Genomic DNA, 188,705 nt, shown 5'->3' with positions numbered 1-188,705 from the left:
GGGGTTTACTGGCCGCCGGCGGGTTCATTTTCGTGCATAGGCAGCCGGACGGCTGCATGTCATGAGGAAGGCGCGATGGACGAGGCGTTCAAGGCACTGGCCGACCCCAGCCGCCGTCAACTGCTGGACGTGCTCAACGAGCGCAACGGCCAGACCCTGCGCGAACTGTGCGCGGGGCTGGACATGGCCCGCCAGTCGGTGAGCAAGCACCTGGCCGTGCTCGAGGCGGCCGGACTGGTCACGACCACCTGGCGCGGCCGCGAAAAGCTGCACCACCTCGACGCCGCGCCGATCAACGCCATCGCCGAGCGCTGGATGACCCGGTTCGACCGGCAGCGGGCCGGCGCGCTGGCCGACCTGAAACGAGCACTGGAGTCCGAACCCATGAACGAATTCGCGTACACCACCTACATCAACACGACCCCGGAAAAGCTCTGGCAAGCGCTTACCGATCCCGCGTTCACCCGGCAGTACTGGGGCGTCGCCTTCGAAACCGACTGGAAAAAGGGTTCGCCGATGGTCTGGGCGGAAAGTGGCGCGAAAACGAGCCACCCCGATCAGGTCGTGCTCGAATCGGACCCGTACCGCCGGCTTTCCTACACCTGGCACACGTTCACCGCGGAATGGGCGAACGGAAACGGAATCGACGCCGAAACGCTCGCGAAACTGCAGCGGGAAGGCCGTTCGAAGGTCGCTTTCACCCTCGAACCGCAGGGGGAAAGCGTGAAGCTGACGGTGCTGCACGACGGTTTCGAGCCCGGTAGCACGGTCATGGCGATGTGCAGCCAGGGCTGGCCCGCGCTGCTCTCGAGCCTGAAGACGCTCCTCGAGACGGGTTCGCCGTTGCCGCGGGCGTAACCAACCGGACTAACGCACCTAACCAGACAGATCTGGCACAGGAAAACGTCTGAATCCTCCCCCTTTCGTGGTCGCCTCGTCGAAGTCCCGGTGAATTTCCTTCTCTCGGCGTCCTCCGTTGCGGATTTGTGAGCGTTAGGCTCGCATAATCCGTGACCGGGAATGGTCCGATCGAGTGACGGGAGACTGTGCGTGCCGGGGTCAGTGCGTACTCGCTGGATCGTGGCGGCCGTGGTCGTGGTCGCCGCGGCGGGAGCCGTCGTGGCGTTCTGGCCGCCCAGTGGCGGCGCGAACGATCCCGAAATCGCGGTCTCCCGCTCGGCGTGCGGCACCGGCTGGTCGGACCCGAAGCCCGGGCCGCAGACGTTCCACCTGCACAACACGGGGTCGGTGACCGCCGAGGTCGACCTGATCGACCCGGCGACCGGGGTGATCTACGGCGAGGTCGAGGGCCTCGGCCCGGCGACCACCCGGCCGCTGCAGGTCACCCTCGGCAACGGGAGCTACGCGTTCCGCTGCCTGCCGGAGGACGCCGGCGCGATCGTCGGGCCGGCCGTGCAGATCAGCGGCGGGGCCGAGCGGACCGGCCCGGGCGTCGCGCCCGTGACGCACAACGACCTGCTCGGGCCGCTCAAGGCGTACGAGCAGCACGTCACGACGGGCCTCGGCGAGCTGGTCGCGAACACGGGCGCGCTGAAGAACGCCGTCCACGGCGGCGACCGCGCGGCGAGCGAGGCCGCGTGGCTGACAGCCCACCTGACGTACGAGCGGCTGGGCGCGGCGTACGACGCGTTCGGCGACTCCGACGGCTCGCTCAACGGCACCGCCGACGGCCTCCCGGACGGCACGGCCGACGAGGGCTTCACCGGCTTCCACCGCCTCGAGCAGGGGCTGTGGCACGGCGAGGACCTGGGCGCGCTCGGCGCGGTGGCCGACCAGCTGGACACCGACGCCCACGCGCTGCAGACGTCGTTCGCCGACAGCCAGGTCGACGGCAACGACCTCGGCCTGCGCGCGCACGAGATCATGGAGAACACGCTGCAGTTCGAACTGACGGGCCGCACGGACTACGGCAGCGGCACCAACCTGGCCACGGCCCGCGCCAACCTCGACGGCACGCGCGCGGTGCTGGACGTGCTCCGTCCCCTGCTGGCGCCGAGGTACCCGGATCTGTCCAAGGTGGACAGCTGGCTGACGCGCACCCAGTCCACTTTGGAGGCGGCCCACCGCCCGGACGGCAGCTGGACGCCGCTGGCCGGGTTGTCGCAGAAGGAGAGGCAGAAGCTGAACGCCGACGTGAGCGAGCTGACGGAGCTCCTCGCCCCGATCGCCGCGATCGCCGAACCGAGGAGGGTCTCGTGATGGCCCGGTATCGCGAGATCACGGCCACCGCCGGCCACCTCGCCGCCACCACCACCCCGCCGAGGAGGGTCTCGTGACCGACCAGCCTCGCTGCCCCATCCCGCACCCGGCCACCGCCACCGGCGTGCCCCGGCGGTCCTTCCTGCGCCGGGCCGCGATGGGCGCGGGGCTCACCGTCGCCGCCGGGGCCGGGCTCGGGGCTTCCTCCGCCGCCACCGACAGCACCGCTCCCGTTTCCTTCCACGGCAACACCCAGGCCGCCATCCTGCGGACCCCGCCGACCCAGACCGTCGTCGCCTCGTTCGACGTCGTCGCGGAGTCGAAGGCCGAGCTCACCGACCTCTTCCGGGCCGTCACCGAGCGGGCGCGGTTCCTCACCGGTGGCGGGGCGCCCGCCGCCCTCGGGATCACCGCGCCGCCCGCCGACTCCGGCGTGCTCGGGCCCGTCGTCCCCGGTGGCGACCTGGGCGTGATCCTCGGCGTCGGCGCGTCGCTGTTCGACGACCGGTACGGCCTGGCGAAGCTCAAGCCCGCCAAGCTGAAGCCGATGAAGACGTTCGCGAACGACGCCCTCGACCCCGCCCAGTGCCACGGCGACCTCAGTCTCACGCTGTCCGCGAACTCCGCCGACACCGTGCTGCACGCGCTGCGCGACATCGCCCGCGCGACCCGCGGCGGCATGCAGCTGCGCTGGAAGCTCAACGGCTTCAGCTCCCCGCCCCGCCCGGCCGGCACCCCGCGGAACCTGATGGGTTTCAAGGACGGCACCGCCAACCCGGAAGAAGCCGACTTCGACCGTCTCGTGTGGACGAAGACCGGCGAGCCCGCCTGGGCCGCGGGCGGCAGCTACCAGGTCGTCCGGCTGATCCGGATGCTGGTCGAGTTCTGGGACCGGGTTTCGCTGGCCGAGCAGGAGAACATGTTCGGCCGCCGCCGCGACACCGGCGCCCCGCTCGACGGCACCGAGGAGACCGACGTCCCGCGCTACGCCGACGACCCGGTCGGCACCGTCATCCCGCTGACCAGCCACATCCGGAAAGCCAACCCGCGCACGCCGGAGACCGACGCCAGCCGGATCCTGCGCCGCGCGGTGAACTACGACCGCGGCGTCGACAGCAACGGCAACCTCGACATGGGCCTGATCTTCGTCTGCTACCAGCAGGACCTGGAGCGCCAGTTCGAGGCGGTCCAGACGCGGCTGGCCGACGAACCCCTGACCGATTACATCTCCCCGTTCGGCGGCGGCTACTTCTTCGCGCTGCCGGGCGTCACCGGCCCGGACGACCACTTCGGGCGTTCCTTGCTCACCTGACTGCACCACACCCCACCACGAAAGGAATCCACAGTGGACACCCGACCTCGCCGGCGACGACGCGGCCTGCTCGGCGCCGGGGCCCTCGCCTCGGTCGCCGTGCTGGCCGCCGTCACCGGCTCCGCGGCGACCACCGCGGACGCCCAGCCGCTGAACCTGTTCCCCGCACACGGGATCCCGACCTCGACGCCGATCAAGCACGTCGTGGTCATCTTCGGCGAGAACATCGCGTTCGACCACTACTTCGGCACCTACCCGAACGCGGCCAACACGGACGGCACCCCGTTCCAGGCCGCGCGCAACACCCCGAAGGTCAACGGCCTGGACCACAAGCTGCTGACCGACAACCCGAACGCGTACAACCCGAAGCGGCTGACGCACGAGCAGGCGCTGACCTGCGACCAGAACCACAACTACGGCGCCGAGCAGGCCGCCTTCAACGGCGGCAAGATGGACAAGTTCGTCGAGAAGACCGAGACGGACAAGTGCACCGGCCAGCCGGTCCTGTTCGGCGAGCCCGGCCTGGTGATGGACTACTTCGACGGCAACACCGTCACCGGCATGTGGAACTACGCGCAGCACTACGCGTTGAACGACAACTCGTTCGACACGAACTTCGGGCCGTCGACGCCGGGCGCGCTCAACCTGATCTCCGGCAACACCCACGGTGTCCAGGCGGTCGACCCGGTGACGCACGAGCCGGTCAGCGACGCCTACGCCGTGCAGTCGCCGGACGCGCACGGCATCGGCACGATGATCAACGACCCGGACCCGGCGTGGGACGACTGCTCCGACAAGAACCACACGAGCACGGACAACCTGGCCACGATGCACGGCCGCAACGTCGGTGACCTGCTCAACCAGCGCCACGTGACGTGGGGCTGGTTCCAGGGCGGCTTCCGCCCCACCGGCTCGGCGAACGGCTACGCGGTCTGCGGCGCGACGCACGCCAACGTCGGCGGCGCGGCGGCGGTCGACTACAGCCCGCACCACGAGCCGTTCCAGTACTACCCGTCGACGGCGAACCCGAAGCACCTCCCGCCGTCGTCGGTGCAGGCGATCGGCCAGACCGACCGCGCGAACCACCAGTACGACATCTCGGACTTCAACGACTCGCTGAAGGCCGGCTCGATGCCCGCGGTGAGCTTCCTGAAGGCCCCGGAGTACCAGGACGGCCACGCGGGGTACTCCGACCCGCTGGACGAGCAGCAGTTCGTGGTCAGCGAGGTCAACAAGATCCAGCAGTCCCCGGACTGGAAGTCGACGGCGATCGTCCTGGCCTACGACGACTCCGACGGCTGGTACGACCACGTGGCGTCGAAGGTGATCAACGGCTCGCACGACGCTTCGCAGGACCAGGCGGTGTGCACGGGCAAGCCGACCCCGCTGGGCGGCTACCAGGACCGCTGCGGCTACGGCCCGCGGCTGCCGCTGCTGGTGATTTCGCCGTACAGCAAGGTGAACCACGTCGACCACGCGCTGACCGACCAGACCTCGGTGCTGAAGTTCATCGAGGACAACTGGTTCGCCGGCCGGATCGGCGACTCGTCGTACGACTCCCGGGCGGGGTCGATGACAGGGATGTTCAACTTCTGGTGGCCCGAGGCGAAGAAGGTCACGCTCGACCCGAAGACCGGTGCCGTCGTGCATAGCTAGTCCACAGTGGAGAACGCAGCCGAGAACGGGCCCGTGGCGACTCCGCCACGGGCCCGTTCTTCTTCGGAACGTCAGCTCAGGTGCCGGGCCAGGAAGTCGTCGTCGACGCCGATCCAGCGGATCCTCCGGTGGTCACCGGGGTTGGCGTGCAACGTCTTCTCTTCCGTGGCGAAGGCATCGAACAACGTGAACGACGACTGCCGGTCGACGTGCTCGTCGTCCCACGGGAGCAGGAACTGGACCGGCACGGTGATCCGCCGCGCCGCCTCGAGCAGCTCCTCGTAGACGAAGAACCCGCCGCCGAAGATGGCCGCGGAGATCCGTGGTTCGGCCGCCGTCAGCGGGATCCCGATCGCGGTGCCCAGCGAGATGCCGCCGCCGTAACCGATCGGCGCGTCGCGGCCGATCTCCGGGAGCCGCTGCAGGGCGTCCAGGGTCGCCCGCCATTCGGGGACGGCCCGCTCCGCCAGGGAGAGCGCGTAGCGGACGCTGACCGACCGGAAACGTTCGTGGTCGCCGGCCGCGTGCGCCTCCCGGAACTCGGCGCGGACCTGCTCGTCTTCCGCCGTGCGCGGGCGGTCGCCGTGGCCGGGCGCGTCGATGGCGGCGACGGTGAAGCCCTGGCGGGTCACGGCTTCGCGGGCGCGGGCCGCGAGGGCCGGCGTCTTCTTGTGCAGGCCGCCACCGTGGCCCATCAGCACCAAGGGCGCGTGCCCGGGGCCGGAACCGGGTGACCAAAGGACACCGGGGACGTCGCCCACGGTGAAGTCGCGCTCGACGACGCCGTCCGACGTCGTCTCGGCGGTGAAACGCAAGGAATCCATGGAAGTGCCTTTCGGGAGTGCCTGAAACCGAGGCGCTCCCGAGGCCTATCGCCCGACCATGACGGCGAGGGGGAGCGCCCATGCGCGTACTGCGTTCACGGGTCTCACCTCCTCGGGTGGGTCACGGTCGACGGCACGCTACCAGCCGGACCTCGGGCGGCCCAACCGTTTTTCCGCGCCCGGCTCAGGGCCGGACCGGCGCCAGGTCCCAGGCCAGCGTCACCACGGTCCCCGACTCGCCGGACGAGATGTCCGCGCGGTCGGCACTCGCCCGCAGCAGCAGCAACCCGCGCCCCCGCGCGGAAACCGGGCGCGGGTCCACCACCGGGATCCGCCACTTCCCGTGGTCGCTGATGACCACCTCGACCCGGTCGCGGTGCACCGCCGCGTCGAGGTCGACCACTCCGGAACCCGCCCCGTGGTACGCGTGGTCGGCGACGTTGGCCAGCGCCTCGTAGCTCGCCAGCACGATGTCCTGCGCCCGGTCCTCGTCGATGCCCGCCGAGAGGACCCACGCCATCAGCTCGTGCCGGAGCCGCCGGAGGTCCTGGGGCACCGCCTGCACGCCGTAGCTGCGGAACGGTCCCGGAGGTTCGTCCATCGGGGATCGCCTTTCTCGCCGGCCGGGGGCCGTCACTGGGCCAGCGCTTCGTCGACCGTCGCGTGGATGCCGATCCACGTGTCGAGGCCGGTGGTCTTCAGCGGCCCCGACGTCACCGCCGAATCGCTCACCACCCGCAGCGCGTGCTCGGGCAGCCTGCGGTGCGCCGACGCGAGCACCTGCAGGCCCGCCGAGCAGAAGAACGTCACCGCGCGCAGGTCCACCACCAGCGTCCGCGGTTCGTCGGCCAGCACGACGCCGACCGCTTCCTCGAACTCCGGCGCGCTCAGCAGGTCGATCTCCCCCGCCACGCGCAGCACCGCGGCCGTGTCCCGCCAGTCGAGCGTGACCGCCAGCTCGACGGCGGGAAGATCCCGGGATGAAGAGGTCACGGCGCTTTATGGTGCCTCAATATCCGCCGTCCCGCCATCGACGCACCTCACCGGTGCGGCAGCTTGACGACCGTGACCCAGAAGTCGTCGATCTTCCGGACCACTTCGACGAACTTCTCGAAGTCGACCGGCTTGGTGACGTAGGCGTTGGCGTGCAGGTCGTAGCTGCGCACGATGTCCTCGTCCGCTTCGGACGTCGTCAGCACGACCACCGGGATGGTGCGCAGTTCCGGGTCCTGCTTGATGTCGGCGAGCAGCTCCCGGCCGTCCTTGCGGGGCAGGTTGAGGTCGAGCAGGATCAGCCCCGGCCGCGGCGCCTGCGCGAAGCGTCCGGTCCGGTTCAGGAACTCGAGCGCCTCGACGCCGTCGCTCACGACGTGCAGCTCGTTGCGGATCTTGTGGTGCTCGAAGGCCTCACGCGTCATCAGCACGTCGCCGGGGTCGTCCTCGACGAGCAGGATGTCGATCGGCTCATGCCCCTGTGTCATGCGTCCTCATCGGTTTCGCCGGCCGGGATGGTGAAGCGGAACGTGGTGCCGGCCGCCTCCGTGTCGAGCCAGATCCGGCCGCCGTGGTACTCGACGATCCGGCGGCACAGGGCCAGGCCGATGCCGGTGCCCGGGTACGCGCTGCGGGTGTGCAGCCGCTGGAACAGCGCGAAGACCCGTTCGGCGTACTCCGCTTCGATGCCGATCCCGTTGTCCGACACGGTGAACACCCAGTCCTCGCCGTCGCGGTCCGCGGTGATCCGCACCTCCGGCGGCGTCTCGCCCTTGAACTTCAGGGCGTTGCCGATCAGGTTCTGGAACACCGCCGTCATCAGCGCCGGCTCGACGCGCACCTCGGGCAGCTCGCCGCGGTCGACCTTGCCGCCGCTCAGCGAGAGCGCGACCTCCAGGTTCGCCAGCGCGTCGTCGACCAGCCCGCCCGCCTCGACCACGACGTGTTCGCCCGGTTTGCGCCCGACCCGCGAGAACGCCAGGAGGTCGTTGATCAGGACCTGCATCCGCTTCGCGCCGTCGACGGCGAACTCGATGTACTGCTCGCCGCGCTCGTCGAGCAGGCCCTGGTAGCGCTTCTGCAGCAGCTGGCAGAAGCTCGCCACCTTCCGCAGCGGCTCCTGCAGGTCGTGCGAAGCGACGTAGGCGAACTGCTCCAGGTCAGCGTTCGACCGCTCCAGCTCGCGCGTCCGGCGGTCCAGCATCGCGTGCGCCCGCTCGAGCTCGGCGACCTCGTCGAGGATGCGCTGCCGCATGGCCTCGACGTCGGCGCCGAGCTGGGCGATCTCGCGCGGCCCGGTCCCGCTCACCGGCCGGTGGACGTCGTCGTCGGCGACCTGGCGGACCTCGCCCGCCAGCCGCAGGATCGGCCGGGTGATGACCTGGCGCAGGCCGAGGAACAGCACCACGAACAGCAGGACGACCAGCACGGCGACGGCCACGAGCATCGCGGTCAGGAAGCTCGCCGCGCTGTCGAGGTCGGAGCGGCCCTCGGTGCGCAGCGTCGCCAGGTGCGCGGCCTGCGCGTCGAGGGCACCGCGGACCGCATCGAACTGGGTCCGGCTGCGGTCGGCCTGCGCGGGGGTGGGCGGGGGTGCAGCCGGGGTGATGGTGGGCGCGATCGTCGCCTGCCAGGTCGACGCGGCCCGCAGCACGCGGTCGAGGTCGTCGCCGATCTGCGTCCCCGGTGTGGCCCCGAGCTGCCGCAGCTGGGTGACGGCGTCGGCCTGCGACCGGACGCCGTCGGTGTAGGGGGCGAGGAAGTCCGGCTGCCGGCCGAGCTGGTACCCGCGGACGCCGGTCTCCTGGTTCAGCAGGGCCGTCGACAGCTGGATGGCGGCGAGCCGCTGGGCGCCGATGACGTCGAGCAGGCGGTTGCGGGCGTCAGTGAGGTTGCTCAGCGCGATCCCGCCGCCGGCCAGTGCCGCGAGCAGCAGCACCGCCTCGGTCACGGCGAGCAGGGTGAGCCAGCGGCGGACCGTCCAGCCGCGTGCGTCAGCGCTCATCGAGCCTGCTCCCCGGGGTCGTGGCTGAGCAGGGCGAGGGCGACGTCGTCGTCGAGCGGGCCGGAGTTGAGCCGCTCGGCGCGGGCGATCAGCTCGTCCAGCAGCTCGGTGCCGGCCAGCCCGGCCTGGTGCTGGATCTCGAGGACGATGGCGGCCATCCGCTCGTGGCCGAGCCGTTCCGACCCGGCGCCGACGCGGCCCTCGAACACGCCGTCGGTGTAGAGCAGCAGCGACCAGCCTGGTTCCAAGGGCACGTCGAGGGCCTCCCACTTCGTGCCTTCGACGACGCCGAGCGGGACGCCGAGGTGTTTCCCGGAGAGCAGGTGCCCGTCGCCCGGGGTGAGCAGCAGCGGCGGCAGGTGCCCGGCCAGCGACAGGCGCAGGGATCTTCGGTCCGCCGCGACGACGACCATGCAGACGGTGGCGAACAGCGGCTCGATCCGCTCGTGCACCAGCACCCGCTCGACCATGCTCAGCACGTCGGCCATCGGCAGGCCGGCCATCACGAGCGAGCGCCACGCGATCCGCAGCGCGACGCCGAGCGCCGCCTCGTCCGGGCCGTGGCCGCAGACGTCGCCGATCATCATGTGCACGGTGCCGTCGGCGAGCTCGATCGCGTCGTAGAAGTCGCCGCCCAGCAGGGAGCCGTTGCGGCCCGGGCGGTAGCGGGAGGCCAGCTCGAGCTGCGGGTCGCGCAGCAGCGGGACGGGCAGCAGGCCGCGTTCGAGCCGCGCGTTCTCCCGGGCGAGCAGCTGCTGCTGCAGGAACTGCTGCTCGACCTGCTCGGCGCGCTTGCGTTCGCGGGCGAACCGCAGCGCCTTCACCAGCAGCGGGCCGTCCACCTGGTCCTTGACGAGGTAGTCCTGGGCGCCGGCGGCGACCGCGGCGACACCGGTGGCCTGGTCGTGCCCGCCGGTCAGGACGACGATCGCGACGCCGGGCGCGTGCTGGCCGAGCTTCGTCAGGCCGCTCAGGCCCATGGCGTCGGGCAGCTGCAGGTCGAGCACGACGCAGTCGGCGGTGAGCGGGCCGTCCAGCGCGGCGGCCAGCGTTTCGACGCGTTCGAGCGAGAACGGCACGGACGTGTCCGCCAGCATCTCTTCGACGAGCAGTGCGTCGCCGTCGTCGTCCTCCACCAGCAGCACGCGCAGACGGGTGCCGGAGTCCCACGATGATTCGTGCGCGGCGGTCACCGGCTTCTCCCATTCGGCTGCTCGTGAGCCAGCACATCCAGACGATCACCCTAGCGGCACCGGCGGCGGCCGCCTACGACCGTGGAAGCGGTCCCACGGAGTAGCGCTTTATAGCACCCCGGTGTGTCGGCGGACGCGTAACGGTTCGGGTCGTGACCGTGCCGGAACCGGGCGGTCCGGTCCTACGCTGCGGCCATGTCCCCGACCCGGGCGCCGCGCGCCGCTTTCGCTTGGTGGGGCGCGACGGCGTGCTGGTTCCTCGGCTCCCTGCTGGGCGGACGCCGGACGGCCGTCGAAGCCGCCGCCCCGCTTCCGGTGGCGATCCTCGCGTACGTGGTCTGCGCCGGGCTGTGGGCGTTGCTGGTGTACGGCGTGTACCGCGGGGTCAAGGGAACCCGGGTCGCACTGGCGATCGTCGGCGTGTTCGGCGTCGCGGACCTGGTGCTGCAGCTGGCCGGGGACGTCACCGCGGGCGCCGTCGTGCACGGCGCCTTCTTCCTGGCCGCGTTGGTCCTTTCGGCCGCCGGGTACGTCCTGTTGCTCAGGCGCCGCTGAGCCGCGCGGCGAGGAACTCCTGTTCGACGGCGTTGTCGCTCAACGCGAGCGCGGCCCGGTAGGCCTCGGCCGCCTCGGCGTCGCGGCCGAGGCGGTGCAGCAGGTCGGCCTTGGTGGCGGGCAGGTAGCGGTAGCCGGCGAGCCGGCCGTCGTCCTCCAGCCGGGCGATCTCGGCCAGCGCCGCCTCCGGGCCGTCCACCACGGCCAGCGCGACCGCGCGGTTGAGCGCCACCACGGGCGAGGGCCACAGGCGCAGCAGCACGTCGTAGAGGGTCAGGATCTGCGGCCAGTCCGTCTCGGCGTAGCTGGGCGCCTGGGCGTGCAGGGCGGCGATCGCGGCCTGCACGCTGAACCTCCCGGGCGGCCCGCCCTTGAGCGCCTCGACGACGAGCCGGTCGGCTTCGGCGATCATCGCGGTGTCCCAGCGGGACCGGTCCTGGTCTTCGAGCCGCAGCAGGCGGCCGGTGTCGTCGGTCCGGGTGGCCCGGCGAGCCTGGTGCACCAGCAGGAGCGCGAGCAGCCCGGCGACCTCGGTGTCGGCGGGCAGCAGGGCCCGCAGCATCCGCGCCAGGTCCAGCGCGCGCCCGGTCAGCTCGTCCCGCACGAGGTCGTCGCCCGACGACGCGGTGTGCCCGGCCGAGTGGAGCAGGTGCAGCACGGTCAGCACGACGGACACGCGGGCCGGCAGCTCCTCGGCCGACGGCACCGCGTACGGGATCCGCGCGGCGGCGATCTTCTTCTTGGCGCGGGTGATCCGGGCGGCCATCGTCGGTTCGGGCACCAGGAAGGCGTACGCGATGTCAGCCGTCGCGACCCCGCACACCAGCCGCAGCGTCAGCGCGATCTGGGCCTCCTGCGCGAGCGCCGGGTGGCAGCAGGTGAAGACGAGCCGGAGCCGGTCGTCCGGGATCGGCCCGGCCGGCTCGGGCGGCTCGGCGGCGTCCGGCTCGACCAGCAGCGGCAGCTTGCGGCGCAGGACCTCCCGGTGCCGGACGCCGTTGAGCGCGGTCCGGCGCGCGACCGTGGTCAGCCACGCGCCGGGCCGGTCGGGGACGCCGTCGGCCGCCCAGCGCTTCAGCGCCTGGACGTAGGCGTCCTGGACGGCCTCTTCGGCCTCGTCGAGGTCGCGGGTGACCCGCACCGTCGCGGCGAGCACGTAGGCCCACTCGCGACGGTGCGCCTCGGCGACCGCGTCCTTGACGGAGGTCAGTCCGGCACCACCTGGAAGTCGACGAGCGGCCGGACCTCGACCCCGCCTTCGACGACCGGCGTCAGCTTCGCGCACGCCAGCGCGTGGTCGAGGTCGCGGGCCTCCAGGATGTACACGCCGGCCAGCACCTCCTTGGTCTCCACGAACGGCCCGTCGGTCACCAGGTCACCGCGGATCGCGGTGGCCGTCTCGTTGGGCTGCAGGGCCAGGCCGGCGGTCACCTTGCCGCCCAGCCCGGCGATCCGGTCGGGCAGCCCCATATGCCCGTCCATGATCTCCTTCGGCAGGTCCTCGGGGGCCACCCGCTCGTAGATCAGCACCGCGTACTGCGCCATTTCCGTTCCTCTCGTCGTGGTCCTTTCCTACTCCGTCACGCGAGGATCGGCGGAATCGACAGGGCGGCGGAAACTTTCTTCAGCGCGCGGTCAGCGTCAGGGCGAACGCGTTGCCCGGCCCCTGGACCAGCGAACTCAGGTACGCCGTGAACGCACCGCAGCCGGTCAGCGGCGGGATCGTGTACTCGCCGCTCACCGGACCTCCCGACGCGAGCGCGAACCCGCGGCCCGTCCGCAGGTCGACCGGGATCGGCGTGCTCGCCCGGCAGCCCGCGTCGGCGACCGGCAGCCCGAAGAGCGTCACCTGCGGCACCACCAGCGCGAGGTTCGCGTGGACGACGAAGCCGTCGCCGGTCAGCTCGCCGGTCTGCGGGCCGTCCGGACCGAACCGCAGGTCGGCCGTCCCGGGCACGAACCCGAGCACCTTGAACTCCGCCCGCGTCCCGTCGAACGCCGTGCCGGCGGCCGGGACGGCCAGCGAACCCGTGACCGGTGCTGTCGCCCCGAGCGCCTTCAGCGTGGTCGTCCCGGTGACGCCGTACTCGTACGACGTCTGCGTGCTGCCCAGGTCGAAGCTCAGCAGCACCGGGTCCTGACCGGGGTCGAGCGTGCAGTCCGAGGTGAACGAGCCGAGCCCGGTGAACGAGCCGTCCGCCTTCTTCGGCGTCAGCCGGGTGCTGAAGTCCCCGATGGCGACTGTTGTTTTGCCCGCGTTCGGCAGCCGCACCGGCGGAACCGAGCCGGCCGCCTGCGTCGTGAACTCCCCCGACGGCGGCACCGCCGTCTTCGCCACGGTCAGCGGCAGTGCGAGCGGCAGCGTCAGCGCACCGTTGGCCAGCGTCACCCCTGCAGACGCCGTCCCTTCGATGCTCGCCGCGCCGACCAGGGCCAGACCACGGGTGGACTTGTCCGGCACGGTCACCGCGACCGAGAGGTCCGTCGTCGTGAAGGTGCCGCCGGGCGCGGACGGCACCTCGAAGGACGCCTTGACCTCGACGTCCAGCTTCTGCAGGCCGATCAACGGGAACGGGCAGGTGAAGCTCAGCCTCTTGTCGATCGGCGTCGACGCCTCCGCCGTCGGGGCGGCGAACGGCAGCACCAGGCAGGCGAGGCCCGCCGCGAGCAACGACCGGGCTTTCCGCACGGGTCTCCTTTCCGGGGCATGGCACCGGCCCCCGCCGCGGCGCGACGGGGACCGGTAGCTCAGGTCACTTCTTGGCGAGCACGAGGTCCAGCGAGTTGCCGTCGCTCTTGGCGAACCCGCTGACGATGTCGTTGAACGGACCGCAGTTCTGCAGCGCGGACAGCGAGTAGGTGCCCGCGAGCTTGCCGCCCTTGAGCAGGTCGAAGTCGGTGCCGGTGGTCATCTCGCTGGTCGACGGGCTGACCGTGCCGCACTTCGGGTCCGAGCTGATCGGGATGCCGAACAGGTTCACGGTGGTGAGGAACGTGTCGAACTTGATGTGCGCCTTGAACCCGGTACCCACCAGCTCACCGGTCTGCGGGCCGTTCTGCACGACCTTGACGTCCGAGCTGCCCGGCAGGAAACCGAGGAGCTTGAAGTCGGTGTGCGTCGGGTCCAGCTTCAGGTCGCCGAGGAACGTCTTGGCCGACAGGTTGACGTCGGCGTCGAACGAGCCGGTGATGGGCGCGGTGCTGCCGAGCGACTTCAGCGACGTCGACCCGGTGATGCCGAACGAGTACTTGATGCCACCGCCCGGCGGCGTCGTGGTGGGCGGGGCCGTCGTCGGCGGCGTGGTGGTCGGGGGTGTGGTCGTCGGCGGGGTGGTGGTCGGCGGGGTCGTGCCGCCGCCGTTGATGGTGATCGTGGCCAGGGTGTTGGCCTGGCCGGCGTCCTGCGTGCAGGGCGCGTCGATGGTGCCGTCCGGCGTGATGCCGGTGACCGAGCCGTCGGCCTTGCGCGGGGTGACCTTGAGGTTCAGGTCGCCGACGGTGATCTTCGCCTGGCCGGGCTGGGTGAACGTCAGCGACGGCGTCTTGCCCGCCGCGTTGATGTTCAGCTCACCCGAGGCCGGGATGTTCGTCTTGTCCAGCGCGATCGGGACGCTGACCGGCAGGGTGAGACCCGGCGCGGCGACGGTCGCCGCGGCCGTCGCGGTGCCCTCGATCGTGGTGGCGCCGATCAGGCTCAGGCCGGCGACGGTGTCCGCGTTGATGGTGGACACGGCCTTGATGTCGAACGCGCCGGTCGGCTGGCCGGTGTTCACCGTGGCCGGCAGGTCGGTGTTGATCACCACCTTCAGCGACTGCGAACCCACCAGCGGCAGCGTGCAGTGGTAGTTCAGCGTCAGCGAGACCGGGTCGGCGGCACTGGTCTGCGCCCCGGCCACGAGTGCGGTGGCGACGAGCCCCACCGCGGCCGCGACCGCGGCGGCCGCGACCGTCTTCTTCTTGCCTCTCGGGTGATTCACGATGGTCCTTCCGGGTATCAACAGTGATACGAAACGGCCCGCGCTATTCGGGAATCGCGACCGGACCGTAAGGTAACGAGCACGGATGGCGCCGATCAAGGACTTTCAGTAAAAAGGTCACACGGGCGCCGCAAATTGTCACACCGGCACGTCAGCCCACCCGGGTTCCTAGCAGGCGCGGGAAGGTTTCCCCAGCGCAGCGCGGCGACTGAACCGCTGACGCGCGTGACAATTTACCGGCTTGAAATGTTGACGCTGGTGCCAATATGCTTTTCTCTCCTTGCTCGCGCGCAAGTGCGCCGCGTAGCTTCGAAACCCATGAAAAGAATGCACAGCGCGGTGCTCGCAATGGCGGCGGCCGCACTTCTGTCGTGCGCCGCCTGCGCGTCGGACGCCCCGGCCGACCCCGGCCGGCACGCCGACCCCGCGGCGCTGGCCTGGGTCGACAAGGTGTGCACCGGGGTGGCCGCGGGCTCGGCGAAGCTCTCGCAGCCACCGGCGGTCGACGACGCCGACCCGCTGAAGACCCGGGACGCGATGGTCGGCTTCCTGGGCCGCCTCGGCTCGGCCCTCGACGACATGGCGGGCGGCATCCGCGCCGCCGGCGTACCGCCCGTCCCGGATGGACAGTCCGCTGTGGACAAGGCGACCGGCACCCTCACCGAGACCAAGACCAAGCTGGCCGAGACGAAGTCCAAGATGGAGCAGGCGAAGGTGACCGACCAGGGCAGCCTGCGGCAGGTCATCTCCGAAGCCGACGCGACCATGGGGCAGCTCACCGACCCGGAAGGCCCGATCAAGGACCTCAAGGCGAACCCCGAACTGAACCTGGCTTTCAGCGAGTCCGCGACCTGCAAGCGCGTCTACGGGACGGGCTCGTGAAGGCCCGTCGCACGCTCGCCCTGCTCGTCGCGCTGGTCGTCACCGCGGCCCTCGCCCCGGCGGCTTCGGCGGCGCCGGCTCCCGGCCCCGTCGACGACTCGTTCTACACCCCGCCTTCGCCGCTGCCCGCGGGCGAACCGGGTGATGTCATCCGCTGGCGGACGTCGAACGCCGGGCCACGCAAGGCATCCGTCGACGCGTGGCAGGTGATGTACCTGTCCACGAACGCGCTCGGGCAGCCCGACGCCGTCACCGGGACGGTGCTCGTCCCGAAGAACGCCGACCGCGCGAGCGCGCCGATCGTCTCGTTCGACCCCGGCACGCACGGCCCGGCCTTCGGCTGCACGCCGTCGAAGATGATCGACATCGGCGCGTTCTACGAGCAGCCCGGCCTCGACGACCTGCTCGACGCGGGCTACGCCGTCGCCGTCCCGGACTACGAGGGCTACCGGAGCGCGCCGAAGACGACGTACGTCGTGGGCCGGTCCGAAGGTCCGGCGGTGATCGACGGAGTCCGCGCGGCGCAGCGGCTCACCGCGGCCGGGCTGTCCAGGACGTCGAAGGTCGTCTTCCGCGGGTACTCCCAGGGCGGCGGTGCTGCGGCGTGGGCCGGCGAGCTGCAGCCGACGTACGCGCCGGAGCTGAACCTCGTCGGCATCGCGGCCGGCGGGGTGCCCGCCGACCTCGTCCAGGTGACGCTGCAGCTCGACGGCAAGTCCGGCTTCGGCGTGTTCGCCTACGCCCTGCTCGGCCTCGACCAGGCCTACCCGGAGCTGAAGCTCGACTCGTTCCTCAGCGACAACGGCCGCGCGAAGCTGGCCGAGATGACGCAGAGCGCGTGCACGTTCGAGCTGCTCACGACGTACGCGAACCAGAAGATTTCGGACTACACGACCGGCCCGGGCTACATCCGGCCCGCGTGGGTGGCGCGGCTGAACGAGAACAAGCTCGGCGGCAGCCCGCCGACGGTGCCGGTGTTCCAGTACCACGGGACCGGCGACCAGCTGGTGCAGTTCGCGCAGGCCGACAGTCTGCACAAGGCGTACTGCGCGGCCGGGGTGGCGGAGACGTGGAAGACCTACGACACCGACCACATCACGCTGGTCTACACCGGCAACGCCGACGTCCTGGCGTTCGTCAAGGACCGGATCGCCGGGAAGCCGGCGACGTCGAGCTGCTGATCAGCGGTTCGGCCGGCCGGGCGGGTGCTGCCGCTGCCACGAGCTGATCATCGAGCTCACGTACTGCTGCCAGGTGTCCTGGACCGGCGGTGCCGACGGCGTGGGGCGCGCGGGCTTGCGCCCCGCGGCGGCCGGCGGGCTCGTGGTCCGGACCGGGGAGTCGTGCACCTGCGCGGTGAGCGGGGGTGGCTCCGCCGAAGCGCTCATCGTCTCCACTGCCTCGCTCGAGGGCGGCGGCGCGGCGGGGACGGCGGCCCCCGGTGGCGGCGTCGCCGTCCCGCCGACCTGCGAAGGCTGGAACAGCACGACGGCGGCCAGTCCGAGCGCGACGGCCGCACCCGCGGCGAGGACGTACGGCTTGGTCCGGCGAGGCTCGGCGGGCGGCGCTTCCCGGGGACGCTCGTCCGCGGGCTCCGGGGCCGCGAGCTCGGCGTCGAGGATGGCCAGGGGGTCGGGCTTGGTTTCGGGCTCGGGCTCGGGCTCGGCTTCTCTGGCGAGCAGCGCGTCGAGGTCACCGCGGATCATCAGCGGCTTCGTCTGCGAGAGGTTCACCAGTTCGGCGACCGAGGGGAGCTCACCCTCACCGCCCGTGCGTGCCATCGAAAGACCTCCACCCTGTCGGCGTCACCTGGAGGAACCATGCCCGAGCCGCGAGAGCTGCTTCGCTTCGCCGTCGTCGGCCTGGCCGCGTACGGGGTCACCCTACTGGGCGACTACAGCCTGAAGCTCACCGTGTGCCGTGAGAAACCGGTAACGGCGCTTTTCATCGCGACGGCGGCCTCGACGGCGTTCGCCTACCTGCTGTCCCGGCGCTGGTCGTTCGCGGGCCGCGGCGGCCACCGGCGCACGCGCGAGGCGGCGCTGTTCTTCATGGTCAACGCGGGTGCGGTGGCGGTGAACCTGGTGCCGCCGCTGCTCTCGCGGTACGCGTTGGGGTTGGCGGTGCCCCACGTGAGCTACCTGGCGCAGGAGGTCGCGGACTTCGTGGCGGGGATGGTGCTCGGGACCGGTCTCGGGACGGCGTTCCGCTGGTACGGCTACCGGCGGTGGGTGTTCCCCAGCTCAGCGCCACCAGTCGGCGTCGCCCAGAGTGGTGAAGCCGAGCTTGTCGTAGAGCGCCTTGCCGGATCGCGAGGCGGTCAGCGTGACGGGGCGGTCGTCGAAGTGCCGTAGGACGGCGTGCATGAGGGCCCGGCCGACGCCTTTCGACCGGTGCTCGGGTTTCGTGGTGACCCAGTAGACGCCGCCGACTTCCTCGTCGGCCATGGTGAGGCAAGCGCCTTCGCCGTCCTTGAGGCCGTCCTTGAGGAAGAAGGCCTGGTTTCGCACTTCGGCCGGGAAGACCGTCCCGGCTTCGAGCGGTTGGTACTCCTCCAGTGGGAAGCCGTGGACGATGATGTCCTCGGCTTTCCGCAGGTCAGCGGGGGTGTGTATGCGGGCGACGCTGGGTTCGTCCGGCACGTCCGCGGGTTCACGGGCCATGACGGGCAGCTGCCGCGCGGTCATCCCGATCCCCCGAAGATCAAGCACCCGAAAGGGATCTTCGACGACGACGGTCCGCCCGTTCCGCCGCATTTCGTCGGCGACTTCGGTCAGCTCCCCGACATCGGTCCCGCTGGGAGCATCGGTCCGCACCATGATCCGAAACCGGCGGCCGTCGATGGCGGTGAAGGCGGGGTGTTCCCGGACGTGGTCCCCGCGGGCCCGGGCAAGGGCGGTCCACATCGCGACGGCGTTCTCGGAGGCCTGACTCAGCCGTCGGGCGAGCAATCCGGTCATGCCAGGCAGCTTAGGACGGGAGTGGCCTGCTCCCCAGGGCCAATCCGAGCTGGGTGGACCGGGCCATTTCGGCAGGTCCGGAGCGCCCCAATGTGGCCCTCGGTGCGTTCAACGCACCCAAGGCGGCCTTCGGTGCGTTGAACGCAACCAAGGCCGCCTTGGGGCGCTGGGGGCAGTCCGCGGCGCCCGCCCCGGGCTCACTCCCCGCCCGGCAGCGCCCGCTCCGCCAACAACGCCAGCTCCACCCTCAACCGCTCCCCCGGATCGTCCAACCGCGCCCCGAACAGCTCGCTCAGCTTCCTCAACCGCGCCCGGATCGTCTGCGGGTGCAGGTCCAGCAACCGTCCCAGCTCAGGCGCGCTCCCGCGGGTCTGGACCAGCGCCAGCAACGTCTCCGCCAGCTGCTCCCGGCGCCGTCCGGTCACCCCCGCCAACGGCTCCAACGTCGTCGATGCCAGCTGGGCCACCAGGAACTCGTCCGCGAGCAGCAACAACGTCGTGAGATGGTCGCGGCACCACACCACCGGCCCCGGCGCGTCCAGCAAGCCTCGGGCCGCCAGGTCCAGCGCGCGGCGGGCCACCCGGAACGACTCCGGGGCCGACTCCGGGGGCACCAGCGGACCGACCGCCGCCGTCCAGCCGGCCGGCAGTGCCGACAGCCCCGCCAAGTCCGTGTCCGGGGCCGGGGTCAGCGCGGCCGGCGGGCTCCCGAGCGGGTCGGCCGGGACGTGCTCGGGCAGCAGGCCCGGTGGGAACTCCGGCGCGCCCGGGAGCGCCCGGAACGCCACCGCAGCCACCCGCGCGGGCACCGGGAGCCCGGACGCCGCGACCAGACCGTCCACTTCGGCCGGTGTGCGGCCGCCGATCAGGGCGCGCAGCAGGCGCCGGTGCCGCTCGCCGGTGCCGGACATCGCGGCTTCCGCCGCGCTGTACCCCTCGGCGACCGCCGCCATCGACGTCTCGACGTCGGCGAACATCCCCTCGGCCGCGCCGTACAGGACGTCGCCGGACAGCCCCGCATCCCGCGCGATGTCGGCGATCCACCGCCACGTCACGCGGTTCGACACGCGCACGGCCGCCTGCACCGACTCGCGGCTCAGACCATTGTGGAACGCCTCACGCCCGTGCCCGCGGAACTCCGCCAGCCGGTCGGCCTGCCACAGCGCGGGCGTGCCGACGCGGTCGATGTCCCGCTCGATCCCGCGCCGCGCCTGCTCGATCGCCGTGGTCCGGGTAGGACCGTGGCCGAAAGTGCCGGAATATTCCGAAATTTCGGCGGCGATGCCGTCGACGCACGCCCGTGCGATCTCCGGGATCCGCGGGCGCACCACGTCGCCGAGCTCGTGGGGCAGCCGGGCCCACACAGAGCCATCGGAGGCAGCGGAACCGCGCATGGGGAATTCAGTCCTCCACTCGGGAATTGGCGGCCCAAAAATAACCCCACCACCCGAGACGGAGCGTAGAACGCCCACCCGTCCGTGTCAAAAGGACGGCACCGCGTCACCCTTTCCGGGAACAGCTCGTTGATTTTCCGTGACACATCGGTCGGATACGCTCTGGTCCGCCCGGACGAACTCGAAGGGGGATTCGTGGTCGAGTACCGCAGCTTCCGCCTGCTGGCCTCGCTGCCGCGCGCGCTGGGCGCCGGCCTGCGCCCGCACGTCGGGCACGCCGCGGCCTCGATGATCCAGGAGGTCCAGCGCGCGGTCCCCGCCTACGGCCGGCCGCTCAAGGGCGTGTTCGGCAAGGTCCTGGTCAAGAGCGTCGAGTACGCCGTGCAGCACTGCGTCGACTCGATGGGCGAGCCGGACCTGGACCACGAGCACTGGGCCGGCTTCTACCGCGGCCGCGGCCGCGTCGAGTTCACCGAGGGCCGCAACCTCGACGCCCTGCAGGACAGCGCCACCATCGGGGCCCGGGTGGCCTGGCGGGCGATGCACCCCGGCATCGTCGCCGCGGGCGTCGACCCGGCCGTCATCTCGGTCGCCGCCGAGGCGATCTTCGCCTACGTCGACGAGCTGTGCGCCACCGCGATCGACGGCTACCAGCAGGCGCAGGCCGAGGCCGAGGGCGCCGTCCCGGTCCGGCGGCGACGGCTGCTGGAGCTGATCGTCCAAGGCCCCGAAGGCGCCGCGACCAGCATCGCCGGGCTCGCCGGCGGCGCGGGCTGGCCGCTGCCGGAGACCGCCGCGATGGTCGCCCTCGAACGCGGTCCCGGCGCCGCCGATTTCCCCGCCGACCTGCTCGGCGACGGCGTCCTGGCCGACCTCGACGGCCCCGAGCCGCACCTGCTCACCCGCGACCCCGACGCCGACCTCGCACCCCTGGCGGCCAAGCTCGACGGCTGGCGCGCCGCGGTGTCGCCGACCGTGCCGCTGGCCGACGCCCCGGCCGCGTTGCGCACCGCGCGCCGGGCGCTGCTGCTGTCCGGCCCGGACACCCCCGGCCCGATCATCTGGTGCCGCGACCACCTCGCCACGCTCTGGCTGCTCGCGGAGGACTTCCTGGCCGCCGAGCTGGCCCGCCAGAGCCTCGACCCGTTCGCCTCCCTCGGCGAGAAGCAGCGCGAGCGGCTCAGCGAAACGCTGCTGGCCTGGCTGGAGACGCGCGGTGGGGCGCCGGAGATCGCGCAGCGCCTCGGCGTCCACCCGCAGACCGTGCGCAACCGCCTCCGGCAGCTGGAAGAGCTGTTCGGCGACCGGCTCAAGGACGCCGACGACCGCCTCGGCATGCAGCTCGCCCTGCGGGCTCAGCGGCTCATGCGCGCGCACCGGCCGGACGGTGAACGGGAACGCTGAGGGCGCGGTCGAGCGTGCGCACCGGCATCGGCAGCACGCGCCGCCACGAACGGCGTCCCGGCGGCGGCGACCGGAGCTGGTGATCCGGGGACGGAAAACTCGCGCGGCAGGACATCAGGGTGTCCGGTGCGTCATTGCGACCATGCCTTCGAGGAATACGCGGATACCGGCGGAATGTCGATACGCGAAACCGGTGAAACCGCCGAAACCCGCACCCGTGATCGCCTTTCCGCTCCCGTTCTTGTCATGCGCACCCGCCATTCGGCGGGAGTGGTGTTCGACACATCGGGCGCGAGTAGTCGGATGCCCTATTTTCAGGTTCGCGAGAAAGGCCGCCGATGACACTCGAGACGTACACGCTCACCCTGCACGGCCGCCGGATCCGGCTGCACGAGCACACTTCGCCGTCGGGTGCACGCGACGAAGCGATCGTGCTGCTGCACGGGATCGCGGGCAGCGCCGAGACCTGGGCGCCGGTACTGGCGCGGTGCGCCGCGCTCGGCCACCGCGTGCTGGCGCCCGACCTGCCCGGCCACGGCGAATCCGAGGCACCGCGCGCGGACTACGGCCTCGGCGCGCTGGCGAGCACCGTGCGGGACGTGCTGGCGGTGTCGGGCGTGCGGCACGCGACCGTCGTCGGCCACTCGCTCGGCGGCGGCGTCGCGATGCAGTTCGCCTACCAGTTCCCGGAAATGTGCGACCGGCTGGTGCTGGTCGGCAGCGCCGGGCTGGGCCCGGAGGTGAGCCCGGTCCTGCGGGCCACGGCACTGCCGGGCGCGCCGGTCGTGCTGGCGTGCGCGGTGAACCGGGTGACGCTCGCGATCGCGCGGGCCGCGGCCCGGCTCGGGCGCCGGCTCGGCGGGTCGTTGAAAACCGAAACACGGGAGCTGGCACGGCATTTCGGCTCGCTGGCCGACCCGGCGCGGCGGCGGGCGTTCCTGTTCATCGCGCGCAGCCTGATCGACCTGCGCGGGCAGCGCGCGAGCGCCGTCGAGAAGCTCTACCTGGCCGAAGCCGTACCGACCCTGCTGGTCTGGGGCGCACGGGACCCGCTCATCCCCGTGGCGCACGGCCGCCGGACCGCCGAACTGCTGCCGAACGGCCGATTGACCGTACGGGAAACGCGAAACACTTTCCACATGTGTCCGATCCGGACGGGTTCTGCCTGCTGCTGAACGAGTTCGTCACGGGGACCGAACCCGCGCGGCTGACCCTGGACGACGTCGTCGAGCGGCTGACGGCCGCCGCGGGGCGAAAAACACCCGCCGGAAAAGTTGTCACCCGCACACCATCCGCCCGAAGCGGAAGTGTCACCTCACCTCGCGCCAATCCACCCGATCGGGTGTAGTCCGGACGGGTTACCGCAAAGTCAGCGGAGAACCCGTTGACAGTGCCGTTCGCGCGAAATTATGTTGCCTGAGCCACAAAATCCGGACCAGCTTCGACGACGAAGAGGCCAGTTTTGTTGCCAGCAAGGATAAAACACATGACCGACGTGGACACCGGGTTCGCCGCCCCCGCACTGCGGACGGGCCGGCCCAACCCTGGCGAACGCTCTTCCGGACCGGCGTACCGGCAGCAGTCCGGGTCGGCCGACCGGCCCCGGACCGCTTACCCACCCGCCCCGCGGACCCCGGCGGAACCCCGGCCCGTGCGCGCTTCCGGCGCCATCGGGCTGTGGGCGTCGCTGCCCCGTGACCTGGCGATCCGCTTCAAGCCGCGGGTCGACCCGCTGGCCCGCGCCATCCTGCAGGAGGTCCAGCGGGCGGTACCCGAGTACCGCCAGCCGCTCGAAGGCGCGTTCGGGCACATCATCACGCAGGGTGTCCGGCAGGCGATCATCCAATGCCTCGACAGTGTCGGCACGCCCGGCGCCGTGCCGCTCGAGACGTGGACGACCGTGTTCCGCAACCTGGGCAAGATCGAGTTCACCGAGGGTCGCAGCCTCGACTGCCTGCAAACGGCCTACCGGGTCGGCGGGCGCGTCGCGTGGCGGCACATCTCCGAGTTCGGGCAGGCCGCAGGCCTCGCCGCGGACACGCTGTGCACCAGCGCCGAAGCCATCTTCGCCTACGTCGACGAGATCTCCGCGCTCTCGATCGAGGGCTACACGGCGGCGCAGACCCGCGCCGCCGGCACCCGCGCGCGCCGCCGGAGACGGCTGCTCGAACTGCTGCTCGCCGACCCGCCGTCCGCGCCGCAGACCATCAGCGCGCAGGCCGCGACCGCGCAGTGGGCGCTCCCGGCGGAGGTCACGGTCGTCGCCCTCGAACCCCGCGCCGACCAGCACAGCCTCGCCGCGCCGGACCTGCACTCCGACGTCCTCGTGGACCTCGAAGGCGGCGAGCCGTGCCTGGTCACCGGCGACGCGGAGAAGCACCTGAGGAACCTCACCGAGCGGTTGCAGGGCTGGCGCGCGGTGATCGGCCCGACCGTGCGGCTCACCGACGCGCCGCGGTCGCTGCTGTGGGCGCGCCGGACGCTGAAGCTCGTCCAGCGCGGCGTGCTGCCGGACGCGCCGGTCACACGCTGCACCGACCACCTGTCCACGCTGTGGCTGCTCGCCGACGAGTTCCTGGTCCGCGAGCTGTGTTCGCGCAGCCTGGAGCCGTTCCGGGACCTCACCCCGAAGCAGCGGGCTCGCCTCGGCGAGACGCTGCTGATCTGGCTGCAGTCCCGCGGCAGCGCGCCCGAGATCGCGAGGAAGCTCCAGGTGCACCCGCAGACCGTGCGCTACCGCATGCACCAGCTCATCGACCTGTTCGGCGACCGGCTCAACAACGCCGACGACCGGCTCGACATGGAGATCGCGCTGCGCGCGGAGGCTCTGCTCGGTTCTTGAACTCCCCTTCAACGGTGAGGTGGGCGATGACGGGACCGCCCGTCGAGACGGCCTTCGGGCCGATGCTGAGCGGCGACGGCCGGCCGGGACAGCTGTGGGCCATGCTCCCCCGCGAGCTGGCCGCGGTGTTCCGGCCGCGGCTGCTCGACGTCGCCGACGAGGTGCTGCGCGAGATCCAGCGGACCATCCCGGACTACGCGCGGCCGCTCGACGGCGCCTTCGGCAAGGCGCTGCGGGCGGGCGTGCAAGCGGCGATCCTGCAGTTCATCGATCGGATCGCCACGTCCGGGCCGGTCCCCGACTCGCGGCGGAAGGTGTTCGTCGGGCTCGGCGTGCACGAGCTCGCGCAGGGCCGCAACCTCGACGTCCTGCAGGCGGCGTACCGGGTCGGCGCGCGCGTCACCTGGCGGCGGATGGCCGAGGTCGGGACGCGGGCGGGCGTGCCGTCGGCGACGCTGTGCCTGCTGGCCGAGGCGATCTTCGCCTACATCGACGAGCTGTCGGCGTTGTCGATCGAAGGGCACGCGGCGGCGCAGGCCCGCGCGGCCGGCGCGCTCGAACGACGTCGCCGCCGGCTGCTGGACCTGCTGCTGGCGGACCCGCCGTCGCCGTCGCGGACGGTCCAGGAAGCGGCGACGGCGGCGGACTGGCCGTTGCCGGACCGGCTGGTCGCGGTGGCGCTGGACGGGCCGGTGGACGTCGCCGGGCTGGACGCGCTGGAGGACTTCGAAGACGGGACGCCGCGGCTGCTGCTGCCGGCGCCGTCGGACCGCGCGCTGTTGACCGCGGCTTTGGCCGGGCACCGGGCGGCGGTCGGACCCCCGGCGCCCCCGCGTCAGGCGGCCCGTTCGCTGGCGACGGCGCAGGAGGCGTTGCGCCTGGTGGCCGCCGACGCCCTCCCGGACGAGCCCGTGACCTGGTGCGACGATCACCTGGCGACGTTGTGGCTGCGCAAGGAGCCGTTCCTCGCGACCGAGGTGTCCCGGCGCCGGCTGGCCCCGCTGACGGCGTTGAACCCGAAGCAGTACAACCGCCTGGCGGGGACGCTGCTGGCGTGGCTGGAGACGTGCGGCAACGTCCGCGAGGTCGCCGACCGCCTGGCGATCCACCCCCAGACGGTCCGCGCGCGGGCCCAGGAGCTGGAGACGTTGTTCGCGGACCACCTGCGAGACCCGGACGACCGCTTCGAGATGATCCTCGCCCTCCGCGCCACCCTGACCTGACTCGTGTCGACTCCCCAATCACGCGTGTCGACCCCGCAATCACGAGTGATCGACGTTTCCGCACGCCAAGCCGGAAGTCCGGCGTGATCGGAGCGCCGACACGCGTGTTTGAAGGGTCGACACGCGTGATTGGGAGGTCGACACGGCCTCAGACCGGGGTTCCCGGGCTCGTGCGTCCGGCCAGTTCGGTGGCCAGGTGCCGGGCCGGGACCGCCACGTGCGGTGGGTCCAGCATCGTCCGGTGGTCGCCCGGCACGGGCTCGACGTGCAGGTCGGTGCAGCACGCGGCCCAGCCCGGCGCGGCCGCGTCCCCCGCCCGGTACAGCACGACGCGGCCCGCGTACGGCTCCGCACCGAGCGGCGCTTCGGAGTCGAAGAGCACCACGACGTCGACCCGCCCGCCCAGGGCCGCGAGCCGGCGCGCGGTCTCGAACGCCAGCACCCCGCCGGACGCCCAGCCGCCCAGCCGGTACGGCCCGGACGACCGCAGCTCCCGCAGCGCCGCGACGCAGCCCTCCACATCGGACGCTTCGACGCCGTGGCACGGGACGCCCGCGAGCCGGTCCAGCAACGGCCGGTACACAGTGGACTCGCCGAACAGCACCAGCGGCGTGCCCTCGCCCGGCCGCAACACCCGCGCCGTCCGATCGGGCGCGGTGACCCGAGTACCCGTCACGTACCCGGCGAGGTCGTCCAGGCTCGAACCCCGCAGCAGCAGCGGCACCGGCAGCGTGACGCCGAACTCGCGCTCGGCCGCCGCCCGGGCCCGCATCGCCGTCAGGGAATCGAGGCCCAGCTCGACCAGTGGCACGTCCCGGGGCACCGCGCGGCCGAGCAGCCCGGCGACGATGTCCGCGAGCCGCTCGGGCGTGGTCGCCGGGATGGGACCGGCGGTCAGCACCTCCGAGAAGAACGGCCGCCGGACGAGCTCGGGGAAGCGCCCGGCCACGCGGCCCGCGTCGAGCCGCGCGATTCCGACCGACGGCCGGTCCGAGCCGAGCACCGCGGGCAGGGCTTCGAGGCGCTCGGCCACCGGCGTCGGGTCCAGCACGGGGTCCACGCCCCAGTTGACCGTCGTCGCGGGCAGGCCGCGCGAGCGTCGCCAAGCGGCGAACGCGTCCAGCCACGCGTCCGCCGTCGCGAGGGCCGTCCGATCGGGCGCGCCGAACAACGCCGCCGACGACGAATACGTGAGCCACCAGTCCGGTGGCGTGTCGGCGGTCGCTTCGTGCAGCCGCCGCGCACCGAGCACCTTGGGCCGCCACACGGCCGCGACGTCGTCGCCGGGGACGCCCGCCGCGTGCACGATTCCCCGCAGCGGCAAGCCGTCTGCGGTGGCCGCGGCGATGAGCCGTTCCGCGACACCAGGTTCCGCAATGTCGCCGACGACGGTCACAATATCCACTTCGGACAGTCCACTCTCACCACCGTGCCGTCCGCAAAGGACGATCCGCGTCGCGCCATTGCTTGCCAGCCAGCGCGCGGTGGCCAGTCCCAGCGCACCGAAGCCGCCGGTGATCACTTACGCGCCCGGCCCGGTCGACACGCCGTCGACGAGCGGGACGCGGGTCAACCGAGCCGCGTACCGCACGTCGTGGCGCCAGCGCACCTCGTCGTCGGGCGCGTCCGAACGCAGCTCGCGGACGAGAACGTCCACATCGGACCGCGCGTCGCAGTCGACGAGCGTCGCCCGCAACCCCGGCCGTTCGAAGGCGAGCACCCGCACCAAGCCGCGCAGGAACGCCAGCCCCGGCTCGCCGCTCGACTGCGTGACCAGGTGGAACCGGACGCCGGGCCCGAGGCGGGTGAGCACCGCCAGCACCGTGCGCAACAGGTCCTGAGCGTCCTCGGGATCGTGGTAGGCGTGCGGTGCCCCGGCGAGGAAGACGACGCCGCGTACCGGCCGCTCGGACAGGAACCCCGGCAGCTCGTCGAGGTCGTCCTGCGGCAGGGAAAGCGCTTCGTCCCCGGCCGCGGCGAGGGAGAGGGCGAGCGCGACGGCCCGCCCGAGCGCGGCCGGGTGCTCGTCGGTGAGCAGCAGCCACGAACTCCGACCCGCCGACGGGAAAGAGGGCAGCGGCACCTCGGGCCAGGACGTCCCGAACGCACGGGCGGCGAGCGGGACACCGCCGGGAGCCTGGACGCGGACATCGGCGAAGTCGGCGACCACCTCGCCGTCGTCGGTGACGAGCTGAACCACGCCATCGGCCGGCGACGCCTCGCACCGCACGCCCCGGCTCGGATCGCCGAGCAGACGGACCCGGCCGAACCCGGCCGGCAGCGGGGACTCGGTCAGGGTGCGCACGCAGCTGCCGGCCAGGACCGGGTGCAGCGCGTACCCGGGCGGTGGTGACGTCACCGCCGCGGAGACGGGTTCCTCCACTTCGGACAGTGCGAGGGGCGCGGGCTCGGTATCGGCCGAGACCCATGCCGTCGCGTGCCGGACCCAGCCCGCGCCGGCCTTCGCCCGCACCACGGCGGTGCCGTCGGCCCGGATTTCCGTGCTGAGCAACGTTTCCCCAGGCACCGCCAGCATCCGGTGCACTTCGAGGCCGTCGACCCGGACGCGGCCCGTGCCGAACAGCTCCCGGGCGCCGGCCAGGAACAGCTCCAGGAACCCGGTCGCCGGGAACACCACGACGTCGTGCACCCGGTGCTCGCCCAGCCACGCGGGGGCGTCCGGCGCGATCGTCGCCTGCCACAGGTGCCGACCCTCGTCCGGCACCTCGACGCGGGCGCCGAGCAGCGGATGGCCGACGGTCCGCCGTCGCGGCCGGAACGTCCGGTGCTCCCACGGGGGCGGGGGCAGGTCGAGCACGGGCGCCTCCGGGTACCGCCGGTCTAGCACCGCCGGGTGCCCGGCTGTGTGCAGTTCGGCCAGCGAGCGCGCGAAAACGTTCTCTTCGCCGTCGCGCCGGCTCAAGGTGGGCAACGTCCGGACGCCGGCCGCGGTCTGCTCGACGGCGGGCAGCGCGATCGGGTGTGGCGAGATCTCGGCGAACCACCGGTGCCCATCGGCGACGGCGGCGGCGACCGCCTGGGTGAACCGGACCGGACGCCGCAGGTTGGCCGCCCAGTAGCCGGCGTCGAACGCGGGCGCCGAGCGCGGGTCGTCGAGCACGCTCGAGTAGTACGTCGTCGCGGGCGGCCGCGGCCGCAGTTCTCCGAGCCCGGCGCGAAACCGGCCCAGGATCGGGTCGACGGCGGCCGAATTCCCGGTTCCGGCCAGGCGTCGCGCCAGCCGCCCGAGACCGTCCACATGGGACACCAGCGCGGCGATGTGCTCAGCGCTGCCGGTGACCGTGCACTGCGCCGGCGACGCGTGTTCGACGACCGTGACGCCCGGGCACCCCAGTTCGAGCACCTCGGCGGCGGACAGCTCGACGACGGCCATCGCGCCGGCGGGCAACTCCGCGAGCAGGTTCGCCCGGCTGACGACGATGTCAAGCCCGGCTCCAGCGTCCAGCGCGCCGGCGACCACCGCCGCCGCGATCTCGCCCGTCGAGTGCCCGAGCACGGCGGCGGGTTCGACGCCGTGCGCCCGCCACCACGTCGCCAGGGCGACCTGCAGCCCGAACACCAGCGGCGGCACAACGGCGGGGTCGCCGAGCGGCCGGCGCAACGCGCCCCGCAGCGAGAACCCCGCCTTGGCCAGGAACAAGGGCTCGAGTTCGGCCACCGCGGCCCGGAACTCCGGTTCGGCGCCCAGCATCCGCCGTCCCATCGCCGGCCACTGCGAACCGGCCCCCGAGAACACGAAGACCGGGCGCGGCAGCTCGCGCCCGGCCGTGCCCCGCACGACGTCCACTGTGGTCCCGCCACCGGCGACAGCCCGCAGGCCCGCGACGAGGGCAGCGCGGGACGACGTGACGACGGCGACCCGCAGCGGCAGTTGTTCCCGGCGCCGGGCGAGCGTCGCGGCCAGGTCGCCCGGTGCGGTGCCCCGGCCGGGCCCGGCGAGCCAGTCCGCCAGGTCCCCGGCCCGGCGGCGCAGGGCGGGCTCCGACCGGGCTGACACCGTGAAGACCTGCGGCCGGCCGTTCCACCGCGAGCCCGGCGTGGCGGGCTCGAGCGGTTTCGGCCATTCCTCGAGCACGACGTGCGCGCCGGTGCCACCAGAGCCGAACGCCGAAACCCCGGCGCGCGCGGTGCCGGCGTACCGCGGCCAGGGGGCGGGCTTGTCCGGCGACAGCGGGATCCGGCCGTGCCAGAGGGCCAACACCACCTTGATCAGCCCGAAGATCCCGAACGCCGCTTCGAGATGACCGAAGCCCGTCGCCGCCGAGCCGACCAGCAGCGGCTGCCGGGGGTCGCGGTTCCGGCCGAGCACGACGTCGAGGGCCGGTGCCGCGGCCGGGTTCGTCTCGACATAGTCCACAGTGGAGGGATCTGACCCGGCCACGGCATGCGCGTCGGCGAGGATCTGCTCCTGTGCCGCCGGGCCGGTGGTCCAGCCGATCGCGCTGCCGCGGAGCACCGCCAGCACGCGGTCGGCGTCGCGGCGGGCGTCGGCGAGCCGCTTCAACACCACCACTCCGCAGCCTTCTCCGGTACCCGGCGGCGCGAACCGTACGTGCGCCCCGGCGGCCAGCGCCAGGTCGGCCTCCCCCGCCGCCAGCGCGCGCACCGCGTGGTGGACGGCAACCAGCGCCGCCGAATCCGCCGTGTCCACGACCAGGCTCGGCCCGCGCAGGTCGAACCGGTCCGACACCCCGTTCGCGATCGTCGATGCGGCCACCCTGGCGTCGGCAAACCGCGCGAAGTCCGCAGCCGAGACGCCGGCGAACACCCCGGTCCGGCTGCCGCGCAGCGTGCCGGGCGCGATGCCGGCGTGCTCGAGCGCGGCCCACGTCGTCTCCAGGAGGATCCGCTGCCGCGGGTCCATCGCCGCGGCGTCGGCCGTGTCGATCCCGAAGAACGCGGCGTCGAACCCCGCCAGGAACGCACCCCCACGGTCGGGTGCCACGACGCCGGTCAGCAGCGCCCGCCACAGCTGGCCTGGCGACTCGACGCCGCCCGGCAGCCGGCAGCCGACACCCAGCACCGCGACCGGCTCACCGGCCCGGGGCCGCGGCCGGGTGTCCGGCTCGGCCAGCGCCGCGGCCAGCGCGGCGATCGACGGGTACCGCCCGAGCAGGCTCACTTGCGGCTCGCGGCCGAGCAGTTCGCCCAGCTCGGCGGCGACGGTCACCGCGTCCCGCGACGACAGCCCCAGGTCGGCCAGTGGGACCCGGGCGTCGACCGACTCCGGCGCGAGACCGGCGAGCCCGGCGATCCGCTCGGTGAGCCACCGGCGCAGCTCACCGGGGTCGGTCATCGCGGACCGTCCGGGGTGCGCGGGCCACCCGTGTCCGAAGTAGACAGACGTTCAGCGCTCGTGAGCATGGATTCCTCGCGCGTTTCTCGCGGTGACCGATGATCCACCGTATTTCCCGTGTTGAATCCCTGTCAACGAATCGAGAATGCGCGGAGATACTTTGTCATTCCGTTCACTGCGACACGGGCAACGCCTGTTGTCACCGTGACAGTCACGCGGCGGACATCCCCGTGACCCGCCACTTCCCGGCGACGCGCTCGGCCGTGACGCTCAGCTGAGCCGCGCCGGTGCTGTGCTGCCCGTCGCCTCTCGTGCCGGTCTGGTCGAGGAACACGAGCAGCGCCGCGCGGTCGCCGTCCAGCAGTTTCACGCCGGATGCGACGGCCGTCGAGGTGACCATGAGCTTCTGGTCGGCCGCGAGCTTGCGGACCTCGCCGAAGAGCTGGCCGTACTGCGCGAGAGCGGGGCCAGTGAGGAGGTCCTTCGCCGCTTGGTCATTCTTCGAAGGCGGGTCGTCGTAGCGGTAGGAGAACAGCGTCCCGAGCGCGGCGCTGATCTGTTTCCCGGCGTCCGCGGTGCCCGCGACATCGGAAAGCGCGGTGTTGTGCGCGACGACGGCGTTCGTGGTCCTCGCCTCGAGCGTGAACCACCCGGCGAGCACCGCCATCACGACCGCGACCGCGGCGAGCACCCGCGGCGCCCGACGACGAGGTTTCACGACCGGCGTCTCGACAGGTGCGGGGTCGTGGTGCCGCCCGGCGACCTTCACCGGGCGTTTCTTCGTGGGCACGGTCATGGCGCCTCCCCCGTCGGGACCTGGCCCAGCCCGGTGACCCGCCAGCCGTCGGGCCCGCGGGTCAGGTCGGCCTGGAAGCGGTTGCGTTTCGTGACGGCGTCCCCGCCTTCGGGTGCCACCACCAGCTCGACCGAGGCGATCAGCTTCGCCGTGCCCGCGCCGGTGTCCACTTCGGTCACCGCGGCGTCGGTCACCTTGCCGGTGGTGACGGTCTTCGCCTGCCCGATCCGGTCGAGACTCCCTTGCCGGTCGGCAGCCAGTTCGTCGTGCAGCGCGCCGCCCGACAGGTCCAGCCAGTGCTGGTACCCCGGCGCCGCCTGCCGGTAGTCCAAAGTGGTCAGTCCGGCGACGGCGGTCCGGCCGGCTTGCAGGGCGTCCTCCCGGACGACCGCCCGCGCGACACCGTCGTCGTGCGCCGCCTGCCACCAGGTGAACCCCGACCACCCCGCCGCCACGGTCGCCAAGACCGCGGCCACCCACGCGAAGATCCTCACGGCCGTCCTCCCGGTGCGTTCTGCGAACCCCGCACGTTCGTCGGGTCGCCCTTCGGCAGCGCACAACGCGCGGCCGTGTTCAGCGGGCGGGTCGAGGTGTCGAGGCCGTTGCGGTACGGCGTCGGGTACCCGCTCGTGCACGGCGGCGGGTCGAAGAACGTCAGCGACAGCCCGAAGTGCGCGCCGTCCGGACGCACGATCGCGGTGCCCGCGGCGACCGCTTGCGGCGCGGTGATCAGCAGCTGGCGAAGGCCGTCCTGGCGGGCTTCGAGGACGTCCGCGGTCGTCAGCAGGTTGGCGAGCAACACCCCCAGCTGTGGCCCGGAGTCGCGGATCAGCGCGCCGACCTCGTTCGCCGCCGCGGGCACCGCCGGGATGAGCGTGCGCAGGTCGCCGTCGGACTGTTTCAAGGTCGAGGCCAGGAGCTTCGCGTTCGCGCCGAACTCGCGGATCGCGTCGGCCTGCTGCACCTGGGTGTCGAGCACGACGTGCGCGTCGGTGACGAACCGGGTCAGCGGCGCGACGTGCGCGCTCGCCGCCTGCACGAACTCGATGCCGCGGCCGATGAGCTGGTCGAGCGCCGGGCCGGCGTCGAACGTCGCGTTGTACAGCTCGTCGACGACCGTACGCAGCGCGGGTTTGGGCACCGAGTTGGCGAACGAGTCCACTGTCGACAAGACGACGTCGACCGGCAGCGGGATCTTCGTGTCGGCCTGGGTGAGCACCGAGCCGTCCCGCAGCTTCGGCCCGCCGTCGGTGCGCGGCCGCAGGTCGACGTACTGCTCGCCGACGGCCGAGCGGTCGGCGACGACGGCCTCGGTGTCAGCCGGGACCGGCGCGGTGCCGGAGTCGATCTCGAGGTCGGCTTCCATGCCGGCCGGGGTCAGCCGCAGTTCGCCGACGCGGCCGATCGGCACGCCGCGGTAGGTGACCTCGGCGTTGGTGAAGATGCCGCCGCCGGTCGGGAACTGCGCCTTGACGGTGTAGCCGCGGTCGAAGAACACCTTGTCGAGGCCGGCGTAGGTGGCCCCGACGTAGGCGACGCCGAGCACCGCGATGACGACGAAGATCGTCACCTGGAAGCGCACGAACCGGGTCAGCATCAGTGGCCCACCTTGAGGAACCCGTTGAGGTAGTCGCCGCGGATCGTGTCGAGGGCGGCGTCCGGGAACGGGAAGGTGAAGATCATCTCCATCGCCTTCGGGAGCTTGTCCCCGGAGTCGGCAAGCCGCCGCAGCAGCGGTTCGAGGGCCTTGAGGTCGGCGACGAGGTCGTCCTTGCTGCGGTTCACCGTGTCGACGGCGACCGAGGTCAGCCCGTCGAGGGACTTGAGCATCCCGACCAGCGCCTCCCGCTGCTGGTTGAGGACGCCGATGCCGGGGGTCAGGCCGTTGAGCGTCGTGGTGATCTGGTCGGTGTGCGCGTCCAGCGTCTGCGCCAGCTTGTTGACGCTCTCGATGGCCCGCGTGATCTCGGTGCGATGCTCGTCGAGCCCTTTCACAAAGGTGTCCAAACTGGACAATAGGCTGCGCGCCGCCGTCTCGCGACCGCCGAGAGCTTCGTTGAGCTGGTGACTGATGTTCTGCACCTGAGCGACCCCACCGCCGTTGAGCAGCAGCGACAACGCGCCGAAGACCTCCTCGATTTCGGGCGTCAAAGTGGACCGGTCCAGCGGGATGGCCGCGCCGTCGAGGAGCCGGCCCGACGGTGTCGCGTCGTCCGGCGGGGCCAGCTCGACGAACTTCTCGCCGAGGATGCTGGCCTGCCGCAGCCGCGCGACGGCGTTGCCCGGCAGATCGACGTCGCCGTTGAGCAACAGGTCGACGCGCGCGCTGTGCCCGTCGGGCGCCAGCTCGACCTTGACGACCTGCCCGACCGGCACGTCGTTGACCTTGACCCCGGACTGGGGCACGAGGTCGAGGACGTTCGTGAAGCTCGCGGTGACGTGGATCGGGTGGTCGCCGAGCGCGGCGCCGCCGGGCAGCGGGATGTCGTAGACGCTGACCCCGCGTCCGCAGCCGGTGGTGACGAGCGCGAGGGTCACCACGGCGGCCAGCTTGACCAGGGGCTTCATTTCGGCTCCGGGAACTCGAGGAGGTTGCCGCGGCCGTCGATGGTCCCGTTCGCCTGGTCGTAGGCACCCAGCAGGTTCGTCAGGGCGTTCGGGGCCGCTCCGAGGGCTTCGGCGAGCGAGTCCTTCTGGTTCACCAGCACCTTCGTGACGTCGGCCAGCTTGTCCACATCGGACTGCACCTTGCCGCGGTTGTCCTTGATGAACCCCTGCACGACGCTCAGCGCCTGGGTCAGCTCGGTCAGCGCGCCGGAAAACTGGTCGCGCTGGTCGGCCAGGACCTGGCTGAGCGACGCGATCTGCGCGATGGCCTGCTTCACCTGGCCGTCGTTGGCGGCGAGCATCGCGGTGAACTCGCTGATGTTGTCGACAGAACCGAACAGGTCGTCCTTCGAGTCGCTGGCGGCACGCGCGAACTCGCCGAGGTTCTTGATCGCCGTGCCGATGGTCTGCCCGTTGCCGTTCAGGTACTCCGCCGACTTGGTCAGCACCTCGCTGACCGCGCCGTCCTTGTTCGCGCCCTGCGGGCCGAGCGCCGTCATCAGCTGGTTGAGGCTGTGGAGCAGGTCGTCGACTTCGACCGGCGTCGCGGTGCGTTCCCGCGGGATCGACGCGCCGTCGGCCAGCCGCGGCCCGCCCTGGTAGACGGGCGTGATCTGCACGTACCGGTCGGCGACCAGGCTCGGCGTGATGACGACGGCCCCGGCGTCGGCCGGCAGCTGGACGTCGGGCTTCAGCGTCATGGTCACCTTGACGTCGGTGCCGTTCGGTTCCACTTTGGACACCGAACCGATCGCGACGCCGAGCACGCGCACGTCCGAGTTCGGGTAGACCCCGACGGCGGCGGCGAAGTACGCGGTCAGCGTGCGCTCGCCCGGTGCGGTCGCGAGCGGCCACGCCGCCGAGACGGTCAAAGCGAGCAGCACGCCGAGCGCGAGCGCCCGCAGTCTCGTCCTCCGGCGCGCCCGTGCCCCCAGGTCGATGAGCTGGTGCGCCATCAGCGTCCCCCGTTCTTCGGTGGCAGGCAGCTGCCCGGCGTGGTGCCGGTGGGGATGAGCCCGCAGATGTAGGTGTCGATCCACCGGCCGTTGCCGACGGCGTTGCCGAGCAGCCGGTAGAACGGGCCGGCCAGGCGCAGGCTGTCCTCCAGCTTCCCCTGGTTCCGCTGCAGCACGGTGGCGACGCGGTCGAGCTGGTCGAGCGCCGGGCCGAGCGGCTTCTGGTTGTCCGCGACCAGCCCGCGCAGCTGGATCGAGAGGTTCTTGATGCCGCTGAACAGCTGCGCGATCGCGTCCTTGCGGGCGTTCAGCTCGGTGAGCAGCGTGTTGCCGTCGCGGATCAGGGCCTGGATCTGGCCGGAGCGCTCGCCGAGCGTCTTCGACACCTGGTTGGTGTTCTGGAACAACTTGACCAGTTCGTCGTCGCGGGACGCAAGCGTTTGCGACAGGGCGGCGATGCCGTCGAACGCGGTCCGGACGTCGCTGGGCGCGGACGCGCCGAGCGTGTCGGACAGCACGCGGAACGCCTGCGCGAGCTGGTCGGTGTCGATCGCCCCGACCGTGCTGGCCAGGTCGTTGAACACCTCGGTGACGTCATAAGGCGAGCTTGTCCGCTCGGCCGGGATCGGCTGGTCCGGGTTCAGCTCGCCGTTGCCGACCGGGTCGAGCACGAGGTTCTTCTGGCCGAGCAGGGTCTTGATCTTGATCGCCGCTGTGGTCCGGTTGCCGATCCAGGTGTCCTTCACGCGGAACAACACCTCGACGTGGTCGCCGGCCAGCCGCACGTCGGTGACCTCGCCGACCTTGACCCCGGCGACGCGGACCTCGTCGTTCGGCTTCAGCCCGGCCGCCTCGTGGAATTCGGCCTGGTACGTGGTACCGCCGCCGATGATCGGCAGGTTGTCGGAGAAGAACGTCGCGCTGCCGGCCAGTGCCATGACCAACGCGGTCACCACGCCGACGACGATCGGGTTGCGGCTGCGGAACGGCTTGATCCGGGGCGGTTTCATCGGCACCTCGCAGCCGTGACGGGGATACCCGGCGGCGGACCGCCCGGCGCCGGTTTCGCGTCGGTCTCCACCGAGCAGAGGTAGAAGTTCGCCCACGAGCCGTAGGAGAACAGCGTGCCGATCCGGTCGAGCTTCTTCGGCAGGTTGTCGATGAACTGCTGGAACACCGGGGTGTTGTCGGCCAGGTTCTTCGACAGGTCACCGAGCGCGGTGATGCTGTCCTTGAGCGGCTGACGTCCTTGCTGCAGCAGCCCGGCGGTGGCGGTGGTCAGCTCGCCGAGCCCGCCGATCGCCTGCCCGATCGGCTTCGCGTCCGCGGCGAGGCCGGTGACCAGCTGGGCCGTCGTGTCGACGAGCGCGTCGAACTGGTCGCCTTGGGCGTTGACGGTGTCGAGCACGGTGTTGAGGTTGCCGATCACCTGCCCGATCACGGCGTCCTTGCCGGCCAGGGTGGACGTCAGCGACGCCGTGTGCTGCAACAAGCTCTCGATCGTGCTGCCCTCGCCCTGCAGGACCTGGATGATCTCGAACGACAGCTGGTTGACGTCGTTCGGCGACAGGGCCTGGAAGAGCGGCTTGAAGCCGTTGAACAACGCGGTGAGGTCGAGCGCCGGCTTGGTCCGTTCCAAGGGGATCCGCGCGTCTTCGGCGAGGGTCGGTGACGTGTCGGTGGCGCCCGGGTCGACCGAGAGGTACCGCTGCCCGACGAGGTTGCGGTAGCGGATGGTGACCGAGGCCGACGCCGTGAGCCGGTGCGTGCGGTCGACGGAGAACGCGACGTCGGCCAGCCGGTGCTCGACGACGTGCACCTCGTCGACCTGGCCGATCCGGACGCCGGCCATCCGGACCTCGTCGCCGGGGTTGACCGACGTCGCGTCGGTGAACCGGGCCGTGTAGCCGATGGTGGCGCCGACGCCGGAGTTGGCGATGGTGATCGCGAGGATCCCGGTGGCGACCGCGGTCACCAGGAAGAAGATCAGGCCCTTGATGGCGGGACCGGCGACGCTCCTCATCGGACGGTCACCTCCGTTCCGCGCAGCGCCGGTCCGATCAGGACACTGCTCCAGTCCGGCACGTCGCCCAGCGTGGGTTTCAGCAGTTCGGCGACGAGCTGACGCTCACCCGGCGAGTTCGCCGGGCCGAGGTCGCCATCGGTGGCGCCCGAGGCCGCTGCCCCACCGCCGTAGCACTTCGGCCCGCCGGTGGCGTCGAACCGCGGGGTGTCGCGGCCGGGCACGTACTTGTCGCGCGGGTCCTGCACGGTGAGCGTCACGTGCAGGCCCGGCTGGTTCGTGCCCTTGCCGAGGGCTTTCTCCATCAGCGGTTTGAGCCGGTTCACCGCGTCGAACAGGCACGGGAACTCCGGCGAATATCGGGAAAGCAGCTCCAACGTGGGGCGGCTTTCGGCCGAGACGCCGATGATGTTGTCCTTGTTCTTCCGCAGGAAGTCGTTCAGGTGCCCGGTGGCGCTGGTGACGCTCGTGTAGAGGTTGTCGAGGTCCGCACGGGTGTCCACAATGGTCTTCGCGGTGGTCGAGAGGTCGGTCAGCGCCTGCAGGATGTCCGGCGCGGCGCTGGTGTAGACGTCGGCCGCGTTCGCCAGCCCGGTGATGTCCGCCTTGAACTGCGGCATCAGCGGGTTCACCTGGGCCAGGAGGTCCTGCAGCTTGACGATGCTGTCGCCGATCGGCTGCCCGCGGTGGTCGAGGGCTTGCGAGATCGCGCCGAGCGAGCTGTTCAGCTTCTGCGGCTGGACCGCCCGCAGCAGTGGCAGCAGGTCGCCGAGGACGCGTTCCAGCTCGATCGCGCTCGACGAGCGGTCCTGCGCGATGACGTCCCCCGCGCCGAGCTTCCCTTGTGGATGGTCGGGCAGGACGAGGTTGACGTACCGCTCGCCGAACACCGTCTTCGGCAGGAGCCGCGCGGAGACGTTCTGGGGCAGCAGGCCAATCTTCGCCGGGTCGAGCGCGAGGTCGATCTCGGCGCCCGTGCGCGTGCTGCGCACCGCCCGGACCTCGCCGAACGGCACGCCCTTGACCTTCACCTCGGCGGTCGGCCCGAGCTGGTTGCCGACCCGGTCCGCCCGCAGCGTCACCACTTCGGAGTCGTCGAAGTCCTTGTCGTAGATCGCCACCGCGAGATAGCCGAGCAGGACGAGCACGCCGAGGAACGCGACCCCGGCGAGCTGCGTGCCGAACCGGCTCATCCCGACACCTTCACCGTGGTCGTCGCGCCCCAGATCGCCAGGGACAGGAAGAGATCGAGCACGCTGATCAGCACGATCGACGTCCGCACGGCGCGGCCGACCGCGACGCCGACCCCGGCCGGGCCACCGCTGGCGCGATAGCCGTAGAAGCAGTGCGTCAGGATCACGCCGACGCTGAAGACGAGCACCTTGCCGAATGACCACAGCACGTCACCCGGCGGCAGGAACAGCGTGAAGTAGTGGTCGTAGGTCCCACCCGACTGTCCGAAGAAGACGACCGTGGTGAGCCGTGAGCCGAGGTAGGAGATCAACAACCCGATGACGTACAGCGGGATGATCGCGATGAACCCGGCGATGATCCGGGTGGTGACCAGGTACGGCATGCTCCGCACGGCCATCACCTCCAGCGCGTCGATCTCCTCGGAGATCCGCATCGCGCCGAGCTGCGCGGTGAACCCACTGCCCACAGTGGACGAAAGCGCGAGCCCGGCGACGAGCGGCGCGATCTCGCGGGTGTTGAAGTACGCGGTGAGGAACCCGGTCATCGCCGAGATGTTGATCTGGTTGAGCGCACTGAACCCCTGCAGGCCCACGGTGACGCCGGTGAACACGCACAGCCCGACCATCACGCCGATCGTGCCGCCGATCACCGCGAGCGCGCCGCTGCCGAACGTCACCTCGGCCAGCAGCCGGACGACCTCGCGGAAGTACCGCGTGACCGCGAGCGGGACGGCCGCGAGCGCGCGGACGTAGAAGAGCAGCTGGTCGCCGAGGTCGAACAGCCGGTCACCGGGTTTGCCGAGGATGGCCACTCAGGTCCCCTTCGCCGGAACGAGTTGCAGGTACAGGGCGGTGAGCACGGTGTTGACGAAGAACAGGAGCAGGAAGGTGATGACGACCGACTGGTTGACGACGTCGCCGACGCCTTTGGGGCCGCCCTTGGGGTTCAGCCCGCGGTAGGACGCGACGACCCCGGCGAGGTACCCGAAGATCACCGCTTTCACCGAGCTGACGACGAGGTCGGGCAGCTGCGCGAGGGCGTTGAAGCTGGCCAGGTACGCGCCGGGCGTGCCGCCCTGGATGATCACGGTGAAGAAGTAGCCGCCGAGCACGCCGACCACGCTGACCAGGCCGTTGAGCAGCACGGACGCGCAGACGGCAGCCTGCACCCGCGGCACGACCAGACGCTGGATCGGCGAGACGCCGAGCACCTCCATCGCGTCGATCTCCTCGCGGATGCTGCGCGCGCCGAGGTCGGCGCAGATGGCGCTGCCGCCCGCGCCGGCGATGATCAGCGTCGTCACGATCGGGCTCGCCTGCTGCACGACGGCCAGGACACTCGCCGCGCCGTTGAACTGCTGGGCGCCGATCTGGCTGGTGAGCGAGCCGAGCTGCAGCGAGATCACCGCGCCGAACGGGATCGAGACGAGGATCGCCGGCGCGATGGACACGCTGGCGATGAACCAGAACTGCTGGACGAACTCCCGCACCTGGTACGGCCGGCGGACCATGGCGACGATGATGTCGAGGCCCATCGCGCACATGCGGCCGAACTCGCGCAGGCCGTTCGCGGCCCGCTGCTGCACTGGGGTCGTCATGTCTTGCACCCCGTGCTGAAGCACCGCAACGTGAGGTTCGAGACGAAGGTGTTGCCCGGACCGGAAACCAGACCGGTGAGCAACCGGCTCAGGTCTTCGTGGCCGACGCAGCCGGCGAAGGGCGGCGCGGTGAAGGTGGAGGTCACCTTCACCGGCGGGGCCGGCAGCGAGATCGGCACCAGGGCCTTGATGGTCACCGCGGCGGGCTGGGCCGTCCGGCAGTCCGGCCCGACGTCGAGGGTCTTGCCGTCCACCTTCGCGTCCGAGAGCTTGATGAACACCTTCGCGGTCACGTTCGTGTCGGCGCAGATGTTCGTTTGCGTGGCCTTGCAGTCCTTGTCCTTGCCCGTGTGCACCGTGGCCGTTCCCGTGGCGTCGCCGTCCGGGATGATCTCGACCCGGCCGGTGGTGGCCATGAACCGGAACGCCACGAAGTACCCGTCCGCGGGCGGGATGTTCAGCTTTCCGGTGATCGGCACGGTGTTGGTGAGGCCGCCCAGCGCGCCGTCGAAGGTGCCCGGCGGGAAGGCGATGTCGGAACCGAGCTTGGCCACGTGACTCGTGGTCGGCTGCCGGGCGTCCCCGAGGGTGAAGCCGAAGGGGATCTGCGTGGCCGCGGCCTGCGGCACGTTCTCGCCCGGCGCGGCTTTCGCGGCACCGAGCGAGAACGCGGCCAGTACCAGCACGGCTGGCAGCGACAACCGGGTCAGCAGAGTCATCCGGACTTCCTCATCGAAGGTGGCCTTTCCGAAGCTACTGACGATTCTCATTGCGGGATAAGGGTTTTCTCATTCTTGTCACGCGGGTCTGCGTTTTCGCGCCGCTACCTCACTTCTTGGTGAGGGTCACCTCCAGCTTGTTGCCCGGGCCGGACGTGATGCCGGAGATCAGGCCGGTGAGGAACCCGCAGCCGGTGAACCGCGGGATGCCGTACGTCGCGCTCAGCTTGCCGCCCTTGAGCGGGTCGAACCCGGGGGCCGAGGCGAGCGGGACGTCGGCCGGCTTCACCGTGTGGCAGGAGTTCGACGACAGGATCGGGAACCCGAACACGCGGACCTTGGTGAGCTGGACGTCCACCTGCGCGGTCGCCTTGACCGCACCGCCGGTGAGCGTGCCGTTGATCGCGCCGACCTGGGCGAGCTTCACGGTCGCGGACGCCGGGATGAAGCCGAGCACGCGAAAGTCCACATCGGACTTGGGCAGCGCGAGCCGGGCCCCGAACTTGCCGGACGCGGCGTCGAGCTTGGCGTCGAGGCTGCCCGGGCCGAGCGACAGCGTGGCGTGCAGCTGCTTGAGGGTCGACTTGCCCTTCACCGAGTACTGGACGTCGATGCCGCCCGGCGGCGTGGTCGGCTGGGTCGTCGGCGGTTCTGTGGTGGGCGTCGTGGGCTCAGTGGTGGGGGTGGTCGGTTCCGTCGTCGGCGTCGTGGGTTCCGTCGTCGGGGTCGTCGGTTCCGTCGTGGGCGTGGTCGGCTCGGTCGTCGGCGTCGTGGGTTCCGTGGTCGGAGTCGTCGGCTCAGTGGTGGGCGTGGTCGGCTCGGTGGTGGGTGTGGTCGGTTCCGTCGTGGGAGTCGTCGGTTCCGTCGTCGGCGTGGTCGGCTCCGTGGTCGGAGTCGTCGGCTCCGTGGTCGGGGTCGTCGGAGTCGTGGGTTCCGTCGTCGGGGTCGTCGGCTCGGTGGTCGGCGTCGTCGGTTCCGTCGTGGGCGTGGTCGGGGTCGTCGGCGTGGTGGGCGTCGTGGTGCCGCCCGCCGGCTTGACCTCGAACGTGCCCAGCAACTGGTTCTGCCCCGGCACGGCGATGCAGTCCGAGGTGAACGTGCCGAGGTCGGTCGGCTGCCCGTCCGCGGTGCGCGGGGTCATCGTGGTGCTGAAGTTCCCGACCGTCACCGACGCGGTGCCCGGGCTCGGGAACGTCACGGCCGGCGCCTTGCCGCTGCTCTTGACGTGGAACGCGCCCGACGGCGGCACCGGCGTCGACGCGATGGTCAGCGGCAGGTTCAAGTTCAGCGTCTTGTCGACCGGGTACTTGAGCTGGGCCGCGGCCTTCGCCGAACCGTCCAGCGACGTGGAACCGACCAGCGCCAGGCCCTCGGTCGCGGTCTCCGGCACGGTGACGTCGACGTCGAACGTGATCGGCGTCGACGACGCGCCCGCGACGGCGTCGTCGGGCAGGTTGGTGTCGATCTTGACCGCCAGGACCTGGTCGCCGATCAGCGGGAACGGGCAGTTGTAGTTCAGCGTCAGGCTCACCGGCGCGGCCTGCGTCGGCCCCGCCCCGACCAGGGCGACGGTCGCCGCGATACCCGCGACCGTCGCGACGGCGAGGCCGTAGGCGGGCTTTCTCGACTTCCACGAAAACTTCACGGCTCGTCACCTCGGGGAATGGGGGAATTTCAGCGAAAAGTACCTCCCTAAAACCGGCTTAACAAGCTGCCCCGAATTCTTTGTCACGCGCAGGGGATCGACGTCCTCGCGAAGGGTCACGCAGGTCAGCGGTTGTCACATGCGGACGGTCGGCGGCCACGAAAATTGTCATGCACACGGCGAATGGCGGCCATCTTCTTGCCCGCAACCACGCCGTCCGGATACCTTTTTTCCGGGCAGGGAAAGGAGCGGTCATGAACCAGCCGGTCATCGCCGTGACTGACCTCGCGAAGCACTACGGCGAAGTCACCGCGCTCGCCGGGATCAGCCTCAGCGTCGCCCGCGGCGCGATGCTGGCGGTCCTCGGCCACCACGGCGCCGGGAAGACGACGCTGATCGACATCCTCAGCACGCGCGTCCGGCCGAGCGCCGGCACCGCCCGCGTCTGCGGCTACGACGTCGTGCAGCGCGGCCGCGCGGTGCGCCGGCGGATCGGGGTGACCGGGCAGTTCGCCGCGGTCGACGACGCCCTGTCCGGCCGCGGGAACCTCGTGCTGATCGCCCGGTTGCTGGGCGCGAGGCCGCGGCAGGCGCAGGCGCGGGCCGCCGAGCTGATCGCGTCGTTCGGCCTCGAAGGCGCGGCCGACCGCGCGGCCGGCACCTACTCCGGCGGGCTGCGGCGGCGGCTGGACCTGGCCGCGGGCCTCGTCGGCGCGCCGCAGGTGCTGTTCCTCGACGAGCCCACCACCGGCCTCGACCCGGTCAGCCGGTCCGGGCTGTGGTCGGTCGTCGAGGGGCTCGCGGCGCGGGGCACGACCGTTGTGCTGACCACGCAGTACCTCGAGGAGGCCGACCGGCTGGCCGACCACGTCGTCGTCCTCGGCTTCGGCCACATCACCGTGTCGGGAACGCCGTCACAACTCAAGGCGCGGCTCGGCAACCGGGCGGCGACGCTCACCTTCGGCACCGAACTGGCGTTGCGGCGCGCGGTGGACGCGTTGACGCGCCTCGGTCTCGCCGCGGGCCGCACCGGGCTGGTGCTCTCGGTGCCGCTGAGCGGGCCGGGCGACATGCCGGTGCTGGTGCGCGCGCTCGACGCGGCCGGCGCGCCGCTGCGGGACCTCACCGTGACCGAGCCGACGCTCGACGACGTCTACCTTTCCCTGCACCGGACGGCGGTGACGTCGTGACGCAGGCCCGGCACCGCGCGGTGGCCGCCCTCGCGGACCCGGCGGTCTGGCCCGAATCCGGTTTCTGGACGCAGGTCCACGTGCTGGCGGCCCGTTCGCTGCGGACGGCGTTCGGCGACCGCCGGCTGGTCTTCTTCGGACTGTTGCAGCCGGTGGTGCTGCTTCTGTTGTTCAGCCAGGTGTTCAGCGGCGTCGGGGCGCTTCCGGGCGTCGCGGCGTACCAAGGTTACGTGAACTTCCTGGTGCCGGCGACGCTGGTCAACATCGCGATGACAACGGCGATGAGCTCCGGCGCGGGCCTGCTGGCGGAGATCTTCGGCGGCTTCACCGGACGGCTGCGGTGCCTGCCGATCTCGCTGTTCTCGGTGCTGGTGGCCCGGACCCTGGCCGACTCGGCCCGGCTGGGCGTCCAGCTGGTGGTGACGGCGCTGGCGAGCGTGGTCTTCCTGGGCTTCCGCCCGGCGGGCGGGGTGCTCGGCCTGGGGCTGGCGCTGCTGCTGACGCTGGTGGTCGGCTGGTGCCTGAGCTGGGTGTTCGTCGCGATCACGACGTGGCTGCGCAAGGCCGAGACGCTCCAGGCGGCGTCGTTCGTGGTGATGTTCCCGCTGATGTTCTCCTCCAGCGCGTACATGCCGCTGGACACGATGCCGGCGTGGGTCCGCGCGGTCTCGGCGGTGAACCCCCTGACTTACGCGATCGACGCAACCCGGGCCCTGGCGTTGGCCCGCCCGATCGGCTGGTCCCTGGCCGCAGCCCTGGCCATCGCCGCAGTAGCGGCAGCAGCAGGCTCTTCTCTAGCTGCCCGAACCTTCCGCTCCCACACGTAACTCGCGTGATTGGACACGTGATTGGCGTGATTGAAGCCGGAACTCGCGAGTTTCGGCTTCAATCACGCGAGTTCCGGCTCTGATCACGCGAGTTACGTGTGGGTTGCTGCCGCTTCTGCGCCGCCGGCGTCCGGCTGGACCTCGACGTGCCGACCTGGGTCGACCAGCTGCTCGGCAGCTTCGTCCAGACCGATCCGCGGCTGGTCCAGCTCTCCTGGCTCCTGCCTCAACCCGCGCCGAGGCACACGAACGGCCGGCGGAACGGGTCGACGGCGATCGCGTCGGCCAGGGCCAGTGCCGGGCTGTCCCGGACGGCCAGCGCGCGGTAGTAGTCGTCCATCGCGGCGGCCGAGGCCAGGTCGCCGACGCGCGACAGCGGCGCGATCACCGTGCGGGACCCGCTGGCGAGCAAGGCGCTGGCGAAGCCCAGGGCTTCGTCACCCGGCCGGATCCGGTTCAGCGCGAGCTCACACGCGGCGAAGACGACCTGGCGCGGCGGTTGCCGCAGCCCGGCCATCTCGTGCCCGAAGAGAGCGCCGTCGGCGAGTTCGAGGCGGGAGAACAGCGCGTTCTCCGGCTCGTGCGCGCCGTGCGCGGCGAAGTGGGCGAGCTTGGCGCCGTCCATCGCGCGCAGCACCGACTTCACGGTGGCCTTGGCGCCGGTCATGGTCGTCGCGGTGCGGTAGTGGGTGGTCAGCTTCTCCAGCTCGCCGCGCGCGCCGGCCAGCCCGGGCCCGCGGACGAGCACGATCTTGCGGGCGCGCGTCAGCTTCGTCCGCTCGGCGGCGAGCCACGCGGTCGCCGACGGTGCGACGACGGTGGGCCGCCCCCGCAGCCCGGGCAGGACGCCCCACGGCACGGCGTAGAGCGGCCCGGTGGGGACGATGACCAGCTCGCGGTCGCCGAACACCTCGGCCAGCGGCTGGATGAGCTGGGCGTCGAGCTTGTCGGCCTGCTTGCGCGCGGAGGCCATGACGACCTCGGCCAGCCGTTCGGGCAGGTTGTCGGGCGCGAGGGCGTCGAGGTCGACGTTGAGCACCCGCGCGGACTCGGCGGCGGCGCCGGCGGACCCGAGCCGCACGAGCCGGCACTCACCCCCGGCGACGACGACGGCGACGAGCTCGTCCCCGGAAGCCGCGAAGCTGACCAAGGCTCGCTTCCCGAGCTGCGCGACGACCTCGCCGAGCCCGGCCACCGGCCGCGGCCGGCCCCAGCGCCCGGTGTGCCAGCCGAGCCGCTGGGCCTCCCGCAGGCGCTCGTTGTACTTGGCCCGCAGGCCGGCGATGGGGTGGCCGTCGTGCTGGGCTTCCTGGATGGCCTGCCCGAGGCCCCGCACCTCGGCCACGCGCGCGGCCAGCTCGGGATCGGTCCCGGCGGAGAGCGGTTCGTAGCGGTAGGTCTGGGCGCGGGTCCGTTCGAGCCAGACGAAGAGCCGCCGCGCGTCGTGGCGTTCGAGCACGAGCTTGACGGCGAGGTCGGCGAGCTCCTGGCCGTGCAGAGCGGTACCGGACACGAGGTCCAGCCCACCCATCCGGTCCCGGACGGCGTCGAGCTCGGTGAGCCCGGACCGGATCTCGGTGAGCGCCTTGGCCCGGCTCCCCTGGGCGACGGCCAGCTCGGCCCGGCAGAGGCGCCGCAGCATCCGGAAGTCGATCGGCGTGAGCTGCCCGGGACGCGGGACCAGCTGAAGGGTTTCGACGGCGCGTTTGAGGTTGCCGCGCCGGATGTCCAGGCGGACGGCCAGCATCCGGGCGGTGGCGGCCTGGTCGGTGAGCTGGGGAGTCGGCATCTTCGCGGCGAGCCGGAGCGCCCGCGTCGGCAGGGCGGCCGGGATGTCGCCGGCGCGGAGAGCGTCGCGCGCGTCGGCCTGCAAGCCGGTCAAGGTGGCATTGGCGATGCAGGTCTGACAGCCGACGCGCAGCATCTTGCGGCGGCCGGAGTCGGCCATCTGCCGCGCGAGCTCGATCTCGTCGGTCATCAAAGCGGCGGAAGCGCGGTACAGCTCGGCGCGCGCCACCTCCCGGGTGATGCTCTGTTCGGCGACCAGCTTCGGCAGCACCTCGTCCAAGTGCGCGCCCGCCTCTTCGGCGAGCCCCGCCGCCAGCAAGGCCTCCGCCTGCTCGAAGCGCAGGCCCTCCGGAACGTCCAGCTCCAGCGCGCGGTAGCTGCGCTCCGCCATCTCGTACAGCCGGAGAGCTTCGGGGACGTCGCCGGTGCGCAGGGCAAGCATGCCCATGGTGCGCCGCATGTCGGCGGCGACCGTGCGGAGCTCGTACTTCTCGGCGAGCTCGAGCGAACGGTTGAGGTCCGCCTGAGCCTCGCTGACGTTCCCCAGCCGGATCTGGACCCACGCGCGCGACGACAGGGTCTGGACGAAAGCCCCCATCCGCGTCTCGGGCGCCGGGCCGTTCGCCAGCCGGTACTCCTGGTGCGCGACGGAGATGTCGAACGAGCCCAGGCTTTCCTCGTTGCGGCCGACACTCATCAACCGGGCCGCGTAGTTGTGGTTGAGCGAGCCGTTGAGCTCGGCTTGGAGGACGGCGTCCGGTACCGCGTTGATCAGCAACCGGACATCGTCGAGCCCGGCCAGGCCCGCCGAGAGGTCACCGCTGATCTCCGAGGACAGCGCGGCCATCAGGCTGGCCAGCCGGATCCGGGTGACCAGCCAGTCGGTCCGGTGCTCCTGCGCGACGGGGTGGATCGAGTCCAGCATCGTCATACCGCGACGCAGCAGCCGGACTCCCTCCCGGTAATGCTTCAGGCAGGACCCTTCGGCTGCTTGTCGCTGAAGGCCGCGGACCGTCTCGATGACTTCGGTCGGGTCCAGGTTCGTCACAGGCACACTCCTATGACATCACAGCAAGTCGCAGAAAGAAGCCCGCCTGCCAAGCGAAGATCGGCAGGCGGGCGATCACGAATCGGTCAAGCTCAGGACTTGACCACTTGGTAGCACGGGTTCCCGCAGTTCGGCGTCACGACCGGACCGTCCTTGAGCGGCGGGTGGTCGATGTGCACCCAGCCGTGCTCGTCCGGCTCCGTGTGCGGGACCACCGGTCCGGCCTTCTCGACCGGCTCCGGGGTTTCTTCAGGCTTGGTGTCCGTAGGCGTCGACATGGTCGATCTCCTCTCCCCTGGGGATCTGCATGGGGCCGCTCGCCGTGACGGTGAGTCCCCCTCGCGAGGCCCTCTCCCCGCGAATGGGCCAATAGTTTCACAACGGCGCAATGATCGGGAGGGTTTTCGCTACAGAAAGTCAGTCCGACCGGGGTGATCAGGCCAAACGCCCGGGCTGGAACGTCCTAACGAGTGAACTCTGTAACAAGGTCTGTGGGCGACGTGCATCCCGCCGGGTGGCTTCGCTCGGCGACGCCGGCTGCTTGAACCGGCCCGAGGGTGCGAGCGGCGGCTTGCTCGGCTCCTGGGCGGAGCCGAGCTGCTTGGCCTATGGGCGAGGGCCAACTTCGGGCATCGACGGTGCCGACTGCTCGCCGAACCGGCGCGCCCCGGCATGCTCACCGAGGCGAATCCGGCCCAGCCGCCGCTCTCGACGCAGCCCAGCCTCGGCCCACCGCCCGCCAGCGCACGCTTCCGGCCAGCCGCGCGCCCGGCCTCGCTCGCCTGCGCTCGTCGAGTCACGACAACCCGGCCAGCTCTGCGACTTGACCGGCCTCACGCCCAGCCGAGTCGCGGCACCCGGCAAGTCCGCGGTGTCCTCCTCGAGTGGTAGCACCCGCCGGGCCTGCCGCAGCGAAGCTCGCCAACCCCTCGCCGCCCTCCGGCACCCCTCGCTCGGTGATCCTTTCGGGCGTGCGCCCGCCACTCTCCTGGCCGCCCGGCCAGGAGAGTCCTTTGTGGACCGCTATCTCGTCATGCCTGCTGGTCGGTCACCGCCTTGTGGATCGCGCCTACCAGCCGGGTGTTCTCTGGGGCCGCTCCGCCCGGGAACGCGAACCGGCGGCGGTTGTAGCCGTATGCCAGGCCGCTGCGGGGGTCTGCGAACGCCTGGGAACCCGCCGCGCCGCTGTGGCCGAACGCTCCCTGGCCGAGGACCGGGTAGTCGTCCGAAACAACTGCGAAGCCGAGGCCGAATGCGTTGTGGTTGCGGGTTGACAGGTCGTCTCCCGTCGAATGGATCTGGGCGAACTCTGCCGCCGTCTCCGGGTTCAGGAGGGGCTCAGAGCCGCTGATCGCCGCCGCGTACATGCCGGCCAGGCCGCGTGCTGATGCCACGCCGCCGACCGAGGCCGGGCTCAGGCTGCGGACCAGCTTGAGGTTCGGGAGGTCCCAGAGCTCCGGGGCCTTCGGGTGGTTGCGGTTGAAGGCGATCCCGGTGATGCTGTCCGGCCCCGTCGCGTTGGCCTCCAGCTCGGCCAGCTGCTCCGGCGTCGGCAGCATCGGTTGCGTCGTCAGGAACCGCGGCTCCAGCTCCTCCGGCAGCCCCAGGTAGAAGTCGAGGCCGAACGGCTTCCGGACGCGCTCCTCGTAGTGCTCCTGGATGCTGCGGCCGGTGACGCGTCGGACGACCTCGCCGGTCAGCGCGCCGATCACCAGCGCGTGGTAGCCGAACGCCGTGCCGGGGCGCCAGTACGGCCGCTGCGGGGCGAGCCGCTCGGCGATCACGCGGTCGTCGGCGATCTCGTCGGCCGTGAAGCCGGTGTCGGCGCCCACGACGCCGGCGCGGTGCGCGAGCAGCTCCCGCAGGGTGATCGCGGCCTTGCCCGCCGCGCCGAACTCCGGCCAGTAGTGGCTGACCCGCTGGTCGAGGTCGAGCACGCCGTCCTGGACGAGCAGCGCCACCACCAGGTGCGCCGCGCCCTTGGTCGAGGAGAACACGCCGGTCAGCGAGTCGGCGGTGATCTCGGGGCCGGTCCACAGGTCGACGACGCGCTCGCCGTCGACGTGCGCGACGAGCTGGGCGGCGTAGTCACCGCCTTCGCCGGTTGCCACGGCGGCGAACTCCTCGCGCACGGACTCGAACCCGTCGGCGACGGTCCCCTGGATCTGCTCGGACGACATGGCGGCTCCCTCAGTGATCTTTCGCCTGCGCCTGGAGTCAACCCGCGCGGCGGCGGGGTATTCCGCGTAACACCGGGGAGTCCGGCCGAGATGTTCCCGGCATGGGGGCACCGGAGTTCGAGGCTGAACCGACCGAGACCACGCGGCCCGGCCGCGGCCTGGCGATCGCGTCGGTCGCGATCGGCGCGTCCGGGCTCACGCTCGCGGTCGCCACCTGGGCGGCCTGGCTGATCGTCCGGCCGCCGGTCGTGGCCGCGTGGGCGTACTCCTGGGTCGCGCAGACGTTCGTGCTGGTCCTCGGCGCACTGTGGTTCGCGCTGCTGCCGATCAGCGTGCTGGCGCTGGTCTTCGGCGTCTACGCGGGTGCGCGCACCGGCCCCGGCCCGGGCCGGATCGGCGCCACGCTCGCCGTCATCACCGTGCTGCTCGCCTTGTCGGGAGCCGCGGTGTTCGCGACGACGTCGTGGCGGCAGGTCGGCCCGCCCGTCGCCTACTTCGACACCCAGCCCGGCCCGGCCCGGTAGAAGTCCCGCGCCGGCGGGTACCACCGGATCATGAAGCTGACCTCCACCGTGCTCGGCGCGCCGGAACCGCGCGCACTCGCCGAGTTCTACTCGAAGCTGCTCGGCTGGCCGATCAAGACCGACGAACCGGAGTGGGGTGACGCTGCGCCCGGACGACGGCGGCGCCGGGTTGTCGTTCCAGCTCGAGAGAGAGCACATCCCGCCGGCGTGGCCGCCGGCCGGCGGCGCCCAGCAGATGCAGCTGCACCTGGACATCGAGGTCGACGACCTCGACACGGCGACGGTGGCCGCGACCGCCGCGGGTGCCGTGGTCGCGGACTTCCAGCCGCAGGAGGACGTCCGCGTCTGCTTCGATCCGGCCGGGCACCCGTTCTGTCTCTGGACCCGCGCATGAGGTGACGCCCCGCGTTCGTCCGGTCACAGGATCCGCTATGTTCGCCTGAGGTCCTGTTTCCGGCGAACGGAGTTGAGTCCTGTGGGGGTGCACCGGATCTGGCACCACGGACTGGTCCCCACCGAGGGAAAACGCCCCCTGGACGCCTTGCGCAGCAGGCTGATCACCCGCCAGCGGCAGCACGACGACTACACGATCGCCGATCTCGGCTCCTCCGACGACGGCGGTTCGCGCCGCTGCGACCTGAAGTTCGGGTGGACGGGCGGCGAGGGCCGCTACTCCGTTCAGGTATTGCTTTCGCTGTGCTACCACGCCGGCGAAGACCGCGTGGCGTGGCTGCTGGCCGCCGCGTGCACGCGGCCGTGGCGCAGCTGCCACGACGCGCCGGCGCACCGGATCGGGCTGGAGGAGCTCGGCGCGAGCGGGAGCGACGAGATCCCGATCGAAGCGCCGGTGCTCGCGATGCGCGGCTGGTCTCGCCAGGAATGCGACCGCGTCGCGGAACTGCTGGGCGAGGCGCTGGTGGCGCCGTGGCGGACGTCGGCGGTGCTGATGCTCACCGAACCGCCGACGGACCCCGTCGACGGCTGGCCCGGCCTCGTCAACGTCTTCGACGTCGACGACCGCTTCCGCCGCACCCTCAACCAGCACGTGCCCCTCGGCTACGAGGTGCCGCAAGGCGCGCGGCTGTACGCGCCGCTGTGCGACCAGCTCCCGGACTTCGTCGAGACCGCCAGCCCGGTGTCCGGCGAGGCGCTCCAGGGCGCGATCACGCGGCTGCTCCAGACGCGCGGCCGGACGCCGCTTCCCGAGGAGTGGGCGGAGGTGCCGAGCGTGAAAGCGTGGTACGCCACGGATCCGTTCGACGCGCCGGAACGGGAACCGGACGCGGAGCTGACGGAGAAACTGGACCGCGCCGAGCGCGAGCTGGCGGAGGCGCGGGGCGTGATCACGATCCTGCGCAAGAGGTCGAAGGCCGACGCCGAGGACCGGGACCGGCACGCCGGCGAGGTGAAGGTGCTCCGCCGCCGGCTCGAGGAACTCTCCGCGATCGACCTCGGGTGCCTGCGGACGCAGCTCGCGCAGCTGCAGGGGGAGGTGGACGACTACGCGCGCGCGTTCGAGGAGACGGAGGCCGAGCGCGACGAGCTCAGACGCGTGAACGGGCTGCTGGCGGGCACGCTCGCCCGCTACCACGACGCCGACGACGAGGTCGCCGCCGCCGAGCGGCCGCCCGAGGAGTTCCCGAGCTTCGCCGACCTGATCGGTGCCGCCACGGCGACGCTCAAGCACCTCGCGATCACGGCCGAGGCGGCACCGGCCGCGATCCTCGACCACCACCCGAAAGCCGGCGCCTGGCGACGCAAGGCGTGGGACGCGCTCCGCACGCTCGACGCCTATGCGTGCGCCCGGACCAGGTTGCTCGGCGCGGGCCAGGATCCCGGGCCCGGGCTGTCGGACGTGCTCGCGTTCGCCCGCACCGGCCAGCCTGGTTCGCTGATCAGCGCCAACATCATCGCCCTGGCCGAGTCGGACACGGTGACCACGAACGAACGGCTCCGCCAGGCGCGGACGTTCCGCGTCGACCCGCGGACGAACCCTTGCGGCCGCGACTACTTCGGCGCCCACATCGCCCTGGAGCGGTTCAAGTCGCCGGCGCCGCGGCTGCACTTCCTCGACGACACGGACGGCACGGGCACGGTGTACGTCGGGTACCTCGGTGCCCACCTGCCGACGTCGAAGACCAACTGAGCGAGAATCGCGCGCATGACGGAGATCGCGCGGAAGCACCTGGCCTACTGCTGGATCGCCCGCGGCGACCGGGTGCTGTTCCTCCGGCGCGGGCCCGGCGTGTTCCTTGCCGGACGGTGGGAACTGCCCGGCGGGACGGCCGAGCCGGGCGAGGCTTTCGAGGCCACCGCCGTCCGGGAAGCGGCGGAAGAGACCGGGTTGCGGGTCCGGGTCACGGGTGAGCTCGCGCGCGATTCCTGGCCGGACGTCGCCGGGCGCGCGATGGAGATCCACGCTTTCGTTTACACGGTGGAAGAAGACGGCGCCGGAGATGTCGTGCTCAACCCGGAAGAGCACGACGACTTCGCTTGGCTTGCGCCGGAGGAAGCCAAGCGGCTCGAGATGGCGGAGCATTTTCGCCGGCTGCTGTGATCGCCGCGGGTGCGGCGACGGTCTTCGGTGGCCGAACAGGGGAAGAGTGGTCATGCCTCCGACATTACCGAACACACGTGCGAAGATCATCGCTGAATCGGGTGAAACCCGGACGACGTGACAGCGCGGAGATTTCCGTTGCAGTGCAAGGGAAACGGGCGTAGGCAGCCCCCGATTTCCACGCTACCGGAAGGCACCGACAAAAACGGCCCAGGGAACCCCCGGATTCCACGTTACTGGGCGGCACCGACAAAAAAGCGGGCCTACCGGGGAACCAAATACCTCAGCAGCACACTGCTTCCGTCCGTGAGCACCGAAGCCAGCTCCAGCTTCGCCGGGTCGATCGCCCCGCCCACCGCCGCCCGGCCCGACGCTCCCGCCACCAGGAACGGCGCCACCGTCAAGCGGAACTCGTCGACCACTCCCGCTTCGATCAGCGATCCGAACAGCCTGGGCCCGCCCTCGCAGTCGATGCGGCCCAAGCCCTCGGCCGCCAGCGTCGCGACCACCTCCGACGCCGACACCTCCGAAGCACCCACGACGAACACCCGGGCCCCGTTCGCCGTCCATTCGTCACGCAACGCCGAGGGGGCCGCCGCGGAGGTGAACACCAAGGTCGGGACCGCCGCCTTCGTGATCACCGGGGCGTCCGGGGGCAGGGAGCGGCCCGTCGTCACCACCGCGACCGGGGCGATCGGGGCCAGCCCGAACCGGCGGCGGCGCTCGGCCGTGCGCTCGTCGGGGCGCATGCCCTCGAACCCCTCCGCCATCGCCGTGCCCGCGCCCACCAGCACCACGTCCGCCAGGTCGTTGCCCAGCCGGTAGACGATGCGGTCGGCCCGGGTCGACAGGCTCGCCGACCGGCCCTCGACCGTGATCGCGCCGTCCGTGCTGGACACGAAGTTGACCGCGACCCACCGGGGGCCGTCCGGGTACCGGTAGAGCTGCTCCAGGTCGTGGTCGTCGAGGCCGCGCTCGACCGGCCAGATCTGCCGGATCACTCCCATCGGACCGCCTTCGCCGGCGAGCGCGTGCCCGCGATGCTCGCCGCCATCTCGGCCACGTGCCTCGTCGCGCGCACGTGCCGGGTCCGGATGATCGCCGCCCCGGCCGACGCCGCGAGCGCCGTCAGCGCCAGGCCGCCGGGGGTCCCGTCGCCCGCCACCTCCACCAGCACCGGCACGTCCTGCGGAAGCGAAAGCGCCGTCCGCAGCACGCCGACGTCCAGCACGAAACCCGGCAGATCCACCACCGAAGATCCGGCGTAGCCCGCCCCGAACCGCGCCGCGACCTCGGTGAGGTCGGTCCGCGCGAGGATCAGGTCGGCGCCAGCCGCACAGCACGCGGCAGCCACCGAAGCGTCGGCCGTGTCGACCGCTAGACCGAGATCCGGGAACTTCGAGCGCGCCCACGCGACCTGGGGTTCGACGCCGGTTCCGGCGAAACCCACGAGATCGGCGCCGTCCTCGACGGCGCTCAGGACCGCTTCCCGCGCCGCGTCGGGCTCCGGGAGCACCTGGACCGCGGCCAGCACCAGCGCGCGGTCACGACTCAACCGGCGGCCCCGCACGACGAGGTCGGGGGTCTTCATCGCGCTCTCCCTGCTGGACATCCGGGCGTCCCGATCATAAGCGAGACCAGCGGGTGAGCACTCTTCGCCGGCAGGTGGCGGGGCCTCGTCGCCGGGCCACCCGACCGTGGCGGAACTCCTCAGGAGGCGATGGCCTCGTTGATCGCCAGCAGCTCCTGGGCGGTGCGCGTGGCGGTGAACTCGATGACTTCGTAGCGGGCGAGGCGCCGGATGACGAACGGGTCGCTGGCGAGCACCGCGTCGAGCTTGCCGCGCAGCACCGACCGCGTGAGGATCACGTGGTCGGCCGCACCGTGACCCTTTCCGGAAACGAGGAAGACTCCCTTCGTGAATTGTTTGCGCAACCAGTCCGAATGGTCCGGGAGCGCGTAGTCGACTTCTGTTTCGGGCGCTGTGTAGGTCAGCAGGGCGATGTACATGATTCGATGGTAGAACTCTTCCGGCCGCACCGCATCCGCCTGGCGAGTGTCGCCGCCCACGCGTTTCTCCCATATTCCGGTCAAGAATCGAGCAATTCCTTTACCAGCGCTTTTCGACATTTCTTCCCCATTGCCGTACGCCTGTCGTCGTACGCCGTGGTGTCGCCACCGGGCCGACGCGGCGACCGCCTCCCGGGCGCGACACTCCGTGCCATGAACGCACTGACCCGGATCTGGCACGACGGCAGGCGCGCCGAGCGGATCGCCTACGCCGTCGGCGCCACGCTGTTCCTGAGCGGCGCCGCACACGCGATCGTGCTCATCGCCACCGGCGGCTCGTGGCTGGGCCCGCTGTCGATGCGCAAAGCCGTCACGTTCGGCCTGTCGTTCGGGCTGACGCTCGCGTCGGTCGCCTGGGCGACGTCGTTCCTCACCGTCCGCCCCCGGCTGCGCACCGCCCTGCTGGGCGCGTTCACCGCCGCGAGCGTCGCCGAGGTCGTGCTGGTCAGCATGCAGGCCTGGCGCGGCGTGCCGTCGCACTTCAACTTCGAGACGCCGTTCGACAACGTCGTGTCGATGACGCTCGCGGCGGGGGGCGGCGTCCTCATCCTGACCGTCATCGGCTTCACCGCCGCGGCGCTGGTCGAACCCGGCCCGGAGGCCGCGAGCCTGCGGTTGGCCGTCCGCGCGGGCCTGGTCGTGCTGCTGGTCGCGCTGGCCACCGGTGCGGTGATGATCGCCCGCGGCGTGGTCGAGGCGCGCGGCGGCGACCCGCAAGGCGCGTACACCACCGCGGGCTCGCTCAAGCCGCTGCACGCGGTCGCGATGCACGCGATCCTCGTGCTCCCGGCGCTGGCCTGGGTCCTCAAGTTCACCCGCTGGCCCGAGGCGCACCGGCTGCGCGTCGTGACGGCCGCGGTCGTCGCCGACGCCCTGCTCACCGCGGTCATCGGCATCGAGTCCTTCGCCGGCATCAACCCGCTGGCCGCGCCACTGCCGCTCCTCGCGCTCTCGGTGCTGGCGGGCGCCGCGCTGGCCGGTCTCGGGATCTACGCCGTGACCGGTGTTGAACCGGCCGTCCGATTCACACGTATCCCCATCGGGAAGGCAAGGGGCCGGTAAAGCGGCGGACGGAGACCACGCGTGCGGCACGGTATGACCACCAGAGGCCTTTTCCAGCAGAGCGCAGCCCACAGCCCGTCGTTCTTCTCGGTGGCCAGGGCCATGGGACAGCACGCCGACGACCTCGCGGACTTCTGCATCCCCTGCAACCCGTACTTCCCCACCGACGAGATGTTCGGCGAGCTGGAGCGCAACCTCCGCACGATCCTCAAGTTCTACCCGAGCGACAGCGGCGCGATCACCGCGCAGCTGGCGCACGTGCTGCGGCTGAACCCGTCGACGATCTCGCTGGCCAACGGCTCGACCGAGCTGATCACCTGGATCGACCACCTGCTGGTGGACGCCAGCATCGCGGTGCCGATCCCGACGTTCGGCCGCTGGACCGACCAGCCGCTGGAGACCGGCAAGCGCGTCGACATGTTCCTGCTCAAGGAGTCCGACAACTTCGAGCTCCGGGTCGACTCTTACGTCGAGTTCATCAAGCGCCGCGGCTCCCGGGTCGCGGTGCTGTGCAACCCGAACAACCCCGACGGCGGGTACCTGCCGCGCCGCGAGGTGATCCGGTTCATGGACGCCCTCGAAGACCTGGACCTGGTGGTGATCGACGAGTCGTTCATCGACTTCGTCGAGGCCGAGATGAGCCCGTCGGTGGCCGCCGAAGCCGTCGTGCGGCCGAACGTCATCGTGCTGAAGAGCCTCGGCAAGAACTTCGGGCTGCACGGGATCCGGTTCGGCTACCAGGTGTCGAACCCGGCGCTGACGCGCAAGCTGTCGGCCGCGCTGCCGAAGTGGAACGTCAACTCGCTCGCCGAGACCATCATCTTCATGCTCGCCGAGCACCGCGCGGAGTACGAGGACAGCCTCAAGAAGCTCGCGCTCGACCGGTTCATGATGAACTCGCAGCTGAACCAGTTCCCGGAGCTGACGGTGTTCCCGTCGCAGGCGAACTTCCTGCTCGTCAAGCTGCCCGGCTCGGTCGACGGCGCCGAGCTGTGCGACTACCTGCTCGCCGAGCACCACCTGCTGGTGCGCCAGTGCGGCAACAAGATCGGCATGACCAGCCAGTTCATGCGCTTCGGGGTGCGGCCGGACACCGAGGTCGAGCGGCTGGTCGAGGGCCTGCGCGGGGTCGAGCGGCTGGGTGGCGGCGGGCGCCACACGCCGACGATCGAGCTCGTCGCGCACTCCCGCGAGCCGGAACGGTCGATCAGCTGAGCACGTGGGCCATGGCGGGCGCGAGCGCGAACGACCGGCCGTTCGCCGAGCTCGACCGCTCGGGCCGCACCAGACGCCTGCGCCGGCTCGCCGAAGCCGCCCTGACCGAGTACGACGTGCCGGTGGCCCGGCTGACGCCGCTGGGCCGCGGGCTCAACACGATGTTCCGGGTCGACGGCGCGGACGGCCACCGGTATGTGCTTCGCGTGCAGCGCGCGGACGGCCCGGGCGCCGCGCAGGTGCGGTCCGAAATGGCGTGGCTCGCCGCGCTGGGCCGCGACACCGATCTCGTCGTCCCGCGGCCGGTGCCGACGCGGGCGCGGGACTGGGTGACCGTGGTCGCCGACCCGGCGGTGCCGGAGCCGCGCACCTGCGTGCTCTGCCACTGGGTCGACGGCCGGTTCGTCGACGAACGGCTCAGCGCGCCGCAGCTCTACGCGGTGGGTGAGTTCGCGGCGCGACTGCACCTGCACGGCGCGCGGATGAACGGCCTCGACCGCGGCCGCGTCGACGACCTCACCGAGTTCGGCCGCTCGCAGGTCGACGGCTTTTCCGACACCGTGCTCGACCGGGCGGTCGCGCTGGCCGGCGGCGACGAACGGGTCCGCGCCGCCGCCGGGCGGGTCCGCGCGGTCCGGGCCGAGCTGGGGTGCGGCGCCGACGTCTTCGGCTTGGTCCACGGCGACCTGCGCCAGGAGAACTACCTGTTCCACCGCGGCCGCGTCCGGGCGATCGACTTCGACGACTGCGGGTACGGGCACTACGCGTACGACCTCGCCGTGGCGCTCGACGAGCTCAAGCACCTGCCGCAGCGGGACGAGCTGCGGGAGTCGCTCCTGGACGGCTACCGGTCGGTGCGCCCCGACGCGGCGACGACCGACCCGGCGGTGCTGAACGCCTTCGCCGGTCTTCGCCGGGTGCAGCTACGACTGCGGGCCTGACGCTACACACTGGCGTTACAATTGCTACATGGCCGGACGATCGAGCAACGCCACCAGCACCCGCGACCGCCTGCTGCTGGCCGCCGGGCAGCTCCTGCACGAAGCGCCGGACGGGCTGGTGTCGACTCGGGCGATCTGCGAACGCGCCGGCGTCCAGGCCCCCACGCTGTACCACCACTTCGGCAGCAAACAGGGCCTGCTCGACGCCGTCGTGAACTACGGCTTCACGCAGTACGTCCAGGCCCCCGCGCCGGGCGGCGACCCGGTGGACCGGATCCGCGCGGGCTGGGACCGGCACGTCGAGTACGGCCTGGAGAACCCGCAGTTCTACGTCCTGCTCTACGGCCAGATCGAGCCGGGTGTGCCGTGCAACCTCACCTCGAGCGCCGAGGCGATGCTGCTGGAGCTGTTCACGCCGCTGGCGCGCGACGGCCGGCTTCGCGTCGAAGCGGCGGAAGCCGCGCGCCAGTTCGCGGCGGCGAACAGCGGGGTCACGCTCAGTCTCATCGCGCAGCCCGAAGAGAGCCGTGACCTGGCGATGTCCACGCAGGTCAGGGAGGCCGTCCTAGCCGGGTTGCTCGCCGAGCGGCCGGCCGAAGGCTCGTCCGTCGGCGCACTCGCTGTCGCTTTGTCGACTGCGCTCGCGGATGACGTCGACGAGCTGACGACGACCGAGCGCCACCTGCTGCGGGAGTGGCTGCACCGCCTCTCGAACTGACCGCGCTACATTTGCTACATTGATCCCTATGATAAATGTAGTGAACCTCGGCACCTTCGGCGTGTTCCTCTCCCCGCACCGCGACGACGCGACCCGCAAGCAGCACGCCATCGCGGCGGACAAGCTCGGCTACGGCACGGCCTGGATCGGCACCGGGCGGGCCTCGATCAGCGACCTCGCCTTCGTCGAAGACCTCCTGGCCTCGACCGAGCGGATCACCGTGGCGACGGCGATCGTGAACGTCTGGGCCGACGCGCCGGAGCCGCTGGCCGAGTCCTACCACCGCCTCGCGGACCGGTACGGAAAGCGCTTGCTGCTGGGGATCGGCGTCGGCCACCCCGAGTCGGTCACCGGCTACCACAGCCCGTACGACACGCTCGTCGACTACCTCGACCGGCTCGACGCGGCCGGTGTGCCCGCCGACGCCCGGGTGCTCGCCGCGCTCGGCGACCGGGTCCTGAAGCTGGCCAGGGACCGCACCGCGGGCGCGCACCCGTACCTCGTGCCGGTCGCGCACACGCGGCACGCCCGGTCTGTTCTGGGCGAGGGCAAGATCCTGGCCCCGGAACAGAAAGTCGTCGTCGGCGCCCCCGAGGAGGCTCGCGAAGTCGGCCGCGCCTTCATCCGCGAGCCCTACCTCGGGCTGCGCAACTACGTGAACAACCTGCTGCGCCACGGGTACACCGACGCCGACGTCGCGGGCGGCGGCAGCGACCGGCTGATCGACGACCTCGCGCTGCACGGGACGCCAGAAGACATCGCGAAGCGGCTACGGTCCCATGTGGACGCGGGCGCCGACCACGTGGCCGTCCAGGTGATCGGCCGGTCGGCCGAGGTGGAGGCGGAGAACCACCGGCAGCTGGCCGAAGTGCTGCTGTGATCAGCCGGGTGCGGGCAGCAGCGCGTTGAGGGCCTTGACCACGGTCTGCTCCTCGTAGGCGAAGTGGGAGTCCAAAAGGGACGCCAGCCGGTCGAGTTCCGCGCGCAGCCGGGCGGGGTCGGTCTCGTCGTCGACGAGCCGCTGGATCTCCTCCTGGATCCGGGCGACGGCGACGTGTTCGTCGCCCAGCTTCGTCAACGTGGGCGCGAGAGCCGGGAACTGCCTGGCCAGCATGGGAAAGATCGCCGTGTCCTCACCGGTGTGGTGCCGCGTGAGCGCGGAGCAGAAGCCGAGGCACCGCTGGCTCAAGCTCTGCGACTCGCCGGCACGCAGGTCCCGCAGTTCTTCGCGCAGCCAGTCGTGCACCTCGGCGAGCCAGTCGCCCATGCGGCGCACCCGGTCGAGCCGGTGCAGCTCCACGACCGGCAGCACCCGGCTCGTCCGCGCCTGGTAGTCCGCGAAGCCGGGTTCCCGCGCGACGACCTCGGCGAACAGCTCGTCGCGGTCGGGCGGGAACCCGGCCATCGCCTCGAACGTCCCCGCGTCGGTTTCGACGGTCACCAAAGGGTTGTGGCGGATGTTGTGGTACCACCCGGGGTGCTTCGGCGAGCCCATCGCCGAGGCGACGACGACCAGCCGGCCGTCGATGTCAAGGGCCCCCAAGGGAACCCGGTGTTTCCGGCCCGTGCGGGCACCGGTCGTGGTGAGCTGGATCAAGCTGGTCCTTTCCGATGAAGTGATCACCGGAGGCCGTGAACCGACACGGAATGGGCGCGCGGAGGGCACACTTCTGCCAGGGAAGGCGGAACGTGTCGACTCAAGGGGGCTGAAGTAGCCACTACCTCCGTGCGTAGGCCCATCCGGGGCGCGCTTTCACGCTAGCACAGGTTCAGCGCGCTTCGGCAGCCTTTCGCGCTTCCTCGGCGGCCGTGTCGGCCTGCTCGTAGGTTTCCTTCGCCTGCTCGAACTCCGCCGTCGCGCGCTCGGCGCGTTCCTCGGCTTCGGTGAGGCGGGTGCGGAGGTCTTCGACGCGGGCGGTGGCCTGCTCGGCCGCGCGTTCGGTGCGGACCAGGTCGCGTTCGGCCACCGCGCGTTCCTTGGCCAGCTCGGCGGCTTCCTTGCGCATCCGTTCGCGTTCGGCGCGGGCGCGTTCGCGCTCCTTGCGTTCCTCTTCTTCGCGCCGGTGGTCCTTTTTGGGCTTGGCCGGTTCGGCCTTTTCCACCAGCTTCGCCGAGCGCTTGCCGGTGGACGGCGGGGCCGTCGCGGCGAGGGTGAACCACTGGTCGGTGTCCTGGTGCGCCACGGACGTCAGGCGCCCGGCCACGGCGAGCCCGGCGGTGCCCGGGTCGGCCGCGACGGCCTCCAGCGTCGCCTCGACCTCACGCGAGACGGTGTCGCTCATCGACGGCAGCCCGCGGACGATCCGCCGGACCAGGTCGCCGCGGCGCCGGGTCAGGGCGCGCAGGTCGTCGCCGGCCAGGCGGGTGTGGGCGTCGCGCAGCTCGTCGCCGAGTTCGGCCAGTTCGCGCAGCTCGGCGTCGTCGTCCCTGGCCAGGCGGTTGACGATCGCCGCGGCGGTGGTCGGCTTCCGCAGCTCGCGGATCCGGGCCGCGAGCTCGGCGTCGCCCTCGGCCTTCGCGGCCTTCGCCGCCGCGTTGCGCGCGCTGACGAACTCCGCGAGGTCACCCCCGTAGAGCTCGCCGGCCACCGTGTCGAAGTCCATCGTGCTCCAGCGAACCACATCGGACTGGTGCGAGCACCTGCGAAGAGTCATCATCGGGGGCATGTTCTTCGATCTGGGTGTCCGGGACTTCCTCGACCGCGCGGAAACGGTGTACCCGGACCGCGTCGCGGTCATCGACGAGCCGGACCAGCCCGCGCCGAGCTGGGGTTCGCTCACCTACCGCGAGGTGGCGCGCCGGGCCCGCGCGCAGGCCGCGCACCTCGACGAGCTGGGCGTGCCGGTCGGCGGGCGCGTCGCGATGGTGTCGCACAACGCGGCGCGGCTGCTCGTGTCGTTCTTCGGCGTGTCCGGCTGGGGCCGGGTCCTGGTGCCGGTGAACTTCCGGCTCGCCCCGGCCGAGGTCAAGTACATCGTGGAGCACTCCGGGGCCGAAGTGCTGATCGTCGACCCCGAGCTGGCGCACCTGCTCGACACGGTCACAGCCAAGCACGTCTTCGTCCTGGGCCGCGACGACGACGCGATCTGGGGCGGCGACGGATCGCCGCGGCCGTGGGCCGGCGACGAGTCGGCCACAGCGACCATCAACTACACCTCGGGCACGACGGCGCGGCCGAAGGGCGTGCAGCTCACCCAGCGCAACATCTGGCTGAACGCGGCCGTGTTCGGCCTGCACACGACGTTGAGCGACAACGACGTCCTGCTGCACACGCTGCCGATGTTCCACTGCAACGGCTGGGGCATGCCGTACGCGGTGACCGGCCTCGGCGGGCGGCACATCGTGCTGCGGAAGGTCGACGGCACCGAAATCCTGCGGCGCATCGCCGAGCACGGCGTGACCATTCTTTGTGCCGCGCCCGCGGTGGTCACGGCGGCGCTGGACGGCGCAGCTTCGTGGAAGGGCGAAATCCCCGGCCGCGACCGCGTGCGGATCGTGGTGGCCGGCGCACCGCCGCCGACGCGCACGATCGAACGGGTGCGGGCGGAGCTGGGCTGGGAGTTCATCCAGATCTACGGGCTCACCGAGACGGCGCCGCTGCTGACGGTCAACCGGATGCGCAGCGAGTGGGCGGACCTGGATCCGCACGAGCAGGCCAGGCTGCTGGGCCGCGCGGGGACGCCGGCGCTGGGCGTCCGGATCGCCGTCGACACGGACGGCGAGGTGCTCGCGCAGTCGAACCACAACTTGGACGGGTATTGGGAGAACCCCGACGAGACCGCGCGGGTGCAGGAAGGCAACTGGTTCCACACGGGCGACGGCGGGTCGTTCGAGGACGGGTACTTGACGATCGCGGACCGCAAGAAGGACGTGATCATCTCGGGTGGCGAGAACGTGTCGTCGATCGAGGTGGAGGACGCGCTGAACTCGCACCCGGCCGTGCGGGAGGTGGCGGTGATCGGCATCCCGGACGAGAAGTGGGGCGAACTGGTGACGGCCCTTGTCGTCACTTCCTCGGAGGTGACTTCCGAGGAGCTGATCAAGCACTGCCGGGACTATCTGGCCGGGTACAAGTGCCCCAAGCGGGTGGAGTTCCTGGACGAGCTGCCGCGGACGGCGACCGGGAAGATCCAGAAGTTCAAGCTCCGGGAGCCGTTCTGGGAGGGTCAGAACCGCCAGGTCAACTGAGGACCGGACGACTTGCGTGCGGCTAGCGGACCATCCGGAAGAACGTCCGCACCTCATCCACGAACAGCTCAGGCTGCTCGTAAGCCGCGAAGTGACCGCCCCTTTCCAGCTCGTTCCAATGCCGGATGTCCGTGTACCGCTTCGCAGCCCACCGACGCGAAGGCCGCGGCATCTCCGCCGGGAAGATCGAACAGCCCGTCGGCACACCCACCGTGTCCTCGGTCGCCTCCGAGAACCACCGCTGCACCTTCCGGATGCTCTCCCAGTACAGCCGGGCCGACGACGTCGCCGTGCCGGTCAGCCAGTACAGCGTCACGTCGTCCAAGAGCTCGTCGCGGGTGAACGGGAAGCCGTCCGACCACGCGTGGAACTTCTCCACCAGCCAGCCGCACAAGCCCGCCGGCGAGTCCAGCAACCCGTACCCCACCGTCTGCGGGCGGGTCGACTGCAGCACCGAATACCCGTCCTCCCACCGCTGCGCGTGGTCCAAAGCAGCGAGCGCCGCACTTTCCGCGGGAGTCAAGTCGTCGAACGTCGAGGGGTCCGGCGCCGCGATCGGCGGGTTCAGGTGGATGCCCGCCAGGTGCGCCGCGTCCAGCTGGGCGAGGGACGTCGTGATCGATGTCCCCCAGTCGCCGCCCTGGGCGCCGTAGCGGGAGTAGCCCAAGCGGGCCATCAGCTCAGCCCACGCTGCCGCGATGCGCTCGATCCCCCAGCCCGGTGACGACGGCTTGTCGCTGAAGCCGTAACCCGGCAGCGACGGGATCACCAGGTGGAACTCCTCAGCCAACGGCGAGATCACCTTGGTGAACTCCAGGAACGAGCCGGGCCAGCCGTGCGTCAGGATCAGGGGCAGCGCGTCGGAAGAAGCCGAACGCACGTGCAGGAAGTGGATGCCCAGGCCGTCGATTTCCGTGCGGTACTGCGGAAAACGGTTCACCCGCGCTTCCAGGGCACGCCAGTCGTAGCCGGAAGCCCAGTAGTCGCACAGAGAACGCAGGTATCCCAGCGGCGTCCCCTGGCTCCAGTCGGCCGGCCCAGCCTCGGGCCAGCGCGTCCGGCGCAACCGGGCACGCAGGTCTTCGAGATCCGCCTCCGGGACCTCGATCCGGAACGGCGCGATCACGCCGGGACGTAGGTCAGCTGGACGACGCCGTTGCCGAACGTGGCCGACTTCTTCAGCACCAGCGGGAACGTCGGCCCCTCGGCGGGGAACAGCCGCCTCCCCTGCCCCACGACGATCGGGTACAGCAGCAGGTTCAGCTCGTCGACCAGGCCTTCGGCCAGCAGCCAGCGCACCGTCGTCGTGCTGCCGCTGGTCATGATGTCGCCCCCGGGCGAAACCTTCAGCGCGCGGACGGCCGCAGCCGGGTCACCGGTCAGCAGCGTCGAGTTGTTCCAACCAACTTCGGACAAAGTCGACGAAAGCACGTACTTGCGCACATTGTTCATGAACGCGGCACCTTCGTCGTCCTCGACGGTCCGGCCGGGCCACGCCTCAGCGAACCCTTCGTAGGTGACGCGCCCGAGCAACATCGCGTCGGCCGCGGCCATCCCGCTGCCGACCGCCTGGCCGATTTCGTCGGTCCAGTACCGGAGTGACCACTTGTCGGGCGCCTCGACCACGCCGTCGAGCGAGATGAACAGGTTCGAAACGATCTTGCGCATAGGCCCCCTTCGGTCAAGGGGTACCACTATGACCGAAAACCCGGTGAAACGCTAAGACCGTCCACTCGCGACGGTCTCGCGGACGCGCGCGCTGTCCGCCTCCGCCCGCACCCGTTCCTCCTCCGTCGCCGGCTCCAGGCGCGCCGGAACGTCCTTGTGGTGCGGGGTGCCCGCGATCGGGTCGCGGTCCAGGGCATCCGTGAGGAGGTTGATGCGGGGGCCGCTGACCACGCGCCTGCCGTGCGCGTCCGGGTGGGCCATGCCGTAGCCGTGCGGCAGCGCGAGCTGACCCGGCCGCATCCCCGGGTCGGCCTCCGCGCGGACGACCACCCGGCCGGCCGGCGTCACGACCGCCACCCAGTCGCCCGGCGAAGCGCCGACCGACGCCAGCTCTTCGGGACGCGCCCGCAGCGCGCCGTCCGGATCCGTGCGGCGCCAGCGCGGGTCGCGCAGGATCTGGTTCGCGTTGTGCGCCCGGCGCTGGCCGTTGAGCAGGGAGTACGGGAACGCCGGATCCGGCAGCTCCGAAGCCGGGTCGAGCGACGAGAGCCAGTCCAGCAGCTCCGGCACGGCCAGCCGCACCCGCGAGCGGCGCATCAGGCTCCACACCTCGTCCTGCTCGTGCGTCGAGAACGGCGTCGGACCGGCCAAGACCCGTTCGAAAAGTTCCTCCCCGAGCTTGAGGCCCGTGGAAGAGCTGCCCAGCGCACGCTGCACCGGCACGGTCATCGACCTCGCCGCCCGGTGACAACCGGCCCACAGCGGCGCGATCGACGCCGCGCCGTCGGGCAGCGACGCCCCCAGCGTCCGGTAGAGGAGCACGGGCAGGATCGCGGACCGCTCCGGCATCGCCTGGACCAGCGCGCCGATCCCCGCCTGCAGTTCGGCACGCGGCCCGGCGGCCAGCGACGCGAGGACGTCGGACGGCGGCAGCACGCCCAGCGCGTCGAACAGCCGCGTGTAGATCTCGGCCTCGACGAGCGTGCCCGGCAGCGGGTCCAGCAACGGCTTGCGCAGCTGGAAGTAGTTCGTCGGCCACTCGAAGGTGAAGAGCGTGAACTCCCACTTCTCGTGCTGGGACGCCGCCGGCAGCACGTAGTCCGCCAACGCGGCCGTCTCGGTGTAGGCGACGTCGACGACCACGGACAGCTCGGCCGCCCGCACCGCGCGTTCGACCTCCCGCGTGCCCGCGAAGGTGTTGGCCGGGTTGGACGACTCGACCCACAGCGCGCGCACCCGGTTCGGGTGGTCGGTGAGGATCTCCTCGGCCAGGGTGTTCGCCGGCAGCAGGCCGCCGATGTACTCGAACCCGGTGACCTCGGACCGCTGCCCGCTGGTCGAACCCCACAGCGGCAGCAGCCACGAGTGCAGGTTGTTGGTGCCGCGCCGGCCGAAGTGCCCGGTGACCAGGTACACGAGCTTCTCGAGGTAGCTGTTGAGCGTCGAGTGCCGCCCCTGCTGGATGCCCAGCTCGACGCGCACGGTCATGGCCCGCGAGGAAAGGATCAGGTCGACGGCCCGCTCGACGTCCACACGGGACACTTCGGTGTGCGCGATCCACTCGTCCACCGGGATCTTCCCCAGCACCGCGGCGACTTCGTCGAAGCCTTCGGTGCGCGTGGCGAGGAACTCCTCGTCCGCACCGCCGCGTTCCAGCACCAGGGCCAGGATCGCGCCCAGCAGGTAGGCGTCGGTGCCCGGGCGCAGCGGCAGGTGCAGGTCGGCGATCTCCGCGGTCTCGGTGCGCCGCGGGTCGATCACGATCATCTTGCGCGCGGGGTCGTTCTTGATCGTGTTGAGCGCGTGCCGGGCGTTGTTGAACCCGTGGGCCTGCCAGGGGTTGCAGCCGAGCACCACCAGCAGGTCGCAGTGCTCGACGTCCTCGGCGGTGTGCACGAGCGTCGAGCCGAACAGCTGCCCGTTGACCCAGAAGTCCCCGGTCTTCTCCTGCGACAGCGCGTTGAAGTGGCGCGTCGAGTTCATCCACTTCAGCAGCGACGCGCCGTACGCGCCACCGGAGTGGTTGCCCTGGCCACCGCCGCCGACGTAGGCGAACGAGCCGGGCCGGCCGGCCGCGGTGTCGGCGTCCCGGATGGTCCGCAGCTTCGCGGCGATCTCGGTGAGCGCGGTGTCCCAGTCGATCGGCTCGTGGGTGCCGTCGGGACGCCGGCGCAACGGCGTCGTCAGCCGGTCGTCGTGGTCGCCGTACCAGGTCAGCCGCTGCGCCTTCTGGCACAGGTACCCGGCCGAACGCGGGTGCGCCTTGTCGCCGCGGACGCGGGTGATCTTCCGGCCGTCGAGCTGCACCTCCAGCCCGCAGTTGAGGTAGCAGAGGCTGCACGCGGTGCGGTGCCACTCGGTCATGGCGTTCCCTTCACAGCAGGTCCAGCGCACGGCCCAAGGTGGTGAGGCGCGCTTCGAGCGTTTCGCCGGCCGGGTACAGCCGGACCGTGTCGATGCCGGTGTCGCGCCAGACGCGCAGCCGGGCACGGACCATCTCTTCGGTGCCGATCAGCGTCGTCCCGAGCACCATCTCGTCGGTGACGAGCGCGGTCGCGCCGTCGCGGTCGCCGGCCTGCCAGCGCTCGCGGACCTCGGCGGCGACGTCCGCCCAGCCTTGGCGGCTGTAGGCGTTGTTGTAGAAGTTCGTGGTGGCCGAGCCCATCCCGCCGAGGCTGAAGGCGAGTTCCCTCTTGCGGCTGCCGACCATCGTCCGCAGCTCGTCCTCGTCGGCGGCGAAGGCGACTTCGGCGCCTTGGCAGACGTCGATGTCTTTCCGCGTGCGGCCCGACTTCGCGAGCCCGGCGTCGAGGTGGCTGAAGTACGCGTCGGCGCCTTCGGGGACGAAGCTGGTGCCGAGCCAGCCGTCGGCGACCTCGCCGGTGAGCTCCAGGAGCTTCGGCGACAGCGTCGCGAGGTAGATCGGGATGTCCGGGTTCGGCGTGGTGGACAGCCGCATCGGCCGCGCCTCACCGGGCAGCGGGATCTCGAAGGCCTTGCCGGAGAACGAAATCTTCTCCCCGGCGAAGGCCTGGCGGATGATTTCGACGGTCTCGCGCATCCGCGTCAACGGCTTCGCGAACGGGACGCCGTGCAGTCCTTCGATCACCTGCGGGCCGGACGGGCCCAGCCCCAGCGAGAACCGGCCGCCGGACAGGTCGGCCAGCGTCAACGCGGCCTGCGCGATCGCGACCGGCGTGCGCGTGCCGAGCTGGATGATGCCCGAGCCGAGCCGGATGCGGTCGGTGCGGGCGGCGAGGTAGCCGAGCGCGGACGGCGCGTCCGAGCCCCAGGCTTCCGCGACCCAGCAGACGTCGAGGCCGAGCTTTTCCGCCTCCAGCACGAAGTCCAGCGTCGTGCGGGAGTCCTTCGAGAGCTCGACCGTCGTCGCCGTCTTCACCGGCTTTCCACCCGCTCCTTGATCGCCGCGAGGTTGCCGGTCATCGCGGTTTCGAACTCCCGCAGCCGCACGAAGACGATCTTCTGTTCCTTCTCCGGCATCCGGTCGATGGCGAACGACAGCCCGGACCGCCCGGGGCCCATCTGCATCCACTGCGAGAGCCGGGTGCCGCTGTCGGCCGGTTCGAGGGTGAACTTCCAGACCGAGCTCGGCTGGGCCGGATCCTGCACCGCCCAGGCGAACACGCGCGGGGCTTCGCACTCCACGACGTACGACGTCGTCTGCCACTCGCCGAACGCGTCGTGCTTGCTCTTGCCCACGAAGGTGCGACCGACCTCGCGCCATTCGACGGACTGCAGTTCGGCACTCAAGGAAGGCATCAGCGCGATGTCGGAGACGACCGGCCAGACGTCCTCGGGGGCGGCGTCGATCCAGGTCGAGACCTCGGCCGTCGGCTTGTCCGCGTACCGCGCGCCGGTCCACTCCATCGTGGTCACACCCCTCTCAGTGAGCCTCTGACCACGATAGTTGCGTAGATAGACCTACGCTGTCAACGTCACTCCTGCCGCGCGAACCGCGCTTCGACGTCCGGCCGCTGCGCCAGCCGCGGCGGGAAGCCGGGGCCGCGACGCATCCGCGTGTCGTCCGGCGTCATCGGTTCGCCGCATTCCGCGCAGACGATTTCGGCGTGGGTGTCGTGCCCGCAGGCGTCGTGGTGCACGGTGATCGGCGGGCCGGCCTCGCTCGAGAGCCACTTGTCACCCCAGCGCGTCATCGCGAGCAGCACGGGGTAGAAGTCGCGGCCCTTCTCGGTGAGGACGTAGTCGTAGCGCACCGGCTCGGTCTGGTAGGCGACCTTCTCCAGCAGCCCCTCGTCGACCAGCCGCTTGAGCCGGTCGGCGAGCGTGTTGCGCGCGATGCCGAGCGCCTGCTGGAACTCGTCGAAGCGGCGGACGCCGTAGAAGGCGTCGCGCAGCACCAGCGGGGTCCACCAGTCCCCCAGCAGGTCCATGGTGCGCGCGATCGAGCACGGCCACTGCGCGAACGAGGTCCGTTTCATGCGGCCGAGGATACCCGGTTTTCCAGCAGGACTCAGCAGGTCAGCCGCATGACGACCCGCCGCACGGTCGGACGGCTCACCTCGGTGAACCCCGCCGCGGCGAAGACGCCGACGGTGCCGACGAACAGTTCGCCGGGCCAGGCGACCTTCTGCCCGGGCTCGACGACGATCGGGTAGCCCGCGGTCGCTAGACCAGGTGGCCGGTCGTGACATCGACGTGGCCGGGGACTTCGTCGTGCTGGTCGCCGACCGAGAGCGTCCCGGCCGGCTCGACCAGGAGCACGCTCGCGCCCGCCTTCGACGACGGCTTGTGGAACGTCCCCTTCGGCACCACGAACACCTGGCCGCGGGTCAGCGTCACCACCCGCTCGTCGGGGTCGCGCACGCCGATCTCGATCTCGCCGTCGAGGACCAGGAAGAACTCGTCGGTGTCCTCGTGGACGTGCCAGACGTGCTCGCCGGCCATGCGCGCGAGCCGGATGTCGTAGTCGTTGACGCGGGTGACGATCCGCGGGCTCCAGGCGGCGTCGAAGCTCGCCAGGACTTCGTTCAGGTCGATCGGGTTCATGCTCACCATCGTCGACCTGGCGTTTCCGTCGCACTAGTGCTAGGAATCGCACATGCCGCAAGAATTCTCGCACCGGGTCGTCGTCTTGGTCGACGAAGGCTCGAACCCCTTCGAGATGGGCGTCGCGACGGAGCTGTTCGGGCTGCGGCGGCCCGAGCTCGACCGGCCCTGGTACGACTTCGCGCTCTGCTCCCCCACCCCGGAAGTGACCATGACGCTGGGGATGTTCACGCTCTCCGGGGTCGGCGGCCTCGACGTCGCCGACACCGCGGACACGCTGATCGTGCCCAACCGGCCCGACCCGCTGACCTTGCCGTCACCCGGGGTCCTGGCCGCGATCCGGCGGGCGGCCGGCCGCGGCGCGCGATTGGTGAGCTTCTGCACCGGCGCGTTCACCCTCGCCTTCGCCGGCGTGCTCGACGGCCGCCGCGCGACGACGCACTGGCGCTGGGCCGGCGACTTCGCTTCCCGGTTCCCGCGGGTGTCGCTCGAACCGGACGTCTTGTTCGTCGAGGACGGCGGTGTCCTCACGGCGGCGGGCAGCGCGGCGGCGCTCGACCTCGGCCTGTACCTGATCCACCGCGACCACGGCGCGGAGATCGCGAACTCCATCAGCCGGCGGCTGGTGTTCACCGGCCACCGCGACGGCGGCCAGCGCCAGTTCGTCGAGCGGCCGGTGCCCGAGGTGCCGGACACGTCGCTGTCGCCGGTGCTGACGTGGGCCCGCGAACGCCTCGGCACGCCGCTGACGGTGAACGACCTCGCGGCGCGCGCGGCGATCAGCCCGGCGACGCTGCACCGGAAGTTCCGCGCCGAGCTGGGCACGACACCGCTGGCGTGGCTGACGACCGAGCGCGTGACGCTGGCCTGCCGCCTGATCGAACGCGGCGAGCTGAGGCTGGAGCGCGTGGCCGAGGCGAGCGGCTTCGGGACGGCGGCGAACTTGCGACTGCAGCTGCGGCGTCACACGGGACTCAGCCCGAGCGCCTACCGACGGCGCTTCGGCCCGGCCCTCGTGAGCAGCAACTAAACGAGCGGCAGGAAGAGCTCGTCGACGATCGACCGGATGCGAGCCGGTTTCAGGGGTTCGAGGTCCATGAGCAAGTCGTGGCGCACCAGGTCGAACGGCAGGTCGAGCACCGCGGCCGGGACGCGCTCCAGGTCGATCTCGCCGCGGCGGTGGGCCCGCTGGTAGATGGTCCGCGTGTGCGGAACCCGCTGGTCGCCCATGACCCGGGCCCGGACCTGGGCCGGGGTCATGCCGGTGTCCACCAGCAGCCCCGAAAAGGCGGCCGCCGCGGCGATGGCGAAGAACCCGGCGAGCGCTTCGCTCGCGGCGGTCAGCAGGGCGAGCAGGTCGCCGCGCAGGGTGCCGGTGTCGGGGAGCGCGACCGGGTTGGCGTCGCGCTGGTGCTCGATCGCGGCGAGCACCAGCTGGTCCTTGTTCGCCCAGCGGCGGTAGAGCACGGCCTCGCTGGTGCGCGCGCGGACGGCGACCGACTCCATCGTCAGGCGGGCGTACCCGGCCTCGACCAGCTCGTCCCAGCCGGCGGCGAGCAGCGCCGACTCGAGCTCCTTGCCGTGCCGGCGACGACGGACGGGTTCGGACGCCTCGGTAGCCACCCGCTCACGATAGGAAGGCTTTCCTTTCTTAGCAAGTGTCCCTACCCTGGTTAGAAAGTGATTCCTTTCTTGAACGGGGTGGACGATGGATCCGAAGCTGTCGCCGGAGGTACTGATCGCCGGCGCGGGCCCGACCGGGCTGACGCTGGCCTGCGAGCTCGCCCGCCGCGGCGTCTCCTTCCGCCTGGTCGAGGCCGCCCCCGGCCCGCGGCCCGGCTCGCGCGGCAAGGGCATCCAGCCGCGCACCCTCGAGGTGTTCGACGATCTCGGCATCGTCGATCGTGTGCTCGCCGCCGGCCGGCCGGCGATGCCGATGCGGTCGACCGGACCCGACGGCCAGGTGACGCTGAGCAGCGCCGACACCGAGGTTCGCCCCGACGTCCCGTACCCGGCGAGCCTGATCACGCCCGAATGGCGGGTCGAGGAAGCACTGAGGCGGCGGCTGGCGGAGTTCGGCGGCGGGGTCGAGTTCGGCACCGCGCTCGACCGCTTCGAGCAGTCGGACGAGGGCGTGTCGGCGGTGGTCGTCAAGGACGGCGAAGCCGAAACGGTCACGGCGCGCCGGCTGGTCGGCTGCGACGGCGGCCACAGCGTCGTCCGCAAGCAGGCCGGGATCGCTTTCGAGGGCGAGACACCCGAGACGGTGCGGATGATCGTCGCCGACGTCGAGGTCGACGGCCTCGACCGCGACGCTTGGCACATGTGGCGGCACGAGGAGGGTCCCGTCACCCTCTGCCCACTGCCCTCGACCGGCGTTTTCCAGTACCAGGCCGGTATCGCGCCGGGGCAGGACCCCGAGCTCAGCCTGGCGAACATGCAGGCGATCCTCGACCGGCGCAGCGGCCGCACCGACATCCGCCTGCGCGAACCGGAGTGGTCGTCGCTGTGGCGCGCCAACGTCCGCCTCGCCGACCGCTACCGCGAGGGGCGCGTGTTCCTCGCCGGCGACGCGGCGCACATCCACTCGCCCGCCGGCGGCCAGGGGATGAACACCGGCATCCAGGACGCGCACAACCTCGGCTGGAAACTCGCGGCGGTCGCGAAGGGCGCCTCGCCGGCCCTGCTCGACAGCTACGAGGCCGAGCGGCGGCCGGTCGCGGCCGGCGTGCTCTCCCTCTCGAACACGCTCTTCAAGCAGGCGATCGAGCAGAAGGGCTTCCCGATCCGCCGCACCACGCGCACGACGCAGCTCGACGTGGGCTATCGCGGCTCCGTCCTGGCGCGCGACGACCGCGACGAGACGGCCCCGCTCCGCGCCGGCGACCGGGCCCCCGACGCGACCGGGCTGAAGACGGTCGAAGGCGAACGCCGGCTGTTCGACCTGACGCGTGGCGGGCAGTTCACGTTGCTGAGTTTCGGGCCCACGCCTGGCTTTCCGGCCGGACTCAGGACTCTTCACGTCGTCGCACAACCGACCGGCGCCGACGACATCTCCGACACCGAAGGCCACCTCGCGGACGCTTACGGCGCGGCCGAAAACACCCTGGTTCTGATCCGCCCCGACGGCCACGTCGCCCTGATCTCCGACGCCGGCGACGTCTCGGCGGTCTCGGACTACCTCGCCGCGATCAGCTGACGGGTCCCAGCTCGGCGAGCGCCTGGGCCAGCGCGTCCAGCTGCAGCCGCGCCGGGTAGGCCGCCGGGTCCGCCGCGGCCAGCACGTTCAGGCCTTCGACCAGCCCCACCAGGCTCTTCGTCGTCAGCTCGAGCCGCTCGTCCGGCCACTCCGGACGGCACGCCGCGACCAGCCGCCGGATCCGCGCCAGGAACGAGTGGTTCGCCGCGCGGTGGCGTTCGGCCAGTGCGTCGTCGGCCAGCGCCGCCGCGAGGAAGCCCACCCAGACGCGGGACTCCTCGTGGTGGCCGTGCGGCAGGTCGACGGCTTGGCCGAGCACCGCTTCCAGGGCACCGAACGCGCCGGCGCTCGCGGCCTCGGCGGCGTCGGCACGGACGGCGGTGCGCTCGTAGAGCAGGTCACGCGCGTGCAGCAGCAACGCCTTCTTCGTCGGGAACGCGTGCATCACCAGGCCGGTCGTGCAGCCGGCGCGCTCGGCGACCGCGCGCAGCGTCAGGCCCGGCAGGCCGTCTTCGGCCAGGACCTGCCACGTCGCATTCGACAGCAGCTCCCGCTGGGCCTGGACGTCACGCTGCTTCGGCACGGAACCTCCTTTCCGGGAAGCGTAACAGCTGCTACGGTAACGCTTGTTACGGAAAGGGGCACGCTGTGCCGACCACCATCGAAATCACGCCGGTGACCTGGGACGATCCCGACGCCGTCCGCCTGCGAGCCGCCCAGCGAACCGAGCTGGACGCCCGCTACGGCACCGACGACCACGAGCCCGGCGCCATGCCGACCGCCGAGTCCGTCGCGGTGTTCCTCGTCGCGCGGGACGCCGGCGGTACGGCCGTGGGCTGCGGCGGGCTCCGCCTGCTCGGACCGGGTTCGGGCGAGATCAAGCGCATGTACGTCGAGCCGCCGGCCCGCGGCACCGGCGTCGCGGCCGCCCTGCTGCGCGCGCTCGAAGACCACGCACGCGGGTTCGGCATCGCCCGGCTGCTGCTGGAGACGGGCACCGGGCAGCCGGACGCGATCCGCTTCTACCAGCGCGAGGGCTACGAACCCATCGAGGCCTACGGGCCGTACGTCGGCGAACCGGTCTCGCGCTGCTTCGCCCGCGACCTGTGATCGGATTTCCGATGGCCACCCCAGCCTGAGCTATTGGTGGCCGGGGGCGCACCGGGCCTACCGTCGAAGGCACGGCGATCTGGGGTTCTTTTCGCCATTCCCTTCACACCCGGAGTTTCCCTTGCGCATCAAGCAGATCGGCGTCGTGCTGGCCGCGACCGCCGTCTTCGCCCTGCCGGCCGCACCCGCGCTGGCGGCGTCGAGGATCGTTCCCCTCGACCTCGCCGCCGGGCAGCAGCCGGAGAACATCGCCCTGGAGCCCGACGGCTCCGCGGACCTCACCTTCGCCTACACCGGCGAAATCGGCCGGGTCACGCCCGGCGGGCAGGTCCGGATCATCGCCCGGATCCCGGTGCCGGCGGACGGTGACGTCCCGGTGGTCCACCGGAAACTGTTCCTCGGCGGCATCGTCCGGGCACCCGGTGGCGACCTGTACGTCGCCATCTCGACCGGCACCCCGGCCACCGGCCTTTATCGGGTCAGGCCGGGTTCGCCGCCGGTCCAGGTGGCCGCGCTGCCGCCGTCGGGGTTCCAGAACGGCGTCGCCCGCGACCCGGCGACCGGCGATCTCTACGTGGCCGACTCGTTCGGCTCCACGGTCTGGCGGGTCTCCCGAGGACGCGTCACCGCCTTCGCGACCGGCGAGCTGCTCGCCCCGGTGAGCGGCTTCGGCGCCAACGGGATCAAGGTCCACGCCGGCGCGGTCTGGGTGTCCAACCTGGACCGCGGCACGCTGGTCCGGTTCCCGCTCACCGGCGGGCCCGGGCGGGTCGTCGCGACGGGCCTCGGGCCGGTCGACGACTTCGCCTTCCACGGCGACTCCGTCGTCGCCGCGATCAACCAGGAGAACCGGGTGGTCACGATCGGCCACGACGGAGTGCGGACGATTCTGTCCACTTCGGACGGACTGGCCAACCCGACGGCGGTCGCCGTCCGCGGCGACCAGCTGTACGTCACGGACGGCGCCTACTTCGGCGGTTCACCGAACCTCCTTCAGACGCCGCTGGCGGCGAACACGTGCGGAGCCGAGTAGGCCTTCGTGTTCTTGTCGAGCCCAGTGGTGTTCTTTCTGAGGCTTTCGCCCGTTTGCTGCAAGTTCCCGTAACTTGATCACGTCGAGCGCATGTCGCCTACTGCAATTTGCACTATGCAGCTCTCGGTCCATGGTCCTGGCGTGGCCCCGACCTGCCCGGCGGGCGCCGCGGCCGGTTTCGGGGTCCGTCCACGGAATCCCACTCCCCATTTCGGTGAATATTCAAATATGGCCTCCCATGATCGGCACGTGCATCCGCACGCCAGCTGTGCACATTCGTCGTCACGACTCGGGCGCGCCCAGTGAAATGGTTGCTGTGCGCCAAATCCGCCGGTATGTTTGCGCCGTCCCCGGAGTACCGCATCGGTCGCGGGGGTCTGCGCTGCTCGGCCGGACTGGGGAGGCCGCCGCCGGGATAGCGCTTTCCGGTGGTCGGGTCACCACCGGGGAGCAGGAGGGAAGCAGTGCCTTGGTGTACTCGGGAACGGTCATGGACGACCGGGTGACCGAGCCGTACGTGGTCGGCCAAGACGCCATCGCGGGTGAGCTGCTGCGCGGCAAGTGGTGCGTCTACCTGCACGAATGGCTCGGCGACGAACACGATCTCGCCACCTGGCGCGCCGAGGTGGCGACGCGCGCCGCGGAGTCCGGCGTCGACGTGTGCTTCATGGAGATCCCGCGCAAGGACATGACACTGGTGGCCAACGTGCACGCGCTGCCGAGCTTCGAGCAGGTCACCCAGTCCGTGGCCGCGCTGGAGCACTACCGGGACATGGTCGCGGGCCGCCGGCGGCGAGGGCGGCCCCGCTGAGGTAGACCCGGGCGGCAGCGGTCACCCGGTCGAACGGGTGAGAGCCGTCGGCCGGGACTCCGTCAGGACGTTGCGCGCTGCTGGTCCGCCAGGAAGTGCGCCGTCCCCGCCGTCGCCTCGTACAGCGCCCGGTAGTGCCCGTAGAACTCGTCGTACCGGCCGCGATTCGCCGGGTCCGGCGTCACCGTCGCGGCGATCGGGTTCCCGCGGGAGGCGTCCACCCCGACCGCCTCCGCCGCCAGCAGCGCGTCACCCAGACACGCCCCGATCGTCTCCGCCGGGATCTGCTGCGGCAGCCCGGTCACGTCCGAGACGATCCGCGTCCACAACCCACCCTTCGTCCCACCTCCGACCGCGACCAGCCGCCCCGCCGCACCACCCGCGGCAGCCATCGCCTCCAGGTTGTGCCGCACGCCGTAAGCAATCCCTTCCAGCGCCGCGCGGTAGATCTCGGCCCGCCCGTGCGACGTCGTCAGCCCGGCCAGCACACCCCGTGCGTCCGGGTCGAACAACGGCGTCCGCTCCCCCGCGAAGTACGGCAACAGCAGCAGCCCCCGGCTCCCCGCCGGCACCGAGGCCGCCTCCGCCACGAGATCCCCGAACGAGGCCCCGACCAGCTTCCGCAGCCAGTCGGTCACCGCGCCGGACGTCGCCATGCCCGCCGCCAGCGTGAAACTGCCCGGGACGACCCCGCGCGTACCCCACAGACCAGGCTGCGGCCGGGGTTCCGTCAGCACCTGGACCAGGAACATCGTCGTTCCGTACATCACCATGACGTCGCCCGGTTCGCGGACGCCGACACTCGTCGCCTCGGCCCAGGCGTCGACCGTGCCCGCCGTCACCGGCAAGCCCACCGGCAGGCCGGTCATCGCCGCCGCGGCCGCGGTGACCTCGCCCGCGACCTCCGTCGGCCACAGCAGCTCCGGCAGCGGCAACCCCGGCGCGACGCGCTCGGCCCAGTCCTCGGCCCATTCGCCGGCCACGAGGTCGTACATCGGGGTGCACTGGCTCGCCGAGTGGTGGTCCAGGACGTACCGGCCGGTCAGCCGGTGCACCAGGAACGAGCTGGCCATCAGCAGTTTCTTCGTGCGCGCGTAGACGTCCGGCTCGTGCCGGGCCAGCCAGCGCACCTTCGGCCCGACCGCCTGGCTCGTCAGCGGCGAACCCCCACGCGCCAGGATTTCGACCGCGCCGAGCTCGTCGTTCAGCGACGCGATCTCCGCGCCCGCCCGGGTGTCGACGCCGTAGAGGATCGCCGGTCGCAACGGCGTGCCCTCAGCGTCGGCGGGGAGGAGACACGGCCCGATACCGCTGATCCCGAGCCCGGCCAGCGGCCGCCCCTCGGCCGCACGCAGCAGATCGGCGACGATCCCGGTGAAGTCCGCCCACCAGACCGTTTCGGCGTCGTGCTCGAACCGGCCCGGACGCGGCGTCGAGACGGTGTGCTCGCGGACCGACCGGGCGAGCACCGCGCCACCGGGGTCCACCAGCACGCCTTTCGAACTGGCCGTGCCGATGTCCACGCCGAGCAGCAGTCCCGTCATCCGCCCCTCCACGGACCAAACTGCGGGAAATCGATTACCACCACGCTATGGTGTGCCGGAAGCAGTGTCAACGAACGAGAGAGCGAACGAGGACGCGGTGGCGACGATCTCCGACGTGGCGGCGCTGGCCGGGGTCTCGACCGCGACCGTGTCGAGGGCGCTCAACGGCAAGTCCACTGTGGACCCGGTGCTGGCCGAGCGCGTGGCCAGGGCCGTGGAAGAGCTCGGCTACACGCCGAACGGCCTCGCGCGCAGCCTGCGCCGCCGCGAGACCGCGGTGCTGGCACTGATCATCTCCGACGTCGAGAACCCGTTCTTCACCGCCATCGCGCGCGGGGTCGAAGACACGGCGCAGGCGGCCGGGTACTCGGTGATGCTGTGCAACTCCGACGAGAACACCGCCAAGGAACGCCGGTACGTCGAGGTCGCGGCGCAGGAGCGGCTCGCCGGCGTGATCATGTCGCCGACCACCGGCGACAGCGACGTCCGGCCGCTGACCACCCACCGGACGCCGATCGTGACGGTCGACCGGCGCCTCGGCTCGGCGGACTGCGACGCCGTGCTCCTCGACTCCCGCGCCGCGGCCCGGGAGGCCGTGCGGCACCTGGTCTCGCAGGGGTACCAGCGGATCGGCTGCATCGCCGGCCCGCCCGGCGTCACCACGGCGGACGACCGGCTCGACGGATACCGCGACGGACTCCGCGACGCGGGCCGGAAGTATGTGGCGAAACTGGTGCGCCGCTGCGATTTCCGCGAAACCGGCGGCCGCGAAGCCGCGACGCAGCTGCTGACGAAACCCGACCCCCCGGACGCGCTCCTGGTTTCCAGCAGCACGATGTCGGTCGGCGTGCTGCAGGTGATGGCGGAGCTGGGCCTGCGCTCCGGCCGCGACGTCGGGATCGTCTCGTTCGACGACGCACCGTGGGCGACGCTGATTTCGCCGGCGCTGACGGTGGTCGCCCAGCCCGCCCACGCGATGGGCCAGCTGGCCGCCCGCCTCCTCCTCGACCACATCGCCGACGCCGGTTCCCGCGCGACGACCACGACCACGATGGCCGCGCAGCTGATCATCCGGGGAAGCTCCACCCGTAGTGACGCTTGACACACCCCCGCGCCGCCCCTAGCGTCGAGTAATCGATTACTCCCATCTTCCGCCGACGCGAGGGGTGTCATGGAAGAGCCGGGTACCCCGCTGGTCGCGATGACCGGCGTCAGCAAGGCCTACGGCGGCACGCTCGCCTGCGACCACATCGACTTCACCGTGCGCCGCGGTGAAGTCCACGCGCTGCTCGGGGAAAACGGCGCCGGGAAGTCGACGCTGGTGCGGATCCTCTCCGGCGACGTCACCGGGTACCGCGGCACCATCGAGATCGACGGCGAGCCCGTGAAGTTCACCGACCCCGCCGACGCGCGAAGACGCGGCATCGCGATGATCCCGCAGGAGCTCGACCTCGTCCCCGGGCTTTCCGTCGCCGCCAACATCTTCCTCGGCCGCGAGCTGCGCACGAAGGCCGGCACCGTCGCGCGGCAGCGGATGCACCGCGAGACCCGGGAACTGCTGGCCCGCACCGGGATCGCGCTCGACCCGAAGCGCGCCGTCGGCGAGCTGCGCACCGGCGAGCAGCAGCTCGTCGCCATCGCCAAGGCCCTCGCCCTCGACGCGCGTGTGCTGGTCATGGACGAGCCGACGTCCGCGCTCACCGGTGCCGAGGTCGAGCGCATGGTCAAGGTGATCACCGAGCTCCGCGAGGCGGGCGCCGGGATCGTCTACATCTCCCACCGGCTCGAGGAGATCGGCCGGATCGCCGACCGCGCCACCGTCCTGCGCAACGGCCGCGTCGCCGCCGGGTTCGCCGCCCGCGACCTCACCGTCGAGCAGGTCACCGAGGCGATGATCGGCCGCCCGGTCCAGTCGCTGTTCCGCGTCAAGCACGGCGAAACCGGCGGCGAGCTGCTGCGGCTCGACGACTTCGCGCTGCGTCCGCGGCGGCACCGGCCCGGCCGCCGGGAGCCCGCCGGGATCTCGCTCACCGTCCGCGCCGGCGAGATCGTCGGCCTGGGCGGCCTGCTCGGCTCGGGCCGCACCGAACTCCTGGAGACGCTCTTCGGCGCCGGGACGCCCGGCCGCTGGCACGGGCGCCTGTCCTTCGACGGCCGCGAAATCCGCCCGAGGAGCCCGCGCCAAGCCGTCAAACTCGGCCTCGCCCTCGTGCCCGAGGACCGCCGGATCGCCGGCTTGGCCCTGCCCCACTCCGTCCGCGCGAACACCGCGTTGTCCATTGTGGACAGGCTGGCGACGGCGGGATTCCTGGCCCGCCGGCGCGAGAACGACGTCACGACGAAGGTCCTCACCGACTTGAAGGTGAAAGGCGCGCTCGCCGACCCCGTCGGCACCCTCTCTGGCGGCAACCAGCAGAAGGTCGTGCTCGGCCGGGCGCTGCTCACCGAGCCGAAGCTGCTCCTGCTCGACGAGCCGACCCGCGGCGTCGACGTCGGCGCGAAGGCGGAGATCTACCAGCTGCTGGCCGCCGCGGCCGCCCGCGGCATCGGCGTCCTGCTCGCCTCCTCCGAACCCGCCGAGCTGGTCGGGCTGTGCGACCGCGTCGTCGTCCTCCACGACGGTCGCAGCAGCCAAGAACTCGACACGCACGACGCGGGCGAGGCCGAGCTGCTGGCCGCAGCGATGGGAGAAACGCGATGACCACGGCGGAGTTCATCCCGACCCGGCGCGCCGCCGTCGTGGACACGCTGTTCCGCTTCCAGAGCCTCTTCGGTCTCGTCCTGGTCCTCGCGGCGGCGGTCGTGTTCTCGCCGAGCCACGACGGCGACCTCGTGTTCCTCAGCAGCGAGAACCTCTTCAACGTCGTCCGCGCGATCGCCGAGATCGGCATCATCGCCATCGGGATGACGTTCGTGATCCTGGTCGGCGGGATCGACCTGTCGGTCGGCGCGGTGCTCGGGCTCGCCGCCGTCGGCTCGGCCGTGCTGCTGGTGAACGACGGCTTCGGCGTGCTCCCGGCCGTGCTCGTCGTGCTCGCCGCCGGGCTGGTCTTCGGCCTGCTGCAGGGCGTCGCGTCGGCGGTGTTCGGCATCCAGGCGTTCATCGTCACGCTGGCCGGGCTGCAGGTCGCGCGCGGGCTCGCCCGGATCTGGTCGGGCGGCCAGGGCGTCGCGATCGCGTACGGCGACGGGCCCGGCGAGGCGCCCGTCGCGTTCTCCCTGCTCGGCGAACGGACGTTCAACGGGCTGGTGCCCATCCCCGCGGTGATCTTCGCGGTGGTCGCCGTCGCGGCCATCGTGTTCCTGCGCACCAGCGCGTTCGCCCGGCACGTCTACGCGATCGGCGGCAACGAGAAGGCCGCGCGTCTCTCCGGCGTCGCCGTCACCCGGGTCAAGGTGCTGGTCTACGGGCTGAGCGGGCTGCTCGCGGCGCTCGCCGGGATCATCCACGCGGGCCAGCTGAACCAGGGCAGCCCCAACGACGGCAGCGGCTACGAGCTCGACGCCATCGCCGCGGTCGTGATCGGCGGCACCGCGCTCTCCGGCGGCCGCGGCTCGGTGTCCGGCACGGTCGCCGGCGCGCTGCTGCTGGGCGTGCTCAACAACATCCTGGCGCTGAACAGCGTCGACCCCAACGTGCAACTCCTGATCAAGGGCCTGGTCATCGTGGTCGCCGCGGGCCTGCAGCGACTGCGTCCGACACCGTAGAGGGGAAGAAAGAGATGTCCGGCAAGCACTTCGCGTTACCCGCTTTGGTCCTGCTCCTGGCCGCTTGCGGCACCACGCACGAGAACTCCGGTCAGGGCGCCTCGACGTCCGCGGCGGCCTGCAAGGGCGCCGCGGGGAAGTACACGATCGGGGTGAGCCAGGCCAACGTCGCCGAGCCCTACCGCAAGCAGATGGACGACGACATCGCCCGCGCGGCGAAGCAGTACCCGCAGTTCACCGTCAGCTTCGCCGACGCCCAGCAGGACAACGCCAAGCAGGTCGCGGACGTCGAGAACTTCCTGACCCAGCGGATCGACCTGCTGATCATCAGCCCCAACGAGGCCACTCCGCTGACCGCGGTCGTCAAGAAGGCCTACGACAAGGGCATCCCGGTGCTGGTGCTGGACCGCAAGGTCGACGGCGACGCGTACACGCAGTGGATCGGCGCCGACAACGTCGACATCGGCCGGCAGGCCGGGCAGTACCTGGCCGACAAGGTCCTGCCGCAGGGCGGCAAGATCGCCGAGATCCGCGGGCTCGCCGGGTCCACGCCGGCCAAGGAGCGCCAGGACGGCTTCGCGAAGGGCATCGAAGGCCGCGGCATCGACATCGTGACCACAGTGGACGGTGACTGGCTGCGCGAGAAGGGCCAGCAGCAGGCGGACGCCGTGTTCAAGGCGCACCCGGAGATCCAGGCCGTCTATTCGCAGAACGACCCGATGGCCGAAGGCGCCTACCTCGCCGCGAAAGCGGCCGGACTGGACCAGAAGATCAAGTTCCTCGGCATCGACGGCCTACCCATCCCGTCCGGCGGGATCAAGGCGGTCGAAGCCGGGCGCCTCGCCGCGACGTTCGTCTACCCGACGGGCGGCCGCGAGGCGGTGGCGTCGGCGAAGAGCATCCTCGTCGACTGCGCCAAGCCGGCGAAGACGCAGATGCTGGCGACGGAGCTCGTCACCCAGGCGAACGCCGCCGAGGTGTACGCGAAGGGCAACCGCTGATGGCTCGCATCGGCGTCGTCAGTCTTTCCGACGGCCGCGACTACGTCCACAGTGGAATCGCGGACTTCGTTCGCGGCACCGAAGACCGGCTGGTCGCGGCCCTCACCGAAGCGGGTCACGAGGTCGTCAGGGCTTCGGCGCCGGTGTCGGCCACCACGTTGGCCACCTCGTTCGCGCGGGAGATCGAGGCGGCCGGGGTCGACCTGACCGTGCTGCACTACTGCGTCTGGGCGTTCCCGCACTTCACGATGCTCGCCGCGGGCGCGCTCGGCGGGCCGCTGGTGCTGGTCGCGAACCTCGACCCGGTGCAGCCCGGCATGGTCGGGATGCTCGCCGCCGGTGGCGCGCTCGACCAGATCGGCCGGAAGCACACCCGGCTCTGGGGCGACCCGCCGGACGTCGTCCCCGCGATCGGGGTGCGGGCCCGGGCCGCGGCCGCCGTGGCGAAGCTGCGCGGCAGCACGTTCGGCCGGATCGGCGGGCGGCCGATGGGGATGAACACCGCCGTCGCCAACACCGACCAGTGGCAGCGCCAGTTCGGCGTCGACGTCGAGGAGATCGACCAGTGGGAGATCGTCCGGCGCACCGAAGCGGCCGACCCGGCGGAGAAACGCGGGGCGCGTGAGTGGCTGGAGCGGCACGCGACCGTCCGCTACGACGGCGTCAAGCTGACGCCGGAGCTGCTGGAACGCCAGGCCGGCTCGTACCTCGCGATGCGGTCGCTGATCGACGAGTGGAACCTGGACTTCACCGGGATCAAGGGCCAGCCCGAGCTGACGCGGCACTTCGCGACGATGGACGTCGCCGAGGCGTTCTTGAACGACCCGTACGACTGGAACGGGCCCAAGGAGACGCACGTGTGCGCGACCGAGGCCGACATGGACGGCGCGCTTACGATGCAGCTGATGAAGCACCTGTCGGGGACGCCGGTGCTGTTCGCCGACGTCCGCCACTACCACGCGGACCGCGACATCTGGGACCTCTGCAACTCCGGCCAGCACGCAACGTGGTTCGCCGCCCGCAGCGACGACCCGGCCGAGAACCTCGCGCGCGTGACTCTCCACCCCTCGGTGTTCTTCTTCCCGGCGGGCGGAGCGTCGGTGCACCACATCGCGGCGCCAGGACAGATGACCCTGGCCCGGCTCACCCGCCTCGACGGCCAGTACCGGCTGCAGCTGATGCTGGGCGAGTTCGAGAACTACTCCCCGGAAACGACTTCCGCGTTGGAGGCGCAGTCGACCCCGGAGTGGCCGCACGCGTTCGCAAGGTTGGACACACCGGCGTCGACGTTCCTATCGCGGTTCGGCGCCAACCACATCCACGCGGTACCGGGCGACCGGCGGGCGGAGCTGCGGGCGGTGTGCGAGCTGCTGGGGATAACCCTGGACGAGTTCACCCGCGGCTGAGCGGAACTGTCGGCGCCCTCCGCTAGCGTGGAAAACGGGGGCTGCGCGGATCTTGACTTCAACCTTGCTTCAGCTTTTACCGTCGCCACCATGACTGCTCCTCCCATCCCGCGCGCCGTCTGGATCGCCTCCGGCGTCATGGCCCTCGGCGGCTTCCTGGGCAACATGGACGGCTCGATCGTCGCGGTCGGGCTGGAGTCGATGAGGCTGCAACTGGGGGTCAGCCTCATCGAAATCCAGTGGGTGGCGACGGCGTTCCTGCTCGGCCTCTCCGCCGCCCTCCCCCTGACCCCGTGGCTGGTCAAACGGCTCGGCGCCGGACGGCTGTGGCTCTGGGCGCTGGCCGCGTTCCTGCTGACGTCGGTGGCCTGCGCCCTCGCGCCGGACGCGGTCGCGCTCATCGCCTTCCGCACGCTGCAGGGCATGGCCACCGGCGTCATGGTCACCGCCGGGCAGACGGTGATCGGGCTGGCCGTCGGGCCGGAACGGCTGGGCCGCACCATGGGCACGCTGGGGCTGGTGGTCGGGCTGGCGCCGGTCGTCGGGCCGAGCGTCGGCGGGTTCCTGCTCGCGCACTTCTCGTGGCCGGTGCTGTTCTGGCTCAACCTCCCGATCGGGCTGGTCGCGTTCGGCCTGGCCCTGCGGTACGTGCCGCGCGGCGACCGCGGGCAACCGCCGCCGATGGACTGGCCGGGGCTGCTGCTGGTCTCGCTCGGCCTGCCGCTCCTGGTCTACACGCTCGCCGAACGCGACGCGCTGTTCGCGGCCGTCGGCGCCCTCGCGCTCGCGGTGTTCGCCTGGCGTTCGCTGCGCGTGCGGCACCCGGTGCTGAACCTGCGGCTGGCCGCGCGGCCCGTCATGGGCTCGGCGCTGGCGTCCGTCCTGATGGCCGGCGCCGGGATGTTCGGCGCGGTCCTGCTGCTGCCGCTGTGGTTCCAGGTCCGGCTCGGCGCCGGGCCGGCCGAGGCCGGCGTCCTGCTCGCGCCGATGGGCCTGGCCACCACGGTGTTCGTGCTCGTGGCCGGCCGGCTGACCGACCGCTACGGCGGCGGCACCGTCGCGCTCACCGGTTCGGCGGTGGTGCTGGCGAGCACCGTCCCGCTCCTTTGGCTCGGCCCGGACGCCCCGCTGTGGCTGGTCCAGGCGGTGCTCGTGGTCCGCGGCGCGGGACTCGGGCTGTCGATCATGCCCGCGTCGACGGCGGCGTACGCGTCGGTCGACGCCGGCGAACTGGGCCACGCGACGGCGTTGGTCAACATCGTGATGCGCGTGGGCGGCGCGGTCGGGGGCGCGTTGTGCGTGATCGTGCTGTCCCGCGGCCTCACCGTCGACCCGGCGACCGGGTTCGGCTGGGCGTTCGGGGTGCTGGGAGTCATCTGCGTTCTCGGCACGGCGGCGGCCGCCTGGCTCCGGCAGGCCGAGCGTTCGTCCACAGTGGACGGCACGATGTGATTCACCTGGGAACCTGGCGCGATCACCGGTTTGGTGATTTCCTGGAGCCGATCAACCACTGTCGGTAAGGGGAAGGGCTGGCGATGTCGGGGGTATCCAAGCGGCTGGTGACGGCCGCGGCAGCGACGGCGGTGCTGGGGAGTCTGCTCACCGCGGCGCCGGCGTCGGCCGCCACAGCGATCGACTGGAAGCCGTGCGCGGACGCGCCGGGCGTGGAGTGCGGCGCGGTGACCGTGCCGATCGACTGGGCGCACCCCGATCGGGGCACGGCGAGCATCGCGCTCGCCCGGCGCAAGGCCACGGATCCGCAGGCGCGCATCGGGTCGGTCCTGATGGACCCGGGCGGCCCCGGCGGGCCGGGCGCCGGCGAGGTCAAGGGCGGCTGGACGCTCTCGCCGGAGATCACCAAGCGCTTCGACACCGTGGGCTTCGACCCGCGCGGCGTCGGCGACAGCACGCAGATCAAGTGCGGGCTCGACGAGGTCATCGCCGACCACCCGCAGGTCCCGCGCAACCAGGCCGAGTTCGAGCAGCTCGCGGCGTACAACCGGAAGCTCGGCGAGAGCTGCAACCGGCTTTCCGGGCCGCTGGGGCAGTTCGCGGACACCGAGAGCGTCGCGCGGGACATGGACGCCATCCGCGCCGCGCTCGGCGAGAAGAAGCTGACGTACTACGGGGTTTCTTACGGCACGCTGATGGGCCAGCAGTACGCCGAGCTGTTCCCGGACAAGGTCCGCGCGCTCGTGCTGGACAGCAACATGGACCACTCGCAACACACGGCGTTCGAGTTCCTCAACAGCGAAACGCAGTCGGTGCAGGCGGAGTTCGGCGAGTTCGTGGCGTGGTGCGGCCGGACGCCGAGCTGCGCGCTGCACGGCCAAGACGTCTCGAAGCTGACGCGCGGCCTGCAGGACAAGGCCGCGCGCGGGGAGCTGAAGGACCCGCAGAGCGGCGAGGTCGTCACACCGCTTTCGCTGGCGTCGATCTTCCAGGGCTCCTTCTACGGCCCCAGCTGGGATCGGCTGGCGACCGTCCTCAAGTCCTTCGCGGACGGCACCCCGCCGGCCGCATCCGCGCAGCTGAAGGACGACATCCCGGTCAACACCGTGTTCCAGAGCGTCTTCTGCGACGACTGGCGCCTGCCGGTGCACAACTACGCCGAGCTCGAGGCCTACCGCCGGACGGCCGCGGCCCTCGCGCCGGACGTCAAGGTCAACTCGCTGGGCTGGCAGGCGGTCACCGGCTGCATCGGCTGGCCGAACAAGGCGAGCAACACCCAGCACCCGCTGCAGGTGCACGGCGCGCCGCCGCTGCTGATGCTGAGCAGCAAGTACGACCCCGCGACGCCGTACGCGTGGTCGCAGGCCGCGGCCCGCCAGAGCGGCAGCACGCTGCTCACCTACGACGGCTGGGGCCACGGCGCGTACTCCAAGAACAGCCAGTGCGTGATCAAGGCGACCGACGCCTACCTGATCAGCGGCAAGCTCCCGGCGCGGGGCACGCACTGCGCGGCCGTCGAGCCGGGCACGCCCGAGGCCCGGATCGCCGGGCCGAAACCGCCGGCGGCGATCGGCTTCTGACGCTTCCGTCGCGTGGCCGGAACGAGGACAATCGTTCCGGCCACGCACTGGTGCGGGGAAGGGAGCCGGGATGCTTCGTCGATTCTTCGTCATGGCCGTGGCGGTCGTCGCGGCCAGTTCCCTGCTCACAGCGCCGGCGGAGGCGACTTCTCGCCACGGCGGGTATCTCGCGCTCGGCGATTCCGTCGCGTTCGGCTACCGGCCCGACGCGGGCGCGGCCTACTTGAACGCGGCCAACTTCAGCGGCTACGCGGAGAAGTACGCATCGCTGCGCGGGCTCCGGCTCGCGAACGCGTCCTGTCCCGGCGAGACGACGGGCAGCATGCTGGTCGTCAGCGCGCCGAGCAACGGCTGCGAGAACGGCTACCGGTTGGCCTACCCCCTGCACGTCGGCTACGCGGGCGCGCAGATCGACTACGCCGTGCAGTACCTGCGGACCCACCGGGACACCCGGCTCGTGACGCTGACCATCGGCGCGAACGACATGTTCCTCTGCCAGGCCACGACGCCGGACCAGTGCACGGGCGCCTCTTTCGACGCCGCTCTGGGCCAGGTGAGCCGCAATCTCGCGGCGATCCTCTCCGCGGTGCGCGCCCACTACCGCGGTGATCTCGTGCTGGTGTCGTACTACTCGCTCGACTACCGCGACGCGACGCAGGTGTCGCAGGTCAGAGCGATCGACGCGGCGCTGGCGAAGGTGACCCGCCGCTACCACGGCAAGATCGCGGACGGCTTCACGGCGTTCCGCCTGGCCTCCCTGCGCGCGGGCGGCGACCCGTGCGCCGCGGGGCTGCTGATCAAGCTGCCGACGGGCGGCTGCGACGTCCACCCGACCGCGGCCGGCCACCGCGCCCTGACGGCGGCCCTGGCGTTCGCGCGCTGAGTCAGACCGCCTGAACCTCGACCCCGGCGGCTTCGAAGGCGCGCACCACCTCCGGGTCGGCATCGGCGTCCGTGACCAGGGAATGCACCTGCGTCGTCTCGCAGATCCGGGCAAAGGCCCGCCGCCCCAGCTTCGACCCGTCCGCGACGGCGACCACCCGCTCGGCGCGTTCGACCATCAGCCGGTTGATGCTGGCCTCGCCCTCGTGGTGGGCGAAGGCACCGGCGCCGGCATCGAAGGCGTCGACGCCGAGGAACAGCAGGTCGATGGTGAGCTCGCTGAGCACCCGCGTGGCCAAGGGCCCGCTCAGCTCGAACGACTGCGGCCGCGCGACACCGCCGGTCACGACGATCTTGACGTTCGGCCGCACGGCGAGCTCGTGCGCGATGTTGAGCGCGTTGGTGACAACGGTGATCCCCGGCGCGTCACCCCGTCCGCCCAGGTCGGACCGGATCGCCAGCGCCCGGGCGACACCTGCGGTGGTGGTCCCCCCGTTGAGGCCGACCACCATCCCCTTGGCGGCCAAGGCAGCGGCGGCGGCGCTGATCCGCTGCTTCTCCGGCGCGTGCCGGGCGGTCTTGTAGCGCAGCGGCAGGTCATAGGCGAGATCGTTGGCAACGGCGCCCCCGCGCGTGCGCGTGAGCAGCTGCTGTTCGGCGAGGTGGTCGAGATCCCGGCGGATGGTGGCGGCCGAGACGTCCAGCTCCGCCGCGACGTCCTCGACGTCGATCTTTTCCCGCTGCCCCAGCATGTCCAGCAGGGTGGTCAACCGTTCGTGCCGGGCCATCGGTGGTACTCCCTCTTGCCTTCAGCCGCCCTTTCACGCATGAGGTTGCGCTGTTGGCCGCCGTTTCGAGCATTATGCTGCATCGGGGGGTGTTCGGTGTGTGTGGCACGCCGTTTTGCCCATCCTCGTGTTGTCGGGTCTTCAAGATGCGGCTTCGCCGGGGCGTGGGAAATCGGCGCTTCGTGTTGTTGCTTGCTGCCCGGTGCGGGAGCGCCGATTCCCCACGCAATGGTGCCCCTGCCGCGCCACCGCTTCCACCTGATCGTGTGATGACCATGCGTTCGACTGCCGGTAATCTTGGTGTGTGGACAGCGAAACGGTGTGGAAAGCGGATGCGGTGGCCTTGGCCGATCGTATCTCCGCGCTGCTCACCGTTGCGCGGTCTGCCGAGGCGGAGATCGGTTCACTGCTCGCGGAAATCGAGTCCCGTGGTGTCATGAAACTCTTCGGATATCGGTCTGTAGCACGGCTTTTCGAGCATCTCGCCGATGTTCCCAAGTCTGCCGCCGAGACTGTGGTCAAACGAGCCCGAGCCCTCGCACCTGGCTGCAACCTCGACGGCACGCCGATCCCCGCTGTTGCTCCCGCCACCGGCACTGCCGCTGCTGATGGCCGGTTGAGCACGCCGATGATCGACACGATTGTTGGTGTAGTGACTCAACTTTCGCCTGAGCACCGCGACGAGGCCGAACAGCACCTCCTGACCTTCGCCGAAGACGCCGGGCACAAACAGGTCGCCGCGTTGGGTGCGCGAATCGTGGCCCACCTCGACCCCGACGGCACCGAACCCGACACGACCGAACCGGCCACGCCCAGCCGAGAGCTTTCCTTACGCCGCAAAAGAACCGGGGTCTGGGAGCTGAACGGCCGCTTCGACGACGAGACCGGTACCCGCGCCAGCGCTCTGCTGGACTCCCTGGCTCAACGCCGCACGACCGACGAGGGCCCAGACCTACGTTCGCCGCAGGAACGCTACGGCGACGCCTTCTCCGACACGATCGACCTCGCCCTGAATTCCCCAGAGTTGCCGATGCAGGCTGGCGAGCGAGCGCACGTGATGATCGCGATCTCGTTGGCAGATTTGAAGTCCGGCATCGGCACAGGCCCCCTCGGCAACACCCCCACCACGCCGAAGACCGGCGCCCGCCAGGCCATCCTCGGCAACCTCGGCACTGCGCCCAAGACCGGGGCCGGCCGTGCCACCCTCGGCGACACCGCCACACCCAAGGCCGGCGCCGGCCGGGCCACCCTCGGCGACCTCGGCACCATGTCCGCCGCCGAGGCCCGGATCCACGCCTGCGACTGCATGGTCATCCCCGCAGTCCTGGGCAAGAACAGCGAACCCCTCGACCTCGGCCGCCAGAGCCGGTTGGTGACAACCGGAATCCGCCGCGCGCTCTACCTGCGCGACCGCGGCTGCGCCTTCCCGGGCTGCCATCGCCTACCCCGCCACTGCCAAGGCCACCACATCCGCCACTGGGCAGACGGCGGCCCGACCGAGCTGAGCAATCTGGTGTTGATGTGCGCTCATCACCACCGGTTGCTGCACCGCTCAGGCTGGCAAGTCCGCATCGCCGCCGACGGATTGCCCGAGTTTCTGCCACCAGTATTCCTGGACAGGCGCCGAAAACCCAGGCGCAACAACCTCCACCAACCACTGCCATTCGCGGCGTAACAACCGAACACGGGAAAGGCCTGCAGCCAACGGCTACGGGCCTACACCCACGCCCCGAGCAATCCACAACCAGCGCGAACCGGAAGGTCTCACTGGAGGGCATCGCTCCGACAAAGTCACTACCCGAACTGCCATCCCGATCTCCACCCAGTCACCGACAGAATGCCATCGGCGGCGGACTGCCAGCCGGCGCGCACCGCCAGATCACAGGCCCACGCCGCCAAACTCGAGTCGCCCGGAGCCGAGCAAGCCACCTACTCCAACCCGACGGCGGGCCTGCAGCTCAAGAAACCGCGCCCACCCCCACCTCCCCCAAACCGGCCGACCCCACGTCACCCGAGCCAACCACCGGCCACGCCCACCATCAGGGCAGCCGCGCACCCGTCGCCTCGTCGAACGGGTGCACCGATTCCCTCTTCGACTCCAGCTTGATCGGCTCTCCCCGTTGCCACGGCGCCATCCACCCTCGGGGGAGGGTGGCCTGCGGAGGTTGCGCTGCAAGATCGGGCGGGATCGGCTCGAAGGCGGGCGGGCTACCGCCGCCTGCCTTAGACAAGGGGTGGGCGCCCCGCGAAACTTGGGCGGCGAGCCGAAAGTGAGCGGGCCACCGCCGCTCGCGCATCGGAACCGGTGTACTGCGGAAACGGTGGGTGGCGAGCCCGGAACCCGGTGGACTACCGCCGCTCGCACTGCGGGAACCCGGGAGGTGCCGCGGAAGTCATGGGCGAGCGCGCTGCCGCGAAACCGGGGCGCCGCGGAAACCCAGCGGCGAGCCGGAAGCCGGTGGACTACCGCGACTTGCGGCGCCAGAGGCCGGTGACCACGGCCAGCGCGCGTGACCGCGGCGTCCGGGCGGCGGTCGGCTCGGGGCCGACCTGGCGGCGCATCCGGTAGGCCAGCTCGAGTACCTCCAGGTCCTCGGGGCGGCGTCTGCCGTGGACGTCCGGGCGGAGCATCAGCTCTCCCACCGTGACGGGCTTGCCACTGGCACGGTGTGCCGTGCGCGCCATCGGGAACCTCCGCTTGCTTTGCCGATCACGACCTGATGGGTGCTGATTCTATGAATCTGATTCGGGTTCGTCACCTTACTGGCGAGTTGTGTCCGGCGTGTTCACCGAACCGGTCAACCGGGGCGTTAGCCTCGACGCATGATCACTCTTGGGGGCCTCACCGCGGAAGACCGTCCGGCCTGGGAAAACCTGTTCGCCGGCTACAACACGTTCTACGGCAGGACGCTCGCACCCGAACTGATGGACCGTGCCTGGCGGGAGTTCGCCAGCGGCGAGCGGATGCACGCGCTCGGTGCTCGGCTCGACGGTGAGCTCGTCGGGATCGTGCACTTCTTCACGCACGTCAGCACGACGTCCGCCGACGTCTGCTACCTGCAGGACCTGTTCACCGACGCCAAGGCGCGCGGACGCGGGGTCGGCCGGGCGCTGATCGAAGCCGTCGCCGACTGGGCTCGCGAACAGGGTTGCGGCCGCGTCTACTGGCACACGCAAACCTCGAACACCACCGCCCGGCGGCTCTACGACCAGGTCGCCCTCGACAAGGGGTTCATGCAGTACCAGATCCCGCTCGACTCCTAGCCTCACCGGCGGTGGCGGCCACCGCCGCAGCCGTGGTGGTCCGCAGGGTGGCGACCGCCGGACGTCGCCTGCCAGTCGTGCCCACCGCCGGGGCGGCCGCGCGACCAGATCGAGACGTCCGGGATCTCGTGCCGCACCGGAGCCGCCTGCTTCGGCGGCTGCTGCGGTTTCACCTTCTCCACCGTCTTGCCGACGCCCTTCCCGACGATCTTGACCGCCTTCGCGAGCTTTCCGCGATGAGCGGGCGTGAGTCCGGATTTCGATTCCGACACCACGGCAGCCGGGATGATTCCGCCCGGATCGACGGATGGGTCTACGGATTCCGGAGTCGGCTTCGCGGGCGGCACCACGACTTCCGCGGGGAACGGCACCAGCGCGGCCGCCGGGGGTTCCAGGCCGACCGGCGGCCAGGCCGCTCCCGCGCTCCGCTCGACCGGCATCGACACCGCCGTGGCGACCCCGCCGGTCAGCGCCAGCGCGCCGGCGACCACGGAGAACACCCGCAGCCGGGCCAGGGATCGCAGCGCCTGAGGTTTCTCCCGGTGCCGCGCACCGGCGCCCGCGATGCGGTAGCGGTCCTCCGCCGCGGCGGACCGGACCAGCAGTTCGGCGACGGTGACCGTCTCACCGCGCGGTGCCCTGCGTGCCATCAAACCCTCCACCCTGGGCCGACCGGACGCAGTGCCCGCGTCCGGTCGGCCGATCATAGGAATGGTTCAGGTTCCTGTAAAGGCTCGCTCACCCAGAGTTTCAGCCGAGCCGGCCGGCCCCGTCCACGCGCAGCACGGTGCCCGTGGTGAACGGATTCGCCAGCGCCTGCAGGGTCGCAGCCGCGAGCGCTTTCGCGAGGAACACGACCGCGCCGCCTTCCCGGAATCTCGCGGCGAAGTGCTTGGCCAGCATGAGCGGCCCGTTCGCCGGGGCGCCCGCGAGCGTGACCAGGTAGCCGAGTTCCCCGTCTTCGGCAGCAAGCGCTTTCAGCGACGATTCATCCCCGAGATCCCCGAATATGGCGCGAATACCGGGAACGTCGATCCGCGCCGGATTCCGCCCGGCCAAGGCGACTTCGGCGCCCGCAGCGTGCGCGACCGTCGCGCGGTCGCCTCCGACTGCGAAGGCACGCTGCGGATAGCGTTTGCGGAGAGCATGACGGCCGGGCTGCTCGCGCCCGTGCTGCGCACCTGGCACCGGCGGCCCGAGCCGAGGTGGTGGGGCGCGAGGAGATCGTCGACGCGCTGGCCACCGACCACCCGCATGGCGGTACCGATGGCCGACCTGGTCGGGGTGCGCGACGTGGGTGATACGAACGAAGCAGGCGGCGACGGCGGCGCAGCTCGCGGCGGCCGGGCTCGGTGTGGCACTGGCCCCGACGACGGCGCGGACGTGAGGCACCGCGGGATCGCCGTACCCGGTGTCCTGCGGGACAGACTCTCCTCAGCGACCCGTTAAGTCCTCGTGAATGTGACAGATTCCCTACGAAGGTTTTGTGCCATCAGGACGAACTTCTCTTCGCGACCTCGATTTCGCTGTGCCATTCGCCAAAGTTTGGTTCCATCGGATAGCTTGCTCCTACCGGCCAGTACCGGCGGTGGGGCCGATCGGGTGAGGCGATCAGCGAGAGATCGAGGGAAGCGGGGACGACCATGCCGAAGCACCGGCCACGTCGCAAGGGCACGCGCGGGGTCCGCCGCACCGCGGCCGCGCTCGCCGGCGGCGCGCTCGTCGTGCTGCCCACGCTGACCACCGGCCTGCCCACGCCGGTCGTCATCGCCGGCGCCGGGGACGTCCTGCCCGACCAGGCCGCTCCGCTGCAGCAGCCGAACATCGTCATGCCGCCCATCGCCGTCGACGGCAGCCTCCCGCAGCCGCCGGTGCCGATGCCGCTGGTCGTGCCCGGCGGGCACGCCGGATCCGCGGGCATCTCGGGGCCGCTCGGCATCCCGGCCAGCATGCTCAAGGCGTACAAGAACGCCGCTGACATCCTCGCCAAGGAACAGCCGAACTGCCACCTCGACTGGGCGCTGATAGCGAGCATCGGCCGGATCGAGTCGAACCACGCGCGCGGCGGGTACGTCAACGGCGCCGGCGACACCCTCGAGCCCATCCTCGGCCCGGTGCTCAACGGCGCCGGCGCGTTCGCCGCGATCCCGGACACCGACGGCGGCAAGTACGACGGCGACGCCGTCTGGGACCGCGCGGTCGGCCCGACGCAGTTCATCCCGGCCACGTGGAAGGGCTACGCCTCCGACGGCAACGGCGACGGCGTCTCGAACCCGAACAACATCTACGACGAGGCGCTGGCCACCGGGCGGTACCTCTGCTCGGGCGGGCTCGACCTCTCGACGGACGCGGGCCAGCGCATCGCCGTGCGCCGCTACAACAACTCGCAGTCCTATGTGGACACCGTGCTGGCGTGGGCCTCGGCCTACCGCGGCGGCGTGGCCCAGCTGCCCGACAGCGAGGTGCCGATCGGCGCCCCCGGTGCCCCGGACGCGGCCGCCGCGGGCGGTCCGGTCGGCGTGCCCGCCCCGCCGGCGCCGCCGGTGACCGACCAGCCGCCGGGCTCGCTGCCCGGCACGTCGACGTCGCCGACGAGCACGTCGCCGTCGTCGTCCACCCCCACCACGACGCCGGGTACCCCCACCACGGACCCGACGACAACTCCGCCGGCTTCCTCCACTACGCCGCCGCCGGAGACCACGACCACCACCCCGCCGGAGACGTCGACCACCACCGCGGCCGACTCGCCGAGCACGCCCACCGAAACCACCACGACCAGCTCGCCGGGGTGAGACCCGTGGAGCCGTTCCTGGTGCACATCCGCTGCGACACCGACGGCTACACCCATGCCGTCACCGAGGACGAGTTCGCGACGGGCCGCCACGACGGGCGCTTCCGCGCGGTGTGCGGGCACGTGGTGCTGGCGGCGCCGATGATCGAGGCGCCCGGCCGGTTCGACCCCGTCTGCCGGGACGTCCTGCGTGGCGGCGCCACCCCGGAGCCCTCGGTGCCCCGGCAGGAACGCCGCCGGTCGAGGTGGCGGAGCCGGCGCTAGCCGACCAGCGCCTGGATGCCGTCGAGCATGCGGTTCAGGCCGAACTCGTAGGCCGTTTCGCCCTGGGCTTTCGCGCTCTCGTCGAAGCCGCCGCCGAGCCAGATCCGGTTCATCGCCGGGTGCGCGTCGACCGCGAAGTAGTTCTCCCAGAACGTCGACCGCTGGTGCCACCAGGCCTCGGTCGACTGCCCGGTGCTGCGTTCGAGCCGGGTGTTCTCCGCGCCGAGCGCCGCGTTCGCGTCGACGTACGTGCCGATCCCGTTGGCCGCCGCCACGGACTGCCGCGGTGACAGGCCCAGGTCGTCCATGATGGACAACAGGTACTCCTGCCCGGCCAGCTGACCGGGCCCGAGCGGCGGCCGGACGCGCGAAACCTCGCACAGCCACGGGTGGCTGCGGTACGCCGCGCGCGTCCGCTCGGCGTAGAGCGCGACCTGCTCGCGCCAGTCCGCCGGGCGCGGCTCACCCGGACCGGGCAGCCGCCGCTCGACGAGCACGTCGTCGACCATCAGGTCGACCAGCTCGGCCTTGCCGGGCACGTAGGTGTAGAGCGTCATCGTGCCGGCGCCGAGCTCCTTGGCGACGCGGTGCATCGACGCGGCGGCCAGCCCGTCGGCGTCCGCTACCGCGATGGCCGCGGCGACGATCCGCTCGATCGTCAGCGTCGGACGGCGGCCCCGGGTCGGCTCGGCGGTGCCGCCGCGGGCGCGCCAGAGCAACGCGAGCGTCCGGTCGACTTCTTCGGCGCCAGTGCGTTCGGCGGTCATGCGGTCCCCTCGCTCCTCCGGCGCGATCCTACCCGGGCAGGCCGTCCCACCTGGCATTCTGGAGGCATGACCCGACGCAAACCGCCCAAGGTCTCCTTCCGCTGGTGGGTCGACCGGCAGATCGGCGAGGCCCACGAGCGCGGCGAGTTCAACGACCTACCCGGCACCGGGAAGCCGCTGCCGAAGCCCACCGGCAACGACGCGGCGACCGACTGGGTGCTGCGGCAGGTCCGCGCCGGCGGCCACGACACGAAGGCGTTGCTGCCGCCGGCGCTCGCCCTCCGGCGCGAAGTCCAGGACCTGCCGGCCCGCTCGCCGGCGAGCGGGCCGAAGCGCGGGTGCGGGAGCTCGTCGCGGACCTCAACGAGCGGATCCGCCAGGCCTACCTCAACCACCACACCGGCCCGCCGCTCACCGTGGCGCTGGTGGACGTCGAGGAAGCCGTCGAGGACTGGCGGCGCTCACGAGCCGCGTCGTAGCAGCGCCCGTTCCGCCGCGGTCCACGCCGTCGTCGTGAGCAGGTAGATGCCGGCGGCCTGTGGCACGACCAGCGTCGCGAGCACCGTGCCGTAAGGCAGCAGCCGCAGCAGCTTCCCGCCGGCGACCTGCGCGGTCGCGTCGCGGTGGCGGTCCTGCCAGCGGACCGAGAACCAGGCGACGACCGCCAGCCCGGCCGCGATCGCGAACACGAGCGGGCTGCCGGCCAGGCCGTGCGCGCCCAGTGGCGTCCCGAACAGCGTCGCGCCGAGCAGCGAGTTGGGCTCGCCGCCGACCGCGGGCGTCGTGAAGAGCCGGTACATGACCATGAAGAACGGCAGCTGGAGCAGCATCGGCAGGCAGCCGGTGAACAGCGAGGCCCCGGACTCCTGCTGCAGCTTCGTCATCTCCTCGGCCAGCCGGTCCCGGTCGCGGCCGTGCTTGGCCCGCAGCGCCTGGATTTCCGGCATCAGCGTGGCCCGGGCGCGCTCGCCGCGGGCCGCCGAGCGGGCGAGCGGGTGCAGCAGCAGCCGTACGCCGAGGGTGAACAGGACGATGGCCAGCGCGGTCGAGAGCGGGCCGGTGAGCGTGTGGATCAGGTGGTACGCGCCTTCGACGGGCACGTCGAGAAAGCCGGACATGGGCAGCACTCCGCAAGAGTGGAAGGGATGTGGGTGAGCGGAATGGCTGCGTTTCGGAGGTGGTCCTACGCAGCCGTGCTGCGGGAACCGGGTGCTCGTGGCCTGCTGCGTCCCGGGGCGCCGGGGTCGCGCAGGCGGATCGATTCGGCGCGCCGGGCGCGCCGGCGCAGGGCGGTGACGCGGCTGCGCGCCGGCGTCGACCACAAGGCGAGCTCGCTGCTGTGCGTGCTGCCGACCAGCAGGACGACCAGGAGGCTCGCGGCGGCGAGGGAGGCGAAGGCGACCAGCGCCGTCGGGCTGGTCAGGACGGGGAACGCCAGCTCCAGCAACATGTTCACGGTGGTCGTCCCCCTTTCCTCCGAGACCCCAGAGTAGCGGAACCGGGGTCCGGCGGTCCGAGGTAACAGCCCGATGGGCTGTAACCTGGTTCGATGAGAGGCCAATTCGTCGTCGTGCCGATCCTGGCGCTGCTCCTGCTGTTCACCGTTCCCTGGTGGACGCTCGTCCTCGCGCCGGACTGGGGCACGGCGGCCACGATCGCCGGCACCGCGGTGTTCGCGCTGGGCCTGGTGACCATGCCGGTCGCCATGGTCCGCGGCCACGGGCGGCGCCAGCGCGACGGCGGCGCCCGCCTCGGCGACTCGCTGCTGGCTGTGATCTGGGTGCTGTTCAGCTGGTCCGTGCTGAGCCTGGTGCTGCGCGTGGCGCTGCTCGGCGTCGACGACCCGGCGCGGTCGCGGATCGTCGCGGGCGTGACCTTCGTCGTGGCGGCCGGACTGCTCGTGCACGGCAACCGCGTCGCCATGCGGGTGCCGCCGGTGAAAGCGACCGACGTCGTCATCCCGCGGCTCGGCCCGGGGCTCGACGGCCTGCGCGTCGCCGTCCTCACCGACACCCACTACGGCCCGATCGACCGGACGAAGTGGTCGGAGAAGGTCGTCGCGGCGGTCAACGCCCTCGAAGCCGACGTCGTCTGCCACGCCGGCGACCTCGCCGACGGCGCGGTGGCGAAGCGCCGCAAGCAGGTCGACCCGCTCGGCGGCGTCCAGGCCGCGCTCGGGCGGTTCTACATCACCGGCAACCACGAGTACTTCGGCGAGGCCCAGGCCTGGCTCGACCACATGGCCGGGCTCGGCTGGGACACCCTGCACAACCGCTCGACGCTGCTGGAACGCGGCGGCGACCGCATCCTGTTCGCCGGCATCGACGACCCGACCGGAGCGGCGTCCGGCCTGCCCGGCCACGGCCCCGACCTGGCCCTCGCGCTGGCCGACCGGCCCGCCGACGTCCCGGTGGTGCTGCTCGCGCACCAGCCGAAGCAGGTGCGCGAGGCCCGCGAGGCCGACGTCGACCTGCAGATCTCCGGGCACACGCACGGCGGCCAGATCTGGCCGTTCCACCTCCTGGTGCGCCTCGACCAGCCGACGCTGTCGGGCCTGACCCGGCACGGCCCGACCCAGCTGTACAACAGCCGGGGCACTGGGTTCTGGGGGCCGCCGTTCCGCGTCTTCGCGCCCAGCGAGATCACGCTCCTCACCCTGCGCCGGGGATGACGGACGCCGTGAAGGGCACCTTCAGGGACAGATAAGCCCTGAAGGTGCCCTTCACGGCGTCTTCGGTCGCCTCCGACAATTTTTTTTGTCTTGACAGTTTCAATCGTCGGGTGTCAGGCTGTTCCGCATGACCACCACCGCGATCCGCCCTGAGACCCTCGCTCCTTCGACCACTCGCGGCCTGCTGACCTGCGGGATCCTCGCCGGGCCCGTCTTCGTCGTCACCGGCGCCGTCCAGGGCCTGACCCGCGCCGGCTTCGACTTCACGCGGCACCCCGCGAGTGTCCTGGCGAACGGTTCGCTCGGCTTCCTCCAGATCACGAACTTCCTGGTCACCGGCCTGCTGACGATCGCGGCCGCCGCCGGGATCCGGCGCGTCCTGCCCGGCCGGTGGGGGCCGAGACTCCTGACGGTCTACGGCGTCAGCCTGCTCTGCGCGGGCGTCTTCCGCGCCGACCCGCAGGACGGCTTCCCGGTCGGCACGCCGGCCGGCCCACCGGCGTCGATCAGCTGGCACGGGACGCTGCACTTCGCCGTCGGCGGCCTCGGCTTCGCCGCCCTGGTCGCGGCCTGCTTCGCGATCGGCTCGCACCTCACGCCCGCGCGAGCGTGGTACTCGCGGCTCAGCGGGTTGCTGTTCCTCGCGGGCTTCGCGGGCGTAGCGTCCGGTTCGACGAGCCCGGCCGTCACCCTCGGTTTCTGGGCGGCCGTGGTGATCGCCTTCGCCTGGCTCGCCACCACGTCCGTCCGGCTGATGCCGCGAGGAGAGTCCCGATGAGCACCATGGTTTCAGCCGCCGACGGCACGAAGATCGCCTACACCCGCGCCGGCTCCGGCCCCGCGCTCGTCCTCGTCGACGGCGCGATGTGCTACCGCGGCTCGTCCCCCAACGACGCGCTCGCGAAGGAGCTGGCCGCGCACTTCACCGTGTACACCTACGACCGCCGCGGCCGGGGCGAGAGCACCGACACCGGGCCGTACGCGGTCGAGCGCGAGGTCGAGGACATCGCCGCGCTCGTCAAGGAGGCGGGCGGGGAGGCGTTCCTGTTCGGCATCTCCTCCGGCGCCGCGCTGGCACTGGAAGCGGCCCGCAGTGTCCCGGTGACGAAGCTGGCGCTGTACGAGCCCCCGTTCGTCGTCGACGACACCCGCCCGAGCGTCCCGGCCGACTACCCGGCCCGGCTCGACTCCGCACTGGCCGAGGGGAAGCGCGGCCAGGCGGTCAAGATGTTCATGACCGAGGGCGTCGGCCTGAGCGGCGCGATGGTGGCGATGATGCGGATCATGCCGTTCTGGGCGAAGCTCAAGCGAGTGGCCCACACGCTCCCGTACGACACGGCGTTCGTCGTCGAGCACCAGTCCGGGAAGCCCCTGCCGGCGGCATGGCCGGAGGTGAAGGTCCCGACGCTCGCGGTGGACGGCGGCCGCAGCCCGGCCTGGATGCGCAACGGGGTGTCATCGCTGGCGAAGGTGCTGCCGTCGGCGCAGTACCGGACGCTGCCGGGCCAAACGCACATCGTGAAAGCCGCGGCGCTGGCCCCGGTGCTGACCGACTTCTACCTGAGCTAGCCACCCTCGTCACAACCCCCTTGCCCGGTCGATCACCGACCGGGCAGGGTGCAGGCGTGCCCACCCGCGCCCTGGTCTTCGACTTCGACGGCACCCTCGCCGACACCGAGTCCGCCGTCCTGCAGTCGTGGCGGGAGGTGTTCCGCGACCACGGGGTCGAGCTGCCGATGGAAGCCTGGTACGCCGTCATCGGTACGCAGCACACGACGCCCGCGATGTTCGCCCTGCTCGCCGAGCACGTTCCCGGCATCGACCCCGAAGCACTGCGGCCGGTCACCAGGGCCCGCGTGCTGAAACTCCTCGAAAAGCTCGGCCCGCGCGAAGGCGTCCGAAGCTACCTCGAGACCGCGAAGCGCCACGGCCTGAAGCTGGCCGTGGCCTCCAGCTCGTCCGGGGCCTGGGTGAACCCGCACCTCGAACGGCTCGGCATCGACGGCTACTTCGACGCCGTCCTGACCGGGGACCGCCACAAGGCCAAGCCCGATCCGGACCTCTACCTGGCCGCGCTCGCCGCGCTCGGCGCCCAGCCCCAAGAGACCATCGCCTTCGAGGACACGCCCCACGGCGTCACCTCCGCCAAGGCCGCCGGGCTCACCTGCGTCGCCGTGCCGAACGCCATCACCGAGAGCCTCGACTTCGGCCAGGCGGACGTCGTGCTGCCGTCGTTCACCGCCAAGCCCCTCGAGGCGCTGCTCAGCCGCTGACCAGCGCCAGCAGCCGGTCCAGGAACGGCAGCTGGCCCTTCACCAGCTTCTCGCGCGCGAGGTCGAGGGAGAACCACGCCACCCGGTCCACCTCGGGGAACTCCTGCTGCTTGCCCGAGCGCGGCGGCCACTCCATGGAGAACGTCCCGGGCACGACCGTCGCCGGGTCGAGGTCGGCTTCGACCGCCCACGCTGTGACGACCTTGCCGCCCGACTGCTTCACCTCGCCCAGCGGGACGTACTCACCGGCCGGCGCGGGCAGGCCCAGCTCCTCCTCGAACTCGCGCCGCGCGGCGTGCTCCGGCGGCTCGTCCGGATCCAGCTCGCCCTTCGGCAGCGACCACGCCGCCGCGTCCTTCTTCGCCCAGAACGGCCCGCCCATGTGCCCGAGCAGCACTTCGACGTCCTCGCCCCGCCCGCGGTGGAGCAGGAGCCCGGCACTGCGTTTGCCCGCCATCGACACAGTCTCCCGAAACTCTTCCAAGATTTTTTCGCGGGGCTGTCGATCCGGGGAGAACTCACTCGACGCCTAGGCAGAAGGCAAAGAAGAACCCAGGGAAGGAACCCCGCAATGACCACCACGATCGCCCCCAAGACCCAGACCGCCGCCACCACCACCGCGACCAAGGCCGCCCCGGTCACCGGCGTCGTCGTCGGCGCCTCGCGGATCGTGATCTCGTTCCTGTTCGGCTTCCACGGCTTGCAGGGATTCGGCTTCTTCGGTGGCATCGACGGCCAGGGCGGCGGCGTCCCGTTCGGCTCGTTCCCCGGCTGGTGGGGCAGCGTCTTCGAATTCGCGGGCGCCCTGCTGCTCTTCTTCGGCCTCGCCAGCCGCCCGGCCGCGATCCTGCTTTCGGGCGTGATGGCCTACGCCTACTTCACCGTGCACGCGCCGATGGGCCTGCTGCCCCTGCAGAACATGGGCGAGCCGGCCGCCGTCTACGCGTGGATCTTCCTGCTGTTCGCCGCGATCGGCCCGGGCCGCTTCGCCGTGGACACGCTCATCAAGCGCCACCGTCGCTGACGAAGACGCGGGACCGAGCGCGGTCCGATCAGTAGCCGCCTTGGGCGGCCGCGAGGTCGGACCGCGCCATCACGTGTTCCATCAGGCTGGTCAGCACCTGCTTCGTCGACTCGCGCTCGCGGGCGTCGCACAGCAGCAGCGGGACGTCCATGCCCACGTCGAGCGCCTGCCGGACCTCCTCGGTGCCGTAGCGGTACCCGCCGTCGAAGCAGTTGACGCCGACGACGAACGGCAGGTTGCGACGCTCGAAGAAGTCGACCGCCGCGAAGCAGCTGTCCAGCCGGCGGGTGTCGGCCAGCACGACGGCGCCCAGCGCGCCCTCCGCCAGCTCGTCCCACATGAACCAGAACCGGTCCTGCCCCGGCGTGCCGAACAGGTACAGGATCAGGTCCGGGTTGATCGTGATGCGGCCGAAGTCGAGCGCGACCGTCGTGGTGGTCTTCTGCTCGATCCCCGAGAGGTCGTCGACCCCCTCGGACGCGGTCGTGATGACCTCTTCGGTCCGCAGCGGCGGCACTTCGCTCACCGAACCGACCATCGTGGTCTTGCCGACCCCGAACCCGCCGGCGATGAGTACCTTGACCGCGGTCGCGGTCAGGTTCCGCCGGGGGTCAGAGTTTCCGGATGCCATCAAGGACCGCCTGCAATACGTGTCGGTTGGGGGTTTCCTGAGCCGGTGCCGCGGTACGGAACAGCACCAGGTTCTGCTCGATCAGGTCGCTGAGCATCACCTTGACCACGGGCAGCGGCAGATCGACCCGCGCGGCCACCTCGGCCACCGAGACCGGCCGCTGGCACAGGGCGATGATCCGCGCGTACTCCGGCTCGAGCATGCCCGCCTCGTGCGCCGTGCGCAGCGCGACGACGAGCGTGATGAGGTCGAGCCCGAGCGTGTCCGACCGGGTGCGGCCGCCCGTGACCGCGTACGACCGGACCAGGGGGCCAGCCTCGTCGTCGAACCAGGCTTCGTGCCGTCCGCTCATGGCGACGTGGGCAGAACGCCGGCGTTGGAGCGCGGGGCCGAGGTGAGCACCTGGCCGACGCGCTTCACCATCAGGTTCATCTCGTACGCGACCAGCCCCATGTCCGCGTCTTCACGGGCCAGCAGGGCGAGGCAGGCGCCTCGGCCGGCCGCCGTAACGAACAGGAACGCGTGGTCCATCTCGACCATCGTCTGGCGGACGTTCCCGCCGCCGAAGTGCCGTCCGGTCCCGCGCGCCAGGCTTTGGAACGCCGAGGCGACCGCCGAGAGGTGCTCGGCGTCCTCTTCGGAGAGGTTCCCCGACCTGCCGATGAGCAGGCCGTCCGAGGACAGGACCACCGCGCGATCCGCCCCGGCGACCCGCTTGACGAGGTCGTCCAGCAGCCAGTCGAGCTCACTGACGCCTGAGTTGGCCATTACTCGCGCTCTCCGTACCTGTCGTCGTTCTCAGCCGGTTCTTCGTCACGGGCCCGGCGGGTGCCCTGCTGGAAAGCGGACAGCCTGCTGCGGGCGGATTCCGGCGAGTCCAGCCTGACCTCTTCGCGTTCCTGTACGGGCCTATCTTCCCGCAACTGGGGCACGAGGCTCTGCTGGCGTCGCCGTTGCGGCAGCGGTGGGCGGCCGGGCGCCTCCGGGCGGCGCGGCTGCTGCGGCCGTCCTTCGGACACCGGCTGCTGCGGCCGGCCTTCGGACACCGCGGGCCGCGGCTCCGACGGCGGCCACACCGGCTGCTGTGCGGCCGGGCGGGCCGGCCGCGACGCCCGGGTGGGCGGCGAGGGCGGGCGCACCGGGACGACCGGCTGCGCCTGCGTCGGCTGGCTGACCGGCTCGGAGACGGACCCGACGGGGACCGGCGTCGGCACGGACGGCGGCTGCGCCGGCACCGCCACCGGCGGGGCGGGCGGGACCGGGTCGGGCTGGGACACCGGCATCGGCGGCTCGGTCCGGTGGCGGGGCTGGCGGCGGACCGGCCGGCGCAGCGGCGCGACCTCGTCGTTCACCTGCTCCTGCTCGACCGGGTTCGGCACCAGCTCCGGCTTCGGCGGGGTGATCGGCTGCTCCGGCTCGGACTCCGCCAAGGGAGCCAGCAGGTCGGTGCGCACCAGCACGATGGCCCGGGTGCCGCCGTAGGCCGACTCCCGCAGGTGCACCTGGATGCCGTGGCGGGCGGCCAGCCGCGCGACCACGAACAGGCCGAGACGCGGTTCGTCGGACAGGGCCATGATCCCGAAGTCCGGCGGGTCGGCCAGCAGCACGTTGATCTCTTCGGTCTGGTCCGGCTCGAGCCCGAGGCCCTGGTCCTCGACCTCGATCACGACGCCCTTGCCGACCACGTTGCCGCGGACCTCGACCCGCGACTGCGGCGGCGAGAACGACGTCGCGTTGTCGATCAGCTCGGCGAGCAGGTGCACGAGGTCGCCGACGACCGGGCCGCGGATGGCGATCTGCGGCAGCGCCGCCGTCTTGACCCGGGCGAAGTCCTCGGTCTCGGCGGACGCGCCGCGGACCAGCTCGGCCAGCCCGACCGGGTTGCGCCACTGCCGGCCCGGCTGCCCGCCGCCGAGGATGATCAGGTTCTCGGCGTTGCGGCGGGCGCGGGTCGAGAGGTGGTCGAGCTGGAACAGGGTGTCCAGCTGCTCCGGGTCCTCCTGCTTGCGCTCGGCCTGGTCGAGCACCTTGAGCTGGCGGTGCACGATGACCTGGCTGCGGTGGGCGATGTTGAGGAACACCGCCTTGGTGCCCTCCCTGGTCTTCGCCTCGTCGATGGCGGCCGCGATGGCGGTCTGCTGCGCCTTGTTGAACGCGTCGGCGACCTGGCCGATCTCGTCGGTGCCGTGGTCGAGGAAGTGCCCGCCCTCTTCGAGGTCGACGGGCTCGCCCGCCCGGACCCGGGCGACCAGCTCGGGCAGCCGGACCTCGGCCGCGTCGAGGGTGTCCTCGCGCAGCCGGTGCAGCCGGCCGATGAGCCGGTTCGACAGCCGGACGGCGACGAACACCACGAAGACCGCGAACAGGACGGCGATGACGCCGGCGATCAGCGACTCGGTGAAGGTCGAGTCGGCGTCGTCGATCGCGGCCTGGCTCGCCTTCGAGCTCTGCAGCACGAAGATGCCCGAAAGGGCGTCGCCGACGAGCCGGGCGCTGGTGCGCCACTGGTCCTGCGCCACCGGCAGCTTCGACAGGTCGCCGCGCAGGAAAGCGGTTTCGACCTGGGTCACCGTCTGCCACGGCTGACTGGCCAGCAGCTGGTCGTACTTCGCCTTGACCTCGGGGATCATCTTCGGCGCCGACGCGTCGAGCTGGGCGTGGTAGGCACCGACCTGGCCGACGTAAGTGCGGAACTCGTCGTTGCCTAGCCCGCCCGCGGCCAGCCCGGCCGCGGCGAGCGCGTCACTGCGCTGCATCGCGTCCGCCGCGGTGAACAGCGGGATGGCGGTCAGCCGGTCGAACGCGTTCTGGGCGCCACGGGCGTTCTGCGCCAGTCCGGCCAGGCCGTCGGTGAACTGGTCGATGATCTTGTTGTAAAAGGTGTAGGCCTGGAGCAGTTGCACCTGGCCGCTGTCGACCGCCTGGCGGGTCTGCGGCAGCTGCTGATAGAGCGCGAAGAACGTGGCGATGTTCTTCTGGACGCTCGGCGGAGTGTCGTCATAGCCCGCGAAGCTGTCCCTCAGGTACTCGATCGTCTTCGCGGCGTTCTGGTCCGTCTTGGGGCGGACGGCCGCGAGCACGGCCCGCTGGTTGCCCTGGCCCGCGAGCAGGCTCAGGGTCGCTTGCCGTTCCTGCTGCAGCGCGCCGAAGAACGGGATCGACGGAGCTTCCGAGCCCCGGATCCGGTTGACGTAGTCACGACCGGTGACCGCGTCGTAGATGAGGTAGCCCGCGAGCGCCACCCCGACGAGCAACAGAGCCACACTGGGGATCAGCGCGATGGTGAGCACGCGCTTCCGAATCGAGGATCCCCGGTTGCGTCGAAGAGAAATCTGCTTCACCTGGGTCCGTTTTCCTTCCGGCAGTACATGGTTTCGGGTCGCCCGAGGCGTTCGACACCCGGATTCCGACCAGCCGGATCAACATCACCGTGGTCTGCTTCGCCCGCGACGACGTTAGGAGGCCCTTCAGGGCGCGTCAAGTCCGTGGCGATAACGTGATCTTGGAACGGTGACCCGTCCACACTTACTGCCTGCGCTTGGAAAGTCCACCACCGAAAGTCGTGACGTTCGTCCCAGCGCTACTTCCGTTCCGTCCCATGGGTGCAGGCTGTTCGGTGGTGCGATCGACCCAAGCGCCGGAGCGGGAGCCGCTACGTACGAACGCGGCGAATCGTTCGGTGAGAAAGGTCACGACATCGTCCACTCTCGACCTTCCGGGCCCTTCGTCCGGCACAACAGCCCTCCGTGAAGCGGAAATGCGCGGCATTCGACACCATCGCCTCGGATTCCCCGGAGGGCGAGCCGGAATTCCTCCTATTCCGCATATGTGGTGGTCCGAGCACTCGCCGTGGCCCCGGAACCGGTTCCGGGGATGTCAGCTCCGGAACTCGCCGGCGAGGGTGTTCCAGAACTGCAGCTCGTAGCTCTGGAAGAGCCGGGCGCAGAGGTGGGCTTCGCGCTCGTCGAGGCGGCGCGCGTCGAGCCCGGCCTGGATGGCGGCGAGCGCTTGTTCTTCAATCTCCGGAACGTCCGCGGCGAAGAAGTCGAAGAACGCGCAGGCGTCGTCGGCGAAGCCGTAGTGCTCGCGCATGCCGGCGGCGACGTCCGCGCAGTACCGGCCGAAGGCGGCGAAGTTCGCGAAGATCCCGGCCGCGGCCGCCGACGACTCGCCGTTCAGCGCGAGCCACGCCACGTACGCCGGGTAGGCCTGGCAGCCCGCGCGCGGCCGTTCCTTCCCGTGGTCCGGACCAGTGGCCGCGAGCAACGCGTCGAGCATCCCGTTCGCCTGCTGCTCCCCCGGCGCGAGGCCGCCGAAGAAGGTGCGCGCGTTCGGCTCGTCGGCACGAGCGGCGAGCGCGTGGAAGCTCCGCCAATCGCTGAGCGTGATCCGCTTCTCCTCCGCGGCGAGCGCGGCGAACACCGCGCGCGGCGCCCGGCCCGCGGTGATCAACGGGACGAGCAGGTTGTCGTCGCGCGGTGCGAGCTCCTTCTGGATCTCGTCGAGCAGTGCACGAGCCGAACGCGTCATCGGTTCCCCCCGGAGTCAGCCGTCCCCTCCATTGAAGCGCGGTTCGCGCGCGGAAGCCCGTGTGCACTGTGGACAGTCGTGGGGAGCTGACCGTGCGAGGCCGTGTGAAGGGGGTGTCTGACGTGGCCGCGATTCTCTATCCACCCGGCCCGGGAGCCCCTACAGTGTGGCCATCCGCAGCATCCGAGGAGGCCAGCGTTGACCACCCCGTCCGTCGCCGAGCAGACCGAAGGCCTGACGATCCCGCGGCTGCTGCACCGCAACGCGGTCGACTACCCGGACCTGCCGGCGATCACCTCGCTCGACCTCGAAGGCAAGCCGACGCTCAGCTGGCTGGAGTTCCGCACCGCGATCGCGGAGGTGTCCCGCGGCCTGGCCGGGCTCGGGCTCGCCGCCGGTGACCGCCTGCTGATCATGGCGCCCGGCTGCCCGGACCACATCGTCGCCGACCTCGCCGCGACGCACCTGTCCGCGATCCCGTGCACCGCCTACGCCACGCTCAGCCCGGACCAGATCCGGTTCGTCGCGCGGCACAGCGCGGCCCCGGTCGTGGTGCTCGGCGGCGAGGCCGAGCTGACGCGCTGGCAAGGGGTGCTCGGAGACCTCCCGGCGCTGCGCCACATCGTCGTGATGGACGCGGCCGCGATCCCCGCCGGCGACGACCGGTTCCTCTCCTTCGCCGACCTCCGCGCCCAGGGCCGGGAAGCGCTTGCCGCCGACCCCGACGTCTTCGAACGGTCCTGGCAGGAGATCAAGCCGGACGACCCGCTGTCCATGATCTACACCTCCGGCACGACCGGCGACCCCAAGGGCGTCGTGCTGTCGCACCGCAACGCGATCCACCAGGCGTACGCGGTGACGGAGCTGCACCACCCGCCGATGCACGCGACGAACATCGCGTACCTGCCGCTCGCGCACATCGCCGAGCGCGAGCTGTCGATCTACCTGCCGATCGTGTGGGCCGGGCACGTGCACACGCTCGCCGACCCTTCCGGCGTCGTCGGCGCGCTCGGCCAGGTGCACCCGGAAAGCTTCTTCGGCGTGCCGCGCGTGTGGGAAAAGATGGTCGCCGGGCTGAAGAACATGCTCGGCGGCGTGCCGGAGGACCGGCGGACCGCGTTGCTGCAGGCGAACGAGCTGCTGCAGCAGGGGTACAAGCTGCGCAGCGCCGGGCAGCCGGTGCCGGCCGAGCTCGCCGAGAAGATCAAGCAGACCGACGAAGCCGCGCTCGCCCCGATCCGCGCGCTGCTGGGCCTGGACAAGGTGCTGGTCGCCTCCAGCGGCGCGGCCGCCCTGCCGGTGGAGATCATCTACTTCCTGGCCGGCCTCGGCCTCGAGATCTGCGAGGTCTGGGGCCTCTCGGAGACGACCGGGGCGGCGACGTCGAACTCCGGTGAGTCGTTCCGCGCGGGCACGGTCGGCAAGCCGCTCGCCGACATCGAGGTGAAGATCGCCGAAGACGGCGAGCTGCTGGTGCGCGGGCCGATCGTCTTCCTGGGCTACCTCCAGGAGGACGGGACGATCAAGGACGCCACCGACGCCGACGGCTGGTACGCCACCGGCGACATCGGCACGATCGACGAAGACGGCTTCGTGACGATCACCGACCGCAAGAAGGAACTGATCATCACCTCGAGCGGCAAGAACATCGCGCCGACCCGCGTCGAGGGCCTGCTCAAGGAGCACCCGCTGATCGGCCAGGCGGTCGCCATCGGCGACGACCGGCCGTACGTGACCGCGCTGATCGTGCTCGACGACGAGATCGCGCCCGGCTGGGCGACGGCGAACGGCGTCGAGGCGGCACCCGAGGAGCTCGCCGACCACCCGGCCGTGCGGGCCGAGCTGGAACGCGCGGTCGAGTCGGCGAACAGCAGGCTGGCCCGGATCGAGCAGATCAAGCGCTACCACGTGCTGCCGAAGGCGTGGACGCCCGAGTCCGGCGAGCTGACCCCGACGCTCAAGCTCAAGCGCCGGGTCATCAACGACCGCTACTCGACCGACATCGAGGCCCTCTACGCGGCGGTGCGCGACCCGGAGCCGGCCGCGGGTTCGTAGTCAGGCCGTACGGGGCGAGGTCGTCTCCGTCCACTTGCGCAGCCGCGGCGGGACGCGCTTTTCCAGGCCGTAGTTCTCCAGGTGGGCGGAGAAGACCTCGTCGAACGCCTTCTGCACGGTCTCGGTGTCCCACACCGGGCGCTCGAGGATCGGCTGCTTGAGGAACGGCTGGCCCATGACGTGCAGCTGCGGGCCGTTGCACCGGATCATCTGGCCGGTGATGCCGTGCGAGCCGTCGCCGAGCAGGAACAGCACGACGGGCGCGATCCGGGACGGCGTGCGGTCCGGCGGGCAGGCGCGCAGCGAGCGTTCGGACTTCCACACCATCCGCGTGTGCGCGAGCGGGCAGACGGCGTTGACGCGGATCCCGGCCTCCTCGAGGTCGAGCGCCCAGGAGTAGGTCAGCGACGCGACCGCGCCCTTGCTCGCCGCGTACACGCCGAGCTTGCGCTGCCCGAGCGACGCCCCGGACGAGATGTTGACGATCGAGCCGCCGGTGCCGGCGGCGACCATCGCCTTGATCGCGGCCAGGCCGGTGTTCACCACGCCCATGACGTTGACCTGGACGAGCTCGGCCGCCTGCTCGGCGTCGTCCTCCCAGGGCAGCGCCTCGTAGTTCAGGCCGGCGTTGTTGACCAGCCCGTCGATCCCGCCGAACTCCTTGACGCACAGGTCGACGATCTCCTGCGCCTCCCCGGCCTCGGCCACGCTGTGCCCGCTGGCCACGGCGCGGCCGCCGTGCGCGCGGATGTTCTCCGCCGTGCGCTCGGCCAGCTCGACGTCGATGTCGTTGACGACCACCGACCCGCCCGCGCGCGCGAGGTGCACCGCGAAGGCCTCGCCCAGGCCACGGCCGGCACCGGTCACCACGACCGCCTTGCCCTGCATCAACCCGTCCATCGTCATCTCCCCGCTCTGCGCGCGCCGGCGGCGGCGCGGTCCGTCCACCCCGGCCGGCTCTGCGTCCAGTCTTGGCCCATTCGGTCCAGTGGGGCAGCGTCGCGACGACGAGCGGCCGCCGCTCTGCGCCGAGCGAATCCGGTTCGATCAGTCCGGAGGTACCCGCGCGCCGGTCACGGCCAATCCCGGCCCCTCATCGCCGCAGGTAACCCGATCGGTTCCGAAGGGAGCGGGGACGCGCGTTCCGGGGACACCGGCGCGTAGTCGGCGGCATACTGTGAGTGCTTCCGGGTGGCCGACCGTGACTCCCCCGGACGGGGTCGTCACTGGCGAGGCACAATGCGGACGGTCCATGTTCACTCGATCGGGGGACGGTGGTTACGAGGTGACGACGCGCGCGAAGCCCCGGCTCCGGGCCGTCCTGGCCAACCGGGAGTTCCGCGCGCTGTGGTTCGCCGAGACGCAGTCGATGCTCGGCGACCAGCTGACCATCGTCGCGCTGGCCATCCTGATCTTCGACCGGACCGGGTCGCCGCTGCTCTCGGCCGTCGTCTACTCGCTGACGTTCCTGCCCGCGCTGGCCGGCGGGCTCGGGTTGTCCCAGCTCGCGGACCGGTTCCCGCGGCGCGCGGTGCTGGTGACCGGCTCGTTCGCCCAGGCCGTGCTGATCGGGCTGATGGCCGTGCCCGGGATGCCGATGGGCTGGCTGTTCGTCCTCTTCGTCTTCGCCCGGCTGGCCAACGCGCCGGGCAACGCGGCGCAGAACGCGCTCGGCCGGGAGATCTTCGCCGACGACGACGTCTACCTGCAGAGCCAGGACCTGCGCGGGATCACGAACAACACGGCGATGCTGGCCGGGCTCGCGGCCGGCGGCCTGCTGGTGACCGGCCTCGGCACGTCGTGGGCGCTGGCGATCGACGCGGCGACGTTCCTGGTCGCCGCCGTCGCCGTGCGGCTGATGGTCCTGCGGCGACCGGCCGCGGGGGACGGCGGCGCCCCCTGGTTCGGCGCCGTCCGGCAGGTTTTCGGCGACGAACGGCTCCGCGTGCTGCTCTACCTGTCGTGGCTCGTCGGCCTCGCGGTGATCCCGGAGGGCCTCGCCGCGCCGCTCGCCGCACAGCTGGACGCGGGCGAGGCGGCGGTGGGCTGGCTGCTGGCGGCCGATCCGCTGGGCTTCGTCGTCGGGACGTTCCTGCTTTCGCGGTTCGTCTCGACGGAGCACCGACGGCGGCTGCTGGGCGTGCTGGCCGCGTTGCCGCTGGCCGCGCTGGCGGCGTTCGCGCTGCAGCCGAACCTGGCGTTCGCGCTGGTCCTGCTCGCGCTGGCCGGGGCGACGGGCGCGTATGTCATCACGGTGTCGGCCACGTTCATCACGTGGGTGCCCAACGACATCCGGGGCAGCGCCGGCGGGCTCTACCGGACCGGGCTGCGGGTGGCCCAGGGCGTGGGCGTCGGCATCGGCGGGCTGGTCGCGCAATGGCTCGGGTCCGCGCACACGACGATCGCGCTCGCGGGGGCGGTGGGACTGCTGCTGGCCGTGCCGGTCGCGCTGTCCTGGCGCCGGGTCGGCGGTGCGGAACCGGAGCGACGGCCGTCATGAGCGGGGAACGGGTTCTCCCGGGGACGGATCACCAGTCACGGTTGGCCATCGGGTGCCACCTCTCCGTGCGTGCAAGATCATGAATGGCATTCGCGGACGTCGTGGGCGACAATTCGCGGGTGGTTCAGAAGTCGCGGTTGCGCATGGGGGCCACCTCCGGGCGGGGAGAGTCTCGCAGAACCTTTTGCGCCGCGTTCCCGGCAGTTCCTCCGGGGCCTCGGCGGTTCCGTTCCTGTGGGATGGTACCCGGCCGGGGAATGCGTGAACACTCTGCCAGGTACCGATGAGATTACTCAGGTCGGCGACTACGCCGGAAAGGAGGTGACCAATTGCATCCAGGACCGGACGGCGACCCGGGCGCGGCGGACGCGCCGCCGCCGCGGAAGGCCGACACCGACGAGGCTACCGCCCATGACCCGGCCGAACCGGGCGTGACCACGGACGGACCAGTGACTACGACCGGTGGTCCACTCGCGACCGCCCGCACCGGCCACCCCTACCGGCCGCGCAACTGGGCCCTGTGGCGCCGCCGGCCGGTGCAGGTCGCCTTCATGCTCGTGGCCGAAGCCGTCGCGGTCGCGATTCTCGCCGTCGCGTTCGCGCGCTCGCCGATTCCGTCCGGAAACGACTGGATCAATTTCGCGATTCTCGCGGCGGGTGCCACCGTGCACATTCAGCTGACGCAGCGTCAGGAAGAACGACGGCGAAACCGGACCAAAACGGTCCTGATCGACCTCACCGCCGTCTGGACGTTTTCCGCCGCGATGATCCTGCCGATACCGCTCATTCTGTTCGTGATCGCGGTGATCCGGGCGCAGCACTGGTTCATCGCCCGGCGGCCGGCCCACAACTTCGTTTTCTCGTCGATCACGCACGGCCTCGCGGCCACGCTCGCGCACGTCACCTACACGTCGCTGGGACCCCACCTGCTGGGGCCGCCGGACTGGGGCGGCTTCCTCCGCGAGTTCGGCACGATCGTCCTCACTGGGGCCATCTACGAGGCCATCCAGATCGCGTACGTGGGCGGGGTCCTGCTGCTCGGATCCCCCGCCGGACGCACGGTTCGTAACGTCCTCGGCAGCCCCGCCGACAACACGCTCGAAGCGATCACCATCGGCCTGGGCGCGGTGACCGCGATCCTGCTCGCCGCCGTGCCGCCGATGGTGGCGGTGATGGCCGTGGTCACCGTGGTCTTCAATCGCCTCGCGGAACTCGACCAGCTCCAGAACGACGTCCGGACGGACCCGAAAACCGGGATTCTCAACATGCGCGGCTGGTCGGAGTCGGCCGAGCGAGCACTGGAACGGACCGCTCGATCGGGTGATCAACTGGCGCTCCTGATGGTCGATCTCGACCACTTCAAGTGGATTAACGACACCTATGGACATCCGGCGGGCGACGACGTGCTCCGGACGGTTGCGCAAACCCTCGACGAAGTGACTCGGCCGAGCGACTTGGTCGGCCGTTTCGGCGGTGAGGAATTCCTCATTCTGCTCCCGGACATCGACGAAGAGTCGACCTGGGACGCGGCCGAGCGGATACGTATTGCGATTGCCAAGTTGCATATCGTGACAACGGACAAGCGCGGCGACCCGGCAACGATCGCCGACCGGACCACGTCGATCGGGGTGGCCCGCCATCCGCGCCACGGAGACACGCTGGAGCGGTTGCTGCAGTCGGCGGACGCGGCGGTGTACTTGGCGAAGGAGAACGGGCGGGACCAGGTGTGTTTCGCCCCGGACACCCCGGGAGGCGGGCTCCCGGCTCCGGCGGAGCCGTAAGGACTGCTCAGGCGCCCAGCCGGACCGTGAGCTCCCGCTTCACCAGCACCTCGGCGGAGGTCCCGGGCGCCGCCGGGTCGAGCCGCAGGCGCTCGCCGCGATAACCGGCCGACTCCAGCCGCAGCACGCGGGCGCCCGGCGCCGGGCGGGGGTGGCACCAGTGGCGGACGAGCCCGGTGCCGTCCGGGTCCTTCGCCAGGATGAGGTACTCGTGACCGAGGTCGTCGCTCACCCGGCCGAGGCCGTTCCACCACAGCGCCCGCAGGGTGAGGTTCGCGCCATCGCGCCCGAGCTCGACCGGCGGGTCGGCCCGGACGTCGACCCGGAACCCGCTCTCGCCGACCCGCACCGAGCGGACGTCGAGGAAGCCACTGCCGGCCTCGAACCGCGGGGCCAGGACCTCCCGGCCACCCTCACCGGCCTCCGGCCGCGGCAGCAGCGCAACCACCACCAGCTCCGCCGCCCGCCGCCCGTCCTCGCCGTCGGGGGCCGGAGGCACTCCGCGCAGCTCGTCGAAAAGGAGCCGGCCACCGACGGCCTCCGCCCAGCCCAGCGCCGCCGCCCGCAGGCCCGGCTCCGCCCTCAGCCGGTCGAGCAGCGCGCCGCGCCACCTTCCGCTGTACCGCGAAGCCCGGACCAGGCGGGCCACCTCCGGACGAAGCACCTCCGGACCGAACAACCCCGTCATCGTCCGGTCGAGCGCCCGCAGCTGCGCGGCCAGCACGACCCGCGCGACCTCCGAGGGACAACGGACAGCCAGCTCCGAAGGCGAGCACTCACGCAACGCGGAAGCAAGCACCCCCAGCTCCGGGGAAAGCAAACGCAAAGCAGCCCCCGGCGCGAGCCGGCGCAACGCGCACACCACGTTCTCCACGGGCACGGCGGGCCGCACGCCGCCCGGATCGGTCGAGCCCACCGCACGCCCTCCTGGTCCGCCGCACCCCCACGCCCAGTGTCACGGCCGAAACCCCGCCGCGGAACGTAAGAAGGGGCAGACCCCCGCGCCACCCGATCGGGCAGAACCGGCTCGGGGGTTATCCCGGTGTCGCCGCCGTGGCGGGGCTGGCACCCTTGAACCCATGCCAGCCCCGACCGAGCCGTCTCGTGTCCGCCGACCCTGGTCGACGTCCGGCTGGCTGCTGCTGGTCCTCCTGGTCGTGTTCGCCTTCGGCCTGATCGCCTCGCGCCCGCCGGCCCCGCCGGACCAGGGCCCGCCCACCGGGGACGTGCTCGCCGCGCAGAACGCCATCGAGGCGCTGGTCCACCCGGGTGCGCACCCCGACGCCCTCGCGCGGCTGCCGAAGGACTTCACCGCGCTCAGCGGCGTCACCCCCGGCGCGATGCCCGCCCGCGACGGCACGGTCCGCGCCGTCCACGTCGACGGCGGCTGCTCGACGCCCTGGGGCGACGACAACACGAAGTGGGACTACGCCGTGCCGTGCAAGTCCCACGACCTCGGCTACGACCTGCTGCGCTACGCCGACCGCAAGGGCCACCCACTCGGCCCCGAGGTCCGCGAAGCCCTGGACAACCGGCTCTCGACGGACATGCACCACGCCTGCGACCTCAACCCGATGGACTCCGCGGGCACCTGCCGGATCGTCGCGTCCCTCTACTCGGCCGGCCTGGTCGTCAACTCGTGGCACCAGCGCTGGGGCCCGCCGGTCGGCGACCCGATCGGCCCGATGGTCGCCGGCGTGCTCGTCATCGCCTGCCTTTTGGTGGTCCGGCTGCGCGGCTGGCTGCGCGCCCGCCGCGAGCCGCGGGTGCCGGTGGCCACCGCCGTCCCGGCGTCGGTCAGCCGGTGGGCGCTGCTCGGCGCGGGCGGCGTCGTCCTCCTGCTCGTCGGCGAGTCGGTGACGGCGCTCGCGCACTGGGCCGGCGCGCCCGAGACGTCGCTCTGGCCGCTGACCTGGCTCGCCCAGCTCGTCCCGCTGATCTTCTTCGCCGGCGGCCACGCCAACGCGGCCGGCTGGCGCACCGAACAGGCCGAGGGCGGCGGCTACCGCCACTACCTGGCCGAACGCGCCAGCCCGCTGCTGCGCCCGGCGCTGATCTTCGCGGTCGTCGCCCTCTTGACGCCGCTCGCGCTCGAGCTCCTCGGCAGCCCGGCCGGGACGACCGCGACGGTCATGCGGATCGCGCTGCACCCGCTCTGGCTGCTCGGCGTCTACCTGCTGACGATCGTCTGCGCGCCCCCGCTGCTGACCCTGCACCGCCGGGCCCCGGTGGCCGCGGCGGCCGGCCTGCTGGCACTGGTCGTCGCCGGTGAAGTCGCCGCGAACACGACCGGTTCGCCGTTGCCGCGCTACGCGGCGACGTTCGCCCTCGCGCTCCTCGCCCAGCAACTCGCCTTCGCGCACGCGGACGGCGTTCGCCCGACGCGACGTCTGCTCGCCGCGGCCGCCGCGGCCGGGGTCGCGGGCCTCGCCGTGGCGAGTGTCCTGCGGGACGGGCCACCCGTCCTGCTCGGCAGCCCGGGCGCCCCGGCGGCGTTCTCGGCCCCGCCGTGGGGCGTGCTGCTGCTCGGCCTGGTCCAGCTCGGCGTGCTCGGGCTCCTGGCCGGTCCGCTGACGCGGCTGGGCGACCGGCCCCGCGTCGCCGCCGCGTGCCGGTTCGTCCTGCGCGCGCCGATGAGCCTCTACCTGGCGTTCCTCGCCGGGATGCTGCTGCTCGTCGCCGTCGTCTACCTCCCCGGCCGGATCGCCGACGGGCTGAGCTGGCTGGTCCGGCCGCGCACGCTGGTCGCGGTCGGGCTGCTCGCGGTGCCCGCGACCCTGGTCTTCTGGTGGTTCGAGCGGCACGCCCACGGCGTCCGGCGGCCCCGCGCGGCCGAGCTCCCCGGCCGCCGCACGGTGCTGCTGACCAGGGCCGCGGCCGGCTTCGGCATCGGCTACGCGACGCTCGGCGTGTTCGGCTTCGCGCTCACCCGCTTCGGCGGGGTGGCCGCCGACGCCGATCTGCTGGGCTTGCGGCTCGACCCGATCCAGAGCCTGGTGCACCTGCTGCTCGGGGTGTTCCTGCTGCACACGATCCGGCTCGGCGCAGGCGCGGCGACCGGCACCTGGCTCACCACGGCGCTCGCCTGCGCGCCCTCGCTCCTGTTCGCCGACGGCGGCGGCACGTCCGAGCTCCTCGGCGTCTCCCTGCACGCGGCGACGGCCGGGTTCGCCCTGCTCGCGACGGCGGGCACCCTGCTGCCGGCCCGCAGACCGGCGAACGCGACGTCCTGACCAGGCGAAACCGGCGGACATGCGGGAAACTGGGTGGTGCGTGCCACATTCGCGGGGGGATGTGTAACGCTACGGCAACCAGGGGGAGGCACCATGCGTCCCAACCCCTAGCACGACCGATCGAAGCAGTGAGGAGTCGCCCGCGTGGATCACCCGCCTCGGAACGGGCAAGGCGACCGCCGCCCCGCTCGGCCCTGGCAGGACGAGCCAGGACGGGCCGACGCGCGGCGCGGCACCCCGCCACCGCGCCGTCCGGCACCTCGCCGTGAGCCGGTGGACGCGCGCCGCGGCGCCCCACCGCCCCGCCGCCCCCAGTCGCGGCCGACCCGCCGCAACTCCTTCCGCGGCGCGAAGATCGCGATGGCCGTCGTGTCGCTGCTGGTGATGGGCCTGACCGGGTACGCGTGGGCCGCCATGCAGGGCCTGGTCAACGGGCTGAACTACGCGAACGTGATCAGTGACGGCGGCGGTGGCGAAAAGCCCGCCGACGGCGCCCGCGACATCCTGCTGGTCGGCCTCGACAGCCGCACCGACGCCCAGGGCAACCCGCTCTCGCGCGAGGTGCTCGACGAGCTGCGGGCCGGCGAGGCCGACGGCGAGCTCAACACCGACTCGCTGATCTTCGTGCACATCCCGAACGACGGCAGCAAGGCCGTCGCGATGTCGCTGCCGCGCGACTCCTACGTCGACATCCCCGGCTACGGCAAGCACAAGATCAACTCCGCCTACGCCAGGGCGATGCTGCAGGCCCGCAAGGACCTGCAGAAGCAGGGCGTGACCGACCCCAAGCAGCTCGACGTCCAGGCCAACCAGGCCGGCGCGAAGGAGCTGATCCAGACCGTCGAGAAGCTCACCGGGTCGACCATCGACAACTACGCCGCGGTGAACCTGCTCGGCTTCAGCGACATCACCAAGGCCGTCGGCGGCGTCGACGTCTGCCTGAACAACAACGTCAAGGACCAGTACTCCGGCGCGAACTTCACCAAGGGCCAGCACACGATCTCGGGGGTCGAGGCGCTCGAGTTCGTCCGCCAGCGCCACGGCCTGCCGAACGGTGACCTCGACCGGGTCGTCCGCCAGCAGGTGTTCATGGCCGGCATGGCCCGCAAGGTGCTCTCGGCCGGCACGCTGACCAACCCGGGCAAGCTCAGCGACCTGATCGACGCGATCAAGAAGTCGGTCGTGCTCAACCAGAACTGGGACATCTTCGGGTTCGCCCAGCAGATGAAGGGCCTGACCGGCGGCCAGCTCGAGTTCCGCACCATCCCGGTGAAGAACATCGACTACAAGACCCCCGAAGACGGCTCGGCCATCCAGGTCGACCCGTCCGAGGTGAAGCAGTTCGTGCAGAGCCTCGCCGGGCCGCAGCCGGGTCAGACCGCGCCGCCGGCCGAGCAGGCCGACCCCGCGAACAAGGCGACGACGGTCGACGTCCGCAACGCCTCCGGCAAGACCGGCCTGGCCGCGAGCGTCGCCAAGACCCTCGAGGACAAGGGCTTCTCCTCCGGCGACACGGCGAACGCGACGTCGCGCAAGACCACGGTGATCTGGGTGCCGAAGGGCGGCAAGGACCAGGGCCAGGCGGTCGCGGACGCGCTCGGCGGCTCGCCGACGATCCAGGAGGACAAGAGCGTCAAGACGGGGCACGTGATGGTGTTCCTCGGCTCGGACTACGAAGGCACGAGCGCGGGTGCGAGCGCCGGCTCCGGTGCGGCCGCGGGCCCGACGTCGCAGGCCCCCGCCCCGCCGCCGGTCGCCGACGAGGACAAACCCATCACGGCCGAGGGCGTTCCCTGCGTCAACTGAGTCACGATGTCTGCAATTTGCACGGTACGGCCATCCGCCGTTAACCCGTTCGGCCTAACTCGCGCAATCGGTATCAAAGACATGCCTGAATCCGCGTAATGCGCGGCTGCCTGCGCACTTACATACACGTGAGGGTGCACGCGCACGGAAGTTGTCACGTCCGTGCGGGTGCCGTGGAGGAGCACGGCAGGGGACATTGATGTGCTGATCGACGCTGAGGACTATCAGCGGATACTCGGGGACGAGCTCCGCAAGCTCAGGCGCAGCCGAGGGTGGACGCGCAAGGAGCTGAACCAGCACCTGCAGAGTGAGATTTCGCTGCAGACGCTGGCCACCTACGAACTGGGCACCAGACAGTGTTCCGTGGTGCGCCTGGTCGAGCTGTGCGTCGCGATGGACGAGCTGCCCCAGGACCTGCTGGCCAAGGTGCACCGCCGGGTGTTCGTCGACGAGCCCGGCCGGGTCCGCGTCGACCTGCGCAAGGTCGTCGCCGACGCCTCCGCCGAGCTCCTTCCGCTGCGCCGCTGGGCCGAGGACCGGCTGCGCCAGGCCGGCGAGCACGGCGCCGCCGAGGTCGCGCTCGACCTGCCGGCGCTGGAGCGCATGGCCGAGCTGTGCGGGCTGCCGACCGTGGACCTGATCGGCCGCCTCCGCCGCTACGTCTCCCGCTGATCCCCCGCGGCCCCACCGGCCTCCTCCGCCGGTGGGGCCGCCCGGGTCAGCCGACCAGGAAGTCCTCGCGCCGGACCTTCCGCGTGTCCAGCCAGTACCGCCAGGTGAAGCCCGGCCAGATCGTCCGGTTGACGCCCTTCGCGTCCAGGTACCAGCTCTTGCAGCCGCCGCGCGTCCAGATGCCCTTCGCCAGCTTGCGCTGGATGTCGCCGTTGAACCGCTCCTGCACCTCGGGCTTCGGCTCGATGGCCTTCCCGCGGGCCAGCCGCAGCGCCTCGGCGACGTAGGAGATCTGGGCCTCGATCATGAACACCACGGAGTTGTGGCCGAGGCCGGTGTTCGGGCCGAGCAGGAAGAACAGGTTCGGGAAGCCGGCGACGGTGATCCCGAGGTGCGTCCGCATCCCCTCGGTCGCCCACTCCTTGCCCAGGTTGCGTCCGTCGCGCCCGACGATCTCCAGGTCGTCGAAGGCGTCGGTGACGTGGAAGCCGGTGCCGTAGACGATGACGTCGGCCTCGTGCTCGACCCCCGCGGCGTCCACGACGCTGTGCTCCCGGACCTCCTTGACGCCGTCGGTGACGACGTCGACGTTGTCCCGCGCCAGCGCCGGGTAGTAGTCGTTGGAGATGAGCACGCGCTTGCAGCCCATGGTGTAGTCCGGCGTGACCTTGCGCCGCAGCGCCGGGTCGGTGATCGCGCGGTCGATGTTGCGCTTGGCCAGGCGCTGGCCGAGCTTCATCACCCAGGACTGGCCGTTGAAGCCGATCGCGCGGGCTTCGAGCAGCCAGTACAGGACGTTCCGGTAGGCGCGCTGGGCCGGCGGGAACGCCTTGAACAGCGCGCGCGTGCGCCCGGACATCTCGTGGTCGGCCTTCGGCATGATCCACGGCGGCGTGCGCTGGAACAGCGTCAGCTCCCCCACCTCGGGCGCGATCTTCGGCACGAACTGGACCGCGCTCGCGCCGGTCCCGATGACGGCGACCTTCTTGCCGGCGAGGTCGACGTCGTGGCGCCACCGCGCGGAGTGGAACGCCGGACCGGCGAAGTTCTCGATCCCCGGTAGCTCCGGGACCATCGGCAGGTGCAGCGCGCCGACCCCGGCGACCAGCGCGCCCGCCACGAACTCGTCGCCGCCCCTCGTGGCGACGTGCCAGCGGTTCTCGTCGCCGTCCCAGCGGGCGCCGGTCATCTCCTGACCGAAGCGGACGAAGCGGCGCAGGTCGTACTTGTCGGCGACCTCGCGCATGTACCGCCAGATCTCCGGCTGCGGCGAGTACGCCCGCGACCAGCCCGGGTTCTGCTCGAAGGAGAACGAGTACATGTGCGACGGGATGTCGCAGGCGCAGCCGGGGTAGCTGTTGTCCCGCCAGGTGCCGCCGACGTCGTCCGCCTTCTCGAGGATGACGAAGTCGTCCCGCCCCTCCTTGCGCAGCTGGATCGCCATGCCGAGACCGGAGAACCCGGTCCCGACGATGACGACCCCGGTCTCCGTGCGGTTGCCCATCGCGCCTCCCGGCTGCCTGTTTGCCTGTTACCCGTCGTCCATCTTACTCAGAGTAGGTTACTACCGGTAGAGTGTCCCCGTGACCACCGCGAAGCGCAAGCGCATGCCCCGGGCCGAGCGGATGCGGCAGATGATCGAGGTCGCCGAGCAGGTGTTTTCGGCGCGCGGCTACGCGGCGGCGTCCATGGACGAGATCGCCGAGCTGGTGGGCGTCTCGAAGCCGATGCTCTACGAGTACTTCAACTCGAAGGAAGGCCTGCTGCTGGCCTGCATCCGCGAGTCACGGTCGATCCTGCGCGAGGTCACCGAACAGGCGATGGTCGGCGCGGCCACCGCCGAGGACGCGCTGCGCCGCGGACTGCTGGCCTTCTTCGTCTTCATCCGGGAACGGCGCGAGGCGTGGTCGCTGCTGCGCCACGAAATGGCCCTGATCGGCACGCCGGCCGCCGACGAGGTCGAGGAGACCCGGCGCCAGCAGACCGACCTGATCGCCGCGCTGATGAGCGGCTACTTCGACAGTGGCGACGACTTGCGAGCCGAAGCGGCCGCGGAATTCGTCGTCGGAGCCTGCGAGCGGCTCGCGATCTGGTGCGAGCGACACGATGAGATGAGCCCCGAAATGGCCACCGAATACGCCATGGACGTGCTGTGGAGCGGTCTGCGGAGCCGTGCACGGTAACCTGCTCGTGCATTAGGCCGTTCGGCTGTTACTCAGCGCTGTCGTGTCGTGTGACACAGAGTTGCTCTACGGTGCTGAAGACAAGGTATGAAGTGAGCTGGACTTTCACGACCGAGAGGGGGCGCGCCCCCGCATCTCCCCCGAAAACTGCGTCATGGGAATGCGGTAGCCGCGTCACGGTTGTGTAAAGCATGGTGGTGAGGGAGAGGGGCGTGAGGCAGATGGTGGAAGCGATCACGGCGACGTACATCCAAGAGGACGCCGACTGGGCGATCACGGTCAGCGGCCACGGCAAGGAGCTGACCGCCCGCGCACCCGGCATCATCGCCGCGCGCGACCGGGCCGACCAGCTGGTGGAGGAACTCGCCGGCGAGGGCAGGACAACCGTCGTGCACCTGATCAACGGCAGTGCACTGGACTTCACCAGCGCGTACATGACCGCCCGGCTGACGCTCCCGAAGCTGCCGCCGCTCGAGGTCCCGCCGCCCGGCAGCGTGCCGAAGCAGCAGACCACCGAGAAGGCCCCGGACGCGATCGTGCCGGCGGCTCCGACTCCGACAGCGGCTCCGGCGCCAGCACCGGTTCAGGAGAAGAAGCCCGCGCTGCCGCCTAGCAAGCAACTCCCCAAGGCAGTCGAGGAAAGCAAGCCGGCAGCCGAGCCGGCCCCCGCCGCCGAGAAAGCGGCCGAGGCCCGCGCCTAGCCCTACTTGAGCAGCTTGCGCACCAGCAGAACCAGCACGAGGAGACCCCCGCCGATCAGCGGGTACTTGACCTTCGGATTGTCCAGCTTGGCGCGCAAACCGTTCTTCGCCGCATCCGCGAGCTTCTTCGGGTCGGCCTTGACGGTCAACTGGTCGAGCGTCGCCGCCAAAGCCGTCCTGGCCTGCTCGATCTCACGCTCGATCGTCTCGGGATCGCGGGCCACGTGTCCTCCTCGCCGCAGTGACTACCGAGCCCCAACCTAGTCGACCGCCCCACCGCCGCCGCACGGGCCACGCCGCACGCTACGCTTCCGACTGCTGGGGGCCCGTAGCCCAATTGGCAGAGGCACACGGTTTAGGTCCGTGCCAGTGAGAGTTCGAGTCTCTCCGGGCCCACCCGCTCCAATCCCTGCTCGGCGCTCCGCGCCTTCCGCCGGGCTCGTCGCTCCTTCATAGCTTCTGGGGGTGCAACCCCCAGACCCCGCCCGGCGGGCTCCGCCCCCGGACCCCCGTCGTGGTCGCCTTGGGTTCTTCGGCCGCCGGTGGCCGCGTGGTTAGGTGCGGTCGATCTTGATGTGCGGGGCCAGTGCCTCCAGGAAGTCTGGTGCGTCGAACATCTCTCCTGGTGAGGCCACTCCTCCCTTTGTCCTTGTGCGGCCGGTCAGGATTCGGTCCACCGCCTCCACCGCCAGGGGTGCGCTGACCGCGTAGATGTCTTCGCCTCGCGCGGTGATTCGGCGTTCTTCGTCGCCTGCGCGGACTACTACGTCGACTACGAAACTTTCGGCCGAGTCGCGCTTGCCACCTGCGAACAGGTCCTTTGCCGCGTTGGCCGTCATGTAGCTCGTCACGCTGGGCACCTTCAGGTGGCGTGGGATCGTCACTATGTCGGCCATCGAGAACTCCCCGAAGACCGGCTGTGGGCCCAGGGGTGCCGGGAACGTCCAGTCGAGTGTTGGCAGGGCGTCGTCTCGGTGCTCCAGCGTGCCGTTCGCGTAGCGGACTCGCTGGCCGTTGCGGCGTTCGCGGCTTACTCGGCCGGCTGAGAGAGTGCCTGCCGTTGGGTGCCAGCTGCTCAGGGCGTACGCCACGTGGATCTCGTCGGCCTCCGGCAGGTCGCCCATCGCCGCCGTCGCCATCAGGTCGCCCAGACCGCCGAAGAACGCCATTGCCGGCACCACCACGCTGTCCACCTCCAGCGCGAACGTGTCGAGGTTCGCCTCGATCTCGGCCGCGACGTCCACGTACGGGACGCCGGCGCGGACTGCTGCTTCGACCACCGGGATCGCTGTTGCGGCGAACGGGCCCGCGCAGTTGATCACCGCCGCGACGCCTTCCAGCGCTCGGTCGAGCGATGCCGGGTCGTCGACTGAGGCCGGCCGTCCGCCCGGCAGCTTGGCCGCGTCGCGGCCGGAAAGGATCGGCTCGAAGCCGCGTCTGCGCAGCTCAGCCACCACGAACCGCCCTGTGTGCCCGTAGGCGCCGTATACCAATACTGAAGTCATGCACCCATCTTCGTGACCGTTTGCCGGCGGTACCAGTGTCCGGAACGACGGGATGCGTACACTTTCGGACATGCACACAGTCGCGCTGGCCGCCACCGACGGGATGCTGTCGTTCGAGCTGACGATCGCGTCCGAGGTGTTCGGCGAGGACCCGCGGTACGACTTCGCCGTCTGCGGCTCGGGCCCGGTGCGGGTCGGTCGCTTCCTCCTCGAACCCGACCACGGCTTCGACCGGCTCACGCGCGCCGGGACGGTCATCGTGCCGGGCTGGGCCGACGTCAGCACGGACCCGCCGGCCGATCTGATCGAGGCCGTGCAGGCGGCCCACGCGGCCGGCGCGCGGGTGGCGTCCCTCTGCACGGGGGCCTTCGTACTGGCCGCGGCCGGCCTCCTGGACGGCCTCCGCGCGACGACGCACTGGGCGCACACCGACGTCCTCGCCGCCCGGTTCCCGCAGGTGACGGTGGATCCGCACGTGCTGTACGTGGACAACGGCAGCGTGCTGACGTCGGCGGGCAAGGCCGCGGCGATGGACCTGTGCCTGCACCTCGTCCGCGCCGACCACGGCCCGGCCGCCGCCAACGCGGTCGCCCGTCGCCTGGTGGTGCCCCCGCACCGGGCGGGCGGCCAGGCCCAGTACGTGTCGGCCCCGGTCCCCGCCCGCGACGACCACCCCCTCTCCGCGCTCCTCCCGTGGATCACGGCCCGGCTCGACCAGCCGCTGACGGTGGAGGACCTGGCCAAGCAGGCGAAGGTGAGCGCCCGCCACCTGACTCGCCACTTCCACGCGGCAACAGGCACGACGCCGCTGCAGTGGCTGCTGGTCCAGCGGATCCGCCGGGCCCAGGAACTGCTGGAGAAAACGGACGCGGGAGTCGACACGATCGCGGCGGCAGTCGGCATGGGCACGGCGACGACGTTGCGCCGGCACTTCAACCGCACGGTCGGCGTACCCCCGGACACCTACCGGCGGACGTTCCGAGGTTAGGGTTCGCCATGCAGTCGTACGGGTTCGTGGGCACCGGCGAGATCACCGCCGCCATCGTCGAAGGCCTCAGCGCGGACGTTCCCGCGCCGCCCGCCGTCTTCCTCTCCCCGCGCAACCACGACATCGCCCACGAGCTCGCCGCGCGGTTCCCGAACGTGCGGGTGTGTGCCGGCAACCAGGAAGTGCTCGACCGCGCGGTCACCGTCGTCATCGCCGTGCGCCCGCAGGTCGTCGCGGAAGTGCTGGCGGAACTCACCTTCCGGCCGGAGCACGTCGTCGTGAGCGCCGTCGCCGCCGTGCCCCTGGACCGGCTCGCGGACTGGGTCGCACCGGCCACGCGGATCGTCCGGTCCATCCCGCTGCCGACCACGAGCCGCCGGGCCGGCCGCACCGCGATGTACCCCGACGACGCCGACGCCCGGGCTCTGTTCGAAAGCGTCGGCGACGTCGTCGTCCCGGCGGACGAAACGACCCTCGCCACCTTCAGCGCCGCGACCGCCACCTTCGCCGCGCACCTCGGCCAGCTCGCCGCCATCGCGGGCTGGATGGCCGAGCACGGCGTCGCCCCCGAGGACGCCGACGCCTACATCGCCCACGTCTACGGCGAGCTCGGCCGCACTCTCGCCCGCCACGACGGCACCCTCGAGGAGCTCGCCGCCAAGCACATGACGCCCGGCGGCATCAACGAGCAGTTCCGGGCCACCATGCGGGACATCCCCACGAGACGCGGCCTCGACGAGGTCCTCGCCCGCGTACGAGGTCAGTAGCGCACGTCGCTCTGCAGCAGCGGCGGGTACACAGTGGACGGTTCGCCGTCGACCGTCGTGCCCGCGAACTGCAGCATCGCGCGCTGGGCACCGTGCATCGGGGCCGGGTAGTCCAGCGTCGGCGCGGAGACCTCGTCCAGCCGGGCGAGATCCTGGTGGGAAAGCGTCACCTCCAGCCCCGCGAGGTTGCCGGTCAGGTGCTCCAGCCGCCGGGCGCCGACGATCGGGACCACCGTGCCCGGCCGGGCACGCAGCCACGCCAGGGAAACCGCCGCGGACGTCGTGTCCAGCGCCGAAGCGATCGAAGCGACCACGTCGATGACGGCGTACTCCTCCTCCGAAGGACCGCCCACGAAAGCCGTGCGGGCGGAGTCCGGAGCCGCGGAGTCGCGCCGGTACTTGCCCGACAGGAAGCCGTTCTTCAGCGGGCTCCACGGCGTCAGCGCGATACCCTGGTCACGCGCGAACGGCGCCAGCTCCCCCTCCACCGTCCGCGCCAGCAGCGAGTACTCCACCTGCAGCGCGACCAACGGCGTCCAGCCCCGCAGCAGCGCCGTCGTCTGGGCCTGCGCCGTGACCCACGCCGGGGTGTTCGAGAAGCCGACGTAGCGGATCTTGCCCGCGCGGACGAGGTCGTCGAGGGTCCGCATGGTCTCCTCGATCGGCGTGTGGCGGTCCCAGTTGTGCAGCCAGTACAGGTCGAGGTGGTCGGTCCGCAGCCGCCGGAGGGACTCGTCGAGCTGGGCGATGATCGACGCGCGCCCCGCGCCGCCGCCGTTGGGGTCGCCCGGGTGCATGTTGCCGAAGAACTTCGACGCGAGCACCACGTGCGAGCGCAGGCCCGGCCGCGCCGCGAAGAAGTCGCCGAGGATCTTCTCCGAGTGGCCGTTCGTGTAGAAGTTGGCCGTGTCGACGAAGTTCCCGCCGTGGTCGAGGTAAGTCGCGAGGATCTTCTCGGACTCTTCGACGCTGCAGCCGGCGCCGCCGGGATCCTCGCCGAAGGTCATCGCGCCGAGCGCGAACGGGCTGACGCGGAGCCCGGAGCGGCCGAGGGTGACGTAGTGGTCGAGTGACATGAAACTCTCCTCAGGTGTCGGATTGACCACCACCAGGAAACCGCGAACCACCAGCACAGCGGTAGATCGATCGCCGCGGACTCTTGCACGATCCTCGCGACTTGGATTGCCATGGGCAAACAGACGTGCTTTCCTCGAAGAGTGCTGACCGAGCTCCGCGACCTCGTCGCCTCCCATGCGCGCGCCGACCTGCGCACGCCGATCCCGGGTCTGCTGCTGTCCGAAGTGGACACCAGCGAGCCGCATCACTCGCTGGCGGAACCACTCCTGGTCGTGATGGCCCAGGGCGGCAAGCGCCTGCTGCTCGGCGAGCAGGTGCACGAGTACCGCGCCGGGCAGTACCTGCTGGTCAGCACCGATCTGCCGGTGACCGGCCACTTCGTCGGCGCGACGCCGGAGACGCCGGCGCTCGGCGTGGGCCTGGCGCTGCGGCCCGCGGCCATCGCTCCGCTGCTGCTCGAAGCCCCGCCCGGCCGGTTCTCGCGCACGCCGCCGCCGTCGCCGATCGCGACCGGGGACGCCGGGCCCGAGCTGCTCGACGCCGTCGTCCGGCTGGTGCGGCTGCTCGATCACCCCGCCGACGCGCCCGTGCTCGCCCCGCTGATCGAGCGGGAGATCCTCTGGCGGCTGCTGACCGGCCCGCACGGCGGCTTGGTCCGGCAGATCGGCCTGGCCGACAGCGGGCTGGCGCACGTCGGCCGCGCGATCCGGTGGATCCGCGAGAACCACGCCGAACCGATGCGGATCGACGAGCTCGCGAGGCTGAGCGGGATGAGCCCGTCGGCGTTCCACCGGCACTTCCGCGCGGTCACCGCGATGAGCCCGCTGCAGTTCCAGAAGCGCATCCGCCTGCAGGAGGCCCGCTCGCTGCTGCTGGCCGACGCGGGCGACGTCGCGGGCATCGGGCACCTCGTCGGCTACGACAGCCCGTCGCAGTTCAACCGCGAGTACCGCCGCCTGTTCGGCGCCCCGCCCGGCCAGGACGCGGCGCGGCTGCGCGCGGCCGCCGCCCCGGCCGGGCCGCGGCTGCCGTGAGGTCCGATCCGTTCAAGACCCGCAGGGCCGCCGATGCGACGCTGAGCGCATGGCTGTGAACCTTTCCACGGCGGCGTCGTTCATGGCGACGCACGCCCGGCTCCTCGACCGACGCCGCTTCGAGCTGCTCCGCGGCGAAACCGACGCCGATGCCGTGCTGGCCGCCGTCGACGGCTACCGCAACCCCGACGGGGGCTACGGCTGGGGCCTCGAGCCCGACCTGCGCGCGCCCGAGAGCCAGCCCGGCGGCGCCCTCCACGCCTTCGAGGTGTTCGAGGACATCGGGCCGGTCACCACCCCGCACGCGGCCCGGCTCTGCGACTGGCTCGCGTCGGTTTCCACGCCGGACGGCGGTCTCCCCTTCGCCCTGCCCGTGGCGGACCCGGCGGGCTGCGCGCCGTTCTGGGTCCAGGCCGACCCGGCGCAGGCCGCACTGCAGAGCACGGCGTTCGCCACCAGTGCCGCCCTGCGCGTCGCCCGCCACGACCCGGCGGTGCGCGAACACCCGTGGCTCGCCGCGGCGACGGAGTACTGCTTCCGCGAAATCCGCGCCCTGACCGAGGCCCCGCACGCGATCGCGCTGTCGTTCGCGGTGGGCTTCGTGGACGCCGCGCACGACCTCCACCCGGAGGCCGCGGCGCTGCTGGACCGGCTGGCGGCGTTCGTCTCGCCCGACGGCCTGGTCCCGGTGGCCGGCGGTTCGGAGGGGGAAACCCTGCGCGCACTGGACTTCGCGCCGCTGCCGGACCGCCCGGCCCGCGCGCTGTTCAAGGACGCCGTGATCGACGCGGAGCTGCAGCGGCTCGCCGGCGAGCAGCACGACGACGGCGGCTGGCGGGTCGACTTCGCGAGCTATTCACCCGCGGCGGAGCTCGAATGGAGCGGCTACGCGACGGTCCGCGCGGTCTCGATCCTGCAGCGCAACGGAGTCATCTGAAGATCTACACGAGCAACGTCGGAGTTCACCCGCCCGTGGCACGTCGGGTCACGGGCGGTGAGCGGTCACGCGCCTTCCGGTGAGCACGGCCGTACCCGTACTGTGACGGGGAAGCCGGTGCCCGGAGGTGAAGCATGTCGTCGCGAAACCCGTTGAGCTGGTTCACCCGCTGGGCCGACTGGTTCGAGGAACGCGGCGTCTACGTGCCCGGCGAAGAGAGCCGCGCGGTCGATCCGGTGCGCGATTTCGGCTGGTTGATGGCCTCGTGGGTGGTCGGCGTGGCGATCTTCATCCTGCTGTTCGCACTCGCGGTTTAAGTGGCATATCGAGGGTGATTGTCACCACCCGTGCCTTTCCGGTCACGGATTGGCCACGGCGCGGCACCAGGTGCGCGACAACCCCCCGTGTCCGCTCGTAACCACGCGCGATCACGGCCAGAGTGGAGCGGGTTCGCCCGGCACGCCCCGATGCCGAACGGCAACCCCGACCCGCCGACTGGAGTACCCGCGATGGCGCTCGCGCGCACGTGCAAGATCATGTTCACCACAGGACTGCTTTCCCTGGCGGTGGCGTGCGGGGTCCCCTCGGCGCAGGACGGCACGGCGGCCCTCGGCGCGGGCGGCGGCCAAGCGGGCGCCAGCGCGGCGCAGGCGGGCAACGACCTCAAGTTCGGCGCCGACCACCGGTTCGCCAGCGGTGTCACCATTTCGGTCGGCTCACCGGAGTCGTTCAAGCCCAGCGCGTCGGCATACCCGCGCAGCCCGCGCGGCGCGGCGTTCGACGTCCTGCTGACGAACGACGGCGCGACGACGTACAAGCTTTCGGGCCTCACCGTCAACGCCACCTCCTCGGGCACGCCGGTCAAGCAGGTCGTGGACACGACCCAGGGGTTCACCGGCATCGCCGACGCGGGCAAGGACGTGGCACCGGGCCGCTCGGTGCACGTCACGCTGGCTTTCGCGGTACCGCAGGAAGCAACGCAGCTGCGCCTGCAGATCCGTCCGAGCGCGACCGAGGCCGCCGCGGTCACCTACTGCGGTCCCGCCTGACGTTAGGCTTCGGTCCATGACCGAGCGACTTTCCCCCGGCGACGAAGCCCCGGACTTCACCCTGCCCGACAGCGAGGGCAAGGACGTCTCGCTGCGCGACTTCCGCGGCAAGTCCGTCGTCGTGTACTTCTACCCGGCGGCGAGCACCCCGGGCTGCACCAAGCAGGCCTGCGACTTCCGCGACAACCTCGCCGAGCTGAACGACGCCGGCTACCAGGTCATCGGCATCTCGCCGGACAAGCAGGCGAAGCTCGCGAAGTTCGTCGAGAACGAGAAGCTGACCTTCCCGATGCTCGGCGACCCGGAGAAGACAGTCATCGAAGCCTGGGGCGCGTACGGCGAGAAGAAGAACTACGGCAAGACCTACCTGGGCGTGATCCGCTCGACCTTCGTCGTCGACGCCGGCGGCAAGATCGCCCACGCCTTCTACAACGTCCGCGCAACCGGGCACGTGGCCAAGCTGATCCGCGACCTCGGCGTCGCCTCCTGATCGGTAGCGGTCCACAGTAGACAGACACACCTCGGGCAACGCAAGTCGTGAGTGAGAAACCGTGTTCTAACCCTGTTTCTCACTCACGACCACTGGCACCGCTCGGCAGCCGCAGCGTGAACGTCGAGCCCTGACCGGGCACGGAGGCCGCCGTCGCCGTCCCGCCGTGGGCTTCCGCGAGCTTGCGGACGATCGCCAGGCCGAGGCCGCTGCCGCCGGTCCCCCGGGTGCGAGCCTTGTCGGCCCGCCAGAACCGGTCGAACACGTGCGGCAGGTCCTCGGGCGCGATCCCGGCGCCGGTGTCGGCGACCTCGATGACGACGTCGTCACCGTCCCGGCGCCCCCGCACCTCCACCGAGCCGCCGGCCGGGGTGTGCCGGACGGCGTTCGACACCAGGTTGCCGACGGCCTGCCGCAGCCGCACCGGGTCGGCGGTCAGCTCCAGCGCCCCGACCGAAACCGTCAGCGACACGTCCGCCGGCCGGAAAGCCGCGACGACCTGGGAGAGCAACGCCGCCGCGTCGACCGGCTCCGGGTGCAGCCTCAGCGCGCCGGCGTCGGCGAGGGCGAGGTCCTGCAGGTCGTCGACGATGTGCTGCAGGTGGACGGCCTCTTCGAGCAGCGAGTCGACCAGCTCGTCGTCGAGCCGGCTGATGCCGTCCTGGGTCGCTTCCAGCCAGCCGCGGATGTTGCTCAGCGGCGTGCGCAGCTCGTGCGCGATGTCGCTGACCATCGCCTTGCGGGTCTCCTCGAGACGTTCGCGGCTGGCGGACATGGCGTTGAACGCGGTGCCGAGCCGGGCGATCTCGTCGCGGCCGCGCACCTTGACCTGGGCGCCGGTCTCGCCGGCCTCCAGCCGCTGCGCCGCGCCGGTCAGGGCCCGCAGCGGGCGGATCAGCCGGAGCCCGGCGAACGCCGTGACCAGCAGCGTCAGCAGGAGGATCCCGCCGGCGACCTGGAAGAGCCGGACCTGGTTCTCCGGCGACAGCGTGAACCCCGCGGGCGGCTCGCCCGACGGCGCGGTGAGGTAGAGCGACGCGGCGGGCGCGACGTACGGCGTCAGCTGCTCCCGGCGCGCCGCGTTCAGGCACGACTGCACGGCCTGCTCGGACTCGGCGTTCTGCACACCCTTGCGCACCCAGGTGAAGTCCAGCAGCACCTGGACCTGCGCCAGTGGCTTCGCCTCGGGCCCGCGGTTGAGGCAGGCGTTGACCAGCGTGGACAGCTGGTCCAGCGCGGCCTGCTCGGTCTTCGCCGGGCGGCTGAGCGCGCTGCCGTTGCAGGAGGACAGGACGAACGGGTCGGCGCCCTCGATCCGCGGGTGCCCGCCCGGCGACGTCTCGACCGTCCCGACGCCCGAGCGGCCCTGCACGCACCGCAGCACCCGCTCGGCGACGGCGGCGAGGTTCGCGCGGTCGGCGTCGGACAACGCGTACGGGCCGACGGCGTCCGGGTCGATCCGGTCGGCGGTCGTGTCCTGGCCGAGCCCGGAGTCGACCGACAGCGGGTCGACGACGATCGAGGGCCGCAGCGGCAGCGGCCGTCCGTCGGTGGCCGAGTCGGCGACCGGGGTGCCGTCGGTCAGCGTGAGCGCGATGCGGCGGCCGGTGGTCGCGGCGGTGCCGCGCAGCTGGTCGGCGACGTCGCGCCAGTCCGGGTGCGTCGCGGCGTACTTCAGCAGCCCGCGGTAGATGTTCCCGTCGTCAGCCAGCGCCTGGCCCTGCTCCTGCTGGATGGCGCCGGACGTCGTGCGCGCGGCGAGCCACGCGGTGGCGGCGATCGAGGCCACCGCGACCAGCGCGGACAGCACGAACAACCGCAGGAGGAGGCTACGGCGCATCGGCACCCGCGGTCAGCTTGTAGCCGACGCCGTAGACGGTGAGCAGCCGCGCCGGGCGCCGCGGCTGCGCCTCGATCTTCTTGCGCAGGTTCATCACGTGCACGTCGATCGCGCGCTGGGTGATGAACCGGTCGAAGCCGTGCAGGTGCTCCAGCAACTGGCCGCGGCTGAACACCCGGTCGGGCTGGGCCGCCATCAGCTCCAGCAAGCCGAACTCACCCGGTGTGCAGTCGATCGCGCGGCCGTCGACGGTCACCTCGTGCCGCACCGGGTCGACGGTCAGCGTGCCGACGCGCGTGACACCGCCCTGACCCGGGCGCGCCGGGGCCGCGCGCCGCAGCAGCGTCCGGATCCGGGCCATCAGCTCGCGCGGGCTGAACGGCTTGGTGACGTAGTCGTCGGCGCCGAGGTCGAGCCCGGCGAGCAGATCGTCCTCTGTGGACCGTGCGGTGAGCATGAGCACCGGCAGGTCGGACTCCGCGCGCAGCGTCCGGCAGATTTCCAGGCCGTCCACCCCGGGCAGCATGACGTCGAGCACGAGCAGGTCCGGCGGGTGCCGGCGGACGAGGTCCAGCGCGACGGCGCCGTCTCCGACGACGACCACGGTGTGGCTCTCCCGCTCGAGGTAGCGCCGGACGAGCTCCGCCTGTTTGGCGTCGTCCTCGGCCAGCACGATGTGGGCGCACATGATCCCGAGCATAAGCGCGGCTATGGGAAGACCACGGTTTCCTGACCGGTCCCTGACATTCCGCTGCGAGCGTGACGCCATGAGCACTACCCGATCGGGTGGCCGGTGGGCGGTCGTCGCCGTGGTGGCCGTCCTGGGCGCGACGGCGTACTTCGTCGTCGACCACGGGCGCGGGACCGCCGCCCCGGCCGCGCCGCCGCCCGCCGTGACCACCGTCGCCGTCCGGAAGACCGACCTGGCGAACACGCAGTCGTTCACCGGCACCCTGGGATTCGGGACGCCGGTACCGGTGAAGGGCACGGGTGCCGGGACCGTGACGAAGCTGCCCGCCGTCGGCGACGTCGCCCAGCGCGGCAAGGCACTGTACTCAGTGGACGGCCGGCAAGTCCCCGTGTTCTTCGGCGACACCCCGCTGTTCCGCAAGCTCGACAACCCGGACCTGACCGGTCCGGACGTCGCCGTCGTCGCCGCCAACCTGGCCGCGCTGGGGTTCAAGGTCGGGCACCCGAAGACGTTCACCTTCGCCGAAACCCTGAGGAAGTGGCAGAAGAAGGCGGGCCTCGAGGAAACGGGAGTTCTGGACGTCGGGCAGGTCGTCGTGCTGCCCGGGCCGGTACGGGTCAACTCGGTGACCGCGCAGCCCGGCGACCCCGTCGCGGAGCCGCTGCTCACCGTCAGCGCCACGACGAAGGTGGTCGCCGCGCCGGTGTCCGCTTCGGACGTCGCGGCGATCAAGACCGGCGCCGCGGTGTCGGTGGTCCGGCCGGACGGCACGGCGGTCCCGGCCAAGGTGACGTCGGTGAGCACGGACGTGACGGGAACGCCGGACGGCGGGCCGCAGGGGCCGCCCAAGGTGACCGTCACGGTCACCCCGGACGACCCGAAGTCCGTCGCCGACCTCGATTCGGCGTCGGTGGAGGTCCGGATCGCCACCGAGACGCACGCGGGTGTGCTCGCGGTGCCGGTCGGCGCGCTGCTGGCGTTGCGCGAAGGCGGGTACGCCGTGCAGCTGCCGGGCGGAACCCTGAAAGCCGTCAAGACCGGGATGTTCGCGCGCGACCTCGTCGAGATCAGCGGCGCGGGGGTCACCGAAGGCCTGAAAGTGGTGACGACGTCGTGACGCCGGTACTGGCCCTGCGCGGGGTGAGCAAGCGCTATCCCGGCGACGTCGTCGCGCTCGACGACGTCACACTGACCGTTTCCGACGGCGAACTGCTGGCGATCGTCGGGCCGTCCGGATCCGGGAAGTCGACGTTGCTGCACATCGCCGGGACGCTCGACCGCGCGACGTCCGGCACGGTGGAGGTCGGCGGCGACGACGTCACGACGTTGTCCGACCGGCAGCTGTCCGCGCTGCGCGGGCGCCGGCTCGGGTTCGTGTTCCAGCAGTTCCACCTCACCGACGGCCTGTCCGCGGTGGACAACGTGGCCACCGGGCTGCTGTACGCCGGGGTGCCGCGCCGCCGCCGTCGCCCGCTGGCGCTGGACGCGCTGGGCCGGGTCGGGCTCGCGCACCGCGTGTCGCACCGGCCGCACGAGCTGTCCGGCGGGGAACGCCAGCGCGTCGCGATCGCGCGCGCCGTCGTCAACGACCCGGCGCTGGTGCTGGCCGACGAGCCGACCGGCGCGCTGGACACCGCGAACGGCCAGGCCGTGCTGGACCTGCTGACCGGGCTGCACGCCGAGGGCACGACGATCGCGGTCATCACGCACGACCGGGACATCGCGGCCGGGCTGCCCCGGCGCGTCGAGTTCCGCGACGGTCGCATCGTCGGGGACTCCGCGTGACGCCCGCCGACGTGCTCGGCGTGGGCCTGCTGGGTATCCGGACCCGGCCGCTGCGGGCGGCGCTGTCCGCGTTGGGGATCTCGCTCGGCATCGCGACGCTGATCGTGGTCACCGGCATCCCGGCGTCGAGCCAGGCCGCGCTGCTCGACCAGCTGACCGCGCTGGGCACGAACATGCTGCGCGCCGAACCGCAGCCGAACCAGACGCCGCCGGTGGTGCTGCCGGAGTCGGCGGTCGGGAGCGTCCGGCGGATCGGACCGGTGACCACGGCGGCGGCCGTCGCGAACACGCACGCGGTCGTCCGGCGGTCCGACCGCGTCGACCCGCAGGACGGCTCGGGACTCGCGGTGCTGGCCGCGTCACCCGGCCTGCTGCCGGCCCTGAACGGCAGTGTCCAATCAGGAAGGTTCATCGAGGCTTCGGACCTGCCCGTGGTGGCGCTCGGCTACGTCGCCGCGTCCCGGCTCGGCATCCCGCGCGTGGTACCGGGGCAGCCGCCACCGGTCGTGCTGATCGGGACGACCTGGTACACGGTTACCGGAGTGCTCGCGCCGATGCCCCTGGAACCGGAAGTCGAACGCGCGGTGCTGGTCGGCTGGGGCTCGGCGAAACGGTTCCTGGGCTTCGACGGGCACCCGACGGTCGTGTACGTGAAGGCGCGCGAGGACGCGATCGCCGACGTTCGCGCGGTCCTGCCGGCGACGCTGAACCCCTCGTTGCCAGGTTTGGTGCAGGTGTCGCGGCCGTCGGACGCGCTGGCGGCGAAACAGGCGACGCAGACGGCGTTCTCCGCGCTGTTCCTGGGGCTGGCGGGCGTGGCGCTGCTGGTCGGCGGGGTCGGCGTCGCCAACACGATGTTCGTCTCGGTGCTGGAACGCCGTCGCGAAATCGGCTTGCGACGAGCGTTGGGCGCGACGCGCGGGAACATCCGCGACCAGTTCCTCACCGAAGCCGTCGCGCTGTCGGGGCTCGGCGGGTGCGCGGGAACGGTGCTGGGCGTGCTGGTCACCCTGGGCTACACGACCTACCAGGGATGGCCGCCGGTGATCCCGGTCTCCGCGGTGGCGGGCGGCGTCTTCGGGGCGCTCGTGGTGGGCGTGCTGGCGGGGCTGCACCCGTCGCTGCGCGCCGCGCGGATGCCGCCGACGCAGGCGCTGGCATGAGTCGCTCACGGTGTGCTGACGAGTTCCTGAAAAGCAGCGGTCATGCTTTCGGCATGGCACTTCGTCTCCTGGCTGGTCTTGTTCTGCTGCTCGGCTTGGCCGCGTGTTCGTCCCCGCCGCCGGCGCCGCCGCAGGTGGCTTCGCTCACGACGCCTGTTTTGGTGCCGTCGTCTGCCGCGCCTTCCACGGACGCGGACGGCGGCCGTCCCCGCCACCGCGTCGACGAGACGGCGGAGGAGTCGACGCGCCTGATCGAGCCGTGGCGCTCGTGCATGAAGGACCACGGCGCGGACGTCGACACGCAGCCGAACAACATCGCCGGCGCGGAGAAGTGGAGCGCCGATCACAAGGACGCGGGTGACGCGTGCCGGGCGAAGCTGCCGCTGCTGCCGTGGGGCATGGACCGCGAGAACCCGGCGTACCAGGACAACATGCACAAGTGGGTGCAGTGCATGAACGACAAGGGCATGCACGTGGTGGAGACCCCGGACAACGACGAGTCGCCGTGGACGTATTCGAGCGACTCCCAGCCCCCGAACGCGGACAAGATCGAGCACGACTGCGAACTGGCGATCCTCGGCCCGAGTGACAAGTAGCACTCTTCTTGACCTCCACATTACTGGAGGTCTCAGCATGGCGTCATGACCGACTTGACGAAGGGCGTCACCGAACTGGTGCTGGAAGCCCGTGATCTCGAAGCGTCCGAACGCTTCTACACCGAAGTGCTGGGTCTGCCGGTGGTGCTGCGCTGGGAGGGCCCGGCGTGGAAGGGCCGCGAAGCGGTGTGGGTCCAGTCCGGCGACCGGACGCGAATCGGCCTGTGGAAGCCGTTCGTGGGCATCGCGGGAGCCCGCCCGGGAACGCACGTCCACTTCGCGATGACGGTGGCGGAAAAGGACTACGACGCGGCGGTGGCCAGGGCGCGCGCCCAAGGTGTTTCGGTGGACGAGGTGTACTTCGGCGACGACCCGGCCGCACCCGGCCAGCGTTCGGCGTACGTCACGGATCCCGACGGGCACGTGGTGGAGCTGTGGACCCGAGACGTCGCGACCCAGGTCGACGCCGGGCCACCGCACGCGGTGACGCCGGACGTCTTCGGGGTCTAGCTTTCGGCGAGTTCCCGCAACGCCGGGAGAAGCGCGCGAAGGGCGCGGCCGCGGTGCGAAACCGCGTCCTTCTCCGCCGGCTCCATCTCCGCCGACGTCCGGGTCTCGCCGTCCGGGCGGAAGATCGGGTCGTAGCCGAAACCGTTGGTGCCGCGCCGTTCCCGGACCATGGTCCCGCGCCACTCGCCGCGGACCACCGTCTCCTCGCCGGACAGCAGCACCAAAGCCGCCGCGCAGACGAACTGCGCTCCGCGACGCTCGTCCGGGACGTCCCCGAGCTGCCCCAGAACCAGGTTCAGGTTCGCCTCGTCGTCGCCGTGACCGCCCGACCACCGCGCCGACAGCACGCCCGGCATGCCGTTCAACGCGTCGATCGCGATGCCCGAGTCGTCGGCGATGGCCGGCAACCCGCACGCCGCCACCGCGTCACGGGCCTTCGCCACCGCGTTGCCCTCGAAATCGGGCGCCGTCTCCGGTGCCTCCGGGAACGAGGGGATGTCCGCGAGTCCGAGAACCTCGATGCCGGAGATCCCCTCAGCGAGCAGGATCCGCCGCAGCTCCCCCAGCTTCTTCGCGTTGCGCGTGGCCAGAAGCAGCTTCGTCACTTCGAGCCCTTCTTCTTGTCCGGACGCGGCTCCGGCAGCTCGCCCGGGTACGGCAGCGCCAGCGCCTCGTTCTGCAGCCGGGTCAGCTCTTCGCAGCCGGCCTGCGCCAGGTCGAGCATCTTGTCCAAAGTGGACCGGGCGAAGGTCGCGCCCTCGCCGGTGCCCTGGACCTCGATCAGCGTGCCCGCGTCCGTCGCCACCACGTTCATGTCGACCTCGGCGCGCGAGTCCTCCTCGTACGGCAGGTCGAGGCGCACCCGGCCGTCGACCACGCCGACGCTCACCGCCGCCACCGACGACGACAGCGGCTGCGGGTCGTTGAGCCGGTTCGCCGCGGCCAGCCACGTGATCGCGTCGGCCAGCGCGACGTAACCGCCGGTCACCGCGGCCGTGCGCGTGCCGCCGTCGGCCTGGATGACGTCGCAGTCGATGACGATCGTGTTCTCGCCCAGCGCCGCCAGGTCGATGCAGGCGCGCAGCGAGCGGCCGATCAGCCGCGAGATCTCGTGCGTGCGCCCGCCGATCCGGCCCTTCACGGACTCGCGGTCACCCCGCGTGTTGGTCGCGGACGGCAGCATCGCGTACTCGGCGGTCACCCACCCGAGCCCGGACCCGGCCCGCCAGCGCGGCACCCCTTCGGTGACGCTCGCGGCGCACAGCACCCGCGTGTTGCCGAATTCGATCAGCACCGACCCCGCCGGCCACTGCTGGAACCCCCGGGTGATCTTGATGTCACGGAGCTGGTCGTCGTTCCTGCCATCTTTTCGAGCCACGGGAGCACTCTAGGACCGGCCACTCAGACGTCGTAGACGGCACCCTGCTTGACGACCTCGGCCCCCGCGAACTCCGCCGACGCCTCGGCCAGAACCGCGCCCGCGTCCGTCCACGGCGCGATGTGCGTCAGCAGCAGCCGCCCGACTCCGGCGTCGCGCGCCAGCTCGCCGGCCTGCTTCCCCGACAGGTGCACCCCGGCCGGGCGTTCGGCCGAATCCGTCCAGGACGCCTCGGCCAGCAGCAGGTCGACGCCGTCGGCGAGCTCGTTCAGCGCCGCGCACGGCCCGGTGTCGCCGGTGAACGCGAGGATCCGGCCGCCGTAGGAGATGCGCAGGCCGTACGCCGGGGTCGGGTGGTCGACCTCGAACGGGCCGACCTCGAACGGGCCGATCCGGAACGGCTCGGGCCGCAGCGGGTGGAAGGCGTAGACGTCGGTGAGGTCGGTGGTGGCCCGCTCGGTCTCGTTGGGCGCGTAGGCGTTCGCGAGCCGCAGAGGCGCGTCGTGCGGCGCGTACAGCGGTAGCAGGCGCGGGCGCGCCGGGTACGGCGGCGCCGGGTGGTAGCGCCGCAGGACGGTGAGCGCGCTGACGTCGGCGCAGTGGTCGGGGTGCAGGTGCGTGAGCACCAAGGCGTCCAGGTCGAACGGGTCGGCCACGGCCTGCAGCTGCGCCAGCGTGCCGTTGCCGAGTTCGAGGCCGAGCAGGAAGCCTTCGGCCTCGACCAGGTAACCGGACGCGGCGGTGTTCGGCCCGGGGATGCTGCCGGAGCACCCGAGGATGGTCAGTCGCACCTCGACACCCTAAGCGTCCAGGGGCCTGATCACGCGGTGGTGGGAGCGAGGACACCCGGGGCGAACCCCATGAACCGCTGGGCGAGCCGGGTGAAGGGCTCGGCCGAGCCGGTGGCGAGGAACTCGTGCCGCGGCGGCGTCTCCCGGGTCGTCAGCAGGTCCCGCTCGGTGAGCACCCGGACGACGTCCTTGGCCGTCTCGTCCGCGCTCGAAACCAGGGTGACCTCCTGGCCCATCACGATCTGCAGCACGCCCTGCAGGAGCGGGTAGTGCGTGCAGCCGAGCACGAGCGTGTCGACCTCGGCGTCGAGCAGGGGCTGGAGGTAGCCCTGCGCGAGCCCGAGCACCTGGCGGCCGGAGGTGATGCCGCGCTCGACGAAGTCGACGAACCGCGGGCAGGCGACGCTGGTGAGCGTGATGCCCGGCGCCGCGGCGAACGCGTCCTCGTAGGCGCGGGACCGCACGGTGCCCTCGGTGCCGATCACGCCGACCCGGCCGGTGTGCGTGGCCACGACGGCGCGGCGGGCGGCGGGTAGGACGACCTCGATCACCGGCACGTCGTAGCGCTCGCGGGCGTCGCGCAGGCAGGCCGCGGACGCCGTGTTGCACGCGATGACCAGGGCCTTCACACCGCTTTCGACGATCTCGTCGAGCGCCGCGAGCGCGTAGCTGCGGGCGGTGGCGATCGGGAGCGGGCCGTACGGGTTGTGCGCCGTGTCGCCGACGTAGCGAAGCTGCTCGGCGGGCAGCTGCTCGAGGAGTGCCCTCGCGACCGTCAGCCCGCCGACGCCGGAATCGAACACCCCGATCGGGGCATCAGCGGGCGAGGACGTCACCCTTCGAGGTTACCCGGCGCCGCGGACTCGGCTTTGCGCGACTTGCCCGTGCGGCCGGTCAGCCACGCCGCGAGGACGCCGGCCAGCGCGCCGAAGACGTGTCCCTGCCAGGAAACGCCGGTGTTGCCCGGCAGCAGCCCGAGGAGCATCCCGCTCCACACGCCGAGCAGGACGACGGCGACCAGGATCTGCCCGGCCGCGCGGTTGAAGATGCCGCGCACCAGCAGGTAGGCGAGCCAGCCGAAGGCCAGCCCGGACGCGCCGACGGTGACCGCGTTCGCCGGCCCGATCAGCCACACCCCGAGCCCGGACACCACCCAGATGATGGCCGTGACCAGGGCGAACCGGCCGATGCCGGCGGCCATGGCGAGGAAGGAGAACACGAGCACCGGCACGGTGTTCGCGAACAGGTGCGACCAGCCGGCGTGCAGCAGCGGCGCGAACAGCACGCCGTCGAGGCCGGAGAGCACCCGCGAATGGATGCCGCCCTGGTCCAGGTCGCCGGGCAGGATCACGTCCACCAGCTCGACCAGGTAGAGCAGCAGGGTGAACGAGAGCGCGACGAGCGCGGCCGCCTTGGGTTTCGGCGGCAGCACGCGCTTGGCGGCGTCGGTTTCCGGGGCGGGGTTCACGGGCAAAGTGCTCACGTGATCGACGCTACGTCGCTCCCGCCCGGTGCGCCTCGGGTGAAATCCCTGATCCGGGCTTTTTGTCGGTCCCTCCCGCTAGCGTCTGCGGCATGGGGAACTTCGACTTTCGCGGGTATCTGGAGCGGCTCGGCCTCGACGCGGAGCCGCCGAGCGTGGCCGCGCTGCGGCGGCTGCACGCGGCACAGGTCGAGCGCGTGCCGTACGAGGCGCTGGAGGTCCAGCTCGGGCGGCCGACGCCGCTGGAGCCGTCGGCTTCGCTCGCGCGGATCCTGCGCGGCCGCGGCGGCTACTGCTACCACCTGAACGGCGCTTTCTCGGCCCTGCTGCGCGAGCTCGGTTACCAGGTCACGCGCCACCTCGGCGGGGTGCAGGGCAGCCCGGGCGACGCGCCGAACGTCGACCGCAACCACCTCGCGCTGACCGTCACCGGCGTGCCGGACGAGCCGGCGACGACGTGGCTGGTCGACGCCGGGCTGGGCGACGGCATCCACGAGCCGCTCCCCCTACGGGAAGGCACGTACCGGCAGGGCCCGCACACCTACGGGCTGCGGCCGTCGACGGTGGCGCCGGGCGGCTGGCGGTTCGACCACGACCCATCGGGCAGCTTCGCGGGCTTCGACTTCGCGCCGGGCGCGGCGGAGATGGCCGACTTCGCGGAGAAGCACGCGTGGCTGTCGACGGCGCCGGAGTCCGGGTTCGTCCGGGTCTGCGTGCTGCAACGCCGGGACGCGGCGGGCGTCGACACCCTGCGGGCGCGGACCCTGAACCGCCACGGCGCCAAGGAGGTCATCGAGTCTCCGCGGGACTGGTGGACGGCCGCGGCGGACGTCTTCGGCATCACCCCGGACCTGTTCACGGCCGAGGAGCGCGAACGCCTGTGGCGGCAGGTCGTGGCGCAGCACGAAACCCACGCGAACGGGCCGGTGGTCAGCGTGTGAGTCAGGACGGCGGCGCGGGCAGCGGGATCCGGCCCAGCGCGTGGTCGACGGCGGCGTCGGCGTGCAGGCGGGTCGTGGGGAAGGTCGGCACCGGCGAGTCCTCGGGGCCGACGAGCAGCTCGATCTCCGTGCACCCGTAGATCACGCCCTCGGCACCCGCCTCGACCAGCCGCGCGATCACCTCGCGGTAAGCCTGCCGGGAAGTGTCCTCGACGACCCCGAACACCAGCTCGTCGTAAATGACGCGGTGCACGAGGTCCCGGTCTTCGGCGCTCGGCACGAGCACGTCCAAGCCGTGCGCGGCGAGCCGGTCGCGGTAGAACGGCTGCCCCATGGTGAACCCGGTGCCGAGCAGCCCGACCCGGCGGATCCCGGCCGCCTTGACGGCCGCAGCGGTGGCGTCGCCGAGGTGCAGCAGCGGGATGCCGAGGCCGTCGGCCAGCTCGGGAGCGACCTTGTGCATGGTGTTGGTGCAGAGCACGACGAAGTCGGCACCGGCCGCTTCGAGCGCGCGAGCCGCGCGGTTGAGCTCCGCGCCGGCGTCGTCCCAGCGGTCTTCGGCCTGCATGGCCTCGATGGCGGCGAAGTCGACGGAGTAGAGCACGGTGTGCGCCGAGTGGAACCCGCCGAGAGCGGCTTTCACCCGTTCGTTCACCAACCGGTAGTACTCGAGCGACGATTCCCAGCTCATCCCGCCGAGCAGCCCGATGACCTTCATGCTGTTCAGCATGCCCGAACTGCGCACGGCCTTCGCCGGGGTGTCGAACGTCCTGGTCACCGACGGCACCTCGAGCGTGCTGGTCGACGGCTTCTTCTCGCGGCCGTCCCTGCTGAAGATGGCGACGCGGGTGGCGCCGGACCGCGGCCGGATCGACGAGGCCCTGCGCCGGCTCGGCGTCACGAAGCTCGACGCCGTCCTGGTGGCGCACTCCCACGTCGACCACGTCCTCGACGCGCCGGTCGTCGCCGAGCTGACCGGCGCCACGCTGGCGGGCTCGCCGTCCACGCGGAAGGTCCAGGAGGGCTACGACCTCGCCGCCGAGCCGTTCGAAGAGCTCGTGCCGGGCAAGCCGGTGGAGTTCGGCGCCTTCACCGTGACACCGGTCGACACCCGGCACAGCGACGGCGACCGGGTGCCCGGCGAGATCACCGAGCCCGTGCGGCTGCCGGCCAAGGCGAAGGCCTTCAAGACCGGCCGGTGCTACTCGTTCCACATCGCCCACGCGGCGGGCAACGTCCTGGTCCACGCGTCGGCGAACTTCGTGCCCGGCGCACTGGCCGGCTACGACGCGGACGTCGTCTACCTCGGCGCCGGAGCGGCCGGGAAGCAGACGGAGGAATGGCGGGAGCGGTACTGGCGGGAGACGGTCGGCGCGCTCCACCCCCGCGTCGTCCGGCCGATCCACTGGGACGCCTTCTGGCGCCCGCTGTCCAAGCCGCTCAAGCTGCTGCCGAAGGTCTTCGACGACCTGGGGACGACCATGGCCACCTTCCAGCGGCTCGCCGCCGAAGACGGGATCGACCTCGCCCTGCCCGAACTCTGGAAGGCCGAGTGACTCAGGCCCAGAGCTGCCCGTCGAGCCGTGCCGCGGCCTCGTCGAGCGAGCCCGCGTAGGCACCCGTCGACAGGTACTTCCACCCGGCGTCCGCGACGACGAAAGCGACGTCCGCGGTCTCTCCGCGAGCAGCGGCCTTCTCGGCCACCGCCAGCGCCGCGTGCAGCACCGCGCCCGTCGAGATGCCCGCGAAGATGCCTTCGTTCTCCAGCAGTTCCCGCGTGCGGCGCAGCGCGTCGTACGCGCCGACGGAGAAGCGGCTGTTCAGCACGCTGGGGTCGTACAGCTCCGGGACGAACCCCTCGTCGAGGTTGCGCAGGCCGTACACCAGCTCGCCGTAGCGGGGCTCGGCCGCGATGACCTGGACGTCCGGCTTGGCCTCGTGCAGGTACCGGCCGACACCCACCAGCGTCCCGGTCGTGCCGAGGCCGCCGACGAAGTGCGTCAGCGTCGGCAGGTCCTTGAGCAGCTCCGGGCCGGTGCCGCGGTAGTGCGCGTCGGCGTTGGCCGGGTTGCCGTACTGGTAGAGCATCACCCAGTCCGGGTTCGCCTCGGCCAGCTCCTTCGCCCGCCGGACGGCCTCGTTCGAGCCGCCGGCGGCCGGCGAGAAGACGATCCGCGCGCCGTAGGCCTGCAGCAGCTGCTTGCGCTCGGTCGAGGTGTTCTCCGGCATCACGCAGACCAGCCCGTAGCCCTTGAGCTTGGCGGCCATGGCCAGCGAGATGCCGGTGTTGCCCGACGTCGGCTCCAGGATCGTGGAGCCGCGCCGCAGCTTGCCTTCGCGCTCGGCGGCTTCGATCATGGCCAGCGCGGGGCGGTCCTTGATCGAGCCGGTCGGGTTGCGGTCCTCCAGCTTCGCCCACAGGCGCACGTCGTGCGTGGGCGAAAGCCGGGGCAGCCCGACCAGCGGGGTGCCGCCGAGCGCGTCGAGCAGGGACTCGAAGCGAGCCATCGATCAGCCACCGGCCACGGCGGGGAGGATGGTCAGGGTGTCGCCGTCCTTGACCTCGGCCTCGAGCCCGCCGGCGAAGCGCACGTCCTCGTCGTTCACGTAGACGTTGATGAAGCGGTGCAGCTTCTCCTCCTTCACCAGGCGGCCCTTGATGCCGGCGTGGCGGGACTCGACGTCGTCGATGACCTCGAGGACGGTCGCGCCCTTCGCCTCGACGGACTTCTCGCCGCCGGTGTGGGTGCGCAGGATCGTCGGGATGGAGACGGTCACGGCCATGGGTTCTTACCTCCGGTGGGTTCTTACACGCAGACGCCGGTGGCGCGGCGGTTTATTCCGAGCGGGGTCAGTCGACGATCTCGACCGGCTCCTCGGTGATCTCGGCGTCCACGATCCGGTACGACCGGAACTCGTGCACTTCGGGGTCGCGAGTGGAGACGAGCACGTAGTGCGCGTCCGGCTCGGCCGCGATGTTCGCGTCGGTCCGCGACGGGTAGGCCTCGGTCGCGGTGTGCGAGTGGTAGATCACTACGGGCACCTCGTCGTTGGCGGCCATCTCGCGGTAGAGCTTCAGCAGGTCACCGGAGTCGAACTCGTAGAAGGTCGGCGAGCGCGCGGCGTTGAGCATGGGGATGAACCGCTCGGCCGAGTCGGACCCCTCGGGTCCGGCGATCACGCCGCACGCCTCGTCGGGGTGGTCACGGCGGGCATGGGCGACGATCTCGTCGACGAGTTCACGGCGGATCCGGAGCACACCCACATCTTAGGTGGTGGACACGAGCTGTCCAGATGATGAGATCTACCGCTCACCAGGCATTCCTGGGACACTCGCTCTACGTCAACCGCATGCGCCTGCGGGTCGGGTTCCTGGTCATGGTGACCGACCGGCGCGTGACGCTGCCGGCCTGTGGCCGCTGAAGCCTGCACCGCCCGAAGCAGATCTGGGAGCGCCTGCCGCGCGACACCGAACTGGGGCCGCTGGAGATCCACCCGTCGCTGGGCCCGCCCTGCCCGACGACCCTTACCCGGGCGGCTGACCCCGGTCACAGCTCCAGGAACACCGGCACGTCGTCCCGGGCCAGCGCGGCCGTGGCGAGGTGGCTTTCCAGGTCCTGCAGCCAGACGGCGGTCCGCTCGGCGCCCCACCGCGCCGCGAACATGCCCGTGCCCGACGCCTTCCACCGCGCCGGCCGCAGGGTGACAGTCTGGGCGTGGACCAGCGCGAGCCGCAGGTCGCGGGCGCCCGCCAGGTCGAGATCGAGCTCGGTCCCGCCGTCCCAGGCCGCGAGCACCCGGGAGAACGTGGCGGCCACCTCGGCCCGCATCGCGGCACCGTGCCGGTCCCGGAAGGCCGCGCTGGGCTCCCGGGTGTCGTAGGCGTCGGGGAACAGCCGGTGGTCGGGGATCCCGGTCCGCCGGTCCGAGCCGGCCAGGCGCGCGGCGACGTCGGTGAGCGTGTGGTGCAGCACCGCGGCCGTGTTCGGTGCCAGCTGGAGCCGGACGCGGCCGGCCATCCCGGTGACGTGCACGAAGTCGGTCATCCGACGCTCCGCAGGGTCGCGCGCAGGCCGCGGATCTGCAACGCCGCGACGACGTTTTCCGCGTCCGCCGCGGACACCGGGGGTTCGAGGTCGGCCGAGCCGGTGGTGTGGACCCGCTCGGCGGTCGCCCAGCACGCGTCGACCGGCCAGCCGAGGAGCTCTTCCAGCACCAAGGTCACCCCGGGGAAGGTGTTCACGTTGTCATCGTGGATCCGCACGATCCACTTCTCCTCGGTCCGCACGCGAGGATGATCCGTGCGGAGCGCCCCGGTGTTACGCGAACGCTTCCGGCCACACGTCCCGGTAGGCCGGCACCCCGCCCGCGGCCGTCGCCGCCAGCAGGCCGTGCACCATCGCCCGCGCGAACACCCGCGCGGCCGCCGAGCACAGGGCGTCCAACGCCGCCGGCCGCGCCGCCGCGCCGAACGGGCCACTTGCCTCCGGCAGCTCGCGCGCCCCCGTGGCCAGCGCGAACACCGTGTCGCCGTCGAACATCGTGTGGGCCGGGCGCACCGCGCGCGCCAGCCCGTCCTGGGCCGCGACCGCGATCCGGCGGGCCTCGGCCTTCGACAACCCCGCGTCCACCGCGACCACGCCGATGGTCGTGTTCAGGTCGGTCGAGCGAGAAGGCAGCGAAGCAGCGCGAGAAGGCCACGTGACGCCGAAGTCGCCGTGGTCGGCGGCGTACGCGCGTCCAGTGGACAGATCCACGGCCTCACCGGCCGCGTTGACCGCCGCCAAAGCTCCGACCGTGTACTCGCCGACGACCTCGCTCGCGGAACCGATCCCGCCCTTCAACGACCCCACGGCCGCCCCCGCACCCGCCCCGACCGTCCCCTGCGCGAACGAGTCCGACGCCGCTTCGCACGCCGCGTAGCCGAAGGACGCGTCAGGCCGGTTGCCCCACTCACTGCGCGGCAAGTCGAACAGCACCGCCGCGGGCACGATCGGCACGACCTCGTGCGGCTGCATCCCGACGGGAAACCCCAGGTTCCGCTCGGCGAGCCACCGCATGACGCCGTCGGCCGCGGCCAGCCCGTAGGCGCTCCCGCCGGAGAGGCAGATCGCGTTCACCCGCTGCACCAGGTTCTCCGGCTCCAGCAGGTTGGTCTCCCGCGTGCCGGGCGCGCCGCCGCGCTGGTCGACCGCGCCGACCGCGCCATCGGGCACCAGGACCACCGTCGTCCCGGTCGCCCAGCCGTCACCGACCCGCTCGTGGTGCCCGACCAGGACACCTGGCACGTCGGTGATCATCCGGTCAGCGCCTGGATCAGCGTCTCCTGCACCCAGGTCAGCCAGTGGTAGACGCCCAGGTGCGGCGCCCGCGGGTCGTCCTCGGGCAGCTCGTCGGGCATGTCGTCGGTGACGTCGAGCGCGGTGCCGAGCGCCAGCCGGACGTCGTTGAGCGCGCCCAGCCAGGCGTCGGCCTGCTCTTCGGTCAGCCGGACGTGGCCGCCGTCGCGCGGCAGCGTGTCGAGCACGATCTTGGCGACGCCGACCTTGATGTCCAGCAGCTCCGGCTCGTGCAGTGAGCGCATCGCCGAGGCGGAGTCGAGGTCTTCGCTGGTCGGGTTGTCCGGGTCCAGCTTGTGGAAGTCCGGGAGCAGCCGCGACAGCACCGGGTCGTCCGGGGACTCGGTCGGCCCGATCCGGATGCCGGTCAGCTCGGCGAGTTCGTCCTGCGGCGCCTCTTCGGCGCGCGCGGTGAGCATGTCCTCGAGCTGGCTGACCAGCCCGCGCAGCACCGCGGCTTCCTGCTGCTCGAACCCCGCGTGGATCACCGCGCCCTTGCGCCGCCAGCCGTTCACGAGGTCTGCTCCATCGTGGCCCACAGGCCCGCCGCGTGCAGCTTCGCCACGTCGGTCTCCACCTTTTCCTTGGAGCCGGACGAGACGATCGCCTTGCCCTTGTGGTGCACGTCCAGCATGAGCTTGGTGGCGTGGTCACGCCCGTACCCGAACAGCTTCTGGAAGACGTACGTGACGTACGACATCAGGTTGACCGGGTCGTTCCACACCACGGTCCGCCAGGGTGTGTCCGACTCGGCGACCTCGGCACCGGCCGGCTCGACCTGCGTCTGCTCGGCTGCGACAGGCATGGACATGCACCCCATGGTGTCACGGGGGCGACAGGGTACGCCGCGCCAGGTCCGGCCATGTGGGTGAATAGGCTGACCCCATGGGTTCACCGGAGCCGGCCACGACCAGCACTGCGCTGCTCACCGACCACTACGAGCTGACCATGCTGGGCAGCGCGCTCGCCGACGGGACGGCGGACCGCCCCTGTGTGTTCGAGGTGTTCGCCCGGCGTCTGCCGGACGGGCGCCGCTACGGCGTCGTCGCAGGTACCGCCCGCGTCCTGGACGCGATCGCGGACTTCCGCTTCACCGACGCCGAACTGGCGCAGCTGGAAGCCACCGCCGTCGTCGACGACACGACGCTGTCCTGGCTGGCGGACTACGAGTTCTCGGGTGACGTCGACGGCTACGCCGAGGGCGAGCTGTACTTCCCGGGCTCGCCGCTGCTCACGGTCACCGGCTCGTTCGGCGAATGCGTGCTGCTCGAGACGCTGGTGCTGTCGATCCTCAACCACGACAGCGCCATCGCGTCGGCGGCGGCCCGGATGTCCGGGGCCGCGCACGGCCGGCCGATCATCGAGATGGGCGGACGCCGGACGCACGAATACGCCGCGGTCGCGGCCGCGCGGGCCGCCTACCTGGCCGGCTTCGCGACGACGTCCAACCTCGAAGCCGGGCGCCGCTACGGGATCCCGACCCGCGGCACCGTCGCGCACGCCTTCATGTTGCTGCACGACAGCGAAGAGGCGGCGTTCCGCGCGCAGGTCGGGAAGATGGGCGCGGACACGACGCTGCTCGTCGACACCTACGACATCACCGCCGGCATCGAGACCGCGGTCCGCGTCGCCGGGCCCGAGCTCGGCGCGATCCGGATCGACTCGGGCGACGTCGGCCCGCTCGCCCGCCGCGCCCGCGAGCAGCTGGACTCCCTCGGGGCGAAGGACACCCGGATCGTCGTCTCCGGCGACCTCGACGAGCACGCCATCGCGGCCCTGCGCGCCGAGCCCGTGGACGCGTACGGCGTCGGCACCTCGGTGGTCACCGGGTCCGGCGCGCCGACCGCCGGGATGGTCTACAAGCTGGTCGAGGTGGACGGCAAGCCGGTCGCGAAGCGCAGCGCCCACAAGGAGTCCCGCGGCGGGCGCAAGTCCGCGCTGCGGCGTCACCGCGGCACCGGCACCGCGGTCGAAGAGGTCGTCTGGACGACGGCGGGCGGCGCGCCCGAGCCGGAGGCGAACGACCGGCCGCTGCAGATCCCCCTGATCCGCGCTGGCCGTGCGGTGGCGGACCTGCCTACGCTCGACGACGCGAGGCAGCGGCTGCGCCGCGGCCTGGTCAGCCTGCCGTGGGAGGGCCTCAAGCTCTCGCACGGCGAGCCCGCTATCCCGACGCTGTTCTTCTGAACAACGCTGCCTGAACGGAGTTCGACCATGGGGACCGCGCTGATCGTGGTGGACGTGCAGAACGACTTCTGCGAAGGGGGTTCGCTCGGCCTCCCGGGCGGGGCCGCCGCGGCCGCCGCCATCTCGAAGCAGGCCGTCGAAGGCGGGTACAGCCACGTCGTGGCCACCCGCGACAACCACATCGACCCGGGCGCCCACTTCAGCGAGACGCCCGACTTCAAGGACAGCTGGCCGGTGCACTGCGTCGCCGGCACGCCGGGCGCGTCGTTCCACCCCGCGCTCGACGTCGTCCCGATCGGCGAGGTGTTCTCCAAGGGCGAGTACAGCGCCGCGTACTCCGGCTTCGAAGGCGCGGCCCGCGACGGGAAGTCCCTGGAGGCGTGGCTGCGCGAGCACGACGTGACCGACGTCGACGTCGTCGGCATCGCGACGGACTTCTGCGTCCGCGCGACGGCGCTCGACGCGGCGAAGGCGGGCTTCGGCGTGCGGGTGCTGCTGGACCTGACGGTCGGCGGCTCGCAGCCGACGGTGGACGCGACCCTCGAGGACTTCGGCAAGGCGGGGGTCACCCACACCGGCACGGCGTTCGTCGGACCGGCCGCGTGAAGGACCTGCAAGCCTCGCTGGCGAAACACCGCCTGGTCGCGATCCTGCGCGCGTCCGACGCGTCGCGCTTCGCCGACGCGGCGATGGTGCTGCACGCGGCGGGCATCCGCCTGCTCGAAGCGACGCTGACGACGCCGGGCGCGCCCGCCGCGATCACCGCGCTGCGCCTGGCGCTCGGCGACGACGCCCTGATCGGCGCGGGCAGCGTCCGCGAATCGTCCGATGTGGACATCGCGGTCGACGCGGGCGCCGCGTACCTGATCACGCCGACGGTGAACCCGGCGGTCCTCGAACGCGCCGCCGAGCTGGACACCCCGGTGGTCTGCGGCGCGCTGACGCCGACGGAGATCGACCAGGCCTGGCGCCTCGGCGCGGCCGCGGTCAAGGTGTTCCCGGTCGCGGCCGTCGGCGGGATCGCCTACCTGCGCGCGATCCGGGCCCCGCTGCCGGACGTCCCGCTGGTCCCGACCGGCGGCGTCCACCTGGCCGACGTCGAGGGCTACCTGCGCGCGGGCGCGATCGCGGTCGCGGCGGCGACCCCCCTGCTGGGCGACGCGCTCTCGCCGAGCGGAAGCCTGCCGGACCTGGCGACCCGAGCCGGCGAGTTCGTGGCGGCCGCCGCCCGCTTCACCACGGCGTAGCTACTTCTTGCCGAACGGGTCGCAGGCGGCCGTGCCCAGGTAGATGTCCCCGCTCGCCGGGCCGCCCTGCGGGAACAGCTTGATGTGCAGCGCGTGCGTCACCAGGCTGCCGTCCGGCGGCTGGGGCGTCACGGTCTCGTTGAGGATCACCGTCGCCAGCGCGGTGCCCGCGGGCCCGCCCGGGATGACGATCCGGTCGTTCGGCGGGATCTCGGCGGGCACGGCGATCCCTTCGACCGTCCCGATCGCCACTTCGCCGCCGCTGCCGGTCGCCGTCGTCGCGCACTTCGCCGAGTAGGTGCGCACAGTGATCACCGGGCCGCCGTAGCGCTTCAGCACGGTGGTCTCGAACCGGTGCCCGGACGCCTGCGCGACCGACACCGCGCCCGAGCGCCCGCAGCCCGTCTCGCCGACGCCGAACACCGCGACGTCGCCGGTCGCGCCGCCCTGCGTCCGGGCGCTGTAGGGGCCGTCGACAGTGCATTTCGCCAGCTCACCGGTGACGACGTGCTCGTTGTCGACGGTCACGTCGACCGAGCCGGAAGACGCCCATCCGGTGGACGTCCCGGGGGCCGCGGCGGCCAGGAGGGGTGCGGTCAGCAGCGTCACCGCCAGCAACCGGAATGTCCTCTTCCTGGCGTTTCGCATGCACCGGCCTCCTCGGTTTCGTGACAGTTCGTGACTACCCTTTTCGTCATCGGCAGGCACGCGGACACCCCTGATCGGGTCCACCCGGACGGGTGACCGGTGAGGAACGCAACTTCCGGGGTTTTTCCCGGGGTAACGAGCGTTACTGTGCCGTTCGTTGCCCACCCGGCAGCAGCCACGGCGGAAACCCACGCCTCGCGCTGATCGGTCGCGGAACGTATCCGCCTGCTTTCGGCCGGATGGGCAACGGCGATCTTTTGCTCACCCAGGGAGGTTTCGTGTCTTCGCTGTCCTTCGCCGGCAAGCGGCCCGTGCTGGCCGACCTCGTCCCCGGTTCCCTCGTCCGGGACATCGCGCTGGTCGCCGGCGGTGCCGTGCTCACCGGCGCCGCCGCGCAGCTGGTCATCCCGGTGCCGGGCAGCCCGGTGCCGATGACCGGCCAGACGTTCGCCGCGCTGCTCGTCGGCGCGTCGCTCGGCATGTCGCGCGGTGCCGCGTCGATGCTGGTGTACCTGCTCGTCGGCGCCGTGGGCGTGCCGTGGTTCCAGCAGGGCACCTCGGGCCTGTCCGGCGCGAGCGCCGGGTACATCGTCGGGTTCGTGTTCGCCGGTGCCCTGGTCGGCGCGCTCGCCGGCCGCGGCGGCGACCGGACGCCGCTGCGCACCGTGGGCACCATGGTGCTCGGCAACGTCGTGATCTACGCGTTCGGCGTGCCGTGGCTGATGGCCTCGACCGGGTTCGACCTGTCGACGGCGTTCGCCAAGGGCGTCACGCCGTTCCTGATCGGCGACGCGCTGAAGATCGTCGTGGCCGCCGGCCTGCTGCCGCTCACGTGGAAGCTGGTCTCGCGCCGCACCGAAGACTGACGCGCCTTGGTCGAAGGGCCCGCCGTCTCGACGGCGGGCCCTTCGCCGTCTACCAGGACGGCGCGAGTGGCCCGTTCGCGACGGATCACCGATCCTGTCGGCGGTGGCGGCTAATGTGTCGCTGTGCCCGCTCGAACTGACTTCCCCGGCGTCCTCGAACTCCTCACCCACGCGGTGGAGTCCGTGGGCGGTGCCGAACGGTCCGGGCAGGTCGAGATGGCCGACGCCGTCGGCCGCGCCATCCGCACCGGCGAGCACCTGGCCGTGCAGGCCGGTACCGGCACCGGCAAGTCCTTGGCCTACCTCGTTCCCGCGATCCGCCACGCCGTCGAGAAGGAAGCGACCGTCGTGGTCTCGACGGCGACGATCGCGCTGCAGCGCCAGCTCGTCGACCGCGACCTCCCACGCCTGGCGAAGGCGCTGAAGAAGCCCCTGGGTCGCGAACCGACCTTCGCGATCCTCAAGGGCCGCCGCAACTACATGTGCCTGCACCGGCTGGACTCCGGCGCGCCGGACGAGCCGGAGGACGCCCAGCTCTTCGACCCGTTCGCGGTGTCGCGTCTCGGCAAGGAGGTCACGCGGCTGCGGGAGTGGGCGTCGGACACCGAAACCGGCGACCGCGACGAGCTCGTCCCCGGCGTCACCGACCAGGCGTGGCGGCAGGTGTCCGTGACGGCAAGGGAATGCCTCGGCGCCTCACGCTGTCCGATCGGCACGGACTGCTTCGCCGAGAAGGCCCGCGCCGAGGCCGGCCGCGCCGACGTCATCATCACCAACCACGCGCTGCTGGCGATCGACGCCCTGCAGGGCTACCAGGTCCTGCCGGACCACGACGTCGTCATCATCGACGAGGCGCACGACCTCGTCGACCGCGTCACGTCGGTCGCCACCGGCGAGCTGACCAGCGCGATGTGCGCGTCGGCGGCGCGCCGCTGCGGCAAGCTGATCGACGCCGACGTCGCCGACGGCCTCCTGGAGGCCGGTGACGGGCTGGCCCTGATCGTCGACGACCTGCCCCCGGGACGGTTGGACGAGCTGCCGCGGCCGTTGCAGGGCGCCATCCCGGCGATCCGCGACGCCGCGCACCGGTGCATCACGTCACTGGGCTCGGATCGCAAGGAGGACGTCGAAGGGGCCACCGCGCGCAAGCTGGCGCGCTCGCTGCTCGACGAGGTGCACGACACCGCGGTCCGCCTGCTGGAAGCGTTCGACGACGACCAGGCGCACCAGCGCGACGTCGTGTGGCTCTCCGGCGACAAGTACTCCTCGAACCCGCGGCCGCCGGCGCTGAAGGTGGCGCCGCTGGGCGTCGCCGGGCTGCTGCGCGAGCGCGTCTTCAACCTCCACACGACGGTCCTGACGTCGGCGACGCTGACCCTCGGCGGCACGTTCGACACCATGGCGCGCCAGTGGGGGCTCCCGCCGGGCGGGGCTCGCGTCGAGAAGGCACCGGGCGCCGCGACGGACAAGGAAGCGCCGTCCGACACCGATTCCGGCCCGAAGTGGACCGGACTGGACGTCGGCTCGCCGTTCGACCACAAGCGCAACGGCATCCTCTACCTGGCCAAGCACCTGCCGCCGCCGGGCCGCGACGGGCTCGCGTCGTCCACAATGGACGAACTGGCCGAGCTGATCGAGGCCGCGGGCGGGCGCACGCTGGGGCTGTTCTCTTCGATGCGGGCGGCCAAGCAGGCGGCCGAGGAGATGCGCGGGCGGCTCGACTTCCCGATCCTCTGCCAGGGCGAGGACGCGACGTCGCTGCTGGTCCAGAAGTTCTCGGAGGACGTCCGCACGTGCCTGTTCGGCACGCTGAGCCTGTGGCAGGGCGTGGACGTGCCCGGGCCGTCGCTGCAGCTCGTGGTGGTCGACCGGATCCCGTTCCCGCGCCCGGACGACCCGGTGTCCTCGGCGCGGCAGCGCGCGGTGGAAGCCCGCGGCGGCAACGGGTTCCTCACCGTGGCGGCCACGCACGCGGCGCTGCTGCTCGCGCAGGGCACCGGACGGCTGCACCGGTCGGTCACCGACCGCGGCGTGGTCGCGGTGCTGGATTCGCGGCTCGCGAACGCCCGCTACGGCGGATTCCTCCGTGCTTCGCTGCCACCGTTCTGGCCGACGATGGACCCGAAGGTCGCGCGCGAGGCCTTGCGCCGCCTCGACGCAGCCGCGCCCGCGTGACGCGGTCCACAACACCGACCGGTACGGTGAAGCAACCGAAGCGACAAGGGAGCACCGGTTGACCCAGGATTCGTCCAGCGCACAGTCCCGGACCGTCAGTGTCGACGACACCGGCGTGCGGCGGCGGCTCGCGGACGGCAGCGAAGAAGCTGTCACGTGGGCCGGCCTGTCGTCGGTGATGGTCCGGGTGATCCCCGACGGCCCGTGGAACGAAGACGTGTTCTTCATGCTGGTGGGCACGGACGGCAAGGGCACGGCGGTACCGAGCGGCGACCCGGCGGCCGACGCGCTGATCGAGCGGCTGCAGTCGTTGCCGGGCTTCGACAACGAGAAGTTCATCGAGGCCATGACGACCGACGCCGACCAGGCCTACGTGGTCTGGGAATCCAGCGAGAACTGAGATGCGCTGTCCCGTCTGCGGCACCGAAGGCAGCCTGAGCCCGCTCGGCAAGCTGGTGAGCACCACCCCGCACGGCGGCAGCCCGGAACTGCGCTTCAAGCGGCGGAACGCGATCCACTCCGAACCGACGTTCACCGCCAAGCTGGCGCGGGCGTGCGGCAAGTGCGGCGTCCTGCTGGCGTTCCTGGACTTCCAGCAGCGCAGCACGCTCACCACCGCGATGGACGAGCTGATCCCGTACGACCGCGGCTAGGCCGTCGGGAACTCCTCCGTCACCGGAATCCCCTTCTTGAGCGTTCGGCTCACCGTGCAAAGCCGTTCGATCGCGCGATCCACGGCACCGGCCAGTGCCTCACGCTGATCCGCCGCCAAAGTCGACACGTCGACATCGAAGGCGACGTGCACGGCGTCCAGCTCCGAAGCGCCCTCACGCCGGTCGGCGTTGACGGTGACGCGGAACTTCGCGTCCTCACCGACCCGCCGCGTGATCAACTCTTCGGCGGTCACCGCGCTGCAGCCCGCGGCCGCGATCTGCAGCAGCTCCGCGGGCGAGAACGCCCCTTCCACACCGGTGCGGCCCAGCCGCACCGAAGCGCCCCGGTCGTTGCGGCCGACGAAAGCGTGCTGCCCGTCGCGCTGTACTTCGAGTCCCATGCCCGCTCCAACCCGGTCAGGAAGCCGCTTGTTCCGGCTCCCACTGGGCAAGAACCGTGAGGGTGCCCGGGTCGACCTCGGTGAACCCGGCGTCCCGGACGGCGATGACGCGGTCGCGCCGCCACGCTCCCTCAGGGTCGTCCCCGGGGTGCAGTTCCTTCCACCGCGCGACGCTCGCCGTGCGCACGGCGGTCCGGTAGCCCCGCTCGGCCCAGGCGGCTCGCCGGTCGTCGTCCAGCAGCGCGGCGAGGATCATGGTGGCGTGCCCGACCTGCGCGGCGGCCTTGCCGACGGTCATCGGCGTGTGCGGGTTGAGCAGGAGCAGCGGGACGCCGGCGGGCAGCGGCCCCGGCTCGTCCGGCGGCAGCTCGCTGCCCGAGATCTGCAGCCGCGAGACCTCCTTGGGGGCCTCGGTGACCAGGCCCGGGACCAGGGCCCGCGCTTCGGCACCGTCGATCTCGACCGTAATGCCCGGCAGGTCCTGGACGGCGGCCCAGTGCGCGCCCCGCGCCCGCCGCGCGACCTTGCGGATCCGGTTGTCGAGCCAGGCGTGCATCGGCTCGGCCCACTCGCCACCAGGCTCGGCGCGCTCGTCGAGGCAGACCGCCAGCGCGGCGGCCGCGGCGGCCTCCAGCAGCGGCGTGCGGCCGGGCGGCTCGGCCCGTTCGATGCGCAGGATCACCGGCATCGCCCGGACTTCCTCCGGGAGCTCGTCGGAAGTGTCCGATGTGTCTTCGGCCGGAAGCCCGAGCCAGTAGGCGTAGCGGGCGCCCAGGGGGTCGAGAACGCTGCTCACGGACGCATCAGCTCGAGCCCGTCGGCGGCGTCGGCCGCTTCGACCTCGCCACGGGTGAGGCCGAGCACGAACAGCACGGCGTCGAGGTACGGGTGCGAGAGCGCGGTGTCGGCAACCTCGCGCAGCGCGGGCTTGGCGTTGAACGCGACGCCCATGCCGGCCGCCGACAGCATGTCGATGTCGTTGGCACCGTCCCCGACCGCGACGCACTGCTCCAGCGGGATGTCGTACTCGCCGGCGAAGCGGCGAAGCACCTTCGCTTTGCCCGCGCGGTCTACGACGTCCCCGACGACGCGCCCGGTGAGCTTGCCGTCGACGATCTCGAGCTCGTTCGCCGCCGCGAAGTCGAGGCCGAGCTCCTGCACCAGCCCGCCGATGACCTGGGTGAACCCGCCGGACACCACGCCGGTCTTGAACCCCATCCGCTTGAGCGTGCGGATCGTCGTGCGGGCACCCGGCGTCAGCTCGATCGACGCGGCGACCTCGTCGATCGCCGTCGCGGGCAGGCCCTTGAGCAGCGCGACCCGGCGTTCCAGCGACTCCGTGAAGTTGAGCTCGCCGCGCATGGCGGCCTCGGTGATCTCGCGGATCTCCGGCTCGACCCCGGCGTGCGCACCCAGCATCTCGATGACCTCGCCCTGGATGAGCGTCGAGTCGACGTCGAAGACGACCAGCCGCTTCGCCCGGCGCGTGATGCCGGCCCGCTCGACGGCGATGTCGACGCCCACCTCGACCGCGGCGTCGGCGAGCGCCGAACGCAGCGCGGTGTCGGCTTCCGGGGTGTCCCGGTCGACCGAGACGTACAGCTCCAGTCCGGTCACCGGGTAGTCGGCGACGCTGCGGATCGCGTCGATGTTGGCGCCGAGCGACGCCAGCCGGCGCGCGACCTCCGAGAAGCCGCGCGCGGTGACCGGACGGCCCAGGATCACGAGCACGTGCGAAGAGTCGCGGCGGCCGAGCGCGAACGGGTCCTCCCCGATCGCCGAGCCGATCTTGACGTCGACTGTCATGCCGACGGACGCCATCGCCTGCTCGACCGACTCCTGCAGGCCCTCCGGATCGCGGTACACGCCGGCGAGCACGCCGAGCACGAGCTGCCCGCGGATGACGACCTGCTCGACGTCGAGCACGTCGACGTCGTGGCGGGTCAGCACGGCGAACAGCACGGACGAGACGCCCGGCTTGTCGGGGCCGGTGGTCGTGATCAGGACGGGGGTCTGGGTCACGGGTCATCCCTCGTTCGGCGACGCTGCACGGTCAGTCTGCCGGTCCGGCCTCGGACATAAGTAGAGCGCGTGCCCGGCTTCACAAAAGCCGGGCACGCGCTCACTCGATCGGGTCCTACTTGTCGCCTTGCTCGCTCGCGTTGTCCTTGGAGTGGTCTCCCGGGATCACCGCTTCGGTGAGCACCTGCGACGGGGCCGCGTGGCTGTTGACCTTCTGCTTCCCGAAGAAGCCGATCTCGCCTTCGGAGTGGAGGCGCTCGATCATGTGCGGGTAGTGCAGCTCGAACGCGGGCCGCTCGGAACGGATCCGGGGCAGCTCGGTGAAGTTGTGCCGCGGCGGCGGGCAGGACGTCGCCCATTCGAGCGAGTTGCCGTAGCCCCACGGGTCGTCCACCGTGACGATCTCGCCGTACCGGTAGCTCTTGAAGACGTTCCAGATGAACGGCAGCGTCGAGGCACCGAGGATGTACGCGCCGATCGTCGAGATCGTGTTCAGCGTCGTGAAGCCGTCACTGGTCAGGTAGTCCGCGTACCGGCGCGGCATGCCCTCGGCACCCAGCCAGTGCTGGACCAGGAACGTGCCGTGGAAGCCGATGAACGTGGTCCAGAAGTGCCACTTGCCGAGCTTCTCGTCCATCATCCGGCCGGTGATCTTCGGGAACCAGAAGTAGATACCGGCGAAGGTGGCGAACACGATCGTGCCGTAGAGCACGTAGTGGAAATGCGCGACGACGAAGTAGCTGTCCGACACGTGGAAGTCGATCGCCGGCGCGGCCAGCATGATGCCGGTCAGGCCGCCGAAGAGGAACGTGACGATGAAGCCCATCGAGAAGATCATCGGCGTCTCGAAGGACAGCTGGCCCTTCCACATCGTGCCGATCCAGTTGAAGAACTTGATGCCGGTCGGGACGGCGATCAGGAACGTCATGAAGGAGAAGAACGGCAGCAGCACGGCGCCGGTGGCGTACATGTGGTGCGCCCACACCGCGACCGACAGGGCCGCGATCGCCAGCGTCGCCCAGACCAGGCTCTTGTAGCCGAACAGCGGCTTGCGGCTGAACACCGGGAAGATCTCCGACACGATCCCGAAGAACGGGAGCGCGACGATGTAGACCTCGGGATGGCCGAAGAACCAGAACAGGTGTTGCCAGAGGATCACGCCGCCATTTTCGGGGTCGAACACGTGCGCCCCGAGGTGCCGGTCCGCCAGCAGGCCCATCAGGGCCGCGGTCAGGATCGGGAAGGCGAGCAGGATCAGGATCGACGTCACCAGGATGTTCCAGGTGAAGATCGGCATCCGGTACATCGTCATGCCCGGCGCGCGCAGGCAGACCACCGTGGTGACCATGTTGACCGCGCCGAGGATGGTGCCGAGACCGGAGACCACCAGGCCGGAGATCCACAGGTCCGCGCCGACGCCCGGCGAGTGGATCGCGTCCGACAGCGGGGTGTAGGCGAACCAGCCGAAGTCGGCGGCGCCACCCGGGGTCAGGAAGCCGGACAGCACGATCAGGCCGCCGAAGAGGTACAGCCAGTACGAGAACGCGTTCAGCCGCGGGAACGCGACGTCCGGCGAGCCGATCTGCAGCGGGAGCACGAAGTTCGCGAACCCGAAGAGGATCGGGGTCGCGTACAGCAGCAGCATCACCGTGCCGTGCATGGTGAAGAGCTGGTTGTACTGCTCCTGCGAAAGGAACTGCTGCCCGGGACGCGCCAGCTCGGTGCGGATGAGCATGGCCATCGCGCCGCCCGCCATGAAGAAGGCGAACGACGTGACCAGGTACATGATCCCGATCTGCTTGTGGTCCGTCGTGCGGAACAACCGCAGCAGGTACGAACCCTTGACCGACTCGCGCGCGGGGTACGGGCGCGTCGCGATCGGCTTGGGGGCTACGGCCGTCACTCCTGCCTCCAACACTTGAAACCTTGTGGTGGTCATCTTCTCGCCACCGGGGCTCGGGAGCCTGGTCCGGTGGCTTAGGGGGATCGTAGCCCTCGCTACCGACAGTCGCGCGCACCGGCTGGCAAGATCGGGCCGTGGCCGACGAATACACGCGCGCCGCGGTTCGCGCGGCACTGACCGTGACCTCCCGGCTGGGCTTGCGCGAGCACGAGCCCGAGGTGCTCCACGAACGCTCGAACGTGCTGGTGAAGCTGGGTCCGCTGGTCGCGCGGGTGCCGGGGACGACCCGGCTCGCGCGACCCGGTCCGGCCTGGCAGGAGCGGGACGTGGCGGTCTCCCGGTTCCTCACGGACTGTGGTGTGCTCGTCGTCTCACCGACGGCGGATCCCCCGGCCGGACCGCATTTCGCCGAGGGCCTGCCGGTCACGCTCTGGCACCACACCCCGCACGATCCGGACCACCGGTACGCACCGGACGTCGTCGCGCGTTCGCTCGCCGAGGTGCACTCGGCGCTGCGGGAGTTCCCGGGCGCGCTGCCCCGGCGCGGCCCGGTCGACGACCTGGAGCGCATCTTCGACCGGCACGACCTGGAGGGCGAAACGCCCCGGCTGCGTGCGGAGGCGGCCCGCCTCGCCGCGACCCTGCCGGACGTCGCCGTGCAGCCGCTGCACGGCGACGCGCACCCCGGCAACCTGATCGCGACCGAGGCCGGCCCGTGCTGGCTGGACTTCGAGGACACCTGGCGCGGGCCGTTGGCCTGGGACCTCGGGATCCTCGCCCGGCAGGGCGGCCCGGAGTTCCTGGCCGCCTACCCGGGCGAAGTGCCCGAAGCCGTGCTCGCGCCCTGCGTTCGCCTGCGGGAGCTTTACTCGATCGTGTGGCAGTACGTCATCGCGATCCGGTTCCCGCACCGGCTCGCCGGGGCCCGCTCGGCGCTCGCCGCCTACTTCTCGTGAGTCTTCTCGTGAGTCGCCGGGTACCAGGACAGGATCGCCTCGACCACGCCCGCCGGGTCCTCCAGCGGGGTCAGGTGCCCGGCGCCCGGGAGCACCACGAGCGTCGCGCCGTCCAGCACCTCGACCATCGCGCTCGCCGCCGCCACCGGGGTGATCGGGTCCTCTTCGCCGACGACGACCAGCGCGGGGACCTTCGCTTCCCGGAGCAGCTCGAGGGAGTCCGGCCGGGTCCGCAAGGCCAGCGCCGTCCACGAGATCCCGGCGGGCGGCTGCGATTCGATGATCTCCCGGACGGTCTCGACGACGTCCGGGCGTTGCTCGCGCGTCGACGCGGCCAGCAGGTTGGGCAGGTTGGCCTCGGCGAGCCAGCCGCCGATGCCCTCGTCCTCGACGCGCTCGGCGACGTCGAGCCTCGTCTGCGCGGCCTCTGGCGTGTCGGGCGTGGCCTTGGTGTCGATCAGCACGAGGCCGCCGATCCGTTCCGGCGCCAGCCGCAGCACGGCCATCGCGAGGTAGCCGCCCATCGAGCAGCCGCCGAGCACGACGCGGTCCAGCTCCAGGCGGTCCAGCAGGGCGACGACGTCACGCGCGGCGTCCTCGAGGCTCGGTTCGCGGTCCCCCTCCGGCAGCGGCGAGCGGCCCAGCCCGCGCTGGTCCGGGGTGATCACCCGAAGGTGTGACGCGAGGGGCTCGCGCACCGCGTTCCACATGCGGGCGTCCAGGGGAAAGGCGTGGAGGAGGACCAGCGGCAGTTCGGTCATGCGGGCCATCTTGGCGGACTTTTTGTCGGACCCCCGCGCTAGCTTCGCCGATGTGTTCACCGACATCGAAACCGACCGGCTGCTGCTGCGTCCGCTCCACGAGGCGGACCGGCAGGCGATGGTCGACATCCACACGGACCCGCGCACCAACCGCTTCCACCCCGACCCGCCCGACGTCCCGCGCGCGTCGGCGATGGTCTCGGAGTGGCTGGCGCACTGGGCCGAGCACGGCTTCGGCTACCCGGCGGTCGTCGAACGCGGCGGCACCGAGGTCATCGGCATGTGCGGGGTGCGGCTGCGGGAGTTCCACGGCGAGAAGGTGCTGAACCTCGGCTACCGGTTCCGGCCGTCGGCGTGGGGCAAGGGGTACGCGGCCGAGGCCGGGCTGGCGGTCCTGGAGTGGTGTGCCCGCGAGCTGCCGTCGGTGCCGGTGCTGGCGAGCGTCAGCGTCGACAACAAGCCGTCGCTGCGGGTGGCGGAGCGGCTCGGCTTCACCGAGTACACGGAGGAGATGTACGACGGCGCGATGTCGCGCCACTACCGGCGCTGAGCCGGGCGTTCTTTGAAAACTCCAGAGCGAAGGGTCACCGGCGGCGGTTCGGCCGGCGACGGGCCCGGGCTTCCCAGCAGGCCCGGTGCCAGTGCCGCCGGTCGGCGACCGAGCCGGTGTCGTCGGCGGGCCAGACGACGAGGTGCGGCGTGCCCGGCCGGATCTCGTGGTCGCACCCGGGGCAGCGGTAGTCCTTGGTGGCCTGCGAGCCGGGCACGGTCCGCACGAGCCAGTCACCGTCCGACCCGGACTCCGCGCGGGCCCAGCCGGTAGCGGCACCGAGGTCTCGGTCGGGCGGCCCGCCGTCCGCGCGGCGGCCGGGACGGTTGCGTCGAGGCACGCCCAAACGGTATCCGCCACCATTCCCCGCCCACGACGCGTCCACCCCACCCGAGTCGTCCGCCTGGGTACGCAAGCCGACCCTCCAGGCACGCGAACCGACCCTCCAGGCACGCGAGTCGTCCACCCAGGTACGCGTGTCGACCCTCCAATCACGCGAGTCGACCCCTCGATCACGCGTGATGCCCCTCCAATCACGTGAGATGCCCGTCCCATCACACGTGATGCCTCTCTGATCACGAGTGATGGCCGGCCGAACTCAGGCCGCGCGATCCGCCACCCGTCCGCCGGCCCGCAACCGGCGCAGGATCCCGGCGTGGCCGAGCCCGTCCCAGCCGAGCCGGGCCAGCGTCCGCCCGGACCGGCGGAAGTCCTCGCCTCCGAGCACGGACATGATCGTGATGGCGGCGTCGACCATCGGCGTGGCGACGCCGGCGCACCGCGCGAGTGCCTGCAGCGGCACGAGCGTGGAACGGATGTCCTCGGTGAGGAACCGGTGGTCGAGGCTGGTCGGTGCGACGATCGTCCGGTACGGCTCCACCGTCCGCAACGCGTCGAGCAACGTCGTGGCCGGGCAGCCGTAGTAGCGGTCGAGGACCTCGGTCATGGGCAGCAGCCGGGCGCCGTAAGCCCGCGCGACGGCGGCGAACTCGGCCTCGGTCCGCTCCAGCAACGCAATCGTGCGGTGGGAAACGCCTTCGACGTAGAAGAGCAGCTCCTCCGCGCGGTCGATGGTGCCGAGGTTGGCGAGCGCGATCGGCACGTGCGCGACCGCGCCGAAGTCGTGCAGGCCGCGTTCGACCGGGTTGCGCGCGACCTCCAGCATCGGGAACCACTCGCGCAGCAGCCCGGCGTGCCGTCCGACGGCGGCCGGCGTGCTGCCGGAGATCAGGTTCCAGCCCTTGGCGCCCAGCACGGTCACCCCGCCGGTCCCGGACGGCCGCGCGGCGAACAGCGCGTCGGTCTCGACGACGTCGACCGCCGGCGCTCCGGCGGCGGCGAGCGCATGGGCGAACTCGACGCTCCCGCACAGCTTGCTGGAGAACAACACGACGACCTGTCCCGGGCGGAGGTACGGCGCGAGCCGGACGGCGACCTCCGGATAAGCGGTCGTCACGGTCGCCACCAGCACCACCGCCCGCCCGGCCAGCGACGCGGGGTCCGCCGTCACCTCCCGCAGCGGGAACCGCCCGTCGAGCACCCCGCTCGCGACGATCTCCCGCCGCCGCGCGATCTCCCCCACGGCCTCGAGATCCCGCGTGCAGAGGTGCACCGGCAGCCCCCGCGAGGCGAGATGGGCCGCGACGGCCCGTCCCTCACCACCCGCCCCGACGACCCCGATCCCGTCCAGCCCGCTCATTCCGCCCACTCCCGTCACTCGGGTACGCAGTGGACAGGTCGGCACACCGCCGGAGAAAGTTCCCGCCGAAGCACGTTCCCGGAAATCGGACCCTTCCGGGTACCCACGCTCAGCCCTGCGCGAGCGCCAGCGGCACCAGCTGCTCGGCCGTGGTGAGCGACCCGTGCTGCCCGATCAGCGACGTCTCCACGGCCTCGGCGAGCCCGCGCACCATCCCGAACCGCCCCCGGGCCGCCGCGACGACGTCCCCGATCCGCGGCAGCACCCGGTCGCTGACCGTGTGCCCGAACCACCCCTCGGCGACGGCCTCCTCCCGCGAGCGCACCCAGGCCCGCTCGCCCAGCACCGCCCGCCAGGCCGCGAGGACGTCCGCGGCCGCGCCCGGCTCGGTGTAGACGTGCCGGGCCCGCACCTCGCCCCCGAAGGTCCGGACGCCGGAAAGCAGCTCCGGCTCGTCCTCGAGGTCGAGCTTGTCCTCGACGGTGACCATCCCGTGGTCGGCCACCACCGCGAGCAGGGCGCCGGCCGGCAGACCGTCCACAAGGGACTCGACGAGCCGGTCGATCTGCCGCAGCTGCATCCGCCACGCGGTGGAACCCGGGCCGTACACGTGCCCGAGCAGGTCGAGTTCGCTGTGGTAGGCGTAGCAGAACGCCCGCCCGCCGAGCGCCGCCAACGTCCGCGCGGCGAGGTCGCCCAAGGCGTGCACCCCGACGTACCGCGCACCGCTCTGGGTGGCCCGGGTCAACGCGGTGTCGGCGAACTTCGCCGACGACACGACGGCGGCGTCGATGCCCGCTTCGGCCGCCCGCTCGAACGTCGTCGGCAGCGGCTGCACCTCCCGGGGCGGGAGCGCGCCGCGGAGGTCGCTGCCGTCCTCGTGGCTGCGCCAGCGCAACGCGTTGAGCACGCCCGTGCCGGGCATCTCGAACGTGTAGCCGACCATGCCGTGCTCGCCGGAAGCGAGCCCGGTGCCGATCGCCGCCACCCCGGCGGCCGTCGTGGACGGGAAGCCCACGCGCAGCGACTCCCGGGCGAGCTCGGTCAGCACCGGCGCGTCCGCGGCGTGCTCGGCCAGCAGCTCCCAGCCGAGCCCGTCGACCAGCAGGACCCCGGCACTGCGGGCGTCGGGCAGCGCCAGCGTGTTCGCGTAGCCGGGCACCCCGAGCACGGCGAGCAGGGACGGGACGACCTGGCCGAGGTGCGGGACGTCGGCGAGCGTAGGGGGCTGCACGCGCCCAGCTTCCCATCCGCGGGCTCGTCCGGCGATAATCGCGACATGCCGACCTACGCCTACCGCTGCCGCGAGTGCACCGAGACCTTCGAGCTCCTGCGCCCGATGAGCGAATCCGGCGCGCCGGCGGACTGCCCGGAGGGCCACACCGACACCGTCAAGCTGCTCACCACCGTCGCCCTCACCGGGGCCGCGGGCGGACCCGCGGTCCCGGCGGGCGGCGGCGGTGGCTGCTGCGGCGGCGGCTGCTGCGGCTAAAGCGCTCGCCCTTCTGGGGCCCAGCCCCAGACCCAGCCGGGGCGAGCCCCGGGCCCCTTAAAGCGTCTTCAGCGCCTGCTCCAGGTCGGCCCAGAGGTCCTCGACGTCCTCGAGCCCGGCCGACAGGCGGATCAGCTGGTCGGACACACCCGCGTCGTGCCGGTCGCCCGCGTCGACGATCCGGTGGCTGATCGAACCCGGGTGCTGGATCAGCGTGTCGACGCTGCCGAGGCTGACGGCCGGCGTGATCAGCCGGACCGCGCCGATCAGGGCGTGCGGATCGCCGTCGACCTCGAACGCCACCAGCGGCCCGCCCAGCCGCGGGTAGTGGACGGCGGTCACCGCCGGGTGGGCGGCGAGCCGCCCGGCCAGCGTCGCCGCGGTCTCCGACGCGGCCTTGACGCGCAGCGGCAGCGTGGAAAGCCCGCGCAGCAACAGGTATCCGGCGAGCGGGTGCAGCACGCCGCCGGTCGCGAAGCGGATCTGCCGCAGCCGGGCGGCTTCCGCGGCGTCGCACGCGACGATCCCGCCCATCACGTCGCCGTGGCCGCCGAGGAACTTCGTCGCGCTGTGCAGCACGATCCGCGCCCCGTGGCGGCCCGGGCGCTGGAGCACCGGGGTCGCGAACGTGTTGTCCACCAATAGAGGCACGTCTCCGCAGGCAAGAGCCAGCTCGGCGATGTCGGCTTCGGCGAGCGTCGGGTTCGCCGGCGTCTCGACGAACACCAGCCCGGTGTCGGGCCGCAGGGCGGCGGCGACGGCGCCGGGCGCGGCCCAGGTGACCTCGGTGCCGAGCAGCCCGGACTCGAGCAGGTGGTCGCTGCAGCCGTACAGCGGGCGCACGGCGACGACGTGCCGTTTCCCTTGCGCCACCGCGGAAAGCAGGCAGGCCGAGACGGCGGCCATGCCGCTGGCGAACGCGACGCCGTGCTCGAAGCCTTCGAGCTCGGCGAGCGCTCGCTCGAACCGTTCGACGGTCGGGTTGCCCACCCGGCCGTAGATCGGCGGGCCGACGAGTTCGCCGCCGGCGGCGAACTCGTCGATCCGGGCGGCTTCGGCGGCGCTGTCGCGGGAGGGGTAGGTCGTCGACAGGTCGAGCGGGACGGCGTGCACGCCGAGGTCCGTGAGGTCGTCACGGCCGGCGTGGACGGCTCGCGTGCGCAACGAAGAGGTCATGCCAGCATCGTCGAGCTTTCACCGGATCTAGAGCAACACTCTCGGATATCATTCGCTGATGGCCGATTCCGTCGAACTGAGTCCGGTTGATCTCGAGATTCTGCGTCTGCTCCAGAACGATGCCCGGATCACCAACAAGGACCTCGCGGCCGCGATCGGCATCGCGCCGTCGACGTGCTTGGACCGCGTCGCCCGGCTGCGCGACACCGGCGTGATCACCGGTCAGCACGCGTCGGTCGACGCGGCGAAGCTGGGCCGTCCGCTGGAGGCGTTCCTGTTCGTCCAGGTCCGCCCGCACCGGCGGCCGCTGGTGGACCCGTTCATCGAGCACCTGCTGTCCCTGCCCGAGGTGCGCGCGGTCTACCACCTGACCGGGCCGGACGACTTCCTCGCGCACGTCGCGACCAGCTCCGCCGCCGAACTGCAGCGCCTGGTCCTCGACGAGCTGACCGCCCGCGACGAGGTCGCCCGCGTGCACACGAACCTCGTGTTCCAGCACTGGAGCGGCGGCCCGCTGCTACCCCCGGGCGCCTGACGTCACAGCGTCTCCAGCCAGCGGCGGGTCTGGCGCGGCGACGTCAGCCGGACCACCGCCGGGCCGGGTGAATCGGCGGCCCACGCCCGGATGCGGGCCCGTTTGGTCGCGAACGACGTGAAGTGCCAGCGGATGATCGAGTCGGCGGAGAACACCTGGCGCACCGACTCGACGTTGCCGTTGCAGATCCGGACGCGGGTCACGGACCGCACGAGCGTCCGGCGCAGCAGCCGGCTCAGCGAAAGCCAGCGCGGGTAGTCGAGGCCGACGACCAGCTGCGTGCGGTCCAGCACGATCTCCCGCCACTTGCCGTACGCGGCGTCGAGGACCCAGCGCTCCTGCGCGCACACCTCGGCGATCCGGCGGCGCTGCTCCTCGTCGGGCACCGGGACCCAGCCCGGCTGCCAGCTGAGGTCGTCGGCCGAGTGGTAGGGCAGGCCGGTCCGCTCGGCGATCCGGGCCGCGAGCGTCGACTTGCCCGAGCCGGTCACGCCGTAGACGACGATGCGCTCAGGCGTCGAGGTCACGGGCGGGCTCCCGCGGTCCGCGGTAGGGCAGGGTCTGGCTGTAGACGACGTTCGTGGTCGTGCCGCCGAACTGGGCCAGCTCGTCCATCGTGTGCTCGAGGTGGGCCATCGAGGCCGCGGCGACCTTGAGCGTGTAGCAGTCGTCGCCGGTGGTGCGCAGGCATTCGAGGATCTCGAGGCGTTCGCCGAGCAGCTTGTGCAGGGCTTCGTGGCGGCTGCCGGGGTACTTGAGCCGGACGACGGCGAGCACCGGGTAGCCGACCTTGCCGAGGTCGACGTCGGCGCGGTAGCCGGTGATCACGCCCGTCGCCTCGAGCCGCCGGAGCCGTTCGGTCGTGGCCGACGCGCTGAGGTTCACCCGGCGGCCGAGCTCGGTGAGCGGCAGCCGGGCGTCCTGCTGAAGCTCGACCAGGATGGCCCAGTCCGTCGGATCGAGACTCTCGGTCATGAGCCGAATGTACCGCGAGATCCACGGCCGAAGCCGCCGAACGCCGTGATCGATCCCTTCCGATCACGCCTTTGACCTCGATAGCCTTTCCTGGTGAAGATCGGCGTGAACGTCCCCAACTTCGGCCCGGGCACGGACCCCGGCGTGCTGCGCGCCTGGGCGCGGACCGTGGAAGGCCTCGGCTTCGACCTGCTGATGGTTTCCGACCACGTCGCCGTCACCCCGGACGTCGCCGGGCAGTACCCGGCGCCGTTCTACGAGCCGTTCACGACGCTGTCGTGGCTCGCGGGCGTCACCGAACGGGTGCGGCTCGGCACCACCGTCTTGGTCGTGCCGTACCGGCATCCCTTGCTGGTGGCCCGGATGGCGGCGAACCTCGACGCGCTCAGCGGCGGCCGGCTGGTGCTCGGCGCCGGTATCGGCTGGGCGAAGGAGGAGTTCGCCGCGCTCGGCGTGCCGTTCGAGCAGCGCGGGAAGCTCACCAGCGAGTACCTGCGGACGATCCGCGCGGCCTGGGCCGACCACGACGACTACCGCGCCGGCCCGATCCCGCTGTGGCTGGGCGGGCACAGCGACGCCGGGCTGCGCCGCGCGGTCGAGCTCGGCGACGCGTGGCACCCGCTGCGGCTGACGATGCCCGGGTTCCGGGAAGGCCTGGAGCGCCTGAAGAAACTGGCCGGCGACCGGCCGGTACCGGCGTTCGCCCCGCGGATCCTCCTGCGGGTGACCGGAACCCCGGTGGCCGGCCCGGACCGGCGTGCCGGGGAAGGCACCCTCGACCAGATCCTCGACGACCTGGCGCAGCTGCGGGCGCTGGGCGCGGAGACCGTCGTGCTCGACCCGTTCGATTCGGACCCCGCCGAGACCCTCCACCCGGAGGTCGCGTGGCGGGACCTCGCGGCTGTGGCCGCGTCTTGGAAGGAGACCCGGTGAAAGACACCGAAGAAGCTCTGTTGCGGCGCGCGATCGAGCTCGCCCGCGAAGCGCGCGAGGAACACGGCAACCCGCCGTTCGGCTCCCTGCTGGCCGACGCCGACGGCAAGATCCTCGCCGAGGATCGCAACACCTCGTTGACCGACGACGACATCACCGCGCACCCGGAGCTGAAGCTCGCCCGCTGGGCGGCGCAGAACCTGGACCCCGAGACCGCGGCGGCGACCACGATGTTCACGAGCACGCAGCCGTGCGGGATGTGCACGGGCGCGATCGAGCGGTCCGGGCTCGGCCGCGTCGTCTTCGCGCTGTCGTCGGAACAGTTCCTCACGCTGCGCCCGCCGGTCACCTGGGGCGGGCACAAGCTCGAGGGCCCGGCACTGTTCGACGAGGCTCGCGTGCCGGTGGAGGGGTACTACCGGTGACCGACCCGGGAGCGATCGGCCGCTGAGCCGGCCGATCACGATCGGGGTACCGGGGTAACAGCCGCCGCCGTCCGGCCGACCTCCTTCGTACAAACGGAGCAACCGGATGTGCCGACGGAGGAGCCGCGATGACCAGTGCGTTCGAACCCCTCCCGCCCGACCCGTGGGCGCCGCCGGCCCGGACCGGGACGAATCCCTGGCACCTGGTGCTCGCGGCCGCCGGCGGAGCGGCGCTGGTGGGCGCGCTGTGGGTCGGCCTGGACCTGGCCGATTCCGGCCTGCCCGCCGGAATCCCCGGTACCTCGGGCACATCCGGCACAGCCGGGGAGGCGTTCGACCTCCGCGGCACGTTCACGCTGAACAGCGGCGGGTACGGCTACAGCACGTGCGGTGGCTCCGGCGGCTACTCGGACATCACCACCGGGTCGACGGTCACCGTCTACAACGCCGCGGGAACCGTGCTCTCCCAAGGCGCGCTCGGGACCGGGCGACCGAACGGCGCCGGCAGCTGCGTGTTCACCCTTTCCGCGCCGAACGTTCCGGCCGGTGAGAAGTTCTACCTGGTCGAGGTCTCGCACCGGGGGCGGATCATGGTGCAGCCCGAGGACGCGCGCAACGGGAACGTCGCGCTCAGCCTGGGAAGCTGATCAGTAGTCCTTGAAGCCCTTCCCGGTCTTCCGGCCCAGCCGCCCGGCCGTCACGAGGTGCTCCAGCAGCGGCGCCGGCGCGAAACCCTCCTCGCGGAACTCGTTGTACAGCGTCCGCTGGATGGCCAGCGAAACGTCCAGCCCGACCACGTCCAGCAGCTCGAACGGGCCCATCGGCAGGCCACAGCCCACCTTCATGGCCGTGTCGATGTCGTTCGCCCCCGCGTAGTGGGCCTCCAGCATCTTCACCGCGTCGTTCAAGTACGGGAACAGCAGCGCGTTGACGATGAAGCCCGCCCGGTCTCCACAGTGGACCGCGTGCTTGCCCACCGCGCCGCAGACCGCGTTCGCCGTCGCCACCACGTCCGGCGCGGTCGCGATCGTCGAGACGACCTCCACCAGCTTCATCACCGGGGCCGGGTTGAAGAAGTGGAGGCCGACCACGTCGGACGGCCGGGAGGTCGCCGCCGCGCACTCGATCACCGGGAGCGAAGACGTCGTGGTCGCCAGCACCGCGCCCGGGCGGACGACCTCGTCCAGCGCCGCGAACACCGCCTGTTTCACCGAAAGCTCTTCGGCCACCGCCTCGACGACCAGGTCGACGTCGGCCAGAGCCTCGAAGTCGGTGACCGGGGTGATCCGCGCCAACGCAAGAGCAGCGTCCTCTTCGGACAGCTTGCCCTTGACCACGGCCTTGTCGAGCGACTTCTTCACCTTCGCCACGGATGCCTGCGCCTTCTCCAGGCTGCGGGCGCGCAGCACGACGTCGAGACCGCGCTTCGCGAAGACCTCCGCGATGCCGGTCGCCATCGTCCCGGTGCCGACCACGCCGACCCGGGCGACCGGCCGCGGCTCGACCGAGTCCACAGTGGACGCTGCCGTCGCGTCCGAGACCACGTTCGGCGAGTCCGGCGCGTCGTAGGCGTAGAAGCCGCGGCCCGTCTTGCGGCCCAGCTGGCCCGCCGTGATCATCTGCTTGAGCAGCGGCGCCGGCGCGTGCAGCCGATTGCGGGACTGGTGGTACATCGTGTCGAGGATCTCGTACGCGGTGTCCAGCCCGATCAGGTCGAGCAGCGCGAGCGGCCCCATCGGGTAGCCGCAGCCGAAGCGCATCGCGGCGTCGAGGTCTTCGCGCGTGGCGTAGCGCTGCTCGTACATCCGCACCGCGTGGTTGAGGTAGCCGAACAGCAGCGCGTTCGCGATGAACCCGGCCCGGTCGCCGATCACCACCGGCACCTTGCCGAGCCGCTCGGCGAACGCGACCACCTCGGTGACCACCTCCGGCTCGGTCACCACGGTCTTCACGATCTCGACGAGCTTCTGCACCGGCGCCGGGTTGAAGAAGTGCATGCCGACGACCTTGCCGGGGCGAGCGGTGTGCACGCCGATCTCGGTGATCGACAGCGACGAGGTGTTGGACACGAACACGACGTCCGGCCGGGTGATCTTGTCCAGCTCGGTGAACACCTCGGCCTTCAGCCCGAGGCTCTCCGGGATCGCCTCGATCACGATGTCCACTTCGGACAGATCCGACAGCGAGGTGCTGTACCGGATCCGGTCCAGCAACGCCGCACGGCCGGCCTCGTCGAGCTTTCCGCCGGACAGCGCCCGTTCGGTGGAGTGCCGCAGGTGGCCGCGGCCCCGTTCGACCCCCGCCTGGTCGACCTCGACCGTGACGACGTCGAGCCCGCTGCGCGCGAGCACTTCGGCGATACCGGCCCCCATCGTGCCGAGGCCGACCACTCCGACTGTCGAGATGTCCCGCGCCATCGAGGCCTCCAGTGATGTTACTCGCCGGTAATTGCCCCGATACTGCCACGGCACACCTTCGGAAGCCCAGACGGAATCGAGTCAGAACCGTGCAAGTCACCCGGTCGGCAACGCGGCTTCACTCGCCGAAATTGCCGTCCACCAGCTCCTTCGCCTTGCTCAGCGCGGCGGAAGCCTGCGGCCCGTGTGCTTGCAAACGGATCCGGTCACCCTGGCGAGCCCCCAGCGACATCAGTGCCAGCACGCTCTTGGCATCGGCCTCCTGCTCGCCGAGCCGCACGGTGACTTCGGCGTCGAACTCGCTCAGCGCGCGCACCAGCAGCGCGGCCGGCCGCGCGTGCAGGCCGACTTCGTTGTGCAGTTCCAGCTCGACCTCGTCACCACCGGCCGTCGTGTCGGAGGGGGCCAGGTCTTCGGGCATCCCGGCCGACGCGGCGGCCTCCGCCACCGCCTTGCGGTCCTTCCCCGACTGCGCCGCGACCGCCGCCGCGACCGCGCCTTCGACCAGCGGGCCGTCCGCGACGACGGCGGCCGAGGGGTCGGCCAGCGACTCGACGGCGAGCTCGGCGGTCATCTGCGCACTGCCGAGGTCGTAGAGCAGCACGACGCCGTCGCCGGAGTCGGCGCGCTGGGTGGCCGCGACGACCTCGTCGTAGTCCGTGCCGATCGAGCCGTCGGAGAGGCCGCCGGCGGGAAGGATGGTGATGTCCGGCGCCATCTGGGCCGCCAGCTCCGCCAGGCCTTCCGCGAGCTTCGCGCTGTGCGAAACGAGCACGATGCCGACGCTCACCGGGTGGCCTCCGCGAACGCGCGCAGCAGCAGCGCCGACGACCGCGCACCCGGGTCCAGGTGCCCCACCGCGCGCTCACCCAGGTAGGACGCACGGCCCTTGCGTGGCACCAAGTCCACTGTGGACTCCGCACCGCGGTCGGCCGCGTCGGCGGCCGCGGTCAGCACCGCGGCGACGTCCCCGCCGTCCTCGGCCGCCTTCTCCGCGGCTGACACCGCCGGGATCAGGGCGTCGACCATCGTCGCGTCGCCGCCGACGGCCTTCCCCCGGGCCTGGACGCCTTCGAGCCCGGCGCGCAGCGCGTCCAGCAGCGCCGGGACGTCGAGGTCTTCGGCCGTGCCGAGCTTCGCCGAGGCGCGCAGGAAAGCCGTGCCGTACAACGGTCCTGCGGCCCCGCCGACCTTGGAGATCAACGTCGTCGCGACGAGCTTCAGGACCGCACCCGGTGTCTCCGGGGCACCCGCGTCGAGGGCCGCCACCACGGCGGTGAAGCCGCGGTTCAGGTTCTCGCCGTGGTCGCCGTCACCGATCGCGCGGTCGAGCTCGATCAGCTCGGCGCGGTGCTCGGCGACGACGGCCGCCGCGGCCCGCACGGCCGCCGCGACCCCGTCGGCCTTGCAGGTCATCAGCGCCCCCACCGCAGCGCGGCGGTGTTCACCGGGGCGTCCCAGAGCTCGGTCAGCTCGTCGTCCAGTTTGAGCAACGTCAGACTCATCCCCTGCATCTCGAGGCTGGTGATGTACGGGCCGACCAGCCGGCGTTCGACCACGATCCCACGCTCGGCCAGCAGCCGCTCGGCGATGCCGTGCGCCAGGTAGAGCTCGACGAGCGGGGTCGCGCCCATCGAGTTGGTGAACAGCAGCACCCGGTCGCCGGAGGAGAACGGCAGGTCTTCCACCACTGCCTGGACCATCCGCGCCACCAGCGCGTCGGCCGGTTCGAGCGGGATCCGTTCGCGGCCGGGCTCGCCGTGGATGCCGATGCCGAACTCGACCTCGCCGTCGCCGAGGTCGAAGCTCGGGGTGCCGGCGTGCGGCACGGTCGGCGCGGTCAGCGCGACGCCGATCGACCGGACCTGGCCGATCACCTTCTGCGCCAGCGCCGTCACGGCGTCCAGCGAGTCGCCGCGCTCGGCGGCCGCGCCGGTGATCTTCTCCAGCAGCACCGTGCCGCCGACCCCGCGCCGGCCCGCGGTGTACGTCGAGTCCTTGACCGCGACGTCGTCGTCGATCACGACGCTACGCACCTCGAGGCCCTCGGCGGCGGCCAGCTCGGCGGCCGTCTCGAAGTTCAGCACGTCACCGGTGTAGTTCTTCACGATCAGCAAGGCGCCCGCCTCGCCGGTGGTCGCGGTGACGGCGGCCTGCACGGCGTCCGGCGTCGGCGAGGTGAACACCGCACCCGGCACCGCGGCGGCGAGCATGCCGTAGCCGACGAACCCGCCGTGCAACGGCTCGTGCCCGGACCCGCCGCCGGAGATGACGGCGACCTTGCCCGCGACCGGGGCGTCGGCCCGGACCACGACGTCCGGGTCCTCCTGCACGCGGAGGATGTCGGCGTGCGCGGCAGCGAGGCCTCGCAGCGACTCCACGACCACGTTCGCCGGATCGTTGATGATCTTCTTCACGGCAACCTCCGGCACATCAGCGGGTGGGCTGCCCCCTTCCTACCTCCCCGCGAGGCCAACCGCCAGGTCAGGGTTTGGGAAGCTTCGTGACCACGTTCTTCGCGACGGTGACCGCCTTGCCGCACGGATCGTCGGTGTTCGGGCTGGCGTTGTAGTTCTCGTAGTCCACTTGCGCCAGTTCGACGTCGTCGCCCTGCCACGGCCGGTGCTGCCACTGCACCGTGCACCGCGACGCGCTCCCGTCGGCCTTCTTCTGAAACGCTGTCACGCCGTTGCCGAGGTCCACCTTGGAGTAACCGTCCCCGACGATCGGCGGCAGCCCCGGCAGGAACTCGACGGTCACAGTCGGGTTGGCGCCATTGCTCTGCCACTCGCACGAGTGCAGACCGGAGGGCGCCGACTTGGCCGACGGAACGACGGGAGACACCGCCGCGGTGTCGGCCATCGCGCACGGGTCGGCGGTCAGCACGGTGCCCGCCGGCGTCGAGTACTTCTCCGGCGAGTTGTGCACCTTCTGCACGATGGCGTCCATCACCGTCTGGCCGGGTCGGCACGGGTCGCCGGGGTAGGTGACCGAAAGCGTCAGGGCCATGTCCGGGTTCAGCGCCGTCATCGTCGCGACCACGCAGCCGGAGTCGTCGGACTTGTTCACGCGCAGCGGCAGCCCGCCGACCTGCCCGGTCGTCTTGTCCGCGTGCGGCAGCAGCGTGCTGCCGATCTCGAACTCGAGCCGGATCTCCTTGCCGCCGGGGTCCTTCACCTTGTTGCTGCACCGGTCGAAAGCGATCGACGACGGCGACGGGTCCTCGTCGACCGTGCCGAGGCCCAGCGCGCCGAGAGCGTCCTTGGTCAGGAACTGGCACGGCTTGATCGTGCGCAGCACGTTCGCCGCCACGGCGGCGTCGGTGATCGGGCCGTCGGAGACCTGGCCGGCGCCGGCCGCCGCAGGCACCGTCGTCCGCGCGAAGTTGGACCTGCCGAGGTCCTGCCCGCACGCGGTCAGCGGCAGCGCGAGGGCGGTGACCAGCAGGAACAGCTTCGGGAGACGGCGGTGTCGAACGTCAGGGAGCACGCGATGCACGGTAGCGGGAACCTCGCGCCCCTGTCCGGACAACCCGGCTATTCACCCGTGGTGGGCGCCGCGTCCTCGGTCTCGGGCTCAGCGGGCACGACCAGCGGCCGGACCCGGGCCCAGATGATGAACAGCGCCGAAACCACCAGCATGCCGATGCCGGCCCACAGGTTGATGTTCACCCCGGCCGCCTTCTGCAGCTCGGCGTCGGAGGTGAAGCCGATGCCCATCACCGTGAGGATGACGCCGTAGACGCCGATCAGCAGGGCGATGATCAGCCGGATGTCGAAGGCGCCCGCCTTCTTGGGCCGCGCGCCGGACTCGGTAGCCATGACGGACCTCCTAGAAGATGGCGTTGAGGGCGATGGTCAGGATGAGCACGATGCCCGCGAGCAGGGCCGGCTTGCGGTACCAGCCCGCGTTCTCGCCGGTGTCGTCGTGCTTGCGCGTTTCCTTCGGGGTCAGCGAGTAGACCAGCCCCACCAGCTCTTCGTCCGGCTTCGGCTTGGTCGCCAGCGAGACGACGACGCTCACCACGATGTCGACGACGAACGCGACACCCGCGGCCACGAAACTGGTGCCCTGCCCCTCGAGCCCGATCACCCCGGCCTGCGACAGGCCCCAGACCGTGACGGCCGACGCGGTACCGAACACCAGGCCGCTCCAGCCCGCGTGCGGCGTCATCCGCTTCCAGAACATGCCCAGGATGAACGTCGCGAACAGCGGCGCGTTGAAGAAGGAGAACAGGTCCTGCAGGTAGTCCAGGATGTTGCCGGAGTTCGACGCGATGAACGCGGTGCCGATGGCGAGGATCGTGCCGACCGACGTCACCACGCGCCCGAGGCGCAGGTAGTAGCCGTCCGGCTTGTCCTTCTTGATGTAGGTCTGCCAGAGGTCGTACGTGAAGACCGTGTTGAACGAGCTGAGGTTCGCCGCCATGCCGGCCATGAACGAGGCCAGCAGGCCGGCGATCGCGATGCCGAGCATGCCGTTCGGGAGCAGGTCGCGCATCAGCAGCAGGAGCGCGTTGTTGAAGGTGACGCCGCTTTCCGCGGTGCCGCCGTCCAGCAGGACCTGCTTGTCCTTGACGTACTCGGACACCGTGACCGCGGCGATCATGCCCGGGATGATCACGATGAACGGGACCAGCATCTTCGGGAACGCGCCGATGATCGGCGTGCGCCGGGCGGCGGACATGCTCTTCGACGCCATCGCGCGCTGGACCTCGACGAAGTTCGTCGTCCAGTACCCGAACGAGAGCACGAAGCCGAGGCCGAACACGATGCCGAGGATCGACAGGATGTTGTTGCCGAAGCCGGTCAGGTTGTCACCGGGCCACGAGTGCAGCTGCGCTGTGCCGCCCGGGCTGTTGGTGACCTTGTCGACCAGGCCCTGCCAGCCGCCGACCTTGACCAGGCCGATGATCGTCAGCGGCACCAGCGCGATGACGATCACGAAGAACTGCAGGACCTCGTTGTAGATCGCGGCGGAGAGGCCGCCGAGCGCGGTGTAGGAGAGCACGATCGCGGCGGCGATGATGATCGACACCCAGAGCGGCCAGCCCAGCAGCAGGTTCACGACACTGGCCAGCAGGAACAGGTTCGCGCCCGCGATCAGGATCTGCGCGGTGGCGAAGCTGATGCCGTTGACCAGGTGCGCCGGCTTGCCGAAGCGGCGGCGCATGAACTCGGGAACGCTGCGGACCTTGGAGCCGTAGTAGAACGGCATCATCACGATGCCGAGGAACAGCATCGCCGGGATGGCGCCGATCCAGAAGTAGTGGACGGTCGGCAGGCCGTACTGGGCGCCGTTGGCCGACATGCCCATGACTTCGACCGCGCCGAGGTTCGCCGAGATGAACGCCAGGCCGGTGACCCAGGCCGGGAGCGAACGGCCCGAGAGGAAGAAGTCGAGACTGCTGGACACTTGACGCCGTGCCAGGTACCCGATGCCGAGCACCAGGACGAAGTAGAACGCCAACTCGATGTAGTCGATCGCGCTCGCGTCGAGTCGCAGGTTCGCATCGGCTAGGACCAGCACCGACCCACCTCTTTTCAAACTGGACAACAACCCACAGGAATCACCACTGTCCTGTCGGATCCGGACAGTACTGCATGGATTCAGGGTCGGCACGTTGACTTGTCCAAAGTGGTCAGAGGGCGCGTTCCCCCGGCCTTGACCTGGGGAAACGCGCCCTCTGTTACGCACCGCGGGAGCGGTTGTGGATCACCGGTCGGTCGGGACCGCGATCTCGCCGTCTTCTTCGATCAGCTTGGCGAGCACGTCGTCGGGCAGGTAGGTGCGGTGCGGGTAGCCCGGGCCCCACGAGTTGAGCAGCGGCACGGCGCCGAGTTCGTCGGCCCGCGGATTGGCCAGCACCGAGTGCACGTCGTCGACCGACTTGGCCCACCGGAACGCCTTGATGCCCTGCTTGGCCTCGGGCGCGTACTTCTCGCGCGCCTGCCAGTCGTCGGTCGCGTAGGAGCCGTCCCAGAGGACGTGCCCGGCCTCTTTGAGCACCTCGGCCGCGGCGCGGACCGACGTGCCGTTGTCGTCACCGGGGTTGGTTTCGGGCCACTCGTCGCCCTTCTTGGCCGAGTCCCAGAGCCAGCGGGCGGCGTACTCGCTGCCGTTGAAGATCGACATGCAGCGCGACCAGCCGAAGCCGACGCAGGCGCCTTCCTTGCCCTGGTCGTAGAACGCGTACCAGGCGTCGGTGTCCGGGGTGCCGCCCGGCTCGAGGCAGACGCAGTGGCCGCCGCGGATCCGGCCCAGCTTCTTGACGCCGGCCTTGGCGATGAAGAACTCGCCGGAGGCCTCGTCCTGTTCCGGGGTGTCGAACGCGGAGTACCAGTTGACCCCGATCACGACCGGCGCCTGCGTGGGCCGGTCGTCGTCGGACAGCGCGGTGAGCGGATACCTTTCGACGTGCCGCCAGTCGTCCGGAATGAACCGGCCCAGACGCGGGTCGGCCGGATCGGAACCGAGTGGACGATAACGCATGACTTCCTCCTTCGTGCAGGCGAAAACGCGCGCACACCGGCCGGACAGGCATGCGCACACCGAGCTCGAAGGCGGACTGAAACGTAGGCACGACAATGAAAGACGGCCGAGCGCACCACCCTCCGGCCACGCCGGACCCACCGGCGGAACCCCTCGAAATCGAGTGTCCCACGACTCCGCGCAACAGGATCCCGAACTCACCCGAACAGCGCATAAAAGCAGGTAAGAAAGGACCTGATCACTTCCCGGCCGCCTATCGGGTTAACGATTTCCTTGCGGAGTAATCACCCGAGGAATCAGATACCGCAATCCAGCATCGATTCGGTATCGGCACGGAGCCCGACCCTTCGTACAGCCGCGGGCCCACGGAAAAGGATTACCGCGGCCGGCCGGGCATGGTCATTCCACCCGCTGGAAGCGCGGCACCCGGCCCGCCTCCGTCTCGACCGTCTCGCCGAACATCGCTTCCGGCCGCACCCAAAGACCGCGCGCACCGTACAGCGCCCGGTACACCACGAGCCGCTCCTCGGTCTCGCTGTGGGACGCGACCCCCAGCACCTCGTACTCGCCGCCCTTGTAGTGGACGTAACGACCCGGAAGCACGTCAGAACAGCCGGAACTCGTCGGACTCGATGCCGCGCAGCTCGTCGTAGTCCAGGGTCAGGCACCTGATTCCGCGGTCCTCCGCCAGCGTGCGCGCCTGGGGCTTGATGATCTGCGCCGCGAACACGCCCTGGACCGGGGCCAGCAGCGGGTCGCGGTTCAGCAGCTCCAAATACCGCGTCAGCTGCTCGACGCCGTCGATCTCGCCGCGGCGCTTGATCTCCACCGCCACCGACTTGCCGTCGGCGTCGCGGGCCATGATGTCCACCGGGCCGATCGCCGTCGGGAACTCGCGGCGGACCAGCGTGTAGCCGTCGCCGAGGGTCTTGATGTGCTCGGCCAGCAACTCCTGCAGGTGCGCCTCGACGCCGTCCTTCTGCAGGCCCGGCTCCGCCCCCAGCGCCTGGGTGTAGTCGTGGAAGACCTCCTCGAGGGAGATCACCAGCTTCTCGCCCTGCTTGTTCTCGACGATCCAGATCTTGCCGTCCTCGATCAGCCAGCAGGGTGGGCTCATCCAGTTCAACGGCTTGTACGCGCGGTCGTCGGAGTGGACGGACACCGACCCGTCGGACTTCACGAGCAACAGGCGGGTGGCCATCGGCAGGTGGGCGGTGAGCCGGCCGGCGTAGTCGACCTGGCACCGCGCGATCACGAGACGCACCCGAGGAGGGTAGGACAGGGTCGGTGATACTGGGTGCGTGGACCCCATTCAGCGTGTCGCGTCCCGCGAGGTGTACCGGAACAACTGGATGACCGTGCGGGAGGACGACATCCGCCGCCCGGACGGCTCCGCGGGCATCTACGGCGTGATCGACAAGCCGGACTACGCCCTCGTCATCGCCCAGGACGGCGACCGGTTCCGGCTGGTCGAGCAGTTCCGCTACCCGCTGGGCGAACGCCGCTGGGAGTTCCCGCAGGGCACCGCGCCCGACCTCGCCGACGTTCCGCCCGCGGAGCTCGCCGCGCGCGAGCTGCGCGAGGAGACGGGCCTGCGCGCCGGCTCGATGATGCCGCTCGGCAAGCTCGACGTCGCCGCCGGCATGAGCAGCCAGCGCGGCTGGGTGTTCCTCGCCACGGATATCACCGAGGGCGAACCCGAACGCGAGATCGAGGAGCAGGACATGCGCAGCGCGTGGTTCGCGCGCGCGGACCTCGAAAAGATGATCCTGGCCGGCGAGATCACCGACGCGCAGTCGATCGCCGCGTGGGCCCAGCTCACGCTGTTCGAGCGGCACCGGCCTTGAGCATCCCGCGGATCACCAGGTGGTGGAACGGCTTGATGATCGCGAAGTAGGCCGGTCCGACGCGGTTGTGGAAGTGCACCACCGTGCCGAGCCGGAAGCCGCGAGGCACCGCTTCGACCGTCAGGTACCCGCTCAGGTGACTGTCGTCCACGCCCGCGACCAGGTAGTGCTCCGGGTCGCCGGCCCGGACGGTGAAGAACGCGACCCGGTCGCCCGGCGCGAACCCGACGTCCTCGGGCCGGAGCCGGCCGGACCGCGGAACCGACGCGGTGTCCAGCCGCAGCGCCTTGGCGAGCAGGTATCGGACGCCGAACAGGGCTTTCACCCACGCGGGCGACCAGCCGAAGACGCCCGCGACGAACTCGCTCAGGCTGTTCTCGCTTTCGATCTCTTTGAACTCGACGTAGTCGGCCCCGTCGACGAAAGGCTCGGTCATTTCCGTCTCCCCAGAACGAGTTCCAACGCACTCTTGAGCTGCCGCCCGGACAGCGGCGGCACGACCTGCCCGGCACCGACGACGACCAGGTACAGCGCCTGCGCCAGGCCGGCGTCGCCGCTGATCTCGGTCAGGTAGGTCACGCGGGTCCGGTCGACGCGCTCCTGGACCGCTCTCGCTTCGGCGTCCTGCAAGGCCCAGGCCCGGATGGCGATCTCCAGCCCGAGACCGGGTCCGGGCGCGAGGACGAGCTTCAGCAACGCGCCCAGGCGGTCACCTTCAGCCGCCTCGGCCTGTTCCACGAACCGGGTCGTGCGTTCGGCCTCGAAGTGCTCCAGCAACGCGGTCCGGAAGCCGCTCGTGCCCTTGAAGTGGTGGTAGAAGGAGCCTTTCGACAGCCCGAGCCGCTCGGTCAGCCGCTCGATGGTCACCGAAGGCGCGCCCTGCTCCGCCAGCAGCTCCAGCCCCGCGTCCAGCCAGTCCCGCTTGCTCGCCATGGCTCGACCATACCATACCGTATGGTACGGTCAGCGCGAATGCTGTGAAGGGCACCTTCAGGGCATCGGGATCAGTCGGGCCAGGAGGGCTTGCGCTTCTCGAGGAACGCCGCCATGCCTTCGCGCGCGCCGGGCAGCTGGGACGCCGAGGCCATGACCTCCAGCGCGATCGCGTAGGCGTCGGCCTCGGGCCGGTCGAGCTGGGCGTACAGCGTGACCTTGCCCATCGTCTTGCTGGCCCGGCTGCCGCGGGTCGCCCGCCCCAGCAGCTCGGCGACGGCGTCGTCCAGCTGGTCATCGGGGACGACGCGGTTGACCAGGCCCCAGTCGAGCGCGGTGGGCGCGTCGATGACGTCGCCGGTCAGCGCCAGCTCCATCAGCCGCTTGCGGCCGATCGAGCGCGCCACCGGCACCGCCGGGGTGTGGCAGAACCAGCCGCCCTTGCCGCCCGGCAGCGCGAAGCCCGCCGACTCGGCGGCGATCGCGAGGTCGCACGACGCCACGAGCTGGCAGCCCGCGGCCGTGGCCAGGCCGTGCACCCGCGCGATGACGACCTGCGGGATCGACTGCATGGTCTTCATCAGGTCCGTGCACAGCGTGAGCAGCTCGCGCACACCCATCAGGTCGCGCGCGGCGACGTCGCCGAAGTCGTGCCCGGCGGAGAACACCGGCCCGGCGCCCGCCAGCACGACGCCGGTCGCGTCGGACGTCCCCGCTTCGTGGAACGCGGCCAGCAGCTCGGCCAGGTGGTCCGCGGACAGCGAGTTGCGCCGTGCCGCGCGGTTCATGGTGATCGTGACGGTGTCGCCGTCGCGCTTGACCAGGATGTGCTCGTGCTCGGTCATGCTTCGACGGTAACCCGTCGGAATGTGCGCCGATAGCTGTCCGGACCCACACCCACCTCGGCGTGCATCCGCCGCCGCAGGTTCGCCGCCGTGCCCAGGCCGGAACGCTGGGCGACCCGCTCGACCGGCAGCGCCGTCGTCTCCAGCAGCCGCTGCGCGTACCGGACGCGCTGCACGCGCAGCCAGCGACCCGGGGTCACGCCGGCCGCCGCGGCGAACTCGCGGTGGAACGTCCGCTCGCTCATCCGCGCGTGCCCGACGAGGTCCTCGACCCCGATCCCGGAGCCCAGCCGCGCCAGCGCCCAGTCCATTGTGGACGCCATCCCGGGCTGCGCGGCCACCGGCGGCACCGGGTTGTCGACGTACTGCCGCTGCCCGCCCTCGCGCGCCGGGGGCATCACCAGGCGGCGTGCGAGGGCGGCGGCGACCTCCGCGCCGTGGTCGCGCCGGACCAGGTGCAGGCACAGGTCGAGGCCGCCGACGACGCCCGCGGACGTCAGGACGGCGCCGTCGTCGGTGTAGAGCACGTCACGCTGGAGGTCGGCGCGCGGCGCGGCGACGGTCAGGGTGTCGAAGTCGCGCCAGTGCGTGGTCGCCGGGCGGCCGTCGAGCAGGCCGGCGGCGGCCAGCGTGAACGCGCCGGAGCACAGCGCGGCGACGGTCGTCCCGGCCCGGTGCGCCCGCCGCAGCGCCGCGACGGCGGCCGGCGGCACCGGCGCCAGCGGGTCGTCGCGGCCCGGCGCCAGCACGAGGTCGCAGCCGTCGAGCCCGGTGAGCCCGTGCGTGGCCGCGACGTCCCCGAACGGCGAGGCGGCGGTGCGGACTCGGCCCGGGCTGCACAGCCGCACGGTGAACGGGCCGATCCCGCCGTCGGTCCGGTCCTGGCCCCAGACCTCGCCGATCACCGCGAGGTCGAACATCCGGGTACCCGGCAGCAGCAGAACGCCGATGGTGCGCATGGCAGGAAAGTACCGCATCGCGCGTCTCCTGCCACTCCCTTTCGCGGAAGAAGCCCGTGAAACTCGACGCATGACCGAAACAGCACTCATCCTGATCGACGTCCAGCGCGGGTTCGACGAGCCCGGCTGGGGACCGCGCAACAACCCCGGCGCCGAAGCGAACATGAAGGCGCTCCTCGACGCGTGGCAGGAGCGGCGGCTTCCGGTCGTGCTGGTGCACCACGACTCGACGGGGCCGACGTCGTCGCTGCGGCCCGGCCAGCCGGGCAACGACTTCAAGCCCGAGCTCGACGGCGCCCGCCCGGACCTGGTGTTCGGCAAGAAGGTCAACTCGGCGTTCATCGGCGACGTCGACCTCGACGCGTGGCTGCGCAAGCGCGGCATCACGAGCTTCGTCCTGGCCGGGATCCAGACGAACTTCTGCTGCGAGACCACCGCGCGGATGGGCGGGAATCTCGGCTACGACGTGACTTTCGCGCTCGACGCGACGTTCACGTTCGACCTGCCCGGGGTGGACGGCGACGTCGTCACGGCCGACGAGCTGTACCGCGTCACAGCGGCGAACCTGCACAACCAGTTCGCCACCGTCAAGTCCACGAAGGACATCCTGGCCGGCCTCAGCTGAGGCCGTGGCGCTCCCGGATGAGCGAGACGATGCCGTCCATGATGCCGGTCAGCTCGTAGTCCTTCGGCGTGAACACCCGCGCGATGCCGCGTTCGGTCAGCAACGCGGCATCGTCGGGCGGGATGATGCCGCCGACGATCACCGGGACGTCGCCCGCGCCCGCCGCGCGCAGGCCGTCGACGACGTGCGGGACGACCTCCAGGTGCGAGCCGGAGAGCACGGACAGCCCGACGACGTGCACGCCCTCCTGCACGGCGGCGGCGACGATCTGCTCGGGCGTCAGCCGGATGCCCTGGTAGACGACCTCGAAGCCGACGTCGCGGGCCCGGACGGCGACCTGCTCGGCGCCGTTGGAGTGCCCGTCGAGGCCCGGCTTGCCGACCAGGATCCGCAGCCGCTCACCGAGTTCCGCTCCGGTTTCCCGGACCCGGGAGCGGACGCGCTCGATCTCCGGGTCGCCCCCGCCGCCCGCGGTCGCGGAAACCCCGGTGGGCGCCCGGTATTCGCCGAACACCTCGCGCAGCGCGCCGGACCACTCGCCGGTGGTGACGCCGGCCCGCGCACAGTCCACAGTGGCCTCGAAGAGGTTTTCCGTGGTCTGCGCGCGGTCCTTCAGCGTGGCCAGCGACCGCTCGACGGCGGCGTTGTCGCGCTGGGTGCGCCATTCCTCGATGGCCGTGACGGCGGCCTTTTCGACGGCGGGGTCGATCGTCTCGATCGCCTTCGCCCCCTCGGCCTGCAGCGGCGACGGCTCGGTCGTCTCGAACTTGTTGACGCCGACCAGCACGCGCTCGCCGTTCTCCATGCCCCGGCGGTACTCGGCCAGCGACCCGACGAGCTGTGACTTCATGTAACCGCTTTCGACCGCGGCGACCGCGCCGCCGACGTCCTGCACGCGGGCGATCTCCTCGCGCGCGCCGGCCATGATCTCGTCGACCTTGGCCTGGATGACGTGTGAGCCGTCGAAGATGTCCTCGTACTCCAGCAGGTCCGTCTCGAACGCGAGCACCTGCTGCATCCGCAGCGCCCACTGCTGGTCCCACGGCCGGGGCAGGCCGAGCGCCTCGTTCCAGGCGGGCAGCTGGATCGCGCGGGCGCGGGCGCCGCGGGAAAGGGACACCGCGAGCATCTCCAGCACGATCCGCTGGACGTTGTTCTCCGGCTGGGCTTCGGTGAGCCCGAGCGAGTTGACCTGGACGCCGTAGCGCAGGCGGCGCGCCTTCGGATCCGTTACGCCGTAACGGTCTCGTGTGAGCTCGTCCCAGAGCGCGGTGAACGCGCGCATCTTGGACATCTCCTCGACGAACCGGACGCCGGCGTTGACGAAGAACGAGATCCGCGCGACGACCTTGGCCATGTCGGCCGGCTCGACCTGCCCGGAGTCGCGGACGGCGTCGAGCACGGCGATCGCGGTGCACAGCGCGTAGGCGACCTCCTGCGTCGGCGTCGCGCCGGCCTCCTGCAGGTGGTAGCTGCAGATGTTGATCGGGTTCCACTTCGGCACGTGGTGCACGGTCCACGCGATCATGTCGGTGATCAGCCGCAGGCTCGGCCCCGGCGGGAAGATGTAGGTCCCGCGGGACAGGTACTCCTTGATGATGTCGTTCTGCGTGGTACCGGTGAGCTTCGCGAGCACTTCGTCGACGTCGCGGCCTTCGGTTTCGGCCTGCTCGCGCGCCACGGAGACGTACAGCGCGAGCAGCCACATGGCCGGCGCGTTGATCGTCATCGACGTGTTGGCCTCGGCGAGCGGGATGCCGTCGAAGAGCCGCCGCATGTCGCCGATGTGCGACACGGGCACGCCGACCTTGCCGACCTCACCGCGCGAGAGCTGGTGGTCCGGGTCGTAGCCGGTCTGCGTCGGCAGGTCGAAGGCCACCGAAAGGCCGGTCTGCCCCTTCGCCAGGTTGCGCCGGTAAAGCTCGTTCGACGCGGCCGCCGAGGAGTGACCCGCGTACGTGCGCATCACCCAGGGGCGATCCCGCTCGTGGTCGGATGGGTACGGCACTGTGCACCTCCGGCGTGGACGACCCACCGAGTGTACCGGCCGGTAACTTAAGTGAGCAGTGGAATCGGACACGTCCGGGTGACTCAGTCCTCGGCCTGCTCCTGCACGATCAGCTCGCGAAGCCCTTCCGCGTCCGGCACGGCGAACAGCTCGATCGGAGCCGGTTGGTGCCGCTTCGGCACCGAATAGCCGAGGACGTCCACGGACCCGCCCCGCACCGGGAAGGTGAGCGTGCCGAGACCGTCGCGGCCGAGCGGGGTGACCGTTGGCAGCCGCAGGTCCCCCCACGTGAGGATGCGGCCCGTGGCGCGGTCGGCCACCACGACCCGCTGATCGGTCACCGCGTACACCGCGCGGCGCGTCGTCCACAGCCGCACGACCACCGGCGCACAGACGAACGCGAGCCCGAAAGTCACGATGACCACGCCCATGAACGAAATCCGGCCGTCCCAGACCGGCAGGACGACGGCGAACACCGCCACCAAGACCGAACCGAAGGCGAGGCGGAACCACTCGAGGCCGGTCGGGACGACCCGCCGCGGCCGCCCCGACCACAGCAGCCGCTCACCCGGCAGCAGGACGATCAAGGGCTCATCCACGGCGGCCTCCCGGCACTCTTTGCCGGGCTGACGCTCCGGAAGGCCGTCCCGGTTGCCCTCAGGCGGCCGGCGTGTCCGGGGTATCCGGGGTGTCCGCCTGCGGCGGGGCCTGGCGGGCCTTGGCTTCGTCGATGGCCTTGGTGAGCAGGTCGCGGACGCGCCTGGGCTCGCCGACACCCATCAGCGTCACGGTCCCCGACTCGGCGAAGGAGAGGGTGCCGGTGCGCGACGGCCCCGGCTTGAGGACCGGCACCGACAGCCCGGCCAGTTCACTGGCCCGTTCCTTCTGCCGGAACAGCCCCGTGCGCGCGATGATCCGGCTGTCGGTCACGGCGTACGTCGTGCGCCCGAGCGCGAGGTACCGGACGGCGGAATGGCCGACGGCACCGTACAAACCGAGCACCAGCACCACGACCGTCCCGGCCATGGCGCCCCCGTCAGGCTGCTTCGCGAGCAGGAACCAGAGTGCGGCGACGGCGACGATGAGTCCGGCAGGGGCGATCACCCCGTCCGCGGCGACGTAGAACGGGCGCTGGACCGGCTCTCCCGCCCAGAGCACGCGCTCACCGGGTAGAAGATCGATTTCCCCTGCTGACATGGCCGAACACTACTCTGCGGAGGTCTCTCCCGCCGAGTTCCGAGCGCGCTGTACGTGCCCGGACACCCTCCGTGCGGGGAACGCGGTGTGACGGAAATCCGCGAGACCGGACCGATCTCGGTCGATTAGCGTGGGCAGCCGTGACGTGGAGTGCTTACGGAAGTTACCTGGTCATCGTGGTCCTGATCGTGCTCGCGCCGGGCCCGGACACGATGGTGATGCTGAAGAACGCGCTGTCCGGCGGGTTCCGCGGCGGGCTGCTCGCGTCGCTCGGCATCATCACCGGCAACGCCGTCCAGGGCAGTGCCGCGGCGCTCGGGCTCGGCGTCCTCATCGCTCGGTCACAGCCGGTGTTCCTCGCGCTCAAGTGGGTCGGCGCGGCCTACCTCGTCTTCCTCGGCGTCCAAGCGCTGCGCGGGGCGTTCCGCGGGAACTACGACGTCGTCGAGCAGGTCCAGCGCCGCCGCGGCGGCGGCTTCCGGCGGTTCCGCGAAGGGCTCCTCTCCAACATCACGAACCCGAAGGTGCTGGTGCTGTACCTGTCCGTGCTGCCGCAGTTCCTGACGGCCGAGTCGAGCATCGGGGACTCACTGCTGCTGGCCTACACCGTCTCGGTGCTCGGCGGGCTGTGGCTGCTGGTGCTGCTGGTGTTCGTGCACCGCGTCCGCGCGTGGCTGGGCCGCCGCCGGGTGCGCCGTACGCTGGACGGCGTCACCGGCACCGCCCTGCTCGGGTTCGGTGCCGCCCTCGCCTTGGAGTCCTGATGACGTGGAGCACCTACCTGGGGTTCGCCGGGATGATGGCGTTCCTGGCGATGATGCCCGGCCCGGACACGATGGTCGTGCTGAAGAACGCCCTGACCGGCGGCGCACGCGGCGGCGGCTGGGCGTGCACGGGCATCAGCGTCGCGAACTTCCTGCAGGGCACGGCGGCGGCGCTCGGACTGGGCGCGGTGATCACGCGCTACCGGCCGCTGTTCGAGACGGTGAAGTGGCTGGGCGCGGCTTATCTGGTGTTCTTGGGCATCCAGGCGTTGCGCGGCGCGTGGCGCGGGAACTACGAAGCCCTGGACGACGTCCGCCGCGCTCGCGCTTCCCGGGCGCGCCGGTTCCGTGAGGGGTTCCTGTCGAACATCACCAACCCCAAGGTGATCGTGCTGTATCTGTCGGTGCTGCCGCAGTTCCTGACGCCGGCGTCGACTCTCGGTGACTCGCTGCTGCTGGCGTACACGGTCGCGGCGCTCGGGGTGGTGTGGCAGGTGCTGCTGCTGGTGTTCGTGCACCGGGTCCGCGCCTGGCTGCAGCGGCGCCGGGTCCGCCGCACCCTCGACGGCGTCACCGGTACCGCGCTGCTCGGCTTCGGCGCGGCTCTGGCCTTCGAGGGCTGATCCGCCACGATGCGGAACCGGCGCCACGTACTCGCGCCGCCGTCTTAACCTGACGTCATGACCTGGGGAACTTACGGCGCCTACGTGCTCTTCGTTTTGCTCGTGCTGATCGTGCCGGGACCGGACACCGCGTTGGTGCTCAAGAATTCGCTCGCCGGCGGGCGGCGGGGTGGGGTGCTGACCGCGCTGGGCATCGGGTCCGGGAACTTCGCCCAAGGTGTCGCCGCCGCACTCGGGCTCAGCGCCGTCATCGTGCGCTCCGAGCCGGTGTTCCTCACCCTGCGCTGGGCCGGCGCCGCCTACCTCGGCTACCTCGGTGTCAAAGCCCTGACCGCCGCGTGGCGCGGGGACTACAGCGCGCTCACGCTGACCAAGACGGGTGGTGGGCGGCGGTGGCGTGAAGGCTTCCTCGGCAACCTCACCAACCCGAAGGTCCTCGTCTTCTACCTGTCGATGCTGCCGCAGTTCCTGACACCGGAGTCGACGATCGCCGAGTCGCTGCTGCTCGCCACGACCGTCGGGGTGCTCGCGACGCTCTGGCAGCTCGTCATCGTCGCCGGGGTGCACCGGATCCGCGCCTGGCTGCAGCGGCGCCGGGTCCGCCGCACCCTCGACGGCGTCACCGGCACCGCACTGCTCGGCTTCGGCGCGGCTCTGGCCTTCGAGGGCTAGAACGTCCGGTCCAGCCAGTCGTAGATCCGGCCGGACGCGAGCCGCTGGGCGCCGACGTGGCAGTGCGCGTCCGCCCCTTCCTCCGCCGTGAACGTCATCAGCGTCTTGGGCGCGTTCAGGTGCGCGTACAGCCGGCGCGGCTCGGTCTCCTGTGAGCCGCCGAAGAACAGGTCGTCCGCCGCTTCGCAGACCAGCGTCGGGCACGTGATCTTCTCCGCGACGCCGTCCTCCAGCGTGTACTCCAGGTACTTCGCGACGAACTCGCGGTCGGTCGCCGCGCCCAGCACGTACCGGCCGTGGTCGCACGCCCAGCGCAGCGTCGGGCTCGCCTCGCGGCCGGCCGCCAGCAACGCGTCGAACTCCGGGTCCTCCGCGGCCCGCGCCCGGCGGACGATCTCCGCACGCGGCCACGGCAGCATCTGCGTCACCGCCGCGCCCGCGTCGTAGACGCCGTCGACCGCGACGAGCGCCGCCAGCCGCGGCTCGAACGCCGCCGCGCGCGGGGCCAGCTCGCCACCGAGACTGACGCCGAGCAGCGCCACGCGCGACGGATCCACGCCGTCGAGCTTCAAAGCGAAGTCCACCACCGGCGTGACGACGTTCTCCCAGTCCGGCCGGAACACGAGCTTCTCGCGCCGGAGCGCGCTCGGCTGACCCGGGCCGTCGAACGTCAGGACGTGGTAGCCGCGCTCGGCGCCGGCCGCCGCGCCCATGAAGTGCAGCTCCTCGGCGCTGCCGTCGAAGCCGCTGTGCATGATCAGCAACGGCTTCGGGCCGGCACCGGGCGCGCGGTAGAGGTAGCCCAGCAGAACCGTTCCCTCGTAAGGGATTTCGACCGGCTCCGCGACGCCCGCGCGCCGGAAGCACTCGACGCTGCGGTCGTACGCCGCCGCGATGCGCGGGTCCGCCGGGTCGCCGTGCAGGAAGAAGTCCGCCGAGAAGTAGTACGTCGACGCGCGCAGCAGCAGGTCCCGCGCGGTGACCGGACCCGCGTCGGCGGCTTCGGCGTACAGCCGGTCGGCCAGGGCGCGGTAGGCGTCGTGCCAGCTGTCGTAGTCGCCCGCGGTGACATTCGACGCGGCCGCGACCACCTCGCCGAAGTCCGAGCCGCCGTAGGCCGCGTGACCGAACAAGCGCAGCGTCTCAAACCAGAACTGGGGGTCTTCGGGGAACATGAGCTGCTTCATCGGATCTCTTCCTCCACAAAGGTTTCGAACGGACGGGCGGGCCGGCCGGTGACCTCTTCGACGGCCGGCGTGACGCGGTCTTCGGCACCGCGCCGGACGTCCTCGTCGAGGGCGGCGAGCACGAGCGCGAAGTCCGCCGGAATTCCGGACGTGGTCAGGGAAGCGGCGAACTCGGCGGTGCTCACCGCGCGGTGCCGCACCGGGCGTCCGGTGTGCGCGGCGACGATCGACGCGGCCTCGGCGTAGCTCACCGCACGAGGACCGGTGAGGACGTGTTCGGTGTTGTGCGGTTCGGGATCCGTCAGCGCGCGGACGGCGACCGCCGCGATGTCGCCGGCGTCGACGAACGCGACCCGCGCGTCCCCGGTGGCGGTGACGATCTCGCCGTCCCGGACGCCCCGGGCGACCAGGTGCTCGCCCGTGAAGTTCTGCATGAACCAGGACGGCCGCAGCACCGCCCACTCCGGCGCCGTGCGCACCAGCCGCTGCAGGTCGCCGAGCCCGGGCGTCTCCGCCGTGACGGCCGACGAGCTGAGCAGGACGACCCGGCGGACGCCCGCGGCCAGGGCGTCGTCCAGGAACGGCTCGACCAGGCCCGCCGGTTCGGTTTCGCCGATCGGCGGCAGCAGGTACACGGCTGTGACGCCGCGAAGTGCGTCGGCGAAGGTCGATCGGTCAGTCCAGTCGAACCGGGCCTGGCCGGGCTCCCCCGGCTTGCGCGTGGCCGCCCGCGCCGCGAACCCCGCGTCACGCAGGCCCGCGACGACCCGACGGCCGGTGGTGCCGGTACCGCCGAGGACCAGGACGTCAGCCACGGTCGCCGCCGGTGAAGGCCGCCGTCAGCTCGTCGACGCCGCCGAGGACCTCGGCCGCGGCGAGCGGGCTCCAGTAGTCGCGGTACCGGCGGATTTCGCCGTCTTCGACGGTGATCACGGCGATGTAGGACATCTCGTACGGCTTCCGCGACGCGACGACGACGCCCGCGACCGTGAACTCGACGACGACCACGGCCGGGTCCGCGGTTTCGTGCACGGTCTTCGCGACGACCTCGCGGATGTCCAGCAGGTTCGGGTAGTCGCGCAGGTACTCGCGGATCGCGTCGCGCCCTTCGACGCGCTTCGGGTAGCCCGGCCCGGCGAACGGGAACTCGAGGATTCCGTCCTCGGCCCAGAGCCCGGCGAACGCGGTCATGTCGTGCTCGAGCAGCAGG

At 71.4% G+C, this 188,705-nt stretch carries 199 protein-coding genes, 1 tRNA gene and 3 pseudogenes (1 of these 203 only partly in view); 91 read left to right on the top strand and 112 right to left on the bottom strand.

What is annotated here, in order from left to right; genetic code table 11:
* Positions 1–75: 75 nt before the first annotated feature.
* From AB0C38_RS20840 to AB0C38_RS20825, 4 genes are all read left to right on the top strand, one after another.
* The gene (locus AB0C38_RS20840) at positions 76–858 is read left to right on the top strand and encodes a metalloregulator ArsR/SmtB family transcription factor (protein ID WP_360675603.1); all 783 of its coding nucleotides are present in this window, start codon (positions 76–78) and stop codon (positions 856–858) included.
* A 204-nt stretch (positions 859–1,062) separates the two neighbouring features.
* Positions 1,063–2,220: an EfeM/EfeO family lipoprotein gene (locus AB0C38_RS20835; RefSeq protein WP_360675645.1), complete on the top strand. Its 1,158-nt coding sequence runs from the start codon at positions 1,063–1,065 to the stop codon at positions 2,218–2,220.
* A gap of 157 nt (positions 2,221–2,377) precedes the next feature.
* Positions 2,378–3,532, top strand: coding sequence for a Dyp-type peroxidase (locus AB0C38_RS20830; RefSeq protein WP_360675642.1), 1,155 nt, complete (start codon positions 2,378–2,380; stop codon positions 3,530–3,532).
* 33 nt (positions 3,533–3,565) lie between these two features.
* Positions 3,566–5,188 (top strand): alkaline phosphatase family protein, encoded by a 1,623-nt coding sequence (locus AB0C38_RS20825; RefSeq protein WP_360675600.1) that lies wholly within the window; start codon positions 3,566–3,568, stop codon positions 5,186–5,188.
* Between the two features lie 71 nt (positions 5,189–5,259).
* Here the strand turns inward: AB0C38_RS20825 and AB0C38_RS20820 are convergent, their stop codons facing one another.
* From AB0C38_RS20820 to AB0C38_RS20795, 6 genes are all read right to left on the bottom strand, one after another.
* Positions 5,260–6,012 carry an alpha/beta hydrolase gene (locus AB0C38_RS20820; RefSeq protein WP_360675597.1) on the bottom strand — a complete coding sequence of 251 codons (753 nt, stop codon included), beginning with the start codon at positions 6,010–6,012 and terminating at the stop codon, positions 5,260–5,262.
* A gap of 184 nt (positions 6,013–6,196) precedes the next feature.
* Positions 6,197–6,613: an ATP-binding protein gene (locus AB0C38_RS20815; RefSeq protein ID WP_360675594.1), complete on the bottom strand. Its 417-nt coding sequence runs from the start codon at positions 6,611–6,613 to the stop codon at positions 6,197–6,199.
* A gap of 32 nt (positions 6,614–6,645) precedes the next feature.
* Complete coding sequence (locus AB0C38_RS20810; protein WP_360675591.1) at positions 6,646–7,005, bottom strand: STAS domain-containing protein; 360 nt, start codon at positions 7,003–7,005, stop codon at positions 6,646–6,648.
* A 47-nt stretch (positions 7,006–7,052) separates the two neighbouring features.
* On the bottom strand, positions 7,053–7,493 hold the full coding sequence (locus tag AB0C38_RS20805) for a response regulator (RefSeq protein ID WP_360675588.1): 441 nt from the start codon (positions 7,491–7,493) through the stop codon (positions 7,053–7,055).
* Positions 7,490–9,010 carry an ATP-binding protein gene (locus AB0C38_RS20800; RefSeq protein WP_360675585.1) on the bottom strand — a complete coding sequence of 507 codons (1,521 nt, stop codon included), beginning with the start codon at positions 9,008–9,010 and terminating at the stop codon, positions 7,490–7,492. The genes AB0C38_RS20805 and AB0C38_RS20800 overlap by 4 nt, the downstream gene beginning before the upstream one ends.
* Positions 9,007–10,203: a SpoIIE family protein phosphatase gene (locus AB0C38_RS20795; RefSeq protein WP_360675582.1), complete on the bottom strand. Its 1,197-nt coding sequence runs from the start codon at positions 10,201–10,203 to the stop codon at positions 9,007–9,009. Before AB0C38_RS20795 ends, AB0C38_RS20800 begins: the two co-directional genes overlap by 4 nt.
* 195 nt (positions 10,204–10,398) lie before the next feature.
* Between AB0C38_RS20795 and AB0C38_RS20790 the strand changes: the two genes are divergently transcribed.
* Positions 10,399–10,758: a hypothetical protein gene (locus AB0C38_RS20790; protein WP_360675579.1), complete on the top strand. Its 360-nt coding sequence runs from the start codon at positions 10,399–10,401 to the stop codon at positions 10,756–10,758.
* Here AB0C38_RS20790 and AB0C38_RS20785 read toward each other — a convergent pair.
* From AB0C38_RS20785 to AB0C38_RS20770, 4 genes are all read right to left on the bottom strand, one after another.
* The gene (locus AB0C38_RS20785) at positions 10,745–11,914 is read right to left on the bottom strand and encodes a DUF6596 domain-containing protein (RefSeq protein ID WP_360675576.1); all 1,170 of its coding nucleotides are present in this window, start codon (positions 11,912–11,914) and stop codon (positions 10,745–10,747) included. The genes AB0C38_RS20790 and AB0C38_RS20785 overlap by 14 nt on opposite strands.
* Before the next feature lie 50 nt (positions 11,915–11,964).
* Positions 11,965–12,303 (bottom strand): YciI family protein, encoded by a 339-nt coding sequence (locus tag AB0C38_RS20780; RefSeq protein ID WP_360675573.1) that lies wholly within the window; start codon positions 12,301–12,303, stop codon positions 11,965–11,967.
* Between the two features lie 79 nt (positions 12,304–12,382).
* Positions 12,383–13,447: a DUF6801 domain-containing protein gene (locus AB0C38_RS20775; RefSeq protein WP_360675571.1), complete on the bottom strand. Its 1,065-nt coding sequence runs from the start codon at positions 13,445–13,447 to the stop codon at positions 12,383–12,385.
* A 64-nt stretch (positions 13,448–13,511) separates the two neighbouring features.
* Positions 13,512–14,735 carry a DUF6801 domain-containing protein gene (locus tag AB0C38_RS20770; protein ID WP_360675568.1) on the bottom strand — a complete coding sequence of 408 codons (1,224 nt, stop codon included), beginning with the start codon at positions 14,733–14,735 and terminating at the stop codon, positions 13,512–13,514.
* A gap of 318 nt (positions 14,736–15,053) precedes the next feature.
* On the opposite strand from AB0C38_RS20770, the gene AB0C38_RS20765 reads away from it, so the two are divergent.
* Positions 15,054–15,617 (top strand): hypothetical protein, encoded by a 564-nt coding sequence (locus tag AB0C38_RS20765; RefSeq protein ID WP_360675565.1) that lies wholly within the window; start codon positions 15,054–15,056, stop codon positions 15,615–15,617.
* Positions 15,614–16,798, top strand: coding sequence for a lipase family protein (locus AB0C38_RS20760; protein WP_360675562.1), 1,185 nt, complete (start codon positions 15,614–15,616; stop codon positions 16,796–16,798). The genes AB0C38_RS20765 and AB0C38_RS20760 overlap by 4 nt, the downstream gene beginning before the upstream one ends.
* Here AB0C38_RS20760 and AB0C38_RS20755 read toward each other — a convergent pair whose 3' ends face one another.
* A complete protein-coding gene (locus AB0C38_RS20755) occupies positions 16,799–17,398 on the bottom strand; it encodes a hypothetical protein (RefSeq protein WP_360675559.1) in 600 nt (199 codons plus the stop codon).
* Between the two features lie 39 nt (positions 17,399–17,437).
* Here AB0C38_RS20755 and AB0C38_RS20750 point away from each other — a divergent pair, with 39 nt between their 5' ends.
* Positions 17,438–17,971: a GtrA family protein gene (locus AB0C38_RS20750; protein WP_360675556.1), complete on the top strand. Its 534-nt coding sequence runs from the start codon at positions 17,438–17,440 to the stop codon at positions 17,969–17,971.
* Here the strand turns inward: AB0C38_RS20750 and AB0C38_RS20745 are convergent.
* Both AB0C38_RS20745 and AB0C38_RS20740 read right to left on the bottom strand, forming a co-directional pair.
* Positions 17,861–18,577: a GNAT family N-acetyltransferase gene (locus tag AB0C38_RS20745; RefSeq protein WP_360675552.1), complete on the bottom strand. Its 717-nt coding sequence runs from the start codon at positions 18,575–18,577 to the stop codon at positions 17,861–17,863. The two genes, AB0C38_RS20750 and AB0C38_RS20745, sit on opposite strands and share 111 nt — an antisense overlap.
* A gap of 197 nt (positions 18,578–18,774) precedes the next feature.
* On the bottom strand, positions 18,775–19,971 hold the full coding sequence (locus tag AB0C38_RS20740; protein WP_360675549.1) for a helix-turn-helix domain-containing protein: 1,197 nt from the start codon (positions 19,969–19,971) through the stop codon (positions 18,775–18,777).
* Positions 19,972–20,166: 195 nt separating this feature from the next.
* Between AB0C38_RS20740 and AB0C38_RS20735 the strand changes: the two genes are divergently transcribed.
* The 4 genes and pseudogenes from AB0C38_RS20735 (at position 20,167) to AB0C38_RS20720 (ending at position 25,440) form a co-directional block, all read left to right on the top strand.
* Positions 20,167–21,375 carry a helix-turn-helix domain-containing protein gene (locus AB0C38_RS20735; protein WP_360675546.1) on the top strand — a complete coding sequence of 403 codons (1,209 nt, stop codon included), beginning with the start codon at positions 20,167–20,169 and terminating at the stop codon, positions 21,373–21,375.
* 338 nt (positions 21,376–21,713) lie between these two features.
* Positions 21,714–22,723, top strand: a pseudogene (locus tag AB0C38_RS20730) (alpha/beta hydrolase).
* A 303-nt stretch (positions 22,724–23,026) separates the two neighbouring features.
* Positions 23,027–24,217 (top strand): helix-turn-helix domain-containing protein, encoded by a 1,191-nt coding sequence (locus AB0C38_RS20725; RefSeq protein WP_360675640.1) that lies wholly within the window; start codon positions 23,027–23,029, stop codon positions 24,215–24,217.
* Between the two features lie 26 nt (positions 24,218–24,243).
* Positions 24,244–25,440 carry a helix-turn-helix domain-containing protein gene (locus AB0C38_RS20720; RefSeq protein ID WP_360675542.1) on the top strand — a complete coding sequence of 399 codons (1,197 nt, stop codon included), beginning with the start codon at positions 24,244–24,246 and terminating at the stop codon, positions 25,438–25,440.
* 148 nt (positions 25,441–25,588) lie between these two features.
* On the opposite strand, the gene AB0C38_RS20715 is transcribed toward AB0C38_RS20720, so the two are convergent.
* From AB0C38_RS20715 to AB0C38_RS20650, 14 genes are all read right to left on the bottom strand, one after another.
* The gene (locus tag AB0C38_RS20715) at positions 25,589–26,962 is read right to left on the bottom strand and encodes a KR domain-containing protein (protein ID WP_360675539.1); all 1,374 of its coding nucleotides are present in this window, start codon (positions 26,960–26,962) and stop codon (positions 25,589–25,591) included.
* Positions 26,963–30,757 (bottom strand): acyltransferase domain-containing protein, encoded by a 3,795-nt coding sequence (locus AB0C38_RS20710; RefSeq protein WP_360675536.1) that lies wholly within the window; start codon positions 30,755–30,757, stop codon positions 26,963–26,965.
* 211 nt (positions 30,758–30,968) lie between these two features.
* On the bottom strand, positions 30,969–31,553 hold the full coding sequence (locus tag AB0C38_RS20705) for a hypothetical protein (protein ID WP_360675533.1): 585 nt from the start codon (positions 31,551–31,553) through the stop codon (positions 30,969–30,971).
* A complete protein-coding gene (locus AB0C38_RS20700; RefSeq protein WP_360675530.1) occupies positions 31,550–32,047 on the bottom strand; it encodes a hypothetical protein in 498 nt (165 codons plus the stop codon). The genes AB0C38_RS20705 and AB0C38_RS20700 overlap by 4 nt, the downstream gene beginning before the upstream one ends.
* A complete protein-coding gene (locus tag AB0C38_RS20695; RefSeq protein WP_360675527.1) occupies positions 32,044–33,150 on the bottom strand; it encodes an MlaD family protein in 1,107 nt (368 codons plus the stop codon). The genes AB0C38_RS20700 and AB0C38_RS20695 overlap by 4 nt, the downstream gene beginning before the upstream one ends.
* Positions 33,150–34,121 carry an MCE family protein gene (locus AB0C38_RS20690; protein WP_360675524.1) on the bottom strand — a complete coding sequence of 324 codons (972 nt, stop codon included), beginning with the start codon at positions 34,119–34,121 and terminating at the stop codon, positions 33,150–33,152. The genes AB0C38_RS20695 and AB0C38_RS20690 overlap by 1 nt, the downstream gene beginning before the upstream one ends.
* Positions 34,118–35,116, bottom strand: coding sequence for an MCE family protein (locus AB0C38_RS20685; protein WP_360675521.1), 999 nt, complete (start codon positions 35,114–35,116; stop codon positions 34,118–34,120). The genes AB0C38_RS20690 and AB0C38_RS20685 overlap by 4 nt, the downstream gene beginning before the upstream one ends.
* Positions 35,116–36,126: an MCE family protein gene (locus tag AB0C38_RS20680; protein ID WP_360675519.1), complete on the bottom strand. Its 1,011-nt coding sequence runs from the start codon at positions 36,124–36,126 to the stop codon at positions 35,116–35,118. Before AB0C38_RS20680 ends, AB0C38_RS20685 begins: the two co-directional genes overlap by 1 nt.
* The gene (locus tag AB0C38_RS20675; protein WP_360675516.1) at positions 36,123–37,139 is read right to left on the bottom strand and encodes an MlaD family protein; all 1,017 of its coding nucleotides are present in this window, start codon (positions 37,137–37,139) and stop codon (positions 36,123–36,125) included. Before AB0C38_RS20675 ends, AB0C38_RS20680 begins: the two co-directional genes overlap by 4 nt.
* A complete protein-coding gene (locus tag AB0C38_RS20670) occupies positions 37,136–38,332 on the bottom strand; it encodes an MCE family protein (RefSeq protein WP_360675513.1) in 1,197 nt (398 codons plus the stop codon). Before AB0C38_RS20670 ends, AB0C38_RS20675 begins: the two co-directional genes overlap by 4 nt.
* The gene (locus AB0C38_RS20665; RefSeq protein WP_360675510.1) at positions 38,329–39,144 is read right to left on the bottom strand and encodes an ABC transporter permease; all 816 of its coding nucleotides are present in this window, start codon (positions 39,142–39,144) and stop codon (positions 38,329–38,331) included. The genes AB0C38_RS20670 and AB0C38_RS20665 overlap by 4 nt, the downstream gene beginning before the upstream one ends.
* The gene (locus AB0C38_RS20660; RefSeq protein ID WP_360675507.1) at positions 39,145–39,930 is read right to left on the bottom strand and encodes an ABC transporter permease; all 786 of its coding nucleotides are present in this window, start codon (positions 39,928–39,930) and stop codon (positions 39,145–39,147) included.
* Positions 39,927–40,649 carry a hypothetical protein gene (locus AB0C38_RS20655; RefSeq protein WP_360675504.1) on the bottom strand — a complete coding sequence of 241 codons (723 nt, stop codon included), beginning with the start codon at positions 40,647–40,649 and terminating at the stop codon, positions 39,927–39,929. Before AB0C38_RS20655 ends, AB0C38_RS20660 begins: the two co-directional genes overlap by 4 nt.
* A gap of 109 nt (positions 40,650–40,758) precedes the next feature.
* Positions 40,759–42,294 (bottom strand): DUF6801 domain-containing protein, encoded by a 1,536-nt coding sequence (locus AB0C38_RS20650; RefSeq protein WP_360675501.1) that lies wholly within the window; start codon positions 42,292–42,294, stop codon positions 40,759–40,761.
* A gap of 254 nt (positions 42,295–42,548) precedes the next feature.
* On the opposite strand from AB0C38_RS20650, the gene AB0C38_RS20645 reads away from it, so the two are divergent.
* Both AB0C38_RS20645 and AB0C38_RS20640 read left to right on the top strand, forming a co-directional pair.
* Entirely contained in the window at positions 42,549–43,484 is a 936-nt protein-coding gene (locus AB0C38_RS20645; protein WP_360675498.1) for an ATP-binding cassette domain-containing protein, read from the top strand.
* Positions 43,481–44,311, top strand: a complete 831-nt coding sequence (locus AB0C38_RS20640; RefSeq protein ID WP_360675495.1) for an ABC transporter permease — start codon at positions 43,481–43,483, stop codon at positions 44,309–44,311. The genes AB0C38_RS20645 and AB0C38_RS20640 overlap by 4 nt, the downstream gene beginning before the upstream one ends.
* Before the next feature lie 226 nt (positions 44,312–44,537).
* On the opposite strand, the gene AB0C38_RS20635 is transcribed toward AB0C38_RS20640, so the two are convergent.
* The 3 genes from AB0C38_RS20635 to AB0C38_RS20625 all read right to left on the bottom strand — a co-directional run bounded on the left by AB0C38_RS20635 (position 44,538) and on the right by AB0C38_RS20625 (position 49,327).
* On the bottom strand, positions 44,538–47,030 hold the full coding sequence (locus AB0C38_RS20635) for a CHAT domain-containing protein (protein ID WP_360675491.1): 2,493 nt from the start codon (positions 47,028–47,030) through the stop codon (positions 44,538–44,540).
* 209 nt (positions 47,031–47,239) lie between these two features.
* On the bottom strand, positions 47,240–47,425 hold the full coding sequence (locus AB0C38_RS20630) for a hypothetical protein (RefSeq protein ID WP_360675488.1): 186 nt from the start codon (positions 47,423–47,425) through the stop codon (positions 47,240–47,242).
* A gap of 753 nt (positions 47,426–48,178) precedes the next feature.
* Entirely contained in the window at positions 48,179–49,327 is a 1,149-nt protein-coding gene (locus tag AB0C38_RS20625) for a serine hydrolase domain-containing protein (protein WP_360675485.1), read from the bottom strand.
* A gap of 101 nt (positions 49,328–49,428) precedes the next feature.
* Here AB0C38_RS20625 and AB0C38_RS20620 point away from each other — a divergent pair, with 101 nt between their 5' ends.
* The 4 genes and pseudogenes from AB0C38_RS20620 to AB0C38_RS20605 all read left to right on the top strand — a co-directional run bounded on the left by AB0C38_RS20620 (position 49,429) and on the right by AB0C38_RS20605 (position 52,408).
* Positions 49,429–49,851, top strand: a complete 423-nt coding sequence (locus AB0C38_RS20620) for a hypothetical protein (protein WP_360675482.1) — start codon at positions 49,429–49,431, stop codon at positions 49,849–49,851.
* A gap of 30 nt (positions 49,852–49,881) precedes the next feature.
* Positions 49,882–50,245, top strand: a pseudogene (locus AB0C38_RS20615) (VOC family protein).
* Positions 50,246–50,326: 81 nt separating this feature from the next.
* Positions 50,327–51,997 carry a hypothetical protein gene (locus AB0C38_RS20610; protein ID WP_360675480.1) on the top strand — a complete coding sequence of 557 codons (1,671 nt, stop codon included), beginning with the start codon at positions 50,327–50,329 and terminating at the stop codon, positions 51,995–51,997.
* Between the two features lie 15 nt (positions 51,998–52,012).
* Positions 52,013–52,408, top strand: coding sequence for an NUDIX hydrolase (locus AB0C38_RS20605; protein WP_360675477.1), 396 nt, complete (start codon positions 52,013–52,015; stop codon positions 52,406–52,408).
* A gap of 263 nt (positions 52,409–52,671) precedes the next feature.
* Here the strand turns inward: AB0C38_RS20605 and AB0C38_RS20600 are convergent, their stop codons facing one another.
* The 3 genes from AB0C38_RS20600 to AB0C38_RS20590 form a co-directional block, all read right to left on the bottom strand.
* Complete coding sequence (locus AB0C38_RS20600; protein ID WP_360675637.1) at positions 52,672–53,409, bottom strand: dihydrofolate reductase family protein; 738 nt, start codon at positions 53,407–53,409, stop codon at positions 52,672–52,674.
* Positions 53,406–53,999 carry a dihydropteroate synthase gene (locus AB0C38_RS20595; RefSeq protein ID WP_360675474.1) on the bottom strand — a complete coding sequence of 198 codons (594 nt, stop codon included), beginning with the start codon at positions 53,997–53,999 and terminating at the stop codon, positions 53,406–53,408. The genes AB0C38_RS20600 and AB0C38_RS20595 overlap by 4 nt, the downstream gene beginning before the upstream one ends.
* Before the next feature lie 119 nt (positions 54,000–54,118).
* Complete coding sequence (locus AB0C38_RS20590; protein WP_360675634.1) at positions 54,119–54,418, bottom strand: hypothetical protein; 300 nt, start codon at positions 54,416–54,418, stop codon at positions 54,119–54,121.
* A 213-nt stretch (positions 54,419–54,631) separates the two neighbouring features.
* Here AB0C38_RS20590 and AB0C38_RS20585 point away from each other — a divergent pair, with 213 nt between their 5' ends.
* Genes AB0C38_RS20585 through AB0C38_RS20565 form a run of 5 tightly spaced genes read left to right on the top strand, consistent with a single transcriptional unit; the run spans position 54,632 to position 59,294 of the window.
* Entirely contained in the window at positions 54,632–55,540 is a 909-nt protein-coding gene (locus AB0C38_RS20585) for a hypothetical protein (RefSeq protein ID WP_360675471.1), read from the top strand.
* Positions 55,541–55,573: 33 nt separating this feature from the next.
* Complete coding sequence (locus AB0C38_RS20580) at positions 55,574–56,755, top strand: histidinol-phosphate transaminase (protein WP_360675468.1); 1,182 nt, start codon at positions 55,574–55,576, stop codon at positions 56,753–56,755.
* An 11-nt stretch (positions 56,756–56,766) separates the two neighbouring features.
* On the top strand, positions 56,767–57,696 hold the full coding sequence (locus tag AB0C38_RS20575; protein ID WP_360675465.1) for a phosphotransferase: 930 nt from the start codon (positions 56,767–56,769) through the stop codon (positions 57,694–57,696).
* 28 nt (positions 57,697–57,724) lie between these two features.
* The gene (locus tag AB0C38_RS20570) at positions 57,725–58,414 is read left to right on the top strand and encodes a TetR/AcrR family transcriptional regulator (RefSeq protein ID WP_360675462.1); all 690 of its coding nucleotides are present in this window, start codon (positions 57,725–57,727) and stop codon (positions 58,412–58,414) included.
* A 40-nt stretch (positions 58,415–58,454) separates the two neighbouring features.
* Positions 58,455–59,294 (top strand): LLM class F420-dependent oxidoreductase, encoded by an 840-nt coding sequence (locus AB0C38_RS20565; protein WP_360675459.1) that lies wholly within the window; start codon positions 58,455–58,457, stop codon positions 59,292–59,294.
* On the opposite strand, the gene AB0C38_RS20560 is transcribed toward AB0C38_RS20565, so the two are convergent.
* Together AB0C38_RS20560 and AB0C38_RS20555 are read right to left on the bottom strand one after the other, a co-directional pair.
* Positions 59,295–60,011, bottom strand: coding sequence for a nitroreductase/quinone reductase family protein (locus AB0C38_RS20560; RefSeq protein WP_360675456.1), 717 nt, complete (start codon positions 60,009–60,011; stop codon positions 59,295–59,297).
* 172 nt (positions 60,012–60,183) lie between these two features.
* Positions 60,184–61,017: a hypothetical protein gene (locus AB0C38_RS20555; protein WP_360675453.1), complete on the bottom strand. Its 834-nt coding sequence runs from the start codon at positions 61,015–61,017 to the stop codon at positions 60,184–60,186.
* Positions 61,018–61,078: 61 nt separating this feature from the next.
* On the opposite strand from AB0C38_RS20555, the gene AB0C38_RS20550 reads away from it, so the two are divergent.
* A complete protein-coding gene (locus AB0C38_RS20550) occupies positions 61,079–62,602 on the top strand; it encodes an AMP-binding protein (RefSeq protein ID WP_360675450.1) in 1,524 nt (507 codons plus the stop codon).
* 22 nt (positions 62,603–62,624) lie between these two features.
* Here the strand turns inward: AB0C38_RS20550 and AB0C38_RS20545 are convergent, their stop codons facing one another.
* The 6 genes from AB0C38_RS20545 to AB0C38_RS20520 all read right to left on the bottom strand — a co-directional run bounded on the left by AB0C38_RS20545 (position 62,625) and on the right by AB0C38_RS20520 (position 68,730).
* Positions 62,625–63,728 carry an epoxide hydrolase family protein gene (locus AB0C38_RS20545; RefSeq protein ID WP_360675448.1) on the bottom strand — a complete coding sequence of 368 codons (1,104 nt, stop codon included), beginning with the start codon at positions 63,726–63,728 and terminating at the stop codon, positions 62,625–62,627.
* On the bottom strand, positions 63,725–64,270 hold the full coding sequence (locus AB0C38_RS20540; protein ID WP_360675445.1) for a dihydrofolate reductase family protein: 546 nt from the start codon (positions 64,268–64,270) through the stop codon (positions 63,725–63,727). The genes AB0C38_RS20545 and AB0C38_RS20540 overlap by 4 nt, the downstream gene beginning before the upstream one ends.
* A gap of 51 nt (positions 64,271–64,321) precedes the next feature.
* Positions 64,322–66,634, bottom strand: coding sequence for a molybdopterin-dependent oxidoreductase (locus tag AB0C38_RS20535; RefSeq protein WP_360675442.1), 2,313 nt, complete (start codon positions 66,632–66,634; stop codon positions 64,322–64,324).
* Positions 66,635–66,644: 10 nt separating this feature from the next.
* On the bottom strand, positions 66,645–67,670 hold the full coding sequence (locus AB0C38_RS20530) for an LLM class flavin-dependent oxidoreductase (RefSeq protein WP_360675439.1): 1,026 nt from the start codon (positions 67,668–67,670) through the stop codon (positions 66,645–66,647).
* Entirely contained in the window at positions 67,667–68,158 is a 492-nt protein-coding gene (locus tag AB0C38_RS20525; protein ID WP_360675631.1) for an SRPBCC family protein, read from the bottom strand. Before AB0C38_RS20525 ends, AB0C38_RS20530 begins: the two co-directional genes overlap by 4 nt.
* 68 nt (positions 68,159–68,226) lie before the next feature.
* A complete protein-coding gene (locus AB0C38_RS20520) occupies positions 68,227–68,730 on the bottom strand; it encodes a helix-turn-helix domain-containing protein (protein WP_360675436.1) in 504 nt (167 codons plus the stop codon).
* A gap of 48 nt (positions 68,731–68,778) precedes the next feature.
* On the opposite strand from AB0C38_RS20520, the gene AB0C38_RS20515 reads away from it, so the two are divergent.
* A complete protein-coding gene (locus AB0C38_RS20515) occupies positions 68,779–68,907 on the top strand; it encodes a hypothetical protein (protein WP_360675434.1) in 129 nt (42 codons plus the stop codon).
* Positions 68,908–68,917: 10 nt separating this feature from the next.
* On the opposite strand, the gene AB0C38_RS20510 is transcribed toward AB0C38_RS20515, so the two are convergent.
* Positions 68,918–69,307 (bottom strand): cupin domain-containing protein, encoded by a 390-nt coding sequence (locus tag AB0C38_RS20510; protein WP_360675431.1) that lies wholly within the window; start codon positions 69,305–69,307, stop codon positions 68,918–68,920.
* 43 nt (positions 69,308–69,350) lie between these two features.
* Between AB0C38_RS20510 and AB0C38_RS20505 the strand changes: the two genes are divergently transcribed.
* The gene (locus tag AB0C38_RS20505; RefSeq protein ID WP_360675428.1) at positions 69,351–70,328 is read left to right on the top strand and encodes a helix-turn-helix domain-containing protein; all 978 of its coding nucleotides are present in this window, start codon (positions 69,351–69,353) and stop codon (positions 70,326–70,328) included.
* Here AB0C38_RS20505 and AB0C38_RS20500 read toward each other — a convergent pair.
* Entirely contained in the window at positions 70,325–70,921 is a 597-nt protein-coding gene (locus tag AB0C38_RS20500) for a TetR/AcrR family transcriptional regulator (RefSeq protein WP_360675425.1), read from the bottom strand. The genes AB0C38_RS20505 and AB0C38_RS20500 overlap by 4 nt on opposite strands.
* Positions 70,922–71,006: 85 nt before the next feature.
* On the opposite strand from AB0C38_RS20500, the gene AB0C38_RS20495 reads away from it, so the two are divergent.
* Positions 71,007–72,497, top strand: a complete 1,491-nt coding sequence (locus tag AB0C38_RS20495; protein WP_360675422.1) for an FAD-dependent oxidoreductase — start codon at positions 71,007–71,009, stop codon at positions 72,495–72,497.
* Here AB0C38_RS20495 and AB0C38_RS20490 read toward each other — a convergent pair.
* The gene (locus tag AB0C38_RS20490) at positions 72,490–73,080 is read right to left on the bottom strand and encodes a TetR/AcrR family transcriptional regulator (protein WP_360675419.1); all 591 of its coding nucleotides are present in this window, start codon (positions 73,078–73,080) and stop codon (positions 72,490–72,492) included. The two genes, AB0C38_RS20495 and AB0C38_RS20490, sit on opposite strands and share 8 nt — an antisense overlap.
* Before the next feature lie 65 nt (positions 73,081–73,145).
* On the opposite strand from AB0C38_RS20490, the gene AB0C38_RS20485 reads away from it, so the two are divergent.
* The 3 genes from AB0C38_RS20485 to AB0C38_RS20475 all read left to right on the top strand — a co-directional run bounded on the left by AB0C38_RS20485 (position 73,146) and on the right by AB0C38_RS20475 (position 75,451).
* Complete coding sequence (locus tag AB0C38_RS20485; RefSeq protein WP_360675417.1) at positions 73,146–73,607, top strand: GNAT family N-acetyltransferase; 462 nt, start codon at positions 73,146–73,148, stop codon at positions 73,605–73,607.
* Between the two features lie 121 nt (positions 73,608–73,728).
* Positions 73,729–74,640: a hypothetical protein gene (locus AB0C38_RS20480; protein WP_360675414.1), complete on the top strand. Its 912-nt coding sequence runs from the start codon at positions 73,729–73,731 to the stop codon at positions 74,638–74,640.
* Between the two features lie 490 nt (positions 74,641–75,130).
* Positions 75,131–75,451: a hypothetical protein gene (locus AB0C38_RS20475; RefSeq protein ID WP_360675412.1), complete on the top strand. Its 321-nt coding sequence runs from the start codon at positions 75,131–75,133 to the stop codon at positions 75,449–75,451.
* Positions 75,452–75,513: 62 nt separating this feature from the next.
* On the opposite strand, the gene AB0C38_RS20470 is transcribed toward AB0C38_RS20475, so the two are convergent.
* A complete protein-coding gene (locus AB0C38_RS20470) occupies positions 75,514–76,995 on the bottom strand; it encodes an FGGY-family carbohydrate kinase (protein ID WP_360675409.1) in 1,482 nt (493 codons plus the stop codon).
* A gap of 97 nt (positions 76,996–77,092) precedes the next feature.
* Between AB0C38_RS20470 and AB0C38_RS20465 the strand changes: the two genes are divergently transcribed.
* The 8 genes from AB0C38_RS20465 to AB0C38_RS20430 all read left to right on the top strand — a co-directional run bounded on the left by AB0C38_RS20465 (position 77,093) and on the right by AB0C38_RS20430 (position 87,025).
* Positions 77,093–78,097 carry a LacI family DNA-binding transcriptional regulator gene (locus tag AB0C38_RS20465; protein ID WP_360675406.1) on the top strand — a complete coding sequence of 335 codons (1,005 nt, stop codon included), beginning with the start codon at positions 77,093–77,095 and terminating at the stop codon, positions 78,095–78,097.
* Between the two features lie 69 nt (positions 78,098–78,166).
* Complete coding sequence (locus AB0C38_RS20460) at positions 78,167–79,696, top strand: sugar ABC transporter ATP-binding protein (protein WP_360675403.1); 1,530 nt, start codon at positions 78,167–78,169, stop codon at positions 79,694–79,696.
* Positions 79,693–80,703 (top strand): ABC transporter permease, encoded by a 1,011-nt coding sequence (locus AB0C38_RS20455; protein ID WP_360675401.1) that lies wholly within the window; start codon positions 79,693–79,695, stop codon positions 80,701–80,703. Before AB0C38_RS20460 ends, AB0C38_RS20455 begins: the two co-directional genes overlap by 4 nt.
* 14 nt (positions 80,704–80,717) lie before the next feature.
* Entirely contained in the window at positions 80,718–81,704 is a 987-nt protein-coding gene (locus tag AB0C38_RS20450; protein WP_360675398.1) for a substrate-binding domain-containing protein, read from the top strand.
* A complete protein-coding gene (locus AB0C38_RS20445; protein WP_360675395.1) occupies positions 81,704–83,110 on the top strand; it encodes an L-fucose/L-arabinose isomerase family protein in 1,407 nt (468 codons plus the stop codon). The genes AB0C38_RS20450 and AB0C38_RS20445 overlap by 1 nt, the downstream gene beginning before the upstream one ends.
* Positions 83,111–83,200: 90 nt before the next feature.
* Positions 83,201–84,562, top strand: coding sequence for an MDR family MFS transporter (locus AB0C38_RS20440; protein WP_360675392.1), 1,362 nt, complete (start codon positions 83,201–83,203; stop codon positions 84,560–84,562).
* Between the two features lie 83 nt (positions 84,563–84,645).
* A complete protein-coding gene (locus tag AB0C38_RS20435; protein WP_360675389.1) occupies positions 84,646–86,142 on the top strand; it encodes an alpha/beta hydrolase in 1,497 nt (498 codons plus the stop codon).
* Between the two features lie 70 nt (positions 86,143–86,212).
* A complete protein-coding gene (locus AB0C38_RS20430) occupies positions 86,213–87,025 on the top strand; it encodes a GDSL-type esterase/lipase family protein (RefSeq protein ID WP_360675386.1) in 813 nt (270 codons plus the stop codon).
* 1 nt (position 87,026) lies between these two features.
* Here AB0C38_RS20430 and AB0C38_RS20425 read toward each other — a convergent pair whose 3' ends face one another.
* On the bottom strand, positions 87,027–87,812 hold the full coding sequence (locus AB0C38_RS20425; RefSeq protein ID WP_360675383.1) for a DeoR/GlpR family DNA-binding transcription regulator: 786 nt from the start codon (positions 87,810–87,812) through the stop codon (positions 87,027–87,029).
* A 304-nt stretch (positions 87,813–88,116) separates the two neighbouring features.
* Here AB0C38_RS20425 and AB0C38_RS20420 point away from each other — a divergent pair, with 304 nt between their 5' ends.
* On the top strand, positions 88,117–89,487 hold the full coding sequence (locus AB0C38_RS20420) for a DUF222 domain-containing protein (RefSeq protein ID WP_360675381.1): 1,371 nt from the start codon (positions 88,117–88,119) through the stop codon (positions 89,485–89,487).
* A gap of 788 nt (positions 89,488–90,275) precedes the next feature.
* Here AB0C38_RS20420 and AB0C38_RS20415 read toward each other — a convergent pair.
* Positions 90,276–90,497 carry a hypothetical protein gene (locus AB0C38_RS20415; RefSeq protein WP_360675378.1) on the bottom strand — a complete coding sequence of 74 codons (222 nt, stop codon included), beginning with the start codon at positions 90,495–90,497 and terminating at the stop codon, positions 90,276–90,278.
* Between the two features lie 138 nt (positions 90,498–90,635).
* Between AB0C38_RS20415 and AB0C38_RS20410 the strand changes: the two genes are divergently transcribed.
* Positions 90,636–91,076 (top strand): GNAT family N-acetyltransferase, encoded by a 441-nt coding sequence (locus AB0C38_RS20410; RefSeq protein ID WP_360675375.1) that lies wholly within the window; start codon positions 90,636–90,638, stop codon positions 91,074–91,076.
* A gap of 2 nt (positions 91,077–91,078) precedes the next feature.
* Here the strand turns inward: AB0C38_RS20410 and AB0C38_RS20405 are convergent, their stop codons facing one another.
* Positions 91,079–91,726, bottom strand: a complete 648-nt coding sequence (locus AB0C38_RS20405) for a hypothetical protein (RefSeq protein ID WP_360675372.1) — start codon at positions 91,724–91,726, stop codon at positions 91,079–91,081.
* A 100-nt stretch (positions 91,727–91,826) separates the two neighbouring features.
* The gene (locus AB0C38_RS20400) at positions 91,827–92,264 is read right to left on the bottom strand and encodes a hypothetical protein (RefSeq protein ID WP_360675369.1); all 438 of its coding nucleotides are present in this window, start codon (positions 92,262–92,264) and stop codon (positions 91,827–91,829) included.
* 455 nt (positions 92,265–92,719) lie between these two features.
* On the opposite strand from AB0C38_RS20400, the gene AB0C38_RS20395 reads away from it, so the two are divergent.
* Both AB0C38_RS20395 and AB0C38_RS20390 read left to right on the top strand, forming a co-directional pair.
* On the top strand, positions 92,720–93,868 hold the full coding sequence (locus tag AB0C38_RS20395) for a hypothetical protein (RefSeq protein WP_360675366.1): 1,149 nt from the start codon (positions 92,720–92,722) through the stop codon (positions 93,866–93,868).
* Between the two features lie 5 nt (positions 93,869–93,873).
* Complete coding sequence (locus AB0C38_RS20390) at positions 93,874–94,131, top strand: hypothetical protein (protein ID WP_360675363.1); 258 nt, start codon at positions 93,874–93,876, stop codon at positions 94,129–94,131.
* Here the strand turns inward: AB0C38_RS20390 and AB0C38_RS20385 are convergent.
* On the bottom strand, positions 94,128–94,898 hold the full coding sequence (locus AB0C38_RS20385) for a TetR/AcrR family transcriptional regulator (RefSeq protein ID WP_360675360.1): 771 nt from the start codon (positions 94,896–94,898) through the stop codon (positions 94,128–94,130). The genes AB0C38_RS20390 and AB0C38_RS20385 overlap by 4 nt on opposite strands.
* Before the next feature lie 66 nt (positions 94,899–94,964).
* On the opposite strand from AB0C38_RS20385, the pseudogene AB0C38_RS20380 reads away from it, so the two are divergent.
* A pseudogene (locus AB0C38_RS20380) lies at positions 94,965–95,377 on the top strand (DUF1992 domain-containing protein).
* On the opposite strand, the gene yidC reads toward AB0C38_RS20380, so the two are convergent.
* Positions 95,360–96,016, bottom strand: coding sequence for a membrane protein insertase YidC (gene yidC, locus AB0C38_RS20375; RefSeq protein ID WP_360675357.1), 657 nt, complete (start codon positions 96,014–96,016; stop codon positions 95,360–95,362). The pseudogene AB0C38_RS20380 and the gene yidC sit on opposite strands and share 18 nt — an antisense overlap.
* Before the next feature lie 65 nt (positions 96,017–96,081).
* Positions 96,082–96,348: a DUF6412 domain-containing protein gene (locus tag AB0C38_RS20370; RefSeq protein ID WP_360675629.1), complete on the bottom strand. Its 267-nt coding sequence runs from the start codon at positions 96,346–96,348 to the stop codon at positions 96,082–96,084.
* Between the two features lie 99 nt (positions 96,349–96,447).
* Between AB0C38_RS20370 and AB0C38_RS20365 the strand changes: the two genes are divergently transcribed.
* From AB0C38_RS20365 to AB0C38_RS20350, 4 genes are all read left to right on the top strand, one after another.
* Positions 96,448–97,569: a metallophosphoesterase gene (locus tag AB0C38_RS20365; protein WP_360675355.1), complete on the top strand. Its 1,122-nt coding sequence runs from the start codon at positions 96,448–96,450 to the stop codon at positions 97,567–97,569.
* Between the two features lie 127 nt (positions 97,570–97,696).
* Positions 97,697–98,347, top strand: coding sequence for a DUF998 domain-containing protein (locus AB0C38_RS20360; protein WP_360675352.1), 651 nt, complete (start codon positions 97,697–97,699; stop codon positions 98,345–98,347).
* The gene (locus AB0C38_RS20355; protein WP_360675349.1) at positions 98,344–99,138 is read left to right on the top strand and encodes an alpha/beta fold hydrolase; all 795 of its coding nucleotides are present in this window, start codon (positions 98,344–98,346) and stop codon (positions 99,136–99,138) included. Before AB0C38_RS20360 ends, AB0C38_RS20355 begins: the two co-directional genes overlap by 4 nt.
* Positions 99,139–99,194: 56 nt before the next feature.
* Positions 99,195–99,842: an HAD family hydrolase gene (locus tag AB0C38_RS20350; protein ID WP_360675346.1), complete on the top strand. Its 648-nt coding sequence runs from the start codon at positions 99,195–99,197 to the stop codon at positions 99,840–99,842.
* Here the strand turns inward: AB0C38_RS20350 and AB0C38_RS20345 are convergent.
* Positions 99,832–100,299 carry an NUDIX domain-containing protein gene (locus AB0C38_RS20345; RefSeq protein ID WP_360675343.1) on the bottom strand — a complete coding sequence of 156 codons (468 nt, stop codon included), beginning with the start codon at positions 100,297–100,299 and terminating at the stop codon, positions 99,832–99,834. The two genes, AB0C38_RS20350 and AB0C38_RS20345, sit on opposite strands and share 11 nt — an antisense overlap.
* Before the next feature lie 114 nt (positions 100,300–100,413).
* On the opposite strand from AB0C38_RS20345, the gene AB0C38_RS20340 reads away from it, so the two are divergent.
* Positions 100,414–100,866, top strand: coding sequence for a DoxX family protein (locus AB0C38_RS20340; protein WP_360675340.1), 453 nt, complete (start codon positions 100,414–100,416; stop codon positions 100,864–100,866).
* A 28-nt stretch (positions 100,867–100,894) separates the two neighbouring features.
* Here AB0C38_RS20340 and AB0C38_RS20335 read toward each other — a convergent pair whose 3' ends face one another.
* From AB0C38_RS20335 to AB0C38_RS20315, 5 genes are all read right to left on the bottom strand, one after another.
* Positions 100,895–101,497 carry an ATP/GTP-binding protein gene (locus AB0C38_RS20335; RefSeq protein ID WP_360675337.1) on the bottom strand — a complete coding sequence of 201 codons (603 nt, stop codon included), beginning with the start codon at positions 101,495–101,497 and terminating at the stop codon, positions 100,895–100,897.
* Positions 101,478–101,849 (bottom strand): DUF742 domain-containing protein, encoded by a 372-nt coding sequence (locus AB0C38_RS20330; protein ID WP_360675334.1) that lies wholly within the window; start codon positions 101,847–101,849, stop codon positions 101,478–101,480. Before AB0C38_RS20330 ends, AB0C38_RS20335 begins: the two co-directional genes overlap by 20 nt.
* The gene (locus AB0C38_RS20325; protein ID WP_360675331.1) at positions 101,846–102,265 is read right to left on the bottom strand and encodes a roadblock/LC7 domain-containing protein; all 420 of its coding nucleotides are present in this window, start codon (positions 102,263–102,265) and stop codon (positions 101,846–101,848) included. Before AB0C38_RS20325 ends, AB0C38_RS20330 begins: the two co-directional genes overlap by 4 nt.
* On the bottom strand, positions 102,265–104,787 hold the full coding sequence (locus AB0C38_RS20320) for a nitrate- and nitrite sensing domain-containing protein (protein ID WP_360675328.1): 2,523 nt from the start codon (positions 104,785–104,787) through the stop codon (positions 102,265–102,267). Before AB0C38_RS20320 ends, AB0C38_RS20325 begins: the two co-directional genes overlap by 1 nt.
* A 586-nt stretch (positions 104,788–105,373) precedes the next feature.
* On the bottom strand, positions 105,374–106,027 hold the full coding sequence (locus AB0C38_RS20315; protein ID WP_360675325.1) for a transcriptional regulator: 654 nt from the start codon (positions 106,025–106,027) through the stop codon (positions 105,374–105,376).
* A 198-nt stretch (positions 106,028–106,225) separates the two neighbouring features.
* On the opposite strand from AB0C38_RS20315, the gene AB0C38_RS20310 reads away from it, so the two are divergent.
* The gene (locus tag AB0C38_RS20310) at positions 106,226–108,082 is read left to right on the top strand and encodes an AMP-binding protein (protein ID WP_360675322.1); all 1,857 of its coding nucleotides are present in this window, start codon (positions 106,226–106,228) and stop codon (positions 108,080–108,082) included.
* Here AB0C38_RS20310 and AB0C38_RS20305 read toward each other — a convergent pair whose 3' ends face one another.
* A complete protein-coding gene (locus tag AB0C38_RS20305) occupies positions 108,083–108,982 on the bottom strand; it encodes an SDR family oxidoreductase (protein WP_360675319.1) in 900 nt (299 codons plus the stop codon).
* Between the two features lie 352 nt (positions 108,983–109,334).
* Here AB0C38_RS20305 and AB0C38_RS20300 point away from each other — a divergent pair, with 352 nt between their 5' ends.
* Both AB0C38_RS20300 and AB0C38_RS20295 read left to right on the top strand, forming a co-directional pair.
* The gene (locus AB0C38_RS20300) at positions 109,335–110,582 is read left to right on the top strand and encodes an MFS transporter (RefSeq protein ID WP_360675316.1); all 1,248 of its coding nucleotides are present in this window, start codon (positions 109,335–109,337) and stop codon (positions 110,580–110,582) included.
* 329 nt (positions 110,583–110,911) lie between these two features.
* A complete protein-coding gene (locus tag AB0C38_RS20295) occupies positions 110,912–112,363 on the top strand; it encodes a GGDEF domain-containing protein (protein ID WP_360675313.1) in 1,452 nt (483 codons plus the stop codon).
* Between the two features lie 7 nt (positions 112,364–112,370).
* Here the strand turns inward: AB0C38_RS20295 and AB0C38_RS20290 are convergent, their stop codons facing one another.
* Positions 112,371–113,279, bottom strand: a complete 909-nt coding sequence (locus AB0C38_RS20290; RefSeq protein WP_360675310.1) for a hypothetical protein — start codon at positions 113,277–113,279, stop codon at positions 112,371–112,373.
* A 163-nt stretch (positions 113,280–113,442) separates the two neighbouring features.
* Between AB0C38_RS20290 and AB0C38_RS20285 the strand changes: the two genes are divergently transcribed.
* The 3 genes from AB0C38_RS20285 (at position 113,443) to AB0C38_RS20275 (ending at position 118,074) form a co-directional block, all read left to right on the top strand.
* On the top strand, positions 113,443–115,596 hold the full coding sequence (locus AB0C38_RS20285) for a phospholipase (RefSeq protein ID WP_360675307.1): 2,154 nt from the start codon (positions 113,443–113,445) through the stop codon (positions 115,594–115,596).
* 384 nt (positions 115,597–115,980) lie between these two features.
* Positions 115,981–117,402 carry an LCP family protein gene (locus AB0C38_RS20280; protein WP_360675626.1) on the top strand — a complete coding sequence of 474 codons (1,422 nt, stop codon included), beginning with the start codon at positions 115,981–115,983 and terminating at the stop codon, positions 117,400–117,402.
* 201 nt (positions 117,403–117,603) lie between these two features.
* A complete protein-coding gene (locus tag AB0C38_RS20275; protein WP_286002468.1) occupies positions 117,604–118,074 on the top strand; it encodes a helix-turn-helix domain-containing protein in 471 nt (156 codons plus the stop codon).
* Between the two features lie 46 nt (positions 118,075–118,120).
* On the opposite strand, the gene AB0C38_RS20270 is transcribed toward AB0C38_RS20275, so the two are convergent.
* Positions 118,121–119,578 carry an NAD(P)/FAD-dependent oxidoreductase gene (locus AB0C38_RS20270; RefSeq protein WP_360675303.1) on the bottom strand — a complete coding sequence of 486 codons (1,458 nt, stop codon included), beginning with the start codon at positions 119,576–119,578 and terminating at the stop codon, positions 118,121–118,123.
* Between the two features lie 121 nt (positions 119,579–119,699).
* Here AB0C38_RS20270 and AB0C38_RS20265 point away from each other — a divergent pair, with 121 nt between their 5' ends.
* Positions 119,700–120,257 carry a helix-turn-helix domain-containing protein gene (locus tag AB0C38_RS20265; protein WP_360675623.1) on the top strand — a complete coding sequence of 186 codons (558 nt, stop codon included), beginning with the start codon at positions 119,700–119,702 and terminating at the stop codon, positions 120,255–120,257.
* Positions 120,258–120,478: 221 nt separating this feature from the next.
* On the top strand, positions 120,479–120,958 hold the full coding sequence (locus AB0C38_RS20260) for a hypothetical protein (RefSeq protein WP_360675620.1): 480 nt from the start codon (positions 120,479–120,481) through the stop codon (positions 120,956–120,958).
* 2 nt (positions 120,959–120,960) lie between these two features.
* Here AB0C38_RS20260 and AB0C38_RS20255 read toward each other — a convergent pair whose 3' ends face one another.
* A complete protein-coding gene (locus tag AB0C38_RS20255; protein WP_360675300.1) occupies positions 120,961–121,182 on the bottom strand; it encodes a DUF3618 domain-containing protein in 222 nt (73 codons plus the stop codon).
* A gap of 98 nt (positions 121,183–121,280) precedes the next feature.
* Here AB0C38_RS20255 and AB0C38_RS20250 point away from each other — a divergent pair.
* A tRNA-Leu gene (locus AB0C38_RS20250) sits at positions 121,281–121,354 on the top strand.
* 158 nt (positions 121,355–121,512) lie between these two features.
* On the opposite strand, the gene AB0C38_RS20245 is transcribed toward AB0C38_RS20250, so the two are convergent.
* A complete protein-coding gene (locus AB0C38_RS20245) occupies positions 121,513–122,463 on the bottom strand; it encodes a saccharopine dehydrogenase NADP-binding domain-containing protein (protein WP_360675297.1) in 951 nt (316 codons plus the stop codon).
* Positions 122,464–122,533: 70 nt separating this feature from the next.
* On the opposite strand from AB0C38_RS20245, the gene AB0C38_RS20240 reads away from it, so the two are divergent.
* Entirely contained in the window at positions 122,534–123,451 is a 918-nt protein-coding gene (locus AB0C38_RS20240; protein WP_360675294.1) for a helix-turn-helix domain-containing protein, read from the top strand.
* Between the two features lie 8 nt (positions 123,452–123,459).
* Positions 123,460–124,218, top strand: a complete 759-nt coding sequence (locus tag AB0C38_RS20235) for an NAD(P)-binding domain-containing protein (RefSeq protein ID WP_360675291.1) — start codon at positions 123,460–123,462, stop codon at positions 124,216–124,218.
* Here AB0C38_RS20235 and AB0C38_RS20230 read toward each other — a convergent pair.
* Positions 124,212–125,294: an aldo/keto reductase gene (locus AB0C38_RS20230; RefSeq protein WP_360675288.1), complete on the bottom strand. Its 1,083-nt coding sequence runs from the start codon at positions 125,292–125,294 to the stop codon at positions 124,212–124,214. The two genes, AB0C38_RS20235 and AB0C38_RS20230, sit on opposite strands and share 7 nt — an antisense overlap.
* 141 nt (positions 125,295–125,435) lie before the next feature.
* Here AB0C38_RS20230 and AB0C38_RS20225 point away from each other — a divergent pair, with 141 nt between their 5' ends.
* The 5 genes from AB0C38_RS20225 (at position 125,436) to bcp (ending at position 128,805) form a co-directional block, all read left to right on the top strand.
* Entirely contained in the window at positions 125,436–126,329 is an 894-nt protein-coding gene (locus AB0C38_RS20225) for an AraC family transcriptional regulator (RefSeq protein ID WP_360675285.1), read from the top strand.
* A 49-nt stretch (positions 126,330–126,378) separates the two neighbouring features.
* Entirely contained in the window at positions 126,379–127,266 is an 888-nt protein-coding gene (locus AB0C38_RS20220) for a hypothetical protein (protein ID WP_360675281.1), read from the top strand.
* A 134-nt stretch (positions 127,267–127,400) separates the two neighbouring features.
* The gene (locus AB0C38_RS20215; RefSeq protein ID WP_155541342.1) at positions 127,401–127,583 is read left to right on the top strand and encodes a hypothetical protein; all 183 of its coding nucleotides are present in this window, start codon (positions 127,401–127,403) and stop codon (positions 127,581–127,583) included.
* A gap of 192 nt (positions 127,584–127,775) precedes the next feature.
* Entirely contained in the window at positions 127,776–128,315 is a 540-nt protein-coding gene (locus AB0C38_RS20210; RefSeq protein ID WP_360675278.1) for a hypothetical protein, read from the top strand.
* A gap of 16 nt (positions 128,316–128,331) precedes the next feature.
* Positions 128,332–128,805, top strand: a complete 474-nt coding sequence (gene bcp / locus AB0C38_RS20205) for a thioredoxin-dependent thiol peroxidase (RefSeq protein ID WP_360675275.1) — start codon at positions 128,332–128,334, stop codon at positions 128,803–128,805.
* A gap of 79 nt (positions 128,806–128,884) precedes the next feature.
* Here the strand turns inward: bcp and AB0C38_RS20200 are convergent, their stop codons facing one another.
* Both AB0C38_RS20200 and AB0C38_RS20195 read right to left on the bottom strand, forming a co-directional pair.
* Positions 128,885–130,645 carry an ATP-binding protein gene (locus AB0C38_RS20200; RefSeq protein ID WP_360675617.1) on the bottom strand — a complete coding sequence of 587 codons (1,761 nt, stop codon included), beginning with the start codon at positions 130,643–130,645 and terminating at the stop codon, positions 128,885–128,887.
* Positions 130,635–131,333: a response regulator transcription factor gene (locus tag AB0C38_RS20195; protein WP_360675272.1), complete on the bottom strand. Its 699-nt coding sequence runs from the start codon at positions 131,331–131,333 to the stop codon at positions 130,635–130,637. Before AB0C38_RS20195 ends, AB0C38_RS20200 begins: the two co-directional genes overlap by 11 nt.
* A 79-nt stretch (positions 131,334–131,412) precedes the next feature.
* Here AB0C38_RS20195 and AB0C38_RS20190 point away from each other — a divergent pair, with 79 nt between their 5' ends.
* From AB0C38_RS20190 to AB0C38_RS20170, 5 genes are read left to right on the top strand one after another with little or no spacing between them, the layout of a single operon-like run.
* Positions 131,413–132,453 (top strand): peptidoglycan-binding protein, encoded by a 1,041-nt coding sequence (locus AB0C38_RS20190; RefSeq protein ID WP_360675269.1) that lies wholly within the window; start codon positions 131,413–131,415, stop codon positions 132,451–132,453.
* Positions 132,450–133,121, top strand: a complete 672-nt coding sequence (locus tag AB0C38_RS20185; RefSeq protein ID WP_360675267.1) for an ABC transporter ATP-binding protein — start codon at positions 132,450–132,452, stop codon at positions 133,119–133,121. Before AB0C38_RS20190 ends, AB0C38_RS20185 begins: the two co-directional genes overlap by 4 nt.
* Complete coding sequence (locus AB0C38_RS20180) at positions 133,118–134,284, top strand: ABC transporter permease (protein ID WP_360675264.1); 1,167 nt, start codon at positions 133,118–133,120, stop codon at positions 134,282–134,284. Before AB0C38_RS20185 ends, AB0C38_RS20180 begins: the two co-directional genes overlap by 4 nt.
* A gap of 53 nt (positions 134,285–134,337) precedes the next feature.
* On the top strand, positions 134,338–134,880 hold the full coding sequence (locus AB0C38_RS20175; protein ID WP_360675261.1) for a hypothetical protein: 543 nt from the start codon (positions 134,338–134,340) through the stop codon (positions 134,878–134,880).
* A 45-nt stretch (positions 134,881–134,925) separates the two neighbouring features.
* A complete protein-coding gene (locus tag AB0C38_RS20170; RefSeq protein ID WP_360675258.1) occupies positions 134,926–135,390 on the top strand; it encodes a VOC family protein in 465 nt (154 codons plus the stop codon).
* Here AB0C38_RS20170 and rdgB read toward each other — a convergent pair.
* From rdgB to AB0C38_RS20145, 5 genes are read right to left on the bottom strand one after another with little or no spacing between them, the layout of a single operon-like run.
* Positions 135,387–135,995 (bottom strand): RdgB/HAM1 family non-canonical purine NTP pyrophosphatase, encoded by a 609-nt coding sequence (rdgB, locus tag AB0C38_RS20165; protein WP_360675255.1) that lies wholly within the window; start codon positions 135,993–135,995, stop codon positions 135,387–135,389. The two genes, AB0C38_RS20170 and rdgB, sit on opposite strands and share 4 nt — an antisense overlap.
* Positions 135,992–136,768 (bottom strand): ribonuclease PH, encoded by a 777-nt coding sequence (gene rph / locus AB0C38_RS20160; protein WP_323322671.1) that lies wholly within the window; start codon positions 136,766–136,768, stop codon positions 135,992–135,994. Before rph ends, rdgB begins: the two co-directional genes overlap by 4 nt.
* A gap of 23 nt (positions 136,769–136,791) precedes the next feature.
* Entirely contained in the window at positions 136,792–137,559 is a 768-nt protein-coding gene (locus tag AB0C38_RS20155; RefSeq protein ID WP_360675252.1) for an MBL fold metallo-hydrolase, read from the bottom strand.
* Positions 137,560–137,588: 29 nt separating this feature from the next.
* A complete protein-coding gene (gene murI / locus AB0C38_RS20150; RefSeq protein WP_360675249.1) occupies positions 137,589–138,395 on the bottom strand; it encodes a glutamate racemase in 807 nt (268 codons plus the stop codon).
* Positions 138,392–139,042, bottom strand: a complete 651-nt coding sequence (locus AB0C38_RS20145; RefSeq protein ID WP_360675246.1) for a rhomboid family intramembrane serine protease — start codon at positions 139,040–139,042, stop codon at positions 138,392–138,394. Before AB0C38_RS20145 ends, murI begins: the two co-directional genes overlap by 4 nt.
* Positions 139,043–139,134: 92 nt before the next feature.
* Here AB0C38_RS20145 and AB0C38_RS20140 point away from each other — a divergent pair, with 92 nt between their 5' ends.
* Positions 139,135–139,983 (top strand): arylamine N-acetyltransferase, encoded by an 849-nt coding sequence (locus AB0C38_RS20140; protein WP_360675243.1) that lies wholly within the window; start codon positions 139,135–139,137, stop codon positions 139,981–139,983.
* A gap of 1 nt (position 139,984) precedes the next feature.
* Here AB0C38_RS20140 and AB0C38_RS20135 read toward each other — a convergent pair whose 3' ends face one another.
* A complete protein-coding gene (locus AB0C38_RS20135; RefSeq protein WP_360675615.1) occupies positions 139,985–140,701 on the bottom strand; it encodes an aspartate/glutamate racemase family protein in 717 nt (238 codons plus the stop codon).
* Positions 140,702–140,711: 10 nt separating this feature from the next.
* On the opposite strand from AB0C38_RS20135, the gene AB0C38_RS20130 reads away from it, so the two are divergent.
* Positions 140,712–141,539, top strand: a complete 828-nt coding sequence (locus AB0C38_RS20130; protein ID WP_360675240.1) for an MBL fold metallo-hydrolase — start codon at positions 140,712–140,714, stop codon at positions 141,537–141,539.
* 1 nt (position 141,540) lies between these two features.
* Here AB0C38_RS20130 and AB0C38_RS20125 read toward each other — a convergent pair whose 3' ends face one another.
* The 3 genes from AB0C38_RS20125 to AB0C38_RS20115 all read right to left on the bottom strand — a co-directional run bounded on the left by AB0C38_RS20125 (position 141,541) and on the right by AB0C38_RS20115 (position 143,242).
* The gene (locus tag AB0C38_RS20125; RefSeq protein WP_360675237.1) at positions 141,541–142,491 is read right to left on the bottom strand and encodes a cysteine synthase; all 951 of its coding nucleotides are present in this window, start codon (positions 142,489–142,491) and stop codon (positions 141,541–141,543) included.
* Between the two features lie 3 nt (positions 142,492–142,494).
* Positions 142,495–142,767, bottom strand: a complete 273-nt coding sequence (locus AB0C38_RS20120) for a MoaD/ThiS family protein (protein ID WP_086679767.1) — start codon at positions 142,765–142,767, stop codon at positions 142,495–142,497.
* A gap of 67 nt (positions 142,768–142,834) precedes the next feature.
* Positions 142,835–143,242 carry a M67 family metallopeptidase gene (locus AB0C38_RS20115; RefSeq protein ID WP_284749739.1) on the bottom strand — a complete coding sequence of 136 codons (408 nt, stop codon included), beginning with the start codon at positions 143,240–143,242 and terminating at the stop codon, positions 142,835–142,837.
* Positions 143,243–143,280: 38 nt separating this feature from the next.
* Between AB0C38_RS20115 and AB0C38_RS20110 the strand changes: the two genes are divergently transcribed.
* A complete protein-coding gene (locus tag AB0C38_RS20110; protein ID WP_360675233.1) occupies positions 143,281–143,406 on the top strand; it encodes a hypothetical protein in 126 nt (41 codons plus the stop codon).
* A 125-nt stretch (positions 143,407–143,531) separates the two neighbouring features.
* Here AB0C38_RS20110 and AB0C38_RS20105 read toward each other — a convergent pair whose 3' ends face one another.
* The 5 genes from AB0C38_RS20105 to clpS are packed head-to-tail and all read right to left on the bottom strand — an operon-like array spanning position 143,532 to position 146,133.
* Complete coding sequence (locus AB0C38_RS20105; RefSeq protein WP_360675230.1) at positions 143,532–144,029, bottom strand: hypothetical protein; 498 nt, start codon at positions 144,027–144,029, stop codon at positions 143,532–143,534.
* Positions 144,026–144,271: an ATP-dependent Clp protease adaptor ClpS gene (locus tag AB0C38_RS20100; protein WP_360675227.1), complete on the bottom strand. Its 246-nt coding sequence runs from the start codon at positions 144,269–144,271 to the stop codon at positions 144,026–144,028. The genes AB0C38_RS20105 and AB0C38_RS20100 overlap by 4 nt, the downstream gene beginning before the upstream one ends.
* A gap of 31 nt (positions 144,272–144,302) precedes the next feature.
* The gene (locus AB0C38_RS20095) at positions 144,303–145,283 is read right to left on the bottom strand and encodes a P1 family peptidase (RefSeq protein ID WP_360675224.1); all 981 of its coding nucleotides are present in this window, start codon (positions 145,281–145,283) and stop codon (positions 144,303–144,305) included.
* On the bottom strand, positions 145,280–145,837 hold the full coding sequence (locus tag AB0C38_RS20090) for a DUF2017 domain-containing protein (protein WP_360675221.1): 558 nt from the start codon (positions 145,835–145,837) through the stop codon (positions 145,280–145,282). Before AB0C38_RS20090 ends, AB0C38_RS20095 begins: the two co-directional genes overlap by 4 nt.
* Positions 145,834–146,133, bottom strand: a complete 300-nt coding sequence (clpS, locus tag AB0C38_RS20085) for an ATP-dependent Clp protease adapter ClpS (RefSeq protein ID WP_284749745.1) — start codon at positions 146,131–146,133, stop codon at positions 145,834–145,836. Before clpS ends, AB0C38_RS20090 begins: the two co-directional genes overlap by 4 nt.
* Positions 146,134–146,207: 74 nt before the next feature.
* On the opposite strand from clpS, the gene AB0C38_RS20080 reads away from it, so the two are divergent.
* The 3 genes from AB0C38_RS20080 to AB0C38_RS20070 are packed head-to-tail and all read left to right on the top strand — an operon-like array spanning position 146,208 to position 148,756.
* A complete protein-coding gene (locus AB0C38_RS20080; protein ID WP_360675217.1) occupies positions 146,208–147,509 on the top strand; it encodes a nicotinate phosphoribosyltransferase in 1,302 nt (433 codons plus the stop codon).
* Positions 147,510–147,536: 27 nt separating this feature from the next.
* Complete coding sequence (locus AB0C38_RS20075) at positions 147,537–148,115, top strand: isochorismatase family protein (protein ID WP_360675214.1); 579 nt, start codon at positions 147,537–147,539, stop codon at positions 148,113–148,115.
* On the top strand, positions 148,112–148,756 hold the full coding sequence (locus tag AB0C38_RS20070) for a bifunctional 4-hydroxy-2-oxoglutarate aldolase/2-dehydro-3-deoxy-phosphogluconate aldolase (RefSeq protein WP_360675211.1): 645 nt from the start codon (positions 148,112–148,114) through the stop codon (positions 148,754–148,756). Before AB0C38_RS20075 ends, AB0C38_RS20070 begins: the two co-directional genes overlap by 4 nt.
* Here the strand turns inward: AB0C38_RS20070 and AB0C38_RS20065 are convergent, their stop codons facing one another.
* Positions 148,757–149,374, bottom strand: a complete 618-nt coding sequence (locus tag AB0C38_RS20065) for a choice-of-anchor P family protein (protein WP_360675612.1) — start codon at positions 149,372–149,374, stop codon at positions 148,757–148,759.
* 308 nt (positions 149,375–149,682) lie between these two features.
* On the opposite strand from AB0C38_RS20065, the gene AB0C38_RS20060 reads away from it, so the two are divergent.
* From AB0C38_RS20060 to AB0C38_RS20045, 4 genes are all read left to right on the top strand, one after another.
* Positions 149,683–150,270, top strand: a complete 588-nt coding sequence (locus AB0C38_RS20060; RefSeq protein WP_360675208.1) for a biotin transporter BioY — start codon at positions 149,683–149,685, stop codon at positions 150,268–150,270.
* A gap of 123 nt (positions 150,271–150,393) precedes the next feature.
* A complete protein-coding gene (locus AB0C38_RS20055) occupies positions 150,394–152,445 on the top strand; it encodes an ATP-dependent DNA helicase (RefSeq protein ID WP_360675205.1) in 2,052 nt (683 codons plus the stop codon).
* A gap of 58 nt (positions 152,446–152,503) precedes the next feature.
* A complete protein-coding gene (locus tag AB0C38_RS20050) occupies positions 152,504–152,845 on the top strand; it encodes a hypothetical protein (RefSeq protein WP_155541322.1) in 342 nt (113 codons plus the stop codon).
* Between the two features lies 1 nt (position 152,846).
* Positions 152,847–153,098 (top strand): hypothetical protein, encoded by a 252-nt coding sequence (locus tag AB0C38_RS20045; protein WP_360675202.1) that lies wholly within the window; start codon positions 152,847–152,849, stop codon positions 153,096–153,098.
* Here the strand turns inward: AB0C38_RS20045 and AB0C38_RS20040 are convergent.
* The 4 genes from AB0C38_RS20040 to ctaD form a co-directional block, all read right to left on the bottom strand.
* Positions 153,095–153,499, bottom strand: a complete 405-nt coding sequence (locus AB0C38_RS20040; RefSeq protein ID WP_360675200.1) for an OsmC family protein — start codon at positions 153,497–153,499, stop codon at positions 153,095–153,097. The genes AB0C38_RS20045 and AB0C38_RS20040 overlap by 4 nt on opposite strands.
* Before the next feature lie 16 nt (positions 153,500–153,515).
* Positions 153,516–154,295 (bottom strand): peptidyl-tRNA hydrolase, encoded by a 780-nt coding sequence (locus AB0C38_RS20035; RefSeq protein ID WP_360675197.1) that lies wholly within the window; start codon positions 154,293–154,295, stop codon positions 153,516–153,518.
* Positions 154,292–155,521, bottom strand: coding sequence for a phosphoserine phosphatase SerB (gene serB / locus AB0C38_RS20030; RefSeq protein WP_360675194.1), 1,230 nt, complete (start codon positions 155,519–155,521; stop codon positions 154,292–154,294). Before serB ends, AB0C38_RS20035 begins: the two co-directional genes overlap by 4 nt.
* Before the next feature lie 115 nt (positions 155,522–155,636).
* Positions 155,637–157,424: a cytochrome c oxidase subunit I gene (ctaD, locus tag AB0C38_RS20025; protein ID WP_360675191.1), complete on the bottom strand. Its 1,788-nt coding sequence runs from the start codon at positions 157,422–157,424 to the stop codon at positions 155,637–155,639.
* A 134-nt stretch (positions 157,425–157,558) separates the two neighbouring features.
* Here ctaD and AB0C38_RS20020 point away from each other — a divergent pair, with 134 nt between their 5' ends.
* Complete coding sequence (locus tag AB0C38_RS20020; RefSeq protein ID WP_360675188.1) at positions 157,559–158,380, top strand: phosphotransferase; 822 nt, start codon at positions 157,559–157,561, stop codon at positions 158,378–158,380.
* On the opposite strand, the gene AB0C38_RS20015 is transcribed toward AB0C38_RS20020, so the two are convergent.
* Positions 158,368–159,141, bottom strand: a complete 774-nt coding sequence (locus AB0C38_RS20015; protein ID WP_360675185.1) for an alpha/beta hydrolase — start codon at positions 159,139–159,141, stop codon at positions 158,368–158,370. The genes AB0C38_RS20020 and AB0C38_RS20015 overlap by 13 nt on opposite strands.
* Here AB0C38_RS20015 and AB0C38_RS20010 point away from each other — a divergent pair.
* A complete protein-coding gene (locus tag AB0C38_RS20010; RefSeq protein WP_360675182.1) occupies positions 159,140–159,691 on the top strand; it encodes a GNAT family N-acetyltransferase in 552 nt (183 codons plus the stop codon). The genes AB0C38_RS20015 and AB0C38_RS20010 overlap by 2 nt on opposite strands.
* A gap of 34 nt (positions 159,692–159,725) precedes the next feature.
* Here AB0C38_RS20010 and AB0C38_RS20005 read toward each other — a convergent pair whose 3' ends face one another.
* The 3 genes from AB0C38_RS20005 to AB0C38_RS19995 form a co-directional block, all read right to left on the bottom strand.
* Positions 159,726–160,031: a hypothetical protein gene (locus tag AB0C38_RS20005; RefSeq protein WP_360675179.1), complete on the bottom strand. Its 306-nt coding sequence runs from the start codon at positions 160,029–160,031 to the stop codon at positions 159,726–159,728.
* Between the two features lie 258 nt (positions 160,032–160,289).
* Positions 160,290–161,390, bottom strand: a complete 1,101-nt coding sequence (locus AB0C38_RS20000; RefSeq protein ID WP_360675176.1) for an NAD/NADP octopine/nopaline dehydrogenase family protein — start codon at positions 161,388–161,390, stop codon at positions 160,290–160,292.
* 109 nt (positions 161,391–161,499) lie between these two features.
* Positions 161,500–162,624 (bottom strand): nucleotide pyrophosphatase/phosphodiesterase family protein, encoded by a 1,125-nt coding sequence (locus AB0C38_RS19995; RefSeq protein ID WP_360675173.1) that lies wholly within the window; start codon positions 162,622–162,624, stop codon positions 161,500–161,502.
* 45 nt (positions 162,625–162,669) lie between these two features.
* Between AB0C38_RS19995 and AB0C38_RS19990 the strand changes: the two genes are divergently transcribed.
* Positions 162,670–162,882, top strand: a complete 213-nt coding sequence (locus AB0C38_RS19990; RefSeq protein WP_360675170.1) for a zinc ribbon domain-containing protein — start codon at positions 162,670–162,672, stop codon at positions 162,880–162,882.
* 57 nt (positions 162,883–162,939) lie between these two features.
* Here the strand turns inward: AB0C38_RS19990 and AB0C38_RS19985 are convergent, their stop codons facing one another.
* A complete protein-coding gene (locus tag AB0C38_RS19985) occupies positions 162,940–164,058 on the bottom strand; it encodes a PLP-dependent transferase (RefSeq protein WP_360675167.1) in 1,119 nt (372 codons plus the stop codon).
* A 58-nt stretch (positions 164,059–164,116) separates the two neighbouring features.
* Between AB0C38_RS19985 and AB0C38_RS19980 the strand changes: the two genes are divergently transcribed.
* The gene (locus tag AB0C38_RS19980; RefSeq protein ID WP_360675164.1) at positions 164,117–164,593 is read left to right on the top strand and encodes an Lrp/AsnC family transcriptional regulator; all 477 of its coding nucleotides are present in this window, start codon (positions 164,117–164,119) and stop codon (positions 164,591–164,593) included.
* A gap of 2 nt (positions 164,594–164,595) precedes the next feature.
* On the opposite strand, the gene AB0C38_RS19975 is transcribed toward AB0C38_RS19980, so the two are convergent.
* Together AB0C38_RS19975 and AB0C38_RS19970 are read right to left on the bottom strand one after the other, a co-directional pair.
* A complete protein-coding gene (locus AB0C38_RS19975; protein WP_360675161.1) occupies positions 164,596–165,120 on the bottom strand; it encodes an adenylate kinase in 525 nt (174 codons plus the stop codon).
* Positions 165,104–165,568, bottom strand: a complete 465-nt coding sequence (locus tag AB0C38_RS19970) for an Lrp/AsnC family transcriptional regulator (RefSeq protein ID WP_360675158.1) — start codon at positions 165,566–165,568, stop codon at positions 165,104–165,106. The genes AB0C38_RS19975 and AB0C38_RS19970 overlap by 17 nt, the downstream gene beginning before the upstream one ends.
* Positions 165,569–165,661: 93 nt before the next feature.
* On the opposite strand from AB0C38_RS19970, the gene AB0C38_RS19965 reads away from it, so the two are divergent.
* The 3 genes from AB0C38_RS19965 to AB0C38_RS19955 all read left to right on the top strand — a co-directional run bounded on the left by AB0C38_RS19965 (position 165,662) and on the right by AB0C38_RS19955 (position 167,573).
* Positions 165,662–166,501, top strand: coding sequence for an LLM class flavin-dependent oxidoreductase (locus AB0C38_RS19965; RefSeq protein ID WP_360675155.1), 840 nt, complete (start codon positions 165,662–165,664; stop codon positions 166,499–166,501).
* On the top strand, positions 166,498–166,926 hold the full coding sequence (locus AB0C38_RS19960) for a nucleoside deaminase (RefSeq protein ID WP_360675152.1): 429 nt from the start codon (positions 166,498–166,500) through the stop codon (positions 166,924–166,926). Before AB0C38_RS19965 ends, AB0C38_RS19960 begins: the two co-directional genes overlap by 4 nt.
* Before the next feature lie 128 nt (positions 166,927–167,054).
* Entirely contained in the window at positions 167,055–167,573 is a 519-nt protein-coding gene (locus tag AB0C38_RS19955; RefSeq protein ID WP_360675149.1) for a hypothetical protein, read from the top strand.
* Here the strand turns inward: AB0C38_RS19955 and AB0C38_RS19950 are convergent, their stop codons facing one another.
* The 10 genes from AB0C38_RS19950 to nucS form a co-directional block, all read right to left on the bottom strand.
* On the bottom strand, positions 167,574–169,343 hold the full coding sequence (locus AB0C38_RS19950) for a 3-hydroxybutyryl-CoA dehydrogenase (RefSeq protein ID WP_360675146.1): 1,770 nt from the start codon (positions 169,341–169,343) through the stop codon (positions 167,574–167,576).
* Between the two features lie 118 nt (positions 169,344–169,461).
* Positions 169,462–170,133 carry a dihydroxyacetone kinase phosphoryl donor subunit DhaM gene (gene dhaM / locus AB0C38_RS19945; protein WP_360675143.1) on the bottom strand — a complete coding sequence of 224 codons (672 nt, stop codon included), beginning with the start codon at positions 170,131–170,133 and terminating at the stop codon, positions 169,462–169,464.
* A complete protein-coding gene (dhaL, locus tag AB0C38_RS19940; RefSeq protein WP_360675140.1) occupies positions 170,130–170,759 on the bottom strand; it encodes a dihydroxyacetone kinase subunit DhaL in 630 nt (209 codons plus the stop codon). Before dhaL ends, dhaM begins: the two co-directional genes overlap by 4 nt.
* A complete protein-coding gene (gene dhaK / locus AB0C38_RS19935; protein WP_360675137.1) occupies positions 170,759–171,760 on the bottom strand; it encodes a dihydroxyacetone kinase subunit DhaK in 1,002 nt (333 codons plus the stop codon). Before dhaK ends, dhaL begins: the two co-directional genes overlap by 1 nt.
* Positions 171,761–171,827: 67 nt before the next feature.
* Positions 171,828–172,832: a DUF3558 domain-containing protein gene (locus AB0C38_RS19930; RefSeq protein ID WP_360675134.1), complete on the bottom strand. Its 1,005-nt coding sequence runs from the start codon at positions 172,830–172,832 to the stop codon at positions 171,828–171,830.
* 47 nt (positions 172,833–172,879) lie between these two features.
* Positions 172,880–173,164 (bottom strand): hypothetical protein, encoded by a 285-nt coding sequence (locus tag AB0C38_RS19925; RefSeq protein ID WP_360675131.1) that lies wholly within the window; start codon positions 173,162–173,164, stop codon positions 172,880–172,882.
* A 10-nt stretch (positions 173,165–173,174) separates the two neighbouring features.
* Positions 173,175–174,872, bottom strand: a complete 1,698-nt coding sequence (locus tag AB0C38_RS19920) for a sodium:solute symporter family protein (protein WP_360675129.1) — start codon at positions 174,870–174,872, stop codon at positions 173,175–173,177.
* A 186-nt stretch (positions 174,873–175,058) separates the two neighbouring features.
* On the bottom strand, positions 175,059–175,835 hold the full coding sequence (locus AB0C38_RS19915) for a hypothetical protein (RefSeq protein WP_360675126.1): 777 nt from the start codon (positions 175,833–175,835) through the stop codon (positions 175,059–175,061).
* Positions 175,836–176,234: 399 nt separating this feature from the next.
* Positions 176,235–176,438 carry a DUF1653 domain-containing protein gene (locus AB0C38_RS19910; RefSeq protein ID WP_360675123.1) on the bottom strand — a complete coding sequence of 68 codons (204 nt, stop codon included), beginning with the start codon at positions 176,436–176,438 and terminating at the stop codon, positions 176,235–176,237.
* A gap of 1 nt (position 176,439) precedes the next feature.
* Positions 176,440–177,099: an endonuclease NucS gene (gene nucS / locus AB0C38_RS19905; protein ID WP_360675121.1), complete on the bottom strand. Its 660-nt coding sequence runs from the start codon at positions 177,097–177,099 to the stop codon at positions 176,440–176,442.
* A 37-nt stretch (positions 177,100–177,136) separates the two neighbouring features.
* Between nucS and AB0C38_RS19900 the strand changes: the two genes are divergently transcribed.
* Positions 177,137–177,682: an NUDIX hydrolase gene (locus AB0C38_RS19900; protein ID WP_360675118.1), complete on the top strand. Its 546-nt coding sequence runs from the start codon at positions 177,137–177,139 to the stop codon at positions 177,680–177,682.
* Here the strand turns inward: AB0C38_RS19900 and AB0C38_RS19895 are convergent.
* The 4 genes from AB0C38_RS19895 to AB0C38_RS19880 all read right to left on the bottom strand — a co-directional run bounded on the left by AB0C38_RS19895 (position 177,654) and on the right by AB0C38_RS19880 (position 180,419).
* Positions 177,654–178,118: a DUF2867 domain-containing protein gene (locus AB0C38_RS19895; protein ID WP_360675115.1), complete on the bottom strand. Its 465-nt coding sequence runs from the start codon at positions 178,116–178,118 to the stop codon at positions 177,654–177,656. The genes AB0C38_RS19900 and AB0C38_RS19895 overlap by 29 nt on opposite strands.
* Entirely contained in the window at positions 178,115–178,615 is a 501-nt protein-coding gene (locus AB0C38_RS19890) for a TetR/AcrR family transcriptional regulator (RefSeq protein ID WP_360675112.1), read from the bottom strand. Before AB0C38_RS19890 ends, AB0C38_RS19895 begins: the two co-directional genes overlap by 4 nt.
* A 71-nt stretch (positions 178,616–178,686) precedes the next feature.
* Positions 178,687–179,460, bottom strand: coding sequence for an enoyl-CoA hydratase-related protein (locus AB0C38_RS19885; RefSeq protein ID WP_360675109.1), 774 nt, complete (start codon positions 179,458–179,460; stop codon positions 178,687–178,689).
* Complete coding sequence (locus AB0C38_RS19880) at positions 179,457–180,419, bottom strand: helix-turn-helix domain-containing protein (RefSeq protein WP_360675106.1); 963 nt, start codon at positions 180,417–180,419, stop codon at positions 179,457–179,459. The genes AB0C38_RS19885 and AB0C38_RS19880 overlap by 4 nt, the downstream gene beginning before the upstream one ends.
* A 70-nt stretch (positions 180,420–180,489) precedes the next feature.
* Between AB0C38_RS19880 and AB0C38_RS19875 the strand changes: the two genes are divergently transcribed.
* Positions 180,490–181,044 (top strand): cysteine hydrolase family protein, encoded by a 555-nt coding sequence (locus tag AB0C38_RS19875; RefSeq protein ID WP_360675104.1) that lies wholly within the window; start codon positions 180,490–180,492, stop codon positions 181,042–181,044.
* Here AB0C38_RS19875 and AB0C38_RS19870 read toward each other — a convergent pair.
* From AB0C38_RS19870 to AB0C38_RS19860, 3 genes are all read right to left on the bottom strand, one after another.
* Positions 181,037–183,052 (bottom strand): protein meaA, encoded by a 2,016-nt coding sequence (locus tag AB0C38_RS19870; RefSeq protein ID WP_360675101.1) that lies wholly within the window; start codon positions 183,050–183,052, stop codon positions 181,037–181,039. The genes AB0C38_RS19875 and AB0C38_RS19870 overlap by 8 nt on opposite strands.
* A gap of 83 nt (positions 183,053–183,135) precedes the next feature.
* On the bottom strand, positions 183,136–183,651 hold the full coding sequence (locus tag AB0C38_RS19865) for a hypothetical protein (protein WP_360675098.1): 516 nt from the start codon (positions 183,649–183,651) through the stop codon (positions 183,136–183,138).
* A gap of 58 nt (positions 183,652–183,709) precedes the next feature.
* Positions 183,710–184,249, bottom strand: a complete 540-nt coding sequence (locus tag AB0C38_RS19860; protein WP_360675095.1) for a PH domain-containing protein — start codon at positions 184,247–184,249, stop codon at positions 183,710–183,712.
* A gap of 140 nt (positions 184,250–184,389) precedes the next feature.
* Between AB0C38_RS19860 and AB0C38_RS19855 the strand changes: the two genes are divergently transcribed.
* The 3 genes from AB0C38_RS19855 to AB0C38_RS19845 are packed head-to-tail and all read left to right on the top strand — an operon-like array spanning position 184,390 to position 186,308.
* Positions 184,390–185,013: a LysE family translocator gene (locus AB0C38_RS19855; protein ID WP_360675093.1), complete on the top strand. Its 624-nt coding sequence runs from the start codon at positions 184,390–184,392 to the stop codon at positions 185,011–185,013.
* Positions 185,013–185,636 carry a LysE family translocator gene (locus AB0C38_RS19850; protein WP_360675090.1) on the top strand — a complete coding sequence of 208 codons (624 nt, stop codon included), beginning with the start codon at positions 185,013–185,015 and terminating at the stop codon, positions 185,634–185,636. The genes AB0C38_RS19855 and AB0C38_RS19850 overlap by 1 nt, the downstream gene beginning before the upstream one ends.
* Before the next feature lie 57 nt (positions 185,637–185,693).
* Complete coding sequence (locus AB0C38_RS19845) at positions 185,694–186,308, top strand: LysE family translocator (protein ID WP_360675087.1); 615 nt, start codon at positions 185,694–185,696, stop codon at positions 186,306–186,308.
* Here AB0C38_RS19845 and AB0C38_RS19840 read toward each other — a convergent pair.
* The 3 genes in view from AB0C38_RS19840 to AB0C38_RS19830 are tightly spaced (each overlapping or abutting the next) and all read right to left on the bottom strand, a layout consistent with a single transcriptional unit that may run on beyond the window.
* The gene (locus AB0C38_RS19840; RefSeq protein WP_360675084.1) at positions 186,305–187,495 is read right to left on the bottom strand and encodes an alpha/beta hydrolase; all 1,191 of its coding nucleotides are present in this window, start codon (positions 187,493–187,495) and stop codon (positions 186,305–186,307) included. The two genes, AB0C38_RS19845 and AB0C38_RS19840, sit on opposite strands and share 4 nt — an antisense overlap.
* The gene (locus AB0C38_RS19835; protein WP_360675081.1) at positions 187,492–188,310 is read right to left on the bottom strand and encodes an NAD(P)H-binding protein; all 819 of its coding nucleotides are present in this window, start codon (positions 188,308–188,310) and stop codon (positions 187,492–187,494) included. The genes AB0C38_RS19840 and AB0C38_RS19835 overlap by 4 nt, the downstream gene beginning before the upstream one ends.
* Positions 188,303–188,705: the 3' portion of a nuclear transport factor 2 family protein gene (locus AB0C38_RS19830; protein ID WP_360675079.1), read on the bottom strand. The gene runs 35 nt beyond the window's last position; 403 of the gene's 438 nt are visible here — the last part of the coding sequence; its start codon lies off the right edge, out of view — the gene reads right to left on this strand; its stop codon occupies positions 188,303–188,305. Before AB0C38_RS19830 ends, AB0C38_RS19835 begins: the two co-directional genes overlap by 8 nt.

The sequence above is a fragment of the Amycolatopsis sp. NPDC048633 genome (assembly GCF_040650695.1).
In the GTDB taxonomy this organism is placed as follows: domain Bacteria; phylum Actinomycetota; class Actinomycetes; order Mycobacteriales; family Pseudonocardiaceae; genus Amycolatopsis.
Note: the sequence above shows the minus strand (reverse complement) of the source record. Positions and strands in the feature narration are given on the sequence as shown.

Bases quoted from the DNA above. Each gene is read 5' to 3' on its own strand.
- AB0C38_RS20470 (WP_360675409.1), bottom strand. From the start codon at position 76,995: ATGACGGGACTGCTGCTCGGCGTGGACATCGGCACGGCCAGTTCGAAA.
- AB0C38_RS20690 (WP_360675524.1), bottom strand. From the start codon at position 34,121: ATGAAGCCCCTGGTCAAGCTGGCCGCCGTGGTGACCCTCGCGCTCGTC.
- AB0C38_RS20140 (WP_360675243.1), top strand. From the start codon at position 139,135: ATGGGGAACTTCGACTTTCGCGGGTATCTGGAGCGGCTCGGCCTCGAC.
- AB0C38_RS20570 (WP_360675462.1), top strand. From the start codon at position 57,725: ATGGCCGGACGATCGAGCAACGCCACCAGCACCCGCGACCGCCTGCTG.
- AB0C38_RS20685 (WP_360675521.1), bottom strand. From the start codon at position 35,116: ATGGCGCACCAGCTCATCGACCTGGGGGCACGGGCGCGCCGGAGGACG.
- AB0C38_RS20595 (WP_360675474.1), bottom strand. From the start codon at position 53,999: ATGAAGACCCCCGACCTCGTCGTGCGGGGCCGCCGGTTGAGTCGTGAC.
- AB0C38_RS19895 (WP_360675115.1), bottom strand. From the start codon at position 178,118: ATGACCGAGCCTTTCGTCGACGGGGCCGACTACGTCGAGTTCAAAGAG.
- AB0C38_RS19860 (WP_360675095.1), bottom strand. From the start codon at position 184,249: ATGTCAGCAGGGGAAATCGATCTTCTACCCGGTGAGCGCGTGCTCTGG.
- AB0C38_RS20105 (WP_360675230.1), bottom strand. From the start codon at position 144,029: ATGACCGACTTCGTGCACGTCACCGGGATGGCCGGCCGCGTCCGGCTC.
- AB0C38_RS20315 (WP_360675325.1), bottom strand. From the start codon at position 106,027: ATGACGCGTTCGGCTCGTGCACTGCTCGACGAGATCCAGAAGGAGCTC.
- AB0C38_RS20645 (WP_360675498.1), top strand. From the start codon at position 42,549: ATGAACCAGCCGGTCATCGCCGTGACTGACCTCGCGAAGCACTACGGC.
- AB0C38_RS20040 (WP_360675200.1), bottom strand. From the start codon at position 153,499: ATGGGACTCGAAGTACAGCGCGACGGGCAGCACGCTTTCGTCGGCCGC.
- AB0C38_RS20525 (WP_360675631.1), bottom strand. From the start codon at position 68,158: ATGGAGTGGACCGGCGCGCGGTACGCGGACAAGCCGACGGCCGAGGTC.
- AB0C38_RS20620 (WP_360675482.1), top strand. From the start codon at position 49,429: ATGGGGGCACCGGAGTTCGAGGCTGAACCGACCGAGACCACGCGGCCC.
- AB0C38_RS20325 (WP_360675331.1), bottom strand. From the start codon at position 102,265: ATGGCCAACTCAGGCGTCAGTGAGCTCGACTGGCTGCTGGACGACCTC.
- AB0C38_RS20520 (WP_360675436.1), bottom strand. From the start codon at position 68,730: ATGAAACGGACCTCGTTCGCGCAGTGGCCGTGCTCGATCGCGCGCACC.
- AB0C38_RS19875 (WP_360675104.1), top strand. From the start codon at position 180,490: ATGACCGAAACAGCACTCATCCTGATCGACGTCCAGCGCGGGTTCGAC.
- AB0C38_RS20220 (WP_360675281.1), top strand. From the start codon at position 126,379: ATGGCTGTGAACCTTTCCACGGCGGCGTCGTTCATGGCGACGCACGCC.
- AB0C38_RS20445 (WP_360675395.1), top strand. From the start codon at position 81,704: ATGGCTCGCATCGGCGTCGTCAGTCTTTCCGACGGCCGCGACTACGTC.
- AB0C38_RS20590 (WP_360675634.1), bottom strand. From the start codon at position 54,418: ATGTACATCGCCCTGCTGACCTACACAGCGCCCGAAACAGAAGTCGAC.
- AB0C38_RS20095 (WP_360675224.1), bottom strand. From the start codon at position 145,283: ATGATCACCGACGTGCCAGGTGTCCTGGTCGGGCACCACGAGCGGGTC.
- AB0C38_RS20515 (WP_360675434.1), top strand. From the start codon at position 68,779: ATGACGACCCGCCGCACGGTCGGACGGCTCACCTCGGTGAACCCCGCC.
- AB0C38_RS20510 (WP_360675431.1), bottom strand. From the start codon at position 69,307: ATGGTGAGCATGAACCCGATCGACCTGAACGAAGTCCTGGCGAGCTTC.
- AB0C38_RS20680 (WP_360675519.1), bottom strand. From the start codon at position 36,126: ATGAAACCGCCCCGGATCAAGCCGTTCCGCAGCCGCAACCCGATCGTC.
- AB0C38_RS20075 (WP_360675214.1), top strand. From the start codon at position 147,537: ATGGGGACCGCGCTGATCGTGGTGGACGTGCAGAACGACTTCTGCGAA.
- AB0C38_RS20800 (WP_360675585.1), bottom strand. From the start codon at position 9,010: ATGAGCGCTGACGCACGCGGCTGGACGGTCCGCCGCTGGCTCACCCTG.
- AB0C38_RS20305 (WP_360675319.1), bottom strand. From the start codon at position 108,982: ATGGACGGGTTGATGCAGGGCAAGGCGGTCGTGGTGACCGGTGCCGGC.
- AB0C38_RS20710 (WP_360675536.1), bottom strand. From the start codon at position 30,757: ATGACCGACCCCGGTGAGCTGCGCCGGTGGCTCACCGAGCGGATCGCC.
- AB0C38_RS20750 (WP_360675556.1), top strand. From the start codon at position 17,438: ATGCCCGAGCCGCGAGAGCTGCTTCGCTTCGCCGTCGTCGGCCTGGCC.
- AB0C38_RS20505 (WP_360675428.1), top strand. From the start codon at position 69,351: ATGCCGCAAGAATTCTCGCACCGGGTCGTCGTCTTGGTCGACGAAGGC.
- AB0C38_RS20370 (WP_360675629.1), bottom strand. From the start codon at position 96,348: ATGTTGCTGGAGCTGGCGTTCCCCGTCCTGACCAGCCCGACGGCGCTG.
- AB0C38_RS20475 (WP_360675412.1), top strand. From the start codon at position 75,131: ATGGACGACCGGGTGACCGAGCCGTACGTGGTCGGCCAAGACGCCATC.
- AB0C38_RS19845 (WP_360675087.1), top strand. From the start codon at position 185,694: ATGACCTGGGGAACTTACGGCGCCTACGTGCTCTTCGTTTTGCTCGTG.
- AB0C38_RS20010 (WP_360675182.1), top strand. From the start codon at position 159,140: ATGCGGGCCATCTTGGCGGACTTTTTGTCGGACCCCCGCGCTAGCTTC.
- AB0C38_RS20790 (WP_360675579.1), top strand. From the start codon at position 10,399: ATGTCCCCGACCCGGGCGCCGCGCGCCGCTTTCGCTTGGTGGGGCGCG.
- AB0C38_RS20635 (WP_360675491.1), bottom strand. From the start codon at position 47,030: ATGACGATGCTGGACTCGATCCACCCCGTCGCGCAGGAGCACCGGACC.
- AB0C38_RS20200 (WP_360675617.1), bottom strand. From the start codon at position 130,645: ATGCGCCGTAGCCTCCTCCTGCGGTTGTTCGTGCTGTCCGCGCTGGTC.
- AB0C38_RS20720 (WP_360675542.1), top strand. From the start codon at position 24,244: ATGACGGGACCGCCCGTCGAGACGGCCTTCGGGCCGATGCTGAGCGGC.
- AB0C38_RS20410 (WP_360675375.1), top strand. From the start codon at position 90,636: ATGATCACTCTTGGGGGCCTCACCGCGGAAGACCGTCCGGCCTGGGAA.
- AB0C38_RS20435 (WP_360675389.1), top strand. From the start codon at position 84,646: ATGTCGGGGGTATCCAAGCGGCTGGTGACGGCCGCGGCAGCGACGGCG.
- AB0C38_RS20440 (WP_360675392.1), top strand. From the start codon at position 83,201: ATGACTGCTCCTCCCATCCCGCGCGCCGTCTGGATCGCCTCCGGCGTC.
- AB0C38_RS19880 (WP_360675106.1), bottom strand. From the start codon at position 180,419: ATGCGCACCATCGGCGTTCTGCTGCTGCCGGGTACCCGGATGTTCGAC.
- AB0C38_RS20245 (WP_360675297.1), bottom strand. From the start codon at position 122,463: ATGACTTCAGTATTGGTATACGGCGCCTACGGGCACACAGGGCGGTTC.
- AB0C38_RS20675 (WP_360675516.1), bottom strand. From the start codon at position 37,139: ATGAGGAGCGTCGCCGGTCCCGCCATCAAGGGCCTGATCTTCTTCCTG.
- AB0C38_RS20840 (WP_360675603.1), top strand. From the start codon at position 76: ATGGACGAGGCGTTCAAGGCACTGGCCGACCCCAGCCGCCGTCAACTG.
- AB0C38_RS20270 (WP_360675303.1), bottom strand. From the start codon at position 119,578: ATGGGCAACCGCACGGAGACCGGGGTCGTCATCGTCGGGACCGGGTTC.
- AB0C38_RS20630 (WP_360675488.1), bottom strand. From the start codon at position 47,425: ATGTCGACGCCTACGGACACCAAGCCTGAAGAAACCCCGGAGCCGGTC.
- AB0C38_RS20345 (WP_360675343.1), bottom strand. From the start codon at position 100,299: ATGGCGGGCAAACGCAGTGCCGGGCTCCTGCTCCACCGCGGGCGGGGC.
- AB0C38_RS20260 (WP_360675620.1), top strand. From the start codon at position 120,479: ATGGTGGAAGCGATCACGGCGACGTACATCCAAGAGGACGCCGACTGG.
- AB0C38_RS19885 (WP_360675109.1), bottom strand. From the start codon at position 179,460: ATGACCGAGCACGAGCACATCCTGGTCAAGCGCGACGGCGACACCGTC.
- AB0C38_RS20495 (WP_360675422.1), top strand. From the start codon at position 71,007: ATGGATCCGAAGCTGTCGCCGGAGGTACTGATCGCCGGCGCGGGCCCG.
- AB0C38_RS20740 (WP_360675549.1), bottom strand. From the start codon at position 19,971: ATGCGCGGTTCCGCTGCCTCCGATGGCTCTGTGTGGGCCCGGCTGCCC.
- AB0C38_RS20535 (WP_360675442.1), bottom strand. From the start codon at position 66,634: ATGACCGAGTGGCACCGCACCGCGTGCAGCCTCTGCTACCTCAACTGC.
- AB0C38_RS19990 (WP_360675170.1), top strand. From the start codon at position 162,670: ATGCCGACCTACGCCTACCGCTGCCGCGAGTGCACCGAGACCTTCGAG.
- AB0C38_RS20285 (WP_360675307.1), top strand. From the start codon at position 113,443: ATGCCAGCCCCGACCGAGCCGTCTCGTGTCCGCCGACCCTGGTCGACG.
- AB0C38_RS20130 (WP_360675240.1), top strand. From the start codon at position 140,712: ATGCCCGAACTGCGCACGGCCTTCGCCGGGGTGTCGAACGTCCTGGTC.
- AB0C38_RS20125 (WP_360675237.1), bottom strand. From the start codon at position 142,491: ATGGCTCGCTTCGAGTCCCTGCTCGACGCGCTCGGCGGCACCCCGCTG.
- AB0C38_RS20820 (WP_360675597.1), bottom strand. From the start codon at position 6,012: ATGGATTCCTTGCGTTTCACCGCCGAGACGACGTCGGACGGCGTCGTC.
- AB0C38_RS20425 (WP_360675383.1), bottom strand. From the start codon at position 87,812: ATGGCCCGGCACGAACGGTTGACCACCCTGCTGGACATGCTGGGGCAG.
- AB0C38_RS20755 (WP_360675559.1), bottom strand. From the start codon at position 17,398: ATGGCACGCACGGGCGGTGAGGGTGAGCTCCCCTCGGTCGCCGAACTG.
- AB0C38_RS19970 (WP_360675158.1), bottom strand. From the start codon at position 165,568: ATGACCGAGAGTCTCGATCCGACGGACTGGGCCATCCTGGTCGAGCTT.
- AB0C38_RS20360 (WP_360675352.1), top strand. From the start codon at position 97,697: ATGACCACCACCGCGATCCGCCCTGAGACCCTCGCTCCTTCGACCACT.
- AB0C38_RS20550 (WP_360675450.1), top strand. From the start codon at position 61,079: ATGTTCTTCGATCTGGGTGTCCGGGACTTCCTCGACCGCGCGGAAACG.
- AB0C38_RS20240 (WP_360675294.1), top strand. From the start codon at position 122,534: ATGCACACAGTCGCGCTGGCCGCCACCGACGGGATGCTGTCGTTCGAG.
- AB0C38_RS20695 (WP_360675527.1), bottom strand. From the start codon at position 33,150: ATGCTGACCCGGTTCGTGCGCTTCCAGGTGACGATCTTCGTCGTCATC.
- AB0C38_RS20230 (WP_360675288.1), bottom strand. From the start codon at position 125,294: ATGTCACTCGACCACTACGTCACCCTCGGCCGCTCCGGGCTCCGCGTC.
- AB0C38_RS20335 (WP_360675337.1), bottom strand. From the start codon at position 101,497: ATGGCATCCGGAAACTCTGACCCCCGGCGGAACCTGACCGCGACCGCG.
- AB0C38_RS19980 (WP_360675164.1), top strand. From the start codon at position 164,117: ATGGCCGATTCCGTCGAACTGAGTCCGGTTGATCTCGAGATTCTGCGT.
- AB0C38_RS19955 (WP_360675149.1), top strand. From the start codon at position 167,055: ATGACCAGTGCGTTCGAACCCCTCCCGCCCGACCCGTGGGCGCCGCCG.
- AB0C38_RS20395 (WP_360675366.1), top strand. From the start codon at position 92,720: ATGCCGAAGCACCGGCCACGTCGCAAGGGCACGCGCGGGGTCCGCCGC.
- AB0C38_RS20365 (WP_360675355.1), top strand. From the start codon at position 96,448: ATGAGAGGCCAATTCGTCGTCGTGCCGATCCTGGCGCTGCTCCTGCTG.
- AB0C38_RS19890 (WP_360675112.1), bottom strand. From the start codon at position 178,615: ATGGCGAGCAAGCGGGACTGGCTGGACGCGGGGCTGGAGCTGCTGGCG.
- dhaL (WP_360675140.1), bottom strand. From the start codon at position 170,759: ATGACCTGCAAGGCCGACGGGGTCGCGGCGGCCGTGCGGGCCGCGGCG.
- AB0C38_RS19915 (WP_360675126.1), bottom strand. From the start codon at position 175,835: ATGCGTTATCGTCCACTCGGTTCCGATCCGGCCGACCCGCGTCTGGGC.
- AB0C38_RS20585 (WP_360675471.1), top strand. From the start codon at position 54,632: ATGAACGCACTGACCCGGATCTGGCACGACGGCAGGCGCGCCGAGCGG.
- AB0C38_RS20705 (WP_360675533.1), bottom strand. From the start codon at position 31,553: ATGACCGTGCCCACGAAGAAACGCCCGGTGAAGGTCGCCGGGCGGCAC.
- AB0C38_RS20780 (WP_360675573.1), bottom strand. From the start codon at position 12,303: ATGGCGCAGTACGCGGTGCTGATCTACGAGCGGGTGGCCCCCGAGGAC.
- AB0C38_RS20415 (WP_360675378.1), bottom strand. From the start codon at position 90,497: ATGGCGCGCACGGCACACCGTGCCAGTGGCAAGCCCGTCACGGTGGGA.
- AB0C38_RS20765 (WP_360675565.1), top strand. From the start codon at position 15,054: ATGAAAAGAATGCACAGCGCGGTGCTCGCAATGGCGGCGGCCGCACTT.
- AB0C38_RS20045 (WP_360675202.1), top strand. From the start codon at position 152,847: ATGCGCTGTCCCGTCTGCGGCACCGAAGGCAGCCTGAGCCCGCTCGGC.
- AB0C38_RS20195 (WP_360675272.1), bottom strand. From the start codon at position 131,333: ATGTGCGCCCACATCGTGCTGGCCGAGGACGACGCCAAACAGGCGGAG.
- AB0C38_RS20355 (WP_360675349.1), top strand. From the start codon at position 98,344: ATGAGCACCATGGTTTCAGCCGCCGACGGCACGAAGATCGCCTACACC.
- AB0C38_RS20170 (WP_360675258.1), top strand. From the start codon at position 134,926: ATGACCGACTTGACGAAGGGCGTCACCGAACTGGTGCTGGAAGCCCGT.
- AB0C38_RS20660 (WP_360675507.1), bottom strand. From the start codon at position 39,930: ATGACGACCCCAGTGCAGCAGCGGGCCGCGAACGGCCTGCGCGAGTTC.
- AB0C38_RS20580 (WP_360675468.1), top strand. From the start codon at position 55,574: ATGACCACCAGAGGCCTTTTCCAGCAGAGCGCAGCCCACAGCCCGTCG.
- AB0C38_RS20540 (WP_360675445.1), bottom strand. From the start codon at position 64,270: ATGCGCAAGATCGTTTCGAACCTGTTCATCTCGCTCGACGGCGTGGTC.
- AB0C38_RS20450 (WP_360675398.1), top strand. From the start codon at position 80,718: ATGTCCGGCAAGCACTTCGCGTTACCCGCTTTGGTCCTGCTCCTGGCC.
- AB0C38_RS20110 (WP_360675233.1), top strand. From the start codon at position 143,281: ATGAGATCTACCGCTCACCAGGCATTCCTGGGACACTCGCTCTACGTC.
- AB0C38_RS20745 (WP_360675552.1), bottom strand. From the start codon at position 18,577: ATGACCGGATTGCTCGCCCGACGGCTGAGTCAGGCCTCCGAGAACGCC.
- AB0C38_RS19840 (WP_360675084.1), bottom strand. From the start codon at position 187,495: ATGAAGCAGCTCATGTTCCCCGAAGACCCCCAGTTCTGGTTTGAGACG.
- AB0C38_RS20000 (WP_360675176.1), bottom strand. From the start codon at position 161,390: ATGAGCGGGCTGGACGGGATCGGGGTCGTCGGGGCGGGTGGTGAGGGA.
- AB0C38_RS20015 (WP_360675185.1), bottom strand. From the start codon at position 159,141: ATGACCGAACTGCCGCTGGTCCTCCTCCACGCCTTTCCCCTGGACGCC.
- AB0C38_RS20135 (WP_360675615.1), bottom strand. From the start codon at position 140,701: ATGAAGGTCATCGGGCTGCTCGGCGGGATGAGCTGGGAATCGTCGCTC.
- AB0C38_RS20460 (WP_360675403.1), top strand. From the start codon at position 78,167: ATGGAAGAGCCGGGTACCCCGCTGGTCGCGATGACCGGCGTCAGCAAG.
- AB0C38_RS20280 (WP_360675626.1), top strand. From the start codon at position 115,981: ATGGGCCTGACCGGGTACGCGTGGGCCGCCATGCAGGGCCTGGTCAAC.
- AB0C38_RS20235 (WP_360675291.1), top strand. From the start codon at position 123,460: ATGCAGTCGTACGGGTTCGTGGGCACCGGCGAGATCACCGCCGCCATC.
- AB0C38_RS20670 (WP_360675513.1), bottom strand. From the start codon at position 38,332: ATGAGCCGGTTCGGCACGCAGCTCGCCGGGGTCGCGTTCCTCGGCGTG.
- AB0C38_RS20830 (WP_360675642.1), top strand. From the start codon at position 2,378: ATGGGCGCGGGGCTCACCGTCGCCGCCGGGGCCGGGCTCGGGGCTTCC.
- AB0C38_RS20405 (WP_360675372.1), bottom strand. From the start codon at position 91,726: ATGGCACGCAGGGCACCGCGCGGTGAGACGGTCACCGTCGCCGAACTG.
- AB0C38_RS19985 (WP_360675167.1), bottom strand. From the start codon at position 164,058: ATGACCTCTTCGTTGCGCACGCGAGCCGTCCACGCCGGCCGTGACGAC.
- AB0C38_RS20625 (WP_360675485.1), bottom strand. From the start codon at position 49,327: ATGTCGTCCGAGCAGATCCAGGGGACCGTCGCCGACGGGTTCGAGTCC.
- AB0C38_RS19950 (WP_360675146.1), bottom strand. From the start codon at position 169,343: ATGGCGCGGGACATCTCGACAGTCGGAGTGGTCGGCCTCGGCACGATG.
- AB0C38_RS20430 (WP_360675386.1), top strand. From the start codon at position 86,213: ATGCTTCGTCGATTCTTCGTCATGGCCGTGGCGGTCGTCGCGGCCAGT.
- AB0C38_RS20120 (WP_086679767.1), bottom strand. From the start codon at position 142,767: ATGGCCGTGACCGTCTCCATCCCGACGATCCTGCGCACCCACACCGGC.
- AB0C38_RS19850 (WP_360675090.1), top strand. From the start codon at position 185,013: ATGACGTGGAGCACCTACCTGGGGTTCGCCGGGATGATGGCGTTCCTG.
- AB0C38_RS20210 (WP_360675278.1), top strand. From the start codon at position 127,776: ATGGCGCTCGCGCGCACGTGCAAGATCATGTTCACCACAGGACTGCTT.
- AB0C38_RS20455 (WP_360675401.1), top strand. From the start codon at position 79,693: ATGACCACGGCGGAGTTCATCCCGACCCGGCGCGCCGCCGTCGTGGAC.
- AB0C38_RS20340 (WP_360675340.1), top strand. From the start codon at position 100,414: ATGACCACCACGATCGCCCCCAAGACCCAGACCGCCGCCACCACCACC.
- AB0C38_RS20575 (WP_360675465.1), top strand. From the start codon at position 56,767: ATGGCGGGCGCGAGCGCGAACGACCGGCCGTTCGCCGAGCTCGACCGC.
- AB0C38_RS20175 (WP_360675261.1), top strand. From the start codon at position 134,338: ATGGCACTTCGTCTCCTGGCTGGTCTTGTTCTGCTGCTCGGCTTGGCC.
- AB0C38_RS20605 (WP_360675477.1), top strand. From the start codon at position 52,013: ATGACGGAGATCGCGCGGAAGCACCTGGCCTACTGCTGGATCGCCCGC.
- AB0C38_RS20815 (WP_360675594.1), bottom strand. From the start codon at position 6,613: ATGGACGAACCTCCGGGACCGTTCCGCAGCTACGGCGTGCAGGCGGTG.
- AB0C38_RS20555 (WP_360675453.1), bottom strand. From the start codon at position 61,017: ATGGACTTCGACACGGTGGCCGGCGAGCTCTACGGGGGTGACCTCGCG.
- AB0C38_RS20805 (WP_360675588.1), bottom strand. From the start codon at position 7,493: ATGACACAGGGGCATGAGCCGATCGACATCCTGCTCGTCGAGGACGAC.
- AB0C38_RS20300 (WP_360675316.1), top strand. From the start codon at position 109,335: ATGTTCACTCGATCGGGGGACGGTGGTTACGAGGTGACGACGCGCGCG.
- AB0C38_RS20215 (WP_155541342.1), top strand. From the start codon at position 127,401: ATGTCGTCGCGAAACCCGTTGAGCTGGTTCACCCGCTGGGCCGACTGG.
- clpS (WP_284749745.1), bottom strand. From the start codon at position 146,133: ATGTCCATGCCTGTCGCAGCCGAGCAGACGCAGGTCGAGCCGGCCGGT.
- yidC (WP_360675357.1), bottom strand. From the start codon at position 96,016: ATGTCCGGCTTTCTCGACGTGCCCGTCGAAGGCGCGTACCACCTGATC.
- AB0C38_RS20330 (WP_360675334.1), bottom strand. From the start codon at position 101,849: ATGAGCGGACGGCACGAAGCCTGGTTCGACGACGAGGCTGGCCCCCTG.
- AB0C38_RS20080 (WP_360675217.1), top strand. From the start codon at position 146,208: ATGGGTTCACCGGAGCCGGCCACGACCAGCACTGCGCTGCTCACCGAC.
- bcp (WP_360675275.1), top strand. From the start codon at position 128,332: ATGACCGAGCGACTTTCCCCCGGCGACGAAGCCCCGGACTTCACCCTG.
- AB0C38_RS20265 (WP_360675623.1), top strand. From the start codon at position 119,700: ATGCGGCAGATGATCGAGGTCGCCGAGCAGGTGTTTTCGGCGCGCGGC.
- AB0C38_RS20385 (WP_360675360.1), bottom strand. From the start codon at position 94,898: ATGACCGCCGAACGCACTGGCGCCGAAGAAGTCGACCGGACGCTCGCG.
- AB0C38_RS20190 (WP_360675269.1), top strand. From the start codon at position 131,413: ATGAGCACTACCCGATCGGGTGGCCGGTGGGCGGTCGTCGCCGTGGTG.
- AB0C38_RS20655 (WP_360675504.1), bottom strand. From the start codon at position 40,649: ATGACTCTGCTGACCCGGTTGTCGCTGCCAGCCGTGCTGGTACTGGCC.
- AB0C38_RS19925 (WP_360675131.1), bottom strand. From the start codon at position 173,164: ATGGCTACCGAGTCCGGCGCGCGGCCCAAGAAGGCGGGCGCCTTCGAC.